The organism is Novosphingobium sp. Gsoil 351, from assembly GCF_009707465.1.
GTDB lineage: Bacteria > Pseudomonadota > Alphaproteobacteria > Sphingomonadales > Sphingomonadaceae > Novosphingobium.
Map to the genome: position 1 here is coordinate 1 of NZ_CP046120.1, position 225,198 is coordinate 225,198.

At 66.4% G+C, this 225,198-nt stretch carries 210 protein-coding genes, 4 tRNA genes and 18 pseudogenes; 119 read left to right on the forward strand and 113 right to left on the reverse strand.

The genetic code is table 11. The annotated features are described in order from the left end of the window. Positions 1–212: 212 nt before the first annotated feature. From GKE62_RS00005 to GKE62_RS00015, 4 genes and pseudogenes are all read right to left on the reverse strand, one after another. Positions 213–581, reverse strand: a complete 369-nt coding sequence (locus GKE62_RS00005; protein WP_154690468.1) for a hypothetical protein — start codon at positions 579–581, stop codon at positions 213–215. 1,458 nt (positions 582–2,039) lie between these two features. Continuing rightward, positions 2,040–2,309, reverse strand: coding sequence for a hypothetical protein (locus GKE62_RS00010; RefSeq protein WP_370516118.1), 270 nt, complete (start codon positions 2,307–2,309; stop codon positions 2,040–2,042). Next, positions 2,293–2,466, reverse strand: a pseudogene (locus tag GKE62_RS19530) (hypothetical protein); the annotation flags it as partial. The gene GKE62_RS00010 and the pseudogene GKE62_RS19530, both read right to left, overlap by 17 nt. Then, positions 2,463–2,630 (reverse strand): hypothetical protein, encoded by a 168-nt coding sequence (locus tag GKE62_RS00015; protein ID WP_154690470.1) that lies wholly within the window; start codon positions 2,628–2,630, stop codon positions 2,463–2,465. The gene GKE62_RS00015 and the pseudogene GKE62_RS19530, both read right to left, overlap by 4 nt. 211 nt (positions 2,631–2,841) lie before the next feature. Here GKE62_RS00015 and GKE62_RS19535 point away from each other — a divergent pair, with 211 nt between their 5' ends. The 6 genes and pseudogenes from GKE62_RS19535 to GKE62_RS00030 all read left to right on the forward strand — a co-directional run bounded on the left by GKE62_RS19535 (position 2,842) and on the right by GKE62_RS00030 (position 6,324). Next, positions 2,842–2,985, forward strand: a complete 144-nt coding sequence (locus GKE62_RS19535) for a hypothetical protein (protein WP_370516031.1) — start codon at positions 2,842–2,844, stop codon at positions 2,983–2,985. Between the two features lie 66 nt (positions 2,986–3,051). Continuing rightward, a pseudogene (locus GKE62_RS19540) lies at positions 3,052–3,641 on the forward strand (tRNA (adenosine(37)-N6)-threonylcarbamoyltransferase complex transferase subunit TsaD); the annotation flags it as partial. A gap of 8 nt (positions 3,642–3,649) precedes the next feature. Next, positions 3,650–3,823 (forward strand): hypothetical protein, encoded by a 174-nt coding sequence (locus GKE62_RS19545; protein ID WP_370516121.1) that lies wholly within the window; start codon positions 3,650–3,652, stop codon positions 3,821–3,823. Positions 3,824–4,167: 344 nt separating this feature from the next. Continuing rightward, positions 4,168–4,356: a hypothetical protein gene (locus GKE62_RS19550; protein ID WP_370516032.1), complete on the forward strand. Its 189-nt coding sequence runs from the start codon at positions 4,168–4,170 to the stop codon at positions 4,354–4,356. 176 nt (positions 4,357–4,532) lie between these two features. Continuing rightward, positions 4,533–4,625: pseudogene (locus GKE62_RS19555) on the forward strand (hypothetical protein); the annotation flags it as partial. A 251-nt stretch (positions 4,626–4,876) separates the two neighbouring features. After that, a pseudogene (locus GKE62_RS00030) lies at positions 4,877–6,324 on the forward strand (lipopolysaccharide biosynthesis protein). Between the two features lie 33 nt (positions 6,325–6,357). Here GKE62_RS00030 and GKE62_RS00035 read toward each other — a convergent pair. Beyond that, the gene (locus GKE62_RS00035; protein ID WP_154690471.1) at positions 6,358–6,498 is read right to left on the reverse strand and encodes a hypothetical protein; all 141 of its coding nucleotides are present in this window, start codon (positions 6,496–6,498) and stop codon (positions 6,358–6,360) included. A gap of 126 nt (positions 6,499–6,624) precedes the next feature. Between GKE62_RS00035 and GKE62_RS00040 the strand changes: the two are divergent. The 3 genes and pseudogenes from GKE62_RS00040 to GKE62_RS00045 all read left to right on the forward strand — a co-directional run. Further along, positions 6,625–7,680 (forward strand): annotated as a pseudogene (locus tag GKE62_RS00040) (von Willebrand factor type A domain-containing protein); the annotation flags it as partial. Positions 7,681–7,684: 4 nt separating this feature from the next. Next, the gene (locus tag GKE62_RS19345; RefSeq protein WP_255453619.1) at positions 7,685–8,203 is read left to right on the forward strand and encodes a YfbK domain-containing protein; all 519 of its coding nucleotides are present in this window, start codon (positions 7,685–7,687) and stop codon (positions 8,201–8,203) included. A 298-nt stretch (positions 8,204–8,501) separates the two neighbouring features. After that, positions 8,502–8,849 carry a hypothetical protein gene (locus tag GKE62_RS00045; RefSeq protein ID WP_230206824.1) on the forward strand — a complete coding sequence of 116 codons (348 nt, stop codon included), beginning with the start codon at positions 8,502–8,504 and terminating at the stop codon, positions 8,847–8,849. 527 nt (positions 8,850–9,376) lie between these two features. Here GKE62_RS00045 and uvrB read toward each other — a convergent pair. Then, a complete protein-coding gene (uvrB, locus tag GKE62_RS00050) occupies positions 9,377–11,572 on the reverse strand; it encodes an excinuclease ABC subunit UvrB (protein WP_154690472.1) in 2,196 nt (731 codons plus the stop codon). 308 nt (positions 11,573–11,880) lie between these two features. Then, positions 11,881–13,410 (reverse strand): sorbosone dehydrogenase family protein, encoded by a 1,530-nt coding sequence (locus GKE62_RS00055; RefSeq protein ID WP_195908531.1) that lies wholly within the window; start codon positions 13,408–13,410, stop codon positions 11,881–11,883. Positions 13,411–13,528: 118 nt separating this feature from the next. Between GKE62_RS00055 and GKE62_RS00060 the strand changes: the two genes are divergently transcribed. The 11 genes and pseudogenes from GKE62_RS00060 (at position 13,529) to GKE62_RS00110 (ending at position 24,687) form a co-directional block, all read left to right on the forward strand. After that, positions 13,529–14,083, forward strand: coding sequence for a DUF3617 domain-containing protein (locus GKE62_RS00060; RefSeq protein ID WP_195908525.1), 555 nt, complete (start codon positions 13,529–13,531; stop codon positions 14,081–14,083). A 288-nt stretch (positions 14,084–14,371) separates the two neighbouring features. Continuing rightward, complete coding sequence (locus GKE62_RS00065; RefSeq protein ID WP_370516033.1) at positions 14,372–15,028, forward strand: esterase/lipase family protein; 657 nt, start codon at positions 14,372–14,374, stop codon at positions 15,026–15,028. A gap of 72 nt (positions 15,029–15,100) precedes the next feature. Beyond that, positions 15,101–16,502: pseudogene (locus GKE62_RS00070) on the forward strand (circularly permuted type 2 ATP-grasp protein). 46 nt (positions 16,503–16,548) lie between these two features. After that, positions 16,549–17,493 (forward strand): alpha-E domain-containing protein, encoded by a 945-nt coding sequence (locus tag GKE62_RS00075; RefSeq protein ID WP_154690475.1) that lies wholly within the window; start codon positions 16,549–16,551, stop codon positions 17,491–17,493. A 17-nt stretch (positions 17,494–17,510) separates the two neighbouring features. Further along, positions 17,511–18,323, forward strand: a complete 813-nt coding sequence (locus tag GKE62_RS00080) for a transglutaminase family protein (RefSeq protein ID WP_154690476.1) — start codon at positions 17,511–17,513, stop codon at positions 18,321–18,323. 34 nt (positions 18,324–18,357) lie between these two features. Continuing rightward, positions 18,358–19,122 (forward strand): proteasome-type protease, encoded by a 765-nt coding sequence (locus GKE62_RS00085; RefSeq protein WP_154690477.1) that lies wholly within the window; start codon positions 18,358–18,360, stop codon positions 19,120–19,122. A gap of 351 nt (positions 19,123–19,473) precedes the next feature. Next, the gene (locus tag GKE62_RS00090) at positions 19,474–19,932 is read left to right on the forward strand and encodes a response regulator transcription factor (protein WP_230206825.1); all 459 of its coding nucleotides are present in this window, start codon (positions 19,474–19,476) and stop codon (positions 19,930–19,932) included. Between the two features lie 117 nt (positions 19,933–20,049). Beyond that, on the forward strand, positions 20,050–20,592 hold the full coding sequence (locus tag GKE62_RS00095; protein WP_195908527.1) for a winged helix DNA-binding protein: 543 nt from the start codon (positions 20,050–20,052) through the stop codon (positions 20,590–20,592). Positions 20,593–20,698: 106 nt separating this feature from the next. Next, positions 20,699–21,826, forward strand: a complete 1,128-nt coding sequence (locus tag GKE62_RS00100) for a phosphoserine transaminase (RefSeq protein WP_154690479.1) — start codon at positions 20,699–20,701, stop codon at positions 21,824–21,826. A gap of 126 nt (positions 21,827–21,952) precedes the next feature. Next, positions 21,953–23,542: a phosphoglycerate dehydrogenase gene (gene serA, locus GKE62_RS00105; RefSeq protein WP_154690480.1), complete on the forward strand. Its 1,590-nt coding sequence runs from the start codon at positions 21,953–21,955 to the stop codon at positions 23,540–23,542. Positions 23,543–23,568: 26 nt separating this feature from the next. Next, complete coding sequence (locus GKE62_RS00110) at positions 23,569–24,687, forward strand: ATP phosphoribosyltransferase regulatory subunit (RefSeq protein ID WP_154690481.1); 1,119 nt, start codon at positions 23,569–23,571, stop codon at positions 24,685–24,687. On the opposite strand, the gene GKE62_RS00115 is transcribed toward GKE62_RS00110, so the two are convergent. Beyond that, complete coding sequence (locus tag GKE62_RS00115) at positions 24,684–25,607, reverse strand: alpha/beta hydrolase (RefSeq protein ID WP_370516034.1); 924 nt, start codon at positions 25,605–25,607, stop codon at positions 24,684–24,686. The genes GKE62_RS00110 and GKE62_RS00115 overlap by 4 nt on opposite strands. 836 nt (positions 25,608–26,443) lie before the next feature. Further along, positions 26,444–27,658 (reverse strand): argininosuccinate synthase, encoded by a 1,215-nt coding sequence (locus GKE62_RS00120; RefSeq protein ID WP_154690482.1) that lies wholly within the window; start codon positions 27,656–27,658, stop codon positions 26,444–26,446. 139 nt (positions 27,659–27,797) lie between these two features. On the opposite strand from GKE62_RS00120, the gene GKE62_RS00125 reads away from it, so the two are divergent. Next, positions 27,798–28,652 (forward strand): alpha/beta fold hydrolase, encoded by an 855-nt coding sequence (locus GKE62_RS00125; protein WP_154690483.1) that lies wholly within the window; start codon positions 27,798–27,800, stop codon positions 28,650–28,652. Here GKE62_RS00125 and GKE62_RS00130 read toward each other — a convergent pair. Next, positions 28,649–29,602 (reverse strand): alpha/beta hydrolase, encoded by a 954-nt coding sequence (locus GKE62_RS00130; protein ID WP_154690484.1) that lies wholly within the window; start codon positions 29,600–29,602, stop codon positions 28,649–28,651. The two genes, GKE62_RS00125 and GKE62_RS00130, sit on opposite strands and share 4 nt — an antisense overlap. 83 nt (positions 29,603–29,685) lie before the next feature. On the opposite strand from GKE62_RS00130, the gene GKE62_RS00135 reads away from it, so the two are divergent. Together GKE62_RS00135 and trxB are read left to right on the forward strand one after the other, a co-directional pair. Beyond that, the gene (locus tag GKE62_RS00135; protein ID WP_154690485.1) at positions 29,686–30,474 is read left to right on the forward strand and encodes a tyrosine-protein phosphatase; all 789 of its coding nucleotides are present in this window, start codon (positions 29,686–29,688) and stop codon (positions 30,472–30,474) included. 94 nt (positions 30,475–30,568) lie between these two features. Then, complete coding sequence (gene trxB / locus GKE62_RS00140) at positions 30,569–31,543, forward strand: thioredoxin-disulfide reductase (protein ID WP_154690486.1); 975 nt, start codon at positions 30,569–30,571, stop codon at positions 31,541–31,543. A gap of 4 nt (positions 31,544–31,547) precedes the next feature. On the opposite strand, the gene GKE62_RS00145 is transcribed toward trxB, so the two are convergent. From GKE62_RS00145 to GKE62_RS00160, 4 genes are read right to left on the reverse strand one after another with little or no spacing between them, the layout of a single operon-like run. Next, on the reverse strand, positions 31,548–32,315 hold the full coding sequence (locus tag GKE62_RS00145) for a hydrolase 1, exosortase A system-associated (RefSeq protein WP_154690487.1): 768 nt from the start codon (positions 32,313–32,315) through the stop codon (positions 31,548–31,550). Next, on the reverse strand, positions 32,312–32,992 hold the full coding sequence (locus GKE62_RS00150; protein WP_195908532.1) for a hypothetical protein: 681 nt from the start codon (positions 32,990–32,992) through the stop codon (positions 32,312–32,314). Before GKE62_RS00150 ends, GKE62_RS00145 begins: the two co-directional genes overlap by 4 nt. A 10-nt stretch (positions 32,993–33,002) precedes the next feature. Beyond that, entirely contained in the window at positions 33,003–33,287 is a 285-nt protein-coding gene (locus GKE62_RS00155) for a phosphopantetheine-binding protein (protein ID WP_154693472.1), read from the reverse strand. A gap of 31 nt (positions 33,288–33,318) precedes the next feature. Beyond that, complete coding sequence (locus GKE62_RS00160) at positions 33,319–34,344, reverse strand: GNAT family N-acetyltransferase (RefSeq protein ID WP_154690488.1); 1,026 nt, start codon at positions 34,342–34,344, stop codon at positions 33,319–33,321. Between the two features lie 38 nt (positions 34,345–34,382). Here GKE62_RS00160 and GKE62_RS00165 point away from each other — a divergent pair, with 38 nt between their 5' ends. From GKE62_RS00165 to GKE62_RS00245, 17 genes are all read left to right on the forward strand, one after another. Next, the gene (locus tag GKE62_RS00165) at positions 34,383–35,909 is read left to right on the forward strand and encodes an acyl-CoA ligase (AMP-forming), exosortase A system-associated (protein WP_195908688.1); all 1,527 of its coding nucleotides are present in this window, start codon (positions 34,383–34,385) and stop codon (positions 35,907–35,909) included. Further along, positions 35,906–37,132, forward strand: coding sequence for a pyridoxal-dependent decarboxylase, exosortase A system-associated (locus GKE62_RS00170; RefSeq protein ID WP_154690489.1), 1,227 nt, complete (start codon positions 35,906–35,908; stop codon positions 37,130–37,132). Before GKE62_RS00165 ends, GKE62_RS00170 begins: the two co-directional genes overlap by 4 nt. Before the next feature lie 157 nt (positions 37,133–37,289). Beyond that, positions 37,290–37,925: an XrtA/PEP-CTERM system exopolysaccharide export protein gene (locus tag GKE62_RS00175; protein ID WP_154690490.1), complete on the forward strand. Its 636-nt coding sequence runs from the start codon at positions 37,290–37,292 to the stop codon at positions 37,923–37,925. Between the two features lie 15 nt (positions 37,926–37,940). Further along, positions 37,941–39,455: an XrtA system polysaccharide chain length determinant gene (locus GKE62_RS00180; protein WP_154690491.1), complete on the forward strand. Its 1,515-nt coding sequence runs from the start codon at positions 37,941–37,943 to the stop codon at positions 39,453–39,455. Then, the gene (locus GKE62_RS00185; protein ID WP_154690492.1) at positions 39,455–40,357 is read left to right on the forward strand and encodes an AAA family ATPase; all 903 of its coding nucleotides are present in this window, start codon (positions 39,455–39,457) and stop codon (positions 40,355–40,357) included. The genes GKE62_RS00180 and GKE62_RS00185 overlap by 1 nt, the downstream gene beginning before the upstream one ends. Continuing rightward, complete coding sequence (locus tag GKE62_RS00190) at positions 40,354–42,039, forward strand: preprotein translocase subunit YajC (protein WP_230206826.1); 1,686 nt, start codon at positions 40,354–40,356, stop codon at positions 42,037–42,039. Before GKE62_RS00185 ends, GKE62_RS00190 begins: the two co-directional genes overlap by 4 nt. Before the next feature lie 15 nt (positions 42,040–42,054). Continuing rightward, positions 42,055–43,275, forward strand: coding sequence for an AAA family ATPase (locus GKE62_RS00195; RefSeq protein ID WP_154690493.1), 1,221 nt, complete (start codon positions 42,055–42,057; stop codon positions 43,273–43,275). Positions 43,276–43,403: 128 nt separating this feature from the next. Beyond that, a complete protein-coding gene (locus tag GKE62_RS00200) occupies positions 43,404–44,288 on the forward strand; it encodes an XrtA system polysaccharide deacetylase (protein WP_195908533.1) in 885 nt (294 codons plus the stop codon). Continuing rightward, complete coding sequence (locus tag GKE62_RS00205; protein ID WP_154690494.1) at positions 44,285–45,358, forward strand: FemAB family XrtA/PEP-CTERM system-associated protein; 1,074 nt, start codon at positions 44,285–44,287, stop codon at positions 45,356–45,358. The genes GKE62_RS00200 and GKE62_RS00205 overlap by 4 nt, the downstream gene beginning before the upstream one ends. Continuing rightward, positions 45,355–46,593 carry a TIGR03087 family PEP-CTERM/XrtA system glycosyltransferase gene (locus GKE62_RS00210; protein WP_230206827.1) on the forward strand — a complete coding sequence of 413 codons (1,239 nt, stop codon included), beginning with the start codon at positions 45,355–45,357 and terminating at the stop codon, positions 46,591–46,593. The genes GKE62_RS00205 and GKE62_RS00210 overlap by 4 nt, the downstream gene beginning before the upstream one ends. After that, on the forward strand, positions 46,583–48,139 hold the full coding sequence (xrtA, locus tag GKE62_RS00215; RefSeq protein ID WP_154690496.1) for an exosortase A: 1,557 nt from the start codon (positions 46,583–46,585) through the stop codon (positions 48,137–48,139). Before GKE62_RS00210 ends, xrtA begins: the two co-directional genes overlap by 11 nt. 27 nt (positions 48,140–48,166) lie before the next feature. Continuing rightward, entirely contained in the window at positions 48,167–50,062 is a 1,896-nt protein-coding gene (locus GKE62_RS00220) for an XrtA/PEP-CTERM system amidotransferase (protein WP_154690497.1), read from the forward strand. 111 nt (positions 50,063–50,173) lie between these two features. Then, positions 50,174–51,175 carry an HlyD family efflux transporter periplasmic adaptor subunit gene (locus GKE62_RS00225; RefSeq protein ID WP_154690498.1) on the forward strand — a complete coding sequence of 334 codons (1,002 nt, stop codon included), beginning with the start codon at positions 50,174–50,176 and terminating at the stop codon, positions 51,173–51,175. Between the two features lie 19 nt (positions 51,176–51,194). Further along, the gene (locus GKE62_RS00230; protein WP_154690499.1) at positions 51,195–52,946 is read left to right on the forward strand and encodes an ATP-binding cassette domain-containing protein; all 1,752 of its coding nucleotides are present in this window, start codon (positions 51,195–51,197) and stop codon (positions 52,944–52,946) included. Then, the gene (locus GKE62_RS00235) at positions 52,943–54,061 is read left to right on the forward strand and encodes an ABC transporter permease (RefSeq protein WP_154690500.1); all 1,119 of its coding nucleotides are present in this window, start codon (positions 52,943–52,945) and stop codon (positions 54,059–54,061) included. The genes GKE62_RS00230 and GKE62_RS00235 overlap by 4 nt, the downstream gene beginning before the upstream one ends. Next, positions 54,058–55,173 carry an ABC transporter permease gene (locus GKE62_RS00240; RefSeq protein ID WP_154690501.1) on the forward strand — a complete coding sequence of 372 codons (1,116 nt, stop codon included), beginning with the start codon at positions 54,058–54,060 and terminating at the stop codon, positions 55,171–55,173. The genes GKE62_RS00235 and GKE62_RS00240 overlap by 4 nt, the downstream gene beginning before the upstream one ends. A gap of 130 nt (positions 55,174–55,303) precedes the next feature. After that, a complete protein-coding gene (locus GKE62_RS00245; RefSeq protein ID WP_154690502.1) occupies positions 55,304–56,266 on the forward strand; it encodes a crotonase/enoyl-CoA hydratase family protein in 963 nt (320 codons plus the stop codon). Between the two features lie 41 nt (positions 56,267–56,307). Here the strand turns inward: GKE62_RS00245 and GKE62_RS00250 are convergent, their stop codons facing one another. From GKE62_RS00250 to GKE62_RS00310, 13 genes and pseudogenes are all read right to left on the reverse strand, one after another. Continuing rightward, complete coding sequence (locus GKE62_RS00250; RefSeq protein WP_154690503.1) at positions 56,308–57,024, reverse strand: pirin family protein; 717 nt, start codon at positions 57,022–57,024, stop codon at positions 56,308–56,310. 43 nt (positions 57,025–57,067) lie between these two features. Next, the gene (locus tag GKE62_RS00255) at positions 57,068–57,889 is read right to left on the reverse strand and encodes a hypothetical protein (RefSeq protein ID WP_154690504.1); all 822 of its coding nucleotides are present in this window, start codon (positions 57,887–57,889) and stop codon (positions 57,068–57,070) included. A gap of 55 nt (positions 57,890–57,944) precedes the next feature. After that, positions 57,945–60,101 (reverse strand): TonB-dependent receptor, encoded by a 2,157-nt coding sequence (locus tag GKE62_RS00260; RefSeq protein WP_195908534.1) that lies wholly within the window; start codon positions 60,099–60,101, stop codon positions 57,945–57,947. A gap of 119 nt (positions 60,102–60,220) precedes the next feature. Further along, positions 60,221–61,342 carry a cell division protein ZapE gene (gene zapE / locus GKE62_RS00265; RefSeq protein WP_154690506.1) on the reverse strand — a complete coding sequence of 374 codons (1,122 nt, stop codon included), beginning with the start codon at positions 61,340–61,342 and terminating at the stop codon, positions 60,221–60,223. Between the two features lie 65 nt (positions 61,343–61,407). Then, positions 61,408–61,866 (reverse strand): PaaI family thioesterase, encoded by a 459-nt coding sequence (locus GKE62_RS00270; protein WP_230206828.1) that lies wholly within the window; start codon positions 61,864–61,866, stop codon positions 61,408–61,410. A gap of 1 nt (position 61,867) precedes the next feature. After that, the gene (locus GKE62_RS00275; RefSeq protein ID WP_154690507.1) at positions 61,868–62,653 is read right to left on the reverse strand and encodes a succinate dehydrogenase iron-sulfur subunit; all 786 of its coding nucleotides are present in this window, start codon (positions 62,651–62,653) and stop codon (positions 61,868–61,870) included. A gap of 65 nt (positions 62,654–62,718) precedes the next feature. Then, a pseudogene (locus GKE62_RS00280) lies at positions 62,719–63,718 on the reverse strand (DUF2891 domain-containing protein). Beyond that, positions 63,715–64,671 (reverse strand): DUF979 domain-containing protein, encoded by a 957-nt coding sequence (locus GKE62_RS00285; protein ID WP_154690508.1) that lies wholly within the window; start codon positions 64,669–64,671, stop codon positions 63,715–63,717. Before GKE62_RS00285 ends, GKE62_RS00280 begins: the two are co-directional and overlap by 4 nt. Next, positions 64,668–65,321, reverse strand: coding sequence for a DUF969 domain-containing protein (locus GKE62_RS00290; RefSeq protein ID WP_154690509.1), 654 nt, complete (start codon positions 65,319–65,321; stop codon positions 64,668–64,670). Before GKE62_RS00290 ends, GKE62_RS00285 begins: the two co-directional genes overlap by 4 nt. Then, positions 65,318–68,860, reverse strand: a complete 3,543-nt coding sequence (locus tag GKE62_RS00295; protein ID WP_154690510.1) for a hydantoinase B/oxoprolinase family protein — start codon at positions 68,858–68,860, stop codon at positions 65,318–65,320. Before GKE62_RS00295 ends, GKE62_RS00290 begins: the two co-directional genes overlap by 4 nt. Positions 68,861–68,864: 4 nt before the next feature. After that, on the reverse strand, positions 68,865–69,422 hold the full coding sequence (locus GKE62_RS00300; RefSeq protein WP_154690511.1) for a histidine phosphatase family protein: 558 nt from the start codon (positions 69,420–69,422) through the stop codon (positions 68,865–68,867). Continuing rightward, positions 69,419–72,129: pseudogene (locus GKE62_RS00305) on the reverse strand (ATP-dependent DNA helicase). The gene GKE62_RS00300 and the pseudogene GKE62_RS00305 overlap by 4 nt, the downstream one beginning before the upstream one ends. A gap of 84 nt (positions 72,130–72,213) precedes the next feature. Then, positions 72,214–72,669, reverse strand: coding sequence for a hypothetical protein (locus tag GKE62_RS00310; RefSeq protein WP_154690512.1), 456 nt, complete (start codon positions 72,667–72,669; stop codon positions 72,214–72,216). A 370-nt stretch (positions 72,670–73,039) separates the two neighbouring features. Here GKE62_RS00310 and GKE62_RS00315 point away from each other — a divergent pair, with 370 nt between their 5' ends. From GKE62_RS00315 to GKE62_RS00325, 3 genes are all read left to right on the forward strand, one after another. Further along, entirely contained in the window at positions 73,040–73,345 is a 306-nt protein-coding gene (locus GKE62_RS00315) for a hypothetical protein (protein WP_230206829.1), read from the forward strand. Positions 73,346–73,609: 264 nt separating this feature from the next. Next, entirely contained in the window at positions 73,610–75,202 is a 1,593-nt protein-coding gene (locus GKE62_RS00320; protein WP_154690514.1) for a lysine--tRNA ligase, read from the forward strand. 7 nt (positions 75,203–75,209) lie between these two features. After that, a complete protein-coding gene (locus GKE62_RS00325) occupies positions 75,210–75,782 on the forward strand; it encodes a DUF1003 domain-containing protein (protein WP_154690515.1) in 573 nt (190 codons plus the stop codon). A 13-nt stretch (positions 75,783–75,795) separates the two neighbouring features. Here GKE62_RS00325 and GKE62_RS00330 read toward each other — a convergent pair whose 3' ends face one another. The 8 genes from GKE62_RS00330 to GKE62_RS00365 form a co-directional block, all read right to left on the reverse strand. Further along, entirely contained in the window at positions 75,796–77,637 is a 1,842-nt protein-coding gene (locus tag GKE62_RS00330) for a DUF885 family protein (RefSeq protein ID WP_154690516.1), read from the reverse strand. After that, a complete protein-coding gene (locus tag GKE62_RS00335; protein WP_154690517.1) occupies positions 77,628–78,305 on the reverse strand; it encodes a 2OG-Fe(II) oxygenase in 678 nt (225 codons plus the stop codon). The genes GKE62_RS00330 and GKE62_RS00335 overlap by 10 nt, the downstream gene beginning before the upstream one ends. A 215-nt stretch (positions 78,306–78,520) precedes the next feature. Continuing rightward, on the reverse strand, positions 78,521–79,519 hold the full coding sequence (locus tag GKE62_RS00340) for an RcnB family protein (protein ID WP_230207105.1): 999 nt from the start codon (positions 79,517–79,519) through the stop codon (positions 78,521–78,523). Positions 79,520–79,716: 197 nt separating this feature from the next. Then, positions 79,717–81,390, reverse strand: a complete 1,674-nt coding sequence (gene ettA / locus GKE62_RS00345) for an energy-dependent translational throttle protein EttA (protein ID WP_154690518.1) — start codon at positions 81,388–81,390, stop codon at positions 79,717–79,719. 101 nt (positions 81,391–81,491) lie between these two features. Continuing rightward, positions 81,492–81,568: transfer RNA gene (locus GKE62_RS00350), tRNA-Pro, on the reverse strand. A 25-nt stretch (positions 81,569–81,593) separates the two neighbouring features. Next, positions 81,594–81,670, reverse strand: a tRNA-Ile gene (locus GKE62_RS00355). 45 nt (positions 81,671–81,715) lie between these two features. After that, entirely contained in the window at positions 81,716–82,717 is a 1,002-nt protein-coding gene (locus GKE62_RS00360) for a polysaccharide deacetylase family protein (RefSeq protein WP_154690519.1), read from the reverse strand. Positions 82,718–82,778: 61 nt separating this feature from the next. Then, positions 82,779–84,515, reverse strand: coding sequence for a HAMP domain-containing sensor histidine kinase (locus GKE62_RS00365; RefSeq protein ID WP_154690520.1), 1,737 nt, complete (start codon positions 84,513–84,515; stop codon positions 82,779–82,781). Positions 84,516–84,755: 240 nt separating this feature from the next. On the opposite strand from GKE62_RS00365, the gene GKE62_RS00370 reads away from it, so the two are divergent. Then, positions 84,756–85,223: an Lrp/AsnC family transcriptional regulator gene (locus tag GKE62_RS00370; RefSeq protein WP_154690521.1), complete on the forward strand. Its 468-nt coding sequence runs from the start codon at positions 84,756–84,758 to the stop codon at positions 85,221–85,223. Positions 85,224–85,510: 287 nt separating this feature from the next. Continuing rightward, the gene (locus GKE62_RS00375; RefSeq protein ID WP_154690522.1) at positions 85,511–88,474 is read left to right on the forward strand and encodes a TonB-dependent receptor; all 2,964 of its coding nucleotides are present in this window, start codon (positions 85,511–85,513) and stop codon (positions 88,472–88,474) included. A 63-nt stretch (positions 88,475–88,537) separates the two neighbouring features. Here GKE62_RS00375 and GKE62_RS00380 read toward each other — a convergent pair whose 3' ends face one another. Further along, complete coding sequence (locus tag GKE62_RS00380) at positions 88,538–89,443, reverse strand: dienelactone hydrolase family protein (protein WP_154690523.1); 906 nt, start codon at positions 89,441–89,443, stop codon at positions 88,538–88,540. Between the two features lie 148 nt (positions 89,444–89,591). Here GKE62_RS00380 and GKE62_RS00385 point away from each other — a divergent pair, with 148 nt between their 5' ends. Both GKE62_RS00385 and GKE62_RS00390 read left to right on the forward strand, forming a co-directional pair. Beyond that, positions 89,592–90,704: an S-(hydroxymethyl)glutathione dehydrogenase/class III alcohol dehydrogenase gene (locus GKE62_RS00385; RefSeq protein ID WP_154690524.1), complete on the forward strand. Its 1,113-nt coding sequence runs from the start codon at positions 89,592–89,594 to the stop codon at positions 90,702–90,704. Positions 90,705–90,756: 52 nt separating this feature from the next. Then, positions 90,757–91,134 carry a VOC family protein gene (locus tag GKE62_RS00390; protein ID WP_154690525.1) on the forward strand — a complete coding sequence of 126 codons (378 nt, stop codon included), beginning with the start codon at positions 90,757–90,759 and terminating at the stop codon, positions 91,132–91,134. On the opposite strand, the gene fdhD is transcribed toward GKE62_RS00390, so the two are convergent. Then, complete coding sequence (fdhD, locus tag GKE62_RS00395) at positions 91,121–91,942, reverse strand: formate dehydrogenase accessory sulfurtransferase FdhD (protein ID WP_230206830.1); 822 nt, start codon at positions 91,940–91,942, stop codon at positions 91,121–91,123. The two genes, GKE62_RS00390 and fdhD, sit on opposite strands and share 14 nt — an antisense overlap. Before the next feature lie 112 nt (positions 91,943–92,054). Here fdhD and zwf point away from each other — a divergent pair, with 112 nt between their 5' ends. From zwf to GKE62_RS00420, 5 genes are all read left to right on the forward strand, one after another. Continuing rightward, positions 92,055–93,503: a glucose-6-phosphate dehydrogenase gene (gene zwf / locus GKE62_RS00400; RefSeq protein ID WP_154690526.1), complete on the forward strand. Its 1,449-nt coding sequence runs from the start codon at positions 92,055–92,057 to the stop codon at positions 93,501–93,503. Positions 93,504–93,519: 16 nt separating this feature from the next. Further along, a complete protein-coding gene (eda, locus tag GKE62_RS00405) occupies positions 93,520–94,137 on the forward strand; it encodes a bifunctional 4-hydroxy-2-oxoglutarate aldolase/2-dehydro-3-deoxy-phosphogluconate aldolase (protein ID WP_154690527.1) in 618 nt (205 codons plus the stop codon). Positions 94,138–94,286: 149 nt separating this feature from the next. Further along, positions 94,287–97,049 carry a phosphoenolpyruvate carboxylase gene (locus GKE62_RS00410; protein WP_154690528.1) on the forward strand — a complete coding sequence of 921 codons (2,763 nt, stop codon included), beginning with the start codon at positions 94,287–94,289 and terminating at the stop codon, positions 97,047–97,049. A gap of 58 nt (positions 97,050–97,107) precedes the next feature. Next, the gene (gene hppD, locus GKE62_RS00415) at positions 97,108–98,208 is read left to right on the forward strand and encodes a 4-hydroxyphenylpyruvate dioxygenase (RefSeq protein ID WP_154690529.1); all 1,101 of its coding nucleotides are present in this window, start codon (positions 97,108–97,110) and stop codon (positions 98,206–98,208) included. Continuing rightward, positions 98,205–98,753, forward strand: a complete 549-nt coding sequence (locus GKE62_RS00420) for a VOC family protein (protein WP_154690530.1) — start codon at positions 98,205–98,207, stop codon at positions 98,751–98,753. The genes hppD and GKE62_RS00420 overlap by 4 nt, the downstream gene beginning before the upstream one ends. Before the next feature lie 83 nt (positions 98,754–98,836). On the opposite strand, the gene GKE62_RS00425 is transcribed toward GKE62_RS00420, so the two are convergent. The 5 genes from GKE62_RS00425 to infA all read right to left on the reverse strand — a co-directional run bounded on the left by GKE62_RS00425 (position 98,837) and on the right by infA (position 100,957). Next, positions 98,837–98,912, reverse strand: a tRNA-Phe gene (locus GKE62_RS00425). 83 nt (positions 98,913–98,995) lie between these two features. Beyond that, complete coding sequence (gene yacG / locus GKE62_RS00430) at positions 98,996–99,178, reverse strand: DNA gyrase inhibitor YacG (RefSeq protein WP_154690531.1); 183 nt, start codon at positions 99,176–99,178, stop codon at positions 98,996–98,998. Beyond that, positions 99,175–100,128 (reverse strand): ribonuclease E/G, encoded by a 954-nt coding sequence (locus GKE62_RS00435; protein ID WP_154690532.1) that lies wholly within the window; start codon positions 100,126–100,128, stop codon positions 99,175–99,177. The genes yacG and GKE62_RS00435 overlap by 4 nt, the downstream gene beginning before the upstream one ends. Further along, on the reverse strand, positions 100,121–100,702 hold the full coding sequence (locus GKE62_RS00440; RefSeq protein WP_154690533.1) for a nucleoside triphosphate pyrophosphatase: 582 nt from the start codon (positions 100,700–100,702) through the stop codon (positions 100,121–100,123). Before GKE62_RS00440 ends, GKE62_RS00435 begins: the two co-directional genes overlap by 8 nt. 9 nt (positions 100,703–100,711) lie before the next feature. Further along, the gene (infA, locus tag GKE62_RS00445; protein WP_154690534.1) at positions 100,712–100,957 is read right to left on the reverse strand and encodes a translation initiation factor IF-1; all 246 of its coding nucleotides are present in this window, start codon (positions 100,955–100,957) and stop codon (positions 100,712–100,714) included. 208 nt (positions 100,958–101,165) lie between these two features. Between infA and GKE62_RS00450 the strand changes: the two genes are divergently transcribed. Together GKE62_RS00450 and GKE62_RS00455 are read left to right on the forward strand one after the other, a co-directional pair. Beyond that, positions 101,166–101,630 (forward strand): hypothetical protein, encoded by a 465-nt coding sequence (locus tag GKE62_RS00450; protein WP_154690535.1) that lies wholly within the window; start codon positions 101,166–101,168, stop codon positions 101,628–101,630. After that, positions 101,567–103,696: a TonB-dependent receptor domain-containing protein gene (locus GKE62_RS00455; protein ID WP_154690536.1), complete on the forward strand. Its 2,130-nt coding sequence runs from the start codon at positions 101,567–101,569 to the stop codon at positions 103,694–103,696. The genes GKE62_RS00450 and GKE62_RS00455 overlap by 64 nt, the downstream gene beginning before the upstream one ends. Before the next feature lie 3 nt (positions 103,697–103,699). Here GKE62_RS00455 and GKE62_RS00460 read toward each other — a convergent pair whose 3' ends face one another. The 3 genes from GKE62_RS00460 to GKE62_RS00470 are packed head-to-tail and all read right to left on the reverse strand — an operon-like array spanning position 103,700 to position 106,376. Next, positions 103,700–104,074: a DUF1801 domain-containing protein gene (locus GKE62_RS00460; RefSeq protein ID WP_195908535.1), complete on the reverse strand. Its 375-nt coding sequence runs from the start codon at positions 104,072–104,074 to the stop codon at positions 103,700–103,702. Further along, a complete protein-coding gene (locus tag GKE62_RS00465; protein ID WP_154690538.1) occupies positions 104,059–104,838 on the reverse strand; it encodes a triacylglycerol lipase in 780 nt (259 codons plus the stop codon). The genes GKE62_RS00460 and GKE62_RS00465 overlap by 16 nt, the downstream gene beginning before the upstream one ends. Next, on the reverse strand, positions 104,835–106,376 hold the full coding sequence (locus tag GKE62_RS00470; RefSeq protein ID WP_154693479.1) for a wax ester/triacylglycerol synthase family O-acyltransferase: 1,542 nt from the start codon (positions 106,374–106,376) through the stop codon (positions 104,835–104,837). Before GKE62_RS00470 ends, GKE62_RS00465 begins: the two co-directional genes overlap by 4 nt. A gap of 334 nt (positions 106,377–106,710) precedes the next feature. Here GKE62_RS00470 and uvrC point away from each other — a divergent pair, with 334 nt between their 5' ends. Further along, positions 106,711–108,648, forward strand: a complete 1,938-nt coding sequence (gene uvrC, locus GKE62_RS00475) for an excinuclease ABC subunit UvrC (protein ID WP_154690539.1) — start codon at positions 106,711–106,713, stop codon at positions 108,646–108,648. A 38-nt stretch (positions 108,649–108,686) separates the two neighbouring features. After that, positions 108,687–109,073 (forward strand): hypothetical protein, encoded by a 387-nt coding sequence (locus tag GKE62_RS00480; RefSeq protein ID WP_154690540.1) that lies wholly within the window; start codon positions 108,687–108,689, stop codon positions 109,071–109,073. Positions 109,074–109,102: 29 nt separating this feature from the next. Here the strand turns inward: GKE62_RS00480 and GKE62_RS00485 are convergent, their stop codons facing one another. Next, complete coding sequence (locus GKE62_RS00485; RefSeq protein ID WP_154690541.1) at positions 109,103–110,212, reverse strand: DUF2332 domain-containing protein; 1,110 nt, start codon at positions 110,210–110,212, stop codon at positions 109,103–109,105. A gap of 66 nt (positions 110,213–110,278) precedes the next feature. On the opposite strand from GKE62_RS00485, the gene hisG reads away from it, so the two are divergent. From hisG to GKE62_RS00510, 5 genes are all read left to right on the forward strand, one after another. After that, positions 110,279–110,944 carry an ATP phosphoribosyltransferase gene (hisG, locus tag GKE62_RS00490; protein WP_154690542.1) on the forward strand — a complete coding sequence of 222 codons (666 nt, stop codon included), beginning with the start codon at positions 110,279–110,281 and terminating at the stop codon, positions 110,942–110,944. Continuing rightward, positions 110,944–112,230, forward strand: a complete 1,287-nt coding sequence (gene hisD, locus GKE62_RS00495; RefSeq protein WP_154690543.1) for a histidinol dehydrogenase — start codon at positions 110,944–110,946, stop codon at positions 112,228–112,230. Before hisG ends, hisD begins: the two co-directional genes overlap by 1 nt. Next, positions 112,227–112,673, forward strand: a complete 447-nt coding sequence (gene nusB / locus GKE62_RS00500; protein WP_154690544.1) for a transcription antitermination factor NusB — start codon at positions 112,227–112,229, stop codon at positions 112,671–112,673. Before hisD ends, nusB begins: the two co-directional genes overlap by 4 nt. 1 nt (position 112,674) lies before the next feature. Beyond that, positions 112,675–113,574, forward strand: a complete 900-nt coding sequence (gene thiL / locus GKE62_RS00505; protein ID WP_154690545.1) for a thiamine-phosphate kinase — start codon at positions 112,675–112,677, stop codon at positions 113,572–113,574. Positions 113,575–113,688: 114 nt separating this feature from the next. Continuing rightward, positions 113,689–115,809 (forward strand): sodium-translocating pyrophosphatase, encoded by a 2,121-nt coding sequence (locus GKE62_RS00510; protein WP_154690546.1) that lies wholly within the window; start codon positions 113,689–113,691, stop codon positions 115,807–115,809. Between the two features lie 322 nt (positions 115,810–116,131). Here GKE62_RS00510 and GKE62_RS18360 read toward each other — a convergent pair whose 3' ends face one another. After that, positions 116,132–116,467 carry a hypothetical protein gene (locus GKE62_RS18360; protein WP_195908536.1) on the reverse strand — a complete coding sequence of 112 codons (336 nt, stop codon included), beginning with the start codon at positions 116,465–116,467 and terminating at the stop codon, positions 116,132–116,134. Positions 116,468–116,526: 59 nt separating this feature from the next. On the opposite strand from GKE62_RS18360, the gene GKE62_RS00515 reads away from it, so the two are divergent. Further along, on the forward strand, positions 116,527–117,108 hold the full coding sequence (locus tag GKE62_RS00515; RefSeq protein WP_195908537.1) for a GNAT family N-acetyltransferase: 582 nt from the start codon (positions 116,527–116,529) through the stop codon (positions 117,106–117,108). Between the two features lie 101 nt (positions 117,109–117,209). Further along, the gene (locus GKE62_RS00520) at positions 117,210–118,109 is read left to right on the forward strand and encodes an acyl-CoA thioesterase II (protein ID WP_154690548.1); all 900 of its coding nucleotides are present in this window, start codon (positions 117,210–117,212) and stop codon (positions 118,107–118,109) included. Here GKE62_RS00520 and GKE62_RS00525 read toward each other — a convergent pair. The 6 genes from GKE62_RS00525 to GKE62_RS00550 form a co-directional block, all read right to left on the reverse strand. Continuing rightward, positions 118,106–119,434 carry a low temperature requirement protein A gene (locus GKE62_RS00525; protein ID WP_154693480.1) on the reverse strand — a complete coding sequence of 443 codons (1,329 nt, stop codon included), beginning with the start codon at positions 119,432–119,434 and terminating at the stop codon, positions 118,106–118,108. The two genes, GKE62_RS00520 and GKE62_RS00525, sit on opposite strands and share 4 nt — an antisense overlap. Next, on the reverse strand, positions 119,427–120,362 hold the full coding sequence (locus GKE62_RS00530; RefSeq protein WP_154690549.1) for an alpha/beta fold hydrolase: 936 nt from the start codon (positions 120,360–120,362) through the stop codon (positions 119,427–119,429). Before GKE62_RS00530 ends, GKE62_RS00525 begins: the two co-directional genes overlap by 8 nt. Continuing rightward, on the reverse strand, positions 120,359–121,165 hold the full coding sequence (locus tag GKE62_RS00535; protein ID WP_154690550.1) for an SDR family NAD(P)-dependent oxidoreductase: 807 nt from the start codon (positions 121,163–121,165) through the stop codon (positions 120,359–120,361). Before GKE62_RS00535 ends, GKE62_RS00530 begins: the two co-directional genes overlap by 4 nt. 223 nt (positions 121,166–121,388) lie before the next feature. Continuing rightward, the gene (locus tag GKE62_RS00540) at positions 121,389–122,270 is read right to left on the reverse strand and encodes a pirin family protein (protein ID WP_154690551.1); all 882 of its coding nucleotides are present in this window, start codon (positions 122,268–122,270) and stop codon (positions 121,389–121,391) included. An 8-nt stretch (positions 122,271–122,278) separates the two neighbouring features. After that, a complete protein-coding gene (locus tag GKE62_RS00545; RefSeq protein WP_154690552.1) occupies positions 122,279–122,713 on the reverse strand; it encodes an NUDIX hydrolase in 435 nt (144 codons plus the stop codon). Next, on the reverse strand, positions 122,710–122,982 hold the full coding sequence (locus tag GKE62_RS00550) for a BolA family transcriptional regulator (RefSeq protein ID WP_154690553.1): 273 nt from the start codon (positions 122,980–122,982) through the stop codon (positions 122,710–122,712). Before GKE62_RS00550 ends, GKE62_RS00545 begins: the two co-directional genes overlap by 4 nt. Before the next feature lie 38 nt (positions 122,983–123,020). Here GKE62_RS00550 and GKE62_RS00555 point away from each other — a divergent pair, with 38 nt between their 5' ends. Then, complete coding sequence (locus GKE62_RS00555) at positions 123,021–123,590, forward strand: J domain-containing protein (RefSeq protein WP_154690554.1); 570 nt, start codon at positions 123,021–123,023, stop codon at positions 123,588–123,590. Here GKE62_RS00555 and GKE62_RS00560 read toward each other — a convergent pair. The 10 genes and pseudogenes from GKE62_RS00560 to GKE62_RS00600 form a co-directional block, all read right to left on the reverse strand. After that, positions 123,574–124,023, reverse strand: a complete 450-nt coding sequence (locus GKE62_RS00560; protein ID WP_154690555.1) for a hypothetical protein — start codon at positions 124,021–124,023, stop codon at positions 123,574–123,576. The genes GKE62_RS00555 and GKE62_RS00560 overlap by 17 nt on opposite strands. A 5-nt stretch (positions 124,024–124,028) precedes the next feature. Beyond that, the gene (locus GKE62_RS00565; RefSeq protein ID WP_154690556.1) at positions 124,029–124,478 is read right to left on the reverse strand and encodes an SRPBCC family protein; all 450 of its coding nucleotides are present in this window, start codon (positions 124,476–124,478) and stop codon (positions 124,029–124,031) included. Between the two features lie 10 nt (positions 124,479–124,488). After that, on the reverse strand, positions 124,489–125,142 hold the full coding sequence (locus GKE62_RS00570) for a glutathione S-transferase family protein (protein WP_154690557.1): 654 nt from the start codon (positions 125,140–125,142) through the stop codon (positions 124,489–124,491). A gap of 102 nt (positions 125,143–125,244) precedes the next feature. Next, positions 125,245–125,730, reverse strand: a complete 486-nt coding sequence (locus GKE62_RS00575) for a VOC family protein (RefSeq protein ID WP_154690558.1) — start codon at positions 125,728–125,730, stop codon at positions 125,245–125,247. After that, positions 125,727–126,353 (reverse strand): glutathione S-transferase family protein, encoded by a 627-nt coding sequence (locus tag GKE62_RS00580; protein ID WP_154690559.1) that lies wholly within the window; start codon positions 126,351–126,353, stop codon positions 125,727–125,729. Before GKE62_RS00580 ends, GKE62_RS00575 begins: the two co-directional genes overlap by 4 nt. A 5-nt stretch (positions 126,354–126,358) precedes the next feature. Continuing rightward, complete coding sequence (locus GKE62_RS00585) at positions 126,359–127,153, reverse strand: VOC family protein (protein ID WP_154690560.1); 795 nt, start codon at positions 127,151–127,153, stop codon at positions 126,359–126,361. Then, on the reverse strand, positions 127,153–127,539 hold the full coding sequence (locus GKE62_RS18655; protein ID WP_255453620.1) for a DUF1428 domain-containing protein: 387 nt from the start codon (positions 127,537–127,539) through the stop codon (positions 127,153–127,155). Before GKE62_RS18655 ends, GKE62_RS00585 begins: the two co-directional genes overlap by 1 nt. Beyond that, positions 127,531–127,872, reverse strand: a pseudogene (locus GKE62_RS18660) (DUF1428 domain-containing protein); the annotation flags it as partial. The pseudogene GKE62_RS18660 and the gene GKE62_RS18655, both read right to left, overlap by 9 nt. Continuing rightward, the gene (locus GKE62_RS00595) at positions 127,869–128,315 is read right to left on the reverse strand and encodes a VOC family protein (RefSeq protein ID WP_154690562.1); all 447 of its coding nucleotides are present in this window, start codon (positions 128,313–128,315) and stop codon (positions 127,869–127,871) included. The pseudogene GKE62_RS18660 and the gene GKE62_RS00595, both read right to left, overlap by 4 nt. Beyond that, positions 128,312–128,944: a TetR/AcrR family transcriptional regulator gene (locus tag GKE62_RS00600; RefSeq protein WP_154690563.1), complete on the reverse strand. Its 633-nt coding sequence runs from the start codon at positions 128,942–128,944 to the stop codon at positions 128,312–128,314. The genes GKE62_RS00595 and GKE62_RS00600 overlap by 4 nt, the downstream gene beginning before the upstream one ends. Before the next feature lie 191 nt (positions 128,945–129,135). Between GKE62_RS00600 and GKE62_RS00605 the strand changes: the two genes are divergently transcribed. Beyond that, positions 129,136–129,663, forward strand: a complete 528-nt coding sequence (locus GKE62_RS00605) for a group 1 truncated hemoglobin (RefSeq protein WP_154690564.1) — start codon at positions 129,136–129,138, stop codon at positions 129,661–129,663. Between the two features lie 41 nt (positions 129,664–129,704). Here GKE62_RS00605 and GKE62_RS00610 read toward each other — a convergent pair whose 3' ends face one another. Both GKE62_RS00610 and GKE62_RS19560 read right to left on the reverse strand, forming a co-directional pair. Continuing rightward, the gene (locus GKE62_RS00610; protein WP_154690565.1) at positions 129,705–130,196 is read right to left on the reverse strand and encodes a glutathione S-transferase family protein; all 492 of its coding nucleotides are present in this window, start codon (positions 130,194–130,196) and stop codon (positions 129,705–129,707) included. 37 nt (positions 130,197–130,233) lie between these two features. Next, positions 130,234–130,569, reverse strand: a pseudogene (locus tag GKE62_RS19560) (glutathione S-transferase N-terminal domain-containing protein); the annotation flags it as partial. On the opposite strand from GKE62_RS19560, the gene cobS reads away from it, so the two are divergent. Next, on the forward strand, positions 130,463–131,455 hold the full coding sequence (gene cobS / locus GKE62_RS00620) for a cobaltochelatase subunit CobS (protein ID WP_154690567.1): 993 nt from the start codon (positions 130,463–130,465) through the stop codon (positions 131,453–131,455). The pseudogene GKE62_RS19560 and the gene cobS overlap by 107 nt on opposite strands. Before the next feature lie 193 nt (positions 131,456–131,648). Here cobS and GKE62_RS00625 read toward each other — a convergent pair whose 3' ends face one another. Genes GKE62_RS00625 through fmt form a run of 3 tightly spaced genes read right to left on the reverse strand, consistent with a single transcriptional unit; the run spans position 131,649 to position 134,458 of the window. Next, on the reverse strand, positions 131,649–132,758 hold the full coding sequence (locus GKE62_RS00625; RefSeq protein ID WP_154690568.1) for a zinc-binding dehydrogenase: 1,110 nt from the start codon (positions 132,756–132,758) through the stop codon (positions 131,649–131,651). Then, positions 132,755–133,507, reverse strand: coding sequence for a tRNA pseudouridine(38-40) synthase TruA (truA, locus tag GKE62_RS00630; protein ID WP_154690569.1), 753 nt, complete (start codon positions 133,505–133,507; stop codon positions 132,755–132,757). Before truA ends, GKE62_RS00625 begins: the two co-directional genes overlap by 4 nt. 45 nt (positions 133,508–133,552) lie before the next feature. Beyond that, positions 133,553–134,458: a methionyl-tRNA formyltransferase gene (fmt, locus tag GKE62_RS00635; protein WP_154690570.1), complete on the reverse strand. Its 906-nt coding sequence runs from the start codon at positions 134,456–134,458 to the stop codon at positions 133,553–133,555. A gap of 108 nt (positions 134,459–134,566) precedes the next feature. On the opposite strand from fmt, the pseudogene recR reads away from it, so the two are divergent. Then, positions 134,567–135,161 (forward strand): annotated as a pseudogene (gene recR, locus GKE62_RS00640) (recombination mediator RecR). On the opposite strand, the gene GKE62_RS00645 reads toward recR, so the two are convergent. Further along, a complete protein-coding gene (locus GKE62_RS00645; protein ID WP_154690571.1) occupies positions 135,158–135,544 on the reverse strand; it encodes a nuclear transport factor 2 family protein in 387 nt (128 codons plus the stop codon). The pseudogene recR and the gene GKE62_RS00645 sit on opposite strands and share 4 nt — an antisense overlap. 110 nt (positions 135,545–135,654) lie before the next feature. Between GKE62_RS00645 and def the strand changes: the two genes are divergently transcribed. The 3 genes from def (at position 135,655) to GKE62_RS00660 (ending at position 138,568) form a co-directional block, all read left to right on the forward strand. Further along, positions 135,655–136,224 carry a peptide deformylase gene (gene def, locus GKE62_RS00650; RefSeq protein WP_154690572.1) on the forward strand — a complete coding sequence of 190 codons (570 nt, stop codon included), beginning with the start codon at positions 135,655–135,657 and terminating at the stop codon, positions 136,222–136,224. Positions 136,225–136,328: 104 nt separating this feature from the next. Further along, the gene (gene rmuC, locus GKE62_RS00655; RefSeq protein ID WP_154690573.1) at positions 136,329–137,780 is read left to right on the forward strand and encodes a DNA recombination protein RmuC; all 1,452 of its coding nucleotides are present in this window, start codon (positions 136,329–136,331) and stop codon (positions 137,778–137,780) included. After that, the gene (locus tag GKE62_RS00660; RefSeq protein ID WP_154690574.1) at positions 137,780–138,568 is read left to right on the forward strand and encodes a hypothetical protein; all 789 of its coding nucleotides are present in this window, start codon (positions 137,780–137,782) and stop codon (positions 138,566–138,568) included. Before rmuC ends, GKE62_RS00660 begins: the two co-directional genes overlap by 1 nt. A gap of 67 nt (positions 138,569–138,635) precedes the next feature. On the opposite strand, the gene GKE62_RS00665 is transcribed toward GKE62_RS00660, so the two are convergent. The 7 genes from GKE62_RS00665 to GKE62_RS00695 all read right to left on the reverse strand — a co-directional run bounded on the left by GKE62_RS00665 (position 138,636) and on the right by GKE62_RS00695 (position 144,095). Next, a complete protein-coding gene (locus GKE62_RS00665) occupies positions 138,636–139,433 on the reverse strand; it encodes an RNA methyltransferase (protein WP_154693481.1) in 798 nt (265 codons plus the stop codon). Positions 139,434–139,455: 22 nt separating this feature from the next. Next, entirely contained in the window at positions 139,456–139,734 is a 279-nt protein-coding gene (locus tag GKE62_RS00670; protein WP_154690575.1) for an HPr family phosphocarrier protein, read from the reverse strand. A gap of 19 nt (positions 139,735–139,753) precedes the next feature. Continuing rightward, positions 139,754–140,158 (reverse strand): PTS sugar transporter subunit IIA, encoded by a 405-nt coding sequence (locus tag GKE62_RS00675; RefSeq protein ID WP_154690576.1) that lies wholly within the window; start codon positions 140,156–140,158, stop codon positions 139,754–139,756. A gap of 120 nt (positions 140,159–140,278) precedes the next feature. Beyond that, positions 140,279–141,220: an RNase adapter RapZ gene (gene rapZ / locus GKE62_RS00680; protein WP_230206831.1), complete on the reverse strand. Its 942-nt coding sequence runs from the start codon at positions 141,218–141,220 to the stop codon at positions 140,279–140,281. Between the two features lie 51 nt (positions 141,221–141,271). After that, entirely contained in the window at positions 141,272–141,694 is a 423-nt protein-coding gene (locus GKE62_RS00685) for an HPr kinase/phosphorylase (RefSeq protein ID WP_154690577.1), read from the reverse strand. A gap of 60 nt (positions 141,695–141,754) precedes the next feature. Then, a complete protein-coding gene (locus GKE62_RS00690; RefSeq protein ID WP_230206832.1) occupies positions 141,755–143,230 on the reverse strand; it encodes a stimulus-sensing domain-containing protein in 1,476 nt (491 codons plus the stop codon). 130 nt (positions 143,231–143,360) lie between these two features. Continuing rightward, a complete protein-coding gene (locus GKE62_RS00695; protein WP_154690578.1) occupies positions 143,361–144,095 on the reverse strand; it encodes a response regulator transcription factor in 735 nt (244 codons plus the stop codon). 201 nt (positions 144,096–144,296) lie between these two features. Between GKE62_RS00695 and GKE62_RS00700 the strand changes: the two are divergent. The 5 genes and pseudogenes from GKE62_RS00700 (at position 144,297) to GKE62_RS00720 (ending at position 148,755) form a co-directional block, all read left to right on the forward strand. After that, positions 144,297–145,902: pseudogene (locus GKE62_RS00700) on the forward strand (phosphoenolpyruvate carboxykinase). A 45-nt stretch (positions 145,903–145,947) separates the two neighbouring features. Next, the gene (locus tag GKE62_RS18665; protein ID WP_230206833.1) at positions 145,948–146,127 is read left to right on the forward strand and encodes a hypothetical protein; all 180 of its coding nucleotides are present in this window, start codon (positions 145,948–145,950) and stop codon (positions 146,125–146,127) included. 29 nt (positions 146,128–146,156) lie between these two features. Further along, positions 146,157–146,834 (forward strand): hypothetical protein, encoded by a 678-nt coding sequence (locus tag GKE62_RS19565; RefSeq protein ID WP_370516035.1) that lies wholly within the window; start codon positions 146,157–146,159, stop codon positions 146,832–146,834. 32 nt (positions 146,835–146,866) lie between these two features. After that, positions 146,867–147,841 carry a cyclic nucleotide-binding domain-containing protein gene (locus GKE62_RS00715; protein ID WP_154690579.1) on the forward strand — a complete coding sequence of 325 codons (975 nt, stop codon included), beginning with the start codon at positions 146,867–146,869 and terminating at the stop codon, positions 147,839–147,841. After that, positions 147,841–148,755 carry a class II glutamine amidotransferase gene (locus tag GKE62_RS00720; protein WP_195908541.1) on the forward strand — a complete coding sequence of 305 codons (915 nt, stop codon included), beginning with the start codon at positions 147,841–147,843 and terminating at the stop codon, positions 148,753–148,755. Before GKE62_RS00715 ends, GKE62_RS00720 begins: the two co-directional genes overlap by 1 nt. A gap of 114 nt (positions 148,756–148,869) precedes the next feature. Here the strand turns inward: GKE62_RS00720 and GKE62_RS00725 are convergent, their stop codons facing one another. Continuing rightward, entirely contained in the window at positions 148,870–149,262 is a 393-nt protein-coding gene (locus tag GKE62_RS00725) for a DUF3597 domain-containing protein (RefSeq protein ID WP_154690581.1), read from the reverse strand. A gap of 125 nt (positions 149,263–149,387) precedes the next feature. Here GKE62_RS00725 and GKE62_RS00730 point away from each other — a divergent pair, with 125 nt between their 5' ends. Together GKE62_RS00730 and GKE62_RS18370 are read left to right on the forward strand one after the other, a co-directional pair. Further along, entirely contained in the window at positions 149,388–149,813 is a 426-nt protein-coding gene (locus GKE62_RS00730; RefSeq protein ID WP_230206834.1) for a DUF937 domain-containing protein, read from the forward strand. A 140-nt stretch (positions 149,814–149,953) separates the two neighbouring features. Continuing rightward, entirely contained in the window at positions 149,954–150,124 is a 171-nt protein-coding gene (locus GKE62_RS18370; protein WP_230206835.1) for a hypothetical protein, read from the forward strand. Between the two features lie 3 nt (positions 150,125–150,127). Here the strand turns inward: GKE62_RS18370 and GKE62_RS00735 are convergent, their stop codons facing one another. Next, complete coding sequence (locus GKE62_RS00735; RefSeq protein ID WP_154690582.1) at positions 150,128–150,784, reverse strand: alpha/beta hydrolase; 657 nt, start codon at positions 150,782–150,784, stop codon at positions 150,128–150,130. 126 nt (positions 150,785–150,910) lie between these two features. Between GKE62_RS00735 and GKE62_RS00740 the strand changes: the two genes are divergently transcribed. The 4 genes and pseudogenes from GKE62_RS00740 to parC all read left to right on the forward strand — a co-directional run bounded on the left by GKE62_RS00740 (position 150,911) and on the right by parC (position 155,718). Further along, a complete protein-coding gene (locus tag GKE62_RS00740; RefSeq protein ID WP_154690583.1) occupies positions 150,911–151,981 on the forward strand; it encodes a cysteine desulfurase family protein in 1,071 nt (356 codons plus the stop codon). Next, positions 151,978–153,054, forward strand: a pseudogene (locus GKE62_RS00745) (cysteine desulfurase family protein); the annotation flags it as partial. The gene GKE62_RS00740 and the pseudogene GKE62_RS00745, both read left to right, overlap by 4 nt. Further along, positions 153,055–153,390, forward strand: coding sequence for a 2Fe-2S iron-sulfur cluster-binding protein (locus GKE62_RS18670; RefSeq protein ID WP_255453621.1), 336 nt, complete (start codon positions 153,055–153,057; stop codon positions 153,388–153,390). It abuts the pseudogene before it with no gap. Between the two features lie 42 nt (positions 153,391–153,432). Then, a complete protein-coding gene (parC, locus tag GKE62_RS00750; protein WP_154690584.1) occupies positions 153,433–155,718 on the forward strand; it encodes a DNA topoisomerase IV subunit A in 2,286 nt (761 codons plus the stop codon). Between the two features lie 4 nt (positions 155,719–155,722). On the opposite strand, the gene GKE62_RS00755 is transcribed toward parC, so the two are convergent. The 8 genes from GKE62_RS00755 to GKE62_RS00790 form a co-directional block, all read right to left on the reverse strand. Further along, complete coding sequence (locus GKE62_RS00755; RefSeq protein ID WP_154690585.1) at positions 155,723–156,085, reverse strand: hypothetical protein; 363 nt, start codon at positions 156,083–156,085, stop codon at positions 155,723–155,725. Beyond that, positions 156,045–156,998, reverse strand: coding sequence for an MFS transporter (locus tag GKE62_RS00760; RefSeq protein ID WP_195908543.1), 954 nt, complete (start codon positions 156,996–156,998; stop codon positions 156,045–156,047). Before GKE62_RS00760 ends, GKE62_RS00755 begins: the two co-directional genes overlap by 41 nt. Positions 156,999–157,110: 112 nt before the next feature. Then, the gene (ygiD, locus tag GKE62_RS00765; protein WP_154690587.1) at positions 157,111–157,914 is read right to left on the reverse strand and encodes a 4,5-DOPA dioxygenase extradiol; all 804 of its coding nucleotides are present in this window, start codon (positions 157,912–157,914) and stop codon (positions 157,111–157,113) included. A 264-nt stretch (positions 157,915–158,178) separates the two neighbouring features. Then, positions 158,179–159,360: a VWA domain-containing protein gene (locus tag GKE62_RS00770; protein ID WP_154690588.1), complete on the reverse strand. Its 1,182-nt coding sequence runs from the start codon at positions 159,358–159,360 to the stop codon at positions 158,179–158,181. A 4-nt stretch (positions 159,361–159,364) separates the two neighbouring features. Beyond that, entirely contained in the window at positions 159,365–159,784 is a 420-nt protein-coding gene (locus GKE62_RS00775; protein WP_230206836.1) for a GFA family protein, read from the reverse strand. 4 nt (positions 159,785–159,788) lie between these two features. After that, positions 159,789–160,652 (reverse strand): MoxR family ATPase, encoded by an 864-nt coding sequence (locus GKE62_RS00780; RefSeq protein WP_154690589.1) that lies wholly within the window; start codon positions 160,650–160,652, stop codon positions 159,789–159,791. A gap of 75 nt (positions 160,653–160,727) precedes the next feature. Beyond that, a complete protein-coding gene (gene parE / locus GKE62_RS00785; RefSeq protein ID WP_154690590.1) occupies positions 160,728–162,713 on the reverse strand; it encodes a DNA topoisomerase IV subunit B in 1,986 nt (661 codons plus the stop codon). A 74-nt stretch (positions 162,714–162,787) separates the two neighbouring features. After that, positions 162,788–163,939 carry a penicillin-binding protein activator gene (locus GKE62_RS00790; protein ID WP_154690591.1) on the reverse strand — a complete coding sequence of 384 codons (1,152 nt, stop codon included), beginning with the start codon at positions 163,937–163,939 and terminating at the stop codon, positions 162,788–162,790. Between the two features lie 42 nt (positions 163,940–163,981). Between GKE62_RS00790 and rsmI the strand changes: the two are divergent. The 4 genes and pseudogenes from rsmI (at position 163,982) to GKE62_RS00810 (ending at position 166,898) form a co-directional block, all read left to right on the forward strand. Next, positions 163,982–164,834 (forward strand): annotated as a pseudogene (gene rsmI / locus GKE62_RS00795) (16S rRNA (cytidine(1402)-2'-O)-methyltransferase). Next, positions 164,831–165,187, forward strand: a complete 357-nt coding sequence (locus tag GKE62_RS00800) for a YraN family protein (RefSeq protein WP_154690592.1) — start codon at positions 164,831–164,833, stop codon at positions 165,185–165,187. Before rsmI ends, GKE62_RS00800 begins: the two are co-directional and overlap by 4 nt. A 106-nt stretch (positions 165,188–165,293) precedes the next feature. Next, on the forward strand, positions 165,294–166,256 hold the full coding sequence (gene gshB, locus GKE62_RS00805) for a glutathione synthase (protein WP_154690593.1): 963 nt from the start codon (positions 165,294–165,296) through the stop codon (positions 166,254–166,256). 42 nt (positions 166,257–166,298) lie between these two features. After that, on the forward strand, positions 166,299–166,898 hold the full coding sequence (locus tag GKE62_RS00810; RefSeq protein ID WP_154690594.1) for a DedA family protein: 600 nt from the start codon (positions 166,299–166,301) through the stop codon (positions 166,896–166,898). Here GKE62_RS00810 and GKE62_RS00815 read toward each other — a convergent pair. After that, on the reverse strand, positions 166,895–167,785 hold the full coding sequence (locus GKE62_RS00815) for a tyrosine recombinase XerC (protein ID WP_154690595.1): 891 nt from the start codon (positions 167,783–167,785) through the stop codon (positions 166,895–166,897). The genes GKE62_RS00810 and GKE62_RS00815 overlap by 4 nt on opposite strands. Further along, the gene (gene hemW / locus GKE62_RS00820) at positions 167,782–168,933 is read right to left on the reverse strand and encodes a radical SAM family heme chaperone HemW (RefSeq protein ID WP_154690596.1); all 1,152 of its coding nucleotides are present in this window, start codon (positions 168,931–168,933) and stop codon (positions 167,782–167,784) included. The genes GKE62_RS00815 and hemW overlap by 4 nt, the downstream gene beginning before the upstream one ends. A gap of 87 nt (positions 168,934–169,020) precedes the next feature. On the opposite strand from hemW, the gene GKE62_RS00825 reads away from it, so the two are divergent. Next, entirely contained in the window at positions 169,021–169,545 is a 525-nt protein-coding gene (locus GKE62_RS00825; RefSeq protein ID WP_195908544.1) for a CAP family protein, read from the forward strand. On the opposite strand, the gene rdgB is transcribed toward GKE62_RS00825, so the two are convergent. Together rdgB and rph are read right to left on the reverse strand one after the other, a co-directional pair. Then, complete coding sequence (gene rdgB, locus GKE62_RS00830; protein WP_370516036.1) at positions 169,542–170,165, reverse strand: RdgB/HAM1 family non-canonical purine NTP pyrophosphatase; 624 nt, start codon at positions 170,163–170,165, stop codon at positions 169,542–169,544. The two genes, GKE62_RS00825 and rdgB, sit on opposite strands and share 4 nt — an antisense overlap. Beyond that, a complete protein-coding gene (gene rph, locus GKE62_RS00835; protein WP_154690599.1) occupies positions 170,165–170,893 on the reverse strand; it encodes a ribonuclease PH in 729 nt (242 codons plus the stop codon). The genes rdgB and rph overlap by 1 nt, the downstream gene beginning before the upstream one ends. Positions 170,894–171,045: 152 nt before the next feature. On the opposite strand from rph, the gene hrcA reads away from it, so the two are divergent. After that, positions 171,046–172,110 carry a heat-inducible transcriptional repressor HrcA gene (gene hrcA / locus GKE62_RS00840; protein WP_154693484.1) on the forward strand — a complete coding sequence of 355 codons (1,065 nt, stop codon included), beginning with the start codon at positions 171,046–171,048 and terminating at the stop codon, positions 172,108–172,110. Continuing rightward, on the forward strand, positions 172,107–172,679 hold the full coding sequence (gene grpE / locus GKE62_RS00845) for a nucleotide exchange factor GrpE (RefSeq protein ID WP_154690600.1): 573 nt from the start codon (positions 172,107–172,109) through the stop codon (positions 172,677–172,679). Before hrcA ends, grpE begins: the two co-directional genes overlap by 4 nt. A 16-nt stretch (positions 172,680–172,695) precedes the next feature. Here the strand turns inward: grpE and GKE62_RS00850 are convergent. Then, positions 172,696–173,855 (reverse strand): annotated as a pseudogene (locus tag GKE62_RS00850) (indoleamine 2,3-dioxygenase). Between the two features lie 158 nt (positions 173,856–174,013). Between GKE62_RS00850 and GKE62_RS00855 the strand changes: the two are divergent. Beyond that, entirely contained in the window at positions 174,014–174,490 is a 477-nt protein-coding gene (locus GKE62_RS00855) for a PilZ domain-containing protein (RefSeq protein WP_154690601.1), read from the forward strand. On the opposite strand, the gene GKE62_RS00860 is transcribed toward GKE62_RS00855, so the two are convergent. Together GKE62_RS00860 and GKE62_RS00865 are read right to left on the reverse strand one after the other, a co-directional pair. Continuing rightward, complete coding sequence (locus tag GKE62_RS00860; RefSeq protein ID WP_370516037.1) at positions 174,471–174,818, reverse strand: hypothetical protein; 348 nt, start codon at positions 174,816–174,818, stop codon at positions 174,471–174,473. The two genes, GKE62_RS00855 and GKE62_RS00860, sit on opposite strands and share 20 nt — an antisense overlap. 170 nt (positions 174,819–174,988) lie before the next feature. After that, the gene (locus GKE62_RS00865) at positions 174,989–175,483 is read right to left on the reverse strand and encodes a copper chaperone PCu(A)C (RefSeq protein WP_154690602.1); all 495 of its coding nucleotides are present in this window, start codon (positions 175,481–175,483) and stop codon (positions 174,989–174,991) included. Between the two features lie 166 nt (positions 175,484–175,649). Between GKE62_RS00865 and dnaK the strand changes: the two genes are divergently transcribed. The 4 genes from dnaK to GKE62_RS18685 all read left to right on the forward strand — a co-directional run bounded on the left by dnaK (position 175,650) and on the right by GKE62_RS18685 (position 179,901). Next, positions 175,650–177,572 (forward strand): molecular chaperone DnaK, encoded by a 1,923-nt coding sequence (gene dnaK, locus GKE62_RS00870; protein ID WP_154690603.1) that lies wholly within the window; start codon positions 175,650–175,652, stop codon positions 177,570–177,572. A 71-nt stretch (positions 177,573–177,643) separates the two neighbouring features. After that, positions 177,644–178,765 (forward strand): molecular chaperone DnaJ, encoded by a 1,122-nt coding sequence (dnaJ, locus tag GKE62_RS00875; protein ID WP_154690604.1) that lies wholly within the window; start codon positions 177,644–177,646, stop codon positions 178,763–178,765. A gap of 75 nt (positions 178,766–178,840) precedes the next feature. Then, on the forward strand, positions 178,841–179,302 hold the full coding sequence (locus GKE62_RS18680) for a hypothetical protein (protein WP_230206838.1): 462 nt from the start codon (positions 178,841–178,843) through the stop codon (positions 179,300–179,302). Continuing rightward, entirely contained in the window at positions 179,299–179,901 is a 603-nt protein-coding gene (locus GKE62_RS18685) for a class I SAM-dependent methyltransferase (protein WP_230206839.1), read from the forward strand. The genes GKE62_RS18680 and GKE62_RS18685 overlap by 4 nt, the downstream gene beginning before the upstream one ends. Here the strand turns inward: GKE62_RS18685 and GKE62_RS00885 are convergent. Then, positions 179,876–182,203, reverse strand: a pseudogene (locus GKE62_RS00885) (patatin-like protein). The gene GKE62_RS18685 and the pseudogene GKE62_RS00885 sit on opposite strands and share 26 nt — an antisense overlap. A gap of 108 nt (positions 182,204–182,311) precedes the next feature. Here GKE62_RS00885 and radA point away from each other — a divergent pair. From radA to GKE62_RS00925, 8 genes are all read left to right on the forward strand, one after another. Next, positions 182,312–183,682: a DNA repair protein RadA gene (radA, locus tag GKE62_RS00890; RefSeq protein WP_154690605.1), complete on the forward strand. Its 1,371-nt coding sequence runs from the start codon at positions 182,312–182,314 to the stop codon at positions 183,680–183,682. A gap of 12 nt (positions 183,683–183,694) precedes the next feature. Beyond that, positions 183,695–184,231: a CvpA family protein gene (locus tag GKE62_RS00895; RefSeq protein ID WP_154690606.1), complete on the forward strand. Its 537-nt coding sequence runs from the start codon at positions 183,695–183,697 to the stop codon at positions 184,229–184,231. Further along, the gene (locus GKE62_RS00900) at positions 184,212–184,679 is read left to right on the forward strand and encodes an iron-sulfur cluster assembly scaffold protein (RefSeq protein WP_195908545.1); all 468 of its coding nucleotides are present in this window, start codon (positions 184,212–184,214) and stop codon (positions 184,677–184,679) included. The genes GKE62_RS00895 and GKE62_RS00900 overlap by 20 nt, the downstream gene beginning before the upstream one ends. A 33-nt stretch (positions 184,680–184,712) precedes the next feature. Next, entirely contained in the window at positions 184,713–186,323 is a 1,611-nt protein-coding gene (locus GKE62_RS00905) for an MFS transporter (RefSeq protein ID WP_154690607.1), read from the forward strand. Then, positions 186,310–187,356: an alanine racemase gene (locus GKE62_RS00910; protein WP_154690608.1), complete on the forward strand. Its 1,047-nt coding sequence runs from the start codon at positions 186,310–186,312 to the stop codon at positions 187,354–187,356. The genes GKE62_RS00905 and GKE62_RS00910 overlap by 14 nt, the downstream gene beginning before the upstream one ends. Positions 187,357–187,425: 69 nt before the next feature. Beyond that, the gene (gene phaR / locus GKE62_RS00915; protein WP_154690609.1) at positions 187,426–187,977 is read left to right on the forward strand and encodes a polyhydroxyalkanoate synthesis repressor PhaR; all 552 of its coding nucleotides are present in this window, start codon (positions 187,426–187,428) and stop codon (positions 187,975–187,977) included. Between the two features lie 155 nt (positions 187,978–188,132). Then, positions 188,133–189,683 carry an aminoacyl--tRNA ligase-related protein gene (locus tag GKE62_RS00920; protein ID WP_154690610.1) on the forward strand — a complete coding sequence of 517 codons (1,551 nt, stop codon included), beginning with the start codon at positions 188,133–188,135 and terminating at the stop codon, positions 189,681–189,683. 160 nt (positions 189,684–189,843) lie between these two features. Then, a complete protein-coding gene (locus tag GKE62_RS00925) occupies positions 189,844–191,151 on the forward strand; it encodes a M20/M25/M40 family metallo-hydrolase (RefSeq protein ID WP_154693487.1) in 1,308 nt (435 codons plus the stop codon). Between the two features lie 36 nt (positions 191,152–191,187). Here GKE62_RS00925 and GKE62_RS00930 read toward each other — a convergent pair whose 3' ends face one another. Then, a complete protein-coding gene (locus GKE62_RS00930) occupies positions 191,188–193,203 on the reverse strand; it encodes a M3 family metallopeptidase (protein ID WP_154690611.1) in 2,016 nt (671 codons plus the stop codon). 113 nt (positions 193,204–193,316) lie between these two features. Between GKE62_RS00930 and GKE62_RS00935 the strand changes: the two genes are divergently transcribed. Beyond that, positions 193,317–195,572 (forward strand): ribonuclease R family protein, encoded by a 2,256-nt coding sequence (locus GKE62_RS00935; RefSeq protein WP_154690612.1) that lies wholly within the window; start codon positions 193,317–193,319, stop codon positions 195,570–195,572. Between the two features lie 135 nt (positions 195,573–195,707). On the opposite strand, the gene GKE62_RS00940 is transcribed toward GKE62_RS00935, so the two are convergent. Beyond that, positions 195,708–196,169 (reverse strand): universal stress protein, encoded by a 462-nt coding sequence (locus tag GKE62_RS00940; RefSeq protein ID WP_154690613.1) that lies wholly within the window; start codon positions 196,167–196,169, stop codon positions 195,708–195,710. A gap of 161 nt (positions 196,170–196,330) precedes the next feature. Between GKE62_RS00940 and GKE62_RS00945 the strand changes: the two genes are divergently transcribed. The 4 genes from GKE62_RS00945 to lpdA all read left to right on the forward strand — a co-directional run bounded on the left by GKE62_RS00945 (position 196,331) and on the right by lpdA (position 200,275). Further along, positions 196,331–197,635, forward strand: a complete 1,305-nt coding sequence (locus tag GKE62_RS00945; RefSeq protein ID WP_154690614.1) for a pyruvate dehydrogenase complex dihydrolipoamide acetyltransferase — start codon at positions 196,331–196,333, stop codon at positions 197,633–197,635. Positions 197,636–197,729: 94 nt separating this feature from the next. Next, on the forward strand, positions 197,730–198,218 hold the full coding sequence (locus GKE62_RS00950; RefSeq protein WP_230206840.1) for an endonuclease domain-containing protein: 489 nt from the start codon (positions 197,730–197,732) through the stop codon (positions 198,216–198,218). After that, a complete protein-coding gene (locus GKE62_RS00955; protein ID WP_154690615.1) occupies positions 198,205–198,618 on the forward strand; it encodes an acyl-CoA thioesterase in 414 nt (137 codons plus the stop codon). The genes GKE62_RS00950 and GKE62_RS00955 overlap by 14 nt, the downstream gene beginning before the upstream one ends. 244 nt (positions 198,619–198,862) lie before the next feature. Beyond that, entirely contained in the window at positions 198,863–200,275 is a 1,413-nt protein-coding gene (gene lpdA / locus GKE62_RS00960; protein WP_154690616.1) for a dihydrolipoyl dehydrogenase, read from the forward strand. Positions 200,276–200,293: 18 nt separating this feature from the next. Here lpdA and GKE62_RS00965 read toward each other — a convergent pair whose 3' ends face one another. Beyond that, positions 200,294–200,611 carry a PilZ domain-containing protein gene (locus tag GKE62_RS00965; protein ID WP_154690617.1) on the reverse strand — a complete coding sequence of 106 codons (318 nt, stop codon included), beginning with the start codon at positions 200,609–200,611 and terminating at the stop codon, positions 200,294–200,296. A gap of 128 nt (positions 200,612–200,739) precedes the next feature. On the opposite strand from GKE62_RS00965, the gene GKE62_RS00970 reads away from it, so the two are divergent. Beyond that, positions 200,740–200,919 (forward strand): hypothetical protein, encoded by a 180-nt coding sequence (locus GKE62_RS00970; protein WP_154690618.1) that lies wholly within the window; start codon positions 200,740–200,742, stop codon positions 200,917–200,919. A 188-nt stretch (positions 200,920–201,107) separates the two neighbouring features. Here the strand turns inward: GKE62_RS00970 and GKE62_RS00975 are convergent, their stop codons facing one another. Beyond that, positions 201,108–201,347 (reverse strand): hypothetical protein, encoded by a 240-nt coding sequence (locus tag GKE62_RS00975; RefSeq protein WP_154690619.1) that lies wholly within the window; start codon positions 201,345–201,347, stop codon positions 201,108–201,110. Positions 201,348–201,483: 136 nt separating this feature from the next. On the opposite strand from GKE62_RS00975, the gene GKE62_RS00980 reads away from it, so the two are divergent. Together GKE62_RS00980 and GKE62_RS00985 are read left to right on the forward strand one after the other, a co-directional pair. Next, a complete protein-coding gene (locus GKE62_RS00980; RefSeq protein ID WP_154690620.1) occupies positions 201,484–202,698 on the forward strand; it encodes a hypothetical protein in 1,215 nt (404 codons plus the stop codon). A gap of 179 nt (positions 202,699–202,877) precedes the next feature. Further along, a complete protein-coding gene (locus GKE62_RS00985; protein WP_154690621.1) occupies positions 202,878–203,420 on the forward strand; it encodes a hypothetical protein in 543 nt (180 codons plus the stop codon). Positions 203,421–203,462: 42 nt separating this feature from the next. On the opposite strand, the gene GKE62_RS19570 is transcribed toward GKE62_RS00985, so the two are convergent. The 8 genes from GKE62_RS19570 to GKE62_RS01020 all read right to left on the reverse strand — a co-directional run bounded on the left by GKE62_RS19570 (position 203,463) and on the right by GKE62_RS01020 (position 207,607). Continuing rightward, positions 203,463–203,729, reverse strand: coding sequence for an HGGxSTG domain-containing protein (locus GKE62_RS19570; RefSeq protein ID WP_370516038.1), 267 nt, complete (start codon positions 203,727–203,729; stop codon positions 203,463–203,465). Next, positions 203,614–204,249: a hypothetical protein gene (locus GKE62_RS00990; RefSeq protein ID WP_230206841.1), complete on the reverse strand. Its 636-nt coding sequence runs from the start codon at positions 204,247–204,249 to the stop codon at positions 203,614–203,616. Before GKE62_RS00990 ends, GKE62_RS19570 begins: the two co-directional genes overlap by 116 nt. A 2-nt stretch (positions 204,250–204,251) precedes the next feature. Continuing rightward, positions 204,252–204,782, reverse strand: coding sequence for a hypothetical protein (locus GKE62_RS00995; protein ID WP_154690622.1), 531 nt, complete (start codon positions 204,780–204,782; stop codon positions 204,252–204,254). Positions 204,783–205,069: 287 nt separating this feature from the next. Beyond that, positions 205,070–205,306 carry a transcriptional coactivator p15/PC4 family protein gene (locus GKE62_RS01000; protein ID WP_154690623.1) on the reverse strand — a complete coding sequence of 79 codons (237 nt, stop codon included), beginning with the start codon at positions 205,304–205,306 and terminating at the stop codon, positions 205,070–205,072. Beyond that, positions 205,303–205,497 carry a hypothetical protein gene (locus GKE62_RS01005; RefSeq protein WP_154690624.1) on the reverse strand — a complete coding sequence of 65 codons (195 nt, stop codon included), beginning with the start codon at positions 205,495–205,497 and terminating at the stop codon, positions 205,303–205,305. Before GKE62_RS01005 ends, GKE62_RS01000 begins: the two co-directional genes overlap by 4 nt. Before the next feature lie 219 nt (positions 205,498–205,716). Next, complete coding sequence (locus tag GKE62_RS01010) at positions 205,717–205,908, reverse strand: DNA-binding protein (protein ID WP_154690625.1); 192 nt, start codon at positions 205,906–205,908, stop codon at positions 205,717–205,719. A 291-nt stretch (positions 205,909–206,199) separates the two neighbouring features. Beyond that, positions 206,200–207,375 (reverse strand): integrase arm-type DNA-binding domain-containing protein, encoded by a 1,176-nt coding sequence (locus GKE62_RS01015; RefSeq protein ID WP_154690626.1) that lies wholly within the window; start codon positions 207,373–207,375, stop codon positions 206,200–206,202. A gap of 142 nt (positions 207,376–207,517) precedes the next feature. Continuing rightward, positions 207,518–207,607, reverse strand: a tRNA-Ser gene (locus GKE62_RS01020). Between the two features lie 114 nt (positions 207,608–207,721). Here GKE62_RS01020 and GKE62_RS01025 point away from each other — a divergent pair. The 10 genes and pseudogenes from GKE62_RS01025 (at position 207,722) to mazG (ending at position 215,802) form a co-directional block, all read left to right on the forward strand. Then, entirely contained in the window at positions 207,722–208,780 is a 1,059-nt protein-coding gene (locus tag GKE62_RS01025; RefSeq protein WP_154690627.1) for a lytic transglycosylase domain-containing protein, read from the forward strand. 72 nt (positions 208,781–208,852) lie between these two features. Beyond that, on the forward strand, positions 208,853–210,052 hold the full coding sequence (locus GKE62_RS01030; protein ID WP_154690628.1) for a D-alanyl-D-alanine carboxypeptidase family protein: 1,200 nt from the start codon (positions 208,853–208,855) through the stop codon (positions 210,050–210,052). Further along, entirely contained in the window at positions 210,049–210,681 is a 633-nt protein-coding gene (gene tmk, locus GKE62_RS01035; RefSeq protein WP_154690629.1) for a dTMP kinase, read from the forward strand. The genes GKE62_RS01030 and tmk overlap by 4 nt, the downstream gene beginning before the upstream one ends. Beyond that, a complete protein-coding gene (locus GKE62_RS19575) occupies positions 210,678–211,238 on the forward strand; it encodes a hypothetical protein (protein ID WP_370516039.1) in 561 nt (186 codons plus the stop codon). The genes tmk and GKE62_RS19575 overlap by 4 nt, the downstream gene beginning before the upstream one ends. Then, positions 211,235–211,636, forward strand: coding sequence for a hypothetical protein (locus tag GKE62_RS19580; protein WP_370516040.1), 402 nt, complete (start codon positions 211,235–211,237; stop codon positions 211,634–211,636). Before GKE62_RS19575 ends, GKE62_RS19580 begins: the two co-directional genes overlap by 4 nt. A 3-nt stretch (positions 211,637–211,639) precedes the next feature. Next, complete coding sequence (gene metG / locus GKE62_RS01045; RefSeq protein WP_154690630.1) at positions 211,640–213,199, forward strand: methionine--tRNA ligase; 1,560 nt, start codon at positions 211,640–211,642, stop codon at positions 213,197–213,199. Then, positions 213,199–213,975 (forward strand): TatD family hydrolase, encoded by a 777-nt coding sequence (locus tag GKE62_RS01050; protein WP_154690631.1) that lies wholly within the window; start codon positions 213,199–213,201, stop codon positions 213,973–213,975. Before metG ends, GKE62_RS01050 begins: the two co-directional genes overlap by 1 nt. After that, complete coding sequence (locus GKE62_RS01055; RefSeq protein ID WP_154690632.1) at positions 213,972–214,739, forward strand: MBL fold metallo-hydrolase; 768 nt, start codon at positions 213,972–213,974, stop codon at positions 214,737–214,739. The genes GKE62_RS01050 and GKE62_RS01055 overlap by 4 nt, the downstream gene beginning before the upstream one ends. Beyond that, entirely contained in the window at positions 214,736–214,906 is a 171-nt protein-coding gene (locus GKE62_RS01060; RefSeq protein WP_154690633.1) for a hypothetical protein, read from the forward strand. Before GKE62_RS01055 ends, GKE62_RS01060 begins: the two co-directional genes overlap by 4 nt. Positions 214,907–215,027: 121 nt before the next feature. Further along, positions 215,028–215,802, forward strand: a pseudogene (gene mazG, locus GKE62_RS01065) (nucleoside triphosphate pyrophosphohydrolase). Here mazG and hflX read toward each other — a convergent pair. The 7 genes and pseudogenes from hflX to dusB all read right to left on the reverse strand — a co-directional run bounded on the left by hflX (position 215,788) and on the right by dusB (position 225,175). Beyond that, a pseudogene (gene hflX, locus GKE62_RS01070) lies at positions 215,788–217,067 on the reverse strand (GTPase HflX). The pseudogenes mazG and hflX overlap by 15 nt on opposite strands. A 56-nt stretch (positions 217,068–217,123) precedes the next feature. Continuing rightward, on the reverse strand, positions 217,124–217,705 hold the full coding sequence (hfq, locus tag GKE62_RS01075) for an RNA chaperone Hfq (protein ID WP_154690634.1): 582 nt from the start codon (positions 217,703–217,705) through the stop codon (positions 217,124–217,126). A gap of 174 nt (positions 217,706–217,879) precedes the next feature. Continuing rightward, entirely contained in the window at positions 217,880–219,259 is a 1,380-nt protein-coding gene (locus GKE62_RS01080) for a sigma-54 dependent transcriptional regulator (protein ID WP_154690635.1), read from the reverse strand. A 43-nt stretch (positions 219,260–219,302) separates the two neighbouring features. Further along, positions 219,303–221,531 carry an ATP-binding protein gene (locus GKE62_RS01085; RefSeq protein ID WP_154690636.1) on the reverse strand — a complete coding sequence of 743 codons (2,229 nt, stop codon included), beginning with the start codon at positions 221,529–221,531 and terminating at the stop codon, positions 219,303–219,305. Between the two features lie 70 nt (positions 221,532–221,601). Continuing rightward, positions 221,602–223,023: a sigma-54 dependent transcriptional regulator gene (locus GKE62_RS01090; RefSeq protein WP_154690637.1), complete on the reverse strand. Its 1,422-nt coding sequence runs from the start codon at positions 223,021–223,023 to the stop codon at positions 221,602–221,604. Then, complete coding sequence (locus GKE62_RS01095; RefSeq protein WP_230206842.1) at positions 223,020–224,141, reverse strand: nitrogen regulation protein NR(II); 1,122 nt, start codon at positions 224,139–224,141, stop codon at positions 223,020–223,022. The genes GKE62_RS01090 and GKE62_RS01095 overlap by 4 nt, the downstream gene beginning before the upstream one ends. Then, positions 224,138–225,175: a tRNA dihydrouridine synthase DusB gene (gene dusB / locus GKE62_RS01100; RefSeq protein ID WP_154690638.1), complete on the reverse strand. Its 1,038-nt coding sequence runs from the start codon at positions 225,173–225,175 to the stop codon at positions 224,138–224,140. The genes GKE62_RS01095 and dusB overlap by 4 nt, the downstream gene beginning before the upstream one ends. Positions 225,176–225,198: the final 23 nt, after the last annotated feature.

Consider the following 225,198-nt stretch of genomic DNA (forward strand, 5'->3'; position numbering starts at 1 on the left):
GGCGGCTTTACTGGTCCGCTTCCGCGCCACGCCGCTGCCTCGCCGTATCTTTCGTCGCGGCTCGTCAGCTTCTGCCTGGCAATATTCTGCGGACTGGTGGCTAGTCCGATCCGATGGTGATCCTGGCCGCGGTGGCGTTTTTCTGCGGTACGCCGGCAAGATGCGCACCGATGGCGTTGATTTTAATCTAAGCGTTGGCGCGGTCAGCCAGGTCACCGCCGCTGCCGTCGTTGAGGTCGCGCGGTCGCTGAGATCGCGGCGGTTTCGATCAGGATCCAGCGCGCGCTGGGCGCGGACGCGCTCGGCAAGCGCCAGCCAGGGTTGCCCGCGGCGTCGCGCGGCCCGGCATCCGCCGGACTTCGCTCGATCGCGGCTTCGGCGCGCCCGGTTTGCAGGGTCCGGCGCGCGCCCATAGGCGCCGCTCGGGCGCGGGCGGGGGAGGGCACGCTGGCGCGGCGGATCACGAACAGGCTCGCCAGTCCTCGTCCGGGACCCGCAAAAACCACGTTGATCGTCGCGTGGCGGCGCGACCAGCGTGGCTCCAACGCCGCCAGTCCCCGCCTGGCAAGTACCGCCGTCACCGCGCCAGCGCGCGATACCTCGGACCAGGGTGGTGACCGCGTTAATAAGTGCTGCCGAAGCGCAATTTGAGCTGGTCTGGAGAACGTCCCAACGGTGCTCGCTCGGACTGCGTCTGCTGGCTGCGGCGGCAATCAGGGAGTCTTTCGGCACGCGCGGCATTGCCCGGGATGCAGCTTCGGCTCGAGGTTGAGCGGTCATGCGCTGGGCCCGAGCTCGGCCATCCGCACGCCCAGCGCAGTTTGCGCGGGATTCAAGATCCGCCGCGCTCGGCGGGGGGGGCGTTGGGAGGCGAACGGCGCGTAACCGTCGCGCCGGTAGCCGGTTTGCGGAGGTTGAATCTGATCCAGCCCAGGCGGCTCGCCGCCCAAAGGCCGCCCGCTGCACCGCCCAGCGCGACCGCGCAAATCAGCGCTAGCATGAGCAATCCGCTCGTCCGGCCTGGGCGCCGCAGCGCGCGACGGCTGGTTCAGATAATCATCCAGCATTCCGTTTTTTGCGTCCGTTTCCCCCGAAGCGCGCAGTCTGGACACATCCGTGCGGCCAAGGCCAGGCAGTGCCGTCGTCCGGCCGTGCCGCGCCTGCGACGGACGCCCACCTGAACCTGCCGTCTAAGGGATCTGTGGGCCGAGGCAGGCGAGATCGATGTTGTCGCACGCGATCCGCAAACGCCTGCACTCGGAAGCGAAATGGCGGGCTGCGGCAGCGGAGTGGAGCAGAACCACAGCGCCTCGCCCAGCAACCTGGCGCCAGCCCCGCTCAGCGCAAGCGGCTCGGCTTGGTACACGACCACTGTCTCGAATGACCGTGCCTGGCTCTGGAAGATAGGGGGATATGCTCGCCCGGCGAGGCGGAGAACGCGGCGGCGTCCATCGCGTGCGAGCTGGGCGGTCAGATCTCAACCCGCCGCTGCCGATTGCCTTGACCTGAAACCGCCATGGCGTGGCATCGGCAGTCGCTTCGCCCACGACGTAGGCCGGCAGGCATATGCGCCAAGTTTACCCGCCGTAAGCCAAACATTGGCTGTTGATCAACAGCGCATCGAAGCTGGTTGCCGCCGGACCTTCCCATGCCCTGGGAACGATCCGGTGGTTCGCCATAAGCGGAAGCGCCAAGGCCTTGCCGCGGCCAACGTTGCGGCGTTGCCAGGCTCCGGGCGAAAGACCAGCAGAACAGCTTCACCCTCCCGGTCCCGCGAACAGGCGCGTTGATCCCAACCGGAAGCGCGGACAGCATCTGCGGGCTAGCCGCGCCGGACCGTCCGCATCCGCCATAAACCGGTACCGGATCGTCGCGATCCGCGCCAGCTGTCTCGTTGAACAGCGCGGCGCGCATGTCGATCCTGTCGTCGCCGGCGGCACAGCACCGCCACCGGCTGTGGCAATTGCCGCCCAAAGCGGCGAGCAGCGCGCGCTTCCGGCTACGCCACTTCGGCGCGGCTCGGGGATGATCGATCGCGTTCAGCGCCAAGCGTACCTGTAACCGTAAATCCCGGTCATCCTGTGCTTTTCCAAGGATGGCGCGGCATTCAATCTAAATCGCGCGCCGCGCGGGGCGGCATCCAGTCGTCGCACTGCCGTGCCGACCTCGCCTCTCGCCCGAAGCCGCGCCAGCCCCGCGGCGGCGAGCAGGGTGACGTCGGCCTCGCCCGCGGGCCAGCTTGGCGATCCGCGTGGCGAGACGTTGCCGCGGAAGGTCAGGACCGTCACGTCGGGCCGGGCATGGAGCATCTGAGGCGGCGCGGCGCGGGGCGCTGGTGCCGACCCGCGCACCGGCCGGGACCGCGGCGATCGAGGCAGCCGACCGAGCACGTCGCACGTCCTCGCGCGGCAGGATCGCGGCGATCGTAAGCGAAAGCGGGGACGCACGGTCTCGACGTCCTTTCATCGAATGCACGGGGCATCGATCCGGCGCTCGTCGGCTGCGCGCGCGTCGAGTTCCTTGGTCCACAGCGCCGCCGCCGATCTCCGACGAGGGCGATCCTGCACCCGGTCGCCGCTGGCGATCACCGTTACCAGCTCGTACTGCTCCCTGGGCCAGAGGGGCGGCACACCCTGTGCCGCCCGGGGTTTCCTCCGCCTGAGCGAGGGAGGCGAGCGAGGCGGGTGCCGAGGCGGAGCGGGCGGTCGGACGAAGATGGCATGCGCGGGTTGTGCTAATGGCCATTTCCGTTCTGAGGGCGCGCGCAACGGCGCTGATCCTGGGATAAGTCGAGCTGCGACGAGACTGCGGCGGCGATCGTCGTTACGTCCGCGCCGACGCTTGAACACCGCAATCCTTGCCCAGCACATTGCCTCGCAGGACGAGGGCACCGCTCTGGCGGGGTGGTTCCCGAAGTCGCAGCGCGGGGCGCATGTCGAGAAGCTCGCTCCGTTGATCGCGGCGACGCTGGCCGAGTGGGGCTGACCTGTCCGACATGGACGCCACGCCATCGCCGCGGCGACCGCAGGGCCGGGGCTGATCGGCGGGGTGATGGTCGGCTACGGTGCGGCCAAGGCGCTGGCAATGGCTGGACAAAAGCCGCTGCTCCTGGTCAACCATCTCGGGACACACGCCCTGTCGCCGCGGCTGGCCGATCCCGGCGCTCGCCCATCCCTATTGTCTGCTGTTGGCGGCGGCATTGCCAGGGTGCTCGAGGTCCGTGGGTGGGAGACTAATCGCAGGTTGGCGACCACGATCGACGATGCCCTGGGAGAAGCGTTCGACAAGACCGCCAAGCTGCTGGGCCTTGGCATCCCGGCGGGCCGCCGAGCGGTGGAGAAGCTGGCGAGGCAAGGGAACCTCGCGCGATCAGATTTCCCCCGGCCACCGTGGGGCTCGGGCGACGGCAACTTCTCGTTCGCCGGGCTCAAGAGCGCTGTGGCGCGGATCGTGCAGGGCGGTGGAGGGACCCCGCCGACGTCGCCGCCTCGTTCCAGCAGGCCGCAATCGATTGCGTGGTGGATCGCACGCGCATCGCGCTGGGCGGCCTTTCCGGGATGAGCGCGCTGGTCGTCGCCGGCGGGGTCGCCGCCAATGCTGCCATCGCGCCGCGTCGGCGCTCGCGGCGGAATGCACGGCCTGCGATTCGATGCACCGCCGCACCGCCTTGTGCACCGCACAACGCGGCGATGATCGCCTGGGGCTGGGGGGCGGCGGCGCGGTGGCAGCGGGATACGCCGATCCGCTCGACGCCATGGCTCGCCCGCGCTGGCCGCTCGACCCGACCGCCGAGGCGGTGCGCGGCGCAGGGGTCAAGGCATGAGTGCGGCCCTGGGGGTCGTCGGAGGGGGAGCGGGGGGCACGGCGCTGGCCAGGCTCCGCGCACAAGACATAGGCACCGATGCTGCTCTGGGAGCCTGGAGGGGTGGTCGCGCGGCTGAAGGGCCGAGCAATGGCAATCCCCGTGTTCCTGCCAAGCGCGAGCCTGTCGCGAAGCATCGGGCGTCGCGACGGGCAATCTGGGCGACCTCGCCGATACGACCCGACCGTTCTGTTGGTGACCCCCGCGCAACATCTCGGCCGCATCCTCCGCCCGAGCTGCCGCGCACGGGGGAGAATGCGACCTGGTGCTGTGCTCGAGGATCGGAAGCGGGCAGCGGACGCCTGATGGCCCGGGTTGCGCACGACGCCGCGCCCGATTGCCGCCTGGCAGTGCTCTCCGGCCCGACTTTCGCGCACGAAGTCGCCGCCGGGCTACCGACTGCGGTGACGCTGGCCTGTGCGGGAGGCGAGGAGCAGTGGGGGGGCGGCTGTCGGTCGCCATGGCCCGGCCCTCGTTCGCTCCTATTCCGATGACGTCACGCGGCGCGGAGATCGGCGGCGCGGTCAAGAACGTGCTGGCGATCGCCTGCGGGGTGGGACGGGCTCCAGCTCGGCCAGAACGCGCGCGCGGCGCCTGATCAGCCGCGGCTTTGCCGAAATGCTGCGTTTCGGGCTGGTTTTGGGGGCGCGGGCGGAGACGCCTTTCGGGGTTGAGCGGGCTGGGCGATCTGGTTCTGACCTGCTCGTCGACCGCGAGCCGCTATAACTTTCGCTGGGCAAGGCGCTGGGCGAGGGGCGCGGCGACGGCCGACGTCCTGGCCAACCGCAGCACGGTGGCCGAGGGCGCGCACCGCGCCGGTGCTCGCCGGAATCCCGCCGATCGATCGGGGGATCGACATGCCGATCGTCCGGGGTCTGCGCGCTCGCTGGGTGAAGCACCCGCGCGCGCGAGGTCGTGGCCCGCCTGCTCGCCCGTCCGTTGCGCGCCGAACGGGGCGATTGAGCTGGTCGAGACGCCTCAGCTTCCGGTCCGCCTGTCCCCGGTTCCACCGACATCGCCGCGCTGGCCAAGGGTGGGCGCACACGAACTTCCCTCGGCTTCCTGTTGCGCCTGGCGGCGCGCCCTGCCGTTCCTGTTCATCGCCGGGCGGCTCTACGGCAAGGAAAACCTCGGCCGTTTTGCATCAGCGGTCGTCGCAGTGGAAATCGCCGCGCAGATCGCCACCCTTGGCCGAAACGTGGGTTGGCCCAGCTGCTTCAGAAGGACGATCGCGCGGCCGCCTGCATCGTCGCTGACGGACTGTTCGTGAGCCTGGGCGTCTCACTTGCACTGGCCGCGCTGCTTTACGCCTTTCCGGTGGTGCTGTTTCCCAGCGGTACGGTCGATCCGATCGAGCGGCTGCTGCCGCTGGTGATCTTCCCGATCGCGGCCGGCGACATTGCGCTGGCCGCGCTGGCGTTCCGCTATGACATCGCCACTACCGTCCGCGCGCGCGTTCGTTGGTCGAGCCGTGGGTGCTGTCGATCGCGGCGGGGACCTTGTGGTTTGTGATCCCGCAAACCGGGATGGTCGCGGCCTATTTCCTGTCGATCACCGCGGCGATGCTGGTGGCGATGGTCGCGCTGGTCAAAAGCTATGGCATGCCCCGCGACTGGCAGCCGCATCCGCTTATCCTCGGCCGCCAGGCGCTGCTCAACTTGCCGATCGCCGGGGCCGATCTGGTCGAATCCGGAACCCGCAAGATCGACATCCTGTTGCTCGGCATGCTGACCAACCCGTCGATCGTCGGGGTCTATTGGGCCGCGCAGCAGGTCGCCAGCCTGCCGCAGAAGCTCAAGACGAGTTTCGAGCCGATCCTGGGGCCGGTGATCACCAGCAGCCTGAAGACCAAGGATTACGGGGCCATCGCAAAGCAGGTTTGCCAGGTAGGTTTCTGGATCACCGCCGCGCAGGCGGGAATCGCCCTGGCCTTGGGAATCCCCGGCGTGGGCGTGATGGGCCTCGTCGGTCGGGATTTCGTCGGCGGGACCGGCGCGCTCAACCTGCTCGCTCGCGAAGTGGCCGCAGCCACCGCGGTGGTTGCCGAAGCCGCGCTGATCTATGTCGCGCCCGTCCGCAATCTGGCAATCTCGATCATAGCCATCGTGATCCAGGCGGGCCTGACCGTGCTGCTGATCGACGCCGCCGAACTTTGGTCGCTGCCCCCGTTGTACAAGGCCGCCGCGGCCGCAGGTGCGTTGTTCGTCGCGCTGGCGTTCTCGTCGGTCGCCAAGGCCTTGTTGTTGCGCGGCATTCTCCAACACTCGATCACCAACTGGCGCTGGGCGCTGATCTGGGCGACGGTCCCGGCGGTGCTGGTCGGTTGGGTCGTTACGCGCCTGCCCGAGTGGGCCGAGCTCATTTTCGGCATCCCCGCGATCCTGTTGGCCTATGGCGTGGTGATCTGGCGGCGCGGCTTCGGTCCCGAGGACCGGGTGCTGTTCAAGCGCGCTAAGGGCTGAACCGCGCAACGGTTCGTCGCGGCTGAGCACCATTCAGTCGGCATTCACGGGCAAAACCGTGTCTTCCCGTTCGTCACGTTCGGGAAGGGACAGACCGATGCGAATCGCGCCAATCGTATCCACCACCCTGCTTGCCGTTATCCTGGCGAGCTGCGCCACGCGATCGTCGAACAACGACAGGGATCGTCATGACCGGAGACAAGGCGGGCGAGGGCGAGGTGGCCGGCAACGAGCCACTGCCGCCGCTCCCATCGCCGGCACCTCCCTCCGCCAGTCTACGCCGCCGATGCGAGTGCGAACATGGTCGTCTCCGGGCAGGCGCAGGTCCAGCCGAACCTGCAATCCGCCCCGGTTACAGTCACCGCGCAGAAAGTCGCGCGCGATTTCCGCGCCGAGCGCGGCAGCAAGCTGGCCCTGCCCACTCCCGCCTATGTTCCCTCGGTCGTCGTTCCGGCCAACCCTGGCCGAGAGCGCTATGACGGCAGGACGGTGTCGCCGGTCCATCTCGCCGCTTCCGATCCGGTTTCGACTTTCTCCGTCGATGTCGATACCGGCGCCTACGCCAACAGCCGCCGCTTCCTCAGCCAGGGTCAGCTGCCCCCGGCGGACGCGGTGCGCACTGAGGAACTGGTCAACTACTTCCGCTACGATTATCCGCTGCCCGCCACGCGCGAGACGCCGTTCAGCGTGACCACCGATGTCGCTGCAACGCCGTGGAACCCGGCCACCCGGCTGCTGCGCATCGGCCTTCGCGGGTATGACCTGCCGCGCAGTGCGCGTCCGCCCGCCAACCTCGTGTTCCTGGTCGATGTCTCGGGATCGATGGGCGAGCCCGAGAAGTTGCCGCTGGTCAAGACCGCGCTGGCTGGGCTTGCCGACCAGATCGGTCCGCAAGACAAGGTCTCGATCGTCGTTTACGCGGGGGCGGCCGGACTGGTGCTCCCGGCGACCGGTGACAAGCGCGAGATCGTTTCCGCGCTCGACCGGCTCTCGGCGGGCGGATCGACCGCTGGCGGGGCCGGGCTTCAGCTCGCCTACCAGGTGGCGCGCGACAACTTCATCAAAGGCGGAGTCAACCGCATCCTCCTTGCCACTGACGGCGACTTCAACGTCGGGGTCAGCGACAGCAAGGCGCTGATCGCGATGGTGGAGAAGGAGCGCGATGCGGGCGTCACCCTGACCACGCTCGGCTTCGGGCAGGGCAACTACAACGAGGCGATGATGGAGCAGGTCGCCGACCACGGCAACGGCAACTACGCCTATATCGATAGTGCGCTCGAGGCGCGCAAAGTGCTGGCCGAGCAGATGAGCTCGACGTTGTTCACGATCGCCAAGGACGTGAAAATCCAGGTCGAGTTCAATCCGGCCGCCGTCGCGCAATACCGCCTGCTCGGGTACGAAAAACCGCGAGCTCCGCGAGGAGGATTTCAACAACGACAAGGTCGATGCGGGCGACATTGGTGCCGGGCACCAGGTGACCGCGATCTACGAGATCGTGCCACGCGGCGCCCAAGGCTGGCTCGACCCGCATCGCTATTCTGATCCGGGAAATAGATTTGAAGCGAAACCGCGCGAACTGGCCTTCGTCAAGCTGCGCTACAAGTTGCCTGACGACACCACCTCGAAGCTGATCGAACGCGCGGTTCCGGCGGCTCTGTTGGCCAGCGCCGGAGCTCCGCGGGGCGACATGGCCTTCGCCACCGCAGTCGCCGCGTTCGGGCAGAAGCTGCGCGGCGATCCGCTGCTGGGCAACCTGACCTATGCCGGAATCGCCGCGCTCGCCGATGGTCAGCGCGACTATTACCGGCAGGAGTTCGCCAAGCTGGTCGGCATCGCCGGATCGCTGGATACCCGCGGCAACGATGTCGCGGTGCGCTGACCGGCGAACGGCGTTTTGAACCAGAACCCGCTCGTGTCGAGCGAAGTCGATCCATGGCGCGCAGACGTCTCGACTTCGCTCGACATGAGCGGAGGTTGTTGCTTGAAGGCCGGTGACAATTACAGGTGGCGGACAGAACGATGCCTCAGTTGAGTTCGAGCGAAGCGTTGATCCTCGGCGCGATACTCGCGTTGGTGCTGCTGGTCGCGTGGCGGCTGCTGCGGCGCAAGCCAGAGCGGGTGCGCGCCGATACGGCCGACGTTCTCACCCCGGATCCGCCCCCGCCGCGCGCAACACGTTGCTGGTCGATGCGCCGCCCGTGGTCGTATCGCCACCTGCAGCCGAGCTCTTGGGCGGGGTGGCCGAAGTGGTCGCCGCGGCGGTGACTTCCGCTGAAGCGGCCGGCGATGGCGACGACCTGACCCGGATCAAGGGACTCGGACCCAAGATCGCCACGCTGCTGCGCAGCCTGGGCGTCACCCGGTTCGACCAGATCGCGGCATGGGGCGAGGCGGACATCGCCCGGATCGATCCCCAATTGGGCGCCTTCCAGGGCCGCATCGCGCGCGACAACTGGGTCGAGCAGGCGGGCTATCTGGCCGCGGGCGATGTGGCGGGGTTCGAAGCACGGTTCGGCAAGGTCTGAGCCGCGGCGGAAACGCATTCGCTCACCACCGCCCCCGCCACGCCCATCGGCGGGAGAATCAGTTCGCCGCCCCCCGGCACGGTGGCCTTGAGCCCTGCGCCGAGCAGCACCTCGGCCCGCGGATCGGCGGCGTCGAGAATGCCGCGCCAGACATACCCCCTGCTTGCCGATCTTCACCGCGCTCACCGGTAAGCGCAAAATGCCTTTCGATCCCTGGATCGCGAACAGCGCCTGTGCTCCCTTGTCGGCGGCCGCGAACCGCACGATCAACAGCCGGGCGGCGTGCTTCTCCCACCCCTCGCACGAGATCGCGAGCAGGGCCGGGGCGTCGGCCGGACCGAACCACGCCGCCCTGGCCGACTGCGCATGGGTCCAGCCGGCAGGACCCGTCGCCACTGGCGCTTTGGCGGCAGCCGACACCGTCGCCAACGGAACGCGGATCGGCTCATCCTTGCCCGCATTGCCCTTGCCGCAGTCGGCAAGAGCGAGCGACGTCAGAACGGCGGCACAGGCCAACGCTCGCGCGATCACCTCCCCCATTTCATCTTGCTCGCCTTCCCGAACCGCCCCTTTCGCGTCCCCGGCTTGCCTTCGTTGCTTCGCCCCACCTTGGGCGCTTTCGCTTGCTCGTGCGCCTTCGGCAAACCGAGTTCGTCCGCTTCCAGGCGCCGGATTTCATCCCTCAATCGCCCTGCCTCCTCGAACTCCAGGTCGGCGGCCGCCGCGCGCATTCGCTTTTCCAGATCCTCGATGTATCCGCGCAGGTTGTGGCCGACGAGGTTGTTGCGTTCGGGGTCGTCGATTTCGACCAGCACCCCGTCGCGGCTCGCGGTATGCGCGACGATGTCCTGGATACCGCGCTTGATCGTCGCCGGGGTGATGCCATTGGCGAGGTTGAACTCGTGCTGCTTCTGGCGGCGGCGATCTGTCTCCGCGATGGCGCGTTCCATGCTGCCGGTCATCCGGTCGGCGTAGAGGATCACGCGGCCCTCGACATTGCGCGCGGCGCGGCCGATCGTCTGGATCAGGCTGGTTTCGCTGCGCAGGAACCCTTCCTTGTCGGCGTCGAGGATGCAGACCAGCCCGCATTCGGGGATGTCGAGCCCTTCGCGCAGCAGGTTGATGCCGACCAGCACATCATAGACCCCCAGCCGCAGATCGCGGATCAGCTCGATGCGTTCCAGCGTTTCGACGTCCGAGTGCATGTAGCGCACCCGCAGCCCGGCCTCGTGCATGAACTCGGTAAGATCTTCGGCCATCCGCTTGGTCAGCGTGGTGACGAGCGTGCGAAAGCCCATCGCGGCGGTCTTGCGGCATTCCTCGATGCAGTCCTGGACCTGGTCCTCGACCGGCTTGATCTCCACCGGCGGGTCGATCAGCCCGGTCGGGCGGATAACCTGCTCGGCGAAGATACCGCCCGATTGCTCCATCTCCCAACCGCCCGGCGTGGCCGAGACCGCGACGGTCTGCGGTCGCATCGCGTCCCATTCGTTGAAGCGCAGCGGACGGTTGTCGATGCAGCTGGGCAGGCGAAAGCCGTATTCGGCCAGGGTGATCTTGCGGCGGTGGTCACCCTTGGCCATCGCCCCGATCTGCGGCACCGTCTGGTGGCTTTCGTCGACGAACAGCAGCGCGTTTTCCGGGAGGTATTCGAACAGCGTCGGCGGTGGTTCGCCGGGCAGGCGGCCGGTGAGGAACCGGCTGTAGTTCTCGATCCCCGCGCAGCTTCCGGTGGCAGCGATCATCTCGAGGTCGAAGTTGGTGCGCTGCTCGAGCCGCTGGTGCTCGAGCAATTTGCCCTCGGCCTCCAGTTCCTTGAGCCGCTCGGTCAACTCGAAGCGGATCGCCTGCGCCGCCTGCTGGAGCGTTGGGCCGGGGGTTACGTAGTGCGAGTTGGCGTAGACCCGAACCGAATTGAGGCTGGCGCCCTTCTTGCCGGTCAGCGGGTCGAACTCGGCGATGTCCTCGATCTCGTCGCCAAAGAAGCTGATCCGCCAGGCCATGTCCTCATAATGCGAGGGGAAAATCTCCAGGCTGTCGCCGCGCACACGGAAATTGCCGCGCTGGAACGCGGCGTCGTTGCGTTTGTATTGCAGCGCGACGAGCTTCCTCACGATCTCGCGCTGATCGACCGTCGCGCCTTTCTTCAGGTCGAAGATCATCGCGGAATAGGTCTCGACCGAGCCGATGCCATAGAGGCACGAGACCGAAGCGACGATGATGACGTCGTCGCGTTCGAGCAGCGCGCGAGTGGCCGAATGGCGCATCCGATCGATCGCCTCGTTCACCGAGCTTTCCTTCTCGATGTAAGTGTCGCTGCGGGGCACGTAGGCTTCGGGCTGGTAATAGTCGTAGTAGCTGACGAAATACTCGACCGCGTTGTCGGGAAAGAAGCTCTTGAACTCGCCATAGAGCTGCGCGGCGAGAATCTTGTTGGGCGCTAGGATCAGCGCCGGGCGCTGGGTCGCCTCGATCACCTGGGCCATGGTGAAAGTCTTGCCGCTGCCGGTCACGCCGAGCAGCACCTGGGTCTGATCGTCAGCCTTGATCCCTTCGATCAGGTCCGCGATCGCGGTCGGCTGGTCGCCCGCGGGCTGGTATTCGGAGACGATCTTGAACCGCTTCCCTCCGTCGGCCTTGTCCGGCCGGGCGGGCTTGTGCGGAACGAAAGCGGCGCTGGTGTCGGGCTCTTCCAGCCCGCGACGAATGACGAGTTCGGCCATGCCGGCGATATGGGCGTTCCGCGTTGGTTCCGCAATCTTCCACGGCGCTGGACGCCAAACGGCGTGCGAAACTCTGTGACCTTTGCAGGATTTGTTCCGCAATAAACCCCTGTTTCAGAGGCTTTTTTGCCGGGAACCGCGTTGTCCGGCGAGACCGGAGTTGTGACCATTCGCGGTGCGCTGGCTGGAGAGGCGGCGCGCTCGTCCGGCCAGCCCAAGCGGGCCTCGATGCACCAATGCCGACGATGGGAAAGAGCGGCGGCGACCCTGCGCGCAATCGGCGGCCGTAGGAAAGTAGAATCCTTGCGCTAGGCCCCCTCGATCACGAAAATCTCGCCGTCGTAATCGACGATGTAGAGGTTTCGCCGTTGGTCCTGGCCAAAGCTCGCGATGTTGCCGATTGCCCCGGCGTCGGGGGTGAAATCGGCGTTGCGCAGGGTGAAGCTGGAGGCCGCGAACGTCTGCCCGAACACCAGGCTGGTCGCGGGGATGCTCCACAAACGGCCGCGGACGAAGTCGCCGAAAATGTATTGGCCCTGCAAGCTCTCGACCGGGCCGCGATAGACATACCCCCCGGTGACCGAATCGCCCTGCACGGGCCCCGTGCCATGGGCGTATTCGGCGACCGGAGGAACGGCATTTGGCGGCGGCGTGCCGTTGAACGTGCGCGTGCCCTCGAGCCGCGCCCAGCCGAAGTCGAGGCCCGGGCGGTTGGGCGGAATCAGGTCGATCTCCTCGATCGCGGCCTGGCCGACATCGCCGAGATAGAGGTTGCCGGTGGCGGGATCGAAGCTGTTGCGGAACGGATTGCGCAAGCCAAACGCGTAGACCTCGGGCGCGCCGCCGCTGGTGGCGAATGGGTTGCTAGCGGGGATGGCATAGTCGCGCGCCGGATCGGCCGGGAAAGCGTCCGAAGCGACGTCGATCCTCAGCATCTTGCCGAGCAGCGAGGCGGTGTTCTGCGCGTTGTTTTGCGGATCGCCGCCGCTGCCGCCGTCTCCGCTGGCGATGTAGAGGAAACCGTCGGGGCCGAACTCGATCCATCCGCCATTGTGGTTGGCGAAGGGCTGGGCGAAGGTCAGGATCAAATCTGCGGTCGCCGGGTCGGCCTGATCGCGGTTGGCGGCAAACGTACGGTAGCGGCGGACCTCGGTGTCGCCCGCCAGGTTGGTCAGATAGACGAAGAATGTCCCGCTGCTCGCGAAGTCTGGCGCGAGTGCCAGCCCGATCAGACCGCGCTCGCCGTCGCTGCTGATCGTCCCGCGGATATCGAGGAACGGGGTTGCCGCGATCGCACCGGTTGCGGGATCGAGGATGCGGATGCGACCGGCCTGCTCCACCACCAGCACTCGTCCCGAATTGTCGGGAATGCCGGCCAGATAGAGCGGCTGGACGAAGCCCGTTCCCGCACGCCGCACCCGGAAGGTGCCGCCCCCGGCGTCGGTCACGGTCACCGCGACGTCGAGCGTCGTCTGGGCGCGGCCATCCGAGACGCTGAGCTGGAGGCGGTAGACGTTGTCGCGGTCGGAATCCGCCGGCGCCTCGAAATCGGGCGGGGTACGGAACGCGAGTTGTCCGCCCGACGACAGGGTGAACTGGGCGGCGTCGGCCCCGCCGGCGATGGCGAACGTCAGGGGACCGTTTTGCGCATCGCTGGCGGCGGCGGTGTAGACCGCGCCGGCGGTATTTTCGAGCACGGTGACGCTCGCCGCCGAGGTAAAGGTGGGCGCGGTGTTGGCGGGCAGCGCAGGTGGCGCGCTTCCGCCTCCGCCGCATCCGGCCAGGGCGGTCGTCGCGATCAGGGCTACGTGGCGGACGAGAGTGGTGGCGGTCGTCATCGTGCGCTCCATCGCCCCGCTCGGACGTCAGCGTAGCCGCTTCCAACCGAACCGAAAAGACTCTAGCCTGCTTCGCGACGGACGCTGCGCGCTATGCCCGGCGAAGGGAGAAATGTTGATGATACGTTCGTTCACGCTGCCCAGCCTGGCGCTTGCCGTTCTTGCGCTCGGCGCCTGCGACAAGGCCGACAAGGGCCCCAAGTCGATGGAGCAGGCCAAGGCCGAGGCGGCGCAACTCGAGCGGCCCGATCCGGGCCAGTACAAGCAGACCACCAAGATCACCAAGTTCGAGGTGCCCGGCGCGCCGCCCGAAATGGTCGCGCAGATCCGCAAGATGATGCAGGGCCAAGGCGCCAACCTCGAATACTGCCTGAGCAAGGCTGACACCGAGAAGGGCTTTGCCGAGATGTTCAAGAAGGGCGCGCAGGGCGATTGCAAGTACGATCGCTTCGACGCCTCGGCCAACACCATCGACGCGATCATGACTTGCAAGGCGGGCGAGGGTGGATCGGCTAAGATGACGATGAACGGCACGGTCAGCCGCACCGGCAGCAAGGTCAACGTGAACGTCGAGCAGAGGAACGACAAGTCGCCAATGGGCAACGCAAACATCGCGATGGAGCTGGAAACGACCCGGATCGGCGATTGTCCGGCGGGTCCGGCGAAGAAATGACCGGCCGAAAAATGACGGTTATGTGAAAGCGAGACAGATTTGTGAAACTTTAGGCGGAGTTGTGCTTATTGGTCGGTGATGGCCACTTTCGCACTTCCCCGTCGGCGCTCGTTCTCGCTATCGGCATGGCCGGCATTGGCCGCCTTTCGCGCCGAGGTGGTTCGCCGTTCGGCGCTCGCACGGCGTCCGCAGCCGGCCGGTGTCGTGCCGCCGCCGCGACGCCTGATGTTCGGAGAGCTGCGTTCCGGGTTGGAATCGTGGTTGGCGTGGCGTCGCTCGCCGGTGCCGATGACACCGGCCTCCGCCGCCGGGCTCCCGGTCATGCTGTTGCCCGGGTTCGCCACCCACCCGGCGCGGATGTATCGGATGCGCCGGGGTTTGCGCGCGGCGGGCCACTGGGTCGAGGACTGGGGTCTGGGCTGGAACCTGGGCGGCACTCCCGAACAGCTCGATCGCCTTTGCGCGCGGATCGAGGAGGCGGCGGCGCGGCAAGGTCGGCCGGTCGCGCTCGTCGGGTGGAGCCTGGGCGGGCTCTATGCGCGCGAAGCGGCCAAGCGGGTGCCGCACGCGGTCGCCATGGTGGTGACCATGGGTACCCCGTTCTCGGGCGATCTTCACGCAAACAACGCCTGGCGTGCCTATCACTGGATCACCGGGCACGACGTGGCCGAACCTCCGGTCCCGGGCGACTACGCGGTCAAGCCGCCCGTCCCGACGATCGCCCTGTGGAGCGCGCGCGACGGGATCGTGGCGCCGCGCGGCGCGCGGGCGGGCAGGCGAACGCGATGCCGCGGTCGCGGTGCGCTGCACCCACCTCGGGTTCGCCAGCCACCCCCGTGCGGTGGAGACGGTCGCCGATCAGCTAAGCCGCTTCGCCGGCGGCTGAGCTGGAGCCCGCGACAGGGAAGGCCGCTGTTTTCGCATTTGCAGCACGCAATGACTTGACAGGCGGCTGTCGCTTGGCCGTGATGGCGCGATGGGGCTCAGCCATTGACCAGACCGTCGGTTTACGACGAGATGCACGATGCCGATGGCGGCATCCACCCCGCCTATGCCGAATACTGCAACTGGTTCGAACAGCAGGATCGCGCGGTCCTGCGGCGCAAGGCGGGTGAGGCCGAACGGACCTTTCGCCGTACCGGCATCACCTTCAACGTCTATGGCGAGGACGACGCCGAGGAGCGGCTGATCCCGTTCGACATGATCCCGAGGATCATTTCGGCGCGCCAGTGGCGCAAGCTGGAACGCGGGATCGAGCAGCGGGTGCGCGCGCTCAACGCGTTCCTCCACGACCTGTACCACCGCCAGGAGATCGTCCGCGCCGGGCGCCTGCCCGAGCCGCTGCTGCGCGGGAACGAGGCGTTCCTGCCGCAGATGGTGGGGTTCACCCCGCCGGGCGGGGTCTATACCCACATCGTCGGGATCGACCTGGTGCGCACCGGCGAAGACGATTTCATGGTGCTCGAGGACAACGCCCGCACTCCCAGCGGGGTGTCGTACATGCTCGAGAACCGCGAGACGATGATGGCGATGTTCCCCGAACTCTTCACCCACGTGCGGGTGCGCGACGTTTCGGACTACCCGCGCCGCCTTGCCCGCAGCCTGGCCGCCTGCGCGCCCGCGGCCGCCGCGGGGCACAACCCGGTGGTCGCGGTCCTGACCCCCGGCATCTACAATTCGGCCTACTTCGAGCACGCCTTCCTCGCCGATCAGATGGGCGCCGAACTGGTCGAGGGCAGCGATCTGCGGGTCGAGGGCGGACGCATCGCGATGCGCACCACGCAAGGCTACCAGCCGGTCGACGTGCTCTATCGCCGGGTCGATGACGAGTGGCTCGATCCGCTGACCTTCAACCACAGGTCGGTGCTCGGCCCGTCGGGGATCATGGACATCTACCGCGCCGGGGGAATCACCCTGGCCAACGCGCCGGGGACGGGCATCGCCGACGACAAGGCGATCTACAGTTTCATGCCCGAGATCGTCGAGTTCTACACCGGCGAGAAGCCGATCCTTCACAACGTTCAGACCTGGCGCTGCGCAGAGAAGGATCTGCTCGCCTACGTGCTCGATCACCTGGCCGAACTGGTGGTCAAGGAAGTCCACGGTTCGGGTGGCTACGGGATGCTGATCGGGCCGACGTCGTCGGCCAAGGAGATCGAGGCGTTCCGCGCCAAGCTCAAGGCCAAGCCCGACAACTACATCGCCCAGCCGACGCTGGCGCTATCGACGGTGCCGACCTTCGCCCGCTCAGGCCTCGCTCCGCGCCACGTCGATCTGCGCCCGTTCGTGCTGGTCTCGCCGCGGGGGATCGAGATCACCCCGGGCGGGCTGACCCGGGTGGCGCTGAAGAAGGGCAGCCTTGTGGTCAATTCGTCGCAAGGCGGGGGGCACCAAGGACAGCTGGGTGCTGGAAGACTGATGTTTCTTGCTCGCCATCGGAAGTCGGGGCGCCGGGAGATGCCTCGATGCTAGGTCGCACGGCCAACGGCATCTTCTGGCTGTTCCGCTATCTCGAGCGGGCTGAGAACACCGTGCGGCTGCTCGATGCGGGGTTCCGCATGGCGCTGACCCGCAATGTCGCCACCAGCGAGGAAGAATGGCGCTCGGTCATCGTCACGATCGGCCAGCGAGCGGCTTACGAGGCGAGGAATGGCACTTACGCCGGGGTCCAGGTGTTCAACTGGATCCTGCGCGACAAGAACAATTCCGAAAGCGTGCTGCGAATGATCGAGGCCGCGCGGACCAATGCCCGGATGGTCCGCGCCGGTCTCACCCGCGAGGTGTGGGAGGCGATCAACGAGACCTGGATGCGCTTGTCCGACGCGCTCACCCGCCCAGTCCGCGAGAACAGCCTGGGCGGTGTGCTCGACCTCGTCCGCCGCCAGTCGACCCAGGTGCGCGGGGCCATGGACGGTACCATGCTGCGCAACGAGATCTACAACTTCGCCCGGCTCGGCAAGTTCATCGAGCGTGCCGACAACACCGCGCGGATCCTGGACGTGAAGTACTACGTGCTGCTGCCCGCGGTCTCGTACGTCGGATCGAGCCTCGACAATGTTCAGTGGGACAACGTCCTGCGCTCGGTTTCGGCCGAGCGCGCGTATCGCTGGCTTAATGCCGGGCGGATGGACCCGCGCTCGATCGCCGAGTTCCTGATCCTCGATGGCCGGTTTCCGCGCAGTTTGGCGTTCTGCTACTCGAAGATAAGCTCGAACCTCGCCAGCCTCGAACGCGATTACGGCAATGCGATGCCGTGCCACGCAATGCTGGCCGAATCCGCCGGGTTGGTCGGCCAGGGGCGGATCGAGGAAATCTTCGAGACCGGCCTCCACGAATTCATCGGCGGGTTCATCGCCCGCAACCAGGCGCTGGCCGCGCAAGTCCAGCGCGATTACCGTTTCACCGAATAAAGACAAAAGGCCGCACCTTGCTTCTCACGATCGATCACCAGACCAGGTACCGTTTCGACGAACCTGTTGCGCACGGGCTTCAGCGGTTGAGGTTGACCCCGAAGGCGACCTCTGGCCAGTCGATCCTCGATTGGGAGATGACGCTGCAAGGCGCCACGGTGGAGGCCGAGTACGAGGATCAGAACCACAACCGGACGACGCTGATCGCGCTCGACCAGGGAACGCGAGAGTTGACCGTCACCTGCCGCGGCGCAGTGCGGACGGCAGACCAGGCCGGGGTCATTGGCCGCCATGCCGGGCACCTGCCGCTGTGGCACTTCCTCGACAACACCGCCGCGACGCGGCCCGGCCCGCGGATGCGCGCGCTGGTTTCCTCGCTGCCGGTCGAGGACGACCACGTCACCACTCTGCACAGGATGTCGGCTGCGGTGATTGCTACGGTGGAATATGCGGCAGGCCACACCGACGCCGAGACGTCCGCAGAGGAGGCCTTGGTCGGGGGGCGGGGAGTCTGCCAGGACCACGCCCAGATCTTCGTCGGCTGCGCACGGATGCTGGGGATTCCGGCGCGTTACGTCTCAGGGTACCTGATGATGGACGACCGGATCGAACAGGAAGCGAGTCACGCCTGGGCGGAAGCGCACATCGACGGGCTCGGCTGGGTCGGATTCGACGTTTCGAACGGGATCAGTCCCGATCCGCGCTATGTCCGCGTCGCCACCGGTCGCGACTACCGCGAGGCGGCGCCTGTCACCGGAATCAGCTATGGCGGGGGCGATGCGTCGATGCACGTTCGGCTTGCAGTCGAACGGCAGCACGTGGAACAGTAGCCGCCGAGGGCATTCGGACGGGTGGAGAGTTGCGATGACCTATTGCGTGGGGATGACGCTCGACAAGGGCCTGGTGATGATGAGCGACACCCGCACCAACTCGGGCGTCGACAATATCTCCGTGTTTCGCAAGATGTTCCACTGGTGCGTGCCGGGCGAGCGGATCGTGGCGATCATGACCGCGGGCAACCTCGCGACCACTCAGGCGGTGATCAGCCAACTCGAGGAGCGGACCAAGGCCCCCAACGAACGCCGCCCTTCGGTGCTCGAAGCGGCGACGATGTTCCAGGTTGCGACCCAGGTCGGCAACCTCCTCAACGAGACGATCCGCTCGCGCCAGATGTCCGACGGACAGGGCGGGGGGCCGCGCTTCACCGCCTCGATCATCGTCGCCGGGCAGATCAAGGGCATGGAGCCGCGGCTTTTCATGATCTATCCCGAAGGCAACTTCATCGAGGCCAGCTTCGACACCCCGTTCTTCCAGATCGGCGAGACCAAGTATGGCCGTCCGATCATTCTGCGCGGCTACGACCGGGCAATGAGCTTCGAGGATGCGGTCAAGCTGATGATGGTCAGCTTCGATTCCACGCTGGCCGCAAACCTGTCCGTCGGCCTGCCGCTAGACCTGCTGGTGATCGAGCGCGATCGTTTCGAACCGCTCCAACAGCGCCGCATCTTGGCGAACGATCCCTATTTCAAGTCGATTTCATCCAGCTGGGGCAAGGCGTTGCGCGACGCATTTCATTCGCTGCCAGACTATAGTTTCGAGGACACGAAGGACGTGGTCGCCGTGGAATAGGGGGAAATCGTCTAGGGGATCGCTCCGTAATGGAGGTAATATGATCCCGCTGGTTCCGTTCGTTGGTGCCCGATGATACGTATAATTACCTAGTTTATGTGTCCATTTTCACGCTGATCGCGCTGGCACGACCCCACGATCTGGGGTCGAATCCGCTCATGACCACGCGACTACCCATCCATGTGCTGGACAGCGACCATGGCCGCCGGGCCCAGATAGCGCGTTGCGCTTACGCGCTGGGACATCACGCCGAGGTCTATTCCGACCCCGCCGAACTCGCGTCCTTCGCTCCTGAAGGCGGGGTGGTGGTGGCGCTGGAAGAGGCCATGCGCGGAGGGAGTGTCGGGCCTGATGGGCCTGCTGAACCGCGAAGGCCGCTGGCTTGCGGTCATCGCGACCAGTTCCAATCCGACGATCGCCAAGGCGGTCGACGCGATCAAGCAGGGCGCCATGGACTATCTACCCCTGCCGCTCGACGAAGGCGACTTGTCGCTGGCGATTGAAAAGGTTGCCGCCGAAGCGGAGCTTCGTCGTTCGCGGCACTTGCGTCAGACCGCGGCGCGATCGCGCCTCGCCAGGCTTTCGGGCCGCGAGCGCGAGGTCGTGGAGCGCATGACGCTCGGTTTGACCAACAAGGAAATCGGGCGGGAGCTGGATATCAGCCCACGAACTGTTGAAATCCACCGCACCAATGCCCTGACGAAGCTCAACGCAAGGCACAGCGCCGAGGCGATAAGGCTCTGCTTTGAGGGCAGCGACGATTCCCCCCAGATATCAGTCAGCCCTGTCCGCGTAATACGATATTCATGAGTTGTGCCGAGATGAGGACAAAAGTCCTCGCCTCGGGAACGCTTGGAGCCTGCGCGACTTTAACGGGGAGGGATGCTGTCGGGGGGCAAGAAGTCGGCTCATGGTTTCACCATCGCCATGACCCGTTTCGGTGGCGAAAAGCCGGTGAACGACCGGTCGCGGGTGCGGGCCGACGATCCGCCTGGAATGCTGCTCAGTCTGCGGACCTTGGCGAGGGCCATGCTCGCGCTAACCGACCCGGCCGCCGCTCGAGCCGATGCTCCCCAGCTTACCTCGGAGCGCCGCCAGTGGGGTGCTTTGGCGCGCAGCCTGCATCATGAACGGGCCCGGCGGGCAAACTTCCTCCCGCCGGAGCTGTTCGGGGAACCCGGTTGGGACATACTCCTCGACCTCGCTTTCGCGGCCCAGGCTAATGAGCCGCGCTCGATCAAATCGGCCTGCCTCTCCTCGCACGTGCCAGAGGCGACCGCGTTGCGTTATATCGATTTGCTCATACGTCTTGGGCTCGTCGAGCGCACCGCCGACAAGATAGACCGGCGCCGAAAGTTCGTTCGGCTGACCGAGCTGGGTGAACGCAATATGCGCGACTACCTCGCTTCGATGCCCCCGATCGGAGATCAAGGAGAAGACTTGATCCGCTACCTCGCCCAACTCGGCTGACGCACCTTCCGATCGATCCTGCTTGACTTGGTGCGGCGCAGCACTAGGGCCGCCGACGGGCCACGCGGTCCCAACGCCGCGCGTGCTCTCTGCAAGGAGAGACTACATGACTGCACCTAAACCGGCGCGCCTTCCGGCGCGTCCGTTCTTCTCTTCGGGTCCCTGCGCTAAGCCGCCCACGTGGTCCCCCGAGAAACTTGCGACCCAATCGCTCGGTCGCTCGCACCGCGCCAAAATCGGCAAGACGCGCCTGCAATATTGCATCGACCTGATGCGCGAGGTGTTACGATTGCCCGACACCCATCGGATCGGCATAGTCCCGGGTTCCGATACCGGTGCGTTCGAGATGGCGATGTGGACGATGCTGGGCGCGCGCCCGGTCACCACGCTCGCCTGGGAAAGTTTCGGCGAGGGCTGGGTGACCGACGCCGCCAAGCAGCTCAAAATCGACCCCACGGTGATCCGCGCCGACTATGGCCAGTTGCCCGATCTGGCGCAGGTCGACTGGTCGAACGACGTGTTGTTCACCTGGAACGGCACCACTAGCGGCGTACGCGTTCCGAACGCCGACTGGATTCCTGCGGACCGTGAGGGGTTGAGCTTCGCCGACGCGACCAGCGCGGTGTTCGCCTATGACATCGATTGGGCAAAGATCGATGTCGCGACCTTTTCGTGGCAGAAGGTACTGGGCGGCGAGGGCGCGCATGGGGTGCTGATCCTCGGCCGGCGCGCGGTCGATCGGCTGGAAACTTATATTCCGGCTTGGCCGTTGCCTAAGGTCTTCCGGCTCGTCTCGAAGGGCAAGCTCACCGAGGGCGTGTTCAAGGGCGAAACCATCAACACCCCGTCGATGTTGGCGGTCGAGGACGCGATTTTCGCGCTTGAGTGGGCCAAGGGCCTGGGCGGGTTGCAGGGCCTCAAGGCGCGCTCGGATGCGAATGCAGCTGCGCTCGACGCGATCGTGGCCGGGTGCGATTGGCTCGGCCATCTCGCCGCGGATCCAGCGAGCCGATCGAAGACTTCGGTGTGTTTGACCGTCGCGGGCGCGGACGAAGACTTCATCAAGAAGTTCGCCGCGCTGCTCGAAGGCGAGGGCGCCGCCTTCGACATCGCCGGCTACCGCGACGCCCCTCCGGGCCTGCGCATCTGGTGCGGCGCGACCGTCGATACCGCCGACCTCGAGGCGCTCGGGCCATGGCTCGACTGGGCTTATGCTTCGCTGAAATCGGACTGACCCGAACCCCGTCACCCTGAACTTGCTTCAGGGTCCAGCTCTCCCAACCGACCATCGCTCGCGATCTCGCGAAGAATGCTGAAACAAGTTCGGCATGACGGTTGGTTTTGTCGATTGGACAACATCATGACCACCACCAAACCCCGCGTACTCATTTCCGACCAGATGGACCCCAAGGCCGAGCAGATCTTCCGCGAGCGCGGCTGCGACGTCGATGTGATCACTGGACAGACCCCCGAACAACTCGGGGAAATCATCGGCCAGTACGATGGCCTGGCGATCCGTTCGACCACCAAGCTGACCAAGGAGCTGATCGCCAAGGCGACCAACCTGAAGGTTGTCGGTCGAGCGGGAATCGGAGTCGACAACATCGATATCCCCGCCGCCTCGGTGAAGGGGATCGTGGTGATGAACACCCCGTTCGGCAATTCGATCACCACCGCAGAGCACGCCATCGCGCTGATGTTCGCGCTCGCTCGCCAGCTGCCTGAAGCTGACGCGAGCACGCAGGCGGGCAAGTGGGAGAAGAACCGCTTCATGGGCGTCGAGGTCACCGGCAAGACGCTGGGCCTGATCGGCGCGGGCAACATCGGCAGCATCGTCGCCAGCCGGGCGCTCGGCCTCAAGATGAAGGTCGTGGCGTTCGATCCCTTCCTCACGCCTGAGCGCGCGGTGGAGATGGGCGTCGAAAAGGCCGATCTCGATACGCTGCTGGCCAAGGCGGACTTCATCACGCTGCACACCCCGCTGACCGACCAGACCCGCAACATCCTCAGCCGCGAGAACCTCGCCAAAACCCGGAAGGGTGTGCGGATCATCAACTGTGCGCGCGGCGGCCTGATCGATGAGGAAGCGCTCAAGGACGCGCTCGATTCGGGCCATGTCGCGGGCGCGGCGCTCGACGTGTTCGCCAAGGAACCGGCCAAGGACTCGCCGCTGTTTGGCACGCCGAACTTCATCTCGACCCCGCACCTCGGCGCCTCGACCGACGAGGCGCAGGTCAACGTCGCGATCCAGGTGGCCGAGCAGTTGTCCGATTACCTCGTCCATGGCGGGGTCACCAACGCGCTCAACATGCCAAGCCTGAGCGCGGAGGAAGCGCCCAAGCTGCGCCCTTACATGGCGCTGGCCGAGAACCTGGGCAGCCTGGTCGGCCAGCTCGCCCACGGCAACCTCGACAAGATCTCGATCGAGGTCGAGGGCGCCGCCGCGCAGCTCAATCCCAAGCCGATCACCGGAGCCGTCCTGGCCGGCCTGATGCGGCGCTATTCGGACACGGTGAACATGGTCAACGCGCCGTATCTCGCCAAGGAGCGCGGACTCGACGTTCGCGAGGTGCGCCACGACCGCGAGGGGGTGTACCACACGCTGGTCCGGGTCTCGGTGGAGACGAGCCAAGGCACGCGTTCGGTCGCTGGCACGCTGTTCGGCAACACTCAGCCTCGTCTGGTGGAGATTTTCGGAATCGGGATCGAAGCCGAACTCGAGGGGCACATGCTGTACATCGTCAATGAGGACGCTCCGGGCTTCATCGGCCGGATCGGAACGCTGCTCGGCGAAAGCGGCATCAATATCGGCACCTTCAACCTCGGCCGCCGCGAGGCTGGGGGCGAGGCGATCCTGCTGCTTTCGGTCGATCAGGCGATCCCCGAGACCGTGCTCGACGCGGCGTGCAAGTTGCCAGGGGTGAAGACGGTCAAGGCTCTGGCGTTCTAGGGCGCGTTGCGGCAGGGGCGGCGGCCATGGACGAGAGCGATCCCGATCTGCTGCCCGAGGGGCTCGAAGACCGGTTGCCCGGCGAGGCCGCGACCGGGCAGCAAGTCATGCGGGCGATGCTGGCGGCGATGGATGGCCATGGCTACGACCGGGTCAGCCCGCCGCTGATCGAGTTCGAGCGGAGCCTGGCCGGGCGCATGAGCGGGATCAGCACGCGGCGGATGTTCCGCTTCGTCGATCCCGCTAGCCTGCGCACGCTGGCGCTGCGCAGCGACATCACCCCGCAGGTCGGACGGATCGCCGAGACCCGGCTGGCGAATGCGCCGCGGCCGCTGCGGCTGTGCTACGCTGGTCCCGTGGTGACGATCCGCGGTGATGGGCTGGATCCCGCGCGTGAACGGCTCCAGGTCGGGGCGGAGCTGATCGGTCGCGATACCGTTGCAGCCGCCGCCGAAGTGGCCGGACTGGCGATTGAGGCGCTGGCCGCGGCGGGCGCAACCGGCATCTCGATCGATTTCACGCTTCCCGATCTGGTCGATACGCTGGCCGTTGAAGCGATGCGGCTGGCGCCAAGCAGCGTCGCAGCCGTACGCCGCCAGCTCGACGCCAAGGACGCCGGAGCGCTCGTCGCGGCCGGCGGCGAGGCCTATCTTCCGTTGCTCTATGCGGCGGGGCCGTTCGCTTCCGCCATCGACAAGCTCGCCGCGATCGACGCCGGCGGCGCGCTGGCCAGCCGCATCGCGGGCCTGCGCGAGATTGCCGCAAGGCTGGACGGCGCGGCGCGGGTCACGCTCGATCCGACCGAACGCCACGGCTTCGAATACCAGAGCTGGGTCGGCTTTACGCTGTTCGCCGAGGGCGTGCGCGGCTCGCTCGGGCGCGGCGGCACCTATCGCATCGGCCGCGAGGATGGCGAGGGTGAGGTCGCGACTGGGTTCTCGCTCTATCCAGACGGTCTCGTCGGGGTTGTTGCAGGAGAAGCAGCACGCAACGCGCTGTTCCTCCCGCTGGACCACGATCGCGAGGCTGCGGCGCGACTCCGGGCAATCGGCTGGCGGACGGTTGCCGCGCTCGACGCGAAGGATGACGGGGCAACGCTCGGCTGCAGCCATCGGCTGGAGAACGGTGAACCCAAAGCGCTTTAGCGCGCGAATGCCGTGCGCAAGAACCCGTCGAGCGCGACCGTCGGCGCATATCCGGGATCGCCGAGGCGACGGTTGATCTCCATGTGCCCGGCCAAGCCCGTACCGGCAAACCCCTCGCGCGCGACGTTCGTCCCGCCCGCCCGCAGCGCCTTCTCCAAAGCTTCTCCCTGTCGCGCGCCATCCGGGCGCATCACGTGGAGCAGCAGGAACCGAGGCGCATTGGGGGCCGCCGCCTGAAGCGTGGGCGATAGCGCCCGCTGGCGGGCGGGATCGGTGCCGAACGCCTGGCGATAGGTCTGCTGCATGATCCGCGGCCCGTCGCTCATTTGAGCGGGGACGTCGTAGGCGGCGCCGTCGATCGGAACGATCCCGGCAAGGTCCCGCGGTGATAGGCCCGCTCCCTTGAGGTAGGAGGCATCGGTGCCGACCAGCGCGACCAGGTGCGCTCCGGCGCTGTGACCCATCAGGACAATGCGCTTCGGATCGATCCCCAGCGCGGCGGCACGGTCAATCAGGACGCGCAGCGCTGTGGCGATGTCGGCGGCCTGATCCTCGACCCGCGCGGCCGGGACCAGACGGTAGTCCAGCGAGGCGAAGGCATAGCCTTGCGCGGTCAGGTGGCGCTGCTTCAACGAGCCGCGGTCCATCGTCCGGCTGCCGCGCTTCCAGCCCCCGCCGTGGACGAACACCACCAGCGGGGCGCGGCTGGCTTTGGGGTCCTGGGGCGGATAGAAATCGAGCTGCTGAAGCGGATCGGGCCCATAGGCGAGGGTGCGCATCGCCGGGTTCGGCGCAAGGGCCTCGGCACGCGCGGGCGCTGGGGTACCGGGAATGCCCAAGATCGATCCGGCGAGGAGGGCTGCGGCGGTCACGCCGAGCAGCGTCAGCCGGTGTCGCATCGCGATGCTCCCGTCGTTCATGACCGGCAGACTAGGGTGCTCTCGGCGCGGGACGAGTCGCAAGATGTCGTTTTTTGTATCGGAGTGTGAGGGCGCCTAGCTGCCGTGCAGCGTCGCTCCGGATATCGTACGCGCAAATGAGGCCCGGAATCGCTCCCGAGCCCCACTCTCGCTCACACGGCGCACATCCGATTTGGCGACTGCCGTTCCCGGGTGGGAGGTGACGGATCGCTTTCGATGTTCTCCGGCGATCGCTCGCCGCGCCACCTAGGCCGCCCCCGGTCCGCTGGCGCGTTCCGGCGACTATCCGTCGCAACCTTTCCGGCGGTCCAGAAGGACCGGCAATCATCGTTCGTAGCGCCATCGCGGGCGTAGGATCATTTCCCCCGGGGCGCGATGCCGAAGCATCGCGCGGTTCCCGGAGGAAAGATCCGGACAGTCGCACAGGCATTGCCTGCTTTCGCCGCGGTCCGGGATCAAGCCGAAGCCCTTTCCCGTCGTCTGCGTCTGCCGACACTGTTGGCGCTCGCTTTCGCCGCGGTCCGAAGTCGAGCCGAAGCCGTTCTTCGTCGTCTGCGTCCACCAGCACCGGCGACTACCCTGCCGACTTTTCGCTCCCGCGCGTTACTCCGTTTCCATTCGGTCCGAGGACCTTCCGGCGCGGTGTCGCAGCGTTCGCTAAAGTCGCACCGGTTGCAAAAATCCTGTCTGCTTTTCAAGAGCTTGCGCCCCGATCCGCAGTGGTTTTCTTGCTTCCGACCCATGAATGCTGCGCCTCGAATCCGAGTCGCGCAAGCACTATTTATCCCTGTTATCCACAGGCCCAACCGGAGCGGTGGATAAGTGTGACGGATCGATTACCGATCTCTCTGGGCCAAGAGGCGCAAGCGGAGCGCGTTCAGGCGGATGAACCCGGCCGCATCCTTCTGGTCGTAGGTCCCGGCATCATCCTCGAAGGTGACGTGGCGCTCCGAATAGAGGCTGTCGGGGCTGTTGCGCCCGACCACCTGCGCCAGCCCCTTGTAGAGCTTGAGCCGCACCGTGCCGGTGACCTTGGCCTGGCTGTGGTCGATCGCCGCCTGCAGCATCTCGCGCTCGGGCGCGAACCAGAAGCCGTTGTAGATGAGCTCAGCGTACTTCGGCATCAGCTCGTCCTTAAGATGCGCTGCGCCACGATCGAGCGTGATCTGCTCTATGCCGCGGTGGGCGCGCGCATAAATCTCTCCGCCGGGCGTCTCGTACATTCCGCGCGATTTCATGCCCACGAAGCGGTTCTCGACCAGATCGAGCCGCCCGATTCCGTGCTTGCGGCCCAGGTCATTTAGTGCGCTGAGCAACGCAGCGGGCGACAATGTCGCGCCATTGAGAGCTACCCCATCGCCGCGCGCGAAATCGATCGTGATGTATTCGGGCGTATCCGGCGCGTCCTCGGGGTTGACCGTGCGCGAATAGACGTAGTCGGGCACCTCGTCCCACGGGTCCTCGAGCACTTTGCCCTCGGACGAGGTGTGAAGCAGGTTGGCGTCGGTCGAGAACGGCGATTCGCCGCGCTTGTCCTTGGGCACCGGGATCTGGTGCGCCTCTGCCCAGGCGATCAAGGCGGTGCGACTGGTCAGGTCCCATTCGCGCCACGGCGCGATCACCTTGATGTCGGGGGCAAGCGCGGCGACGCCCAGCTCGAACCGGACCTGATCGTTGCCCTTTCCGGTGGCGCCGTGGGCGACCGCGTCGGCTCCGGTTTCGCGTGCGATCTCGACCAGCCGCTTGGCGATCAGCGGCCGCGCGATGCTGGTGCCGAGCAGATAGTCGCCTTCGTAACGCGCGTTGGCCCGCATCATCGGGAATACGAAATCACGGACGAATTCTTCGCGCAAGTCATTGATATAGATATGTTCGGGCTTGACCCCCATCAGCACCGCCTTGGCCCGGGCCGGTTCAAGCTCGCCTTCCTGGCCGAGATCGGCGGTAAAGGTCACCACCTCGCAGCCGTAGGTGACCTGCAGCCACTTGAGGATGACGCTGGTGTCGAGGCCGCCGGAATAGGCGAGGACGACCTTCTTGATTTCGGACATGGGCGAAATTCCGCAGTTTCGTTCGCGGCGCCCCCTATGGCATGGTGGCGCACGCGGCAAGGGAAGCGGCGATGGCCGCATTTTCCGCGGATTTAATCGCGCGATTGAATTGCCCGGTGGCTTCCGCCAATACCGGGCGATGAGCACCGGCCGACGGCAGACCATCCGCATTCCCATCGCCGACGGGCTGACCCTCGCGGCCGACGTCGCCGGTCCGCCTGGCGCTCCCACCGTCATCCTCGGCCATGGCGGCGGTCAGACCCGCCATTCGTGGGACAAATGCGAGCTCCAACTTGCCGAGGCGGGCTATTTCGCGATCAACTACGATCTGCGCGGCCACGGCGACAGCGACTGGTCGCGCGACGGCGAATACACGATGGAGGCGCGCGCCGACGACCTCGCTCATGTCGCCGCCCTCGGATCGCGGCCGTTTGCGTTGGTCGGGGCCTCGATGGGTGGGGTCACGGCGCTGGTCGCCGCGACGCTGGGGCTCCAGGCCTCGGCGATCGTGCTGGTCGACATCGTGCCCAAGATGAATCTCGCGGGGGCGGACAAGGTGCGCGGCTTCATGGCCGCCAGCCCGAACGGATTCGCCACGCTCGAAGAAGCGGCCGACGCCATCAGCGCCTATTATCCCGAGCGCCCGCGGCCCAAAGACCTCTCGGGTCTGCACAAGAACCTGCGTTTGGGGGATGACGGGCGCTATCGCTGGCATTGGGACCCGTGGATGATGAACGATATGCGCGGCGATCCGCGCCGCCTGCTGGGCATCATGGACGCCGCCGACTGGACCGACCGCATTCCCACGCTGCTGGTGCGTGGAATGAAGAGCGACATTGTCGACGAAGATGGCGTGGCCGACCTGCGCCGCCGCATCCCCGCGCTCGAAGTCGCAGACATCCGCGGCGCCGGGCACATGGTGGCGGGTGATCGCAACGACGAGTTCAACGCCGCAGTGATCGAATTCCTGCGCCGGGCGATGCCCGCGAGCTAGCCTTCCAGCTTCAGCAGACGCGCGATTCCGCTCACCAGATCGCGATTGAAGGCCTGGCTGATCGCAGCCTCGGCCACCATGTTGAAAGCGTGGATTGCGCCGGGGTAGCTGTGCAATTCCACCGGCACCCCCGCATCGACCAGCCGCCGCGCGTAATCGAGGTCCTCGTCGAAGAATAGATCGAGGCTCCCCGTCAGCAACAGCGTGGGCGGCAACCCGGCCAAGTTGTCGGCAAGCGCGGGCGAGAACCAGCCTTTGCGCGCGTCTTCGGCGGCATAATCGCCACGCAGCGCCTCCCAGCCGAACCGGTTGGAATGCCGGGTCCAGACCCATTCGCCGGTCGAACGGTTGTTCCAGCGGCACGCAGCGCCACCAGTCCGGTGATCGAGCATCGGGTAAACCAGCACTTGCGCCGCGAGTTTGGGCCCGTCTGTGTCGCGGGCCATCAGCGCGGTCGCGGCGGCCAGCCCGCCGCCTGCGCTCTCGCCGATGATCGCAATCCGCGCGGGATCGATGCCCAGCCCCTCCGCCGCTGAGGCCATCCACGCTAGTCCGTCGAGGCAATCCTGCTGCGGGCCGGGAAACGGCGTTTCGGGCGCGAGCCGATATTCGACCGAGACCACCGGAATTTGCAGGGCGGCCGCCATCGCCGAGGGGCCGAACTGCATATCCTTGGCGGTGCCCAGGACCATGCCCCCACCGTGGATGTGAAAGAGCGCCGCGCGTTTCTGCGTGCCGGGGTTCGGATCGAAGCAGTAGAGCTCGATCTCGCTGCCATCGGCGCGACGCGCCCCGCGAATCGTCGCCGCGAGCGGCGGCGCGCCGAGATCGACGAACCTTCCCGCCGACTCCGCGCGTGCCTGATCGAGCGTCGCGCGGTCGAATTCGCGGAACGGCAGGGCCTCGACGATGGGCCAGACTTCGGGATCGACCAGGTGGCGGGTATCCATCGAATTTTCTCTCCCGGTTGCTCATTTACTGCTGCTCCAGCGGGCCATTGTCCAGCCGCCGGGGTGCGACTACGGCGCAGACGATGGATCAGGACCGCATTCTACCGCTCGAAGGCATCCGCAACTTCCGCGACTATGGCGGTTACGCCGCCGCCGACGGCGCAAGCGTCAGTCGAGGGGTGCTGTGGCGCTCGGGACACCACCATCAGGCAACGCCCGCCGACCTGGCGAAGGTCGCCGCACTCGGCCTCGACGCGGTGATCGATTTGCGCGGCGACAGCGAGCGCAGCGCCTTCCCGTGTTTGCGCCACCCCGAATTCACCACCGAGGTGCTGTTCGCGCCGGGCGAGACCGCCGGGCTGGCGGGCGCGGCGGCGCACGAGGCGGCGGGAGAGGGCGTCCGCACGGGCGGCGAATCGCGCGCGGCGATGGTCAACCTCAACCGGGGGATGCCGTGGCGACCGGTACTGGTCGCCTCGATGAGGCTCTATTTCGCCGCGTTGGCCGAGGGACGGAAGCCGATCCTGCTCCACTGCGTCGCGGGCAAGGACCGCACCGGCCTTGCCGCATGGCTCACCCATCACGCGCTGGGCGTGCATCCCGACGACGCGATGGCCGACTACCTGCTGACCAACGTCGCCACCAATCTGAGCGAGCGGATGGCGCTGGGGGCGGAGACGGTGCGCGCGCGCTATGGCCCGCGGATGGACGACGAAGCGGTCCTGGCGCTGATGTCGGTCGCGCCCGAATACATCTCCGCCGGGCTCGATGCGATCCGCGAGCGGCACGGTACATATGACGGCTACCTCGAGGAAGTGCTCGGCGTGGGTCCGGCGCAGGTCGCGGCGATCCAGGCGAATCTGTTGGTTTAGCCGACCCCGTCTGGGGAAAATGCGCGGTCGCGATTCGCAATTCCGCCATGGCGCGCTTATCTCGCCCCCTGCCTCAAGAACTTGGCGGGGAACCATGACCACTCATACCACGCGCATGCTGATCGTCGGATCGGGACCGGCGGGGCTTTCCGCCGCGATCTATGGCGCGCGCGCTGGGTTTCAGCCGATTGTCGTCCAGGGCCTCCAGCCTGGCGGGCAGCTCACGATCACTACCGACGTCGAGAATTATCCCGGCTTCAAGGACGTGATCCAGGGCCCGTGGCTGATGGAACAGATGCAGGCGCAGGCCGAGCATGTCGGCACGCGGATGCTTTGGGACACGATCGTCTCGATCGACCTCAACGGCCCTCCGTTCCGCGCGATCGGCGACAGCGGCGACGTCTACGAGAGCGAGACCCTGGTCATCGCCACGGGCGCGCAGGCCAAATGGCTGGGCGTGCCGGGCGAGGTCGAGCTGGCGGGCAAGGGCGTTTCGGCTTGCGCGACCTGCGACGGGTTCTTCTATCGCGGCAAAAAGGTCGCGGTGATCGGCGGCGGCAACACCGCTGTCGAGGAAGCGCTGTACCTGACCAACCATTCGCCCGAGGTCACCCTGATCCACCGCCGCGACAGTTTGCGCGCCGAACGCATCCTTCAGGACAGGCTGTTCGCGCACCCCAACGTCCGCGTGCTGTGGAACCAGAAAGTCGATCGCTTCCTCGGCGATCCCTTGGCGGGTGGGCTGACCGGGCTGGCCTTGACCGACACCGTCACCGGCGCGGCGAGCACTTTCGCCGCCGACGGCGCGTTCGTCGCGATCGGTCATGCTCCCGCGACCGAGTTGTTCAACGGCAAGCTCGCGATGGACGCCTCGGGCTATCTGCTGGTCGAGCCGGGCACGCCCAAGACCGCGATCCCCGGCGTGTTCGCCTGTGGCGACGTGATGGACCCGGTCTACCGCCAGGCGGTGACCGCGGCGGGCACCGGCTGCATGGCCGCGCTCGACGCCGAACGCTTCGTTGCCGAGCGCGAGTTCGCGGCCCAGCGAATGGTGCAGGCGGCGGAGTAGTCGTTCAGCCGAGTGCGTCGAGCACGCGCTTCAGCAACCATGCGCGCGCGGCCTGATCCGCGAAGCTGTGCGAGGCGCTGGCGAGGCGGGCAATGCGTCCGTCGTCCCCCCACGCCGCCGTGAACAGTTGCGCGGTGCGGTCGCGCTCGGCGAGGAGAATGTCCACCGGGCCGCCGAACTGCGCCAGCCCCTCGCGCATCTGTTCGGCCAGCGCCGATTTGGGCGCGGTGGCGGCGGCTTGGCGCAGGCCGGTGGCCAGCTTGCGCAGATCGATCGCACCGCCCAGAAGCCGTTTCCACGCCGCCGGATCGGCGAACTTGGCGGCGTAGCGGCGGCGCAGTGCGGCAGGAGCCTGAGCCGCGCGATCCTCGCCTTCGACCGTCCACGGATTGGCAAGGACCAGCGCGTCGATTTGCAGGCTGGCGGCGAACAGCATCAGCGCGCCGGCCGCGTCGCAATTGCCGAAACCGGCGATCTTGCGCAGCCCCGGCGCGGCCGTGCGGAACGCGGCGATGGCCGCGGCGATATCGTCGCGGGTTTCGCGGAAGTCCCGATTCACTCCCGCACTGTCGCCGACGCCGCGGCGGTCGTAGCGAAACACCGGGTGGCCCGCCGCGGCGACTTGCGCGGCAAGCTGGGCTTGACCCGCCCAGGACCCGGCGCGGATCTCGTTGCCGCCGCTGACGATCAGCAGCCCGAACGGACCGGGCGCGGCATCGAGCGTGCCGAACAGCACGTCATCGCCGCAGGCGAATTCCACAATCCGCCTCATCGCGCGAGGTCCGCGACGATCCGCGCGGCGAGCGCAGCCGACAAGTCCGCATCCTCGCCCGGTTCGCTGCGCAGCCACAACGCGCTGCCGCCCAGGTCGTCCAGCGTGAGGATGACGTGGGGCCAACTCGGGGAAAGCAAGGCGATTTCGAGATCGCCGATCATCGCCGCGCCCAGCCGGTATCCGGCGAGCTCGATCCCGGCTTCGCGCCCGCCTTCGAGCAGCCCCTCCATGGTCTCCGCCAGCCCTTCCTCGCGCGCGCTCACGGTTCGTGCGCGCAACATCGGGCGCAGAACCTGGGGGCCGTCGATCGGTTCGAAGCGCCAGCCGGGCAGCGTGCCGGGGGCGACCAACGCACCTCCGCGCAGGCTCAGCGCATGGGTCGCGCCAAAGTGCGCGGCGGCGGCTGCGGTGGCATCGCGCCAGGTGCCGATGTTCTGGGCGTCCAGCGCGGCAAGGCTCTCATTGCACCCTGGCAGATCGAGCAGCACGCTGGCGATCCTCGCGCCTGCCAGCGTGCGCATCGTCTCGACCAGCATCCGCCTGGTGCGATTGAATTCCTCGAACAAAGCCGGGACGATCAGGATCCGCGCCGCGGCATCCGTCGGACCCGTGACAAGCGCGAACTCCTCGCCGCTCCCGCCCGGCGCCGCGCAGGGCCAGGCGACGATCCTCACGCGGCTTTCGTCATTTGGCCCGCTTGGCTTTCGCGAAGGCCAGGAGATTGCCGAAAGTCTCGAGCAGTTCGCCATCGACTTCATCATCGTCGATGACGATGTCGAGGCGATCTTCCATTTCGGTCAGAAGGCCGGCCACTGCCATGGAGTCGAGTTCGGGCAGGGCGCCGAACAGTCCGGTATCCGCAGCGAACGCCGCGACCTGGGCCGCCTGCAAGCCGAGCACGTCGCGCAGGATCGAGCGGAGCACGGCGTCGGTATCGCCGTGGGTCCGATGAGCGGTATTTTGGCGCAAGGGGTTCTCCCGTCCCTGTTCGCGGCGCGCTCTAAACGCCGTGCCGCAGAGCGGCAAGGGGGAAGCCCGGGCCGCGCAGGCGGTCGCGGAGCAGGTATGGCCAGCTTCGCGGGTCCAGCGGGCGATGCATGTCGAGGCGGAGCATCGCGCGCGCGCGCTCCATCCAGTCGCGCTTGTAGCCATCGTCGCCGCTGCCGAAGTCGATCGTACGGACCCCGTCGCGGTCGATGACGTGGGCGAACAGTGCGTGGCTGAGCAGGGTGCCGGGGGAGTGGGCCTTGGCGTCTTCGACGTGGGCGAGCTTGTGTATGTAGGCGGTGCCGTTATCGACGGTCCACAGTTGAGCGGCGACGGGGCGGCCGTCGATCCGCGCCACCCCCAACCGCAACGTGCCTGCCGCGCCTTCTTCCTCGGCAAAGCGGCGGAGAAACGCGGGGCTACCCTCCTCGGGCTTCCAGCTTTGCGCGTAAACCGCCTCGTAATCGGCCCACTCGGCTTGATCGAAGCGGTCGACGATGTGCAATTCGGCCAGGCCTTTGGCGCCCTTGCGGCGAACGGTTTCGCGCAGACGCCCGGGGCGAGCGGCCCAGTATTCGGCGAAACTGCGCCCGGCGAGTTCGACCCGGTGGTTGACGTCGGCCTGCTCGGCGCGGACGTTCCAGCCCGCGGCGGCGAAGGCGGCGGCGGTGGGCTCGGCGTCCGCCTGGGCGAGCGGTTGAAGGGTGATCCGCCGGGCCTTGCGCGCCAGATCGCGGGTGAGGGCAGGGAGCAAGGCTTCGCCACCAGCGGCGAACACCGGGCGCGCCCAGAAGCTGTACCAGTTGCCGAGGCTGCGCAGATGCCCGCTGCCGGGCCGGTGCATCAGCGCCAGCGCACAACGCGCCTCGCCGTCGCTCGCCAGCGCCAGCAGCGGCTTCTCGTCCGGCAGGCACAGGTCGTTCAACGCGCTCCACCACGCCAGCCGATCGAACGGCGCGTGCTGGTTCTCGCGGCCGAGCGCCTTGGTCCACGCCGCTTGCGCCCCGGCGGGATTAGCTAGATATTGGACGCTTGCCATTAGCCGCGCCTCGTCATCGTCCTTCCTTACCGGGCAGCCTGATCATCGAAGCCGTTCCGCCCGCGCTGCCACTCGATCGTCTGGTGCTTCGCGGAGCGGCCGATGCGCCCGCGCTGCTGCTGCGTTCGGGGCCTTTAAGCTATGAGGCCTTAAGAGCGGGTGTCGCGAAGCTAGCGGGCTGGTTAGGCACGGTCGTCCGTGAACCCGGCGCGCGTGTGGCCTGCTGGCTGCCGAAGACCGAGCTGGCCTGCCTGATGCCGCTTGCCGCGGCGCGGGCCGGACTGGTCTATGTGCCGATAAACCCGCTGCTCAAGCGCGCGCAAGTGGCGCATATCCTTGCGGACAGCGGGGCGATGTTGCTGATCGCCAATGCCGCGCGGCTGGCGACGCTCGAGCCGGGCGATCGCGCCGGAGCCGAGATGATCGACGAACGCGACGCCTGGGCGGGGGTGGAGGACGCGTCGCCGCTGGGCGATCCATCGCGCCACGATCCGGCGCAGCTAGCGCAGATTCTCTATACCAGCGGATCAACCGGCAAACCCAAGGGGGTGATGTTGAACCACGCCAACTTGTGGTTCGGCGCGGTCAGCGTGGCCACTTATCTCAAGCTGGCGCCGCACGATCGGCTTCTCGGAGTCATGCCGCTGAGTTTCGATTACGGCCAAAATCAGCTACTTGGAGGGTGGTATGCAGGTGCTTCGATAGCACCGCTCGATTACCTGACCCCGCGCGACGTGGTGAAGACGGTCGCCCGCGAGGCGCTGACGACGCTGGCCGCGATCCCGCCGTTGTGGGTCCAGCTGCTCGAGCAGGATTGGGGCGATGCAGGAGCGACGCTGCGGCGGCTGACCAACACCGGCGGCGCGCTGACCGTCGATCTCGTCCGCAAGCTGCGCGCGCGCTTTCCCCAAGCCGATCTCTACGCGATGTATGGGCTGACCGAGGCATTCCGCTCGACTTACCTCGATCCGGCGCTGATCGACGCGCACCCGACTTCGATCGGCACCGCGATCCCTTTGGCGGAAGTGATGGTGGTGGCCGACGACGGAAGCGAAACCATCGCCGGCGAGGAAGGCGAACTGGTTCACGCCGGGCCGCTGGTCGCGCAAGGGTATTGGCAAGACACCGAACGCACCGCCGAACGCTTCCGCCCCGCACCGGCGTGGTCGCGCCATGGGGGGATCGCGGTGTGGTCGGGCGATCGGGTGCTGCGCGATGGCGACGGATTACTCCATTTCGCGGGGCGGCGCGATGCGATGATCAAGACTTCGGGCAACCGGGTCAGCCCGCAGGAAGTCGAGGACGCGGCGCTGGCCACCGGGCTGGTCGTAGAGGCGGTGGCGCTGGGTTTGCCCGATGCCCGGCTGGGTCAGGCGATCCACCTCGTCGCGCGCGCCGCGCCGGGCGCGGACCGGGAAAGCTTGCCCCGGGCGCTCACCGCTGCCTTGCCCAATTTCATGGTTCCCCAGGCGATCCACTGGCGCGAGGCGATGCCGCTGAATCCCAACGGCAAGGTCGATCGCGCGGCGCTTTCGCAGGAACTGTCGCGGGACCGGGCGGCATGAGGCCGCTTGGCCCGATTCCCGACGGCTTCGCGGCGATCGACGGCGAGCTGGCGATCGACGGACGCACCGCCGGATCGTTGGTCGCCGAGGCCGGCGACACCCCGCTGTTCGTCTATTCGCGTACGTTGGTGGGGGAGCGGGTGGCCCGGTTGCGACGCGCGATGCCCGGACGGTTGGCGATCCATTATGCGGTCAAAGCAAATCCCTACGGCTCACTTCTCGAATTCATGTCAGGTCAAGTCGATGGCTTCGACATCGCCTCGGCGGGCGAGTTGGCGATCGTCGCGGCGGCCGGGATCGACCCGGCGAGAGTCAGTTTCGCGGGGCCGGGCAAACGCGACGCGGAGCTCGCGGCGGCGATCACGGCCGGGATCACCATCAACCTCGAATCGCTCGCCGAGACGCATCGCGCGCTGGCGATCGGCGAGCGCCTCGGCGAGCCGCCGCGGCTGGCGGCGCGGGTCAACCCGGACTTCGACCTGAAAGGGTCGGGCATGAAGATGGGCGGCGGCGCCAAACCGTTCGGGGTTGACGCGGAGAAAGTGCCGGAAGTGATCCGGACCGTGCTTGCTTCAGGCGCGGAGTGGCGGGGCTTGCACATCTTTGCGGGCAGTCAGGCGCTCGACGCCGCCGCGATCATCGAGACCCAGGCGCAGGCCCTGGCCTTGGCTGCGCGGTTGGCTGAGCAAGTGGGCGCCCCGCTGCCAGCCTGCAATCTGGGCGGGGGGTTCGGCATTCCCTACTTCCCGGGCGATACCGATCTCGATGTCGAGAGCATCGGGGCGGCGCTGGAGGATGAATTTTCGTCGCTGCCGCAAGTCCTCGTGGACACTGATTTCTGCATCGAACTGGGTCGCTGGCTGGTCGGGCCGGCCGGGGTCTATCTGACCCGGATCGTCGACCGCAAGCAAAGCCACGGCGAGGTGTTTCTCGTCACCGACGGCGGGCTGCACCACCAGCTCGCCGCCAGCGGGAACTTCGGCACGGTGGTCCGCCGCAACTATCCCGTCGCCATCGCCAGCCGGTTCGGCGCGCCGGTCGAAGAAGAGGCCAGCGTCGTCGGATGCCTGTGCACCCCACTCGACCGTCTGGCCGACAAGGCCGGCTTCCCGCGCGCCGAAGTCGGCGATCTGGTCGCGGTGTTCTGTGCTGGGGCCTACGGCGCGACGGCCAGCCCGGCGCAGTTCCTGGGACAGGGGCCGGCACGAGAAATGCTGATCTGACGGGGGAATAACCTCTCGCCGTCGCCGATCCAGACAGCCAACAAGGCTAACGGTATCTTCACCACTTCTGGGCATATCAAGAGGTTGAAACGGTGGCTGGCGGACCCCGCAAGGGGTTCGCGGGGGCGCCGGCGTGCGCCTGACGAGGACCTTGTCGATGAATCTGCCTCAGTTCGCTGCCGCGGTTGCGCTGGCCAGTCTGGCGCTGGGCGGGTGCGCGGGCGCGTCCGCCGGACCCCAGCTTCCCCCCGCCGCATTCGTCGCGACGCAGGAAGGCCCGGGCGAGGAATATGTGATCGGCCCGCTCGACGAATTGACCGTGTTCGTCTGGCGCAACCCCGAGCTGGGCGCCAACGTCCAGGTCCGCCCCGACGGGCGCATCACCACGCCGCTGATCACCGACATGCCCGCGGTGGGCAAGACTCCGTCGATGCTGGCCGAGGACGTCAAGCTCAAGCTTTCGCAGTACATCCAGGATCCGATCGTCTCGATCATCGTCAACAAGTTCGCGGGGACGTTCAGCCAGCAGGTCCGCGTCGTCGGCGCCACCGAAAAGCCCGCCTCGCTCCCGTTCCGCGCCAACATGACGCTGCTCGACGCGATGATCGCGGTCGGCGGGCTCAGCGAATACGCTGCGGGCAACCGCGCCCGCCTGATCCGCTTCGACCGTGATACCGGCAAGCAGACGGAATACGCGCTGCGCATCGCCGACCTGCTCAAGAAGGGTACCAGCAAGGCCAATGTCGGGCTGATGCCGGGCGATGTGATCATCATCCCCGAGAGCACCTTTTGAGCGCTGGGCCGGACGATGAATCCGATCCTGACCGAACTAAGGGTCGCGGCCTACGGCGCGTGGCAACGCCGCTGGCTGGCGCTGGGCATCGCCTGGGGGGTGGCAATGCTCGGCTGGCTGGCGGTGGCGTTCTTCCCCAACAGTTATGAATCGAAGGCGCGAATCTTCGTCCAGCTCGACGATGTGCTCGCCGAGCAGATCGGGATCGGACCCAACGATGCCCGCCGCGAACTTCAGCGCGTGCGCCAGACGCTGACCAGCGCGGTCAATCTCGAGAAGGTCGTGCGCGCCACGCGGATCGGCGAGACCGTGGCCGACCGTCGCCAGATGGAGGCTGCGGTCGCCTTGCTGAGCAAGGAAGTGACCGTCGTCTCGGATCAGGACAACCTGTTCGAGATCACGGCCGTTTCCGGCGACAGCAATCTGTCCGACCTCCAGAACTCGCGGCTGGCGCAGGATATCGTCCAGAAGATGATCGACATCTTCCGCGAGGAAAACCTCTCGGGCGGTCGCGGCGAGATGAAGGGCACGCTGGCCTTCATGGATCAGCAGCTCGAAAATCGTAAGCGCGAGCTCGAAGCAGCCGAGCAGAAGCGCATGACGTTCGAGGCGCAGAACGCCGAATCGATTCCCGGATCCGGCGCGCTGGCCCAGCGGCAGGAAGCCGCGCGGTCCGAGATGCGCGGCATCGACGCCGACATCGCCGCCGGTCAGAGCGCGCTCGCCGCGATCGAGGGACAGCTCAACGGCACCCCGGCGACGATCCAGGTGCCGGGTGGCGGCGGGATCCGCGAGGCGCTGGGCCAGGCCCAGGCTCAACTCGCCGGGCTGCGTTCGCGCGGCCTGACCGACAGCCATCCAGACGTGATCGCGGCGAGGAACCAGATCGCCCTGCTAGCTCGCCAGGCGGCGGGCGATCGCAGCGGCGGCGCACCAAACCCCGCCTATTCCTCGCTCCAATCGATCAAGGCCGAGCGCCAGGCCAACCTTCAGGCACTGCTCTCGCGCCGGGCTTCGCTCCAGGGCGAGATGGGCTTGCTTGCGGGCCGCGCCGCGGGCGAGCCGATGGTTGCCGCGGAAAGCGCGCGGATCAATCGCGACTACGACGTGCTCAAGGCGCAATACGACAAGCTGCTGCAAGATCGCGAGGAATTGCGCCTGCGCGGGCAGGTCGAAAGCGAGACCAGCGCGGTCAAGTTCCAGGTCATCGATCCGCCGACGACCCCGCGCAAGCCGGTCGCGCCCAACCGTCCGCTGCTGCTGTTCGCGGTGCTGGTCATCGCGATCGGCGCGGGAATCGGCACCTCGGTTGCCGCCAGCCAGGTGCAGTCGAGCTTCGCGACCGCGGCCAAGCTGGAAGCCGCCACGGGCTTGCCGGTGCTCGGCTCGATCTCGCAGACGATCACCGATGCCGCGCGCGAGATCAACCGGCGGCGGATGAAGTGGTTCGCGGGCGGTAGCGCGGCGCTGGGCGGGGTGTTCGTGCTCCTGCTGGCGGTCGAGCTGGTTCAGCGCAGCATGGTGGCCTGATGCCGGAGCATGCCCGCTTCCCGGCGCTCGAAGAGCGCTCGCTGCTCGAACGCGTCGCGCCGGGCCTTGCCTTCGCCGCGCCACCGGTCCCGAAGCTGCCCGCGACGCCGCAGCCGGACCTGGCGGTTCCTGCGCTTGCGCGGGGGTGCGCGCCATCGTCCTTTACCGGTGCTCGTCACCCGATTGACCGTGAGGGCCTGCGCGCCCGTGGATTCATCGTCCCCGGCGATCTGGTGACCGCGCTGCTCGAGGAGTTCCGTCTGGTGAAGCGCCAGATCATGCTCGCCGCGGCGGAATCGCGCGCGGGGATCGGCGCGCCGCACGGCGAACGGATATTGATCGCGTCGTCCCACACCGGCGAGGGCAAAACCTGGTGCGCTGTCAACCTGGCGCTGGCGATCGCCGCCGAAAAGGACAACGAGGTCCTGCTGGTCGACGCCGATTTCGCCAAGCCAAGCGTGCTTTCGACGCTGGGCCTGCCCAGCGGGCCAGGTCTGATGGACGTGCTGGCCGATCCCGCGCGGGCGGTCGAGGATTGCGTGCTAGGAACCGATGTGGCCGGGCTCTATGTCCTGCCAGCCGGCCGGACGACCCATTCGGACACCGAATTCCTAGCGGCGTCGCGGGCCGCCCAGGTTTTCGAGCGTCTTTCCGCGCAGGCGCCCAATCGCGTGATTATCTTCGATTCCCCACCGGTGCTAGCCGCTTCGCCGGCCGCGGAGCTGGCCTCGATCGTCGGTCAAGCGCTGGTCGTGGTGCGCGCGGAGCGCACCGGGGAAGCGGCGCTCAAAGACACGATTTCGCTGCTTTCGGGCTGCGAGGACATCAAGTTACTGCTCAACGGGGTCCAGTTTTCGCCGACCGGGCGGCGCTTCGGTTCGTACTACGGATACGGCGGATGACGACGATCCCGCGCATGGTCGCGCGGGCCATGCTGCTCAGCGGATTGCTCGCCGCCCTGCCAGCGCCCGCGCAGGCGCGCCAGGCCAGGGACGTTGCGGCCAAGGAGCAGACCGCGCGCGCGAAAAGCCGCACTTCAGGCGGTGCGCGAACCTCAGTCATACCGTATCTGGAGGTGTCGCAGGCCGTCTTCGCCGAGCTTTCGCCGGGCAGCGACGTGCTCACCTACACCAACCTCGCCGCGGGCGTGGATGCACAGATCGCCGGGCGCAACAACCAGGGCGCCGTCTCGCTGCGCTATGAGCGGCGCATCGGCTGGGGCAAGGGCGATCCCGACGGCGACGTGGTCAGCGGACTCGCTCGCGTCGCCAGCCAGATCGTGCCGGGTAGGTTGCGGATCGATGCGGGCGCGCTGGCGGCGCGCACCCGGATCGATGGCAGCGGCGGTGCCAGCCTCAATCCCCTGGTCTCGGCAGGTGACAGTTCGAGCCAGATCTATTCGTTCTACGCCGGGCCGACGCTGACGACCCACGCCGGCGACGTGGCGCTCGCCGCGTCCTATCGCGCGGGTTACACGCGGGTCGAGGACCCCAAGGGCTTTCGCCCGGCTCCGGGCATCCCGGCGGTCGACATCGTCGATGACACGCTCAGCCAGATTGCCACGGTCTCCGCCGGGTTTCATCCGGGCGACATCCTGCCGCTGGGGGTCACCGCCTCGTCCGGCTGGGCGCGCGAAGACATCTCGAACCTCGATCAGCGGATCGACCAAAAATATGGGCGGTTGGACTTCGTCCTTCCGATCTCGCTCGACGTCGCGTTGGTCGCGGGCGTCGGCTACGAGGACGTCGAGATTTCCAGCCGCGACGTGCTGCGCGATGTCAACGGCTTGCCGGTCGTCGGCCGCAATGGTCGCCTGCGCCCCGACAAGTCGGCCCCGCGCCAGCTCGCCTACGACGTCGATGGGCTGATCTACGATGCGGGGGTGATGTGGCGTCCGTCGCGGCGCACCGCGCTCGAGGCGCACGTCGGCAAGCGTTATGGCAGCACGAGCGTGTACGGCTCGTTCGCCTATGCGCCCGACGCGCGCAGTTCACTCAACGTCTCGGTCTACGACAACGTCTTCGGGTTCGGCGGTACCGTAAGACGCGCGCTGGAGGATTTGAGCACCGACTTCGAGACCTCGCGCAATCCGCTGACCGGCGATCTCAACGGATGCGTGATCACCCGGGCTAACGGCACCTGCCTCAATTCCGCCCTGAGTTCGGTCGCGGCAGCCACGTTCCGCGCGCGCGGGGTGACCGTGAGCTACAACCTCACGCTCGGCCGGATCAGCGCCGGGATCGGCGTGGGCTACGACCGGCGCAAGTTCATCGCCGCGCCGGGCACCGTGCTGGCGGTTGCCAACGGGGTGATCGACGAGAACGCGTTCTTCGCGGGCTATCTCGGCGCCCGGCTCGATCAGCGGTCCTCGCTCAGCGCCAATGTCTACGCCAACTGGTTCCAGAGCGGGCTGTCCGCCGCCGGGGACGCAACTGCGCTCGGCGCCAATGCCGCGTATTTCCGCAATCTAACCGACCGTCTGGGCGCCACCGCCGCAGTGGGGATCGACGGCATCGAGCGCGAGGAACCGTTCATCGACCAGTGGGGCGCGTCCGCGCTCGTCGGCCTGCGCTACACCCTGTGACTCCGGAGACTTGAGATGCACGAGGAATTCTACGAGTTTTCCGGGCGGCCGTTCCAGCTCACCCCCGATCCCGAATTCTATTTCGAGAGCGCGACGCATCGCAAGGCGCTGTCGTACCTGGGCTATGGCCTGGCCCAGGGCGAGGGCTTCGTCGTCGTCACCGGCGAGGTCGGCGCGGGCAAGTCGACGCTGGTCGCGCACCTGATGGCGACGATCGACCGCGCACGGCAAACCGCGGGGCAGATCGTCACTTCGGCGCTCGATGGATCGGAGATGATCCACGTCGCGGCACAGTGCTTCGGGCTCGACGTGGCGGGCAGGGACAAGGCCTCGGCACTCAAAGCGATCGAGCTGTTCCTGCACGGCGAGGCGCGCGCCGGACGGCGCTGCCTGCTGGTGGTGGACGAAGCGCAGAACCTGAGCATTGAGGCGCTCGAAGAGCTGCGGATGCTGTCGAACTTCCAGCTCGGAAGCCACCCGCTGCTCCAAACTCTGCTGCTCGGTCAACCCGAGTTTCGCAGCGTTTTGGCGCACAGCGACGCGCTGGAGCAACTGCGCCAGCGAGTGATCGCCAGCCACCATCTCGAGGCAATGGAACCCAGTGAAGTCGGCGCCTATGTAGAACATCGTCTTGCCCGCGTCGGTTGGCGGGGCAATCCGGAGATCGACCCCGGGCTTTATCCGGAACTTGCCCGCGCGACCGACGGCGTGCCGCGCCGCGTCAACCAGATCATGGCGCGGCTTCTGCTGCTGGGCAGCGTCGAGCAGCGCCAACGGATCGATCCGGCGATGCTCGACGCCGTCCTGGCCGACCTCGCGCGGGACAGCACGAATCCGGCTGCGGTCGCGGTCGCTGCACCGGTGCCCGCCGCCGAGGCCCCCGTGCTCGTCGCGTTCCCGCCCAAACACGATCGCCATCTCGCGACGGAACTGTCGCCGGCGACGCAGTCTGCGGGGCCGGCGATGGCCGAATTCGAAGCGGCGCTTGCCACCCGCGACGCGCTGATCGCGGAACTCCAAGACGCCGTGATCGAGCTGTCCGATGCGGGGAAGGCCGCGGCCCCCGCCGCGGCCGGACACGAGCCGGGACGGTTCCTCGACCTCCTCGCGGGGCTGGAGGCGCGGATCAATGCGATCGAAAGCCGCCTGTCCGAACAGGAGCAGACGCTGCGCCACGCCCTGACGATGATGATCGAAATGGTCGAGGACGACGAACAGCGTCGCCGAGCGGCCTGAGGCTTGGTGAACCGCGCCCCACTGCCTTCGCCGCTCGTGTTGAGCGAGGTCGAGACACGCCGCGCAACGGTGCGCAACGGCGTGCGATCCCTCGACTTCGCTGGGGATGAGCGGGGCGGGAGTAGGTCATGAACGCAATAGCGAACTTCTCCACCGAACACCGGCCCCGCATCGTCAATGGGCTCTCCGTCGATGTCGAGGACTGGTTCCAGGTCGGCGCGTTCGAAAAGGCGTTCGCCCGAGACGCCTGGGATTCGCTCGAGTCCCGCGTCGAGGCCAACTGCGACCGGGTGCTGGCGCTGTTTGATGCCGCCGGGCTCAAGGCCACGTTCTTCACGCTAGGCTGGGTGGCCCAACGGCGTCCGGCGATCATCCGCCGGATCGTCGCGCGGGGCCATGAACTGGCGAGCCACGGTTGGGACCACAAGCGGGTCTTTACGCTCAACCGATCGAGCTTCGTCGAAGACTTGCGACGGTCGCGCGGGACGCTCGAGGACATCGCCGGACAGGCAGTGACCGGCTATCGCGCGCCCAGCTTCTCGATCGATGCGCGCAACCCGTGGGCGCACGACGTGCTGGCGGGTGAGGGTTACGCCTACAGCTCGTCGGTCGCGCCGATCGTCCACGACCACTATGGCTGGCGCGAGGCTCCGCGCTTCGCCTTCCGTCCGGTGGCGGGATCGCCGCTCGTCGAAATTCCGGTGACCACCGCGCAGTTCGCCGGACGCCGGATCGCGGCGGGGGGAGGGGGCTTTTTCCGCGTGCTGCCCTATGCGCTGACCCGCTGGGCCATCCGCCAGGTCAATGCCGCGGGTCATCCGGCGGCGTTCTATTTCCACCCCTGGGAGATCGATCCCGCGCAACCACGCGTCTCCACCGCACCACTACGCTCGCGACTGCGCCACTACACCAACCTGTCCGCGATGGAAGCCAAGCTGCACCGCCTGGCGGACGAGTTCGCCTGGGGCCGGATGGACGCGATAGCCGCGCGCGCGGCCGTGCTGACGCCATGACCTCGGCCGCGCGCGAGCCCGCGCCGGCGGTGCGTCTCGCCGTGTTGCGCGATCCGATGGAGCGCGACCGGATCGACGACTTCCTCGATTCGCGGCCCGAAGCGACGCCGTTCCATTCGCGCGTTTGGCTCGAGGCGATCGAGGCCGCGACCGGGCATCCGGCGCACGTCCTGCTGGGCGAGGAGCGCGGGCGGATCGTCGGCCTGCTGCCGCTTCACCGCGCCACCTCGCTGTTCGGCGCGGCGCTGGTTTCGACCGGGTTCGCGGTGGGGGGAGGCATTCTCGCCGAGACCCCGCGCGCCGCAGCGCTGCTGGCGCGCTCCGCCGAAGAGCTCGCGGCACGGCTCGCTTGTCCTGCGATCGAGCTGCGCGGCGGCGTCGTGCCCGTCGCCCGCGACGGCTGGCGGGCGCGACGCGATACGCACGCCGGGTTCGTCGCTCCGCTGGCGGCGGACGACGCAGCGCAGCTTGTGGCGATCCCGCGCAAACAACGCGCCGAGGTTCGCAAGGGGCTCGCCAATGCGCTGGAGGTGCGCATCGGAAACGGCAGCGCCGAACGGGCGATGCACTATGCGGTCTATGCCGAAAGCGTCCGCAATCTCGGCACGCCGGTGTTCCCGAAAGCCCTGTTCTCCGCGGTGCTCGATGGGTTCGGCACGGATGCCGACATTCTCACCGTGCTCGACCGCGGGCGGCCCGTGGCGAGCGTGCTGAGCCTTTACCATCGCGGCGCGGTCATGCCGTACTGGGGCGGAGGGGCCGCCGCCGCGCGCCACTTGCGCGCCAATGACGCGATGTACTTCGCCCTGATGCGCCACGCCCGCGAACGCGGCTGCGACAGCTTCGATTTCGGCCGTTCCAAGATCGGCTCGGGCGCGTACCAGTACAAGCGCAACTGGGGATTCGAGCCGCAACCGCTGGCCTATGCGGCGTGGACCGCCGACGGTGCCGCGCCGCGCGATGCCGATCCGACCAGCCCGCGCTATGAGGCCGCGATTGCGGCATGGAAGCGGCTGCCCTTGCCGCTCGCCAATCGTCTCGGCCTGCTGATTTCGCGGGGGCTGGTGTGACCGGAGAAGTCCTCTTTCTCGCGCACCGCATCCCGTTTCCGCCCGACCGCGGTGACAAAATCCGCTCGCACCACATCCTCAAGGCGCTCGCCCGGCTGGCTCCGGTCCATGTCGGCACGTTCGCCGACGACGATCAGGATCGCGATGCCGAAGCCGAACTCGCGCTCACCGCGGCGAGCTATCACGTCGCGCGCCGGACCAAGCCGCTGGCTATCGCCGGGCTCCAGGCCCTGGCGACGCGGCGTCCGGTAAGTCTGCCGGCATTCGCCGACAGCGCGCTCCGCGCGTTCGTCCGGCGAACCGTGGCGGCGCGCCCGATCGTCACGATCTACGCGTTCTCGTCGCAAATGGCGCAATACATCCCCGCCGGCTTTCGTGGCCGCGTGGTGATCGATTTCGTCGATGTCGATTCGGCGAAGTTCGAGGCCTACGCGGCGCAGGCGGATCGACCGCTCAAGACCATCTACGCGCGCGAAGCCCGCCTGCTGAGAACCTACGAGGCCGAAGCGGCCAAGCGCGCGGACCTGAGCCTGCTCGTGACCGACGAAGAAGCGGCGCTGTTCCGTTCGCGGCTCGATCCCGCGACCCGCGGCGCCTGCGATGTCCGGTCGCTCGGCAACGGAATCGACTGCAGTGCGTTTTCGGCAACGTTCGTCGATCGCGCACCCGAGCTGGCGCAGCCGGGCGGCCCGCATCTTCTGTTCACCGGGCAGATGGACTATCCGCCAAACGTCGCTGCGGTTGTCCGCTTTGCCTCGCGGATCATGCCGGCGATCCGTGAACGCAGGCCCGAGGCGCGGTTTCACATCGTCGGGCGCGAGCCTGCCGCCGCCGTGATTGCGCTCGATGGCCGCACCGGGACCAGCGTATGGGGTAGGGTCGAGGACACGCGCCCGTGGCTGGCGGGAGCTGACCTGGTCGTTGCGCCGCTCGAGATCGCGCGCGGAGTCCAGAACAAAGTGCTCGAGGCGATGGCGATGGGCCGGCCGGTGCTGGTCTCGCCGGGGGCAGCGACCGGAATCGCGGCGCGTGAAGGCGTCCATCTCGCCATCGCCGATAGCGACGCGGCCTTCATCGCAAGCGCGCTGGCCTTACTTGCCGCGCCCCAGGCATGCGCGGCGATGGGGTTCGCCGCGCGGCAGTTCGTCTCCGATCACCAGAGTTGGCCGGCCATGCTGGCGGACTTGCCCGAGATCGCCGGCGTTCGCCCTGCGGGTATCCGCGATGCCGCCTGAGGCGCTCGCCTCGGCGCCACCGGGCCGGTTTGCGCTGCCGCTCCCGGTCGCCTGGCGCCGCCCGCTGCTGTTGCTGGCCGCGGCGTGGGCCGTCTCGATCTGCCTGTTTCGCGCCGATTGGCGGGATATGGCCGGGCAGTGGTGGAAGATCTCGACCTACAACCACGTGCTGCTGATGCCTCCGATCGTAGGCTGGCTCATCGCATTGCGTCGTCGGGACTTGGCAGGATTGACGCCGGAAGCGTGGTGGCCGGGGCTGCTCGCGGTCGGTGCCGCAGCTTTGATGTGGGTGCTGGGTAGCTTTGCCGGGTTGTCGCTGGCCCGCCAGCTGGGCGCAGTTGGTATGCTCCAGGGCACGGTGCTGGCCGTGCTGGGCCCACGGGTGTCTGTTGGGCTGGCCTTCCCACTCGCCTATATGCTGTTCCTCGTCCCGTTTGGGGACGAGCTGATCCCGGTGCTGCAGTTGATTACCGCGCGGATCGCGACGGGGTTGCTGGGGCTGAGCCGCATTCCGGCGTCGCTCGAGGGGGTGTTCATCGCCACTCCGGTGGCGCTGTTCAAGGTCGCCGAGGCCTGTTCGGGGCTCAAGTTCCTGATCGCGATGGCGGCCTTCGCGGTGCTCGCGGCGAACTTGTGCTTTCGCACGTGGCCGCGCCGGATCGGGTTCGTCGGCGGGGCGCTGGTACTGGCGGTCGTGGCCAACGGCGTGCGCGCGTGGGGGACGATCGTCCTCGCCCACTCCCGCGGGGTCGCTTTCGCCAGCGGGTTCGATCACCTTTTCTACGGCTGGATCTTCTTCGCGCTCGTCATCGCGCTGACGCTAGCGCTCGGCTGGCGATGGTTCGACCGCGCGCCCGACGATCCCCAGATCGATGCGGACCGGCTGCTCGCGTCGCCCCTGCTGACGCGGCTGGCGCGACGGCGGATCGGCGACGGGGCGGCGCTGGGCATAGCGATCGCGCTGGCCCTGGGCGCGACCGCCTGGGCCCAAGCCGCCGATCGCCTGGCCGCCCCGCTTCCGGTGCAAGTGGGCTTGCCGCAGGTGCAGGGCTGGCAGCGGATCGACTACGCGCCGCGGGTGTGGTGGCAACCCCGTCACGCCGGAGCTGCGCACCGCCTGCTCGGGCGCTTTGCCGATGCCGATGGCGACACGGTCGATGTCGCATATGCGCTCTACGCCAGCCAGGGCGAGGGCCAAGAGGCGGGGGGCTTCGGGGAGGGCGCGCTGACGCCCGGCGGCGCCTGGGCCTGGGTCGAGCCGGGTCCGGCGCTGTCCGGCACCAGGACCGAGCGCATCGTGGCCGGATCGGTCGAGCGCGCTTGCGCGACATGGTACAGGACGGGCGATACCGTGACCGGCAGCAACTCGCGGCTGAAGCTGGCCAACATCGCCGATCGCCTGCTTCTGCGCCGCCGCGCCACCGCGGTGCTGATCCTGTCCGCCGAGGAGCGCCCAGGCCATCCCGCGACGCGCGCGCTGAGCCGGTTCGTGGCCGCGACCGGAGGGCCGGCAGCGTGGATGGACCGCGTCGCCACGACCCGCTAACCGCACCGCCGAAGGAATTGACGGGGCATGTGCGGGATCGCGGGTATCTTCCATTGGGCGACGCCCAAGCCGGTCGATCCCCTGCGGGTCGAACGGATGTGCGACGCGCTGGCGCACCGCGGTCCCGATGGTTCGGGGGTTTGGACCGCGCCTGGAATCGCGCTCGGCCACCGTCGCCTGGCGATCATCGACCTGGCCGGATCGCCCCAGCCGATGGCCTCCGCCGATGGCCGGGCGATGCTAATCTTCAACGGCGAGATCTACAATTATCGTGAGCTGCGCCGCGAACTGGCGGCGCTGGGGACGAAATTCGCCACCGGGGGTGACAGCGAGACGATCCTGGCGGCGTGGCAGCAGTGGGGGCTAGACTGCCTGCCGCGCCTGCACGGCATGTTCGCCTTCGCGCTCTACGATCTGCCCAGCCGCCGGCTGTTGCTCGCGCGCGATCGGTTGGGCGTGAAGCCCTTGTTCACCGCGCGATTGAGCGACGGCAGCCTGGCCTTCGCCTCCGAGCTCAAGGGCCTTCTCGCCCACCCGCTGCTGCGCCGCGAGATCGATCCGCTGGCGGTCGAGGACTACTTGACGTGGGGCTACGTTCCCGACCACCGTGCGATCCTGGCGGGGGTTGAGAAGCTGCCCGCGGGGCACTATCGCATGCTTGAAGCCGGGCGCGACCCCGCACCGCCGCTGTCATGGTGGGACGTGAGCTTCGCCGGACGGACCACGGGCTCGACCGCCGATCTGAGTGCGCGGCTGCTCCACCACTTGCGCGACGCGGTGACCTCGCGGATGACCGCGGACGTGCCGCTGGGCGCGTTTCTATCAGGCGGGGTGGACAGCTCGAGCGTGGTCGCGCTGATGGCGGAAAGCTCGCCCGATCCGGTGACGACGTGCAGTATCGGCTTCGACGTCTCGGGTTACGACGAGAGCGCCTATGCGCGGATGGTCGCGGAAAAGTTCGCTACCCGGCATCACGAACGTCTCGTTTCACCCGACGATTTCGCGGCGATCGACCGGCTTGCCGGGATTTTCGACGAGCCGTTCGCCGATGCCTCGGCGCTGCCGACCTTGCGGGTCTGCGCTCTGGCCCGCGAGCACGTGACCGTGGCGCTTTCGGGCGACGGCGCGGACGAGGCGCTCGCCGGATACCGTCGGCAGGCGTTTCAGCTTCGCGAGGATCGGGTGCGCGCACTGCTCCCCGCGGGGCTGCGGGCGCCGCTCTTCGGCACCGCCAGTCGGCTCTATCCCAAAGCCGACTGGGCGCCGCGACCGCTACGCGCCAGGGCCACCCTGCAATCGCTCGGCAGCACGAGCGAGGCGGGGTACGCCCGCGCGCTGGCGATCTGCGGCCCGGAGTTGCGCGACGGCCTCTATTCCGACGCTTTCCGCAAGCTGCGCGGCGGGTACCGCGCCGAGCAGCCGTTCGAAGCGCTGATGCGCGGCGCGCCGGCCCGCACCGGGCTCGACCGCGCGCAATACGCCGATCTCAAGTTCTGGCTGCCCGGCGACATTCTGACCAAAGTCGACCGCACCAGCATGGCGGTCAGCCTTGAGGCGCGCGAGCCGCTGCTCGACCACCGCCTGGTCGAGTTCGCCGCGACCCTGCCCGAGGCGATGCGGATTCGGGGCGGCCAGGGCAAATGGCTGATGAAGCAGACCATGCGCCGCCATCTGCCCGACGCGGTGCTGTTCCGCCCGAAGATGGGCTTCGTCACCCCGATCGCAGCGTGGCTGCGCGGGCCGCTGGCTGGCGAGGCGCGGGGGGTGGCGAGCAGTGGCGCCTTGGCCCGGACCGGGTGGTTCGATGCGGATCGCCTGAAATCGCTCGCCGAAGCGCATATCGCCGGTCGCAGCGATCACAGCCGCTTGATCTGGCAACTGCTGATGCTCGAACGCGCGCTCGCGCGGCTTGGAACCGCTTGATCCGATTGCGCACGATTGCGGATTCCCTTCGCCATCGCCTTGGGTTAGCCTAGGCCCCGGGGGCGGTGCGACGATACCGCGAGGGGAAGGTTTGGTTGATGAGGGTTCGGGATGGCCACGCCTAAAGCGCGGCTGGCGATCGTGCTGGCGGTCCTGGCGGTGCTGGTATTCTTCGGTGGCCGTGCCGCCGGGTGGTGGGGCGGCTCCGGCGAAACCGCCACCAAGATATACGGCAATGTCGAGGTGCGCGAAGTCGAGCTTGGCTTTCGGGTGGGCGGACGCATCGCCGAGGTGATGGTCGACGAGGGTGACAAGGTCGTCCCCGGCCAGACACTCGCGCGGCTCGACACCCAGCCAATCCTCGATCGCCTGGCCGGAGCCGACGCCAAGGTCGCCGCCGCCTCGGCGATGGTCAGCAAGGATGCCGCGGGCAACCGGCCGCAGGAAGTCCGCCAGGCGCAATCTGCGGTGGTCGATGCCGAAGCGCGGCTGAGCGAAGCCCGCCGCCTCAACCAGCGCCGCCGGGCGCTGAGCGAGCGCGGGTTCATCGCCAAGGCCGAACTGCAGGACAGCCAGTCCGCGGTCGCCGCAGCATCGGCGCGCGTCGAGGCCGCGCGCGCCGCGCTGTCCCTGGCGCAAGAAGGCACCCGCTCCGAAGACCGTATCGCGACCCGCGCCGATGCCGCGCAGATGGCCGCCGAGCGCCGCTCGATCCAGACCGACCTGTCCGATGCGGTGCTCAAGGCGCCAAGCGCCGGGCAGGTGCTGACGCGGGTGCGCGAGGCGGGAGCGATCGTCCAGCCGGGCGAGATCGTCTACACCGTCGCGCTGACCCAGCCGGTGCGAGTCCGCGCCTATGTCGCCGAACCCATCTTGCCCCAGGTCCGGCCCGGGATGCGGGTCACGGTGCACGTCGATGGCCGCGCCAAGGGGTGGCCGGCGACGATCGGCTATATCTCGCCGGTCGCCGAGTTCACCCCGCGCACCGTCCAGACCGAGGATCAGCGCGCCGATCTCGTCTATCGCCTGCGCCTGATCGTGGACGATCCGAAGAACGAACTTCGCCAGGGCCAGCCGGTGACGGTGACGCTGCCTTCCGCGACGGGCGGCTGACCCCGGGGACGGGGCCAGGATGGCCGACGCTGCCCTCCTCCAGCTCGACGGCGTGGCCAAGCGCTTCGCCTCGCCCGGCCGCGGCGCGCCCGCGATCGACGCCCTGCGGGGCGTCAGCCTGACGCTCCAGCCGGGGCGGATCATGGGGCTGATCGGACCCGATGCGGCGGGCAAGACGACCTTGCTGCGGATCTGTGCCGGGCTGATCGTGCCTGACGCGGGCGAGGTGTTCGTGTTCGGCGACCCGGTGGCGCGACTGGATCGCGCGCGGATAGGCTACATGCCGCAGTCGGGCGCGCTTTATGGCGAGCTGTCGGTCATGCAGAACCTGACACTCTACGCCAAGCTGCGCGGCCTTTCGCACGAGTTGTGGGACGAGCGGATCGCGCATCTGCTGGACGTGACGGGGCTGGCCCCGTTCACCCGCCGCGCCGCCGGGCGCCTTTCGGGCGGGATGCGCCAGAAGCTGGCGATGGCCTGTGCGGTCGCGGCCGCGCCGCCGCTGATCCTCCTCGATGAGCCGTCGGTCGGGGTCGATCCGCTCTCTCGCCGCGAAATCTGGCAACTGGCGCGCGATTTGGCGGGTCCGCAAACCGGGATCGTCTGGGCGACCAGCGTCCTCGACGATGCCGACCAGTGTGACGAAGTTCTGGTGCTCCACGAAGGCCGCCGCCTGTTCTTCGGGCCGCCCGGCGGGCTCGCCGAGTTCGCCGCGGGTCGTGTCTGGAGCACGCCGGTGCCCCCGATGGTGCGACGCCAGGTGTTGCGCGCCGCGCTCGAGCAGCCCACCACCATCGCCGGGCGGATCGATGGGGGCGAAGTCAGGCTGACCCTGCGTTCGGCCGCGGACCAGCCGCCCGCGCCGGGCTCCGGGGCGGGCAGCGCCTGGCGTGAGCGCCGCCCGCGGGTCGACGACGGGTTCGCCTGGCTGCTCGACGATGCCAGCGTTCTGAAGCCCAGCGCGGTTGCGGCGGCGTTTGCGCAGATCGAACCCGATCCTGCCGCGCCGCCGGCGATCGAGGCGGTCGGGCTGGGCAAGCGCTTTGGCGATTTCGTCGCGGTCCACAACGTGAGTTTTGCGGTCGCGCCGGGCGAGGTATTCGGGCTGCTCGGACCCAACGGCGCGGGCAAATCGACCACCTTCCGGATGTTGTGCGGGCTGGCCAAACCAAGCGCCGGGCATGGCCGGGTCGCGGGTCACGACCTGACCGGCGCCTCCGCCGAGGTCCGCCAGGCGCTCGGTTACATGCCGCAGAGGTTCTCGCTCTATGGCGACTTGTCGGTTGCGGCCAATCTGCGCTTCGTCGCCGGAGCCTATGGGCTGGCGGGGGCCGCGGCGCGCGAGGCTATCGACGGCGCGGTGGACAACCTCGCGCTCGGAGCGTTCTGGAAGCTTGCCGCCGGAAACTTGCCGCTGGGGGTCAAGCAGCGCCTCGCGCTCGCCGCCGCGGTGATGCACGGACCGCGGGTGCTGTTTCTCGACGAGCCGACTTCGGGTGTCGATCCACTCGTCCGCCGCGAGTTCTGGCATCACATCACCGCCATCGCCGATCGCGGGGTGGCGGTGCTGGTGACGACCCACTTCATGGACGAGGCCGAGTTGTGCGACCGGCTGCTGCTGATCAGCCAGGCCGAAGCGATCGCCCAGGGCACGCCCGAGGAGCTCAAGCAGCAGGCGCTAGCGGTCCGCACCGCCGGGGCGACGCTGGAGGACGCGTTCATCGCGTTGATCGCCGCGCAGCGCGAGCGCGGCGGGGCGGTGGCGGCATGAGCCCGCGCGGCGCCACCGCGGCGGTCATGGCCAAGGAATGGGCGCAGATCTGGCGCGATCCCTCGACCATCGGCCTGGTCCTGGTGTTGCCCCTGCTGCTGATGTTCCTGTTCGGCAGCGCGGTCAGCCTCGATACCCATGCCACCCGCACCGGGCTGGTCGATCGCGACCGGTCCGCGGCCTCGCGCGATCTGGTCGCGGCGTTTTCGCGCAATCCCTATTTCGCCGTTCGGGAAGCCCCCGAGGTGGAGCCGCTGGCGCGCGCGATGCTCGCCGACGAAGTGCGCGGGATCGTGGTCATCCCCGAGGGTTTCGGCAAGGGGCTGGCCGATGGCCACCCGCGCGACGTGCAGGTGCTGACCGACGGCGCCCAGCCCAATACCGCGGCGTTTCTCGCCGGTCATGCCCAGGGCCTGCTCGCCACCTGGAGCGCGGCGCGCATGGGCGAGCGCGGGGGTGCGGCGAAACAGGTGATCCAGATCAACCCGCGCTATCGCTACAACCCGGGGCTGCGCAGCCGCTACACGTTGGTGCCCGGCGCGATCGCGATCGTCATGGCGATGATCGGAACGACGCTGACCGCGCTGATCGTCGCGCGCGAGTATGAGCGCGGGACGATGGAGGGGCTGCTCGCCAGCCCGATGCCGGTGCCGCTGCTGGTCGCGGCAAAACTCTTTCCGTATTTCGTGCTCGGCCTCACCGCCACCGCGGTGTGCGTCGGGGTCGCCATCGTCACCTACGACCTGCCGTTCATGGGCACGTTCCCCGCGCTGTTCCTCATTTCCAGCGCGTTCCTGTCGGCGGTGCTGGGGCAGGGGCTGCTGATCTCGGCGGGAACGCGCAACCAGTTCGTTTCGGCCCAGTTCGCGCTGCTCTCGGGCTTCCTGCCCTCGTTGCTGCTTTCGGGGTTCCTGTTCGAGATCGATTCGATGCCGCAGCCGATCCAGTACCTGACCCTGATCGTACCCGCGCGCTACCTGATCCCCAGCCTGCAGAGCGTGTTCCTGACGGGCGACATATGGGCGCTGTTCCTGCCGAACGCGGCGATCATGTTCGGGTTCGGGGCGTTTTTCTTCTGGCGGGTGACCAAGGCGATCGGGCGGACGATCGCATGAACCGGCGCTTCACCCGGCTCGCCGCGCTGGCGCTCAAGGAACTCAAGGTCGTGCTCCTCGACCGGCGCGCGCGGACCACGCTGGTGATCTCGCCGATAATCCAGCTCGTGCTGTTCGGGTTTGCGACCACGCTCGAGGTCAAGGCGATCGACATCGGCATCGTCGACCGCGATGGCGGGCGAGCCGCGCAGGCAATGGTCGCGGCGCTTGACGGCAGTCCCAACGTGCGCCGGTTGCGCAACTATCCCAGCGAGGCGGCGCTCGACGAGGGCATTGCCCGGCGCCAGGTCATCGCCGGGCTGATCCTGCCGCAACGCCTTTCGGCCGACATCGCCGCGGGGCGCGGCGGCGAGGTGCTGGCGCTGCTCGACGGGCGGAGGACCAATGCCGCGCAGATCGTCGGCGGCTATCTCGGCCACATCGCCCAGCGCGCCGGCTCGGACCTCCGCCCCGTGGTGCGCGGCCCCCCGCAACCGCAAACGGTCACCCGCCATTTCTTCAACCCGAACCTCGACTACCTGTGGTTCACCATGCCCGCGATGATCGCGGTGATCACCGCGGTGCTGGTGCTGTCGGTATCGGGCCAGTCGGTCGCGCGCGAACGCGAGTTCGGCACGTTCGACGAGCTGATGATCCTGCCGCTACGGCCCTACCAGATCCTGCTCGGCAAGATCGCCCCGGCGCTGCTCGTCGGCGTGGTCAACTGCCTGATCTACGCCGCGGCCATTCCGCTGCTTTATGGCGTCCCGCTCACCGGATCGGTGGGGCTGCTGCTGCTGGGCGTCCTCGTCTACACGATGGCGCTGGTCGGGCTGGGGCTGATGATCTCCACCCTGGCGAGCAACCAGCAGCAGGGATTTCTGGGCATGTTCTTCGTCACCGTGCCGATGATCCTGCTGTCGGGCTATGCCAGCCCCGTGGACAACATGCCTGCCTGGCTCCAGCCCCTGGTCGCGGTCAATCCGACCCGGCACATGATCGTGATCAGCGAAGGCGTGTTCCTCAAGGACCTTCCCGCCGATCTCGTTTTGAAACACCTGTTGCCGATGCTCGCCGCCGCCGCGGTGACGTTTACCACGGCATCGACGCTGTTCCGGGCACGTCGCGAATAACGGGTCCGTTTTGGAGCCAATGGGTTTAATCATTGCCAACGACGTCCGATGTGACATACTTTCCATAACGTTAACGCCAACTTGCGGGATCAAGTTGGCGAAATGGACGGTCGCAGCAGGGGGCATGGCAATGGATCGTTTGGTTGCCGATCTGGACAACGAGCGAAGGTTCGCGACCAGCGAAGACACCCAGTCGTTATTCTTCGAGCATGCCGATGCGGATTTCGCGCACGTTTCGCGTCAACGTCTTGCGCTGCCGGAAAAACTGTTCCGTTTGAACGAGCTGGAGGTTCTTTACGAGCCTGCGGACGAGATCCTGTGGACGTTCATGCAGCCAGCAGGACGCCCTAGCTTCACCCCGCCGATGCTCGAGGATTTCGAGGATTGGCAGCGCCTGATCCTTTCGGGTTTCGGCGAGGGGCGCACCCCGCTCAAGTATCTCGTGCTGGGCAGCCGGGCGCCTGGCGTGTTCTGCTTCGGCGGCGACCTCGACTTGTTCAACCGCCTGATCCGCAGTGGCGATCGCGCCGGATTGGTCCGTTATGGATACCGTTGCGTCGAAATCCTCCACCGCAACATCAACGCGCTCGACCTGCCGATCCTGACCATCGGACTGGTCCAGGGCGCCGCACTGGGCGGCGGTTTCGAGGCGCTGCTGTCGTTCGACCATGTCATCGCCGAACGCAGCGCGACGTTCGGCCTGCCCGAAACGATGTTCGGGCTGTTCCCAGGGATGGGCGCGCACGCGATGCTCTACCGCAAACTCGGCTCGGCGGTGGCGGACCGGATAATCCTGTCGAACAAGACCTATTCGGCGCAGGAAATGTACGATCTGGGGATCGTTCACGAAGTGGTCGAGGACGGGGCCGGGATCGCGGCGACGCGGGCGTTCTTCGCCAAGAACGCGCGCCGCCACGCCGGGCTCGTCGGAGCCAAGCGGGCGATGCGTGAAAGCTGCCACGTCTCGCTCGCCGAACTGAAGCGCATCGTCGACCACTGGGCCGAGTCCGCGCTCCAACTCCGCGAGCAGGATCTCAAGCTGATGCAGCGCCTGGCCAGCGCGCAGAGCAGGCTGGTTGCGCGAACAGGTTAAGGCGGCTCCGTCACGGCAGCTCAACTACACCGCATGCCGCTTTAGCGCGCGTCGACCAGCACGATTTCGGCATCCTCCTCGGCGCGAATTTCGAGCCGCTCTTCGCCGGTCACAGCAACCCCGTCGCGCGGCTGAGCGGTCCGGCCGTTGACCGTGATCCTTCCGGTCGGCGCGACCAGATAGAGATGCCGCGCGGGATCGGCGGCGTAATTCAGCGTCTCACCCGCGCTCAGGCGCGCCGCCATCACCCTGGCATCCGCCCGGATCGGCAGCACCTCGCCGGATTCGGAGTCGGGATCGGAGGCTGCATCGCCAGCGGCCAGCGTCACCCACTTGCCCGAACGATCGGCCTGAGGAAACGCACGTTGACCCCAAGACGGCTGTTCGCCGCCCCGGTCGGGCAATATCCAGATCTGAAACAGCGTCGTCTTCTCGCCTTCCAGGTTGTATTCGGCGTGGGTGATTCCGGTCCCGGCGCTCATCACCTGGACGTCGCCCGCGCCGGTGCGACCGGTATTGCCCAAGCTGTCCTGATGGGTGATCGCGCCGGCGCGGACAAAGGTGACGATCTCCATGTCGGCATGGCTGTGGGGCGGAAAGCCGGATTGCGCGGCGATGGTATCGTCGTTCCACACCCGGATCGCGCCCCATCCCATCCGGGACGGATCGTGATAGCCGGAAAAGCTGAAGTGATGGCGCGCGTCGAGCCAGCCGTGGTCGGCGTGGCCGAGACCGGCAAACGGTCGGATGTCGATCATGGGGGAAATCCACCTCGGCGGGGTGTTGCCGCCGGAATAGCGCTTAGATGGGGTCGGGCTCGGATGCTGCAAGGGCCTCGCCAGGGTGCGAGCCAGCGCGTTGGGGCAGCAGCAGGATCAGGAGGATGATCGCCCCCGCCAACGCCGCGGTTGCGACCGGCCGGCTTAGACCGAGTCCGCCCTTGGCCAGCGGCTTGTCGAGAAAGTCGCCGACCGTGGCGCCGAGCGGGCGAGTGAGGATGAAGGCCGCCCAGAACAGGAACACACGCGAGACACCGGTCCAGAAATACAGGCCGGCGAGCACGGCCAGCGCGGCGCCAAAGACGAGCGCGCCGCCAGAGTAGCCTGCCCCGGCATCTGCCACCCAGTCACCCAGGGCGGTGCCCAACGTCTGCGAGAAGGTGATAGTGACCCAGTAGAAGGTCTCGGCCCTGGGCGAGGCAACGCGCTCGACCGCGATCGTACCCAGTGAGCGGTGCCACGAGAACAGCGAAACCAACACCATTGTGAACAGCAGCAGCGAACCGCCTGGATATCCGATGCCCAACGACCGCGTGCAGAAATCAGCCAGCGTGGTGCCCGCGGTGGTCGAGGCGATGATCGTCGCCCAGTAGAGCCACGGAATGAAGCGCCGCGCGCGGACCTGCAGCCATACCAACGCGACCAGCAGCACGCCGAAGATCGCCGTGCCGACAAGATAGCCATTGAGCCCGAACGCTCCCGCGTCGGGCGTTGTCTCGCCCAGCCACGACATCGAAACGCTATCGCCCCCTGTCTCACCCAAAGTCGTCGCGAGAATCTTGATGATCCAGAATCCCAGCGTGACCGCGGGGAGTTTGGATAGTGTCTCGGCCGTTCGATTCATCGCCTGCTCCCGGCCTGTTCCGGACAACGACTCCAACACCTTGGAAACTCCCCAGTTAGAATGACTTGCGCACGCCTGCGAACACCGCGCGTCGGGGACCGTATTCGGGCTGGCCCGCGCCCACGCCCGATCCGTCATGGATCAGATAATGCTTGTCGAACAGGTTGGTGACGTCGAGCCGGACGGACCAGTTCTTGTCCTCCCCCCCGCCGCCGATCACCTGCATGATCCCTGCGTTGACCTGGACGTAGCCCTTCTGGGTTCCGCCGTTGGGCACGATTCCCGCCGGGTCCGCGGCGCGAAGCCCGCTACCGTAAATGAAATCGATGCTTGGTTGGAGCTTGCCCAAACCGTCATGGAGCGTCAGCGCGCCGCCACCCGAGGCGGTCCATTTTTGCGAATGGTCGGTGAATATGTAATGCCGGTCGATGTAGGCCAATTCGTCGGGCTCGAAGAAGAACTGGTTCGAGACCACACGCCGCGCCTTCTGCTGGCCTCGCGCGACGTTCACATAGGCTTCGACCGGACCGTGCTCGTAATTAGCGCTGAATTCGACTCCCCAGCCTTTCGCCTTGTCGTAATTGAACGGAGACTGGATCAGCGTGGACCCGAAGTGCTCCTCGTCGAGGAGGTTGCGCGCCAACTTGTAATAGGCATCCAACCCCAAAGTCAGGCGTCCCCCGATGACCTGCTGGACGCCGATGTCGAAGCTGTGCTGGCGCTCGGCCCGGACCGGATCGGCGGTCAGCGTCGGGGCCGCGCCGGTGGTTCCGGCAAACGCGGCGAGCGTGCCGCCGGTAATCAGTTCCTGCGGGGGCGGGGTGAAGTTACGCGCATATCCCGCGTGAAGCGTGAACCCGTCAACGGGATGGAACACGATGCTGGCGCGCGGGCTCCACTGGTGCTCGCGGACGATACCGTCGAACAGATCGTAGCGCAGGCCGTAGTTGATCGTCAGCGCGTCGGACAGCTTCCACTCGTCCTGCAAATAGGCGCTGTACGTGTTCCCCAGCGCGCGCTGGAGGACGGGAATCGTGATCGGCACGTCGCTCGCCTGGCTGCCTGAAGGGTCAAGCGCGAACACGCGATTGAGGCTGTCGGTGCGGGTCTTGTCGTGCTGCCAGAACCCGCCGAAGCGGACAGTGTGGCCGTCCCATCCTTTCCAGGCGGAATCGGCCTGGACACCGTAGGCGGTGCTTGCCTGGGTCAGTTCGGTATCGACCCCGTTGAACAGCAACTGGCCGTCATCCGGATCGGGCGTGTAGTGGGCACGGGCGTAGCGCACGAACGGCGCCACCTGGAAATCGATCGTCTCGCCCGAGAACTGGTAGGCAAGCACGCCGAAGTGGGTCTGCTGTTTTTGGTTCTGGTCGAGTTCGGCCGAATCGAAGGTCGTGCGGCCATTGAAGGCGAAGGTGGGTGTGAGGCCCGGTGTGTTCGGGATCTGGAAGTCGCCGACCGAAGTACCCCCGAACGCGCTTATCCGGCTGTGATCGTCGAGAACGTCCGAAAGGTAGGCGAAGCCGCGATATTGTTTGGTGCGATCATGGATCGCCTTGCGCGAAGCTGTCGGGTTGCTGATCCCCTGATCGTTGGTCAAGTAGCTTCCAGAGACGAAGTAATTGAACCTTCCAACCCCGTCGCGCAGCGTGAAGCTGGGCTGAAGGGTGTTGTTGCCCCCACCGTAAAGCCCCAAGTCGCCGTCGAAATCGAACCCTTGGGCGCGAGTCTTGAGGCTGACGATGCCCGCTGTGCGAAGTCCGTATTGCGCGGGCAGAGCGCCGGTGATGACCTCGATCGATTCAGCGACCCGCGGATCGACCGGCGCGCCGAACCCGGCGAAACTGTTGGGGACGGTAATCCCGTCTAGCCGATACTGGACGTTGCCGTGCTCGTTGCGGATGTGGATATCGCCGTCACCGTCGGAATCCTGGGCGATTCCGGGCGTCTGGAGCAGCACGCCCTTCATCGCTCGGTCCGCCCCACCGGGCTGGATGTCGAGCGCTTCGCGGTCGAGCGCAGTAACATTGGCGCCCAGCGACGGATCGATCGCATCGCGCGCCAGATCGAGCCGCCTGGCGGTGACCACGATGGCGTTCCCGCGGGCATCCTCGCCAGCGTCGGGAGCGCCAGCTGGCGGCGCTTCCTGGGCCGCGGCGAGAGAGGGCAGGGCGAGCGAAATCGCCGAGGAGGCGAGAAGGAGAAAGCGCAAAATGAGTTCACCTGTCGGGAGATGAGGCGACTCGCTAGTCGTAATGATACAACATATCAAGAGTGCAGCGGCGAGATGACCGAAGCGTAATGTTGGCGGTTACCGACGAGAGGCGAAACTCATGCTTCGCCATGCCCCAGCGCGAGATATTCGGCGCTCTGCATCTCCATCAGGCGGCTGATCGTGCGGTCGAATTCGAAGCGGCCATCACCCTTGGCATAGAGTTCGCCCGGCTCGGCATCGGCGCTGGCGATCAACTTGACCTTGTGCTCGTAGAGCGCGTCGATCAGCGTCACGAAGCGCGCCGCCTCGTTGCGCTGGTCGGCGCCGAGCCGCGGAATGCCGACTAGGATCACGGTGTGATAGTGGCGGGCTATGGCGAGGTAGTCCGCTGCACCACGCGCCTCGCCGCACAGCCGCCTGAAGCTGAAAACCGCCACGCCCTTCAGGCTCTTGGGCACATGCAGCAACCGGCCCCCAGAACCGTTCGCGCCCAAATCGAGATCGGCGGTGGGGACGTGTTTGGAATCCTCGAGCGGATAGTCGGTCAGGCGGAAGAAGATGTCGCGCGTCGCCGCGGTCGCTTCGGGCCCGTTGGGCACGTACCAGGTGTCCGCCCCGCCGAGCCGTTCGAGCCGGTAGTCGACCGGGCCGTTCAACGGCAGCACGTCGAGCTTGCGCTCGATCAGCGCGATGAACGGCAGGAAGTGCTCGCGGTTGAGGCCGTCCTTGTAGAGGTCCGCCGGGGCTCGATTGCTCGTGGTCACGATCGTCACGCCATGGGTTTCGATCAGCGCGGTGAACAGGCGGCTCATGATCATCGCGTCGGCGGAATTGTTGACCACCATCTCGTCGAAGCACAGGCAGCGCACGCCTTGCGCGATCGCCGCGGCGACGGGCGGAATGGGATCTCCGGTCTCGGTCTTGCGTGCGTCGCGGAGCCGGGCGTGGACCTCGATCATGAATTCATGGAAGTGAACCCGGCGCTTTTCGGCAATGGCCAGGCGATCGTGGAACAAGTCCATCAGCATCGATTTGCCGCGGCCGACCCCGCCCCACAGGTAGATGCCGCGTGGCGAAGGCGGCGCTTTTCCCAGCAGGCGGGTCAACAGGCCGGGCTTGGCCTGCGCGACCAGTTGCGCGCGCAAGGCGGCGAAACGGCGTGCGGCGGCGGCTTGCTCTGGATCGGGCTTCAACTCGCCTGCGGCGACCAGCGCATCGTAGGCGGACAGGACGCTCATGGCGCTGGGTCTCCACTATCCCTCGACTTCGCTCGGGATGAGTGGGGCAGAGAGAGGATGCACACCTACCGCGCCGTCGGCTTGCGGATCGTGCCCGAGAACGCCGCGATCAGCGCGCCCTGCTGCTCGACGATCCCGCGCAGGAACACAAGACGCCGGGTTTCCTTCAGCACTTCGGTCACCGCGTCGCACGGCCAGTCCGCCTTGCCGCCAGCGATGAACTGCGTGTTGAGATCGAGCGTCACCGCGGTCCCCGCCTCGACGATCCCCAGCATCCGTGAACACGCGAACAGCCCGACGTCGATCAGCGAGAGCACTGTGCCGCCGTGAAGCACGTTTTGCAGGTTGGTGTGGTGGTGCTCGGGAAACATCCGCAGCCGCGCCTTGCCGTCCGCGTCGCGCCTGACCAACAGCTTGCGGAACATCCAGGTGTTGAAGCGGGTCTCGTCGATCAGTTGCCAGGTGAACCAGCCGGGATTGTCCGGATCTGGGTAGCTTTCGAACCCTGCCGCCTTGTCGCTCACCTCAGGCCAGCCGCTCCGCGGTCAGCTTCTTGATCTCGGCGATGGCCTTGGCCGGGCTCAAGCCCTTGGGGCAGACGTTGGCGCAGTTCATGATCGTGTGGCAGCGATAGAGCCGGAACGGGTCTTCCAGCTCGTCGAGCCGCTCGCCGGTCATCTCGTCGCGGCTGTCGGCGAGCCAGCGGTAGGCCTGGAGCAGGATCGCAGGGCCCAGGAACTTGTCGCTGTTCCACCAGTAGCTGGGGCAAGACGTGCTGCAGCAGGCGCACAGGATGCACTCGTACAACCCGTCGAGTTTCTCGCGCTGCGCCGGGGTTTGCAGCCGCTCCTTGCCCGAAGGCGTGGTGCTGACCGTTTGCAGCCACGGACGGATCGAGGCATACTGGGCGTAGAAGTGGGTGAAATCGGGGACCAGGTCCTTGATGACGTCCATGTGCGGCAGCGGGGTGATCCGGATGTCGCCCTTCAAGTCCTCGATCGCGGTGGTGCAGGCGAGGCCGTTACGGCCGTTCATGTTCATCGAGCACGATCCGCAAATCCCCTCGCGACACGAGCGGCGGAAGGTCAGCGTCGGGTCCTGTTCGGACTTCATCTTGATCAGCGCGTCGAGCACCATCGGCCCGCAGGTGCCCAGATCGACCTCGAACGTATCATAACGCGGGTTCTCGCCGCTGTCGGGATCGTAGCGATAGACGGTGAACTTCTTCACCTTGCCGACGGCGCCATCCGCCTTGAACTGCCGGGCCTTGCCGGTGATCCGGCTGTTCTTGGGAAGAACGAATTGCGCCATGCCGAAAGCCCCCGCGTCGCGTGTCGAATTTCGACCTTAGCGAATGTGCGTGCCGGGGCAAGCGCCTAGGACGCCAGCAGAGCGAGCAGCGCGAAGCTCGCCAGCCAGTGCTCGCCGGCATAGTCGGCGGCGAGGTGCGGCAGGGCGGATTCGAGGTGGCGTGTGGCCGCGTTCTCGGCGTTCGCACGGGCTTTCCCGTCGAGATGCGGAGACAGTTCGCGCCAGCACCAGGCACGTGAAAGGTTGAGACCGTCGAGGTGGGCGATCTTGCCGTCGCTACGGTCGCTGACCGTGGCGGGGGCGAACAGCGTGGCGGGTTCAGCGCGGTCGATCCGGGGGAGGAAAGCGGCGAGCCAGGAGGCTACCGCCCGCGGGGGGCAGACAGCGGGCCATGCACAGCGCCTCGGCCAGCGCGGAGGACAGGAACTCGTCGCCGCCAGGCTCCCATGCCTGGCAATCGTGGTCGGCGGCGTACCAGTGCGCGGCGCGTTCGCGCAGCGCCGCCGCGAGCGGCTTGTCGTATGTCTCGGCCCACGGGAGCGCCAAAGCGACGGCGAAGCTGGTGTTGGCGTGCGTGCCGGTGCGAATCGGATAGGTCAGGACGTCCAGATAGCGCCGAAACCGCGCGGCGATGGCGCGGGCGAGAGGTTCGAGCCGCTCTCCCCACGGCTCGCAATGCCGGGTCGCTTCGAGATGAAGCTGGAGCAGCCAGGCCCAACCATAGGGCCGCTCGAACCCGCCCGCGGACGAGCGATCGAGGTAGGCCAGCTCGCCTGCGAGCTTTTCCGTCGTAAACGTTGTCGCGGCGAGCGCGGCGATCTCCGCCGCCTCGGGTAGGTCCGGAAACAGCCGCCGCAGCGTCAGCAGCGTCCACCAGCCGTGGACGCAACTGTGCCAGTCGAAGCTGCCGAAGAACACCGGATGCTGCTGGCGCGGGAAGGTCGCATCGGCATCGCTCTCCCACACGTGGTCTAGCTTGTGCGGATACGCACGGGTCACGTGACCTAGCGGAATCCGCGCGAGGCGGGCGGCGAGACTAGCGTCCAGGGTTGGGTGTGGCGTCATCCCAAGCCCGCGAACGCATAGAGAATCGTGATGTTGGCTGCCAGCAACGCCAGCGCGGTGGGGATTTGCGCGCGGATCACTGCATAAGGGTCCTTGAGCTCGAGCAGCGCGGCCGGGACCAGATTGAAGTTCGCGGCCATCGGGGTCATCAGCGTCCCGCAGAACCCGGCCAGCATTCCTACCGCGCCGATCGCGGCAGGATTGCCGCCATGATTCACGATCAGCAGCGGCACCCCGATCGCCGTCGCCATCACCGGAAACGCGGCAAAGGCGTTGCCCATGATCATCGTGAACCCGGCCATGCCCAGTGCGAACACGCCCACGGTCAGCAACACGCTGCCCTCGGGGATGACGCTGCGCACGCCGGCGCCGACGATCTCGCCCACCCCGGCGACGGCGAAGACCGCGCCCAGCGCGGCGAGCAGTTGTGGCAGCACCGCCGCCCACCCGATAGCATCGAGCAGGCGGCGGCCCTCCTCGACGGGAGCGAGCGCGGGTGGACGCAGCCAGGCGACGACGACCGCGAGCGCGAGGATCACGCCCAGGATCAGGAACACGTAAGTCTCGCGCTTGGGCTCGATCCACCCCGACGCCCCGAGCGGTGTGTAAGTCCAGGCGAGGGTTCCGGCGAGCGCGGTGAGCGGGATGACCAGCGCGGGCAGGAACAGCCGGTTGCCGAGGCGCGCTGCCGATGCCTCGCGCGCGGGTTCGCTGGACGTTACGGGTGCGCCCTTGCCGACCAGCCCGAACCCCGCCAGCGCGGCGAGACCCAGCACCACCAGCCCGTTGCCGAGATCGCCGATCCGGTCGCCGCCCAGCAGGCTCAGCGCCATCAGCCCCCAGAACGCGGCGGTGCCGAAGCGCTTGGGGTTGGCGCGGTCGGTGGCAGAGCGCAGCGCGACCGCGGCGAACAGCAGGCCGACGGGGACATAGAGCCAGGCGAGGGTGATCATCGCGGCACGCGCTTCGGGTCGAACCACACCAGCCTTGCGCCGTGGACGAGGAAGGCGGCGAGCGCGCTTGGGATAGCCCACAGCGCGAGTTCGAGCGGAGCAAGCTGATATCCATCGGCGGCCAGCACCTGCTGGATCAGCACGATCGAGCCGATCGCGAAGAAGATGTCCTCACCGAAGAACAGCCCGACGTTGTCGGTCGCCGCGGCCATCGCCTTGATCCTCTCGGCCTGCGCGGGCGCCGGATCGCCTGCCGCGGCGAGCGCCATCGGCGCAACGAGCGGGCGCACGGTTTGCGCGTGGCCCGCGGTCGAATGCAGGCCGACCGCCGCGGTGAGCTGACGATAGGCCAGGTAGAGCAACAGCAGCCGTCCGGTGGTCGCGCTCCTGAACCCGCGGATCAGGTCGGCCGCGCGCTGCTGCAGGCCAAAGCGTTCGAGTAGCCCGATCACCGGCAGCACCACCCAGACAATGGCGATGATCCGGTTGTCGTTGAACGCCTTGCCGAACGCGGCAACGACGTCGACCGGGGTCATCCCGGCGAGCAGCCCGGTGGCAAGGCCTGAGGCGACCACCACCAGCATCGGGTTGAGCCGCAGCGCAAAGCCGAGGACGACGATCGGAATGCCGAGCAGGGGCAGCCAGCTCATCCCGCCACGCCCCACCCGCCGCCACCTGGGGTCTCGATTACGAACACGTCGCCGGCTTTCATGTTGGTCGAGGCGGTCGCGGGCAATCTCTCGCTCGACCCATCGACTCGCTCGACCCAATTCCGGCCCGGCGCGGCGTCGCCTCCGCCACATAGGCCGCGCGGCGGCACCTTCCGGCGATTGGCCAGGATTTGTGCCTGCATCGGCTCGAGAAAGCGCACCCGCCGCACCACCCCGTCGCCGCCCCGGTGCAGCCCGGCGCCGCCCGATCCGCACCTAATGGCGAATTCCTCGATGCGCACGGGCAGCCGGGTCTCGAGCACTTCGGGGTCAGTTAGGCGGCTGTTGGTCATGTGGGTCTGCACCGCGTCGGTCCCGTCATGGTCCGGCCCCGCGCCCGAACCGCCGCAGACCGTCTCGTAATATTGATGCTCGGCGTTGCCGAAGGTGAAATTGTTCATCGTCCCCTGGCTTGGCGCGAGCCGGCCTGTCGCGGCGAACAGCGCGTCGGTGACCACCTGGCTGGTCTCGACATTGCCCGCGACGACCGCGGCAGGCCATGCGGGAGACAGCATCAGGCCATCCCGAAGCACGATTTCGATTGGGCGCAGGCAGCCATCGTTCAGTGGAATCGTGTCGTCGATCAGCGTCCGGACGACATAGAGCGCGGCGGCGCGAACGATCGCACGCGGGGCATTGAAGTTGTCGGTGAGCTGGGCGGAGGTGCCGGTGAAGTCGAATGTGGCGGCGCGCGCCTGCTTGTCGATCCGAATAGAAACAGAGACTTGTGCGCCATTATCCATCGCATAGGTGAACTTGCCATCGTCGAGCCGCCCAAGCAGCCGCCGCACCGACTCGTCGGCGTTGGCGAGGACATGGCGCATATACGCCGCGACCACCTCCCCGCCGTAGTCGCGCGCCACCGAAGTCAACGCCTCGACCCCCCTGGTGCACGCGGCGAGTTGGGCGCGCAGATCGGAAAGGTTGCGGTCAGGACTGCGCGCCGGGTGCGGGCCAGAGGCCAGCAAAGCGCGGATTTCAGCCTCTCGGAAACGGCCTTCATCGACCAGCAGGACATTGTCGATGAGCACGCCCTCGTCATGGATGGAGCGGCTGGCGGGCGGCATCGAGCCAGGGGCGATTCCGCCGATGTCGGCGTGATGCCCACGCGCGGCGACGAAGGCGTCCGGCGTAGCGGATTCATCGTAGAACACCGGGACGATCACCGTGATGTCGGGCAGGTGGGTACCCCCCGCGTAAGGATCGTTGAGGACATAGGCATCGCCGCGCCGGATACCGCGACCGTCGGCATCATTTCCACGAGTTCTAAGAATCGTGCGAATGCTTTCTCCCATCGAGCCGAGGTGTACAGGGATGTGTGGCGCGTTGGCGATCAGCGCGCCTTCGCCGTCGAACAGTGCGCAGGAGAAATCGAGCCGTTCCTTGATGTTGACCGAGGTCGCGGTCGCCCGAAGCGCCTCGCCCATGTCTTCCGCGATCGCCATGAACAGGTTGTTGAAGATCTCCAATTGGACCGGATCGGCGGCGGTGCCGATGGCGTGGGTCCGCTCGAGCGGCGCGGTGCGGGTGAGGACCAGCGTTCCGTCGCCGGCGCGCCGCGCCTGCCAGCCGGGATCGACGACGATGGTCGAGGTGGGCTCGAAAATCAGTGCTGGGCCTGCCAATACCTCCCCGGCATGAGGAAGGGGACCGCCCGAAGCGTGGTGGTGGGGTTCAACAGTGGCGCATGACCCCTCGACCGCTCGCTGCGCAGGCGGTTCCCCTTCCCGTGCCGGGGAGGTACTCGCGGCCTCGACGATAAGCGTATCGACGATAGGTTCCTCCGCCGCCGCATAGCCAAAGCGGCGGCGGTGGAGATCGGTGAAGCGTTCGCTCAGCGTCCCGCTCGGTTCGATCGCCAGCTCGAGCGTGCTGTCGCTGCCTGTCAGCCGCAGCCTGGCGCGGCGATCGATGATGATCTTGGACAGGCCCTGCTCGCGCAAAGCCACGGCCGCAGCCTCTTCGAGCGTTGCCAGCGCCTCGCGGAAATCGTCGCTCAAAGGCCGCAACCAACTACGCTCGCGGATCGCCTTGACCGGCGCCAGGCCGATCCCGTGCGCCGACAGGACGCCCGCCAGCGGATGGATCAGGATTCGCTCGATCCCCAGCGCATCGGCCACCGCGCATGCGTGCTGGCCGCCGGCACCGCCGAAGCAGGCAAGGGTGTAGCGGGTGACGTCATGGCCTCGCGCGATCGAGATCTTTCGGATCGCGTTGGCCATGTTGTCGACCGCGATCCGCAGAAATCCGCGGGCGACGGCTTTGGCGTCCATTCCGCAGGCCGCGGCGATCGCGTCCAGCCGGGCACGCGCGGCGTCCGGGTCGAGCGCGGCGTTGCCGTCCGAGCCGAACACCTGGGGGAAGCGCGCAGGCTCGATCCGCCCCAGGACGACGTTGCAATCGGTCACCGTCAGTGGCCCGCCGCGCCCGTAGCAGGCGGGGCCGGGATCGGCGCCCGCGCTCTCGGGGCCGACCCGAAAGCGCATGCCGTCGAAGCGACAGACCGAACCACCTCCTGCCGCCACGGTGTGGATCTGCATCATCGGGGCGCGCAGGCGGACCCCGGCGACGGTGCTTTCGTCGGCCCGTTCGATCGCGCCGGCATAGTGCGAAACGTCGGTCGAGGTGCCGCCCATGTCGAACCCGATCAGGCGGACGGCCTCGCGCGGAGCGAAGTGCGGCGAGGACGCCGTGATCATCCCGACCACGCCACCCGCCGGTCCCGACAGGACCGCATCTTTTCCTCGAAAAGCAGTGGCTTCGGCGAGGCCGCCGTTGGATTGCATGAAGTGGAGCGAGGTCTCCGGCGCCAGTCCGCCACGGACCCGCTCGACATAGCGCCGCAGCACCGGCGAGAGGTAGGCGTCGACCACGGTGGTGTCGCCGCGCGGGATCAGCTTGATCAGCGGCGCGACCTCGTGGCTGACCGATATTTGCGCGAAGCCGATTTCGCGGGCGATGGCCGCCACCTGCTCTTCATGGTGCGGATAGCGCCAGCCGTGCACCAGAACGACGGCCAGCGCGTCGTAGCCGAAGTTTCGCAGGCGTGTCAGCCGCTCGCGGGTAGACGTCAGGTCGAGAGGTCGGACGAGTGCGCCGTCGGCACCGCGCCGCTCATCGATTTCGACCACCGTTTCATAGAGTTGTTCGGGCAATACGATGTGCCGGGCGAAGATGTCGGGCCGCGCCTGGGTACCGATCCGTAGGGCATCGCCGAAGCCCTGGGTGATCGCCAGCGCGCACTGCTCGCCCTTGCGTTCGAGCAGCGCGTTAGTGGCGACGGTGGTCCCCATCCACACCGCACCGAGCGTGCCGCCGTGCGTGGCGAGGACCCGGGCGATGCCTTCGAGCGCGGCGTCGGCGTATTGGCCCGGCGCTTCGGACAGCAGCTTGAGCACCTGTTCGCCGCCGTCCACGGTACGTGCGACGATATCGGTGAAGGTCCCGCCGCGGTCTATCGCGAAATTCCAGATGGTCAGGGTTTCAGTCCACCAGCTCCGGCCCGAGGCTGGGATCGAGATCGCGCGGACGGGTCATGTGGGTGAAGCGCGCGCCGCCTTCGGCAAGATCGCTCCAGCTCGCGATGTCCATCTCCAACACCGCGAACGTCGCGGTGGGGAACTTGATCTCGACCTCATCGCGCAGCGGGCTGGAGCCGTCGTCGGGGACGAGGTCGAAGATCAGGTCCTCGAGCCCCGGGTTGTGCCCGACCATCAGCACCGCGGCGGGATCGTCCTCGACCCCCTGGAGCAGTTCGAGCAGCGTCGCGGAGCTGGCAAGGTAGATGCGGCGGTCCCATTCTACCGGAAAGCTGCGTCCGAACGCCTTGCTCGCCAGCTCGATAGTTTCGGCCACGCGCACCGCGGGCGAGGCCAGAACGCGATCGAACCGCATGCCCGTTTCCTGGCCGAAATCGCGGATATGCTGACCCATCAGCGTCGCGCCGCGCTCTCCGCGCTCGCTCAGCGGGCGGTCGAAATCGCGCGCCCGCGGGTCGGCCCAGCCGGACTTGGCGTGACGGAAAAGGCCCAAGGTCTTCACGTGGCGCCCTCCGGCTGCGGCGAGACCCGTGAAACACCGGCAGCGACGCTTTGTAAAGCCTCGTCCAGCGTCACCCGGCGGATCGGGGTCGCGGGCGGGAACGCCGCCAGCAAGCGGCTGGGAAACGCCGCGGACAGCACCACGAAATGGCCGCGATCGTCGGCGCGGCGGATCAGGCGGCCAAAGGCCTGGGCGAGCCGGGCGCGGATGATCGCGTCGTCGTAGGCCGAACCGCCGCCAGCCGCGCGGCGGGCGCGGTGGAGGATCGAGGGCTTGGGCCACGGCACCTGCTCCATGATCACCAGCCGTAGCGAGTGGCCTGCAACGTCCACCCCGTCGCGCAAGGCATCGGTGCCAAGCAGGCTCGCCCGCGGATCGTCGCGGAAGATGTCGACGAGCGTGCCGGTGTCGATCGGATCGACGTGCTGGGCGTAGAGCGGCAGGCCGGTGCGGGCGAGGCGGTCCGCGATCCGGCCATAGACCGCGCGCAGCCTGCGGATCGCCGTAAACAACCCGAGAACGCCCCCTCCGGCAGCCTCGATCAGCCGGCCGTAAGCGGCGGCGAGCTGGGGAATGTCGCCCTTGGGCACGTCGGTGACGATCAGCACTTCGGCCTGGGTGGCATAGTCGAACGGGCTTTCGGCCTCGATCCGCCGCGGGTCGACCCCGACGTGCGCCGCGCCGCTGCGCGCGATCGCGGTTTCCCACCCGCCGCCGCCGGTCAGCGTCGCCGAGGTCAGCATCACCCCGTGGGCGGGTTCGAGCACGACCCTGGCGAACGGCTTGCTCGGATCGAGCCAGCGGCGGTGGAGCGCGACGTCGAATTCGCGCCCGTCGCTGCGCTCAACCGCCAGCCAATCGACGAATTCGGGGTCGCCCGGCCCTCCAAGGCGGGCGAGCAACGCGACCCACGCCGCGATCAGGTCGCAGCGCCACGCCAGGCTGCCGCGCGCGCCTTCGATCCGCGCCCGGCCGCTCGCGTCGAGCCAGTCGGGCGGTTCGGCCAGCAGCGCCTCGAGCCGCAGTCCGAGCCGGATCAGCGGGCCGCGCAAGGCCTCCAGCGCGGACTGCGCCTGCCCGGCCAGTTCGACGAACCCGCCCTCGAGCTGCGCGGCTTCGGTCTCCAGCCCATAGCCCGCCTCGTTGCCGCCGCTCTCGTCGCGGGCATAGACCGTCGCCCGCACCGCGCCGAGCAGCGCCTCGATCGGGCCATCGGCGGCGCCCTCGTTGATCCGCGCCAGCCAACCTTCGGACGGCAACGCTTCAGCCGCCTCCTTCGCCTGCTCGATCGCCCGCGCGCCATCGTCGTCATAGCTGGCGAGATCCGCGAGCCGCGCGGCCAGCCCCCGGCGGCGGCCTTTGGAGCGCCCGCCCTCGGGTCCGATCACCCATCGCCGGAGCTCCATCGCTTCGGCCCCGCTGAGCGTGGCGGCGAAGGTGGAGTCCGCGGCGTCGAACACGTGGTGGCCCTCGTCGAACACTACCCGGGTCGGCTTGCTCCCTCCGTCCCGGCCGCGCGCGGCGTTGACCATCACCAGCGCGTGGTTGGCGATCACCAGGTCGGCCTCGGCGCTGGCGCGAACGCTGCGCTCGATGAAGCATTTGCGGTAGTGCGGGCACCCGGCATAGACGCATTCGCCGCGCTGGTCGGTCAGCGCGCGGATGCCGCGCTGGCGAAACAGCGTGCCGAGCCAGCCGGGCAGGTCGCCGCCGATCATGTCGCCGTCGCGGCTGTAGGCGGCCCACCGCGCGACGAGCTGCGCGAGTACCGCCGGGCGCCCGCCGAACCCGCCCTGGAGCGCGTCTTCCAGGTTGAGCAGGCACAAGTAGTTCTCGCGCCCCTTGCGCACCACCACCCGAGGCTTGGCGGTTTCGCCCTGGGGGAAGGCCAGCGCGCTTTCGCGCCGGAGCTGGCGTTGCAGCGCCTTGGTGAAGGTGCTGACCCACACCCCCCTTGCGCCTTTTCGCTCCAAAGCGAGGCGGGGGCGAGGTAGCCGAGCGTCTTGCCGACCCCGGTCCCGGCTTGCGCGAGCAGCACGTTGGGCACCCGGTCGCGACCTCGCGGGGCGAACACGCTCGCGGCGGCGCGGGCGTAGTCGCGCTGACCGGGGCGCTCTTCGGCATCTCGGCCCAGCAGCCGCACGAGCCGCGCCTCGATCTCCTCGCTGCCCAATGTGATCTGCGCGGGTTGAGGGCGCTCGGGGGCTTCCTCCCATTCTGGCAGCCGCGCGAACAGCCAGCGTTCCGCGCGTTCGGGCTTGGCGACGGCTTGGGCGAGCGGACCCGCCCAGGTCCAGCGGAGCCGCGCCAGGGATTGAAGTCCGCTCCAGGCCCCCTCGCGCTCGTCCCAGGCGGGATCGCGGCACACCGCCAGCAGCGCCCCGGCAGCGCGCTGGAGGAAGGCCGGGACCGCGCTGTCGCCGTCGGGCTCGTCCAGACCCAGCGCATGGGCCAGGCCCTTGGCGGTGGGCACCACGAACCGCGCCGGATGGACGAAAGCGAACAGTTCGAGCAGGTCGAGCCCCGAGAGGTCGGGATACCCGAGCCGCGATGCCACCAGCGGCGCGTTGAGCAGCAGCAGCGGAGTATCCGCCGCCGCCATGATCGCCTCGCCCTTAGCCAGCCCGCGCGTGCCCCCGCCTGCGTCGCACAGCCAGGTGCCGCCGTGGCTGGCGTGGAGCGCGGGGAGGGCGAGGGGGTCGCTCACCACCGCTCACTGCCGCTGGGGGAACGAAAAGTAAACATCGCCAGGTCGCCGGGCAGCGGTTTCATCCGCCACCCGGCACCCGGTTCACTTCGTCATCGTCACTTCGGTCCACTGGCCATTGTCGATGAAGGTGCGGTATTTCTCGTACCCCGCCACCGCGGCCTCGCCCTGCTCCTTGGAGAAGCCGGCGCGAACTTCTTTCTCGATCGCCTGGTCGCGCGCCTTGTCGGGCGCAAGCGCGGCCATGCTGGTGTAGTGGACCATGATCAGCACGCTCGGGCTGTTCTTGGCATAGCCGTTGCGGACGACGAACTTGTACGCATCGATCATCCCGCGCTTCTTGAGGATCTCGAAGAACGGAACCTGGCTCTTCTTCAATCCGACGAGGTAGTCGTCGATATGGTTGGGATCGACGTCGATTGCGTTGATGTCCCACACGCCCGACTCAGGGGTGTAATCGACATATTGCTCGGCGCTGGCGGTGGTGGCGACACAAAGCGCGAGCGCGCCCAGCACGCCCGGAACGAGGTTACGGATCATAAGATTTTCCTCCTGTCGCGCCCCTCGCGGAATGAGCGCCTTTCGGCACAAGATGGCAAGGCATTCGTGGTGCTGGTCAGCAGCCGGAGTCGTTCCGCGTCCTTGACTTGCCGGTCATCCCGAGGCCGGGGGCGGCATGACCTTCACCCCGCCGTGATGGCCGCCGCCAACGTCGCCAAGGCCTGGCCGTTCGGCGAGGCGCGCAAGCTGCACAAGCGATTCCACTGGGAAGGCGCTGAGGCTGATGTCCGTTTACGACCCCAAACGCGACATTTCCCAGTTCGTCGACCTTAGGGTATGAGCAATGAGGCTTAGTGTCGCGAGGGGTGCGATGACCAGGTTTCGAGTGGTCCTTACTGTTCTATGGTTGGTGCTGGCGATCTACACTGGTGTGGTGGTGTCCGAGCACGGCCTAAATCTGCTACCGGTCTTCTTCGGGAACATTTCGCAAGCCGCCTGGCCGGGCCAATTCAACCTCGACTTCTTCTGCTTTCTGATCCTGTCGGCGCTCTGGACGGCTTGGCGCAACAGTTACTCGGCAATGGGCCTGCTGCTCGCTCTGCTCGCGTTCTTCGGCGGCGCGGGGTTCTTGCTGCCCTATCTTCTGTATCTCAGCTTACAGACCAAGGGAAACATGCACGCTGCGCTCGTAGGACCACGTCAAGCGCAGCCTTGAACACACGGCTGCTTCCCACCCGGTTGCGGCCCTCAGCGCTCGGATGCGTCGGCGCGAAAGCTTGACTTGTCGGATTTGGTTTGGTCGGGCGTTGGCGATGACACGCCCGACCTTCCGCCGCCTTGCCAGCACCCGTGCAACACCCCTCCCGAGCTCTGGCGAAAGGTCACATCGCGTTTTCCGATTCGGCCGGCAAGCTGCTGAAAGTGAAAGTAAAACTTTCGAAAGTCACATGTTTTCGCCGCCTTTCCAGCGGTCCGCGCGATGATCCTCGCCGTGTTCGACGCATCCCTCATCGCCGCCGCCAACGTCTCCAAGGCCTGGCCGTTCGAGGAGGCGCGCAAGCTGCTCAAGCGGTTTCCGCAGGGGAAGGGCGCTCCGGTGGTGTTCGAGACCGGCTATGGCCCCAGCGGGCTGCCGCATATCGGCACTTTCCAAGAGGTGCTGCGGACCACGCTGGTGCGCCGCGCGTACGAGGTGGTGTCTGGTGGCGCGGCGACGCGGCTGATCGCGTTCAGCGACGACATGGACGGGCTGCGCAAGGTGCCCGACAACATTCCCGGCGCACAGATGCTGGGCGAACACCTCGGCCGGCCGCTCAGCCGCATTCCCGATCCGTTCGGCAGGTTCGAAAGTTTCGCGCACCACAACAACGCGATGCTGCGCGAATTCCTCGACCGGTTCGGCTTCGACTACGAGTTCGTCGCGTCGAGCGACCGCTACAATTCGGGCGCCTTCGACGAGGCCCTGCGCAATGTGCTGCGGCACTTCGACGCGATCATGGCGGTGATGCTCCCCACGCTGCGGGCCAAGCGGGCGGCGACCTATTCGCCGGTGCTGCCGGTCTCGCCGACCAGCGGCGCGGTGCTGCAGGTGCCGGTGACGGTGGTCGATGCCGAGGCCGGTGTGGTTCGCTTCGAGGATGCCGGAAAAACGGTCGAGCAGTCGATCCTCGGGGGCGCCGCGAAGCTGCAGTGGAAGGTCGACTGGGCGATGCGCTGGCTGGCGCTGGGCGTGGACTACGAGATGTACGGCAAGGACCTGACCGACAGCGGGGTTCAGTCGGGACGGATTGCGGCCGTGCTCGGCGGGCGCAAGCCCGAAGGCCTCATCTACGAGCTGTTCCTCGACGAGAACGGCGAGAAGATATCCAAGTCGAAGGGCAACGGCCTGACCATCGAACAATGGCTGACCTACGGCAGCGAGGACAGCCTGGGGCTGTACCTTTATCGCGAGCCCAAGAGCGCCAAGAGCCTGCATCCCGGCGTGATTCCGCGCGCGGTCGACGATTACTGGCAGTTTGCGGAAAAGCTGGCGACGCAGCCGATCGAGCAGCAGCTCGGCAACCCGGTGTGGCACCTGACGCACGGCCGCGGCGAGGCGGACGCGCTGCCGGTAACCTACGGCTTGCTGCTCAATCTGGTCGGCGTGCTGGGCGCCGCCGCGACGCGCGAGCAGGTGTGGTCCTATCTCGCCAACTATGTGCCCGATGCCGCGCCCGAGGCGCACCCCGCGCTCGACGCGCTGGTCGGGCGGGCGCTGGCCTACAACCGGGATTTCGTCGCGCCGGGGCTGGTCCGGCGGGCGCCCACGGCCAACGAGGCCGCGGCGCTGCGCGCGCTCGATGCCGCGCTGTTGGGGCAGGGCGAAGGCGCATCGGCCGAGGAGCTTCAGACTCTCATATACGAGATCGGCAAGAATCCGGCGTTCGGGATCGAAAACCTGCGCGACTGGTTCAAGGCGCTGTATGAAACCCTGCTCGGCTCCAGCCAAGGGCCGCGCATGGGCAGCTTCATCGCGCTCTACGGCGTGGCCAACACCCGCCGCCTGATCGGCGAGGCGCTGGCCCGGGAGTAAGCCGGCGATGAAAAACAAGGTCGATACCAGCCCCGAGGCGTTGGCCGAGGAGCTTCTCGGGCGCCCTTACGATGAGCTCGACGAGGACGAGCAGCGCGCGCTATGTCGTGTTGCCTCAACCGAGATCGAGCTCGATCCCGACGAACTCGACGTAGTCAACGTCTCGTTCGGCGACCGCATGGCCGATCGCGTCGCCGCGGTCGGAGGCAGCTGGTGCTTCATCGTCGTCTTCCTGGTGCTGATGGCGGCATGGATGACTCTCAATGCAGTCCATTGGCGGGGTATCGCGCTGGACCCGTTCCCGTTCATCCTGCTCAACCTGTCGCTCTCCGCGCTCGCGACGCTCCAGGCTCCCATCATTCTGATGAGCCAGAACCGCCAGGCCAAGAAGGACCGTATCTCGAACCGCCACGACTATGAGGTCAATCTGCGGACGACGGTCGAATTGCTCAGGCTGCACCGCAAGGTCGACAAGATCTTCAACAAGATGGGCAAGTTCGAACAGGAAGTGTCGCATGTGGCGACCACTGCCGAGGCGGCTGTGGAAAAGGCCATCGAAATAGCGCCCCCGGGCCAATAGCCCGGCGCGGCGCCTAGTGAGACTTTTGTCCCGCGATCCAGCGTTGGATCTTGGCCTCGAGCACCGCCATCGGCAGCGCGCCGGAACCCAGGACCTGCTCGTGGAACGCGCGCACGTCGAATTTCGCGCCCAGTTCCTTCTCGGCTTGCTGGCGCAACCGCTGGATGGTCAGCGAGCCGATCTTGTAGGCCAACGCCTGGCCGGGGATGGCGATATAGCGTTCGACCTCGGCGGTCGCATCGGTCCGGCCCATGCCAGAGTTGCTCAGCATGTATTCGATCGCCTGCTCGCGGCTCCAGCCCTTGGTGTGGAGCCCGGTATCGACAACCAGCCGCATCGCCCGCAGCATCTCGTCGTCGAGCGTGCCCCAGTGCTGCAGCGGGTCCTTGTAGAACCCCATCTCGTAGCCAAGCGTCTCGGCGTAGAGCGCCCAGCCTTCGACAAACGCGGTATTGCCGCCGAACCGCTGGAAATCGGGCAGGTTCGGGTTCTCCTGCGCCAGGCTGATCTGGAAGTGATGCCCCGGCGCGCCCTCGTGGAGATAGAGCGTGGTGATCCCGGTGAGGAATCTGCTGGGGAGGTCGTAGGCGTTGAAATAGAACACCCCGGGCCGGCTGCCGTCTGGCGCGCCGCTCTCATAGCTTCCACCGGCCTCGTACTTCTCGGAATAGGCGGGATAGGGCCGGATCTGGAGCTTGGCCTTGGGCACGGTGGAGAAGAACCGCGGGATTTGGGCGTCGACCTTGCGCCCGACTTCGGCGAACCCTTCGCTGAGTTGGGCGCGGGTGGTCGGGTGGTATTTGGGATTGGTGCGGATTTCGTTGAAGAAATCCTTGAGCGGGCCGGCGTAGCCGAGCTCGACCTTGACCTTCGCCATCTCGCCCTGGATCCTCGCCACCTCGGACAAGCCGAGATTGTGGATCGCCGCGGGATCAAGATCGGTGCCGGTCGAGCTGGCGACGTCGAAACGATAGAGCGCGTCGCCGCCCTTCATCGCCGACAAGCCAACCTGCGCGCGCGCAGCAGGCAGGTACTCGTCGGCGAGGAACGCGCGCAGCGAGCGATAGGCGGGTAATACCTCACCCGAGATCGCGCCGAGATAGGCTGCAGTCAGGCGGCGGCGGGTGGCGGCATCAAAGGTCTTGGGGAACGCGCGCGTCGGCCCGGCGAACGGCGTCTCGGCGGCCTTTTGCGCCAGCAGCGCATCGATCTGCGCGATCATGTTGCGGGTGGTCAGCTGCGAGGCGACCACACCGGTCGCCATGCCCTGACGAAAGCGCGCCGTTGCGGCTGCGAAGATCCTGGGCAGCAGACGGGTCCGCGCCAGATTCTCATCGTACTGCGCGACCGTGGTGAACGGCGCGCCGCCCTGGCCCGAGACGAAATCGGGATAGTCCTTGTGCAGCCCATAGAAGTGATTGATCGGCAGGACCTGCTCGATCGGCGCCAGTTCCGGCGACAGCTCCCGCGCCTCGAGCCGCTTTTCGAAGGCGAACACATCGTAGGAAATGGCTTCGTCGGGGGTCAGGCGCGCGCGGTCGATCGCCGCAAGCCGCCGCTGGGCGTCCGCCAGCGCCGCGTGGCGGCGTTGCAGCAGTTCGTCGGTGAAGGTCAGCGCGAAATCGGTGGGCGGCGAGGATTCTCCCCGAGCCACCGCGTTGAGCGGCGAGAGCCGCTTTTCCGCCGCGGCATCGGCCGCGAACAGGTCGGCCAACATCCGCGCGTCCGCGCCCGCCACCGCGCTGGCCGGAGCGATCGGGGGCCGGGTGGCGGTTGCACAGCCCGTTGCGCCCAGCGCGAGGATCACGCTGGCCAGGGCCGGTAACAGGGGCCGAGCCCCGACAACTAAGCCCATTTGCGCGCCCGATACCATTTGGTGATGATGTACTTGGTTCCCTTGATCACCGGCCGGCCCGCGTGGATCGTATCGGGGTTGGGCGAGCCATCGGGATTCATGTTGTTCCAGAACAGCAGCGCGCCCGGTTGCGGGGGGATGCTCAGCTCCAGTCGGGGGAACTCGGTAGCGCCGCCCTCTTCGACCCGGTTGAGGAAGGCCATCGCAGTCCAACTGCGCTGCCCACCACGCTTGCGCACGTCCTGCCAATAGGGCTGGCTGGTGTGGAAATAATCCTGATGCGGCTTGAATTCCTGGCCCGGCATGTAGCGCTGGCCCTGAACGGTCTCGGCGTTCTCCGAAGGGATGCCGAGCAAGTCGTCGATGCGCCGCTCGATCATCCGGATGAACGGGTCCGACCGGCTGAGGTTGCCGGAATAGGATGTGCGGAAGCCGCTTTCGTACGGGTTGTCGAACAGCTTGGAAGGTTCGGCGGTCGCGTCTACCAAGATACGCAAGCGACTGCATTCGGAAGCCGTGAAGAAGTTGGCCACCGCATAGATTTCAGCAAGTTCGGTCGGAAAGCGAAAGATCGCTTCATCGGCTTCCAGCCGCGCCCGAACCTTCGCCCCGATGCGGGCGAGAGTGTCCATATCGGGGTGTTCGACCTTGGCGGCAGTCTTGCTCATGAAGCTGCGCTATTGCCGAGTTTTCGTTTGTTCGACAAGGCCATCCGGCCGCACTGGGCAGGCCGGTGCCGCCGGCTTTCGACCCAAGTCGACGGTGTGCGCATGACAATGGGTGGAACCCCCGCCCGTTGCGGGGCGAGGGTTCCGGCCGATCCACGCCGGCATGGGCATTCGGGCGGACGGCCTGAGGGAGCCCCAATCAGGCTTGAAGCGTCCTACCAGAAGAAGTCGTGGATCACGTCGACCACTTCGCCGCTGTAGATGTCCACCAGCAGCGCATCGTCGTAATAGCGCACCCAGCGATACGGACCATAAGCTTCGGGCAGACGATACTGGTACGGATCGTCGATCCAGTAGTTCTGGCTATAGAACAGCGGCTGCAAGAAGAACCCGATGTTCAGGCGGCTGTAGCGATAGCTGTTGTACGGCGAGTAATAGCGACCCACGCGATAGATATCGCGGTGCTGGTTGCGATAGCTCGACCAGTTGTAGCGATTGTCGCGGCGCCAGTCGTTGCGGTCCCACCGGCGATGATCGCGGCTGCTGCTAGTGTAACCGCCCCGATAGCCGCCGTCGTAACCTTGACGATAGGCCTGGCTCTGGTCGCGCCGGTCACGGTAGTTGTCCGCGGTCCGTCCGTCGCGATAGCCGTTGCGATACGTTGACGCGCGATCACCTTGCCAGGCACCATAGGACCGGGTCCGGTTGGGATCGCTGTAGGTGCGGTTGCGTTGCCCGTTCCACTGACCGTCGCCATAGCGGCGTGTGCGTTCGGTGGCCTGGGGAGCTTGAGGAACCTGCGGGACCGCCTCGCGCCCGATCGCGGCGTCGTTGCTCCAGTTGCGGCCATAACGCTGGCCTTCGCTGCGTTGCGAACGCCAGCCACCGTCAGTGGTTGCGCGCTGCTGCTGTTGCTGGGCAGCGACCGCGCGCTCCTGCTGGCGGGCCGCGGCTCGAGCCTGCCATTCTCCTGCATCCTGCGGTGCGGCCTGCTGCTGGCGAGCCTGCCAACGGCCGCCCTGCGGCGCTTCCGCACGCGCCGCGCGCTGTTCCTGGCGCTGCTGGCGCATTTCGGCGCGCTCCACTTGGCCCCCGCCACGCCAGCGCCGTTCGCCGCCGTCGACATCTTGCGCGTGCGCTGGCAAGGCAACGAACACGCTTGCCAACCCCAGCGCGACCGTCGCGGCCGAATTCCTAAAAGACTTGCGGACCATACCGGTCACCTTTCCGTACCAGATAGCGCCGCGACGGGGCGGCGACCCGAATCGCCTGCTACGCCCAGGTCGCTGTCGCCGTGGTGAACCGTGCGTTAGGGTTTCCGTTCAGGTTTGTCGCAGAAAGCATGAACCATTTTGCGTCTCGCGAGCGTCCACGGAATTTGGGAGAAGCCCGTCTTTATCGATTGGATTATTTACCGCGTGAGCTTCTTGTACGAAAGCCTGGTCGGCCGATCAGCGGCATCGCCCCAGCGCCTCCGCTTGTCTTCTTCATAGGCTTCGAAATTGCCCTCGAACCACTCGACGTGGCTGTCGCCCTCGAACGCCAGGATGTGCGTGGCAAGCCGGTCGAGAAAGAAGCGGTCGTGGCTGATCACGACAGCGCAACCGGCGAAGTTCTCGATCGCGTCTTCCAGCGCGCGCAGGGTTTCGACGTCGAGGTCGTTGGTCGGCTCGTCGAGCAGCAGCACGTTGCCGCCGTTCTTGAGCATCTTGGCGATGTGGACGCGGTTACGTTCACCGCCCGATAGCTGGCCGACTTTCTTCTGCTGGTCTTGGCCTTTGAAGTTGAACGCCCCGACGTAGGCCCGGGTGCTCATTTCCTGCTTGTTGACAGTCATGTAGTCGTGACCGCCCGAAACCTCCTCCCACACGTTGTTCGCGGGGTTCAGCGCGTCGCGGCTCTGATCGACGTAGCCCAGGCGCACGGTCTCGCCGATCGCAATCTCGCCGGTGTCTGGCTGTTCCTGGCCGGTGAGCAGCTTGAACAGCGTCGACTTGCCCGCGCCGTTGGGGCCGATGATCCCGACGATCCCGCCCGGCGGGAGCAGGAACGAAAGGTCTTCGAACAGCAGCTTGTCGCCATAGGCCTTGGAAAGGTTCTTGGCCTCGATCACCTTGCCGCCCAGCCGCTCGGGCACCTGGATAACGATCTGGGCCTTGTTGACGATCCGCTTCTCGCTGTTCTCGACCAACTGGTCGAAGGCTTTGATTCGCGCCTTGCTCTTGGTCTGGCGGCCCTTGGTCCCGGCGCGGATCCACTCCAGCTCGTCCTTGATGGCCTTCTGGCGCCCCTCGTCTTCGCGGCTCTCCTGTTCAAGCCGTTTGGCTTTTTTCTCTAGATAGGTCGAATAGTTGCCTTCGTAGGGGAAGTATTTCCCGCGGTCGAGCTCGAGGATCCAGCCGACCACGTTGTCGAGGAAATAGCGGTCGTGGGTGATCATCAGCACCGCGCCGGCGTAGTCCTTGAGGTGGTTTTCGAGCCATTCGACACTTTCGGCGTCGAGGTGATTGGTCGGCTCGTCCAGGAGCAGGATGCCGGGCTTCTGGATCAGCAGGCGGGTGAGGGCGATACGGCGTTTTTCGCCGCCGGAAAGGTTGGTGACCGGCCAGTCGCCCGGTGGGCAGCGCAGTGCTTCCATCGCGATTTCGAGCTGGTTGTCGAGCGTCCATCCGTCGACTGCGTCGATCTTTTCCTGGAGCTCGCCCATCTCGGCGCCGAGCGCGTCGAAGTCCGCGCCGTCCTCGCCCATCTCGATACCGATCTGATTGAACCGGTCGACCATGTCGGCGATTTCTCGCGCGCCGTCCTTGACATTCTCGAGTACGGTCTTGCTCTCGTCGAGCTGGGGTTCCTGCTCGAGATAGCCGACGGTGATGTATTCGCCCGGCCACGCCTCGCCGGTAAAGTCGGTGTCGATCCCAGCCATGATCTTGATCAGCGTCGACTTGCCCGCGCCGTTGGGGCCGACGATCCCGATCTTGGCGCCCTGATAAAACTGAAGCGAAATATCCTTGAGCACCGGCTTGGGCGCGCCGGGAAAGGTCTTGGTCATGTTCTTCATGACGTAGGCGTACTGGGCGGCCATGGGGCGTGCGTCCTGTCAGGGTATGGCTGAAGTGCGGGATTTGGCGCGCCATGTAGGGCGAGGGGCACGGTGGGGCAAGCGCGAGGCGCGCTTTGCCGAAATGGTCGGGGAGAGAGGATTCGAACCTCCGACCCTCTGCTCCCAAAGCAGATGCGCTACCAGGCTGCGCTACTCCCCGACGATTTCCGCGCGCGCTGCGGCGGTGGTGGGCCCGGCAGGACTCGAACCCGCGACCTAGCCGTTATGAGCGGCCAGCTCTAACCAACTGAGCTACAGGCCCGCCGCGCGGCGCGTTAGCGGCAAGCGGGGCGGTTTGGCAAGAAATCTACATTTCCGCCGCGGCGATAATCTCGCGTACGCAGGTCGGGCGCACCTTGCGGCTGGCGAGGTAGTCGAAACTGCTGCGCCACCACGCATAGAACCGGTCGAGATCGTACTCGTCGCGCACGTACGGGGTGTGGCCGGGGCGTAGCGAAGGGCTGTGGAAGCTGAACACCAGCAGCGGCAGCCCATCGTCGAGCGCAATATCGATCGCCTTGAGCGCCTCGTCGGCGGCGACGCCTTCGGGGGTCAGCGGGATCCGCTCGAGCATGCCCAGCCGCGCCAGCAGCCCGCGCAGTCGCGGCACTCGCCACAAAGCGGGGTGGAGCGTGCGGCCTTGCTGGCGCAGCAGGCCCCAGAACACGGTGGTCAGCGGCAGTTCCAGCAAGCCATTGCGGCGGCCGATCCACCACGGGACCAGCGGGTGGTGGCGGAAGTTGGGACCCCCCTGGCTCGAGTAGTCGAACAACGCGCGCACCGAGGTGTCGATTGCGATCCCCGCCTGGGCGAGAATCTGCGCGGTCTCCGCGCCGACCCCATAGCGTCCGGCGCGATAGATCAGCGGCGCTGCGCCGAAGTTGCGCTCGATCGCATCGCGCAAGGCGCCGAACTTGGCGCGCTCCAGTTCGGCGGGGAGGTTGCCGGCGAAACTGTTGTGGACGGTGATCTCTTCATGGTGGGGCGGATTGACCCACGGATGGAGCTGGACTCCGATCTCGGCGCGGCCCTGCGCCACCGCCTCGCCCAGGACTTCGGCTGTGCGCGGATCGTTGACCACCGGATAGTCGACCAGATAGACCGGGACCACCCCATGGCCCTCGCAGAACTGTTGGAACTTTGCGAGGCGCGGGATGGAGTCGAGGCTGTGATCCGAGCGCGCGAACGGGCTCGACCAGTCGAACTCCTCCTCGGTATCGACGGTTACCAGAAAGCGCTGGCCGAAATCGGGCTTGAATCGAACCAGGTCGCCGGGGCCGGGCAGGTCGGTGATCTGTGCCTGGCGCACTGCGTCCCCTGCCGAGTTCTAGGAACCCCCGCTCGACACGGAAGGCACTGCTTCCGCGGGACTATTGGTATCGGCCGATGCGGTCAAGGCCGGCAGGCGCAGGATCAGGCGGCCGGCTTCGCGATCGAGGGACCCGCCGCAGGCGGCGGCCTCGGCACGGGCCAGGCGCAGCGCGAAGCCTCCGCCCAGAAATCCCAGCGATCCGCTGCCGCTGGCCGGGTGAACCGAGAACAACTCTGCGTCGGTTTGCCCGGCTAGCGCCGCGGGGGAGCTCTACGCCGAGGGCGAATCCGCCGTCGAACGTGGCGAGGTTGAGCGACAGCGCTTCGCCCGGGACCGCGGCTGAGGCGAGCAGCGCGAGCAACCTCCACAGCGTCCGCTCGGCCTCTCCCGCGGCCATGCGGACCGGGGCCGGGCCAGTTTCATTGCCCGTTCCAGTGACGATGAAGCGCACGCCGCGCGCCGCTAACGCTGGGCCGAGCTGACCCAGCAGGCGATCCACCACCGCACGCAGATCGCATTGACCCGAGAGGTCGTCGCCGCGCCCGGTCTCGAATTTGACCAGGCGATCGATCTCCTCGAACCCAGCCAGCACTGCCGCGCTGTCGGCGGCGATCGAGGCGGCTAAACTGCGATATTGATGCGGGGTCGGGCCGAAGAGCTGCTGCTGGATGAGTTCGGCGAAACCCTGGATTGCGTTGACCGGGGTGCGCAGCTCGTGAAGCAATTGGCGCAGCCGGTCGGCGGCGCTTTCGGGAGCGTCTGCGGATTCCGGCCCGGGGCGGCGCAGCAGACCCCGATAGCCGAGGAACCGACCGCCATCGGCGGCAAAGCGTGGCGCGGCGTCGATCTGCCAGGCACCCGCGATCGCTGCCGCACCGGTCAGTTCTAGCCTACCGCCGTGGACGGGGCGGCGCTGGCGCAGGGCGCGGGTCGTCGCCGCGTCGGACCTGGCCGGTGAGAGCGCGGCATTGTGGCTCAGGACGAAGCCCGCGAGCATCGCCCCGAACGGGGCGTCGGCACCGACCAGAATGCCGCTGGCGTCGCTGGCGAAGCGGATCGCAGTGACCGCGGGCGGCGCCGGCTCCGGCCCTTCGCTCAGCGGCAAACGCAAATCGCCCTGGTCTGTGCCCGCGCTTCCCGCACCGGGTTGCGCGGTCTCGCCGAACTGGAGCGTGCCCGCCTTACGACTGCGCCGGAAGGCCTCGATCCGGCGGACGATTGCGCCGATGCCATCGGTCGCCGCCGGGGCGGGCTCGGCGAGGGCGAGAATAGATGGGTCGAGCGAAGCGAACTCCGCCGTCTCGTCCGCCGGCGCGGGCAGTCCGATCTCAATGATTCCCAGTCGGGCGAGCACCGCGCGAAGCCGTGGCCCCAAATCATCGCGATGGCGCAAATGCCCGCGCGCCGCCAGTGGCAGTTCGATCGCCAGCGCGGTCCACTGCCAGTCGTCGAGCCGCGCAGCCCCGATCGCCGCCGCCGCGACCGCAGGCGCTTGCGAGGCGAGCCGGAGGACGAGCCCGGGGTGACGCAGCGCGGCGGGGCTGGCGCGGACCAGCGCGGCGCGCTCGTCGGCCGACAGCACCGTCTCGAGCGCGGACAGCCGCTCGAGCGCGGCCTCGGACAGTTCGAACCCAGGCGGCGTGCGCCCGAGCAGATCGAGCAACTGGCGATATTGAGTGCGTGCCCCGGCTACGCTATCGGAGGCGGTGGCGAGCACGGTCGCGAGCCGATCGTCGACGATCACCTCGCCTGATCCGGCGCCGGGCACTTCGGGATCTGAAGCGGGCGTCGGCAAGCGAGTCGATCCTGTTTCCTGGGGCCAGCGAACGCGGTCTGCCAGCCACCCGTTAGCAATTGGTCACAATCTTAACAGTTCACGGGGCCACGCGCAGGGCGGCGGCGGGGGCGTTGCAATGTGGGACGATTGCGGTATGAAACAATAAAATTAGCGTCGCCTCGCTATAAAGGTGTGGAAAATTGCCCAATTCTGTTCGGGATGCCGCCCTTTCGAGGATAATGAGGACCTCGCACGCCGATGGCCAATCTAGACCGTATCGATCGCCGACTCCTGTGCGAGCTTCAGGATGAAGGACGTATTACCAACGTCGAGCTCGCCCAGCGCGTCGGCCTCACCGCGCCGCCCTGCCTGCGGCGGGTGCGTGCGCTGGAGGATGAAGGGGTCATCCGGGGCTACCACGCCGATCTAGACGCCTCCAAACTCGGCTACGCGATCACCGTCTTCGCGCTGGTCAGTTTGCGCAGCCAGGCGGAGGACGCCCTGCGCCAGTTCGAGGAACACATGCGCGGTCTTCCCGAAGTGCGCGAGTGCCACATGCTCAACGGCGAGATCGACTTCATCCTCAAGATCGTCAGCCGCGATCTCCAGAGCTTTCAGGAGTTCCTGACCTCTAAGCTCACCCCGGCGCCGAATGTCGCCAGCGTCAAGACCTCGCTGACCATCCGCACTGCCAAGCAGTTGCCTGGCGTGCCGCTCGAGGATTGAGCGTGCCGACAAGTGCCGAATCGCCGTCGTATCGGCAGGGCGGCGAACTTTTCCCTTTACTGGTAATAACCTGCACCTGAAGACCGCCTGTAGCGTGGCTTTCACACTACAGATGTAGATAACCTGATGCGGATCGCACAATCCCGCTTGCGCTCGCTCTTTTGTCAGTTAGTCTCCGATTCAATCGATCGATTAAACGATCACAACATGGGAGAAGGGCAGTGAGGCTTCAGGCAATTCAACGTCTTGTGCGCCTTGGCGCAACCACGTCGGCTTTGGCTATATCGATGACTGGCGTGGCCTTCGCGCAGGATGCCGCCCCTCAGGCAGACACCGCCGATGCGCCGGGCGATGTGATCATCGTTACCGCTCAGCGCCAGTCGCAGAGCCTGCAGGAAGTGCCGATCGCGGTTTCGGCTTTCAGTGGCGAGGCGCTTGAGAAGCAGCAGATCAAGAACGCCAGCGATCTACAGCTGACCCTGCCCAACGTCACTTTCACCAAGGGCAACTTCACCGGATCCAGCTTCACCATCCGCGGCATCGGCGACTTGTGCGTCGGCGTCTCGTGCGACAGCGCGACCGCAATCCACCTCGACGGCACCCCGCTGCTCGGCACCCGCCTGTTCGAAACGGAGTATTTCGATCTCCAGCGGATCGAGGTGCTGCGCGGGCCGCAGGGTACTCTGTTCGGCCGCAACGCGACTTCGGGCGTGGTCAACTTCCTGCCCAACCGGCCCGACCTCAGCGGATTCCACGCCTCTGCCGAGGGCGAGTACGGCAACTACAACTCGATCAAGGGCAAGGGGATGGTCAACGTCGCCCTGGGCGACACCATCGGCGTCCGCGTTGCGGGCTTCTACCTGAACCGCGACGGCTATACGAAGAACGTCTTTGACGGGAAGAAATTCGACGGCCGCGATATGTATTCGGTGCGGGGTTCGCTGCGCTTCGAGCCCACCGAAAATACCACGATCGATCTGCTGGCATCGTACTTCCACGAGAAGGACAACCGTCTGCGCATCCAGAAGCAGGTCTGCCAGCGCGATCCGACGGGCATCCTCGGCTGCCTTGCCAATCGTCGCGATTTCGGCACGACCAACGCCAACTCGACCTTCGTCGGGGTGCTGACTTCCCGAGAATTCCTTGCAACGCAGGGCATTCCGGCCAATTTCGCGCTGGGCAGCCTCTACGGTCCCGACGCCTATGCCAATTCGGTCAATCCGCGCAACGTGCGTCAGGTAAACACCGACTATGCTCCGACCTATGAGACCAATGAAGAAATGTACCAGGCGCGGATCGAGCAGCAGCTAGGCGACAAATTCAAGCTTCAGTTGACCGGATTCTATCACAAGGCCGATGTCGACTCGAGCCAGGACTACAACCTTTCCGTCCAGAGCCGTGCCGGCTATGTCACCGCTCTCACCTCGCTCGCCGCGGTCGCACAAACCGGCATCGGATTGCCGGGATCAGCTGCTTATTTCGCTCCGCTGGCGGCGGCGATCATCCCGAACGGTCCTGCGGGCAACTTGTGCACCTCGCTTCCCGAATTCAGCGGCACCGGAGCCTTCGGCGGCAACAAGCTATGCTCCGCGACACCTCAGGACTTCGACCGATCCAACCAGAAGTCACGGGATTGGTCGGGTGAGGCAATCTTCACGAGCGATCTTGACGGGCCGTTCAATTTCCTCCTCGGCGGGATATATCTGGACGCCAAGCTCACCGAGAACAGTTATTTCGTGAACTCGTTCGGGATCGACTACCTGACCGGGCTTCTTGGCTCGTTCACCGGAGTGGGATCGTTCAATCCGGCGACGGGCGCCTATGCACTTCCGCCGGCTTACCTAGGCACCCCGTTTTTCCGCAACAACACCGATGTGCTGCGGGTCAAGTCCTACGGCTTGTTTGGTGAAGCCTATTATGACGTCAACGATCGCGTCAAACTAACCCTCGGTCTGCGGTACAACAACGATAAGAAGTTCGTCCGCGCCCGCTCGACCCTCGCAAGCTTCCTGGTGCCCTATAGCTCCACGGATGCCTTCTCATCGCCCTTCGTCGCCGCTTTCGATGCCGACCCAGGAATCGCTGGAAACCAGCTTTTTCAAGAACGGAACGCGAGGTTCAGCGAGTTCACCGGGCGAGCCGTGCTTGACTTCAAGATCACCGACGACAGCCTGCTCTACGCATCGTATTCGCGAGGCTACAAATCGGGCGGGATCAACCCTCCTCTCCAGCCGATCTTCGCGGTCGACGAGTCGTTCAAACCGGAATTCGTTAACGCCTTCGAAATTGGGTCGAAGAACGCTTTCGCGAACGGCAAGTTCATCTTCAACCTTACCGCTTTCTATTACCAGTACAAGCAGCTCCAGCTCAGCCGGATCGTCGCGCGTACTTCGGTAAACGACAATGTGGACGCCAACATCTACGGACTCGAGGCCGAGGCGATCATTCGTCCGACGCGCGAGTTCACCGTGAACATCGGCGCCAGCTATCTCCACACCAAGGTCTCGCAGGACAAGTTGTTGTCGAACCCGCGGGATCCGGGTGGCGGGCGGGCCGATGCTGTGATCGTCAAGGACATCACGAACGGCTCAAACTGCGCGGTGGCATCTAACACCGGAAACGCCGCCGGCGTAAACACCCTGGTCAACAAGACCAACGCCCTGATCAACGCAGGGATCGTTCCCGGTCTGAAGGCGGGTGCAGGCCTGCAGAACACGACTGCATTTCCGGCGGACTCGGGTCTTGCCTCTACCGGTGCCTTCAGCGTTTGCGGAGCGCTTAGCGCCGCGGCAGCTGGGTCGTTCAACATCGCAGCATTGGGGCCTTTGGGTATCGATCCAGCCGCACTTGGCGGCGCGACAGTCCTGACGGCCGGTGTCCCGGTCAACATCAAAGGCAACAAGTTGCCGCAGGCGCCGAACTACAAGTGGTCGGTGGGGGCCCAGTACCGGATCGAAATGTCGAACGACTGGTCGCTCACCCCGCGCGCCGACTTGACCTACACTGGCGACAGCTTCGGCAATATCTTCAACGGTCGGATCAATAAGATCCAAGGCTTCGCGCAGGCGAACGCCCAGATCCAGCTGGACGGGCCGCAGGATCGCTGGTTCGTGCGCGGATACATTCAGAACATCTTCGACAGCAACTCGACTACGGGCTTGTATGTGACCGACCAGTCGTCGGGCCTGTTCACCAACATCTTCACGCTGGAACCGCGCCGCTACGGTATCGCGGCGGGGGTGAAGTTCTGACGGCCTAGGGTTCTCGATATTGAAAGGCCCCGGTGGAAACGCCGGGGCCTTTTTCTCGTCGGCTCAAAGCTTGGCGTAATGCGCCAGCTGGCGCTGAAATGCGCGGTCGGCCTGGGCGGCGTCGTATGAGGGCGAGTCCGCCACGGTCCAGCCGTGGTTGGCCGGGTAGACCTCGATCTCGCAGCTCCGCCCGGCCGCGTCGCACGCCTCGCGCAGCGTGGTCTTGGCGCCGGGTTCGCGTGCGTCGTCGTTCTGGGCGATCGCGATCAGCAGCGCGGCGCGGGTCGCGGCGATCAGCCGGTGCGGGCTGTCGGGCGCGTCGGTGACCAGACCGCCGCCGTGCATCGAGGCGGCGACACCGATCCGATCGGGCGCAGCCGCCGCGGTGCGGATCGTTGCGCCGCCGGTCATGCAATGGCCTACGGTGCCGATCTTGCGCCTGCTGTCCACTTGCGGCTGCCTATCGAGCCAGGCGACGAACGCCTTGCCGTCGCTGGCGTAGGTCGCGGGGCTGAGCGCCTTGCCCATCGGCGCGACCGCGGCGCGGACCGCGGGGTCGGTGAAGCTCGCGCCGGTGGGCAGCACCGGGGCCTTCGCGCTGCGGTAATAGTGGTTGACGACCAGAGCGGCGTAACCCGCGCGAGCGAGGTCGCGCGCCTTGTCCTTGAAGCTGTCTCGCAAACCGAGGATATCCGGCCAGACCAGCACCGCCGCATGGCCGCCCTTGGCGGGATAGGCGAAGAAGGCGTCGGCGGCGCCATCGGGGGTGGGAATTGTGACCGCCCGCTCGGCGATCGCCAGGCCGGACGGCGTTGGCGTGGGTGCCGCGTTCGGATCGTTGGACGCCATGCATCCCGCAAGCGCGCCGCCCGCCGCCAGTCCTGCCGCGCCCAGCCCGAAACCGCGCCGCGATACGCGCCGCATCGCCTGCCATTCGGCATCGTCGGCCAGGGTGAAATCATCGCACATAACGGCGCGTCTCCTGTCGGTTACGCCCCTCCCGCGGCGGGTTGTAACGGACCCCATGGAAGGCGCAAGCAGCGCGCTTGACGCACGGCCCCAGGCTGGGCCAAGCGATCTGCCTTTCCTTGGGAACAACCAGCAGGGAGACCCCCCGATGAAGACCCGCGCCGCCGTCGCATTCGCCGCCAAGCAGCCGCTGGAGATCGTCGAACTAGACCTCGACGGCCCGAAGGCGGGCGAAGTGCTGGTCGAGATCATGGCGACGGGGATTTGCCACACCGACGCCTACACCTTGGATGGGCTGGACAGTGAAGGCCTGTTCCCCAGCGTGCTCGGCCACGAGGGGGCGGGGATCGTCCGCGAGGTCGGGGCAGGGGTGACCAGCGTCAAGCCGGGCGACCACGTGATCCCGCTTTACACCCCCGAATGCCGCCAGTGTAAGTCGTGCCTTTCGGGCAAGACCAACCTGTGCACCGCGATCCGCGCGACCCAGGGCAAGGGGCTGATGCCCGACGGAACCAGCCGCTTCAGCTACAAGGGCGAGACGATCTTCCACTACATGGGCTGTTCGACCTTCAGCAATTTCACCGTGCTGCCCGAGATCGCGGTCGCGAAGATCCGCCAGGACGCCCCGTTCAAGACCAGCTGCTACATCGGCTGCGGGGTGACCACCGGGGTCGGCGCGGTGGTCAACACCGCCAAGGTCCAGGTCGGCGACAATGTCGTGGTGTTCGGGCTCGGCGGGATCGGGCTCAACGTGATCCAGGGTGCGCGGCTCGCGGGGGCGGGGCGCATCGTCGGGGTCGACATCAATCCCGAGCGCGAGGCTTGGGGCCGCCAGTTCGGGATGACCGACTTCCTCAACAGCAAGGGCATGAGCCGCGACGAGACGGTGGCGGCGATCGTCGCGCTGACCGATGGCGGGGCCGACTACACCTTCGACGCCACCGGCAACACCGAGGTCATGCGCACCGCGCTCGAGGCGTGCCACCGCGGCTGGGGCACGAGCATCATTATCGGCGTGGCCGAAGCGGGCAAGGAGATCGCCACCCGGCCGTTCCAGCTCGTCACCGGGCGCAACTGGCGCGGGACCGCGTTCGGCGGCGCGAAAGGCCGCACCGACGTGCCGAAGATCGTCGACTGGTACATGGAGGGCAAGATCGCGATCGACCCGATGATTACCCACGTGCTCACCCTCGAGGAAATCAACAAAGGCTTCGATCTGATGCACTCGGGCGAGAGCATCCGCAGCGTGGTGGTCTATTGACCCGGTTGCGCGAGGCGATAAGTATCGATCAGAAACTTAAGGGAGAGCGCTGATGTATAGCCACAACATGGTCGGATCGAACGACATCGATCGCTCGAAGAAGTTCTATGACGCGGTGTTCACCGCGATGGGCGGCCGCGCCGGGATGAAGGACGACAAGGGCCGCCTGATCTATATGAACAACGACGGATTGTTCATGGTCACTCCCCCGATCGACGGCAAGCCCGCGACCCCGGGTAACGGCTGCACCATCGGCTTTGCGATGGACACGCCCGAGCAGGCCGAGGCCTGGCACGCCGCGGGCGTCGCCAATGGCGGCACCTCGATCGAGGATCCGCCGGGCATCCGCCAGGGCAGCTTCGGCGACCTTTATCTCGCCTATCTGCGCGACCCCGACGGCAACAAGCTCTGCGCGCTCAAGCGGATGTAAACACGGTGTGCGGGTCCGCGGCGACGAGCATTTCGTCGGCGCGGGCCAGCGCGATCAGGGTCAGGCCGCAGGCGTTGGCGCGTTCGATCGCCAGCGCGGTCGGCGCGGAGATCGTCACCAGCAGGCGCACGCCGACCAGCGCCGCCTTTTCGACGAGTTCGAACGAGCAGCGCGAGGTCAGCAGGGCGAAGCCCGCGCCCGGCGCAAGACCCGTCCGCAGCGCGTGGCCGATCAGCTTGTCGAAGGCGTTGTGCCTGCCGACATCCTCGCGCGCGGCCAGAATGGTGCCTTCGGCGTCGGCGAACGCGGCTGCGTGAACCGCGCCGGTCAGCGCGTTTAGCGGCTGATGGTCGCGCAGCGAGGCGAGTGCCGCGAACACCGCCCGCGGCCCGATGTCCGCTGGCGCCGCAAGGGCAGGCAGTGGGCGCAGCGCCTGGTCCAGATTCTCGATCCCGCACAAGCCGCAGCTGCTCTCGCCCACGCGATGCCGCACCCGGTCGATAACCCGCTCGCGGCAATCGTCGGTAAGCCACAGGTCGAGCAGGATACCGCGAGCTTCGGGGCGCACCTCGACCCGCTCGATCTGGTCGGCGCGGTCGATCAGCCGTTCGGACAGCGCGAAACCCCAGGCGAAATCCTCGAGATCGGCGGGAGAGGCCATCATCACCGCATAACCGAACCCGCAGACGCTTATCGCGACCGGCACTTCGCTGGCGATGTCCCGCGTGTGCAAGCCGGCCCCCGCCGGCGACAGGCCGGTGAACCGATGGGTTTGGGAGGCATCGATAAGGCGAGGCGGGTCGTCCACGGCATATCCGTTGGTCGCCAAGCGCAATCTTCGCAAGCTCGCGCTTGCTTTTGTGCGCTTGCGAAGGATAGGTGCCCGCCAGCGCCAGGCGCACCGGTTCATCGGAGATAGCATGATCGCCTCGCGCTCTTCCGCCCTGCTGCTGTTTGGCGCGACCGGCGATCTGGCGCGGCGGATGCTGCTGCCCTCGCTGTTCGGGTTGCACGAGGACGGCTTGCTCAATCCCGGGCTGCGCATCGTGGGAACCGCGCGTTCGACCCTTGACGATGCCGGCTTTCGCGAGATGGCGCGCGCCGCGCTCAGCGAATTCCTGCCCGCCGAGCGCCGCGACGACAGCAAGCTCGAAGGGTTTCTCGAGCGGCTGTCGTATCAGCCGCTGGATGCCTCGTCGCTTGATGGCTTTCCGGCGCTCGCGGACAAGGTCGGCGATACCTCGGGCGGACTGGCGATCTTCCTGTCGACCGCGCCGTTTCTGTTCGAACCAACGATCAAGGGACTGGCGGCTTCGGGCCTCGCCCATGAAGGTGTTCGGATCGGGCTGGAAAAGCCGCTCGGCAACGATCTGGCCAGTTCGCGCCTGATCAACGACGCGGTTGCCGCCGCCTTTCCCGAGGAGCGAATCTTCCGGATCGATCACTACCTGGGCAAGGAGACCGTCCAGAACCTGCTCGCGCTGCGCTTTGCCAACGCGATGTTCGAACCGCTGTGGAATTCGGCCGGGATCGATCATTTCCAGATCACGGTGAGCGAAACTGTCGGGCTGGAGGGGCGCAAGGGCTTCTACGAGGACACCGGCGCGCTGCGAGACATGGTCCAGAACCACATGCTGCAGTTGCTCGCGCTGACCGCGATGGAGCCGCCCGCCGATTACGACGCGACCTCGATCCGCGACGAGAAGGTCAAGGTGCTGCGTGCGCTGCGTGCGGTGAAGCCGGGCGAGATGGTGCGCGGCCAGTACGCCGCGGGCGCGGTCGGCGGCAAGACCGTCGGCGGGTTCGCGGAGGATCTGGGCGAGGCGAGCGACGCCGAGACGTTCGTGGCGCTCAAGGCCCATGTCGAGAACTGGCGCTGGCAGGGCGTCCCGTTCTACTTGCGCACCGGCAAGCGCCTGGCCGAGCGGCGCAGCGAGATCGTCGTCCAGTTCAAGTGCGTGCCCCACAACATCTTCGCCGAGCGGGGCGGCAAGCTCATCGCCAACCGCCTGGTGATCCGGCTCCAGCCAGAGGAATACGTTCGGCTCCAGCTCATGGCCAAGGAGCCGGGGCTCGATCGCAACGGCATCGTCCTGCGCGAGGTTCCGCTCGATCTGTCGCTGACCGCCGCCTTTGCCAAGGCGCGGCGGCGGATCGCCTACGAGCGGTTGTTGCTCGATCTGATCGAGGGCGAGCAGACGCTGTTCGTTCGTCGCGACGAGGTCGAGGCGCAATGGCGCTGGGTGGATGCCATTCGCGAGGCCTGGGCCGAGGCGGCGGGCGAAGTGAAGGCCTATGCCGCGGGAACATGGGGGCCGAACGCGGCGATCGCGCTGACCGAGCGCGACGGGCGCAGTTGGAACGATTGAGGGGCGGGGCCGAGCGATGAGCAGCGACATCGAAACCGTGATGCGCACCGCGCCGGTGATCCCGGTGCTGGTGATCGACGATCTCGCCCATGCCGAACCGGTCGCGCGGGCGCTGGTCGCGGGCGGATTGCGCGTGCTCGAGGTGACCTTGCGCACGCCCTGCGCGCTCGACGCGATCCGCGCGATGCGCAGCGTCGAGGGCGCGATCGTCGGGGCGGGGACGGTGACCAACCCCGACGAGCTCGCCGCCTCGCTCGATGCGGGAGCGGAATTCATCGTTTCGCCGGGGCTGACCGAGCGGCTGGGCGAGGCGGCGGTCAACGCCGGCGTCCCCTACCTTCCGGGCATCGCCAACGCGGGCGACATCATGCTTGGGCTCGACCTGGGCCTTACCCACTTCAAGTTCTTCCCGGCGATGGCGAGCGGCGGCTTGCCCGCCTTGAAGGCGCTCGCCGCGCCCTTCTACCAGTGCCGGTTCTGCCCGACCGGCGGAATTTCCGAAGCCACCGCGCCCGAATGGCTGGCGTTCGAGCCGGTGCTGTGCGTCGGAGGGAGCTGGGTGGTGCCCAAGGGCCCGCCCGATCCCGCGGCGATCGAGGCGGCGGCGCGGGCGGCGAGCGCGTTCGGGCGGTGATCGGCCAGCACTTCATTCAAACCCGTCGCCCCTGTGAAGACCGGGGCCCAACCAGGTTCTCCATCTGCGACGACGGTGCCGGAATGAGAGTCCGGTTGGGTCGCGGCCTTCGCCGGGGCGACGGGTGAATTGAAGGGCAACCGTAGGTAATGAAAACTGCCGCCGATCTCCTCGAACGTCTCCAGAGCCTCCACGCGCGCACCGCGGAAACCCCGCTGTTCAACCCGGTGTTCCAACTCAGCCTCGACCTCTCGCGCGAGCTCGAGGGCGGGGCGCTTGACCTGTCAGGGGTCGAGGCGATGGTCGCCGAGTTGGAGTGCGGGGCGCTCAAGGCGCGCGCGGCCAGGCTGCGCGAACTGATCCAGCCGGTCGATCCGGGCGAGAACCTGGCGCGGTTCGGCGTGCTGGCGAGCGACACCGATCTTGCCTCGTTCCGCGTCCGCTGGGAGCGCCCGTTGCTCCATGCGGTGTTCACCGCCCACCCGACGTTCCTGCTCGCCCCGGTCCAGGCCGATGCGGTCGCGCATGGCGCCTCCGGAGATGGCGAGATCGACGATGCAGTGTGCGTGCTGCCCGGCGATGAACCGGCGATCACGCTCGAGTTCGAACATGCCGAAGCCAGCGCCGCGATCGCCCGAGCGGGCGCGGCGCGCGACCGGCTCAACGCCGCGCTGTTCGAAACGGCGCGTGAGCGCTGGCCAGAGGCGTGGCACGATTTCACGCCGCTGCCGTTCCGCTTTGCGACCTGGGTTGGCTACGACATGGACGGGCGCACCGACATCGCCTGGTCGACCAGCGTCGGCTTCCGCCTCGGCGAAAAGGCCGACCGGCTGGCGCGTTACGCCGAATCGTTGGCGGCGATCGACCCGGCACATCCCGACCTGGACCTGCTCCGCCGCGCCGCCGCGCATGCCGCACACCACTCCGCCGCCTTCCTCGGCGACCTGTCCGACCCGGCGCGCCTCAGCGACGTCGCCAACGCGCTGACCGCGCCCGACCCCGACAAGCTGCTGTCCCTCACCCCCCTGATCGCGAGGCTGGAGGCCGAAGCGCGCACCGCTCCCGCCGCTCGCGCGATCGCGCTCAAGGTGCTGTCCGCGGCGATGCGCGCCGACGGGCTGGGGATCGGCTGGATCCATTTCCGGGTCAACGCCGCACAGCTCCACAACGCCATCCGCCGCCGGATAGACCCCGAAGGCGTGCTCGATCTGGGCAGCAAGGGCGCGCTGGCGCGGTTGCGCGACCTGCTGGGCAAGGTCCGCCCGGTCGATTCCAACTTCGCCGCCTTGGCGATCGAGAATGCCACCGCGCTGCGCCAGTTTCTAGCGATGGCGCAGATCCTGCGCCACATCGACGCCGATGCCCCGATCCGGATGCTGATCGCCGAATGCGAGCAGCCGACCACGGTGCTCGCCGCGCTCTATTTCGCGCGGCTGTTCGGGATCGAGGACAAGGTCGATGTCTCGCCGCTGTTCGAAACCGAAAGCGCGCTCGAGCACGGGGGGCGGTTCCTCGATTCGCTGCTGTGCGAGCCCGCTTACCAGGCCTACGCCCGCCAGCGCGGCCGGGTGGCGATCCAGACCGGGTTTTCGGACGCCGGGCGCTTCGTCGGACAGATCCCCGCGGCGCTGGCGATCGAGCGCCTGCAAGGGCGCCTGGCGCAGGCGATGGACGCCAACGGCCTAACCGATGTCGCCGCGCTGATCTTCGATACCCATGGCGAGAGCATGGGCCGCGGCGCGCATCCCGCCAGTTTCGCCGATCGCCTGTCGTGGCCGCTGGGCGAATGGGCGCGGCGCAAGTTCGAGCGCGCCGGGGTGACGCTCGAGCCCGAGGTCAGCTTCCAGGGCGGCGACGGCTATCTGTTCTTCCGCTCGCCGGAACTGGCGTTGGCCACGCTGGTGCGCATCGCCGAAGTCGAGTGCACACCGCTGCCGATGGAGCGCGACCCGTTCTACATCCGCACCGACCTCAGCCTCGATTTCTATCGCAACATCCGCGGTTTCCAGCGCGAGCAGCTCGAATCGCAGACGTATGTCCGTGCGGTGACCGCATTCGGGCTGGGCTTGCTCAAGACCACCGGCAGCCGTGTCTCGCGCCGGGCGGGGGCGCAGGGGCCGGGGAGTCTGCGCCAGATCCGCGCGATCCCGCACAACGCCATCCTCCAGCAGCTCGGCTACCCGGTCAACGTGATCGGCGGGGCCGGGACCGCCGCGGGCGAGGAGGCCGAGGCGCTGGCCGATCTGCTCGCCAGCAGCCCGCGCGGGAGGCAACTGGTCCGGCTGCTGCGCGCCGCCAACGGCCTCGCCAGCATCAAGACCGTCGCCGCGTTCGGGGAACTGTTCAACTCGGCCTATTGGGCGAGCCGCCCCTATCGCGGAACCGAGACCGGGCTCGAAAAGGGCTGTCTGGCGCTCGCCGAGTACCTGATCAAGGACGACCGTCCCGGGGTGTTTCGTCGCTTCGCTTCGCGGCTGCGAGTGGACTGGATGAAGCTGCATCGCCTGCTCTCACTGCTGCCACGGGAGAGCGACTGGGAGGGTCTCGAAGCGACGCGGCGCTCGATCGGGCTGCTCCAGGCGCTGCGCCTGGCTCTGCTCCAGCACATGTTCCTGCGCGTGGTCCAGGTGCCCGCGTTCGCCCGCTCGAACGACGTAAGTCGCGATGATGTCTTGGAAATGGTGCTTTCGCTGCGCATCGACGAGGCGCTGGGGCAGCTGCGCCGCGCCTATCCGGTCGCCGAACCGCGCCTCGACGATTTCGCGGTGGACGAACCGACCGGCTATCCCGATGTTCCTGGCGAAGGCTACGCCGGCGTCCGCGCCCGTTTCATCGATCCGATCGAGCGCGCCCACGCGCTGAACCTGCGGATCGCGACCGCCATCGCCAACCACTTCGGAGCACACGGTTGAATTGAGGGGCGAAGTCGGCTAAACCCGTTTCATCTGAAACCATATTGATGAGACCGCCATGGCCGACCTGTTCGAAAATCCGCTGGGCCTCGATGGTTTCGAATTCGTCGAATTCTGTGCTCCGGAGAAGGGCCTGCTCGAACCGGTGTTCGAACGGATGGGGTTCACCCAGATCGCGCGTCATCGCTCGAAGGACGTCCAGTTGTGGCGCCAGGGCGGGATCAACCTGATCGCCAACTACGAGCCGCGCAGCCCCGCGGCCTATTTCGCCGCCGAGCATGGACCTTCGGCCTGCGGCATGGCGTGGCGGGTGCGCGATGCGGCCCGCGCCTACGAGGTGGCGATCGAGCGCGGGGCGGAACCGGTCGAGGTTCGGACCGGTCCGATGGAACTGCGCCTGCCTGCGATCCGCGGGATCGGCGGGTCGATCATCTACCTGATCGACCGGTACGATAGCGGCAGGGACGGGGACCTCAGCATCTACGATATCGATTTCGTCTATCTGCCTGGCGTCGATCGCCACCCGGTCGGCACTGGGATGAAGGTGATCGATCACCTCACCCACAACGTCTATGGGGGGCGCATGGCCCACTGGGCGTCGTTCTACGAGCGCATCGCCGGGTTCCGGGAAATCCGCTATTTCGATATCAAGGGCGAGTATACCGGCCTCACCAGCAAGGCGATGACCGCGCCCGACGGCAAGATCCGCATTCCGCTCAACGAAGAAGGCGCGGGCGGGGGCGGTCAGATCGAGGAATACCTGCGCGCCTACAACGGCGAGGGCATCCAGCACATCGCCTTTTCGTGCGAGGATCTGCCGGTCGCGTGGGACAAGCTCGCCGCGCTCGGCACCCCGTTCGCCCCAGCGCCACCCGATACCTATTACGAGATGCTCGACGAACGCCTGCCCGGTCACGGAGAGCCTGTGGGTGAGTTGAAGCGTCGCGGCATCCTGCTCGACGGATCGACCGAAAACGACGATCCGCGGCTCTTGTTGCAGATTTTCTCGCAGACCCAGATCGGTCCGGTGTTCTTCGAATTCATCGAGCGCAAGAAGGACGAGGGCTTCGGCGAGGGCAATTTCACCGCGCTGTTCAAGTCGATCGAAGCGGATCAGGTGCGCCGGGGTGCGCTTAAGGTCGGGGAGACGGCGGTATGACCGCACATCCCGTGAAACTTGGTGGAATCCACCATGCCGCTTATCGCTGCAAGGACGCGGGCGAGACCGTCGAATGGTATCGCCGCGTCCTAGGAATGGACTACACGACCGCCTTTGCCGAGGATCACGTCCCCTCGACCGGCGAATACGATCCTTACATGCACGTCTTTCTCGAAGCCGGGAACGGCAACGTGATCGCGTTCTTCGAGTTGCCCAACCAGCCCGCAATGGGCCGCGACGAGGCTACACCGGCGTGGGTCCAGCACCTAGCGTTCCGGGTGCCGAGCGTCGACGCGCTGTTGGCGGCCAAGGCGCATATCGAGGGCGAGGGGGTCGAGGTGCTGGGCCCCACCCACCACGGCATCTTCAAGTCGATCTACTTCTTCGATCCCAACGGCCACAGGATCGAACTCGCCGCCGACATCGGCACGCCCGAGCAGTACGCCGAGCTCAAGCGGGTCGCGCAGCCGATGTTGGACGAATGGAGCCAGACCAAGAAGGCCCCGCGGCACGCCGACTGGCTGCACGAGGCGGCGAACGAGTAGGAAGCAAAAGCCATTCCTGCTCGTGTCGAGCGATTCGGGGTATGTCTAGGCTGGAGCGTAGTAGCCAGCCGCTTCGGCGGCAGTGGTGCCCGGGGACGGAGTCGAACCGCCGACACCGTGATTTTCAGTCACGTGCTCTACCAACTGAGCTACCCGGGCGTCGCTGCGGCGGCGGCCAAAAAGGACCGGCGAGCGGTTGGAGCGACGCCTATGACGATGCCGCGCTGGGCTGTCCAGCCCCTTTAGAAGCCTTCTTCGCCATCGAGCTGGCCATTGTCGGGATCGATCGCGGGACCGGGCAGCACATACCCATCGTCGAGCCAGCGCACCAGATCGCGGTCGCGGCAGCGGGTCGAGCAAAACGGACTGTGCTCCTCGGAACGCGGCTTGCCGCAGACTGGGCATTTGCGGACGGGACGGTTCATGACGGCACCGCCTGGGCGAATGCGGCGTAGGGCGCAAGCGTGTCGTCCGTCCGCCAGACGACGGAACGACCGGTTCGCCGGACGAGTTCGGCTTCCCACTCGGGATGGAACGCCGCCCGCACGCGCGACGGCCCGATGAGCATAAGTTTGCCGGGCTCGCTCACACGTTCGGCCCGGCGCAGCAGCAAGCGAGCAGTCGCGTCGGGCCAACGCCGCATGATCCGGTCGATCAGCGATGGACCCTCGAGCCTGGCGACCAGATGGACTAGCCCGAACCCGTTCATCGCCGTGCGCTCGTGCGGCCAATCGCCCAGCGCATCGTCGAGCGCGGCGTCGATCGCCTTGCGTTCGTGGCGCGCGGCGAGCGTCGGGAAATCGATGGCGATCGAGCCGGACAGATCGAAGCGCCGGATCGCCCGGGCGACCGCCGGAACCGCAGCAAGGGCGAGCGCGAAAGGCTGAAGGTCTCCATCTATGTCGATGACGGTCATCGCCGCGGTCGGTTCCACGGTCAGGCGTCCTCCGGCGAATTCGATAGTGCCGCTGGTGGCCTCCGACCAAACTTCGTCCCAGCCATCGAAATGACGCACAATGCGCGCGCCCAGCCTCTGGGCAAGCGATGGCGCCGGGCATGGCGGTCGTTCGGTCGGGCGTGCCAGCGCGAACTTGCTCCGGCTCCGCTCGGCATTGGCAGCCCGCCTGACCTCAAGGCGCAGCGCCGCGCCTTCGCTGGCCTCGCGCGGAAGCCCGTCGACCAGCGCCAACTCTCCGTTGGCGAAACGCGCCGATCCGCGATTGGCCCCGGCGGTTCGCGCGATCAGCACCGCATCCTCGACCTGTCCGGCAACCAGCCCGCCCGGCCAATCGATCCGTGCCGCGACGATCTCGCCTGCCTCGAATAGCGCGGCGCGGTGCTCGCCGATGCCTTCCTCGACCAGCCATTCAGCCATGGAGCAGCCCGGCGGCCAGCAGCAGCTTGCGGGTCTCGTAAAGGGGCAGGCCCATCACCCCCGAATGACTGCCCTGAAGCCACAGGCAGAAGCTTTCGGCCATGCCCTGGATCGCATAGCCACCAGCCTTGCCCCGCCATTCGCCACCCGCAATGTAGGCGTCGATTTCGCCATCCGAGAGCCGTTTGAAGCGCAGCGCGGTTTCATTCAGCGCTTCGCGAACGGTCCCGTCAGGCGAGGCCAGGGCGACCGCCGAGAAGACCCGGTGGCGGCGTCCCGAAATACGCTTCAGACACGCGCGCGCGGTCGCTTCGTCCTCGGCCTTCGGCAGGATTCGGCGACCGACGCCGACGACAGTGTCACCGGCGATGACGAACGCACCGTGAGCGATGACGGCGACGGCGCGAGCCTTTTCGCCCGCGACGCGGATCGCGTGGGCACGCGGCAATTCGCCCGGGCGCGGCGTTTCGTCGATGTCGGCGGCCAGGACGCGCGAGGGCACGATCCCCAGCCGGGCGATCAGTTCGATCCGCCGGGGACTGGCCGAAGCTAAAACGAGTTCAGGTGCGCTCACGCGCGCACCTCAGTTCATCCCGGGGCCGCCGCGGCCGGGCATGAAGCGATAGGTGATCCGGCCCTTGGTCAGATCGTAGGGGGTCAGCTCGACCAGCACCTCGTCGCCGACCAGCACGCGGATGCGGTTCTTGCGCATCTTGCCTGCGGTGTGACCGAGGATCTCGTGATCGTTCTCGAGGCGGACGCGAAACATGGCATTCGGCAGCAGCTCGACGACCGTGCCCCGCATCTCGAGAAGTTCTTCTTTCGCCATAGGCGGTTAAATCGATCCCTGGTGGGCCCGGAAGTGGGCCGGGCGCGCCTTAGCCGCAAGCGCCGGAAAAGGGAAGCCTGCGAGCTTCCGCGACAAATTGTTACGGATTGCGGCTTGTTCCGGGGGAACGCGGCAGCCAGCTAAGCGCTTGGCGGGGAATGCTGATTGGCTCCGACTTGGGCCAAAGACGAACGAAAGGGCCGCATCGATGAACCCCGCACCGGCGGCCTCGCTCGCCTCCATGGCTTTCGCCATGCTATCGACAGCCGCCAGCGCTCAGGACGCCGCGCCGGTCGCGCAGGCACCCGCCGCGCCCGTCGGCGACGCGGTGCCGGACGATAGCGCCACCGATCCAGGCAACGAGATCGTGGTGATCGGCAGCCGCGTCGCGGGGCAGGTCGAAACCGCCAAGCCGCCGATCAAGGAACTCGATGAGGAAGACGTAGCCTCTTACGGCGCTGGCAGCCTCGACGAGCTGCTGACGTTTCTGGCGCCCGAAACCGGATCGGGCCGCGGGCGCGGCGCGGGACGGCCGGTGATCCTGCTCAACGGCCAGCGTATCGCCGGCTTCCGCGAACTGCGCGATTTTCCCCCGAAGCGATCAAGCGGGTGCAGATCCTGCCCGAGGAAGTCGCACTGCAATACGGCTATCCGCCAAACCAGCGGGTGGTGAACTTCATCCTCAAGGAAAACTACGCGGCCACGACGATCCAGGTCGAAGCCGGGCTGCCGGGCAGCGGCGGCTATTCGACCAACGAGCAGAGCGCCTCGCTCCTCAAGCTTGCGGGCAAGTCGCGGCTCAACGCCACGGTGCGCTTCAAGGACGCCAGTCCGCTGAGCGAGGCCGAGCGCGGGATCATCCAGCCCTCGCTGACGGGCGCGAAGCTTGTGGGCGATCCCGATCCCGCGGCATTCCGCACGCTGTTGCCCGATACCAAGTCGGTCGAGTTCAACGGCACTTGGGCCCGGCCGCTTGCTGGGGGATCGCTTAGCATCAACGCCAACCTGGAAAAGGACTATACCCGCTCTCGGTTCGGCCTCAACTCAGTGACGCTGAACGATGCCAGCGGTCCGACCGTGCGCAACTTCCTGTTCCCCGATGCGCTGACGCGGCGCGGCGAAACCGCCACCGCCTCGCTCGGCGCGGGCTACAACCGCCAATTGGGGTCATGGCGGCTGACCGCCACTGCCGACTACAGCCACGTCGACAGCACCAGCCGCACCGACAACCGTGCCGATGCGCGTTCGCTCCAGGCGCTGGTCGATGCGGGGCAGTTGAGCGTTGCCGGCGCGCTGCCGACCGGGGCGATCCTGCTCAGCCCCGATACCGTCGCCAGCAGCCGGACCGATACCGCGACCAGCCTGCTCACGCTGGTCGGGCGGCCGTTTCACTTGCCCGCGGGCGATGCCTCGCTGACGGTCAAGACCGGGTTCGACTACACCGCGCTGGAAAGCACCAGCACGCGCACCGTCGGCCAGACCAACCTCGATCGCAGCAATCTGTCGGCGGGCGTGAACCTCGACCTGCCCCTGACGAGCCGCCGCAACGAGGTGCTCAGCGCGATCGGCGACCTTTCGCTCAATCTCAACGCGGGGGTGGATCGCCTCTCCGACTTCGGCACGCTGACAGATTATGGTGCGGGGCTGACCTGGTCGCCCACCGAAAAGCTTTCGCTCCAGGCGACCTACATCGCCAAGAACGCCGCGCCGGGGCTGGCCGATCTCGGCGGTCCGGTGATCGTCACCCCCAACGTGCCGGTCTACGATTTTACCCGCGGCGAGACCGTCTTGGCGACGGTCACCAGCGGCGGTAATCCCGACCTGGTCAAGGAACGCCAGCGCGACTGGAAATTCGGGGTGACCTGGCAGTTGCCGTTTCTCGAGCGCTCGAACTTCGTCGCCGAGTATTTTCGCAACAATTCGCGCAACACCACCAACGGATTCCCCCTGCTGACCCCCGCAATCGAGACCGCGTTCCCGGGCCGGGTGGTTCGCGACGCGAGCGGGCGGCTCGTCTCGATCGACCGGCGTCCAGTGACTTTCGCCGAGGAGACCGGCGAGCGGTTGCGCTATGGCTTCAACCTGTCCGGCAGCTTCGGTAAGGCCGATCCCAACGCCGGCAGCGACAGTCCATTCGCGGCGCTGCGCGGAGCGGGCGGGGGTGGCGGGCGGCCCGACGGCGCCGGCGCTCAGCGAGCCCGACGCGGTGGTGGTGGCAGTGGCGGCCGGTTCGGCGGGCCGGGCGGGGGCGATGGCAAGGGCCGCTGGAACCTGTCGATCTACCACACGATCCGCTTCGACCAGAGCGTCCGGATCGGCGCGGCAGGACCGACGCTCGATCTGCTCGGCGGCGACGCCACGGGCAGCAGCCCGGTCGCGCGCCACGGAGTCGAACTGGAAGGCGGAGGCTTCTATCGCGGATTCGGCTTGCGCGCTTCGGCCAGTTATACCGGGGGTGCGAACATCGCCGGCAACTCGCTGACCGGTGCTAGCCAGCTCTCCTTCGCCCCGATCGCGACATTCGACTTGCGCCTGTTCGCGGATCTCGGGCGGATGCCCAAAGTGGTCGAGGCCGTGCCCTTCTTCGCCCACAGCCGCCTGTCGTTGCGGGTCGACAATCTGTTCGATGCACAGCAGCGTGTGACCGACGGTAACGGCTTGGTCCCGCTAAGCTATCAGCCGGGGTTCCTCGATCCCAAGGGTCGCTTCTTCGAAGTCAGCTTCAGAAAGCAGTTCTAGCGGTCACTTCGCCCGGTTGAACGCCACCGCCGCTTTGATCAGCGCCTTGAACGCGGCGCCATCGGGCTCGTCGTCCGGTCCGAAATCGATCGCGCGGCGGGTGCCGCCATCGAGGCTGGCGTTGAACAGGCTTGCCGGATCCTCAAGCTTCGCGCCGTGGGCGAAGGTCAGCTTGACCTTGTCCTTATAGGTTTCGCCGGTGCAGACGATGCCGTCCGCTTCCCACACGGGCACACCCGCCGGGTTGGACGGTTTGCGCCATTTGACGGATTCGACGATGGCCGAATCGGCCTGCAGGATCAGGCGGCGGAGGCGGTCGAGCTTTTCGACCCGCCAATCGCGCGCCGAGGCAACGGGCCCGCTCAGTGCAACGCCCATTTGTCCGGGAACGCCCAGGCGGCGAAGCCCTTGGCCTCGAACGGGGCCCATTCCCCTTCGTTCTGCGCGAGCCGATCGGCGATGACCCACATCACGGTGGGATTGACCCCAAGGCCGATGTGACTGGCCAGGACTTCGACGTTCTCGCGTCCCGCACCCTCGGGCTGGATCGACCCGCGCCATTGGACCACGCCGTCGCTCTTGGTGAAGATCGAGGTCGATGGCATCGGCGGCGGGGTATCCAGATCGGTGAACCGGCCGTTACGCTGGACTTCCGGGACCGGCCCATTGAGCGCTTCGAAAATCCGTCCGACCTTTGAGATGCCGCGGTCGCCGGTCAGCGGGCTGCCGAGCGAAATCACCTGGCGGACCGCATCGGGGTGCAGCTTGGCGAGTTCGCGCGCGAGCAGGCCGCCCAGGCTCCAGCCGACGATCGAAACCTTGCGCCCGGTGCGCTTGTGCAGCGCGTTGAGGCAGGCCCCCATCGCCTTGACCCGCGTCTCGGTGATCTGGACGTTGCGCCCCAGATCCCAGCCCACCGCGTCGTAGCCAAGCCCGATCAGCAGGTTGCGCAGCGGGAAGGTCGAGGTGTCTGAAGCGAGAAAGCCCGGCAGGACCAGCACTGGATGCCCATCACCATGTGGGAGAAACGAGAGCATCGGACGCAGCGCAAGGAAGCTGGCGAATTCGAACACGGCACGCGGCGCTTCGGTAAAAGCAAGCCAATCGGACGGCGGACGGTGGGCGGTTGCGGCAGTGCTCATGCGGTTTTCTTGCTTCCGGGCTTTGTGGTTTTCGCGGGCTTGGTAGTCGGCGAACGTCTGCCCGCCGATTTGGTGCCACGTTTGGCCGCCGTTGCCGACGGCTTGGGTTTGGGCGCTGGCTTCTCGACCGGCGGAGGCAGGGCTTTGGCAGCTGCCAGCAGCTCCTCGAAGCTCTCGACCAGGCAGCCGATGTAAAACTGCGGATCAGGGAGAAGATCGCGGTCGGCGGTGAAGCTGATCGTCGCTTCGTCGACATAGCTCTGCACCACGTGGGCCAGGCCAAGCCCGTCGTTGAGGCAGATCAGGCCCATCATGCTTTCCAGCCGCGCGCCCGCCGAATACAACGGGACGGGCGGGCCGGGGACGTTGGTGACGACGGTGTTGAACGGCGGGGTCATCCGGTTGGCGAGGCCCAGGCGGGTGTAAAGCTGAGCCCCCAGCGCCATGAACAACGCCGGGCTGGCCTTGCTCATCTCGGTCATGTTGCGCGCGCCGATCGCCTCGGTCATCGCCTTGGAGTTGCGGGTCTTGTCGTGGACGTAGGCGAGCCGTTCTGCCGGGTCTTCGATCTGCGTTCCCAGTTGCACGATCATGGCGGCAACCTGGTTGCCCATGTCGCCCTTTTCCTCCCCCGAACGGACGGAGATCGGGGCCATCGCAGTCATCGACTTTTCGGGCAGGTCGTCCTTGCTCAGCAGATAGCGGCGCAGCCCCCCGCCGATGATCGCCAGAAACACGTCGTTGAGCTTGCACCCCGGCGCCAGCGCGCGGATCGCCTTGATGTCGTTGAGCGGAAAGCTGTGGCCCTCGACCACCCGGTGCGCGCTGATCGTGGTGTTGAACCGCGATTTGGGTGCGATCATTTCGCCGCCCATCTCGAAATTCTTGCCCATTACACCTTGGAGGAGCCGATAAAGCCCCGGCGTGCTGCGCGCGGCGACATTGAGCTGCTGGAACGGATTCTTGATCGCGTTGAGCCAGGCGCGGGCGAGCAGTTCGCCCGTGCCGGGGATTTTTTCGGGCTTCCACTCGTCGGGCCGGTTGGGCGGGGCGGTATGGGGTTCCAGGGTGTGGAGCGCCTCCATCAGGTCGATCCCCGACATCCCGTCGATCGCCGCGTGATGAACCTTGGTGACCATCGCGAAGCTGCCCGGCGCAATGCCCAGGATGTTGCCCAGCCCCTCGATCACCGTGAATTCCCACGGCGGGCGGGTGAGATCGAGCGGTCGCGAGAAGATCCGCGCGGCCTGGATGCACAACTGGCGCCAGTCGCCCGGCTGGGGCAGCGCGACGTGGCGGACATGGAATTCGAGGTCGAAATCCTCGTCCTCGATCCAATAGGGATAGTCGAGGTCGAACGGCACCCGAACCATTCGCTGGCGTACCGTCTTGGACAGTTGCAGCCGCGTTTCGTAGAACGCCAAGATGTCCTTGAAGCGAACAAACCCGCCGGGCGCGGTCGCGGGGTTATAGATCAGCAACGAGCCGATATGCATCGGCGACGTGCGCGTCTCGAGCGCGACGAACGAATGGTCCATCCCCTGGAGCTGGCGCAAAGGCAATCTCTCCCGCACGAGGCCCGCTCGTGCGGGTCTGCCGGAACAGGCTAGCAGATGCGGAGTCGCGGTCAATCGGGTTGGTCATGTGGCGCGCCAGTGTCCACCGGCAAGGCTTTCGGGCTGGGGCGGCGGCTGCGAAATCGCTTTCCCACACGGGGTCGTTTTTGCCAAAGCGGGCTCATGCACGGCCGTCGCCATTGTCTCTTCCACCCCGCTTTCTGTCGCGATCGGGGAGCCGAGAGATTTTCGCTTGGACAGTGGTCCAAGTGGTCCACGACAGGCCCGGTTGATTGCGGCGCGGTGGCTGCCGCCCATGGCTAAAGCCGATCGTCCGGATCTTCCCACCTCGTCCGCGCGCTTCAACGAGGAGCGCGCGACCTATGCAGTGCAAGGCGAAGGGACGCCCGATCTCGACGCCGGGATCGCCGCGATCCGCGAGGTGGTGCGCACCCTGCGGCCCAAGCCCGGGGTCTATCGCATGCACGATGCGCGCGGCGACGTGCTTTACGTCGGCAAGGCGCGGGTGCTCAAGAACCGGGTCGCGAACTATACCCAGGTCGACCGGCTCTCGACCCGGTTGCGGCGGATGGTCAGCCAGACCCGCAGCCTCACGATCGTCACCACCAATTCTGAGGCCGAGGCGCTGCTGCTCGAGGCGCAGCTGATCAAGCGCTACCGTCCCCCGTACAACGTGCTGTTACGCGACGACAAAAGCTTCCCGTTCATCCTTCTGCGCACCGACCACGCATTTCCGCGGATTTCGAAACACCGCGGCGCGCGGCGGGCGAAGGGCAACTACTATGGCCCGTTCGCCAGCGCGGGCAGCGTCAACACCACGATCAACGCGCTGCAGAAGCTGTTCCTGTTGCGATCGTGCACCGACGGCTTCTTCAGCCGCCGCGACCGGCCCTGCCTGCTCTATCAGATCAAGCGCTGTTCGGCGCCGTGCGTCGGGCGGATCGACGAGGCGGGCTATGCCGAACTGGTCGCCGAGGCGCGGGACTTCCTCGGCGGCAAATCCGGCGCGGTGCAGAAGAAGATGGAAGGCCAGATGGCCGAGGCGGCCGCCGCACTCGACTATGAGCGTGCGGCGATGCTGCGCGACCGGCTGCGTGCGGCGACCTTCATCCAGGGCAGCCAGGCGATCAACGCCGAGGGCCTGGGAAACGCCGACATCTTTGCGCTGGCGGGGAGTGGCGGGCACATCGGAATCCAGGCGTTCTTCATCCGCGGCGGCCAAAACTGGGGCCATCGTGCGTTCTTCCCCGCGCACACCGAAGGGCTGAGCGAGGAGGACGTGCTGACCAGCTTCCTCGCCCAGTTCTATGAAGAGGTCCCGCCGCCCCGTTGCATTCTGGTCGATCGGGTCTTGCCCGAGGCGGAACTGCTGGGCGAAGCACTGGCGTCGAGCGCGGGCGGGAAAGTCGAAATCTCGATGCCCCAACGCGGCGACCGCAAGCGGATGATTGAGCAGGCCCGGCGCAACGCGGTCGAGGCGCTGGAACGCCGCCAGGCCGAAAGCGGAACCAAAGCGAAGCTTAACCGCGAGCTGGCCGAATTCCTCGAACTCGCCGAACCGCCTCGTCGGATCGAGGTCTACGACAACAGCCACATTCAGGGCAGCCAGGCGCTGGGCGCGATGATCGTCGCGGGGCCGGAAGGGTTTCTCAAGGGCCAGTACCGCAAATGGAACATCAAGACCGCCCAGACCGACGACGACGTGGGCATGATGCGCGAGGTTCTTGGGCGGCGCTTCGCCCGGGCCCAGTTCGAGGATTCAGATCGCGAAGGCGGGATGTGGCCGGACCTGGTGCTGCTCGACGGCGGCAAGGGCCAAATGTCCGCGGCCAAGGAGATCCTCGAGGAAATGGGCGTCGAGGATGTGCCCTTAATCGCCATCGCCAAGGGGCCGCACCACGGGCGCGAGGGGCGCGAGGTGTTTCATTTTCCCGATGGGCGCGAGAAGCTGCTGCCGGTCAATTCGCCGCTGCTGTTCCATCTCCAGCGGCTGCGCGATGAAGTCCATCGCTTCGCTATCGGTGCGCATCGTGAAAAGCGCAGCAGGGCGATCACGGCGTCGCCACTCGACGAGATTCCGGGGATCGGGCCGGCAAGGAAGCGCGCGCTGCTGCTTCATTTCGGCACCGCGGGCAAGGTGCGCGCGGCTGCCCTGGGCGATCTCCAGCGTGCGCCGGGTGTCAGCGCCACGGTTGCGCAGGCGGTTTACGACTTTTACCATCCTTCGGGGTAGCATTTGGCCTTCGGGATGGGTTCACGCCGGGGGAAGCGATGATCGGCAGAATGTTCATTGCGCTGATGCTGGCCGCGACGCCGCTTCCCGCCGCTGCGCAGCCGGTCGCGGTGCGGCTGATCTGGGACGGCAACGATTCGATCGGCGGGGTGCTGGTCAACCGCGTTCGCGGCCTGATTGCGGCATCGGGCGACAAGCGCGAGGTGGTCCAGTCCGCGGCGGGATTGGCGGTCATCGTCCAGACGATCGACCCGGCCGCGGAGTTCGCGCGAGGTTCGGGGGAAGTCCGAATTCACGGTCTATTCGTTGGTGATCAACGTGCGCAAGGACGGCGTGCCGGACGCCTTCGGCAGCGCCTCGCTCGGCTACTGCGCGCTCACCGACGTCGCGAGCTGCTCGCGCGAAATCGTCGATGCAATCGATGAGGAAATCGCCAAGCGGGGGCTGCGGTAAGTCAGTTCGGCCATTGGCTCGGCAGCGGCTCGGCGAAATGTTCGAGCCAGGCGCCGTGGGCGTGCGCCACACCCAGTTGGACGCGCTGCTCGCCGCCCGGCCAGTACCGCACCGTCAGTTCGTGATGGTGGACGGTGCGGTTTGCTTCGAGCGCGATCCACGCCAGCGGTCGTTCCGCGGTCGCCCTTGCGCCCGCCGCCGCCATCGCCGCCGAGACTCGCGCCTGTTGGTCGGCCGGGACGTATTGCCACACGATCGAGTGCATCAGGACCCGGGTGGTGCCGGCCGCCTGGGGCACCGCCAGCGCCTGTTCGACGAATTCGGCGGCGTTCTGCCGGACTATATCCGGCTTTCGCTGCGTCGCGGCGGAGATTGCCGCGTCCATCCTGGCAAAGCGGACGCGATGTTCGGGCCAGATATACGCCTTGAGCCGGAGCGCCTGCGCAGGATCGGTGAGGTCGACCGGCGCGACATCGCAGCCCCTGAGCGATTCGAAGGCGATCGGGCGATCGGGTGGCGGCGGACCGCGCCATTCGGGCTCGAACGCCAGGACGCCCGCATCGGGTCCGATTGCCACTCCACCCAGATCGTAGCGATAGCGGTCGATCATCAGGTTGATTCCCGCGCTCGATCCGATCTCGAGGCACTCGAACCGGGGCGGCAGGCCCCGCTCCGCGAGCCACAGCAGCGCGATGATGAAGTTGGACGAGCGCCCGGCCTCGTTGGTCTGCGGCGGGCCGTCGAGCCACGGGAGCAGATCGGCCTCGCGCCGGGCCAGTACTTCCCCGATCACCGCGAGGTCGTCCGCATCCTCGCCGCGATAGATCGCGCTCAGCGCCGGTTCCTCGCCCCGCAGGTGCAGCGCATGGAGCCCCCCGGCAACGCGCAACGGCAGGGCATCGGCCAGCGGGGCGCCGGTCCAGGCGCGAACCCGGTTCAGCAGTTCGCCCGGGGCATCGCCCGCGAGCAGTTCGTCCACCGCCTCGACGATCCGCGCGGTGATCGGTGCGTCGTTGGCGCGGCAATAGAGCGCCTGGTTGTGGAATGCATCGGCGACGGTGCTGCCCCCGGCTGCGTACAGCGTCTGTGGGCGATAGCGGTGTTCGGTCATGCTCGGGTCCTCCCGGTCGTCCCAGTGGTTGCTCTGCGCCGCACCGCGACGTAAGGGCCGCGGGCCATGCCGACCCCGCTCACTTTCGCCGTTCCTAAGGGCCGCATCCTCGACGAGGCGCTGCCCGTGATGGCGCGTGCCGGGGTCGTGCCCGAAGCCGCTTTCCACGACAAGAAGAACCGCGCGCTGTCGTTCGCCTGCGCCGGGAACGAATGGTGCGAGGACATGCGGATCATTCGCGTCCGCGCCTTCGATGTCGCGACGTTCGTGGCCCACGGCGCGGCGCAGGCTGGGATAGTCGGGTCCGACGTGATCGACGAGTTCGCCTATGCCGATCTTTACGCTCCGGTCGATCTCGACATCGGCCACTGCCGCCTGTCGGTCGCCGAACCGCGCGATGCGGAGGGCCTGGCGAGCGCCAGTCACGCCCGCGTCGCGACCAAATATCCCAATCTCACAAGGCGGTACTTCGAAAGCCAAGGCATTCAGGCCGAGTGCGTGAAGCTCAACGGGGCGATGGAACTCGCGCCATCGCTGGGGCTGGCGGGGCGGATCGTCGATCTGGTCTCGACCGGCAAGACGCTGGCGGAAAACGGCCTCGTCGAAACCCGCGTGATCACGCCGGTCTCGGCGCGGTTGATCGTCAACCGCGCTGCGCTCAAGACGGACCCCCGGCTCGGCGCGCTGATCGATGCGTTCCGCGCGCTGGCCTCGGTTCGGCAAGCGGCCTGATGCGCCGTCTGGACACGCGCGATCCGGGGTTCGCCGCGGCGTTCGACCGCTTGGTTCGCGACCGCCGCGAGAGCGACCGCGAGGTTGCGGGCGACGTTGCGAACATCCTCAACGACGTTCGGCTGCGGGGCGACGAAGCCGTTGCCGATTACACAGAGCGGTTCGACCGGCAGGTGCTGGGCGAAGACTGGCGCATCTCCGCCGGCGTTTGCCGTGAGGCTTTCGAGGGGCTCGATCCGGCATTGCGCGCCGCGCTCGAACTCGCGGCGGCGCGTATTCGCAGTTACCATCGTGAACAGTTGCCAGTGGACCGCGACAGCATCGACGCCGAGGGCGTCCGCCTCGGCGCTCGCTGGAATGCGGTCGATGCGGCGGGTCTCTACGTTCCCGGCGGGCGCGCCGCGTACCCGTCGTCGCTGCTGATGAACGCGATCCCGGCAAAGGTCGCGGGAGTCGAGCGGCTGGCTGTCGTCACCCCGACGCCGCGCGGCGTGGTCAACCCGCTGGTGCTGGCGGCCGCCTATCTTGCCGGGGTCGACGAAGTGTGGCGGATCGGCGGCGCGCAGGCGATCGCGGCGCTGGCCTATGGCACCGCGCGGATTGCGCCGGTGGACGTCATCACCGGACCCGGCAACGCCTGGGTCGCCGAAGCCAAGCGCCAGTTGTTCGGGGTCGTGGGGATCGACATGGTCGCCGGACCCTCCGAGATCCTAGTAATCGCCGATGGCCTCAACGATCCTGAATGGATCGCCGCCGACCTGCTCAGCCAGGCCGAGCACGATCCTGCCGCGCAATCGATCCTGATCACCGACGACATGGGGTTCGCGGACCAGGTGGCGGATGTGGTCGGCGTAGAACTGGCGCTGCTGCCGACTGCGCGGGTAGCGAAGGAAAGCTGGGAGACGCATGGCACCATCATCGTCGTCGCCAGCCTCGATGAAGCCCCCGCGCTCGCCAATCGCCTCGCCGCCGAACATATCGAGCTGGCGGTGGCCGATCCGGAACCGCTGTTCGCGAAAATCCGCCACGCCGGCAGCGTGTTCCTGGGGCGCAACACGCCCGAGGCGATCGGCGATTACGTCGCCGGGCCGAACCACGTTCTGCCCACCGGGCGCCGCGCGCGCTTCTCGTCGGGGCTGTCGGTGCTCGATTTCATGAAGCGCACCAGTTTCATCGCGATGGGAGACGGAGCGCTCGAGAAGATCGGTCCCGCCGCCATCGCTCTGGCCGAAGCCGAGGGCCTCTCCGCGCACGCGCGCTCGATCGAAGTGAGGCTGGGCATATGAAAGCGACATCCAAGGCGCGCTCGGCGGCGCGGCTGGCGGCGGTCCAGGCGCTTTACCAGCTCGAGATGGAGCAAACCGCGCTCGCGCGGCTGCTCGACGAGTTCCACCAGCACCGTCTCGGTGCGGAAATCGAGGATGAACAGTATCTCGACGCCGACACCGCGTTCTTCGACGATGTCGTACGCGGCACCCATGCCCGGCGCGAGGAGATCGACGGGTTGATAACGGCGCGCCTCGCCTCGGGCTGGACACTCGCGCGGATCGACAAGACGATGCTGCAGATCTTGCGTGCCGGAACCTACGAACTGCTGTCGCGCGGCGATGTGCCGACCGCCGCTGTTATCAGCGAATACCTCGACGTCGCCCACGCGTTCTTCGATGCGCGCGAGGCCAAGTTTGTCAACGGGGTGCTGGATGCCGTGGCCAAGGGTGTCCGCAAGTGAAATGAGCGGCGAGGCGGCCTTCATCGCCGCCCTGCGAGCTTTTGCCACGCATCCCGCGGCGCGCGGCCTAGCCGACGATTGCGCGGTCCTCGAGGTGGGCGGCGAGACGCTGGTCCTGACACACGATATGATGGTGGAAGGCGTGCACTGGCTTCCCGGCCAGGATCCCGCGAATGTCGCGTGGAAACTGGTCGCCACCAACTTATCCGATCTGGCGGCCAAAGGTGCAGAACCGATCGGGGTGCTGCTCGGTTACAGCCTGGGAGCCGACGATCTGCGCTTCATCGACGGGCTGCGCGAGGTGCTGGAGGCTTTTTCCGTCCCCCTGCTGGGCGGCGACTCCGTTGGCGGCGGGGCGGTGCAGGCGCATGGGCTCACGGCGATCGGGCGCGCCACCCACCGCCCGGTTCCGTCGCGCAGCGGGGCCCGGGCGGGGGACGGACTGTGGCTTACCGGCGAGATCGGTGCGGCGATGCTCGGCTTCGATGCGGTGCGCGGGGGACTCGATGAACATGTTGGCGCACGCGCCTTTGCCCGGCCCGTCCCATTGCTGGCGGAAGGCAGGGCGCTTGCCCCCCTGGTAACCGCGATGATGGATGTGTCCGACGGGTTGCTGCTTGATGCCTCGCGGATCGCCGCGGCCTCGAAGGTAACACTCGCCGTCAAGACAGCGGCGGTCCCACTTGCGCAGGGTGTCGAGGCCACGGGGCGAGCTGACGAAGCGCTCCGCTGGGGTGACGATTATGAGCTGCTGTTTACGCTACCCGCCGGGACCGAGCCACCCGTACCGGCGCATCGTATCGGCGATGTGGTGCACGCAGGGCAGTTCCCGGTTCTGCTCGATGGTGCACCGCCCGATCCGTCGCAACCGCTCGGCTATCTCCACGGTTCATCCCGGTAAGGGCTTGCGCCCTCTCGAATCCTTCGTATAGCGACGCCGTCCACGGCCCTGCGCAAGCGGGGCCGCGTGTTATGCGCATACCGAGATTTGGGTCGAAATAGGGGGAGCAGCGCCGTGAACATCGTCACGATCGCCATTATTCTGGGACTTCTGTCCATCGTCTACGGGTTCGTCACTAGCCGACAGGTGCTGGGATCGAGCGCGGGCAACGACAAGATGCAGGAGATCGCCGCGGCGATCCAGGAAGGCGCGCAAGCTTATCTCCGCCGTCAGTACACCACCATTGCCGTGGTCGGGGTTATCGTAGCGATCATCGTCACCGTGTTCCTCGGTCCGATTTCGGCAACCGGGTTCGTGATCGGCGCAGTGCTTTCGGGCGTCGCCGGGTTCATCGGGATGAACATCTCGGTCCGTTCCAACGTGCGCACCGCTGCGGCGGCCCAAGTCGGCCTGCAACAAGGTCTGACCCTGGCGTTCCGCGCCGGGGCGATCACCGGAATGCTTGTGGCCGGCCTCGCGCTCCTCGCTATCGCGGTGTTCTTCTACTATCTGACCTCTGTCGCCGGTTACACTGTCGGCGGCGACGATCGCACCGTGGTCGATGCTTTGGTCGCGCTGGCCTTCGGCGCTTCGCTGATCTCGATCTTCGCGCGCCTGGGCGGCGGTATCTTCACCAAGGCGGCTGACGTCGGCGCCGATCTCGTCGGCAAGGTCGAAGCCGGAATCCCCGAGGACGATCCCCGCAACCCGGCGGTGATCGCGGACAACGTCGGCGACAACGTCGGCGATTGCGCGGGCATGGCCGCGGACTTGTTCGAGACTTATGTCGTCACCGTCGGCGCGACGATGGTGCTGACCGCGCTGCTGCTCAAGGGTGCGGATAACCTGCTTACGTTGATGAGCCTGCCGCTACTGATCGGCGGCGTCTGCATCGTGACCTCGATCATCGGAACCTACTTCGTCCGACTCGGCGGCGGCACGAACATCATGGGCGCGATGTACAAGGGCTTCCTGGTCACCGCGGTGCTCTCGGTCCCGGCGATCTGGTGGGCGATCTCGTATGCGCTGGGCGGCATGGAGAATCCGCTATCCTACACGCTGGCGGGGGCCGACGTGAATTTCAGCGGACGCATCCTGTTCTACTGCTCGCTGCTCGGTCTGGTCATCACCGGGCTGATCATCTGGATCACCGAGTACTACACCGGGACCAACTACCGCCCGGTCCGGTCGATCGCTAAGGCGTCGGAAACCGGCCACGGCACCAATGTCATCCAGGGTCTGGCCATTTCGCTTGAATCGACCGCGCTGCCGACGCTGGTGATCTGCGCGGGCATCATCATCGCCTACCAGCTCGCCGGGCTCATGGGCATCGCCTATGCAGCCACCGCAATGCTCGCGCTGGCCGGAATGGTCGTCGCGCTCGACGCCTACGGTCCGGTCACCGACAACGCCGGCGGTATCGCCGAAATGGCTGCGATGGACGACAGCGTGCGCGAGAAGACGGACGCGCTCGACGCGGTTGGCAATACCACCAAGGCGGTCACCAAGGGCTATGCGATCGGATCGGCGGGCCTGGCCGCGCTCGTTCTGTTCGCAGCCTACACCGCCGACTTGCGCGAATACTTCCCTGACTTGCAGGTCAGCTTCAGCCTCGAGAACCCATACGTGATCGTGGGCCTGCTCCTCGGCGCGCTGCTGCCCTACTTGTTCGGAGCGATGGGAATGACCGCCGTCGGCCGCGCCGCGGGCGAGGTGGTCAAGGACGTTCGCGACCAGTTCAAGAACAACCCCGGCATCATGACCTACGAGACCAAGCCGGACTATGCCCGCACGGTCGATCTGGTGACCAAGGCGGCGATCAAGGAAATGATCGTCCCGTCGCTGCTGCCGGTGGCCGCGCCGATCGTGGTCTACTTCGTGATCGCCGCGGTCGCGGGGCCCGCCAACGGCTTCGCCGCGCTCGGCGCGCTGCTGCTGGGCGTGATCGTCGGTGGCCTGTTCGTCGCGATCTCGATGACCTCGGGCGGCGGTGCTTGGGACAACGCCAAGAAGTACATCGAGGACGGCAACCACGGCGGCAAGGGCAGCGAGGCCCACAAGGCCGCGGTGACCGGAGATACTGTTGGCGATCCCTACAAGGACACCGCCGGACCCGCAGTGAACCCGATGATCAAGATCACCAATATTGTCGCGTTGCTTCTGCTCGCTGCGCTGGCGGCGAACGGGATCGGCTGAACCTTCGGAGCAGCTGAATACCTTCAAGAACCCCGTCCGGCTTAGACCGGGCGGGGTTTTTCACGGCTGACCGCCGTTAACCGAACTTTCGCCCAGCAGCGCTAGACCCGGCCCCATGGGCGTCGAACTTTTCCTCGAGCGCCGCGAGTTGTCGCGGCATTCGCCAGCTCCCGCGCGCGCCGTCGCCGCGGGAGACAGCGTGTTCGTGTCCGCCAGCTGGAAGAGTTGGGCCGACGCGGCGGCCATCGAACGCTGGGATGCACTGGCGCTCAGCGCCGCTGAGCCCAATCCGTTTTTCGAAAGCTGGTACTTGCTCCCCGCGCTACGCCGGTTCGACAAGGCAGGCAAAGTCGAGATCCTGCGTTTCGAGCGCGCCGGGCAACTGGTCGGACTCATGCCGATCGAGCGCAGTTGGCGTTATCAGCGTTGGCCGCTGCCACATTTGAGGACATGGCTCCACCCCAACTGCTTCGCCGCCGCACCGCTGGTAGCCAAAGGCAGCGAGCGTTCGTTCTGGGCGGCGTTTCTTGTCTGGGCCGACGCCAATGGTGGACCCGCTCTGTTTGCGCATCTGCCCGAATTGCCGATCGACGGCCATCTTGCCGCCGCCTTGCGCGTCGAAGCCGCCGGGCAGGGCCGCCGGATCGAGCTGGTCCATCATGCAGAGCGCGCGCTGCTCGATTCCGATCTTGGCCCCCCGACTATCTCGAACAAGCGGTGCGGGGCAAGAGACGCAAGGAACTGCGGCGCCAGCACGCCCGGCTGTCGGAGCAGGGCAAGCTCAAGCTTGATCGCCATGATGACGACCGTTGCCTGGCGACGTGGATTGACCATTTTCTGGCACTCGAAGCGTCGGGCTGGAAAGGCGCGGCAGGCTCGGCATTGGCCGTGCACGACGCTACCGCGGGACTGTTTCGCGATGCCTTGCGCGGCGCGGCGGAACGCGGCCGCCTCCAACGCTTGAGCCTGACGCTGGACGCCCGTCCGATCGCGATGCTCGCAAACTTCATCACCCCGCCAGGCGCGTTTTCGTACAAGACCGCGTTCGACGAACGTTTTGGGCGCTTCTCCCCGGGTGTGCTGCTCCAGCTGGAAAACCTCGCGCTGCTCGAGAACGAGGCGATCGCCTGGTGCGACAGTTGCGCCGCTGCCGAGCATCCGATGATCGACGGGTTGTGGACCGAACGTCGCGCGATTGGCCGCTATAGCGTGGCGATCGGGGGCGCGGCGAAGCGCTCGGCTTTCGATCGCCTGGTTGGTGCGGAACTGTCACGCTCACCGCGCGGGATCGCCGCCTGATCCTTCCCACCGAGCGCTGATGTCGAGCGAAATCGAGACACCTGCGCAGCACGCCTCGACTTCGCTCGACATCAGCGGATGTGGTTTCTAATTGCCTGGGCATGAGCGAAGCCGACGCACCCGCCCCCGAACATCTGGTCCGCTGGCTGGTCAAGCTGCTCGACGTCAAGCCGGGCGTGGCCCCCGATAGCTATGTCGGGCGACGCAAGCGCGGCGGCGTGGGCCGTGTGTTCGGCGGCCAGGTGATCGCCCAGGCGCTCGCCGCGGCGGAGCGGACGGTGCTTCAGGATCGCGAGGCGCATTCGCTCCACGCCTACTTCCTGCGCGGCGGCAGCGAAGATCACGAGATCGAATTTGCGGTCGCGCGCGATCTCGACGGGGGCAGCTTCTCAAACCGCCGGGTGGTCGCCAGCCAGCAGGGGCGCCCGATCCTCAACCTCACGGCGTCGTTCCATCGGCGTGAGGAGGGGGTCAGCCATCAGGACGAGATGCCCGATGTCCATCCGCCCGAGGACTTGCCGAGCGAGCGCGAACTGCGGCTCAAATATGCCTCCGAATTCGCCAAGGATCGGCAGGCCGCGATGCTCGCGCCGCGTCCGATCGAACTGCGCCCCGCGGAAAAGCGCCATTGGATGGGCGGAGAGCCGGGGCTGCCACTTGCGAATACGTGGTTCCGCGCGGTAGCGCCGCTGCCTAACGATCCGCGCATCCACCGCGCGGTGCTCGCCTACGCCAGCGACATGACCTTGCTCGGCACGTGCACGATGCCGCATGGGCTGTCGTGGGCGCGGGGCAACGTGATGGGGGTCAGCCTCGATCACGCGGTGTGGTTTCATGACGACGTCCGCGCCGACCAGTGGCTGCTCTACGCCACCGACAGCACCTGGGCGGGCCGAGGCCGGGGGATGAACCGTGGCCGAATCTTCACGCGCGACGGGCGGCTCGTCGCCAGCACCGCGCAGGAAGGTCTGATCCGGGTGCTCGACAAGCCCCGAAGCTAGGCCTTCGCTGCCGCCTTGGCCTCCCGCCGCGCCCGGCCGCGATCCATGCGGCGGCGCAGTACACGGCCAAGCCACCAGCCGCGCGCCTCCATCCGCTCGATCCATCCGCCGTGGAAGCTGCCCCACTCCCACAGGGCGATCGTCGCCAGGGCGATCGTGCTGGCCGCGGCCAGCGCCAGGCGCGGCGGGGAGGTGGCGAGACCCCATACCGCGATGGCCAGCGTCAATCCCAGCCCGATGCCATGCGACAGCGGATACCACGGGCTGCCGCTCGAGATCCGCTTGAACGCCATGTTGCCCCCAACGAACAGCGCCATTCCACCCGCGACGAGCGCGACGAAATCGGGGTGAACGGGGTCGAATGGGTGGGCGAGGGTCAATTCATCGACCACCGCGAGGAGGACGATGCCCGCGACGATCGGTAAATGCCAATAGGTGAACGCCTGCCGCGCGATCAGGCCGGGCACTTCGTGATGCTCGATATGCCAGGCCCCGCGCCGCGCGCCGATGTCGAAGTATATCCACCACATTGCGAACGAACCGAGGAAGGCGTTGACGAAGGCGGCATCGATACCGCGCATCGGCTCCGCCCCCGCGTAGGTCGCGCCGGTGATGATCAGCCCTTCGCCCAGCGCCACGATGATGAACAGGCCGCAGCGTTCGGCCATGTGACTGCCGGAAATCTCCCAGTCCTGAGGGCGCGAACGGCCAAGCCAGGGAAACCAGAAGAGCGCCAGCGGCCCGGCATATTCGATCGCCAGCGCGGCGGTCCACCAGGCCATGCGGAGTAGCGACTGATCGGTCAGCAATCCGCCTATCCACGGGATCGCGGATACGCCGAACCACAGCGATGCACGCAGCATGTTGAAGCCGCTGCCGCGCTTCCATTCGCCCAGGGCGTACGAAGTGTAGGCGGTACGGCCGATCTGTACGGTCAAATAGGCCGACACGAACTGCCACGCATAGGCGCCGAACGCTCCCGGCAGCGCGCAGGCCATGACCAGGCTGGCGAGCATCACCGCGCCGATCAGAAACCGGTTGGCGGGGCGATCGGGATCGATCCAGTTGGTCGCCCAGGTGGTGTACATCCATGCCCACCACACCGCGAAAAACAGGATGATGGTCTGTGCCGCCCCCAGCCAGTCCAGATGCTGGAGCAGGAAGTGCGATAGCTGGGTGATCGCGAACACGAACACGAGGTCGAAGAACAGCTCGAGATTGCTGACCGAGGCATGGCCGCCGCCATGGTTGCGCAGTAGCGAGCGCCGCGACTGTTCGCGCGCACCGGCGAGTGCCGCGCCGATGCCCGACGGCGCCTCAGCCATCTGCCGCGGTGCGGGAAAGGAACGCATCCATCGCCGCGTTGACCGCGGCGGGCGCCTCCCACGGCACGAAGTGTCCGCAATCGGGGACCTTCACGACGGTCAGGTCGGTGACCAATTCTTCCATGCCCGCAAGGTTTTCAGGCGGCAGCGCCAAGTCGTCCATCGCCCAGACGACAAGTGTCGGAATAGTGAGCGGAGGCATCGGCCTCTCGGCGTACCCAGCCGGCAGCGCGAAGGGCGCATCCATGGGCGGCACCTCCATCGGGGAGGCGCGATACCAATTGAGCATGCCGATGGCAGCCTCGCGGTCCTGCCAGTCGGACAAGAGCGCCGCGCGCTCGTCGGGTTCCATCGGATCGTCGCCGCCGACCATCCGATCGCCGAAGGCCTTGAGCAGCATCGCGCCGAGCCCGCCCGCGTGAACCAGCGCATCGTTTGCGGGATCGCGAAAGGCCCGGAAATACTGGCTCGATTCGCGCTGACGCGGGTTGAGCCATAGTAGCTTGGAAAAGATTGTGGGATGCGGCGCGTTGGCGATAACCGCACGATTGACCCGCCCGCTCGCCTGCCCGGTGAGCGCCACCCCCCAGGCGATCGCCCCGCCCCAGTCGTGACCGACGATGGTGAAGCTGCCCACACCGAGCGCGTCGGCGAGTTGGAAAACGTCGCCGATCAGCTTGTCGGGGGTGTAGGCGGAGACCTCTTGCGGCTTCGATGAGCCGCGATAGCCGCGCTGGTCGGGCGCGATGCAGCGGAACCTGTCGGAAAAATGCGCGATCTGGTGGCGCCAGGTGCGGTGCGATTCGGGGAACCCGTGGAGGAAGATCAGGACCGGCGCATCGCGCCCGCCCACAGACTTTGGCCCCACATCGACGACATCAAGTTCGATCCCGCCGGCGAGGGCGACGCGGGTCTGCTCCACGATCAATGCTCAGCCTTGAGCTGCTGCGCATAGCCGCGTGCCATCAACGCGGCGACCTGGTCGAACAGCGCATCGGGGGTCCGAGTGAGCTCGCCCATCTGCTTTTCGGCGCCGTGCGCGACGACGATCTCGCGCTGTCCGGCGGCGATCGCATCGAGCATTTCCACAGCGGCTGCCGTAGGATCGATGCCCTTTTCGATCGCAGGGTCGCTGAACCCACGCTCCGACCCGTCGGAGGTCAGCGCGTTGCGCGAAACGTTGGTGCGGATCGATCCCGGAGCGATTCCGTGGACCTGAATTCCGTGAACCGAAAGCTCGGCCCGAAGCGCATCGGCATAGCCGAGCAGCCCGAACTTGGCCGCGCTGTAGGCGCTGCGCATGGGCACCCCAACTTTGCCCGCGATGCTGGAGATGAACGCCAGCCGACCCGACTTGCGATCCACCATCCGTGGCAGCAGTGCCTGGGTCAGAGCGATCGGGGCGAGCAGATCGACCGCGACGATCCGCTCGTACACCGCGAACTCGGTTTCCTCGGCGAGCGAACGTTGCGAGATTCCGGCATTGTTGATCAACAGGTCGATCCCGGCAGCCCAATCCCAAGCCCTCGCGACAAGCCCGGGGAGCGCGTCGTAGTCGGTTGTCTCGAACGGCAGGACCAACGTCTCGCCACACTCCGAGGCGACCCGATCGAGCTCGGCGATATTGCGGCCGGACAGAATGACTCTCGCACCGCGCTTGCTGGATTCCTTGGCCAACGCTTCGCCGATTCCGCTCGAAGCGCCGGTGATCCACACGGTTTGTTCGTTCATGGGGGATTGCCGCCTGCGTTTCGTGGACCACTTGGACCACTGTTCAAGGGAAAAAGTTTTTGGGATATTATGCGCCCGTCCAAGCGGGGGGTAGCCGTTGTGGTCGTGACGTTGGTGAGGCTGGGGTTGGCGCGCATGCCACTTCGTATTGCCAAGCCGGCACCCTGTAGGACAGGCCAAATTTCAATTCGATCGTTGGCCGACCTGGCGGGCGGACCGGTGGTCATGGGTAGCTCACCGTGCTGGGGACCTGGGGCAGGGGGATGAACTCTTCGCTGTCACCGGGAACGACGCCCAAGCGACCCTCGCGCCAGTCGTCCTTGGCCTGGTTGATCCGCTCGCGCGAGGACGAGACGAAGTTCCACCAGACATGGCGCGGGGTCGTGAAGGCTTCGCCGCCGAGCAGCATGAGGCGGGCTCCGGTGGCCGATGCAAGCGTCAGTGCCGCACCGGGGGCAAGGACGGCGAGTTCGTACAGCACCAGGTCGGTCCCGCCGATGCTCGCTTCGCCGCCCACCAGCATGACCGCGCGCTCGTCGGCCTCCGCATCGATGGGGATCGATCCGCTCGGTCCCAGCACGATTTCGGCATATATGGTTTCCGCGTGGCAGGTGGTCGGCGCGCGCTGGCCCCACAGTTCGCCCATGATCACCCGCGCGCTGGCCCCGCCCGCCTCGATCAGCGGCAGATCGGTCTGCGCTTCGAACGCCGGGTCTATTTCCTCGCGCCCGTCGGGCAACGCCAGCCAAGTCTGCATGCCGTACATCGTCGGGCCAATCGCGCGCTCCGCTTGCGGGCTACGCTCGGAATGGACGATGCCCCGTCCCGCGGTCATCAGGTTGACCTGGCCCGGCCGAATCGTGGCGTAAGTGCCCAGGCTGTCGCGATGGTCGATTGCGCCCTCGAACAGCCAGGTTACGGTGGCGAGATTGATGTGCGGGTGCGGACGCACATCCATCGCCTGGCCGATCTCCAGCTTCGCCGGGCCGAATTCATCGACGAAGATGAACGGCCCGACCATCGTCCGCGCCTTGCCCGGAAGCACCCGGCGGACCTTGAATCCACCCAGATCGTGGGTGACGGGTGTGATGGACTGGACGATCATGCCATCGCCTAGCGATTGAGCAGATTGAGGATTTCGGGAGGGAAGATCGGCTCGTCCCAGTCGCGCAATTCGGCGCGGGTGAACCAGCGATGCTGCTGCATGATCTGGCGCTCCAGTTCGGTGTGGCCATCCGTGGCGATCTCGCCTGCGGGGACGCGAATGCGGAAATAGCGTTCGTCGGCCGTGACGGGCTCGCCAGTTGCGGTGATGAAATGATTCCTTCGCGCAGCGATAACCGGACCGAGGTCCGCGACCAGCCCGGTTTCCTCTGCCAGTTCGCGCCGGGCGGCGTCCTCGAAGCTTTCGCCCGGATCGCACTCGCCCCCCGCCGTCGCCCAGAACGCGCGGCGTCCGGCAAAGGTGAAGCGGAACAGCAGCAGCCGCTCATACTCGTCAATCACCAGCAGCCGCGCGGCGCGGCGGATGCGGCGCGGGGCGGTCATTCGCCGGGCGCTCGGGCCCTGATCGCCAGCGCATGGACCCGTTGGCCGGGAAGGTCGCCGAGGGCGCGGTTGATCATGCGCTGGCGTTCGAGCCGCGAGACGCCGACAAACGCGGCGCTCTCGATCTCGACGGTGAAATGCGATTCGCCGCTGCCGTCGTCGCCGGCATGGCCGTGGTGGCGGGCGCTGTCGTTGGTTACCACCAGCGCCGTCGGCGCGAAGGCGGTTTGGAGCAGGCGTCCCATTTCGTGCGCGATCGGGGTTTTCATATCTTCCCTTCTAGCGCCTTGATGCCCATGTGGAAGCGGTGAGGCTCAACAAGTTCCACGGCCGTGTCGATGGCAGCAACCGCCCCTGCGCCGCGCCAGGCTGCGACGAGGCAGGCGAGTTCCGCGCTCCCGGGGAACGCCGGCCAGGCTTCGACGGGCCGGGCGATTATCGCTGGTTCTGCCTCGGCCACGTGCGCGCGTTCAATTCGAGCTACGACTGGTTCGAGGGGATGAGCGCCGAGGAAATCCTTATGGCCCAGCATCCCGTGGCGGGGTGGGAGCGCGAGACTCGCGCGTTCAGCGCCGCAGCCGGAATCGACCAGGCCCCGCGCTGGGCGGATTTCACCGACCCGCTCGAAGCGATCTCGGGGCGGGCCCGGGCAAGGCGGCCGGTGGCGCGCGCCGATGGACGGGTGCTGACTGCGGAGCAGCGCCGCGCACTGGAGTTGCTGGCGCTCAGCCACGACGCCGACCGCACCGCCCTGCGCCGCCGCTACACCGAACTGGTCCGCAAGTATCATCCCGACCGCAACGGTGGCGACCGCAGCTTCGAGGCGCGCCTGCAGCAGGTGGTCGAGGCGTATCAGGCGCTCAGGAAGATTCTTTAGGCCGGCCGAGAAGCAGCGCCATCGGAATGCCGACGAATGCAACGTGCGGAAACAGACCGAGGGCGAGTTTGATCCTGTCGGGATTGGGGAAGGGCGCACCGAACCGCGCGGGCAAGACGATGCCGTACATCACGCCATAAAGCGCCAGCCCGTAAAGCGTCCCCGCCAGCCACGGGTTGGCGTCGCCCAGCGGCGACCGCCTGAAAAGCACAGCTGCAACAGCAGTCATCGCCGCCATGATTGCGAAATGCACAGCAACTCCGGCAAACACGCCAGCGATACTCCAGCTTTGCGCCGCTGCGCCGAACGGCCCCGAGGCGACTCCGCGCCAGACGTCGCCGACGCCTCCACCGCGGGCGAGCGAAAGGATGCTTGCATAGAGCGCGTCGAGCGTTCCGCACAAAAGCCATGCCTTCAGGAACGGCTGGTGCATCGGCTTTATCGGTTCTCGCACAGGGCCACGAGCTGATCGGCGCATGCGCCCCAGCCGTGCTCAAAGCCCATCTCGGCGTGACGCTGCATCGAATCTTCAGTCCAGTGGCGGGCGACCGCGGTATAGCGGGTGCCCTCCCCCTCGGGCTCGATGGTCCAGATGCCGATCATGAAGGGCCCCGCGGGCTCGAGATCGCCGACAATCGCATCGGTGAAGGCGAAGCGGCGTCCTTCGTCCCAGGCGAGAACGGTGCCGGGATGAGGATGGACCTCGCCATCGGGTCCGTACATCGTGCAGGTCGAAACGCCCCCGGGCCTGCGTTCGAGCGTGGCGAATTCCGCGCGCCACGGCTTGGGGCACCACCACTCCTCTATGCGGTTGGTCATGATGTCCCAGACTTGCGCGGGTGGGGCGGCTATCGTGCGGGTGATGGTAAGTTCGTGGTGGTCGCTCACGGCAGTCTCCTCAATCGCGATCGGGTGCGCCGAGCGGGAAGTAGGCTCGGTAGGGGCGGGCCTCGTCGACGCAGCGCTTGACCGGGGGCAGGGCGAGCAGGTGCGCGCGCCAGGCGCGCAGGCGATCCAGCTCTGGCGGAATCCGATGGACCCAATCGGCATAGAATAGCGAAGGCGCTGCCGCGCACTCGACGAGTGTGATCGTGTCGCCCGGTGGGTTGTCGCCCAGCCAGCGGTCGATCCAGCGATAGGACCGATCCAGCCGGTCGTGAACGCGCGAGGCCACCGCGGGATCGGGATCCTCCGGTGATCGGAGGTGTTCGGCAACGATTTCCTGCATCACATCCATCACCGACAGGTCGAAGACCCGGTCGATCATCCGCATCTCCACCGCAGCCTCGGGATCGGCCGGAAGCAACTGGGCGGGGCCGGCATGGCGCAGGTGAAGATAATCGATGATCGCGGTGGCCTCGAACACCGTCCGCGAGCCATCGACCAGAACCGGAAAGCGCCCCAGCGGACTGGCCTGGGCGACGAACGCGGAGTTATCCGGATGATCGGGATCGACCATCCGAAACTCGAACGGCGTGGCGTTGGCGTAAAGCGCGATCAGCGCCTTCCAGGTGTAGGACGAGAACGGATGACCATAGAGCGCCAGCATCACCAGGTCCCCTCTCGCATACGCCGCTGCCGATCGGCTTCGCGCGCGCTCGTGCCCGCCCGCTGGACGGCTCCGTCAAGCGAAAGGAAGACCGAACCGCGGACCTTACGCATCGGCATTCACCGCGGCCTCGATCGCCGCGACATCGATCTTCTTCATCGGCATCATCGCTTCGAACGCGCGTTTGGCCACGTCGCCGCCCTGGGCCATCGCCCGGGTCAGCACCCGCGGCGTGATTTGCCAGTTGAGCCCCCACTTGTCTTTGCACCAGCCGCACTGACTTTCGGCGCCGCCGTTGCCGACGATGGCGTTCCAGTAGCGGTCGGTCTCGGCCTGATCGTCGGTCGCAATCTGGAACGAAAACGCTTCGGTCTGGGGAAACATCGGGCCGCCGTTGAGACCGATGCAGGGAATGCCGAGAACGCTGAACTCGACGGTCAGGACATCGCCCTTGTGGCCGTCGGGATAGTCGCCCGGCGCGCGGTGGACCGCGGTGACATGTGTATCGGGAAAGGTCGCGGCATAGAAGTTGGCGGCTTCCTCGGCGGTGCCGTCGTACCACAAACAGACGAGATTCTTGGGCGTGGTCATTTCTGGGATTCCTCGATCAGTTTATTGTCGATGGCCTTGGCCGCTTTGTAGCCATCGCGCTCACGGAGCCGCTCGGCGTAGGCTTCGAATGCCGGTAGCGATGGCATCGTGCCGAACGCGAGGCCCCAGTCGACCTGGCTGCCGACATAGACGTCGGCCATCGTAAAGCGCTCACCGCAGACCCAGTCGCCGGCGCCGAGATGCTCCTCGAGGGTGGCCAGAACCCGGTCGAAGCTGCCGAACCCGACCATCATCTCGCGCTCCTTGGGGGTTTCCCAGCCCATCGACTTGGCGACGATCGCCTGCTCCACCGGCCCGGCAGCGAAAAACATCCAACGGTAGTAGTCGGCCCGCTCGGTCTCGCGCGGGGCGAGTTCAGCGCCGGGGTGGGCGTCGGCGAGATAGGCGCAGATCGCTGCCGCTTCGCTGATCGTGCGGTCCCCGCTGACCGCATGGTGAACCAGCGTCGGAACCTTACCCATCGGGTTGGCGGCGAGCAGTTCGGCGGGCTTGTCCGCCCAGGGAACCAGGACCTGATCATAGTCGGCGCCCGCCTCGTGCAGTGCCCAACGCGCGATCTGACCGCGGCTCATCGGGTTCGTGAAGAAGGTGTATTCGGCCATCTGGATTATCCCTTCCGAGGGCCGACAAGGCCGAACGCGGCGCCTTGCGGGTCCGAACAGTGAACAGAGAATTCGCCGCCGGGAATTTCCATCACCGCACCGTCCAGCGTCCCCCCGCCAGCGGTCACCGCGGCTACGGCCCGATCGATGTCGCCCACGCCGATGTAAAACGACCAGACGCTATGCGGCACCGCCTCCATCTTGGGCATGACCGCACCGATGCCGACCCCGTCGTGCTGGACGAACCGGTATTTGCCCATCGGCCCCATGTCCATCTCGCCTTCCTGGGTCCAGCCGAAGTGGCTCTTATAAAATGCCACCGAAGCTTCGGCGTCACTCGACTGTAGCTCGTTCCAGCGCACGCGTTGGGGCTGGTCGACCGAGAAGACGTCACTCTCCGCGTCGGGCTGGTCGGCAGGTGGGATCGGCTTCATGAGGTAGATCGGAGCGCCCTGCGGATCGGCGATCATCGCGATGCGGCCTTGGGGAATGTCCATGGCCGCCATCTGCACCTTGCCGCCGTCGGCCTCGATCGCGGCAACCGCGGCATCGACATCCGCGACATGCAGGTAGCCGAGCCAAACCGGTCTGGCGCCGTGATCGATCATATCTTTGCTGAGCTTTAGTACGCCTCCGGCCGCGCCGCCGTCGCTGCGCCCGATCATGCGATAGTCCTGACCTTCGGAGGCGGACGTCGCGGAAATGTTCCACCCGATTACAGCGCCATAAAACCTTGCAGCTGCATCGAGATCGGTGGTCATCAGTTCGTACCAGATGAATCCGCCTGTGGGCTTGGCCATTACCTTTCTCCCATGACGACGACGGGTTCGAACCCACCGTAAACCATGCGGTTGCCGTCGAACGGCATGTCGTCGGGCATCTTCATCTCGGGATCGGACTGCATCTTCTCGGCCGCCGCGTCGCAGACCTCGCGCGAGGGCCACGTCATCCACGAGAACACGATCTTCTCGCCCGGTTGAGCCTTGACCGCCCGGTAGAAGTCGGTCTGCTTGCCTTCCGGCACGTCGACACCCCAGGCCTCCAGCACGCTGGTGGCGCCATAGCCCTCGAACATCGGCCACGCTTCGGCCGCCATCTTGCGATAATCCTCGCGTCGACCCTCGGGCACCGGAAGGATGAAGCCCTGGACGTAGTCGCCGGGGGAGGGAGCGCCTTCCTCGACGATCGGTTCGAACCCGCCGAAGATCATCCGGCTGCCATCGAACGGCATCGGTTCGGCCAACATCGCCGAGTCTTGTTCCGAGGCCTTCATCGCCGCGTTGCGGGTGACCTTGTCGGGCCACTCGATCCACGCGAATGCGACGGTTTCGCCTTCCTTGGCGTGAACGGCACCCTGGAAGTCGGTCGTCTTGCCCGGCTTCAGGTCGGCACCCCAGCATTCGACCACCTTGCAGGCGCCATGATCGATGAAGAACTGGTCCATTTTCGTGGCGTGAGCGACGAAGGGTTCCTTGCTTTCGCGGCTGACCGGGATCACGAATCCGTCGATATAGCTCACGACACTTTCTCCTGCGTTGCCGCTTCGGAAATGTGCGCGTCGGAGTTTGCCACTGCCGGATCCATCCACATCGGCTCCCAGATGTGCCCGTCGGGATCGAGGATCGTGCGCTGGTACATGAAGCCGTGGTCCTCGGGCGGATTGACGTCGATGGTTCCCCCCGCGTCCTTCGCGGCGGCGAGGACCCGATCCACCTCGTCACGGCTGTCGAGCGAAATCGCCAGCGATACCTCGCTCGATCCGCTGTCGGGGATCGGCCGAGTGGTGAAGCCCTTCCACTTGGCGTGGGTCAGCAGCATCACGAAGATCGCCTCCGACCAGCGCATCGCCGCGGCGGTGTCGTCAGTGAAGCGGGGCTCGTTGACGAAGCCGATTGCCTCGTAGAACGTCCTGGCGCGCGGCAGGTCGGCCACCGGCAGGTTGATGAAAATCGACTTGGTCATGGATGCGACTCCTTTCCGAACAGTAGGCTGATGTAACGCTTCAGGTGAATGACGCTGTCCCGGGCATAAGCCGGATCGCCCTTGGCTTTCGCCAGGACGAAGGCGCCCTGGAGCACCGCCTGGACATGGTAGGCCAGGCCTAGCGCGGTGATGCCCGGTGGCGCCCCACGGTCATCGATGGCCTGTTGGATGTCTTGCGCCAGGCGCTCGCCATAGGCGCTGATGCTGGCATCGCTGGCAGCGCGTAGGGCAGGGCTGGTGACAAAGGTTTCCGAGACCATCGTGCCGACGAAGCACGAATAGTCTTCCGCCGGCCCGGAGATCATTGCGAGGCGAAAATCGATGTGACCGAGCACGCGTTCGAGCGGGTCCTCTATCGTCAGATAGCTGGGCAGCTCGAAGATCAGATGCTGCGCGCGGGCGGTCCATTGCTCGGCCGCGGCGGTGCCAAGGGCTTCCTTCGAGGGGAAGTGGTGAAAGAACGCGCCCTTGGTCACTCCCGCTGCGGTGCAGAGTTCATCGACGCTCGTCGCCGACCACCCCTTGCGGCGCACAAGGGCGTGAGCGGCATCGAGCAGCGCAACGCGGGCGTCGCCGCGACGGGGTTTGGAGGGTGAGATATCCATCATCGAATTGCCGGATACCAACTGGTTGGTATGTAGTCAATCCGCGAGCGATTTTTGTTCGGCGGCGCGCTGTCTCCCCATTGTAGGTGTCACAAAACAATGCTCAAAGGCGGCCACCAAAACCAAGAACGTCGCGGGTCGCTGGGTCGAATCGTGGAGGACGCTGGTGTCCTCCTGCATTCTTGGAGAACGACATGCGCAGACTATTTGCCGTATCCGCCGTTGCTTTTCTGCTGAGCACGGCACCGGCTTTGGCCGATCATCACATGGCCGAAAAACCCTTGTTCGACCGTCTCGGCGGTCAGCCCGCGGTGAACGCGGTGGTCGACGACTTCGCCGGGCGCGTGCTCGCCGACACCCGCATCAATGCAAAATTCGCCAAGTCCGACGCGGCGCGCCTCGTTGCCAACCTCAAGTCATTCATTTGCTCCGCCACGGGTGGCCCGTGCAAGTACACCGGGCTAAGCATGAAGGCGTCGCACCACAACATGGGCGTGACCCAGGGCGAGTTCGGCGCGCTGGTCGAAGACCTCGTCGCCACGCTCGACAAGTTCAAGGTCCCCGAAAAAGAGAAGGGCGAACTGCTCGGCGCGCTCGGGCCGCTTGGGCCTGACATCGTCGAATCGCCGAGCACCGCGACGGGGACCGCCTTGCCGGCCAATTTCAAGCCGGCTCCGCCCTTGCACACTGCTCACAAGCCGATGAAGAAGAAGAAGAGGTAGCTTCGCTGCGCCCGTCCGGTCTTGCCGGGCGGGCGTCGCATTCAGGCGCTTGCCCGTCCTGCCTCGAACACCCCGCGCTCGCGATCGCTGACTGCGATCCAGGACTGTCGCGACGTGACACGCGCATACCACGCGGCGGTGGCAGGGTGCCGGTCCGCATCGGGGCCGTTTCCGACATAGCTCATGGTTTTTAGCACCGACGCGACCGCGATGTCGCCGATGCTGAATTCGGGCCCGGTAAGCCAGCCCGCGGCGGGCACCGCGCCCTCCAGATATGCGACGATCGGCGCGAACTCCTTTTCGCCCAGCTCAGCCGCCGCCTCATCGCCCGGGATACCCAGCAGTTTCGGTCCGACAAAGCGATTGAACACGATCTTGCCTCCGGCGGGGGCGAGGATGGTGTCGGCGAATTCCTCCCACCAGATCGCCTTGCCGCGCGCCTTGGCGTCGGCGGGAAGCAGCGGCGGGTTGCCGTTCAGCGCATCGAGATAGGTCACGATCGCGGTCGAGATCGGCGAGCATGTAGTCGCCATCCTTGAGCGCCGGGATCTTGCGGAATGGGCTGGCTGCAAGGAAATCAGGATCGGGCTTGCGCGGGTCGACTACCACCATCTCGACCTCGATGCCTTTTTCGGCGGCTACCAGGTGCACCTTGCGGACGAACGGCGACAACGGAAAGCCGAAGACCTGCATGAACCTCTTCCCGTGACTTCCCGGCGGTGCGCTTCGCGACGAGTCGCATTTTGCAACCCATTGGTTATTGCAGCCGCCAATCGCCCCGTATAGGCCGCACCTGACCATGAGCGACATTCCCAACATCCAGCCCGACAGCCGCAACCAGACGGTGCTCGGCGCCCCCGACAAGACCGTCAGCGTGCGCGAGGTGTTCGGCCTCGACATCGACATGATGGTTCCCGCGTTCAGCGAGGCGGACGAGCGCGTGCCCGATCACGACGCGGCCTACGTGTTCGATCCGGACACCACCCTGGCGATCCTGGCGGGTTTCGCGCACAACCGCCGGGTGATGGTCCAGGGCTATCACGGCACCGGCAAATCGACTCATATCGAGCAGGTCGCCGCCCGGCTCAACTGGCCGTGCATACGCATCAACCTCGACGCGCACATCAGCCGGATCGACCTGATCGGGCGCGACGCGATCGTGCTGCGCGACGGGTTGCAGGTTACCGAATTCCGCGAAGGCCTGCTCCCCTGGGCGCTCCAGACGCCGACCGCGCTGGTTTTCGACGAATACGACGCGGGCCGCCCCGACGTGATGTTCGTGATCCAGCGCGTGCTCGAGACCGAGGGCAAGCTTACATTGCTTGATCAGAACCGGGTGATCCGTCCGAACCCGTGGTTCCGCCTGTTTGCCACCGCCAATACAGTCGGCCTCGGCGACACCAGCGGGCTGTATCACGGCACCCAGGCGATCAACCAGGGCCAGATGGACCGCTGGAACATCGTCGTCGGATTGAATTACCTGCCCGCGCAGGTCGAGGCTGAGATCGTCCTCGCCAAGTCAGAGGGCGTCGATGCGAAAGTCGTCGCCGACATGGTCAAGGTCGCCGACCTCACCCGCCAGGGATTCGTCAACGGCGACATTTCGACGGTGATGAGCCCGCGCACCGTGATCACCTGGGCGCAGAACGCCGCGATATTCAAGGACGTCGGCTTCGCCTTCCGTCTCAGCTTCCTCAACAAGTGCGACGAGGCAGAACGGATGCTGGTCGCCGAATACTACCAGCGCGTGTTCGGGACGGATTTGCCCGAAAGCGTGGTGGGGAAGGGCTGATCTCAAAGCCCTCTCCCCTTCAGGGGAGAGGGTTGGGAGAAGGGGATGTCCGCAAGACATACCTCTCTCAACTCCGGCTAGCTCGCTGCGCTTGCAAGCCTTCGTGTTTCTCCCCTTACGGCGCGCGCGAGAGAGAGAGAGAGAGAGAGAGAGAGAGAGAGAGAGAGAGAGAGAGAGAGAGAGAGAGAGATTCCTACTTCGGCACCACCAGGTATTTCTCCCCAGTCCGCCGCGCGTTGTAGTCGCTGACCGCTTCCTTGGTCAGCATCTCCTCCAACCCGACTTTCGCCTTGTAATGGCTGGCAAACGTCGTCGTCAGGTCCTTCATCACGCGCGCGCGCATCCGGCCGACGATCTCCATCCCAGCCTTGACCATGAACGGGGTCAGCAGCCAGCCCGACAGGTCCCAGGTCAGCCCGAACGCGCGGTTTAGGATCGTTGGCCCCAAGTCCAACGCGCCGTAGATGTACACCTTCTTGGCCTCGCTCGAACCATAGCGGCTGAACGCTGCGCCGCGGCTGGCGGCGGCTTCCATCGCAGTCAGGATCTGCCCCGCCAGCGTCCCTCCGCCGATCGGATCGAACCCGATCATCGCCTTGGTCTCGGCGATCGCGTCGATCAGCCTGGGCATGAAATCGGCGTCGGTCATGTCGAGCACATGCGTCGCGCCGAGATCGGTAAGAATCTTGGCCTGCTCGGCGCTGCGGACGATGTTGACCAGCGGAATGCCATCTTCCCGGCAGATCTTGACGAGCATTTGGCCAAGGTTGGAGGCGGCCGCGGCGTGGACGATCCCGGTGTAGCCTTCCAGCTTCATCGTCTCGACGAAACCCAGCGCGGTCATCGGATTGACGAAACTCGACGCGCCCTGCTCGGCGGTGACGCCATCGGCCAGCGGCATCGCCATCCGAGCATCGGCGATCGCGTGCGTGGCGTAGGCGGTGCCGGGCACGCAGGCGATCCGCTTGCCGATCAGCGCCTGAGCCTGCGGATCGTCGCCCGCCGCGATCACGGTCCCGGCGCACTCGTTACCCGCGGGCATTGCGAGGCCGTGCCGCGCCTTCATCGCGCGGGTGGCGTTGTCGGGCATTTTCGCGACGACCTTGCCTGGTGAATATGTCGCGTTGGCGGTATCGGCGCTGGCGAACAGCAGGCCAAGGTCGGATGGATTGATCGGCGCCGCCTCGACCTCGATCAGCACCTGGCTGCCGGTCGGATCGTCGAAGGTCTTGGGTGCGATTTCGACCGTCAGCGTGCCGTCGGCGGCGAGGGTGGTGAGCAGTTGTTTGCCCTGGACGGTCATTGGTTCTCTCCCGGATAGATTGCAGCCACGAAGTAGAGCCCATCGGGTGGCGCATTGAAACCCAAATGTGCGCGGTCACGCGCTTCCAGCGCCACGGCGAGATCGGCGCGGGTCCATTTCCCTTGACCGACCAGCGCGAGGCAACCCACCATCGAACGGACCTGGTGATGGAGGAAACTGCGCGCTGCCGCCTCGATCAGGACCTCTTCGCCTTCGCGCCGGACAGCCAGAGCATCGAGCGTCTTCAGCGGGCTGAGCGCTTGGCAATGCGCCGAGCGGAACGTGGTGAAATCGTGATGTCCGACCAACACTTGTGCGGCATCGTTCATAGCGTTTGCGGCGAGAGGCCGGGCGATCGGCCAAGCTCGTCCGGTGGCGAGCGCAAGCGGCGCGCGGCGGTTGACGATGCGATAGCGATATCGCCGCCCGATGCACGAGAACCGCGCATGCCAATCGTCGGGCACGGTCTCGCACGCCAGCACCGCGATGGGGTTAGGCCGCAGTCGCGCGTTGAGCGCTTCCATAAGCCGGAACGGCGTGATGGCCTTGGCGACATCGATATGCGCGCGCATCGCCAGGGCGTGGACCCCGGTATCGGTGCGCCCCGCGGCGTGGAGCGTCGCCTGTTCGCCCAGCACCGCAAACGCCGCCTCCTCGACCGCCTGCTGCACACTGGCCCCGTGCGGCTGGCGCTGAAGTCCCATGAACGGGCCGCCGTCGTATTCGAGGGTTAGGGCGAAGCGGGTCACCGGAAGCTTAGCTCCATGACTTCGCTCGGGATGGCCGGGTTTGGGTCATACGATCAAGGTGCCCTGAGCGATGGACTTGCCGCGCAGCAGGTCCGCGGTTGCCATCGCGGAACGTCCCGCCCGCTGGATCGAGGTCGGGCGGATCGCGCCATCGCCGCAGGCGATGGTCAGCCGATCGTCGAGCGCCGTCCCCGGTAGACCGGTACCTTCAACGACTTCCGCCGCAAGTACGCGAAACCGTTCGCCCCCCAATTCGAACCACGCGCTTGGCGCGGGCGCGAAGGCGCGGACTTGGCGGCCGACTTGTTCGGCGGTTTGATGGAAATCGATCCGGCTCTCGGCCTTGTCGATCTTTTTTGCGTACGTTACGCCGTCTTCGGGCTGTGCAACTGGAGGATGCGAGGGCAGATCGCTCAGCACCTCCACGAGCAGGCTTGCGCCGACTTTACCCAACTCTTCAATGAGTTCACCCGCGGTCTTCCGGTCGATCGCAACTTCGGCGGTCGCCAACACCGGCCCGGTATCCAGCCCAGCCTCCATTCGCATGATGCACACGCCGGTCAGCGTGTCCCCAGCCAGAATCGCGCGCTGAATCGGCGCAGCGCCGCGCCATCTCGGCAGTAGCGAGGCGTGGACGTTGAGGCAGCCAAGGCGCGGTGCGTCGAGTACCGCCTGCGGCAGGATCAAGCCGTAGGCTGCGACCACTGCGATATGGGCGCCGAGCGCGGCGAACTCAGCTTGCTCCGCCGCACCTTTGAGCGATCCTGGGTGCCGCACCGCGATGCCGAGCTGTTCGGCGGTGAGCTGCACCGGCGACTTGCGGTACTGCTTGCCCCGCCCGGCGGGGCGTGGCGGCTGGGTATAAGTGGCGACGACCTCGTGGCCCGCCTCGACCAGCGCGCGCAGCGTCGGCACCGCGAACTCCGGCGTGCCCATGAAGACGACCTTCAACCCCAATTCCGTTCTTCCTGAGCTTGTCGAAGGACCGTCCTTACTTTTGCACCGTCGAAAGGGAAGAGCGGGGCTTCGACAACCTCAGCCTGAACGGTAAAGGGAGATATGGCTTCCTCGGAAATCGAAAACCTCAGCGCCGCCCTGGCCAAGCTTCCCGGCCTCGGCCCGCGCTCGGCGCGACGTGCGGTGCTGTGGCTGATCAAACGGCGCGAAACCGCGTTGGTCCAGCTCGTTTCGGCGCTGAACTCGGTGCAGGGTGCGCTCGTCGAGTGCGGCATCTGCGGCAATGTCGATACCCGCGATCCCTGCGCGATCTGCGCCGATCGCCGCCGCGACCAGCGCCAGCTCTGCGTGGTCGAGGAAGTCGCCGACTTGTGGGCGCTCGATCGCGCCAAGCTGTTCCAGGGACGCTATCACGTGCTCGGCGGGCGGCTCTCGGCGCTCGATGGCGTGCGGCCAGAAGATATCGCGATCGCCCGCCTGATCGCGCGGGTGGCGGAGGGTGGGATCGACGAAGTGGTGCTTGCAACCAACGCCACACTCGAAGGCCAGACGACCGCGCACTATATCGCCGAGCGGCTTGAGAGTTATCCGATCCGCCTGACCCAGCTCGCCCACGGGCTGCCGGTAGGGGGAGATCGACTACCTCGACGAGGGAACGCTCGCCCAAGCGTTGCGCGCAAGGCGGCCGGTGGGCTAGCCGCCGGGCTTGCCGAGGATCGTCTCGGTGTGGAGCGCGCACTTCCAGTTGCCACCTTCGCGCACCCAGGTGCTGCTGTCTGCGCAGTGCAGGTCCATCGCCTCTCCCCGCATCTCGCCGGTCTGGTGGACTTTGTAGGCGATCACCGCGACGTCGTCGGCGGGAAAGATCACGTCCATTTCGCTGAAAGCGAACTTTTCGAGTGTCCACTGGCCTTCTTCGGTCATTTTCTCGTACGTGGCGGGGTCGATCCGCATTGATCCCATGGGGCCGGTGATCAGGCATTCCTCGGCGATCATCGTCGCCGCGGTCTTGGCGTCCTTGTCGACCATGGACTGCCAAAAGCGGATTTCGAGTTTTTCGATTTCGGCGGATTGGGTCATCGCTCGGCTTCTTTCGCTCGTGCGGTTCGAACCGCCGGACGCGCTCCGGGTTCCGCATTGATCGAACGCGCTTCCTTGCCGAATCCCCCGCGCGAGATTATCTGGCGGGCATGGCTATCCGCGAAATCCTCGAAATCCCCGATCCACGGCTCAAGCTGGTCTCCAAGCGTGTCGAGACGTTCGACGACGACCTACGCACACTTGCCGCCGACATGCTCGAAACGATGTACGACGCCCCCGGGATCGGTCTCGCCGCGATCCAGGTCGGCGTTCCGCTGCGCCTCCTGGTCATAGACTTGCAGGAACCCGACGAGGACGCTGAGCCCGAGGTATGCCACGCCCACGGCGGCGAGAGCCACACGCATCGGCCAGTGAAGCGCGCGCCCCGCATATTTGTGAATCCGGAGATTCTCGATCCCTCGCAAGAGCTTAATGTCTATAGCGAAGGTTGTCTCTCGGTTCCTGAAATCTACGCCGACGTCGAACGCCCGGCCGCGATCCGCGCCCGCTGGCAGGATCTCGACGGCAAGGTCCACGAGGAGCAGATGGACGGCTTGTGGGCGACCTGCCTCCAGCACGAGATGGACCATCTCGAAGGCATCCTGTTCATCGATCACCTCAGCCGCCTGAAACGGCAGATGGCGCTGAAGAAACTGCAAAAGCTGCGCCAGGCGGCGTGAGCGCCACCATGTTCCCTGTTGCATTCGGCGTGAGCGCTGCTGCGCTTGCAATGTAGGGTTTCGCCGCGTAGGTTCGCGTTCCGTTCTCTTTTCCGGACGCCTTGGTGAACCCGACTGTTATCGCCCTCATCGCACTGTGCGTTGGCCTTCTTGCCGGGACGGCGCTGGGCTGGTTCGCCGGTTCGCGACCCGCAGCCGTTTGGCGCGCGCGCCATGCAGAGCGTGACGCCGAGGCGCGCGAGGTCGGAGAGCGGTTGGCGCGAATGGTGCCGGAATTGGCGACGATGAGCGAACGCGCTGCGCGCGCCGACTCGATGGCGAACGATCTTGATCGAGCGCGGGAGGATCGCGAAGGTTTGCGCGCCGAAATCGCGCGGCTGCGAGCCGACGCGGCGAACTTCGCCGATCGCGAACGGCTGCTGATCGAGGCTCGCGAATTGTTACTCAAAGAGTTTCAGAATGCCGGGGCCAAAGTGCTTGAAGGCGCGCAGAAATCCTTTCTCGATCGAGCGGGCGAGCGGTTCGCCCAATCGGAAGACAAGAACGAGGCGCGGATCAAGGCGCTGCTCGAGCCCGTCGGGGCGAAGTTGACGCTCTACGAAGAGCAGGTTCGCAAGCTCGAGCGTGAGCGGGTCGATGCTTTCGGCAATCTTTCGGGTCTGATCGAAGGCATGCGCGCCGGGCAGGAGGCGATCCGGGCCGAGGCGCAGCGGCTCGGCAATTCGCTGACCAACGCCCCCAAGGCGCGCGGGCGCTGGGGCGAGCGGGCGCTCCAGAACGTGCTCGAACAATGCGGGCTGACCGAGCACACCGACTTCGATCTCGAGCATTCGATCGATACCGAAGACGGCCGCCTCCGGCCCGATGCGATCGTGCACGTGCCCGGCCAGAAGAAGCTGGTGATCGACGCCAAAGTCTCACTCAACGCCTACCAGGCCGCGTTCGAATCGAACGACGATGCAGAGCGCAAGCGGCACTTCGATCTGCACGCGCGGTCGATGCGCAACCATGTCCAGACGCTGGGGGCCAAGGGCTATCAGAGTCAGTTCGCCGAAGCGCCCGACTATGTCGTGATGTTCGTGCCCGGCGAGCATTTCGTCTCGGCGGCGCTGGAGCACGACCCCGAGCTGTGGGATTTCGCGTTCCGCAACAAGGTTCTGCTCGCCACGCCGACCAATCTGGTGGCGATTGCGCGAACCGTGGCGATGGTGTGGAAGCAAGACACGATCGCACGCGAGGCGGTCGAGATCGGCAGGGCCGGAGGCGAGCTCTACGATCGCCTCGCCACCGCCGCCGAACACCTCAAGGGCATGGGAGGAGGGCTCGATCGCGCGGTGCGCAAATACAACGATTTCGTCGGCAGTTTCGAACGCAACGTCCTCACCTCGGGTCGCCGCCTGCGCGACAAAGGGATCGAGATCGGCAAGCGGGAGATCGAAGACGTCCCGCTGGTGGATGCGTTGCCGCGTCATGGCGATGTCATGAACGCTTCGGAACCGGGCGAGGCGCTGCTCATTGAGGAAGCGGCGAGCGAGGCAGCGCGGGACACCGGGTAATGCGAGGCAGGGGGCTGACGACGTTGGCGGCCGCGCTGGCTCTGCTGGCAGCCTGTGATCGGGCTGCAGTTCCACCCGAAACCGCGCGGAGCGCAATTCCCGAGGCGTTGGCGCCGCCGGTCGCTCCACCCGCGACCCCATCCGCCGCGCCGGTTCCACCCCCCACCGCCAGCGAGTCGCCTGCCGTCGAGGCCCGCGATTGGGCCAAGCCGCTCGTGGCGTTTGTCCCGCGGGACGAATGCGTGCGGTTGCCAGGATACCCTGCGTTCCGCGAGGCGCTGTTCGCCGCGACGGCCAAGCGCGATGCCGATGCGCTCGTTGCGCTGGCCGATCCCGCCATCCACCTCGACTTCGGGGGAGGTGCCGGACTCGACGAATTACGCAAGCGGCTCATCGATCCGAAGGGTGCGTTATGGGGCGAAATTGCCGCGCTCGCCCGGCTCGGTTGCGCGGCCGACGGCACCGTCGCGACGCTCCCCGCGATCTTCTCACGCGTGCCCGACGACGTCGATCCCGGGCGGACGATGCTGGTCACCGGCAACGAGGTTCCTTTGCGGCGCAAGCCTTCGCCCGCCGCATCCGAAGTGCGCCTGCTCGACTGGGCGCTGGTGACGCTCAAGGACGACGGTTTCGATCCCGCCGCGCGTTATACCCAAGTGACCGCCGGAGACGGATCGAGCGGGTTCGTGGCCACCGCCAAACTTCGCAGCCTGCTCGACTATCGCCTGATCGCCGACAAAGGCGAGGGTGGGTCCTACCGGATTACTGCGCTGATCGCCGGCGATTAGGCGCCCTGCGTGAAATGCAGCATCCAATCCGCTCGTGTCGAGCGGATCATACAGCCCGCCGATCGCTCTACGGGCGCAGCGCCGCATCGACCTCGTAAGCGAGCACCGCCGCGGCAACCGCGGCGTTTAGGCTGTCGGCGCGACCGCGCATCGGCATCGTCACGCGCAGATCGCAGGCCGCCTCGTAGTCTTCGGGTAACCCGCGCGATTCGTTGCCGACCAGGATAAAACAGGGTGCCTGGTAGGCCGCACGGCGGAATGGGACGGCCTTTCGCAGCGACGCTCCCACCAATTGGCTGGGACCGGCGCGCAGCCATGGCAGGAACTCGTCCCACCGCGCCTTGGCGATCGGCACCGTGAAGATCGCACCCATGCTCGCGCGAACCGCTTCGACCGAGAACGGATCGGCGCAGTCGTCGAGCAGAATCAGTCCGCCCGCGCCGACCGCGTCGGCGGTGCGCAGCATCGTCCCGAGGTTGCCCGGATCGCGCAGCGCCTGGGCGACCAGCATCAGCGGCGCGGTGCGATCGATCGCGTCGAGCGCGGTTGGCCATTCGGCGAAAACCCCCGCTACCGCCTGCGGGTTTTCCTTCCCGGTGACTTTGGCGAGCAGTTCGGGCGTCAGTTCCAGGACCTCGCCACCGGCATCGTCGACCGCACGTTCGAGCGCGTCGAGCAGGGGATGCGGCTCGCGACCCTCGGCCATCAGCAAAATCTCGGGAATACGCCCCCATTCGCGCGCATCGGTCAGCAGGCGCAGGCCTTCCGCCAGAAACCGTCGCTCCTCGCGGCGATGCTTCTTGTCCCGCAGCGCGCGGATCGCCTTGACGGTGGGATTGGAAAATCCGCTGATCTGGCGGCGCATGGTGCGCACGAGGGCCGCGCCCTCAATCCTCGCCAAAGCCGTCGACGACCAGTCCGACCAGCTTGGCCAGCGCGGTCTCGGCCCCTTCGCCACCGACGACGATCTCGATCGCATCGCCCTTGGCCGCGCCTAGCATCATCAGTCCAAGGATGCTGCCGCCGGCGGCCTCCGCGCCGTCCCTGTATACGCTGACGGTGAGTGAGTCGGGTAGCTTCGCGACCGCGTTGACGAACTTTGCGCTGGCGCGGGCGTGGAGCCCACGCTGATTGGTGATGACCACCGTCTCGCGCGCTTCGCTCAAGCCCCGGCCCCCACGATGCTCAGGCGTCTTGCCCGAGGAATTCGGAGGCGACGGTGATGTAGTTGCGCCCGGCATCGCGCGCGGCACGGGCGGCCGCCTCGACGCTCATGCACTTGCGCGCGCCCGCCAGGCGAATCAGCATCGGCAGGTTGATTCCGGCGATTACCTCGACCCGGCCTGCCTGCATCAGCGAGATCGCCAGGTTGGAGGGGGTGCCGCCGAACAGATCGGTAAGGACGATCGCGCCGCCGCCCGAATCGACCCGTCGGATGGCGTCGGCGATCTCCTTGCGGCGTTTCTCCATGTCGTCATGCGGGCCGATGCACACCGCGGCGATGTCGCCCTGCGCACCGACGACGTGCTCCATCGCATTGATGAATTCCTCGGCCAGGCGGCCGTGGGTAACCAGAATGAGGCCGATCATGGAATCAGCAGTGCTCCATTGCGGGAAACTCACAGCCATCAGCGCGCGCGCTTGAACCCGCGCTTGACGGTGCTGCCTGGATCGACAGGAAGAAAAGACGAATGATGCGGGCCCCGGGAATCATCGTGCCGCCGCGTCCTCGATCTGATCGATCGACCGCGCGGCCAGGTTGCGATGCAGCAATGTGGGCGCAAATCCGGCGGCGCGCAAGGCCTTCGCGATCTCTTCGGCGGTGAACACCGAACGATGGCGACCGCCGGTGCAGCCGACCGCGATGTTGAGGTAGGCCTTGCCGTGCGCAATGTAGCGCGGCAGCACCAACAGCAGCAGGTCGCGGATATGCGCGAACGCGGCCGGCCAAGCGGGGTCGGCGCGGATGTGCGCGGCGACCGCCTCGTCCTGACCGGTCAGCGGACGGAGCGCGTCGATCCAGTGGGGATTGTCGAGAAAGCGCACGTCGAACACGAAATCGGCGAGTGGCGGTGTGCCGCGGGCGAATCCGAAGCTGCTAATCGTGATCGTGGTTCCGTGATCCGCGATCGGCGAGAAACGATCGCGGATCGCTTGCTGAAGCTGGTTGGCGGAAAAGTCGGTAGTGGAGATGACCACGTCGGCCCAGCCGCGCAATGGCTCGAGCAGTTCGCGCTCGGCGGCGACGCCCTGGATCACTGGGCGATCCTGGGCCATCGGGTGGCGACGGCGTGTTTCGTTGTAGCGCCGCTCCAGTTCGGTACCCGCGCAGTCGAGGAACAAGGTAGTGACGTCGATCTCACCGCGTCGCGCGAGGCGTTTCACCTGGTCGATGATGGCGAGGGGATCGAACCCGCGGGTCCGGCTGTCGAAGCCGATCACCAGTGGCGCGGCATTGTCATCGCCGCTCGGGCGCGTCGCTAGGAGGCGGCCCAGCAGGCGGACCGGAAAGTTGTCGATCGTCTCCCAACCGAGGTCCTCGAGCACCTTTAGCGCAGTGGTCTTCCCCGCGCCGAGCAGGCCGGTGACCAGCAGAATGCGTTGCGGGGCGCTAGATGACTCGCTCGGCATGATTGCGGGCCTTTGCGCCATCGCCTTGCCCAAGGGAAGAGCGGGTGCGGAAGGTGTCCCGGTTTGCTTCGATCAGGGCAACCCGTAGGTGCGCAGCGCCAGTTCGGCGCGTAGTGCGAGGATAGGGGAATCGGGCCACAGCGAGATCGCCGGGATGCGACAGCCCAACCGTTCCTGCCAGGCCGGGGCGTCGCGAAAGCGCGGGGCGGCTGGATCGAGCCCGATGACGAGCGCGACGGGGACGCGGGCCACCGTAGGAAACGAAAGCAGACCGACGTTGCGGACTTCAAGCTTTCCGGCAATGGCTGGCGCGGGCGAGGCGATCAAGACGTCACCCTCGCGCGCAATCATCACGCCGTCGTCGCCGACAAGGACCGCGCCGCGATCGATAAGCGCCAGCGCTAGGCTCGACTTGCCCGAACCCGGGCGTCCTTCGATCAACACCCCGCGCCCTCGGATCGCGACGCAAGTCGCCTGATGCAACTGGCCGGTCAATTGCCTGCTCCCAGCGCAGGAAACTCGGCCACGAAGAGCGCGCCCTCCGGGCCGTCGGGGTCATCGACGATTCGCAGCGTCCCCCTCGTGCGCCTCGACGATGGTCCGGGCGATTGCCAGGCCCAGCCCGCTGTGCCCGCCGAACGCCTCGCTGGGCGGGCGCACCGAGTGGAACCGCTCGAACACTGCCTCGCGCTCGCCGGGAGGCACTCCGGGGCCGTCGTCGGCGACCGTTAGGATCACTTTGCCGCCTAGGCGGGCAATGCCGACCTGGACCACGCCGTCCGGGGGCGAGAACGACAGAGCGTTGTCGATCAGATTGTCTATCACCCGCTCGAGCCGGGCAGAGTCGCCACGAATCGAGGCGGGCGCCGCGGCGCCGGACATCGTCACCCGAGTTCCGCCGCTCGCCAGGCGGCCGTCGCGCTCGGCGACTAGCCTCTGCGCAAGCGCAGGGAGATCGACCGGTTCGAACCGCGCGCGGCTCAGTTCGGCGTCGATCCGGCTGGCGTCGGCGATTTCGCTGATCAGGCGGTCGATCCGCTGGACATCGTGCGCGGCAATCGCATGGAGCTTCTCACGCAAGTCCGGATCGTCGACCTTGGCCAGCGACTCCAGCGCGCTGCGCAGCGACGCGAGTGGGTTCTTGAGTTCGTGGCTGACATCTGCAGCGAAGCTCTCGCCTGCATCTATCCGCTGGCGCAGGGCGCTTACGGTGTCGGAGAAGGCCCGCGCCAGCAGACCGATCTCGTCACCGCGCTCGGGAAGGCGCGGCACCACCACCTCACGGTCGCGACCCAGCCGCGCGCGCACCGCAGCGCGGACCAGCGCGCGCAGAGGCTTGACGATGGTGCGGGCGAGGAACAGCGATAGTTGGACCGAAAGCAGCAGTGCTACCGCAACCACTATCGCCAGGGTCTGGCGCGCGTCGCGGATCGCTTGGGTGACATCGCGGGCGTTGCGGGTCGATAGCAGCGTCTCACCGCGAATGCCGACGGGGGCGGCGGCGTTGATGACCGGGGTTCGGTCCGGGGCATAGCGCAGACGCACCACGCTGGCTGCCGCCATCCTCGCTGCGGCGATTTCGGGCCAGTGAGTGGCATCGTCGCGGGCCGGCTCGCGATAGTCTTCGATGCGGGGCGCGGTGACCAGCCAATCAACAGTCCGATCGAGCCCGCGCGCCGCGTGCTGATACCACGGCTCGCGCGCCGGATCGACGAACGCGAAGGCGGGCTCGGAAATCGCGAAGCTGTCGGCGACTAGCCGCCCGTGCGCGTCGTAGAGCCGCAGTCGCAGCTTCTGTTCGCGCGCGATTCTGGCCAGCAGAGGACGACGCTGCGCCTCGCGCGCTTCGGAAAGCGCATCGCTCATGATTTCGACCTCGCTGCGGGCAAGCTTGAAACGCTCGGCGATAAGCTGCTTGCGAAGCGAATCGAGGTAAAAGAGGCTTCCGGCCATCAATGCGAGCGCGATGATGTTTAGCGCCAGGATTCGCGTGGTGAGCGAGAACCGGCGGCTCCAATAGAGTCTGTCCACCGAGGTTTCGTGGGCACCACCCTCACTCATTGCCCAGAAACACCGATCGCCCCGAGCTGGTCGAAGCGCCGTCCTTCACTTCGGCCCTTCGACCAGCTCGGGGCAAGGGGACAGGGGAACTCGGCCGATGTTAGTCATCGGCAAAGCTGTATCCCGCGCCATAGAGCGTATCGATCGCGGCGAAGCCAGGATCGGCCAGGCGGAACTTGCGGCGCAAGCGCTTGATATGGCTGTCGACCGTGCGATCGTCGACGAAAACGTCCTCGTGATAGGCCGCGTCCATTAGCTGGTTGCGGCTCCTGACCACGCCGGGGCGCTGGGCGAGCGCTTCGAGGATGAGGAACTCCGTGACGGTCAGCGACACTGGCCGTCCTGCCCAGGTCACCTCGTGCCTCGCCGGGTCCATCGTGAGCCGTCCGCGCTCCAACTTGTCCGGCAGGGCCTCGCCCCCGGGACCATTGCCATCCTCGCCCGCCGCGATGCGCCGGGTCAGGTCGGCTCGACGCAGGATCGCGGCGATCCGTGCGATCAACAGGCGCTGGCTGAAGGGCTTCGCGATATAGTCGTCGGCGCCGCTGGCCAGGCCCAGCGCTTCGTCCGCCTCGTCGTCCTTACTGGTCAGGAAGATCACCGGCAGCGTGGCCCCGGCGGGGCTTTCGCGCAGACGGCGGAGCAGTTCGAGACCGTCCATCCGGGGCATCTTGATGTCGCAGACCGCCAAGTCGGGCGGATTTTCACTCAGCGCCTTCAACGCGCTTTCCCCATCGCTGTAGATCCGCGTAGCGTAGCCTTCGGCCTGGAGCGCGATCGACACCGACGTTAGGATATTGCGGTCGTCGTCGACGAGGGCGATCGTGTGGCGCATCGAGGTGCCTCATAGCTCCGCTAGCCGCCGCTGAACACCTGCCGGTCGAATGCCGCGATGCAGCAACTTTTTCGCGCGATTGCCTCATTTGACGGAGACCCGCGAGGCGATTATGCGCCAGCGGGTATCACTCAGATCGTATGATCCAACCAGGCGACGCCTTCGCGGCGGCCGCCCGTTTCGCCCAAGGAGACCCCCACCTTGTCAGGTTCCGAACTGCACGTCCCGCTGTCCGCCCAGAGTATCGCCACCGGCGCCACCGTCCACGCCAACCTCGGCACCTCGGCGCTGGTCGAGGCGGCGGTCCGCAACGGCGAGGGTTTGCTGGCCAAGGACGGCCCGTTGGTGGTCGAGACCGGCCAACACACCGGCCGTTCGGCAAAGGACAAGTTCTTCGTCCGCGACGGCGAGACCGAGAACAGCATCTGGTGGGGCAAGACCAACGCCAGCATGACGCCCGAGCAGTTCGCTTGCGCTCAAGGCCGATTTCCTCGCCGCGCTGGGCGAGAAGGACACGCTTTACGTCGCCGACTTGTTCGGCGGATCGCAGCCCGAATATCGGGTCAACGTGCGCGTGATCAATGAGCTCGCCTGGCACAACTTGTTCATCCGCACGCTGCTGGTCCGCCCGACGAAAGACGAACTGGCCGGTTTCGTGCCCGAATACACGATCATCGACCTGCCCAGCTTCCGCGCCGACCCCGCGCGCCACGGCTGCCGCACCGAGACAGTAATCGCGGTGAACTTTTCCGAAAAGCTGATCCTGATCGGCGGCACGAAGTATGCGGGCGAGATGAAGAAGAGCGTTTTCGGCATCCTCAACTACCTGCTCCCTACACAGGGCGTGATGCCGATGCACTGCTCGGCCAACATCGGCGCCGACGGCAAGACCGCGGTATTCTTCGGGCTTTCGGGCACGGGCAAGACCACGCTCTCCGCCGACGCCAGCCGCACCCTGATTGGCGACGACGAGCACGGCTGGTCGGATACCGCGGTGTTCAACTTTGAGGGCGGTTGCTACGCCAAGATGATCCGGCTTTCGCCCGAGGCCGAGCCCGAGATTTTCGCCACCACCAAGCGATTTGGCACTGTGCTTGAGAATGTCGTGATGGACCCGGAGAGCCGCGAGCTCGATTTCGACGACGCCAGCCTCGCTGAAAACAGCCGCGGTTCGTATCCGCTCGAGTTCATCCCCAACACCTCGGCCGAGAACCTCGGCCCGGTACCAGCCAACATCATCATGCTTACAGCCGACGCCTATGGCGTGCTGCCTCCGATCGCGCGGCTGACCCCGGACCAGGCGATGTACCATTTCCTGTCGGGCTATACCGCGCGGGTCGCGGGGACCGAGATCGGGGTGACCGAGCCCGAGGCGACGTTCAGCACCTGCTTCGGTGCGCCGTTCATGCCGCGTCACCCGTCGGTCTACGGCAACCTGCTCAAAGAGCGGATAGCCAAGGGCAACGTCACCTGCTGGCTGGTCAACACCGGCTGGTCAGGCGGCAAGGCCACGATGCCGGGGATCAAGCGGATGCCGATCCAGGCGACGCGCGCGCTGCTCAACGCCGCGCTCGACGGCAGCCTCAACACCGCCGAGTTCCGCAAGGACCCCAACTTTGGATTCGAGGTTCCGGTTAGCGTCCCGGGAGTGGACAGCAAGCTGCTCGATCCGCGCGGAGCTTGGGCCGATCCAGCCCAATACGATCAGACGGCGCAAACGCTGGTCGGCCAATTCATCGACAACTTCGCGCAATTTGCCGAGCACGTCGATGAAGGCGTCCGCCAGGCGGCCCCCGTCGCAGCCTGATCCGGTCCGGAAATTCCCGGTCCACAAAAAGCCCGCGATTTTCCGATGATCGACCATCCGATCCGTTATTTTGCCGACGACGATGCGGTGCGCCGCGTCGGTGAAGGTTTTTTCACTCGGTCGCTACCGCGGGCTGAGTGGACCCACGAGGCGCACCTAGCCACTAGCCTATGGCTGATCCTCGAAAGCCTGAACGCGACCCTGAACGCGATTTACCCGCGCTGATCCGACGCTACAACGAAAGCGTCGGCGGAATGAACGACGACACCCAAGGTTATCACGAGACGATCACCCAGGTTTCGATAGTGGCCGTGCGCGATCATCTTGCCGCGTGCCGCTGTGAAACGTTGGTCGACAAGGTCAATGTCCTGCTCGCCAGTGATCGCGGCCGCCGCGACTGGCCGCTGCGGTTCTACTCGCGCAAGCGACTGTTTTCGGTTGAGGCGCGACGCACTTGGGTCGAACCGGAGCTTCGGCCCATTGCTGCTTGGAATCGTCACAATGAGGGCGCACGATGCGCGACGGGCCACTCACAGAGGCGGAACCGTATCATGGGCATTTTCGACAGCAATCTCGGCCAGGTTAGCGAACACGTCGACATCGCCAACATGGCAAGCAAGTTGGGGATCGATCCGGCGATGGCCGAAAAGGCGATCGCCGCGCTCGGCCAAGCGCATACGGAGCCGGGCGACACGGTCGAAGCCGCGGCGGCCAAGACTGGATTGGACACCGGCACGCTGAGCAGCATCGTCGCGCAGATCGGCGGCGAGGGCTCTCTCGGGCAGTTCGCACAAATGCTCAAGGATAACCCGCAAGCCTCGAATATCCTTGGGATTCTTGACAAAGATGGTGACGGCAACCCCTCAACGACCTGGCCGGAATGGCCAAGGGACTGTTCGGGAAGGGCTAGCCCGCCGCTGCGAACGCGCTAAGCTCGCGACTCGCACGCGCTGGGGGTGAGCCGTTGGGGGATGCGCTGGACCGGGCTGTCCTGTTCGCGGGGCTGAGCGCCGAAGCACTGGACGAACTGCGGCAGATGGCCACGCCCTTCGCGATCCGCGCGGGCGAAGTGCTGTTTCGCCAGGGCGATCCACCCCGTGGGCTGTTCGTGGTTGCAACCGGCCTGCTTGAAATCGCCGCGCGGATGCCCGGCGACGAGGAGGCGCAAGTCAGCCGGATCGCGCCTGGCGAGGTCGTCGGCGAATTCGCGCTGCTCGATCCTGGTCCGCGCTCGGCGCGGGTGTCGGCGGTGGAAGACAGCGCGGGACTGTTCGTGCCCGCGCGCAGCTTTATCGCGATGCTCGACGAGGGCCGTGCGGGTTCGGTCGAAGCGGTAGACCGGCTCCGCACGCTGGTTGCCGCGCGGACTCGGGCCACGATCGAGCGGCTCGCTGCTGAGGCGGTCACAGAATCCAGCGAACTGCGCGCCGCGCCGCTGCCCGGCGACATGGCGCCGATCGCGCTCGATATCGAAATGCTCCGCGTGCTCGGCAGGTTCGCGGCATTCGACGACGTCGCCGGCGCGGCATTCCTGGCGCAGGGCGTGGGCCTGGCGGTTTCGCGGGGAACCCCGCTGCCCCCCGATGAGGGCGCGTGGCTGGTTGTCCGCGGCGCAGTGCGTGCAGCATTCGACCGTGGAGAGCGGCAGGAACAGGTGACGATCCACGGTCCCGGCGAGTGGGCCGGGCTGGTAGCGGTAATCGATGGTGGGGCGCAGCGGCTGGTGTTGTCGGTGGCCGAGGACGCGCTTCTCCTGCGCGTGTCCGCCGAACGCTTCGCAGCATGGCGTACCGCGCCCGGGCCAGTCGAACTGGCGGTATTGGCGGGGGTGGATCGCCAGTTGGTCCGCGACCAGCGGCGCGCCACCCGCCACCTCGGCCGCGCGCTCGCGTTAGCTGCCTTCAACGCGGTCGGCCGGCAAGCGGGGAGCGCCGCCTGATGTGCCGCATCGTCAGCTACCTTGGCACCCCAGTGCTGCTCGAGGACTTGCTCTATTCGCCCGATTCGGCGCTGCTCAACCAGATCATCCACGCGCAAATGCTCGACATGCTCAACCTGGCCGGGTTCGGGATGGCGGCGTGGGACCCGGCGAGCCATGGGCCGGACAGCCCGTTCGTCTATCGCACTACCCAGGTCGGGGTGTTCGACCGCAATCTCAAGCTGCTCGCTAGCAAAGTCGCTCCGCATGCCTTGCTCGCGCATATCCGGGGGGTGCCATACAACTCGAGCGTGCAAATCAACGAACAGAACGTCCATCCGTTCAAGTTCGACCGAGTGCCGCTGGCGATGGCCCACAACGGCGATCTTGCGGGGTTCCGGACGATGCGCTTCGATCTGGTCGAGCACGTTCGTCCCGAGCTGGCCCAGCATATCCAGGGCTCAACCGACAGCGAGTGGCTCTATGCGCTGACCGTATCCGGGTTGGCAGACCCGTACCGGATCAACGAGCCCGACGCGATCCTGGCCGCGATCGGGCAGGCGCTTGCCATCGTGCGCGACGTCCGCGCAAGGCACGGGATCACCCGGTCATCGTCATGCAACCTGATTTTTTGCGACGGTGTCAACCTGATCGCGGTACGCTATACCTTCGACTTCGGCCGGTTCGAACAGGCGCGGCTGCAGGGTACGATGCAGTTTCTGTCGATGTGGTACACCTTCGGGCGCGACTATGGCCTGCATGGCGACGAGTGGAAACTGGTCGGAGGCGCGGCCAGCGCGGACAGTATCATTGTGGCCTCCGAACCGCTCACCCGCGACATCGCCACCTGGATCGAAGTGCCCGAGTATTCCGCGCTTGTGGTCCGGCGCGACGGCGATCGGCGCCGCGCCGAGATCCACGCGCTGGAGGTTTAGCGATCTGGCACTTCCCATATTCCGCTCATGTCGAGCACGACCGAGGCATCTTGCGCTAGGCCAGTCTGTCTCGACTTCGCTCGACACGAGCGGGGTTGGAGGATGGGACGGTTTTCAGTCCGTCAATTCCGCCGGAACCTTGCCACCATTCTTGGCCAGCTCCTTCATCGTCGCCTTATGCAACCAGATGTTCATCTCAGCGCTGCCGTCAAGATCGCCCGTGTAGCCGAGCTCGCGGGCGAGTTCCTTGCGGTTGTCCAGGCTCGAATCGATGCCAAGCAGCTTCATCAGATCGACGATCGAAGTCCGCCAGTTGAGGTTCTTGCCCTGACCCATCTGCTCCAGATTCTGTTGGACATCCACCTCGGAAACCGCGGCGGGAGTGGCCGGCTGGGGCTGCGGAGCAATGGTTCCGCCTTCGGTTGACGCTGCGCTTGCCGGCGGCGGTGTCTGGGCCTGCGCCTTGTGGCCGAAGATCGCATCCTTGATCTTGCCGAAAATGCTCATCGCCAGTGCTCCTCATCCCAAACGGGTGCGCCCACTCCCAAGCGTTCGGCGGCGACAAAGGTTCCGCATTGCCTAGCCTTGGCAAGCGGGTACAGCCTGCGGGGACGGGATGAGAGGACGAATCCATGGATCTGACTCAAATCCTCCGCTCGCAGGGCGGAATAGGCGCGATCGCCAGCCAGCTCGGCATTTCGGAGGCCCAAGCGGAGCAAGGCGCGAGTGCATTGCTGCCCTCCATCCTGCGCGGCTTTGGAAACAGCTCGGTGCAAGAAAGCGAGAGCGGTACTGGAGGGATTGGCGCAATCCTCGAATCCTTGGGTGGTGGCGCCTTGGCCAGCAACGTCACCGGCCCAGAACCGACGGAGATCGACAAGGGCAACACGATCCTCGGCCAGATCTTCGGATCGAAAGAAGTCAGCCGTGATGTCGCCGGCCACGCCGCCCAGCACAGCGGCCTAGATCCGGCTCTGCTCAAAAAGATGCTGCCCATCCTCGCGATGCTAGTCGCGGGTTACCTGTCCTCACAATCGCGCAAGCAGGGGGCGGGCTAGGTTCAGTGCTTGGGCCGATCCTTGGAGGATTGGCCGGTGGACAAGGCGGCGGCCTGGGCGGGAGCATTCTGGGCAGCGTGCTCGGCTCAGTGCTCGGCGGTAGGCGTTAGCCCCTGCTGTCGGCAGCGCTCTCGCTGGCGATGCTTGCTGCGATAGCCCTGACGGGCGGCGCCATCGCACTTTGGCGGCGCGGCGAGCGGAGGCGTCCTGCGCTGATGGCGCTGCTCGTCGCGGTCCTACTGGTCAACGTGGGCATCTGGACGCTACCCGACGCCTCGGGAGACGCGCCGGTGCAGAAATCTTTCGGGTAACGCCTACTTGATCGGGGAATCCGGCGAGAGGCGCATGTCGAGATAGTTGTCGACCGAGTGCATCATGTCGTCGATCTCGTTCTCGAAGAAGTGGTTGGCGCGCGGGATCTCGTCGTGATGGATCGTGATGTGCTTCTGGGTGCGCAGCTTGTCGACCAGCTTCTGCACCGCGTTGGGGGTGACGACGGTATCCTGCGCCGCCTGGACGATGATTCCGGATGCGGGGCAGGGGGCAAGGAAGCTGAAATCATACATGTTGGCGGGCGGGTTGACTGAGATGAACCCGCGGATTTCGGGCCGCCGCATCAGCAACTGCATCCCGATCAGCGCGCCGAAGCTGAACCCGGCGATCCACGTAGTCTGTGCCTCGGGGTGGATGGACTGCACCCAATCGAGCGCGGCTGCGGCGTCGGAAAGCTCGCCGATACCGTTGTCGAAGCTGCCCTGGCTGCGGCCCACCCCGCGAAAATTGAAGCGCAGCGTGGCAAACCCGCGCGCCACGAAGGTCTTGTAGAGCGCCTGAACAATCCGGTCGTTCATCGTGCCTCCGCCGTGGGGATGCGGATGAAGGATCATCGCAACCGGCGCACGCGGGCGCGGGGACGGCTGAAAACGGCCTTCGAGACGGCCTTCGGGACCGGGAAAGATAACTGAGGGCATGACGTTCCTGGTGTGCGACCGGTGCGAAGCGCGCGACGGGGCTGGATTAGAACCGCGCGCTATATAGAAACGACGCTCGTGAAAGCAACTTGAAGGACTCGCCGTCCCGCGCCGGGGCGATTTGGCATGACCGACAGGATCTATCTCGACCATGCCGCAACCACCCCGCTGCGCCCCGCGGCGGCCGAGGCGATGCGCGAGGGGTTCGCGATGTGGGCCAACCCGTCAAGCCCGCACCAGGCCGGGCGGGCGGCGCGGGCGGCGCTGGAAGATGCCCGTGAGCGGATCGCCGAAGCGTTCAAGTGGGACGGCGAGGTGATCTTCACCAGCGGCGCAAGCGAAGCGGCGGCGATCGCGATGAGCCGGGCCAATGCCAGCGAGCGTTTCGTCAGCGGGGTCGAACACGATGCCGTGCTCGCGGCCGCGCCCGGCGCGCCGCGACTGGCGATCCTGCCCGATGGCGCTGTCGATCAGGAGCGGATGGAAGCGGTGCTGGCCAAGGCGAGCAATCCGGTGGTCGCGATCCAGCGGATCAATTCGGAGACCGGCAATTCGCAGAACTTGGGCGATCTGGTCGAGAGTGTCCACGATGCCGGGGGCCTGATCGTCTGCGACGTTGCGCAGAACGCGGGCAAGTATCGGATGCCGCACGACATCGACATGGCGATCGTTGCCGCGCACAAGTTCGGCGGGCCGATCGGGGCCGGCGCGCTGCTGGTCCGCGAGTTCGAGATGCTGGCACCCGATGGCGGCCACGAACGCGGCTACCGCCGGGGGACCGAGAACCTGCCGGGCATTCTCGGCATGGCGGCCGCGCTGGAGGACTGCGACTATCCCTATCTGGGGCATGGACCCTGCGAGGCGATGATGCGCTTCGCCGACGATGTCCGCGCTGCGGGCGGAACCTGGCTTGGCGATCTGCTCGATGATCCGACCGCCTATATTCACGCCATCGCGATGCCGCGGCTGGCGGGCAGCGCGCAGCTAATGCGCTTCGACATGGCGGGAATCGCGATCAGCCAGGGCAGTGCATGCTCGTCAGGCAGCCTGCGCCGCAGTCATGTGTTGCAGGCGATGGGGCTCAGCGCCGATCTGGCCGACCGGACAATTCGGGTGAGTCTGGGGTGGACCACCACGAACGCCGATATCGAACGGTTCCGCGAGGTGTGGCTGGCGATGGCCGGGGATACGCGATGATCTACCTCGACTACCAGGCCACCACGCCGCTCGCGCCCGAGGCGCGCGAAACGATGCTGCCGTGGCTGAGCGGGCCGGAAGCGATGGGGTTCGCAAACCCGCATTCGCCGCACCGGCCCGGGCGCGCGGCGGCGGCTGCGGTCGAGGTGGCGCGCGAGCAGGTGGCGGGGCTGTTTCCGCCGGGCGGGCGCGTGATCTTCACCTCGGGCGCGACAGAGGCGCTCAATCTGGCGATCTTCGGCAGCGATACCAAGATCATGACGGTTTCTGCGGTCGAGCACGCGGCCGTGCTCGACACGGCGGAGGAATGGGATCCGTGCGCGGTCGTCCTGCCTGTCGATGGTGAAGGTATGGTCGATCCAGACGTACCGCTACGCGACGACCTCGGATTGATCGCGGTGATGCAGGTCAACAACGAAATCGGCACGATCCAGCCGATAGCCGCGCTCGCTCGCCGGGCCCGGGCGATGGGCGCGCTGTTCGTCTGTGACGCGGTGCAGGGTGCCGGCAAACTCGCGCCGCCCGCCGACACCGATTTGATCGCGGTTTCTGCGCACAAGATATACGGCCCAAAGGGCATCGGCGCGCTGTGGGTACGCGACGGGATCGAGCTGAGGCCGGCGACACGCGGCGGCGGACAGGAGCAAGGCTTGCGTTCGGGCACGCTCAGCCCGGCGCTGTGCGCAGGGTTCGGGGCCGCCGCGGCGCTTGCGCTAAAGCTGCGGACAAGCGAGGCACAGCATGTGGAAAACCTGTGGGAAACCTTGCGCGCGGCGCTCCCCGGATGGACGCTCAACGGCAGCGCCATCGCGCGCTGGAAGGGCAACCTCAACTTGCGCCGAGATGGCCTCGATGTCGCCCGCCTCATGTCGGACTGCCGCGAGCTTGCGTTCAGCGCGGGATCGGCCTGCGCCAGCGGATCGGGCCGTCCCAGCCACGTCCTGCGCGCGATCGGACTGAGCGATGCTCAGGCCAAGTCGTCGATCCGGCTCGGCTTCGGCCGCTACACCACGCTGGCCGAAGTGCAGGACGCCGCTGCGATGATCCGCGATGCCGCCGCGAGCCAGGGGCTTGTGAGCGTCACCGTCACGTTCGTCACCGAGAAGGGCGAGCGCGTGTCCGCCAGCGCCAAAGCGGGCGACCGCCTGCTCGAAGTAGGACAGGCGGCGGGAATGCCGCTCGAAGGCACCTGCGAGGGGCAGATGGCCTGCTCGACCTGTCACGTCATCGTCGCGCCCGAATGGTTCGATCGGCTGCCGCCCGCGGTCGACGACGAGGAAGACATGCTCGACCTCGCCGCTCAGGTCACCCGGACCAGCCGCCTGTCGTGCCAGATCGTCCTGAACCCCGCCCTTGATGGCCTGGAGGTGCGGATACCGGGCGAAGCTGTGGACATGCAGCGGCGCTGAGCCTTGGCGGGCCGAGTCCGCGCCTGCTAGGGCGGCGGCGCAATGCCCACCGACACCACCAGCCCCGATCCCTTCGACGCGATCGTCGATGCCCCGTTCGACAGCGCGCTGTCCGAGCGGTACCTCGTCTATGCGCTCTCGACGATCACCGCGCGTTCGCTGCCTGATCTGCGCGACGGGCTGAAGCCGGTGCACCGCCGCCTGCTCTGGGCGATGCGCCAGCTCAGGCTCGATCCCGGACAGGCCTACAAGAAATCGGCGCGCGTGGTCGGCGACGTCATCGGCAAGTACCATCCGCACGGCGATCAGTCGGTCTACGACGCGATGGTCCGGCTCGCGCAGGATTTTTCGCTACGCTATCCGCTGGTCGAGGGGCAGGGCAACTTCGGCAACATCGACGGCGATAACCCTGCCGCCTATCGCTACACCGAAGCGCGCCTGACGAGGACCGCGATCCAGTTGATGGCCGGTCTCGAAGACGGCACGGTCGACTACCACCCGACCTACAACGGCGAGGACGAAGAGCCCGAGATATTTCCCGGGCTGTTTCCCAACCTGATCGCTAACGGGTCGAGCGGGATCGCGGTCGGCATGGCCACCAACATTCCGAGCCACAACGTAGCCGAGATCGTCGACGCCACGCTGCTGCTGATCGACAACCCCCACGCCGAGCATGCCGAGCTGATGCAGGTGTTCCACGGTCCCGACTTCGCCACCGGCGGAGTGGTGGTCGACAGCCCCGCGGCGATCTCAGCTGCCTATGAGACCGGCAAGGGCGCGATCCGGCTGCGCGGCCGGTTCTCGATCGGGCGCGGCAAGGACGGCGTGTGGGAGGACAGCGGCGTCGAGAAGCTGGCGGGCGGCCAGTGGCAGCTGGTGATCAGCGAAATCCCGTACCAGGTGCAGAAGGGCAAGCTGATCGAGCAGATCGCCCAACTGATCGCCGATCGCAAACTGCCGATCCTCGAGGATATCCGCGACGAGAGCGACGAGGCGATCCGGCTCGTGTTCGTGCCGAAAAGCCGCAACGTCGATCCCGAACTGCTCAAGGAATCGCTCTACAAGCTGACCGATCTGGAATCCCGCTTCGGGCTCAACCTCAACGTTCTCGACGCCGGACGCACGCCCGGCGTGCTCAGCCTCAAGCTGGTGCTCCAGGAATGGATCAAGAGCCAGATCGAGATTCTGATCCGCCGCTCGCAACACCGCCTGGAAAAGATCGCGGCGCGGCTCGAGCTGGTCGAAGGCTTCATCGTCGCCTTTCTGAACCTTGACCGGATCATCGCGATCATCCGCACCGAGGACGAGCCCAAGCCGGTGATAATGGCCGAGTTTGAATTGACCGACCGCCAGGCCGAAGCGATCCTCAATATGCGGCTGCGGAGCTTGCGCAAACTAGAGGAAATGGAGCTGCGCAAGGAGCACTCCGACCTGTTGGCCGAGCGCGACGAGCTTCAGAAGCTGCTCGAAAGCCCGGCGCGCCAGCGCACCCGGCTCAAGCGCGATCTGGCCGCGTTGCGCAAGGACTACGCCGAAGACACCTTGCTCGGCCGCCGCCGCACCACCATCGCCGAGGCCGCGCCGACGCGCGAGTTCAGCATGGACGCGATGATCGAGAAGGAGCCGGTGACGGTTATCCTCTCGGCCCGTGGGTGGATTAGGGCGGCCAAGGGCCACGAACCGCTCGATCGCGAGTTCAAGTTCAAGGAAGGCGACGGCCCCGCCTTCGCGCTCCACGCCCAGACCACCGACAAACTGCTGATCGCGGCGGACAACGGGCGGTTTTATACCTTGGGCGCCGACAAACTCCCCGGCGCGCGCGGCTTCGGCGAACCGCTACGGACGATGCTCGACATAGATCCGGAAGCCCAGGTGGTGGCGCTTCTGGTTCACAAGCCTAAGGCACAGTTGCTGCTGGCCTCGAATGTTGGGCGCGGGTTCGCCGCCGAAAGCGACGAACTTCTGGCCGAGACCCGCAAGGGCAGGGGCGTGGTCACCACCAAGCCCGGGGTCAAGCTGGCGGTTGTCCGCGAAATACCTCCCGAACACGACCACGTCGCCGTGGTCGGCGAAAATCGAAAGCTTGTGCTGTTCAATCTGGAGGAGCTGCCCGTAATGGCGCGCGGGCAGGGCGTGACGCTGCAACGCTACAAGGACGGTGGCCTGGCCGACGCGACCACGCTGAGGCTGGAGGACGGGCTGAGCTGGAAGATGGGCGGCGAGACGGGGCGGACGCGGACCGAGAGCGATATGCGCTTGTGGAAGGTGGCGCGGGGGGCTGCCGGGAGATTGCCTCCGGGCGGGTTTCCCCGGGACAACAAGTTCTAACGCGTCAGGCCAGCGCCAGTTCGGGAGCCGCGTTTCGCCGTACCGGCGCGCTTTCGGGCAGGAACATACCGGCAATCGCTGCGATGAGGGCGACCGCAGTCAGGTACCAGCAGATCGACAGGGGATCGCCGGTGACGTGGATCAGCCATTCCAGCACGAGCTGCGTGGTGCCGCCGACCAAGGTGACCGGCAGGGTGTAGATCAGCGCGAGTGACGTCGCGCGGGTTTGCTGCGGCAGCATCTCCGCGATAGCCGCGTAGATCGCTCCTGCGCCAATCGCCACGGGCATGACCAACAGCGCGGCAGCGGCGATGGTCACCGCAGGCTCAGGAGAGGCCAGTTGCCAGCTCAGTATTGGCGTGATCATCGCAGCGTAGAGCAATCGGCTTGCCCACGATGAACGGTTTGCGTCCGAAGCGATCGCTCAGCGCGCCGCCGCCCAGCGAAAATATCAAGCCGATCACGTATCCGGAAACCTGCCCCGCGAGCGCGACGCTCGGTGGGAAATTCAGCTTCGACTGCACATAGCTGGCCTGATAATTGAATGCGTAGGTTGAAATCGTCCCCGATGCGATGAGGATGCAGCCGATCACGCAAGTCCGTATGTATGACGCGTCAGCAGGCGGGGACAGCACCGGCCTGGCGGCATCGCCGTGGGTTTCAGGAATGGATTTCCGAATGACCAATGCGAAGGGAACGATCACCAGACCCGCGCCAAGCGCTATTCGCCATCCAAAGGTTTGAAGGTCTTGTGCGGACATCGTCAGGCTGATCATGAGACCTACGGCCGCGCCGCAAGCTCCAGAGATCTGCTGGCTGGCCTGCTGCCAGCTGATCACCCACCCGCGACGATGCTGGGCGGAAGCTTCGATCATGTAGCTGGAGGCAGCGCCCACCTCACCGCCTAGGGCGAATCCCTGAACCAGCCGTGCAACAATCGCGAGCACCGGCGCCGCGATTCCAATCGTCGCGTAGCCCGGGGTGAAAACCAGCATGCTCGTGCCCAAGCCCATCAACACCATGCTGAGCATCAGGACGGGCTTTCGACCGGTGCGATCTGACAGGCGGCCGAGATACCAGGCCCCGACCGGGCGAGCCAGGAAGCCGGCGCCAAAAGTAGCGAACGAGGCCATCAACGTGGCATAATCGCTGCTCGATGGAAAAAAGGTCCGGCCGATCTGGATCGCGAAGAAGGTGAAGGTGACGAAGTCGTAGAACTCGAGCGCGTTGCCGACACCTGCCGCGGCCACGGCGCGCCGTGCTTCGCGCTTGTCGAACATCTCGCTGCCTGAGGCTGCCTGCGAAGCTTCGGACATGGTGCCCCCCCGGTGCCACGCGCATGACCGTCAAGGTCCGCCGCCTCGCGCAGGGGAACACGCAACCACGCGCGCGTCAATGCGAGGGCTGAAGCGCCAAAACGTCTCCGACAGCGACAGACGTCATCGAGAGCGCCCCATCCAGCGTATCGTTGAAGATCGCCACCTCATCCCCCGGCAGCCTTGCGCCCGCGGCGTAGAGCAGCGGCAGGAAATGCTCGCCGCTGTTTACCGCGAATGTGGCGGGTTCATCGCTCAGCGCTGCGGCGGAAAGAAGTGGGGCTTCGTCACCGACCGCCAGCGCGGCGTTGATCTCCTCGCGGAACGCCAGCGCCCACTCGGGCTGCGTCCCCGCCACCTGTCGCCACAGCGCCAGGTTGTGGACCACATTGCCGCTGGCGACGATCAGCACACCCTCGTCGCGCAACGGCGCGAGCTTGCCGCCCAGCGCAAGATGTTCGGCCGGTGTCAGCGAGCGGTCGAGGCTCATTGCCACCAGCGGAATGTCGGCCTCCGGGTACATCGGCTGGAGCACGCCCCACACGCCGTGATCGAAACCCCAGGTATCGTCCCGGACGATGCGATCCTCGCCGAGCAATTCCCCGACGCGATCCGCCAGCCATGCCGAACCCGGCGCGGGGTAGCGGATGTCAAAGAGTTCCTGCGGGAAACCGCGAAAGTCGTGGATCGTACGAGGGTTTTCGCCGGCCGTCAGGTGCGTCCGGCCGTGCGTTTCCCAGTGCGCGGTGATCGCCAGGATTGCGCGAGGGCGGGGCAACGTGCGGCCCAGTTCCTGCCACGCGCGGCGTTCGGGGCCATCGGTGATCGTGGTCATCGGCGAGCCGTGGCCGAGAAACAGGGCGGGGAGGCGTTGGGTCATGAGAGGCTAGGTGGCCAGCGCCTGGAACGGTTCAAGGCACACCGGTGATACCGCCGAATTCATTTTCCTACAGGGGCGCCAGCAGCGTACGCGAGATTCATGGTTTGTTCGCAAGACCAGTCGATGAGGAGCCGTCTCGGGTGGCGGCGCCGACGCTCCACGCCCCTCGTTCCCGAAGGCCACAGCGCCTTTAGAAAAAGTGCAATCCGCGCAGAGGTTTACCGGCGAAAGTCACAGGTTTTAAAACGCCGTATCGCGGTCCACTCAATGCTTCTTGCGCGTGAGTTCCCGCATCGCATCGTCGAGCCCGGCCAGGGTCAGCGGGAACATGCTGCCGCCGACCATGTCCTTGATCATCTTGGTGGATTGCGAATAGCCCCACTGCTTTTCGGGCACCGGATTGAGCCAGACCGTCGCCGGATAGATGTGAGCGACGCGATCGACCCACACCGCGCCCGATTCTTCGTTGAAGTGCTCGACCGAGCCGCCGGGGTGGCTGATCTCGTAGGGACTCATCGCGGCGTCGCCGATGAAGATGACTTTGTAGTCGTGGCCGAACTTATGGAGGATGTCCCAGGTCGGGGTTCGTTCAGACCAGCGGCGGCGGTTGTCCTTCCACACGCTCTCATAGAGGCAGTTGTGGAAGTAGAAGAACTCGAGGTTCTTGAACTCGGAGCTTGCTGCGGAAAACAGCTCTTCGCACAGCTTGATCCACGGATCCATCGAGCCGCCGACGTCGAGGAACAGCAGCACCTTGACCGCATTGTGCCTTTCGGGCCGCATGTGGATGTCGAGCCAGCCCTGGCGCGCGGTGCCGTCGATCGTCGCGTCGAGATCGAGCTCCTCGGCGTTGCCTTCGCGGGCGAAGCGGCGCAGGCGGCGCAGCGCGATCTTGATGTTGCGGGTGCCGAGTTCGCGGGTGTTGTCGAGGTTGGCGAACTCGCGCTTTTCCCAGACTTTAAGCGCGCGCTTGTGTTTGCTTTCGCCGCCGATGCGGACGCCTTCGGGATTGTAGCCCGAATTGCCGTAGGGCGAGGTACCGCCGGTACCGACCCACTTGTTGCCGCCCTGATGCCGTTTCTGCTGTTCTTCCAAACGCTTCTTGAGCGTCTCCATGATCTCTTCCCAGGAACCAAGCGCCTTAATAGCCTCCATCTCCTCGGGGCTGAGGAACTTCTCGGCGACGGCCTTCAGCCAGTCCTCGGGGACATCGACCGGCTTCTGGCCATAGTCTGTGAGCAGGCCCTTGAAGACCTTGTTGAACACCTGGTCGAAGCGGTCGAGCAGGCCCTCGTCCTTCACGAAGGTCGCGCGGCTGAGATAGTAGAACGCCTCGGGCGTCTGGTCGATCACGTCCTTGTCGAGCGCCTCGAGCAGCGTCAGGTGCTCCTTGAACGAAGCCTTTATCCCCGCCTCGCGCAACTCGTCGATGAAGTTGAAGAACATCGCGTCAGTCCTTGGCCGGCGGAGGTGGCGGGGCCTTGGGAAAGTTCGGCAGGCGTGCATCGGGCGCTGCCCAGCGCGGAGCGCTGCTGGTCCAGATCACAGCTTGCGGCGCGAACAGATCGCTGTCGTCGAGAATGCTCACCCGCACTCCGCTCAAGTGCGGCGCGCCCGAGCCTTTGGTGAAGACGTGCGAACCGCATTTCGGACAGAACGCGCGGTGCGTGGTGTTGCCGCTGTCGGCGATGCTTTCGTACCAGTTCAGGGCACCCGTATGGGCGATGTCATCGACGCGGAAGAAGGCGTTGGTTGTACCGTTGCCGCCGCCGAACTTCTGGCAATCACGGCACCAGCAAGTCCGCGCGCCGATCGCGTCGCCCGCGATCGAGAGCGTCACCGCGCCGCATAGGCACCGCCCGGTGTGCACTTGCCTACCCCTGCCGCCGCGCCATGAATGCGAGCTTCTCGAAAAGCATCACATCCTGCTCGTTCTTGAGCAGCGCGCCGTGCAAGGGCGGAATGGCCTTGGCCGGATCGCGGTTCTGGAGGACGTCGAGCGGCATGTCTTCGTTCAGCAGCAGCTTGAGCCAGTCGAGCAGTTCGCTGGTGCTCGGCTTCTTCTTGAGCCCCGGTACCTCACGGACCTCGTAGAAGATGTCCATCGCCTTGCTGACGAGAATCTTCTGAATGTTTGGGAAGTGGACGTCGATGATCGCCTGCATCGTGTCGCGGTCGGGAAATTTGATGTAGTGGAAGAAGCAGCGGCGCAGGAACGCGTCGGGCAGCTCCTTCTCGTTGTTGCTGGTGATGACCACGATCGGACGTTCGCGCGCCTCGATACGTTCGTGGGTCTCGTAGACGTCGAAGCTCATCCGATCGAGTTCCTGGAGCAGGTCGTTGGGGAACTCGATGTCGGCCTTGTCGATCTCGTCGATCAGCAGCACGGGCAGCTTGGGTGCGGTGAATGCTTCCCACAGCTTGCCGCGGCGGATGTAGTTGGAGATGTCGTGGACCCGCTCGTCGCCGAGCTGGCCGTCGCGAAGGCGGGCGACCGCGTCGTACTCATACAGGCCCTGCTGCGCCTTGGTGGTCGACTTGACGTTCCACTCGATCAGCGGCGCGCCGACCGCCTTGGCGATCTCGTGCGCCAGAACCGTCTTTCCGGTGCCCGGCTCGCCCTTGACCAGCAGGGGCCGGCGCAGAAGGACCGCGGCGTTGACCGCGACCTTGAGATCGTCGGTCGCGACGTAATCCTTGGTGCCTTCGAAGCGCTGGGTTTGCGTAAGGGTGGTCATCTTCGCCCGAGTCCTGTTCGTTTAACCGTTCGGTTAAGCGGATAGGTTGCGGGCTGCTACCTTGCAAGCCGAGAATCAAGCGTCGATCAGCTCCGGGTCGAGTTCCCCGGCGCGGTTCTGGATGAAGTGAAAGCGTTGCGCGGGATCGCGGCCCATCAGGCGATCGACCAGGTCCTTGACCGCCGCGCGGCCCTCGGCCTCGGGGGGCAGGGTGACCTTGAGCAAGCCGCGCGTCGCCGGGGCCATCGTGGTTTCGCGCAGCTGCGAGGGGTTCATCTCGCCCAGCCCCTTGAACCGGGCGACATCGACCTTCTTGCCCTTGAACGTCGTGCGTTCGAGTTCGGCGCGGTGGGCGTCGTCGCGGGCGTAGGCGGAGGTCGCCCCGGACGTCAGCCGATAGAGCGGGGGCTGCGCCAGATACAGGTGCCCGCGGCGGACGATGTCGGGCATCTCCTGGAAGAAGAAGGTCATCAGCAGCGTGGCGATGTGGGCGCCGTCGACATCGGCGTCGGTCATGATGATCACCCGGTCGTAGCGCAAGTTGTCGGCGTTGCAGTCCTTGCGGGTGCCGCAGCCGAGCGCGAGGCCGAGGTCGGCGATCTCGCTGTTGGCGCGGATCTTGTCGGCGGTGGCGCTGGCGACGTTGAGGATCTTGCCGCGGATCGGCAGGATCGCCTGGGTCTTGCGGTCGCGCGCCTGCTTGGCGCTGCCGCCCGCGCTGTCGCCCTCGACGATGAACAGCTCGGTCTCGCCGCTGCCTTCGCCGCTGCAATCGGTAAGCTTGCCGGGCAGCCGCAGCTTGCGCGCGTTGGTCGCGGTCTTGCGCTTGATCTCGCGCTCCGCCTTGCGCGCGAGGCGCTCGTCCATCCGCTCCATCACGTGGGCGAGCAGCGCCTTACCGCGGTCCATGTTGTCGGCGAGGAAATGGTCGAAGTGGTCGCGCACCGCGTTCTCGACCAGCCGCGCGGCCTCGGGGCTGGTCAGGCGGTCCTTGGTCTGGCTCTGGAACTGCGGCTCGCGGATGAACAGCGAGAGCATGATCTCGCTGCCGGTGACGATGTCCTCGGGCGCGATGTCCTTGGCCTTCTTCGCCCCGACGAGATCGGCGAAGGCGCGGATGCCCTTGACCAGCGCGGCGCGCAGCCCCTGTTCGTGGGTGCCGCCGTCGGGGGTCGGGATGGTGTTGCAATACCAACTGTAGGCGCCGTCGGACCACAACGGCCAGGCGATCGCCCATTCGACTCGCCCCGCCGCGTCGCCCGGAAACTCATGGCTGCCGCTGAAGGCCTTGGTGGTCACGCACTCGCGCGTGCCGATCTGTTCGGCAAGGTGATCGGCGAGCCCGCCGGGAAACTGGAACACCGCCTCGGTCGGGGTATCGTCGGCTATCAACGCGGGCGCGCACTTCCAGCGGATTTCGACCCCGGCGAACAGGTAGGCCTTCGAGCGGGCGAGGCGGAACAGCCGCTGCGGCTTGAACTTCGCATCCTCGCCGAAGATTTCGATGTCGGGGACGAAGGTGACGGTGGTGCCGCGACGATTGGGGGTGGCGCCGATCGTCTTGAGCGGACCCAAAGGCAAGCCGCGCGAAAATTCCTGCGCGTAGAGTTCCTTGTTGCGCGCGACCTCGACGCGGGTGTGGCTCGACAGCGCATTGACCACGCTGACCCCCACGCCGTGCAGGCCCCCGCTGGTGGCATATGCTTTCCCCGAGAACTTGCCGCCCGAATGGAGCGTAGTCAGGATCACCTCGAGGGCCGACTTGCCGGGGAACTTGGCGTGCTCGTCGACCGGCATGCCACGGCCGTTGTCGCTGATCGTCAGCCTGTTGCCCGGCTCGAGCGTAACCTCGATGCGGTTGGCGTGCCCCGCCACCGCCTCGTCCATCGCGTTGTCGAGGACCTCTGCGGCAAGATGGTGGAGCGCGCGCTCGTCGATCCCGCCGACGTACATCCCCGGGCGGCGGCGCACCGGCTCGAGCCCTTCGAGAACCTCGATCGCGCCGCTATCGTAATCGCTGCCGGTGCCGGCGGGGAGTTTGTCGAACAGGTCCTTGGCCATGCCTGGCGGCTAACCGCGCGCGGGCGCTTCGACAAGCATCCGGCGCGCGGTAGTTTGGGACAACCTGCGCGGGATCAGTTGCCGAAGCGGGTGGGAGCAGGGGCGACGATCCCGCCGCCGACCTCGCGGACCTCCCACGCGCGCTCGGCGACATTGTCGTCGGCGAAGCGGAACGCCCCGTCGAGGCCGAGAAAACCGCCGCGATCGCCCAGCTTGCGCGTGGGGAACAGGCTGCCCGGCTTCCAATCGCGCGCGACGTTGAGCGTCAGCAGCACCCCGTCATAGCCCAAGGTGGCGATGCGATAGGGCGACGCGCCGAAGCGCGCCTTGTAGCTGGAGACGAACTTGGCGTAGCGCGCGTCGGATACGGCGGCGAACCAGGCTCCGCGCAGCGCGGGCGTGGCGAGCACGGTGCTTTCCCCGGCCCACAGCTCGGTGCCCAGGATGCGCGGGGCGACCGCCCCGACCGCCTTGAGCATCGGCGCGGCGCGCACCGCCATCCGCGCGCCATCGGCGATCAGCACCGCCTCGTAGCCGCCCTTGGCCTTGAGCCTTCCCGCCGCGCTGGTGATCGAGGTGTTGCCGCGATCGTAGGGTTCGCTGGCGACGATGCTACCGCCCGCGGCGCGCACCGCGGCGGTGTAGGCGCCAGCGGCGCGCTGGCCGTATTCGCCGCCCGGCGCCAGCATGGCGAAGCGGCTCATGCCCTTGGCCCGGGCGAACGAGACCACGCGCGCCACCGCTTGCGCGGGAACGTGGCCGAGCACGAACACGTCCTCGGCGGCCACGCTGCTGTCGTTGGAGAACGTGATCATCGGCACGTGCGCGGGGCGGGCCATCGCGGCGACGGTGCGCACGTCCTCGTTGAGCAACGGCCCCAGGATCAGCTTGTTGCCGTCGGCCAGCGCCCGCGACGCGGCGCTCTGCGCACCGGTGGCGGTATCGTAGGTGGTGATCCGCAGGTTCTGGGCATTGGTATCGAGCAGCGCCATCGTCGTCGCGTTGGCCAGGCTCTGGCCCACCCCGGCGTTGGTGCCCGACAGGGGAACCAGCAAGGCGATGCGGTGGCGTTCGCGGTCGGTCGGCAGGGTGCTGCCCGGTGCTTCGGTCGCGACCGGCCCCGGTCCGCTGACCGGCGGGCCCTTGGGGATGACCTTGCACCCGGCGACCAGCACGATCGCGCTCGCCAGCGCCAGGTTGCGCAACAGCGCCCTCTTCTCGATCATTGCTTGCCGCTCCCCGCGTGACTGGTCCATGGACGGGCGCGCATGAGCCAAACGCCTGAACCTTCGCTGAAAGCTGGCCTCTACATCGTCGCCACGCCGATTGGCAATCTCGGCGACATCACCCACCGCGCAGCGGAGACGTTGCGAGGCGTGGCTGCGGTGGCCTGCGAGGATACCCGGGTGACGGGCAAGCTGCTCCACCATCTCGGCGCGAAGACGCGGATGATCCGCTATGACGATCACGCCGACGAGCGGGCGCGCGAGGGCATTCTCGGGCTGGCGACGGACGCCGCGGTCGCCCTCGTCAGCGACGCCGGAACGCCGTTGATCTCCGATCCCGGGTTTCGCCTGGTCCGCGAGGCGCGCGAGCGGGGGAATCGCGGTGACCAGCCTGCCCGGGCCGAGCGCGGGAATCGTCGCGCTGACGCTTGCCGGCCTGCCGACCGACCGGTTTCTGTTCGCGGGGTTTCTGCCACCCAAAGCCAAGGCGCGGGGCGAGGCGCTTGAGGAATTGGCGACTGTTCGCGCGACTTTGGTCTTTTACGAATCCGGGCCGCGCCTCGTCGCCTCGCTCGATGCGATCGGCGCCGCCTTGCCCGGACGCGCCGTCGCGGTCGCGCGCGAATTGACCAAGCTGTTCGAGGATTGCCGCACCGGCAGTGCGACCGAACTCGCCGATCATTATCGCGAGCACCCGGCGAAGGGCGAAATCGTGCTGCTGGTCGGACCGCCGCTGGCCGGTGAGGGCGCGCCCGACGAGGGCGAGATCGACAAACTTCTCGTCGCGGCCCTGGCGAACGCCAAGCCTTCGCACGCCGCGGGCGAAGTCGCGCGCATGCATGGGCTGGACCGCAAGGCGCTGTATGCCCGCGCGCTGGAGTTGCAGGGCCGATGACCGCGCGGCGCATTCAGGCCGAACGACGCGGCCACCGCGGCGAGCGCCTCGCCGCATGGTGGCTGCGGCTGCACGGCTGGCGGATCGTGGGCGAACGGCTGCGCGTTTCGGTCGGGGAGGTCGATCTGGTCGCCAGGCGCGGGCGGACCGTGGCGTTCGTCGAGGTCAAGTGGCGCGCAACCGCCGCCGAGCGCGATTTGGCGATCGATGCGCGGCGGCTGAAGCGCGTCGCCCGCGCGGCCGAAGCGCTGGCCCCGCGGTTCGCCCGCGACGGCGAAGACATCCGCATCGATGTGCTGCTGCTTGCGCCCCGCCACTGGCCACGCCACATCGCCAACGCCTGGCAGCCTTAGCGTTGCGCGCGATCGCTCGACTTCGCTCGGGATGAGCGGATAGGGGGTCTTATACCAAGCCCGCTCATGTCGAGCGAAGTCGAGACATCACACACAAGGCCCGCCCATGACAATCCGTGTCGCCGTCCAGATGGACCCGCTGCCCTCGATCCAGATCGGGGGGGATTCGAGCTTCGCGCTGATGCTCTCGGCGCAGGAGCGGGGGCATGAGCTGTACTACTACGACGTCCGCGACCTGTCGTGGAAGGATGGCCGGGTGCTCGCGTGGGCAGCGCCCGCGACGGTCCAGCACGTGCCGGGCGATCACTACAAGCTGGGCGAATTCCGCTCGCTCGATCTCGGGCGCGACGCCGATGTCGTGCTGATGCGGCAGGATCCGCCGTTCGACATCGGCTATCTCACCGGCACCTGGCTGCTCGAACGGATAGCCGGCGAGACGCTGGTGGTCAACGACCCGCGAAGCGTGCGCGATGCGCCGGAGAAGGTCTTCGTGCTCGACTACGCGCGGTTCATGCCGCCGACGCTGGTCACCCGGCGGCTCGAGGACGTCCGCGCGTTTCATGCAGAGCACGGCGAGATCGTGGTCAAGCCGCTCCACGGCAACGCCGGCAAGGCGGTGTTCCGGATCGGCCGCGACGGCGCCAACATGGCTGCGCTGGTCGAGCTGTTCGGGCAGGTCTGGCCCGAACCGTTCATGGTCCAGCAGTTCCTTCCCGACGTCACCGCGGGCGACAAGCGGATCGTGCTGGTCGACGGCGAGGTCGCGGGCGCGATCAACCGCAAGCCGGGGGAGGGCGAGTTCCGTTCCAACCTGGCCGCAGGCGGCTATGCCGAGGCGACCGTGCTGACGGTCGAGGAGCGGGAAATCTGCGCCGCGCTCGGGCCGGAACTCAAGCGCCTGGGGTTGGTGTTCGTGGGGATCGACGTGATCGGCGGGCGGTGGCTGACCGAGATCAACGTCACCTCGCCGACCGGGATCGTCGCGATCGACAAGTTCAACGGCACCGACACGCCGGGTCTGATCTGGGACGCGATCGAGCGGCGGCTGGCGGAGCGGGCGGGCGCCTGATCGCGTCGCACCCGATTTTCTCTCCCGCGCGTTGAGCGCGCCATGGGCCAATGGATCATCGAGCTGATCGGGCGTGGCGGCTATTGGGGCATCGCGTTCCTCATGGCGTTGGAGAACGTCTTCCCGCCGATCCCGTCCGAGCTGATCATGGGCGTCGGCGGGCTCAACGTGGCGCGCGGGACGATGGCGTTTTGGCCGCTGCTGGCCGCCGGGACGATCGGCTCGACGCTGGGCAACTACGTGTGGTTCCTGGCCGGAGACCGCTTGGGCTATGCCCGGCTCCAGCCGTTCGTGCGCCGCTGGGGGAGGTGGCTGACGCTGGAATGGCGCGACGTGGAGCGCGCCGCCGCGTTCTTCCGCCGCCACGGCGAGTGGATCGTGTTCGGCTTGCGCTTCTCGCCGCTGCTGCGGACGATGGTCTCGCTGCCCGCGGGCCTCGCCCACATGAAGCACTGGAAGTTCCTGGTCTTCACCTTCGCCGGCGCGGCGGTGTGGAACGCGCTGCTGATCAAGGGCGGGCATCTGCTGGCGAACTACGGCGAGGCGGTGAACCGCTGGGCGGGGCCGGTCGTGCTGGGGTTCTTGACGCTCGCGGTGGGCGGTTACGTCTTGCGTGTGCTGACCTGGAAGCCCGAGGGCTAGGCCCGCGGGTGGGCGTTGCGGTAGGTGTCGAGCAGCGTCGCCGCATCGACCTGCGTGTAGATCTGGGTCGATCCGAGGCTGGCGTGGCCGAGCAGTTCCTGCAGGCTGCGCAAGTCCGCGCCTGCGCCGAGCAAGTGCGTCGCGAAGCTGTGGCGCAGCGCGTGCGGCGTGGCGGTGGCGGGCAAGCCCATCGCGACCCGCGCCCGCGCCATCGCCTTCTGGATCATCCCCGGCGCGAGCGGCCCGCCCTTCTCGCCGCGGAACAGCGCCGTGCCGGGCAGCAACGCAAAAGGTTGCGCCTGAGCGTAGGCATCCACCGCCTCGCGCACCGCCGGCAGGACGGGCACGACGCGCTGCTTGGCGCCTTTGCCGGTCACCCGCAGCGTCTCGCCGAGCGGGAGCGCATCGGCGGTCAGCGACAGCGCTTCGGCGATCCGCAGCCCCGCGCCGTAGAGCAGCAGCAACACCGCCCGGTCGCGCGCCCCGACCCATGCCGCGCTTGCGGCTTCAGCGACGGTATCGGCGATTCCCGAGGCGTCGTCGGGCGTGACGGGGCGGGGGATCCCCTTCTTGACGCGCGGACCGCGGATTCGCGGCGTGCCGTCTTCCCCCACGCCAGCGCGTTCGCGGGCGAAGGTCAGGAAGGCCTTGAGCGCCGAGAGTTCGCGCGCGGCGGAGGTGTTGACCAGCCCGTCGGCGCGCCGTGCGGCAAGGTGCCGGCGCAGCGCCGCGGTATCGATCCGGGCGAGAGCTTGCCAGTCGTCGGCGTCCACCGCCGCCACCAGTCGCGCCGCCGCTGCGCCGTAAGCCCGCACCGTGTGCGGCGAGCGGCGGCGGGCGTGGACGAGATGGCCGTTCCACTCGGCCAAGAGGTCATGCCTGCTCATGCCGATACCAGCGCGGCCGCGACGAGTTCGGCGAGCAGCGCGTCGAGCAGCGGCATGCCCGCGGGGGTCACGGTCAGGCGGCGGCCTGCCCGCTCGATCAGCCCTAGGCGTGCATACAGCCCCACCTTTTCCGGCACCACCAGCGTATCCGCGGTAAAGCCGAAGCGGTCGGCGATCGCGCCAAGGTCGATGCCTTCGCCCAACCGCAGTCCCATCAGCAGCGCCTCGGCGGCCTGTTCGGCGGCGCTCAGCGAAGTCTCGCCGTTCAGCCCATGGCCTTGCCGCGCCACCGCCTCCAGCCAGTTCTCCGGCTTCTTGTGGCGCAACGTGGCCATCCCGCCACGCCGCCCGTGCGCGCCCGGACCGACCCCGGCGTAGTCCGAATAGCGCCAGTAGGCGAGGTTGTGGCGGCTTTGCTCGCCGGGGCGGGCGTGGTTGCTGATTTCGTAGGCGGGGATGCCCGCGGCATCGGTCATCGCGCGGGTCAACGCGAACAGCTCGGCGGCCGGATCGTCGGCCAGCGGATCGAGCGAACCGTCGCGGACCAGCGTGGCGAAGCGCGTGCCCGGCTCGATGGTCAACTGGTAGAGCGAGAGGTGGCTGGTGCCGAAGCCGAGCGCGCGCGCCAGCTCGGCCTCCCACGCCGCGGGCGACTGGCCGGGCAGTGCATAGATCAGATCGAAGCTCACCCGCGCGAAGTGGCGCTGCGCAGTGGCCAGCGCGGCCAGGCCTTCGTCCACGTCGTGCAGCCGCCCGAGGAATTTCAGCGCGCGGTCATCGAGCGACTGCAAACCCAGCGACACCCGGTTGACCCCCGCGGCGGCGAGCGCGGCGAAGTTGGCCGCCTCGACCGAAGAGGGATTGGCCTCGAGCGTGATCTCAATGTCGTTTGCGACCTGCCAATGGCGAGCCGCGGCGTCGATCAGCGCCGCGACAGTTTCCGGCAGCATCAGCGAAGGCGTGCCGCCACCGAAAAAGATCGAACCCAGTTTCTGCCCGCCGGTCAGCGAAGCCTCGTGCGCCAGATCGGCGAGCAACGCATCGCGCCACGCTTTCTGATCGACGTCGGCCCGGACATGGCTGTTGAAATCGCAGTACGGGCATTTGCGCGCGCAAAATGGCCAGTGGATGTAGAGTGCGAGCGCCATAACGTTCTGTTTACACGACACCTTCGGTTTTTGTTAACCGCAATGGGTGTTATCTGGAGCGACGAGGGACGGGCGAGGGGTTCGCACATGAAATGGTTCGGGGTGGCGCTGGGCGCCAGCTTCGTCGCGGCGGTTATCGCCGCGCTGTTCGCCACGCAAGTGGCGCACGCGGCGGAAGGCCCGAGCTTTGCAGAACGCCTGCTGATCGCCCACAACCTTGAACGCGACCGCGTCGGCGTGCCGCGCCTGTCATGGAGCGCGAAACTGGCCTCGCAGGCGCAGGACTGGGCCGACACGCTCGCCCGCAGCAATCGGTTCGAACATGCGCAGGATCGCAGCGGCGCGGGCGAGAACCTGTGGATGGGACCCGCCCGGCGGTACTCGGCCGAACAGATGATCGGCGGGTTCGTCGAGGAAGTGCGCTATTTCCGCACCGGCCAATTTCCCAACGTCTCCTCGACCGGAAGCTGGCACGATGTCGGTCACTACACCCAACTGATCTGGCGGGGCACGCAGCAGGTCGGATGTGCGGTGGGGCAGGGCAGGACGAACGACATCCTGGTCTGCCGCTATTGGCCCGCGGGCAACGTGATCGGCCAGGCGGTCGACTAGCCGAACTGCTCCGCCACCAGCTTGGCAAACGCATCGGCGCGGTGGCTGATGCGATGCTTCTCTTCCGGATCGAGTTCGGCAAAGGTTGCCGAGCCGCCGGCCGGCACAAACACCGGGTCGTAGCCGAACCCCAAAGTCCCGCGCGGCGGCCAGGTCAGGGCTCCGTCGACCCGGCCTTCGTAGACCACCTGCTCGCCATCGGGCCAGGCCAGCGCGAGCACACAGGCGAACCACGCGTCGCGTGGGGTACCGGGGCCGAGCTCGCACAGCATCCCCTCGACTTTGCCCATCGCCATGTACCAGTCGCGGCCGGGTGAGCCTTCGAACGGCTGCCGCTCGGCCCAGTCGGCGGTGTAGACTCCCGGACGCCCGCCCAGCGCCGTCACGCACAATCCCGAATCGTCGGCCAGCGCGGGCAATTGCGCCGCCTCCGCCGCCGCCCGCGCCTTGAGCAGCGCGTTGGCGACGAAGGTGGTTCCGGTCTCCACCGGCTCGGGCAAGCCCAGCGATCCGGCCGAGATGCACTTCACCGCGTAAGGATCGAGCAGCGCCTGGATCTCGCGCAGCTTGCCCGCGTTTTGCGTGGCGATCACGAGCGGTTCGGCGCCGATCCTGCGCATCACGCCACCGCGGCTGTCGCCACCGCCACTGCTTGCGCCGCGAAGATGCGATCGGTGCCGAGCCGGGCGAGGCGGAGGAGACGCAGCAGCCCTTCCTCGTCGTAGGTTGCGCCCTCGGCGGTGGCCTGGACTTCGGCGATCTGGCCGCCCTCGATCAGGACGAAGTTGGCGTCGGCGTCGGCGGAAGAATCCTCGATATAGTCGAGGTCGAGCACCGGGTTGCCGCCGCGGATGCCGCAGCTCACCGCGGCGACCTTGCGCGTCAACGGATCGTCCTTGATCTCGCCCGTGGCCATCAGGCCTTGCACCGCCAGCCGCAGCGCGACCCACGCACCGCTGATCGCCGCGGTGCGGGTGCCGCCATCGGCCTGGATGACATCGCAATCGAGGGTGATCTGGCGCTCGCCGAGCTTCTTCAGATCGGTCACCGCGCGCAAGCTGCGCCCGATCAGCCGCTGGATTTCCTGCGTCCGCCCGCTCTGCTTGCCCTTCGCCGCCTCACGATTGCCGCGGGTGTGGGTGGCGCGCGGAAGCATCGAGTATTCGGCGGTGACCCAGCCTTCGCCCTTGCCCCGCAACCATGGCGGCAGCCGCTCCTCCACGCTTGCGGTGACCAGCACCTTGGTATCACCGAACCCGATCAGGCACGAGCCTTCGGCATGTTTGGTGAAGTTCGTCTCGATCGAAATCGCACGCATCTCGTCGGAGGCGCGGCCGGAAGGGCGCATTCTGGGTACTCCATTCGATCCCAGAACCGTTCGCCCTGAGCTTGTCGAAGGGCCGTCCTTACTTCGGGCGGTGGAGAAGGGAAGAGTGCTGCATCGACAAGCTCAGCACGAGCGGGTTTTTATTATGATCCGCGATGACTAGAACGCTGAGCATGGCGACCCCCCCGATCTCCGAACTCAATGCCCGCGCTCGCGACATCTTCCGTCTGGTGGTCGAAGGCTATCTGGCGAGCGGGCAGCCGGTCGGCTCGAAGACGCTGGCGGGGACGGGCGGGGTGAGCCTCTCGCCAGCCTCGATCCGCTCGGTGCTCCAGGACCTCCAGGACGCCGGGCTGCTGGCCGCGCCGCATACCAGCGCCGGACGGCGGCCGACCGATCAGGGGCTGCGCCTGTTCGTCGACGGGATCATGCAGGTGGCCGAGCCGACCGCCGCCGAGCGCGCCCAGATCGAGCGCGGGCTGGCGGCGGGCGGGACGATCGAAACCGCCCTGGCTGGGGCGAGCGCCGTGCTTTCGGCGCTTTCGGCGGGGGCAGGGGTGGTGATGGTCCCGCGCGCCGAACCGCGGCTGACCCAGGTCAGCTTCGTGCCGCTGTCGCCGGGCCGGGCCCTGGCGGTGCTGGTTTCCGAGGATGGCGGAATCGAGAACCGCGTGGTCGAGCTTTCCGCCGCCGTGCCGCATTCCGCCCTGGAGGCCGCGGGCAATTACCTGACCCGCCGCCTTGCCGGGCGGACCCTCACCGAGACCGCGCAAGCGATCCGCGACGAGATCGCCTCCGGGCGTTCCGCGCTCGACGCCGCGAGCCGCGACCTGATCGAGCGCGGGCTGGCGATGTGGAGCGAGGATGCCGCTCGTCGCCCGGTGCTGATCGTGCGGGGCCAGGCCAACCTGCTCGACGAGGTTGCGCTGGGCGACATCGAGCGGGTCCGCCAACTGCTGGACGAGCTCGAGGGCGCCGAAGCCATCGCCGGGGTGCTGGATGCCGCGCGCGAGGCGCAGGCGACGCGGATATTCATCGGCAGCGAGAACCGGCTGTTCTCGCTCTCGGGCTCGTCGGTGATCGCCTCGCCGTGGCGCGACGGCGAGGGCCGGGTGGTCGGCGTGGTCGGCGTGATCGGCCCCACCCGGTTGAATTATGCGCGGGTTGTCCCCATGGTTGATTTCACCGCCCAGTCGCTGGGCAAACTCATCGGAACAGACGGATTTTCGCGGAAATGAACGATACCGACTCGCGCCCCAAAGACGAAGCCGCCCAGGCCGAACTGGCCGGAGTGCCTGAAGACCTGATCGACCGCGAAGAGGCACCCGCGGCGAACGATGACCCGATCGCGTTGCTCCGCGGCGATCTGGAGGCTGCGAAGCAAGAAGTGCTCTACGCCAAGGCCGAGACCCAGAATGTCCGTCGCCGCCTGGAAAAGGACATCGCCGACGCGCGGACTTATGCCGCCACCGGCTTTGCCCGCGATATGCTCTCGGTGTCTGACAATCTCAGCCGCGCGCTCGAAGCGATCCCCGCCGAACTGCACGACGACGAGCGGCTGAAGTCGCTGGTCACCGGGATCGAGGCGACCCGCCGCGAGCTCGACAAGGTGTTCGGCCTCCACGGCATTGTCCGCATCGCCGCGGTCGGCCTACCCCTCGATCCGCACCAGCACCAGGCGATGCTGGAGATTCCCAGCGCCGACAAGGAGCCGGGAACGATCCTGCAGGAACTTCAGGCGGGCTACACGATCAAGGATCGCCTGCTCCGCCCGGCGATGGTCGCTGTGGCGAAGAAGGGCGATTGATCGGGTTGCTTGATCCTCACACCACCTGCGCGCGGTTCTCGTCGCGGTGCTTCTTCAAGTATTTCATGAACGGCGTTCCGCCCGTCCCGACATCGGGATCGTTGCCCGCGATCGAACCGGCCTGCTTGTTGATGTAGCTCGCCGCGTATTCGAGGTGGCGGGTGCGGAAGCGGGCGACTTGTTCGAGGTTGGCGTTGAACGCCTCGCGCAGGCTCGACGATCCCGTCTGCGCCACGAACGCGCGCAGGGTCGATCGTGCGCCCAGGTCTTCGATGAAGCGGCGGTGCTGCACCGGGCGGTATTGGTGCAGTTCGTCGAGGAAATGCTTGAGCGGATCGTCCGAGTGGCGGACTCCGAACAAGGCGTCCATTGACGGCACGATGCTCGATTGCGACCCCGTCTGTCCGCGCAGCGCCTGAGGCTTGCCGCCGAATTTCTCGACGCCCTCGTAGATCAGCCCACCGTCGAGCGCCGGGTTGTTGGCCCAGCCGTGGATGTAGGGGCGCACCCGGTTGAAATACATGTAGGGATCGCACCGTTCGGTCATCCGCTTGAACGCGGCGTAGATGCATTCCCAGGCGAGGTCGGTTTCGTGGAGCAGGCTCTCGCACTGCGCGGCGTCGCCCGCGGCGGCCGCCTTCACCAGTTCGACCGCGCAGTCGAGGATGACCCCGGCCTCGGCCTCGATCGCGACGTGGACCATGACGAACCAGTTCTCGTCCATCCCGCCCAGGAAGTTCTGGTGCATCCGGATGTTGTCGAGCGCGATCGGCCCCGATTTGTCGATCCGGCTCCAGTTGTCGAGGACATAGGCGGAGTAGGGCAGCAGCGGCGCCTGGCCGAGGCGGTCGGCCAATGCGACGATCGGTCGCGCGAGATTGGCGGGCAGGTGGCGGGGGCTTCGGGCTCGCCCCAGACGTAGGCCTGGACGAGGAAGCCGTAGCGCACCATCGCGGTGCGGACCTGGTCTTCGGGCGCGGTGGCGGCCCAATCCTCGATCATCGGATCGGACAGACGCTCCAGCCAATGGCGGACGCGGCCGCTGGTCAGAAGCGCCGAAAGGTCGGTGGCGGCGGCGACGATGGGATCGAACGGCGCGGGCAGGGCGATCTCGTCGATCTCGTAGGGCGAAAGGAAGCCGCGGGTGCGCGACAGGCCGTAATCGGAAAGCTCCATGGGGGTCCAGGTGCCGGGCGCGGGTTCGGCCGCCCGGAATGGTTGCAGGTGATACTGCTTTGGAGGGCGCCACTCAAGCACCTGACGAAAGTCCTGCCGGATTTCCTAAACGGCTTTTTAACGAGTCGGATGCTTGATGGCGGCGAAGGAGGCCGGTCATGAGCATGCTCGCGCGCATCATTGTCGATCCGCAGGACGTCGAACAGCGCCGCACGCCGCGGCGGACGCTGCGGCTGGACATCGACGGCGCCACCGCCACTGTCCGCAACTTATCCGAAACCGGGCTGCTGATCGAATCGCCCAACGGTCTCGAGGTCGGCGACCGGGTCTCGATCGATCTGCCGATGGCGGATCTTTCCGAGGCGCGTGTGATCTGGGCCCGGGCGCCGTTCTACGGCTGCGAGTTCGTCTCGCCGATTTCGCGCGCGGCGGTCAGCGCCGCGCTGCTGCGCGCGCCGATCGATGAGCCGCCGGTGACCTTGCTGGGCCCGTCGGTCACCGGGTGGCAGATCCCAGAAGAAGTTCCGCCTCTCCGCTCGCCACGCTCGACCGGCGGGGCGCTCGCCTTGTTGGCCGCGCTGGGCGCGGCGATCGCGTGCCTGATTCTCGCGCTGGCTAGCCTGCCGACGGTCTGAACGGTAGGATGCTCTCGTAGACCTCGCGGGCAAACGCCCCGCGCACCCGCGCGCCCCGGCGCAACTGGAAAGCGTGGCGGACGATTTCGGCCTGCTGTTCGATCCCGTACCGTTCCAGCGCCCAGCCCGGGCGAATGGTATAGTCGTAGCGGCAGAACGGGTGGCGCATGAGCACTAGATACCACCCGCCCATCCGCTGGGTCTGCCACACGTGGGTCATCTCGTGAATGAACAGCCCCTGCGCATTGAGGTCGGCACTCGCGAAATCGTCGCAATAGGCGTCGGCGGCGGGGTGGAAGTGGATATGCCCGCGCGGGGTCATCGCCACGCGGCGGGGCTGGAACGGAAACCACTTTCGCCGCCGGATCGATACGTCGCCAAGATCGATCGCGCCGCCGAAGACCGAGCGGGTCAGCTCGATTTCGCCCGAAGTCAGTGGCCGCGAGCCCCCGGCGGCGCAGGGGGGCGCGGCGACGATGTCGGCGGAGTGAGCGTCGCTCAGTGGCTCATTTCCATCGTTTCCTGCATCGTCGTGACCGGAGCGCGCGTGCTCGCCTTGTCGCCGCCGTCGAAAGTCACGGTCAGTTCGACGTCCTTGGTGAAGCGAAGCTTTGGGTCGAGATCGAACAGCATCACGTGATAGCCGCCGGGCGCGAACTTGACGGTCTTGCCGGGGCCGATCGGCACTTCGGAAACTGGGGCCATGCTCCCGCCCTTGGTCTCGTGCATTTCGGCTCGCGCCGCCATCTCGACCGCGACGCCGACCACCTTGCGCGGGGCGCCATTGGCTTGGCTGACGCTGAAGTAGGCTGCCCCCGGACGGCCCGAGACGAGGGGCAGTTGAACCCTGGCATCGCTCAGCGTGATCCCCGGCGGCGCTTCTGGCTCGGATACCGCGGTTTCGCTCGCGTCGGGCTGCGGTTGCGATCCGCAGGACGCCAGGGCAAGCGCCAATGCCGCCATCGCGCCAGCCGCAAATGCCTTGATCGCCATAACCTTGTTCCCCTCCGCAATTGCGCCTCCGCCTAGTCGGGCGCGGGCCTTGTGCCAAGCCAAACCCGCCCTATATCGCGCCGGTCGGAGCCGGGGAACCTTGCCTGCCCAGCATGGGGGGCGAGCACCTCCGGCGTCTCAATTCTAAAGGAAGCAGGCAGAAAACATGGCAAAAGTGATCGGTATCGACCTCGGCACCACCAACAGCTGCGTCTCGGTCATGGACGGTGGCAAGCCCAAGGTCATCGAGAATTCGGAAGGTGCGCGCACCACGCCGTCGATCGTCGCGTTCACCAAGGACGGCGAGCGGTTGATCGGCCAGCCCGCCAAGCGCCAGGCGGTGACCAACGGTGACAACACCATTTTCGCGGTCAAGCGCCTGATCGGCCGCCGCTTCGACGACCCGGTGACCAAGAAGGACACCGAGCTTGTCCCCTATCCGATCGTCAAGGGCAAGAACGGCGACGCCTGGGTCAAGGCCGGCGGCGAGGACTATTCGCCCAGCCAGATCAGCGCGTTCATCCTTCAGAAGATGAAGGAAACCGCCGAATCGTATCTTGGCGAAACCGTCACCCAGGCGGTGATCACCGTGCCCGCCTACTTCAACGACGCGCAGCGCCAGGCGACCAAGGACGCCGGCGCGATCGCGGGTCTCGAGGTGCTGCGGATCATCAACGAGCCCACCGCGGCGGCGCTGGCCTATGGCCTTGAGAAGAACGACGGCAAGACGATCGCGGTCTATGACCTCGGCGGCGGCACCTTCGACGTTTCGATCCTCGAGATCGGCGACGGGGTGTTCGAGGTCAAGTCGACCAACGGCGACACCTTCCTGGGCGGCGAGGACTTCGACACCGCGCTGGTCGAGTGGCTGGCGGCCAAATTCAAGTCCAAGGAGAACATGGACCTGAAGACCGACAAGCTTGCGCTGCAGCGGCTCAAGGAAGCCGCGGAGAAGGCCAAGATCGAGCTGTCGAGCACCGCCAGCACCGAAATCAACCTGCCGTTCATCACCGCGCGCATGGAAGGCGGCAGCACCACCCCGCTGCACCTCGTGGAAACGATCACCCGCGCCGATCTGGAAAAGATGGTCGCCGGGCTGATCGAGCGCACCAAGGAGCCAATGAAGAAGGCGCTCGCCGACGCCGGGATCAAGGCCTCGGACATCGACGACGTCGTGCTGGTCGGCGGAATGACCCGGATGCCGCGCGTTCGCGAAGTGGTGAAGGAGTTTTTCGGCAAGGAGCCGCACGTCGGCGTCAACCCCGACGAAGTCGTCGCGATGGGCGCGGCGATCCAGGCTGGCGTGCTTCAGGGCGACGTCAAGGATGTGCTCCTGCTCGACGTCACCCCGCTGAGCTTGGGCATCGAGACGCTGGGCGGCGTGTTCACTCGGATGATCGACCGCAACACCACGATCCCGACCAAGAAGAGCCAGGTCTATTCGACCGCCGAGGACAACCAACAGGCGGTGACGATCCGCGTGTTCCAGGGCGAGCGCGAGATGGCCGCGGACAACAAGCTGCTTGGCCAGTTCGATCTGGTGGGCATCCCCTCGGCGCGCCGCGGAGTTCCGCAGATCGAGGTGACCTTCGACATCGACGCCAACGGCATCGTCAACGTCAGCGCCAAGGATAAGGGCACCGGCAAGGAGCAGCAGATTCGGATCCAGGCGTCGGGCGGGCTCAGCGATGCCGACATCGAGCAGATGGTGCGCGATGCCGAGCAGTTCGCCGAGGAAGACAAGAAGCGCCGCGAGGGCGCCGAAGCGAAGAACAACGCCGACAGCCTCGTCCACGCCACCGAGCGGCAGCTCGAGGAGAATGGCGACAAGATCGACGCCGATCTCAAGAGCCAGATCGAGGCGGCGATTGCCGAGGCCAAGACCGCGATCGAAAGCGGCGATGCCGAGGCGATGACCGCCAAGACCCAGACGCTGACCGACCTCGCCATGAAGATGGGCCAGGCGATCTACGAAAAGGAGCAGGCCGCGGGCGCCTCGCCGGGCGCCGACGGAGGCGCTTCGGAGAAGTCGGCAGACGACGATGTGGTCGATGCCGAATTCTCGGAAGTCGACGACAGCAAGAACTGATGCTGCGATGAAACCGAACCCGCCGCTCGCGCAAATCGTGCGGGCGGCGGGCGACGTTTGAGGGACGGGCAATGTCAGTCACCACCGATTTCTACGAACTGCTCGAGGTCGACCGCACCGCGGACGAAAAGACGATCAAGTCGTCGTACCGCCGCATCGCGATGCAGTGTCATCCGGACAAGAATCCCGGCTGCGCCGAGAGCGAAGCGAAGTTCAAGGCGGTAAGCGCCGCTTATTCGTGCCTGTCAGACCCCCAGAAGCGCGCGGCCTATGACCGTTATGGCCACGCCGCGTTTGAGAATGGCGGCGTCGGGGGCGGGCAGGGCGCCGACTTCGGCGATTTGGGCGACATCTTCGAGACGATTTTCGGGGGCGCGTTCGGCGGCGGCCGTCAGCAGGGTCCGCGCCGCGGAGCGGACTTGCGCTACGACATGGAAATCGCGCTCGAAGAGGCGTTCCACGGCAAGGCTACCGAGATCGAGGTCGAAACCGCCCAGACTTGCGAGCCGTGCCATGGCTCGGGCGCGGAACCGGGCACTTCGGCGCGGCGCTGCAATCTGTGTGCCGGGCGCGGCAAGGTGCGGGCGCAGCAAGGCTTCTTCATGGTCGAGCGGACGTGCCCCAACTGTCACGGCCGTGGCGAAATTATCGAGAAGGCCTGCAAGGCTTGCCGCGGCGAAGGCCGGGTCGACATCGCGCGCAAGCTGGCGATCGAGATCCCTCCCGGCGTCGACAACGGCACTCGCATTCGCCTGTCGGGCAAGGGCGAGGCTGGGCCGGGCGGCGCGCCGCCGGGCGACCTCTACATTTTCCTCCACATCAAGCGCCACCCGGTGTTCGAGCGTGAGGGAACGACGCTGATCACCCGCTGCCCGGTCAGCTTCACCACCGCCGCGCTGGGCGGCCAGATTGAAATCCCCGGCCTCGACGGCGTGCGCCACACGATCGATCTGTCCGCGGGCATCCAGTCGGGCAAGCAGTTGCGCAAGCGCGGCGCGGGGATGCCAGTGCTCCAGGGACGTGGCCACGGCGACATGGTGGTCGAGATTTCGGTCGAGACCCCGACAAAGCTATCGGCGCGGCAGAAGGAAATCCTGCGCGAATTCCAGGCGACCGAGACCGGCGATGAAACCCCACAATCCAAAGGCTTTTTCGATCGACTGAAGACTGTCTGGAGCGGCGCGGCCGAGTAGCCGCCTTCTCTATGCTTGAGTGCGCCCGGTGGGGTGCTAGGCTGCCCGCCTGGTCGGTCCGGACGGAGAGGCATCATGGTTCAAGCGCTCGACGAGGCAAAGCTTCACGAGTTTGTCGGCAAGATGCTCGGCGACATCGGCGGGGCGTTCAGTGTGCCGACGACGCGGATCGGATTTCGGCTGGGACTGTTCGACGAGCTCGCCAAAGCACCCGCCACCGCCGCCGAGCTTGCGCAACGGGCGGGAGGGCTACACGAGCGCTACGTACGCGAATGGTGCCTTGCGCAGTCGGCCAACGGCTATGTGACCTATGACGCGGCCAGCGACCGCTTCGGCATCTCGCCCGAGCAGGCGATGGTCTTCACTGTGGCCGACAGCCCGGTCTACCTGCGCGGCGCATTCGAGCTGGCGGCGGCGATGATCGAGGCCGAGGACAAGGTAGAGCATTGCTTCCGCCACGGCACCGGGGTGCGCTGGGGGATTCGGCCGGGTGCCTGTTCTGCGCGACGGGGATGTTTTTTCGGCCGGGTTACGTGAATAACATCGTGCAGAGCTGGATTCCCGCGCTCGACGGGGTCAAGGCCAAGCTCCAGGCGGGGGCGAAGGTCGCGGATGTCGGCTGCGGGGTGGGCTTTTCCACGCTGCTGATGGCCGAGGCCTATCCGCAGAGCACGTTCGTAGGGTTCGATTTCCACGAACCCTCGATCCTCGACGCCCGCCGCCACGCCGCCGATCACGGGCTGGGCGAGCGCGTGCGGTTCGAGGTCGCCTCGGCCAAGGACATCGCCGAGACCGGGTTCGACCTCGTCACGATGTACGATTGCCTGCACGACATGGGCGACCCGCAGGGCTGCGCGACGCATATGCGCCGGATTCTTTCGCCCGGCGGCGCTTGGATGATCGTCGAGCCGATCGCCGGCAACAATCCAGCGGAGAACATGAACCCCGTCGGCCGCCTCTACTACAACGCCTCGACGATGATTTGCGTGCCCACCTCGCTCGACCAGGAGGTCGGCGCGGGACTGGGTGCGCAGGCGGGCGAGGAGAGGTTGAGCGAAGTGATCCGCGGCGGCGGGTTCGCTTCGGTGCGGCGCGCGACCGAAGGTCCGTTCAATATGGTGCTCGAGGCCCGCTGAGCACTTCGGCGCGGATCCCCGTAACGAGGTGCGGATCCGAACGCAGGCGCGGCTCCTCCTCGTCGAGGATCGCCAGGAAGGCTTCGCGCTTGAACCCCGCGAGGTCGTCCGCTGCGAGGCTTTCACCCTCGGGCAGGGTCGAGGCGATGAGGTCGATCATCCGCTCGGCGCCGTGGAGGCGGCCCCACAGATAGTCGTTCTCGCGATAGACGCGGCTGAAGAACGCGCCGAAACTGAAGAACTCGCGCCCGCGCAAGGTCGCCTCCGCCCCGCCGGTGCGGATCGCATTGCAGTCCTCGGGAGAGATACGGTCGACCTTGACCGGGTCGAACTCGTTGTAGCCCTCGCTGTCGTGGAGCGGCAGCGTGGCGGCGTCGTAGAACGGGAAGCCGAGGTAGGCGAGCAGCACCCGGCGGCGCAGCGGCTTGGGCATTTCGGCCATGGCCTCGGCCAGCATCGCGTCTATCCGCAAATCGAGTCCGGGCAAGTCACGCTGCGCCGCGATCGCCTCAAGCGCCGGTCCAGGATCGGCGAGCGCCTGTTCCGCGAGGCCGGAAAATCCGGGTACGGGGACCGTGGTCGATCTCGAGCGCGAGGTAGGGCGCCAGGGCCTTGAACACTGCCTCTCGCGCCTGCTCGCGCGCGGCGGTCTCGACCCGCTCCTCGAGGTCGGCCCAATCTCGTGCCAGACGCCGGCTGAGCAGGCGCAGACGGCGGATGCGAAAGCCGATGTCATGTGCGCGAAAGAACGCGATCGCCTGCGGTGTCGCGCCGCCTCGCAAGCTCGACAGCCGGTCGAGCCCCTGGCCGCGCAGATGCTCCCACAATCGCGCCACCAGGCGGTCTCGCAGCACGCCGGCAGCTTCGGGATGCGCATTGAGGATGATCTCCGCGAGCATCTCGACAATTCCCGCCGCCTTGACCTGGGCGTAGGAGTGGAACGCGAACCCTGCCTTTTCCGCGGCGGCCTGCTGCGCTTTCGCGCGCCAGCCGGTCAGCCGCTTGGCCGTCGGGCGGTCGAGAAATAACGTGTAGCCGAACAGTTGCTCGACCGTCTCCTCGACCTCGGGACGCAGCGCGGTGACGATCCCGCGCAGCTTGGCCCGCTCGCGCGATTGACCGGCGAGCTGCTCGAGGTTGTCGCGGATTGGCTGTTCGCGCGGGATCGACGAGAGCGATCCCGCGATGGCCTTGAAAAACCCCACGGACTTGCCCTGTCGTTCATCGATCCGTGAGCGGTCGGGCTTGGGATCGATGTAGACGATCCGCCGATCGACCTCGCGCTGGGCAGGGCGGTCGCGGAGCACCGCGATCGCCTGGGCGAAGGGCGCGTTGACCAGTACCGAGCCATCGACCAGCGCGATCCCCCCAAGCTCGCCACGCGCGGCATGGCCAGGCATGATCCGGGCCAGAAACGCGTCACGGCTGGGCCAGGCCATGTCCCGCTCTTCGGTCAAGCGGTCGATCTCGGGCAGCGTCAGAGGCGGAAAGGCTCCGGGAAAGCTGGCGGTCGCGCGCGCGGCGAAAACCAGCTCGGCCGGATCGGCCATGTCCTGGCCCGCGCATGCCAGCGTGCGGAACCCGATCGACAGGCGATGCTCCGCCTCTTGCACCAGCGCCGGGCTGTTGAGCCGCAGCGTCTCGGCGTGGCCGTTGAAGTCGGTCGCGGTGACGAACAGGTCGAGCGGATGGCCGCCGGGCAGCAGCGGCGCGGCCTCTCCGGTCTCCTCGGCCATCGCCGCCAGCGCCTCGGCAATCAGGCGCGAAAACCCGATCCCGCTGAACGGAGGCGCGAACCACCGCGCGCGGATCAGGCGGCTGAGCTTGGTGCGCACTTCATTGCGGGTGCCCGGCGCGACGGTGCTCGACACCACGTTGCCCGGCCGCTTGAGCGCCAGCCACACCAGCGGCTGCGCCCAGAACTTGCTGAACCGCGACCACGGCCGCGCATCGGGGTCGAGCAGAACATCGACGTCGGCCTTTTCCAGCCACAGCCGGGTCAACGGCTCGAGGCTTTGCCCGCTGGCGATGGCCTGGGCGAGGAAAACGCCGTTGATCCCGCCCGCGCTCGCCCCGGCGACGATGTCGGTAAGCACGCGCAGCCTCAGCTTGCGTTCGCCCTCGATGGTTTGCAGCAGGCGGCGATAGACCGTCTCCACACCTTCGGCCGGAGGATCGCCGTTGAGAAAGCCGCGGCTCGCCCGTGCCGCCCGCCAGACCTCCTTGGTCACGCCGTGCATGTACACGGCGAGGCTGATCCCCCATAGCAGATCAGCGCAATGCGCAGTTCCTTCTGCCTCATGGCGAGAGGATGGCACGGGGGTTGGAAGTGGGGAAGTGCCTTTACCCCTCTCCCGCAAGGGGAGCGGGGGGCTTGTGTTCTACTTACGTTCTTCCTAAGCTGTCGCAGATGTCGAAGCTCAAACGCCGCTATGTCTGCCAAGCCTGCGGCGGGGTGTCGTCGCGGTGGCAGGGGCAATGCGCCGATTGCGCCGAGTGGAACACCTTGAGCGAGGAAGCGCCGGCGACGGTGTTCTCCGAAAAGCACCACCTCTCTACCGGCGGGCGGGCGTTTCCGTTCGTGGCGATGGACGAGCCGCTGGCGCTGCCGTCGCGCCGTCCCACAGGGCTGGCCGAGTTCGACCGCGCGCTGGGGGGAGGGTTGGTGCCCGGGTCCGCCATCCTGATGGGCGGCGATCCTGGCGTCGGCAAATCCACGCTGCTGCTCCAGGCCGCGGCCAAGGTGGCGCTGGCGGGAGGCGACGCGGTCTACATCAGTGGTGAGGAAGCCGCCGACCAGGTACGCCTTCGCGCGCAGCGCCTCGGTCTCGGCAACGCGCCGATCCGGCTCGCCACGGCCAGTTCGGTGCGCGACATCTTGACCACGCTGGGTGGTATCCGTCCGCCCGCGCTGCTGGTGATCGATTCGATCCAGACAATGCATTCCGACCAGATCGAGGGCGCGCCAGGCACCGTGAGCCAGGTTCGCGGCTGCGCGTTCGAACTGATCCGCTATGCCAAGGCCAGCGGCACGGTGGTGGTGCTGGTCGGCCATGTGACCAAGGACGGCAGCATCGCCGGGCCGCGCGTGCTCGAGCATATGGTCGACGTGGTGATGAGCTTCGAGGGCGAGCGCAGCCACCAGTTCCGGATCCTGCGCGCGCTCAAAAACCGTTACGGCGCGGTCGACGAGATCGGCGTGTTCGCGATGGCCGGGGCAGGGCTGGAGGAAGTCGCCAACCCGTCGAGCCTGTTCCTTTCGGGCCGCGACGCCGAAGTGCCGGGCAGCGCGGTGTTCCCCGCGCTGGAAGGGACCCGTCCGGTGCTGGTCGAGATTCAGGCGCTGACGGTGCGTCTGGCCAGCGGGGCCACCCCGCGGCGCGCGGTGGTCGGCTGGGATTCGGGGCGGCTGGCGATGATCCTGGCGGTGCTGGAGGCGCGCTGCGGGCTGAATTTCTCCTCGGCCGAAGTCTATCTCAACGTGGCCGGCGGCTATCGCCTGACCGATCCCGCGGCCGACATCGCCGTCGCCGCCGCGCTGGTCTCGGCGTTGGCCGAACGGCCGTGCCCGGCGGAATCGATCTGGTTCGGCGAAATCTCGTTGGCCGGAGAGGTCCGCCCGGTGGCCCATCCCGGCCTGCGCCTGAAGGAAGCGGCGAAACTCGGCTTCACCCGATCGTTCGGCCCCGACGCCGGCAACGGGGACATCCCGCCCGCCTTGCGCCATGAGCCGCTGCGGCTTTTGCCGAACGTTGTTGACCGGATCGTCGCGAGCCCATAATTTCGGGATCGGATGCAAGCCTTCGACATCATTGTCCTGCTGATCGTGGGGATCACCGCGATCGCCGGCTTCATGCGCGGGTTCGCGCAAGAGGTGCTGGCGCTGGTGGCGTGGATCCTGGCGCTGCTGGCGATCTATTACTTCCACAGCACGCTGACCCTGGGGCTTTCGCGCTACGTCGCCTCCGAAACCGGCGCGGCGGTGCTTGCCTTTTCGCTGCTGCTGCTGGTGCCCTACGCGACCGTCAAGTTCGCTTCCAAGTGGGTCGGCCAGGCTTCGCGCACCTCGGTGCTCGGGCCGATCGACCGTCTGCTCGGGTTCGGGTTCGGCGCGATCAAGGGCACGATCATCGTCGTGCTGGCGTTCTCGATCCTGGTGCTGGGCTATGACACGGTTTGGGGCCCCACGGGCCGGCCCGACTGGATCTCGTTGTCGCGCAGCTATCCATTCGTGAACGCGGCGAGCGACGAATTGGTCGATCTGATCGGCGAGCGCCACCGCGCGGCCAGCCAGGCGGACAGGGCCAAGAATGCCAAACCCGCTGGCTGAGGCGGTGCGGCCCAACCGGTCGGGCAAGGTTCTCTACTCGCCGGAAATCCTCGCCGCCACGGTGGGGTTGGCCGAATTCCCGTTCGATCCCGACCTGCCGCTCGTCGGCGAAGCGCGCTCGCGCAGCTGCGGCAGCAGTTTGCGGATCGCGCTGTCGTGCGATGACGCGGGACGGATCGAACGGATCGGATGCCGGGCGCAAGCCTGCGCGGTCGGCCAGGCGGCGGCCCACGTCTTTCTTGCCGGCTCGCCCGGACGGTCCCGGGCCGAGGTCGCCGAGACGCGCGACGCGCTCGCGCTGTGGCTTGGCGGAGAGGGCCCCGCACCCGACTGGCGGGGAATCGGCCTGCTCGATGCTGCGCGCGACTATCCCGCGCGCCATGGCGCGATCCTGCTGGCCTGGGACGCTGCACTGGCCGCGCTGGCTTCGCCTTCGCAGCTTCGCTAAGGCGCGCGGCGGGAAAAGCGCGAGGGAGCAAGAATGGCCGCCACCGAACATGAGCCAAGCGCGTCAGACATGCGGCTGATCATCGCCGCGTCGTCGGCGGGGACGATCTTCGAGTGGTACGATTTCTTCATTTACGGAACGCTCGGCGCGATCCTGTCGAAGACCTTTTTCCCCACCGGCAACGCCGCGCTGGAGATGCTGCTGTTCTGGCTGGTGTTTGCGGTGGGCTTTGGCTTTCGCCCGCTGGGCGCGGTGCTGTTCGGCTATCTCGGCGACAAGCTGGGGCGCAAATACACGTTCCTGGTGACCGTTACCCTGATGGGCATCGCCACTGCCGGGGTCGGCATGGTCCCGTCGGCGGCGAGCATCGGGCTGTGGGCGCCGGCGATCATCATCGGGCTGCGGATCATGCAGGGGCTGGCGCTGGGCGGCGAATACGGCGGCGCCGCGATCTACGTCGCCGAACACGCTCCGATGGAAAAGCGCGGCTATTTCACCAGCTTCATTCAATCCTCGGTGGTCGGCGGGTTCGTGCTGAGCCTGCTGGTGGTGCTGGGGTGCAAGGCCGTGATGCCCGAGGCGACCTGGAACGCGTGGGGCTGGCGAGTGCCGTTCGTGCTCAGCCTGGTGCTGCTGGCGGTGTCGCTGTGGATGCGGCTCAAGCTGTCGGAGAGCCCGGTGTTCCAGGCGATGAAGGCCGAGGGCGAACTGGCCGGCAATCCCTTTGTCGAAAGTTTCACTTATCCCGGCAACAAGAAGCGGATCTTCGTCGCGCTGTTCGGCGTCGCGGCGGGGCTGACGGTGATCTGGTACACCGCGATGTTCTCGGGGCTGACGTTCCTGAAGACCGCGATGCACATCGAGGACACCCCCGCCGAACTGATCGTGGGCCTCGCCGCGCTGATCGGGATGAGCTTCTTCGTCTATTTCGGCCGCCTGTCCGACCGGGTGGGGCGCAAGCGCCCGATCGTGATCGGCTATGCCCTGACCCTGCTGCTGCTGTTTCCGACATTCTGGGCGATCGGCGCTTCGGCCTCGCCCGACGGGCGCGGCGGCGGGCAGGAATGGACGATCCGCGGCTCCGATTGCGAATACAGCCCGTTCCTGAAGGACCAGGCCACGAAATGCGGAAAGCTGATGAGCGATTTCGCGGGCGCGGGGATCGCCTACGACCTGCAAAACGGGCCGGGGCTCGCGCTCGAGCGCGGCGGAGTGGCGATCCCGACCGCCACGCTCGACTGGACCGATGCCAAGGCGCGCAAGGCGCAGATCGAGGCGGCCGCCGGGGCGACGGTGTTCAACGTGGCCAAGACCCGGCCCAGCCTGGGTCAGGCGGCGGTGATTTTCGCCGCGTTGCTGGTGCTGATGGCCCTTTCGGCAGCGACCTACGGCTCGGTCGCGGCTCTGCTGGCCGAGATGTTCCCGCCGCGCGTACGCTACAGTTCGATGTCGATTCCCTATCACATCGGCGCCGGCTATTTCGGCGGCTTCCTGCCGTTCATCGCCGCCTACATCGTCGCCAAGACCGGCAATCCCTATTCGGGCCTGTGGTACACTTGGGCGATCGTGCTGATCGCGCTGATCGTGGCGCTGTGGGGCCTGCCCAACGGACCGCCACGCGATTTCGCCGATGATCCCGCCTGAACCGCCGCCCGCGGCTCTCCGGCTGCGGGTCGACGAGATGGCACTGGCGGCGAACTGGCGGGCGCTCGATCGCCTGTCGGGCCGGGCCAGCGCGGGCGCCGCGGTTAAGGCCGACGCCTATGGGGTGGGGGCGCGCCGCGCGGTGCCGGTGCTCGCCGCCGCAGGATGCCGCGATTTCTTCGTCGCGCACTGGAGCGAGGTCGCTGCGCTGCTCGACTTGGTTCCGCCCGGTTCGATCTCGGTGCTCCACGGTCCCCTGAGCGCCGCCGACGTGGCCTATTGCCGCGCCACCGGGGTCAAGCCGGTGCTCAACAGCCTGGCCCAGATCGCGCGGTGGCAGGCGGGCGGCGGCGGACTGTGCGATCTGATGATCGACAGCGGGATCGACCGCCTGGGGCTGGCGATCAGCGAGCTGGCCGACGTCGCTGCGGCGGGACTCGCCATCGACATCTGCATGAGCCACCTCGCCAGCGCCGACGAGGATGTCGCCCAGAACGGCCGGCAACTCGTCTGCTTCCAGGCCATCCGCGACGCGATCCCGGCGCGGCGCTACAGCCTCGCCAACAGCGCGGGGATCGCGCTGGGCGCGGACTATCACTTCGATCTCACCCGCCCGGGCCTGGCGCTCTATGGCGGCGTTCCGCGCAGCGAGCTCGCGGGCGTCATCGCGCAGGTCGCGTTTCCGCAGGCCGCGGTGCTGCAGGTCCGCCTGCTCCAGCCCGGCGACGCGGTCGGCTACAACGCCACGTTCGTCGCCGAGCGCGCGATGCGCGTTGGGGTGATCGCGCTGGGCTATGCCGACGGATATCTGCGCTGCTGGTCGGGCAAGGGCCGGTTCCGCTGGGGCGACGCCGAACTCGCCGTGCTGGGCCGGGTATCGATGGACATGACCGTGATCGATCTGAGCGACGCCCCCGATTGCGGAGAAGGCGACTGGATCGAGGCGCTGTACGATCTGCCCGCCGCTTCGGCCACCAGCGGCCTCTCGCAATACGAACTGCTCACTTTGCTGGGGATGCGTTTCGCGCGCTGACGGGACTCATGTTGCGCCGCACATGCTGCATGCGCTAAGCACTACGCAAGTGCAGCAGAGGAACGGGCGATGGCGGACAGCAAGCATGCGAACGGCGAGCCGATCGTCATCAAGAAGTACGCCAACCGGCGGCTCTACAACACCCGCTCGTCGAGCTACATCACGCTCGACCACCTGGCGAAGATGACCCGCGAGGACATCGAGTTCAAGGTCGTCGACGCCAAGACCGGGGTCGACATCACCCATTCGATCCTGACCCAGATCATCATGGACGAGGAAGCGGGGGGCGAGCAGATGCTGCCCACCAGTTTCCTGCGCCAGTTGATCGCGATGTATGGCAATTCGATGCAGTCGCTGCTTCCGGGCTATCTCGAAGCCTCGATGGATCACTTCCGCGAGAACCAGTCGAAGCTGCGCAAGGCGATCGAGGAATCGATCGGCGCCAACCCGCTCGCCCAGCTCGCCCAGCGCAACATGGAAATGTTCAAGGCCGCCGCGACCGCGTTCGTCCCGGGCGTGAAGCCGGGCGGCAAGGCGGTCGCCACCGATGGCGAAGAGATCGCCGCGCTCAAGGCCCAGATGGCGGAGATGCAAAAGAAGCTCGACGCGCTGGGGAAATAGGCGCCAACTCCTTTTCCTAGTCGACGTTGGTGAGGGGCGCGGCGGAACGCCCGGCCTGGCCCCCTCGCCAAGCTTCGCTAGCCAAGCTGCGCCATCCTGTCGCCAGAGGAGAGGAGCAATTGCGCCACCCTTCCACGGAAGCTAACAGCCCCCGCATGACCTACCCCGCCAACATTCGCCATGCCTTGAGCGTCAAGCGCGCCGACGATTTCGCCCAGTGGTATCAGGAGGTCATCGCCGAGGCCGACATGGCCGAGGAATCCGGCGTGCGCGGGTGCATGGTGATCAAGCCGTGGGGCTATGGCATCTGGGAACGGATGCAGAAGCTGCTCGACGAGCGGATCAAGGCGACCGGCGCCGACAACTGCTATTTCCCGCTGTTCATCCCGCTGTCGTTCTTTGAAAGGGAAGCCGCGCATGTCGACGGCTTCGCCAAGGAAATGGCGGTCGTCACCCACCACCGCCTGATCGCGGACGGGAAGGGGGGGCTGATTCCCGACCCCGCGGCAAAGCTGGAAGAGCCGCTCGTCGTCCGCCCGACCTCGGAGACGGTGATCGGCGCGGCTATGGCGCGCTGGGTGCAATCGTGGCGCGACCTGCCGCTGCTGACCAACCAGTGGGCCAACGTGGTGCGCTGGGAAATGCGCACCCGGATGTTCCTGCGGACCACCGAATTTCTCTGGCAGGAAGGCCACACCGCGCACGCCGACAAGGCCGACGCGATGGCGGAGACGCTGGCGATCCTCGAGCTCTACCGCGAATTTGCCGAAGGACCGCTGGCGATGCCGGTGATCGCGGGCGAGAAGCCCGCCAATGAACGCTTTCCCGGCGCCGACGCGACCTACAGCATCGAGGCGATGATGCAGGACGGCAAGGCGCTGCAGGCCGGCACCTCGCACTATCTCGGCACCACGTTCGCAGAGGCAGCGGGCATCCGCTATCAGGATCGCGAGGGCGGGCAGCAACTGTGCCACACCACCAGTTGGGGGGTTTCGACCCGCATGATCGGCGGCGTGATCATGACCCACGGCGACGACGACGGCCTGCGCGTGCCACCGCAGATCGCGCCGTGGCAGATCGTGATTCTGCCGATGCTGCGCGAAAACGAAGGCGATGGCGCGCTGCTCGAGTACTGCGAGGGGCTGCGCAAGGCGCTGGCCGCGCAGTCGGCATTGGGCGAGCCGGTGCGCGTGCTGCTCGACAAGAAGCCGGGCAAGGCCACGGGCAAGCGCTGGGCCTGGGTGAAGAAAGGCGTGCCGCTGATCCTGGAGATCGGCGGGCGCGATGCCGAAGCAGGCCAGATCAGCGTGCTGCGCCGCCACCGGCTGTGGAACACCGCCGGCAAGCCGGACTTCCACGCGATGCCTCACGACGAGTTCGTCACCGCCGCGGCGACCGAACTCGAGTGCATCCAGCGCGAACTGCACGAGGAAGCCAAGGCGCGCCGCGACGCCAACATCCGGCGCGACCTGACCACGCTCGACGATCTCGCGGCGTTCTACACCGACGACGCGCAGTTTCCCGGCTGGGTCGAAATGACCTGGTCGCGGCCCGAAGGCGCGGAACTCGAAGCGGTCGATGCCAAGCTCAAGGCGCTCAAGCTGACCATCCGCAACACGCCGATGGACGCCGCGCCGGTTTCGGGCATCTGCCCGTTCACCGGCAAGCCCGCGGTCGAGCGGATCTACGTGGCGCGCAGTTACTAAGGCCAACCCCGTCGCCCCGGCGCAGGCCGGGGCCCAACCGGTCTCTCGAGTAGGAAAGCTCGTGCGATGATGCACCGTTAGCTAGGCCCCGGCCTACGCCGGGGCGACGAGGAATCCGATGGCGGTTGATTTGTCGCGCCGTCCCTCCGACACTCCCGTGATGCGCAACCTCCTGATCCCGCTCGCCCTTATCGCCAGCCCGGCGTTCGCTCAGACCGCCCCGGAAGTCTCCGAGGCCCGCCTGCGCGAGGACGTCGATAAACTGGTCTCGTTCGGCACACGCCACACGCTGTCGTCGCAAACCGACAAGAAGCGCGGGATCGGCGCCGCGCGGCGGTGGGCCGAGGCGGAGATGCGCAAAACCTCGAAGGCATGCGGCAACTGCCTGACGATCGCGCTGCCAGAATATATGGCCACCGGGGATCGTATCCCCCAACCGGTGCGGATCGTGAACGTCGTCGCGATCCAACGCGGGAGCGAACGGCCGGACGAGGTGGTGATCGTCCAGGGCCATATCGACAGCCGGGTGTCCGACGTGATGGATGCCGTGAAGGACGCTCCCGGCGCCAACGACGACGGCAGCGGGGTCGCGCTGGTGCTCGAAGCGGCGCGCGTCCTCTCGCACCGCAAGTTCCCCGCCACGATCGTCTTTGCCGTCCTTTCGGGGGAGGAGCAGGGCCTGTTCGGCGGCAAGCTGCTCGCCGACTATGCCAAGAAGCAGGGCTGGACTGTGAAGGCGGTGCTGAACAACGACATCGTCGGCAATTCGCGCGGTTCGGACGGGCTGGTCGACGACACTCACGTCCGGGTGTTCTCCGAAGGCCCGCGCGCCGATGCCGACGACAAGCTGCGCGCTGCCGCGCGGAGGTTTGGCGGCGAGAACGACAGCCCCAGCCGCAACCTGTCGCGCTACATCGCCGCGCTCGAGAGCCCCGCTCTCGAGGTCCGCCAGGTGTGGCGCGCCGACCGCATGGGCCGCGGCGGGGATCACCTTCCGTTTCAGGAACTCGGCTATCCCGCGATCCGCTTTTCGGTGGGGGTCGAGAACTACGATCACCAGCACCAGGATCTGCGCACCGAAAACGGCACCGTCTATGGCGACACGATCGCGTTCATGGACTTTCCCTATCTCGCCAAGGTCACCCGGCTGAACATCGCCGGGCTGGCGGCGCTGGCCGCCGCGCCGATGCCCCCGGTCGCCACCGCCGAGGCCGCGGTCCAGACGTTCACCGACGTCAAGTGGAGCGCGGTGCCTGGGGCGGCGACGTACTCGGTGTGGCGCCGCCGAACCGACGCGCCCGCGTGGGAAGACAAGCCGGTAATCGCAGATGTTGCTGCCACAAGTGCGCGACTGGGAGGCGTGCGCGGCGACGACTGGATCTTCGGCGTCAGCGCCCGCGCGGCGGGCGGAGCGGAAAGTCCGATCTCGGCGGCGCTGCCGGGCGGCGGGTTTGGGCCTTTGAATTGATTTGCCCTCTCCCCTGAAGGGGCGGGGTGAATCCGCCTACTTATCCTTCGCCATCTCCGCCTTGTAGGCATCCAGGCTGATTGGCCGCCCGAGGAACGCCTGGACCAATTCCGCCGCCGGTTTGCTGCCGCCCGGTGTGAGCACCAGCTTGCGATAGGCGGCCGCGGTCGTCTTGTTGCGCAGGCCTTCGCGCGCGAAGCGGGTGAACATGTCGTCGGCGATCACCTTGGACCAGCGATAGGTGTAGTAGATCGCCGAATAGCCGTTCAGGTGGCCGAAACTGTCCTGCATCTGGACGAAATCGGGATATCCGATCGGGTCGTAGACGTTGAACAGCTCGCGGGTTCGCGCGCCAATCTGCGCGGGCGCGCCCGAGCGATGCAGGCCCAGCGAGATATTCGACAGCCCGATCTGGCGCATGTCCTGGATGCCGATGTCGAAGTAGCGCGCCTTGTTGAGCGTCGCGACGAGATCCTTCGCGATCGGGGTGCCCGCCGCGTCACGTCCGAAGGTCCGCAGCGTATCGTAATCGTAGACCCATTCTTCGAGCATCTGCGACGGCGCCTCGACGAAGTCCCATTCGGTCGTGACCCCGCTCTGTGCGGCCCAGACCGCCGACTGGCCGCCGAAGATGCCGTGGAGCATATGGCCGTATTCGTGGAGGAACGTGACCACGTCGCCGTGCTCCATCAGCCCGGTGGCATGATCGCCCGCGGGCAGGTTCATCACCAGCGCCGCGACCGGAATGGTTCGCCCTTTCACCCCGCTGCGCAGCGGAACCATGTTGGCGTGCTGGTACTTGCCTGGTCGCGGGTGCGAATCGAGGTACATCCGGCCGATGACCCTGCCCTTCTCGAGAACCTCGTAGGTCTCGACCGAGGGATCCCACTTGGTCGTGTTCCACGGCCGGATCTTCACGCCGAAAAGATCCTGGGTAAGCTTGAGGATGCCGTCGCGAACGTCGTCATAGGCGAAGTACTTGCGCAGTTCCTGACGATCGAGCGCGTAGTCCTGCTTCTGGATCAGGTTGCCCAGGAAACCGTTGTTCCAGGGGTCGATCCTCGTCGCGCCAGGCTTCATTTTTTTCCAGAGCGCCAGTTTCTTGGCGTAGTCGCGCTCCGCCGCGGGTTTGGCGGCCGCGCTCATCTCGGCGAGCAGGTCCTCGACCTTGGCGGGACGGTCGAGCATCTTGTCTTCGAGCACCAGCGTGGCGAAGTCGGGGCGCCCGAGCATCGTCGCCAGCTCCTGGCGCTTGTCCAGCATCTCGCGCAGGACCTGGTCGTTCGCCGGGTAGGCGCGCGTCTGATAGGCTTCGAACAGCCGCCGCCGCAGCGGCTCGCTCTGTGCGTAGGTCATCACCGGCACGTAATCGGGGGTGTCGGTTGCTATCGTCACCCTGCCGTCGGCGCCGGGCCTGTGGGCGGCGATGAAATCAGCGGGCAGCCCGGCGAGCTCGGCGGGATCGGCCTTTATCGTCTTGCGCCCATCGGCAATGTTTTTCTCGAACTGGGTGCCGAGCTCCGAAATCCGGTCCTGCAGCGCCTGCACGCGCTTGCGCTCGGCTTCGGGCTTGGCGATCCCGGCGCGCTCGTAGGCGGCGAGGGTGCGAGCCAGGTAGAGCCTGGTGCCAGCATCGGCCTTGGTGGGGTCAATCGCCTTGAGCCGGTCGTAGATCGGGCGCGAAAGGCCCAGCTTCGATGCAGCCGCAGCGGCACGAACCTCGCAATCGGCCCCTGCCGAACGCCGTGCGTCATCGCCCATCGCCTCGCGATAGAGCGTCGCCTCGCCGGCGAATGCGCCGATCATGTTGGACAGGTCGTCGAAGCCCTGCAGCGTGGTCTTGAGGCTTGCCTTGCCGCCTTCGCGCTCGAGCGCAGCCTGGCGGCGATCGATCTCGCCGACGAACTGGTCGCAGCGCGCCTTGATCGTGCCGGCGTCCTGGACGTCGGTCAGGATGTTGCCGATGAAGGTGTCGGCGGCGTTCGGCTTGGCCGCGGCCGGGCTGGCGAGAAGGGTGGTCGCGAGCAGCGCGCCGGTGAGGATGTTTCGCATGGAAGCGTGAACTTTCGTTGCAGGATTGCGCAAGGAACGATGGCTAGCGCCTGTCTTTCGCTCGTGCAATCGCCGCGGTTGCCTTCGCTTCGCCGCTGGCCCAAGGCCGCGCCATGCCCAAAACCAACCCGCGCCAATTCCCCGCCGGTTTCCCCACCCGCCAGCAGATTCTCGATTTCATCGCCCAGTCGAAAGACCCCGCGGGCAAGCGCGAAATCGGCAAGGCGTTCGGGCTCAAGGGGCAGGAGCGGGTCAAGCTCAAGGCTCTGCTGCGCGACATGGCCGACGAGGGGCTGATCGACGGCGAGCGGCGGGCGTTCCATCGCATGGGTGGGGTGCCCAAGGTGACCGTGCTGCGGGTTGTCGCGATCGAGGACGGCCAGCCCTACGCGATCCCCGACAACTGGAGCCCCGACGACGCGACTCCGCCGCCCAGGCTGCGGATCCTCGACCGCAAGGGGCATACCGCGCTGCGCAAAGGCGACCGCATCCTTGCGCGGACCGAGGAAGCGGGCGCGGGTCTGATCGCGCATCCGATGAAGAAGCTGCCCGCGCTGGAAGGCGCGATGTTCGGCGTGGTCGAGATCGACGCGAGCGGGAAGGGGTGGCTCGCCCCGATCGACAAGCGCGTGCGCAACGCCTCGCCGATCGCCGACCTGGGCGGGGCTGCCGCGGGTCAACTCGTGATGGCCGAGCCGGGCGGGAAGAGCCCGCGCGCCGGGGTCAACGTGGTCGAAGTGCTCGGCGATCCGCTCGCCCCGCGCGCGTTCAGCCTGATCGCGATTTCCAAGCACGGCATCCCCAACGTGTTCGGCGGGGAGACGCTGGCAGAGGCGCAGACCGCGGCGAAGCTGCCGCTCTCGCCCGACCACCGCGAGGACTTGCGCCACTTGCCGATCGTCGCGATCGACCCCGCCGACGCGCGCGATCACGACGATGCGATCTGGGCCGAACCCGACGGGCAGAGCGGCTTCCGCGCGCTGATCGCGATCGCCGACGTCAGTTTCTACGTCCGCCCGGGCGGCGCGCTCGACCGCGAAGCGCGCAAGCGCGGCAACTCGGTCTATTTCCCCGATCGCGTCGTGCCCATGCTCCCCGAAGTGCTCAGCGCCGATGTGTGCAGCCTGCGCGCGGGCGAGGACCGCGCGGCGATGGCCTGCCATATCGCGGTCGACGCCCACGGGCGCGTCACCGAATGGCGCTTCACCCGCGCGCTGGTGCGGATCGCCGAAGTCATCGCTTACGAGGATGCGCAGGCCCGCGCCGACGGGACCGGCGAGGAACCGCAGCTGCGCAACCTCTGGGCCTGCTGGAAGGCGCTCGCCGCTGCCCGCCACGCCCGCGATCCGCTCGAACTCGAGCTTCCCGAACGCCGCGTGATCCTGAATGCCGAGGGCAAGATCGAGACCATCGCCCTGCGCGAGCGGCTCGACGCGCACCGGGTGGTCGAGGACTTCATGATCGCCGCCAACGTCGCCGCGGCCAAGGCGCTGGAAAGCAAGGTCGCGCCGATCGTCTACCGCATCCACGAGCCGCCCAATCGCGAGAAGCTGGTCGCGCTCAAGGACTATCTCGCCACCTTCGAACGCAAACTGGCGCTGGGCCAGGTGATCACCCCGTCGTTGTTCAACCGCCTGCTCAAGGACATCGCCGACGAGGCCGAGAAGGCGCTGATCATGGAGGCGGTGCTGCGCAGCCAGACCCAGGCCTATTACGGCCCGCGCAACGCCGGGCACTTCGGGCTGGCGCTGGGCAGCTACGCGCACTTCACCTCGCCGATCCGGCGCTATGCCGACCTGCTGGTCCACCGCGCGCTGGTGGACAGCTTCGCGCTTGAACAGCCGCGCCCGGCGGACAAGCGGATTCCCGCCACCAGCGGCCTGTCCGACACCGACCGCGCCGACCTCACCCGCGTGTCCGAAGCGATCAGCGTCACCGAGCGCCGCGCGATGGAGGCCGAGCGCGACACCATCGACCGCTACGTCGCCGCCTGGCTCTCGGGCCGGGTGGGCGAAGTGTTCCCCACCCGGGTCAGTGGGGTGCAGAGTTTCGGGATGTTCGTGACCATCGTCGGGCTGGGCGGCGACGGGCTGGTCCCGGTCTCGACGCTGGGCGCCGAGCGGTTCCGCTACGACGAGAAGGCCCAAGCGCTGATCGGCGAACAGACCGGCGATACGTATACGATGGGCCGGCTGCTCGACATGCGTCTGGCCGAAGCCAACCCGCTGACCGGCGCGCTGAAGTTCGAACCGGTGGACGGCGCCGGCGGCCGCGTCGAGCCGCGCGGACGGCGCGGGCCGCAGGGCAAGCCGATCCAGGGCAAGCGCGGGCGGCCGTCGAATATCCGGCATCAGGGCAAGCGGCGCTAGCGAATCCCTAACCCCGTCGCCCCGGCGTAGGCCGGGGCCCAGCTAACCGCGCGACACTGCACGCCCATCGCGTGTGGATAGCCCGGTTGGACCCCGGCCTTCACCGGGGCGACAGCTGGTTTGAAGTGGTGGAACTCAACTCAACCGATCGACATCCTCGTCGTGCATCGAACCCGGTACGATCATTAGCGGGCAGGGCAACTGCCCCGGATGCGCGACCGCGAAGTGGCTGACCAACGGTCCCGGATTGCCCTCCGACGCCGCGCCGAGCACCAGCGCCGAGACCTCGGGATGCTCGGTCAGGTAGTCGCGCACGACCTTTACGTGTTCGCCCTCGCGGACCGAGACCACCGGCATCGGTCCGCCCTCGCTGACCAGGTTGCCGGCGGCGGCGGTGACCAGCACTTCCGCCCGGCTGCGCGCCTCGTCCTCGATCGTCGCCTGGACCGCGGCGAACGCGCTGAAGGTCTGCTGCGGGACGATGGCGACGATGTGGACCACCCCGCCGGTGCGCACCGCGCGGCGCGAGGCGAAACGCAGCGCAAGCCGCGATTCCTCGGTCTCGTCCATGATTACCAGATAGACGCGCTGCGACATGGCCGGTCCCTTCCGGTTCGATTATGCGTCAATCCTCAAAACGCGCAAGGCAAGAGCCTGTGCGTCGGGGCTTTTGGCCTTGACCCTGTCGGCGCGGACGGCGAAATGAAACCGCCGCTGCGACGTTGCGACGAGCGCGGCATACCGGGGGGACCCGCCGCATGCCCATCTCGATCAAGATGCCCGCGCTTTCGCCGACGATGGAGGAGGGCACGCTGGCCAAGTGGCTGGTCAAGGTGGGCGACAAGGTTTCCTCGGGCGACATCATGGCCGAGATCGAGACCGACAAGGCGACGATGGAGTTCGAGGCGGTGGACGAGGGCACCGTCACCGCGATTTCGGTCGCCGAAGGCACCGAAGGGGTCAAAGTCGGCACGGTGATCGCCACGCTGGCGGAAGAGGGCGAGGATGCGAGCGCGGCGCCCGCTGCCAAGCCCGCACCTGCTCCCGCTGCGAAGGCCGAACCGGCCCCCGCAGTCGCCGCCGCGCCTGCGCCCGCACCTGCGCCATCTGCAGCACCGGCCCCGGCCGCCGTTCCCGCTTCGGGCGACCGCGTGATCGCCTCCCCTCTGGCCAAGCGGATCGCCGCCGAGAAGGGCATCGATCTGTCGACCATCAAGGGCACCGGCCCCGGCGGACGGATCGTCAAGGCCGATGTCGAGGGCGCGACGCCGGGGGCCGCCGCGGCCCAGACCGCCGCCGCACCGTCCGCGGCTGCGCCAGCCGCCGCCCCTGCAGCGGTGCCCGTGCAGGCCGGACCGATCCCCGACTTCGGCATCCCGTTCGAAGACCAGAAGCTGTCGTCGATGCGCAAGACCATCGCGCGGCGCTTGACCGAATCCAAGCAGACCGTGCCGCACATCTACCTGACGGTGGACGTCCGCCTCGACGCCCTGCTCAAGCTGCGCGGCGAAATGAATGCCGCGCTCAGCCCCCGCGGGATCAAGCTTTCGGTCAACGATCTGCTGATCAAGGCGCTGGGCGCTGCGCTGATGCAGGTCCCCAAGTGCAACGTCGCCTTCGCCGGCGACACCATGCGCCAATACCATCGCGCCGACATCTCGGTGGCGGTGAGCATTCCCAGCGGGCTGATCACGCCGATCATCACCGACGCCGGAAGCAAATCGGCCAGCGCGATCTCGACCGAGATGGCCGCACTCGCCGCCAAGGCCAAGGACGGCAAGCTCCAGCCGCACGAGTTCCAGGGCGGCACCGCCAGCCTCTCGAACATGGGGATGATGGGGATCAAGCAGTTCGAAGCGGTGATCAACCCGCCCCAGGGCATGATCATGGCGATCGGCGCGGGCGAGCAGCGACCCTACGTGGTCGACGGCGCACTGGCGATCGCCACGGTGATGAGCGCGACGGGGAGCTTCGACCATCGCGCCATCGATGGTGCCGACGGCGCGCAACTGATGCAGGCCTTCAAGAACCTGGTGGAGAGCCCGCTGGGGCTGGTCGCTTAGGTTGCGAGCGGACCCGCCCCCCTCACCAACTTCGCCTAGCGAGCAAGCTCGCAAGTCTGCGTATCCTCTCCCGCAAGGGGAGAGGAAAGCTGCCGTGCTCCTCGGCCACGCAAAGCGGATGCGGCGCGAGCCGACGGATACCGAGCGCGCGTTGTGGCGAATGCTGCGCGGCAGGCGCTTGTGTGAATGGAAGTTCCGGCGGCAGGTTCGGATCGAGCCGTATACCGTGGATTTCGTGTGCTTTTCCGCGCGGCTGATGGTGGAGGCCGAAGGCTCTCAGCACGTCGAAAATCTTGCGGATCGGAGGCGGGATGCTTTCCTGCGAGCACAGGGTTTTCGCGTGCTTCGGTTGTGGAACAACGATGTGCTGTCGAATCGAGAAGGTGTGCTGACCGCAATTCTCTCTGCGCTCGAAACCCCTCACCCCAACCCCTCTCCCGCAACGGGAGAAGGGCTTGGTGACGCACCGCTTCAACACTCCTCTCCCCTCGCGGGAGAGGATAGCGCAGCTTGCTCGCGAAACGGGCTAGCGAAGCTTGGTGAGGGGGCGTGGCCATATAACTCGCTCGATGCCCACCCCTGATGCAAGCACCCGCGACCCCGTCATCCGCGTCACCGCGATGCCCGCCGATGCCAACGCCTATGGCGACATCTTCGGCGGATGGCTGATGAGCCTGATGGACATGGGCGCGGGGCTGATTGCGGCGCGGCGCAGTCACGGCCGCGCGGTGACGGTGGCGATGGACGGGATGCAGTTCCATTCCCCGGTCAAAGTCGGCGACGAGGTTTCGGTCTATGGCGAGCTGACCAAAGTCGGGCGGACATCGATGACGATCGTGCTCGAGGCGTGGCGGCGGCACCGGCACGAGGACGAGCACATCCTGGTGACCGAGGCGACCTTCACGTTCGTTGCGGTCGATGATGCGGGAAAGCCGCGAACGGTTCTTTCAGACCAACTCCATGGCTCGTCGCCCCGTGCCTGACGCGGGGCCGAGCTACCTTCGCGCCAATCGAAATAAACCAGCCCCGCGTTGCGTGCACGGCGATGGAGTTGAGGGACGCAGGCGCTTTCCTATGCTGGCCAACTTGTGCCATGACCGTGACGTGCCAACCCATATTTCCCTCGCGCGGCCCACGTTTCGACCGGGTTCGCCGAGCCAGTTTTTTCTTCTCTTGGACAGTGGTCCAAGTGGTCCAAGCTCTCACTCTGCGAATCGGGGATAACGCATGGCTGACCAATACGATGTGATCGTCCTGGGCTCCGGCCCCGGCGGATACGTCGCGGCGATCCGCGCGGCGCAATTGGGGCTCAAGACCGCGATCGTCGAGCGCGAGCTGCTCGGAGGGATTTGCCTCAACTGGGGGTGCATCCCGACCAAGGCGCTGCTGCGTTCGGCGGAGATCTTCCACTACATGCAGCACGCCAAGGACTATGGCCTGGCGGCGGACAATATTCGCGCCGATCTCGAGGCGGTGGTCAAGCGCAGCCGGGGGGTGGCCAAGCAGCTCAACCAGGGCATCGGCCACCTGATGAAGAAGCACAGGATCGCGGTCCACATGGGCACCGGGGTGTTGAAGGGCGCCGGCAAGCTGGAGGTGACGGGCGAGAAGGGGAGCGAGACCCTCTCGGCCAAGCATATAGTCGTCGCCACCGGGGCGCGGGCCCGCGACCTGCCGTTCGCCAAGACCGACGGCAAGCGCATCTGGACCTATCGCCACGCGATGGTCCCGCCCGAGATGCCGGGCAAGCTGCTGGTCATCGGCAGCGGCGCCATCGGGATCGAATTCGCCAGCTTCTACAACGATATGGGCGCCGAAGTTACGGTCGTCGAGATGCTCGATCGAGTGGTGCCGGTGGAGGATGCGGACGTCTCGGCGTTCCTCGAAAAGGCGCTCAAGAAGCAGGGCATGACGATAATGACCGGCGCGGGTGTCGAAAGCATCGATGTCGGGGCCTCTGGCGTAAAGGCGAAGATCAAGGGCAAGGACGGCAAGGTTGTCGAGAGCGATTTCAGCCATGTGATCGTAGCGGTGGGCATTGCTCCAAATACCGAGAACATCGGACTCGAAGCGCTTGGAATCAAAGCCGAACGTGGGATAATCGTGATCGACGACTATGGCCGGACCAGCGTGAAGGGCGTGTGGGCGATCGGCGATTGCACCCCCGGCCCATGGCTCGCCCACAAGGCCAGCCACGAAGGCGTCACCGCCGCCGAGGCGATCGCCCAGGAGCTGGGCAATGCCGAAGTCCATCCCCACGGCATGAATCGCAAGAACATCCCCGGCTGCACTTATTGCCACCCGCAGATCGCCAGCGTCGGGATGACTGAGGCCAAGGCCAAGGAGGCGGGCTATTCGGTCAAGGCGGGCACCTTCCCGTTCATCGGCAACGGCAAGGCGATCGCGCTGGGCGAGGCCGAGGGCTTCATCAAGACCGTGTTCGACGCCAAAACCGGCGAGCTGCTCGGCGCGCACATGATCGGCGCCGAAGTTACCGAGTTGATTCAAGGTTATGTCGTGGGCAAGACGCTCGAGACCACCGAGGCCGAACTGATGAGCACGGTGTTCCCGCACCCCACGCTCAGCGAAATGATGCACGAGAGCGTGCTCGCCGCATACGGGCGCGCGCTGCACATCTGACGGGATCCAGGAGGTCGCTTACCCGGCGAGGCGGACGATGTGGTCGAACACCGCGACGTGCAGCGGGGTGGCGAAGGCGCATCCGAGCTGCTTGCCTTCGTGCCAGCATATCCGGGCGCTGAGCATCTCGATTCCCGAGATGCGGATGCGCAGGGGCTTGGAAATATCGTAGTCGGGCATCCAGGCGAGCTTGAAGCCGCGCTCCGACAAGTCGCTAAGCCGCGCCAATCGCCACGGCCGGCTGCCCTGGCGAACATCGCACAACACGCTCAACGGCGCGCGCCGGGCCGCGCCGCGCAAGGGGCGGGAATCGCTGGTGAATGTCTCGTGGCGCATGCTGACCCTCGCTTGTTCGTCTCTCAATAAGCCTTTGCCCTTGCGAATTGGTTAGGAACGGGAACCGCCTTTGGAGTATAACGGTTTCCTTGCCGACAGGGGGTGCGTACTTGGGAGAGGAACGCGCCATGGAATACGAGATCGAAGACGTTCAGGAAGCGCTCTGGCTCGTCGAGAATGGGCACGAGCTTGGTCCCAACCACATGCCCGGCTGGTTCCGCGACAGCGCCGGGGCCGCGCAGACTGGCGAATGGATCCCCGAAGAGGCTACCCCGCCGCTCGCGCGCGCGCTCGAACCGGCGAGCTAGGCCACCGTCTGGCTGGCGGACAGGGTGTCCGTCTAACTAAAGTCACTAAGCATGTGATTTTTAATCGATCTTTTAAAGCGTATCGTGCGCGCTCCCACTTTCGCTCCCACGTGCCGGAGCTGTGACCGTGTAATCGGCCTCCTCGGGAGCATCCGCCTCGCCATCGCTCCAGGCATTGCTGTAGCGCGTCAGATACCAAAAAAGACGACTACCGCGCCGGGCAGATAGTTCAGTCCGGCTGACCACACGTATGGTCCCCCGTCTGCCATGCCGAAGCCAGCAATTGCGCTCGCAATGAGCAATGCCGTTGCGACAGTGAACATCGCTCGTTGGAACGGTGGCTGTCTCTTGAACCCTATACGCTCAACAATCGCAGCGAGAATGGCCATTGCGACGAACCCGCCGATTGCTTGACCGATGTAGAACATCACAGCCCCCCTTCGCGCGCCCGCCCACTGTATCGGGCGCGTTGCGACAGCGAGTCAAGGATGGTGCCGAAGGCAGGGAGTTCTGACTTGCTGCCTTTAAGCTATTGCGTCAGCTTCGGCGACGGGGGGAACGAATATGGCTTACATCCAACCGACCGAACGGACCGGCAATTATATCTTCGATCACTGGAATGGCGCTCAGCCGCTAGCCCAATCATATTGGATAAATGGGAGCCTCATCGGGGTTTTGGCGACCATCGGCACAACGTTGGCGGTTGCATGGTTAAGCGAGAGCGGCGCTTCGATTCAATCCGCGTCGGCTGCGGTTCTAGCGGCAACTGGCATACTGCTAACCGTGACACTTTGGGGCGCAGTGGGAATATGGCGCTCATCAAACCGACATGTCGGCTTGGGAGGAAGTCTGGGCTGGGCAAATGCTGCCAAAGCCATGGTAGTACTAAGCGGATTGAGTGTTCTTGGCCAAGCCTCCAACCTTGCTCAAAGCACGACCGAACTTGCGGGACTTGCGACAAACAATGATTCGATGGGCCCCCCCGCCAGCGTAAGGGTCGCAAATGGGCTGCTCCGCATCGACGGCCCACTTTCCCTAGGGACTGCCGACGCCGTCGCCCGCGCGATGGCCGATCAGCCGAACGTTCAAACGGTTGAAATTAACTCGCCGGGCGGCCGTATCGGGGAAGCGCGCGAAATTGCACGGATGGTTCGCGAACGCGAAGCCGATACTGTGGCCGGACGGCAGTGTATGTCAGCTTGCACCGTAGTTCTGTTGGCGGGCCTTCATCGTTCAAGTGTTGGTGGTGGAGTCGGCTTTCATCAGGCAAGCTTTCCGGGGCTGAGCGTGGCCGAACTGCACGAAATGAATGCGGAAATGCGCCAGAGCTACGTAAATGCTGGGCTGCCAGGAAGGTTCATCGACCAAGCCTTAGCGCGTGGCCCTGACGACATGTGGTTTCCCGACGAGCCGGAGCTTTTTGCGGCTGGAGTGTTGAACAGCATGACGCGCGAGCGGATAATCGATGACAACCTCACATCTGCACAAGCTATCAGAGCAAAGGCCCCCACTAAGGTTGATAACCTTATCATTTTGACGTCGGCAAAAGCTTCGGGGATGAAGCTCACATTCACCTATCAAGCGAGAGTCGATCGCTCTCTTTTGGACCTGAGAGAGGTCGGCAACAAATTAAAGAGCGGTGCGCAACATGATATATGTCAGCGACCGATGGCTCCTATGTTGCTCCGGTCCGGCGCGATTTACGAGCACGAGTATCTTGACCAGAATGGTGCCCTTATAACCCGCTATCAGATTACCGCGTGTGACACCCCTCGCTAGTTGTAGATTCTCGAAGGAAAAAACGGGGTTAGCGATTTAGTGAGCCTGTGGATTGGTTTCCCGACCCGCCAGCCTTGAGATCGACCTAGCCCCCCTCGCGCTCGCGCGGAATGCGCAGCCCGAAGGGTTGAACTTCGCAGCCCAACCGAGGATACCCTGCGCCACATGGGGGGAATCTCATGACACTGGGTGAATTGAACCAAAGGCTTTTTTGGCCAATAATGATCCGCAGTTTTCTATTCGGTGTAGTGGCGGACTTGGCCATTGCTGCGGCGCTCTTGCTGACATTCGGCGGCGACGACATCGGATTGTTGAACGTCTTGCTTCTCACCCTAGGCATAATGGTCCTTGAGGCCATACTCTCGGTAAAGGGATGGGTAGTAAAAACGCTTTGGCTCCATTGGTTTGGGAAGCACTACACTGAAACCTATGTCCTTGCGGGGCTTCGAGAAGCGAAGCTCCCGCCGCCCACCGAGTTTGACCAGCGCAATTTTGAATATCTGTGCCAAGTGGCTGAGGACCCTCAGGCCTTGCCCCAAGATCGGGTCAACGCGGCAGGGTTCTATGCCGGGCTCAAAGCGCAGTGGAACTGCCAAGGAATCGTGCGGTCGTTGATATTGAGCAATGTCGCCGACAAAGCTTTTGCGACATGGGCAAGTGAAGCGCCGCGTCGCCGGACCGACCCAACCGTCCAACCATCACCGATTGAAACGACGGGTTAGTCGGCCGCCCCCGCGAGGACCGCGTCCTACCCTTCCGCGCACTCAGGCTTCCTCCCCGTCAACCAACCGCGCCATCGCCTTGATCCACGCCGCCGCCCCCATCGTGCTCGCGGACCTCGCCCCATGCTTCCAAGCGTTCCGGTTGCCCTTGGGAGCGCCGGGTGACGGCCCGCCGTGCATCCGGCAGCGCCCGTTAGGCATCGCTGGCGACTGGCACGGCCTCCCGCTCCGCGTTCGCGCTCCGCAACGGCTGGCCTGAAGCATCGCCCATGCTTTCGAGTGCATGGGGTTGTCCGTTTGATTTTGCATTTTCCCGACCCCCGGTGTGCTGGTGGATATGATCGGCGACCACCGCCTGTCCGCCTTCGTTCACATGCACGTGTTTGACCGTTTGCTCGCGCGGCTGGTGCAGCTTGGCCAGTGACTCAAGCGTAGCGCGGCAGTTGCCTTGAGCCTTCAGCGCCAGCCGCCCGTAGCGTTCAGCAGCGTTGATATACTCGCCCATGTTGTTGGCCGTTCGCCGGGCGAGTTCAGCAAACATGCTGTCTAGCGCGATGGCCTGAGCCGCGAGCATCCGACTAGCCATCGCCAACTCGCCGTCCGCCGCCTTGCGGGCTTCCGATTGCACGAAATCGGCATAATCGCCGATGCCGGGCAGCTCCAACTCATTGCCCATCATTTTGGCGGTGAAGGCCGATGCGGCCGCCGCGTTCTTCAAGGTCGGTTGGAGTAACTTGCGCGCCAATGCCTGAGCGCCGGTTTCGTTTGAGGTTTGCGCAACCTCAATTGCGCCATTCGGCTCCATTTTCGCACGCGGTTTCTTCGCCATAGTTAGTCCCTCTTGCCGCGCGCTGTCGCACCGATGTTTTGCGTCCAGCCAGCCCGCTTCCCCATGATCGGCCCGCCTTCACCATGGCGGGGCAGGGAGAGCTCCATACCGGTTTCGGTGCTCGCCGCTTTGACCAGATAGGCCAGCACCGCATCGGCATTGGTCCGGTATCGAGCGCCGCCAACGTCAACATTTGTCAGCATCCCGCCGATGCTGCGAACCTTGCTCACACGCCGCACAGGGTCGCCGCCAGCTGCCTTGATCCAGCGCCGTGTCAGGTTTTGTAAGGTCATGCCGCTGGGCAGGTGCAGCAGGATATGGACATGCCCGCCTTTGCCGTCGCCGTTCTCGCGGGCCCATAGCGCCGCAAGTTTTCCGCCAGAGCGGGCAACATGCTTGCGGACCAGCGCCAGCAGCCGCCCGACGAATGCAGCCCCATCATGTTCGGCGATTCCGGCCATTTGGTAATGGACAGTCCAGTGCCGGTTGAAGGCCAGGCCGATGCGTTCGGCGAAGTTTGCCGCTTCGATCATGCCGCTGACACTCGCCGCCGATAGGTGATAGCTAGATCGATCGGCACGGTTGCGAGCGCCGCCCCGCTTGAAGGGACGCCGGGCAATTGCGGGGACAAGCGTGCAACTAGGAATAGAAGCTTTAAGAGCATGGACCGTGCCAATCTTGCTGGAGTGGCAGGATTGCGCCGGTTCCGCGTTGATGGGGCGGGCGCATCGGGCGCGGTTTCTGGCCATCGCGGTCAAGTTTCAAACGAACGGCAGGGAACACGCCGCCAGCTTCCGATGAAAGCGTGCTCCCCATGCTGTTACGCGGCCCGTTTAGCGATGCTGGGCGGATTAAGGCCGTGGTGGGCCATCAGGTTGGCCATAAGTTCCCAGAGGCCGTCTAGGGGGAACGTGCAGCCGATCTTAGTCGGCTTCCATTCCCCCTCCTTTGGATACCACTTCCGCCAGTTGGCGAACGTCCGACCCTGAAAAGTTGATATCTCCAGCCGCCAGCGGTCCCCCTTATAGGGCGCTTCGAACAAGAACGGGCCGCTCATGCCTCGTCCCCTTCCAGCTCGCCGGGCGTGCGCAGCCAATAGCGGGCATGGCGATACTCGCCCTCGCGCACTGTCTCGATGGACAGCCCATCCTCGCGCAGCGCGTGGATCGTGCCGCCGAGCCGGGTATGCCACGGCAGGGTATCCCACTGGGTTACGCCGGTGGGAATTGTCGCGAGCATGGCAAGCACGCGCGCCCGCTTGCCTCTATAGCGCCACACAGCGCCCGCCAGCGAGCGAAACGCTTGTTCGGCTGGACGATGCTCGCGAGATGGCTTCTCGCTGGCCTACAACGCCATTGCCAGTGACACCGCCGCTACGGTATGCAGCTCCAGCACTTGCTCCCAAAGCGATGCTATGTCCCTCGACCGCTCCAACGGTCGGGGGACAGTCGTATGTGGGGCGGGCGTTCATGCCGCTTCCCCTTGGCGCACTGGCAAGTTGCTTGCCCACGCCTCGGCATCGGATCGGGCGATGCGAGTGGCAGTGCCCAGCTTGCGAAGTTTCAGCCGACTTGCCGCAACCTCTCGGTAAAATGTGGTGCGTCCGATGCTGTAGCGGGCGAGGAAGTCGCCGACTGTCATTAATTCCGGGTTGTCCATGTCTGTCGTCCTGTGAGTTCGCCTAGGCGACCGCCCGAATTCCGGGGTGGCCTCATGACGATAGGGGCCACCGGACTAGTGGGAAGGGCGATGCGACGAACGGCTGGGGACGGACCTGTCTATAACTTCTAGTTCCGGAGAAGTTTAGACTTAAATATCAATATCTTATTGCAATTTGCCGGAAATGCTTTCTGTTGAGAAGTGATGGATATCCCTGTGGAAAAGTCCATGTTCTCTCATAGAGAGCTTCATAGATCGCGACCCGCTGTTGATAAGGCTGGGGATAATCTCTCAACCGGCCATCCGCACGACGTTTCCGCCGCATGCTCCCTCGCAATAGTCCGCCCATGCCGCCATCATCACAGCGCGCTTTTCGAGCATCGGCCCGCGCTGATAAGCGGCGACCGTCTTGTCCGCGACAACGTGCGCCAGCGCCGCCTCTGCAAGCTCGGCTGGCCAGTTGGTCTGCTCCGCTACCCAATCGCGGAACGTGCTGCGAAAGCCATGCGCGGTCACCGCAAGACCCATGTCGCGGAGCGCCTTAGTCAATGTCATGTCGGAGAGTGGCTTACCCTTGGCAGTGCCGGGAAACACAAGGTCGCTGCTCAGCCGCCGGTAGTGCTTCATCCGCTCGAATAGCCGAACGGTAGCGCCGGAGAGCGGAACAACGTGCTCGCGTTTGGCCTTCATCCGTTCCGCCGGGATGGTCCAGGTCGCCGCTGCAAGGTCCAGTTCGCTCCAAGTCGCCATGCGAATCTCGCCCGACCGCGCGGCTGTCAGGATTACGGCTTCAAGCGCCAGCCGCCCCATGGTTTCCTTTGAGCGCAGATCGGCCATGAACGCGGGCAGATCGGCATAGGGCAGGGCGGCATGATGCTTCACCCGTTCGCGCTGGCGAGGCAGCGCCTTATCGATCACCGCCATCGCCAGCGGGGCATCGCGGTATCCTTTGGCAAGTGACCAGTCGATCACGGTGCGGATGCGTTGGCGAAGGCGGCGCGCGGTTTCCGGCTTTTGCAGCCATATCGCCGCGAGCGCGTCGCGCACGGCTGGCGCGTCAATGTTGGCGACCGATACGTCACCGAACGCAGGAAACGCATAGGCCTCCAGCGTGGACAGCCATTGCGCCTGATGCTTGCCGTTCGCCCAGCTTCCCTTGTGCTCGGCATGGACCAGCGCCGCCGCTTGCCGGAATGTGGGAATGCCAGCCGCCTTGCGTCGTTCGGCCACCGGATCGATTCCCGCTTCAACCTGCGAGCGGACCAGCACGGCGCGTTCCCGCGCCAGCTTCAACGGAACCTTGGACGCGCTACCCAGCCCAAAGTCGCGGCGCTTGCCATCTTTCTGCACCCGAACGGCCCAGCTTTTGCCACCACCGCGCCCGACCAAAAGGAAAAGCCCGTCTCCGTCGCCATAGCGTCCCGGCGCGCTGGCCGCCTTCACACCCGTTGCCGTAAGCTTCGCCATCGCCCCTGCTCCCACATTCTCTCCCACACCTTAGCGCGGCTGGTGAGGGACGGCAAGGGATACGCAGGAACGGCAAAACCACGGAAATGCTCGGCTTTGATAAGGCTTCGTGGCTGGTGAGGAATGGTGGAAAACAAAGGCTTGGCGGACAGGGTGGGATTCGAACCCACGGTGGGCTTGCACCCACGGCGGTTTTCAAGACCGCTGCCTTAAACCACTCGGCCACCTGTCCAGCGCGAAGGCCCGTTGCGGCTAACGCCATGGCGCGGATTTGTCACCCGATCTTGCAGGCGGTCCATCGCATCGGGGGATTCCCTTTCGCGACCGGCTATGCGACAGTCCGGCCATGATCTTTTCGAATGCCTTGCGACGCTGGCGCGTGGTCGCCTGTGCCACGATCCTCGCGCTCGGTCCTGCGGGGCCGGCGGTGGAAGCGCAGGATTATCGGGAGGACGGCTTTCCCGGCTATCTCCAGCTGCTTTCCGCCCGCGCTCGCGGCGAAGGCGTCAGCGAAGCGACCGTCACGGCAATGACCGCGGGCCTCAGCTTCAACCCGCGCGTCATCGATCTCGACCGCTCGCAACCCGGCAACACCAGCTCCACACCCTCGACGTTCACCGCCTTCGAGCCGTATCGGAGAATGCATGTCGATGCCGCGCGGATCGCCGGCGGGCAGCGTCAGTATGCGGCGCTCGCGGGGCAGGGAGCGGTGTTCGAGCGGCGCTTCGGCGTGCCGCTGCCGGTGATTCTGGCGATCTGGGGTCATGAGACCAACTACGGCAGCTACACGGGCGATTTCGACCTCGCGCGCAGCCTGGCGACCCTGGCCTACGAAGGCCGCCGCCGCGATCTTTTCGCGGAAGAGTTCATCGCGTTGCTCAAAATGGTCGATCGCGGGGTGCCGCGCGCCAAGCTCAAGGGCAGCTGGGCCGGGGCTTTCGGCAATCCGCAGTTCCTGCCCAGCGCCTATCTGCGGGTGGCGACCGACGGCGACGGCGACGGGTTCGCGGATATCTGGTCGAGCCGGGCCGACACGGTCGCGTCGATCGCCAGCTATCTGCGCGACGCCGGATGGCGCGCCGGCGAGCCGTGGGGGGTGGCGGTCGACGTTCCCGCAGGCCTCGATCGCGGCACTCTGGTCACCCGGATGGCCTCGCCTCGCTGCGCGGCGGTGCATGGCCGTCACAGCGTCTGGAAGACGATGCGCGAATGGCGGGCGCTGGGCATCACTCCGCAGGCGGGATACTGGCCTAGCGACACAGTCCTTGCCACCTTGCTAGAGCCCGATGGGCCGGGGCGCACCGCCTATCTGCTCACCGGCAACTACCGCGTGATCCTCGACTACAACTGCTCGAACTACTACGCGCTTTCGGTGGGGCTGCTGGCCGATGCGATCGGGTCGTAACCTCGCGCTGGCGGCAGTGACGCGTGCAATGACGGCCGGGTTCGGCGACGCGCAAATCGTTTCCGCGGGCCGGTGAGCCTGCGCGCGGCGCTGGCCGCACCACTGCTGCTCGCTGCCTTCGTCGCGCAGGCGCAAGTCCCGGCGGGGCGTCAGGGCGCAGCGCCCGCCTATCGCGAAGGCGATCCGTTCGATCCGGCGATAAGCCTCGCCGCGCCGCTGGCTTACATGGTCGACCTGGGTTCGGGCCGGGTCCTGTTCGAGCGCGAGGCCCGGCGTCGGTTCATTCCCGCCTCTCTGACCAAGATCATGACCGCCTACGTGGCGTTCGAGCTGATGCAGGCCGGACGTGTCCAGCCCAATCAGCGCTTTGCGATGAGCGATGCTGCCTTCCGACAGTGGCACCAGGTCGGCTCGACGATGTTCCTCGGCCGCGGCCAGGTGGTCAGCGTCGACGAGCTGCTTCAGGCAATCATGACCGTATCCGCCAACGACGGATGCATAGTCTTGGCCGAAGGGGCGAGCGGCAGCGTCGCCGGGTTCGTGGCGCTGATGAACGCCGAAGCCCGCAAGCTGGGAATGACCGACAGCCATTTCGGAAGTCCCAACGGTTGGCCCGATCAAGGCGCCACCTATACAACGGCGCGCGATCTCGCGATTTTGACCCAGGCGATGCTTACCCGCCATCCCGGCTATTACAGCCGCTATGTCGGGCATCCCGAAATGACCTTCAACGGCATCCGCCAGGACAACCATGTGCCCTTGTTCGGTCGCGTGCCGGGGGCCGACGGAGTTAAGACCGGCTTCACCAATGAAGCCGGCTATGGCTTGGTCGGGTCGGCGGTACGCGATGGGCGTCGACTTGTAATGGTGGTTGGCGGCTACGACCGCGCCTGGCAGCGCGCGCGCGAATCGCGGGCCATGCTCGAATGGGGCTTTTCTGCGTGGAAGATACGAAGGTTGTTCGCCGCGGGTGCCACGGTAGGCGAAGCGCAAGTGCAGGGCGGTGCCGCCCGACATGTGGCGCTCACCGCGCCCATGCCGTATTACTTGACCTATCCGGCGGGAGCCGCACCGCCCGCTGTCAAACTTACCTTGCGTTATGACGGTCCGCTGCGCGCGCCGATTCGCAAAGGCGCGCAGGTGGCGATGTTGCGGGTCGGCACGCCCGGCGAAGCCCCGCGTGATCTCCCGCTGATGGCGGGTGCCTCGACCGGTGTTGCCGGACCCATGGCCCGCCTGCGGAATGGTCTGCTCGGGCTGGCGGGCCTGTGAGCGGTCGCGGCCGCTTCATCGCTTTCGAAGGCGGCGAGGGGACCGGTAAATCGACCCAAGCGCGTTTGCTGGCGGCTGCGCTGGCGGCCAAGGGAATCGCGTGCCTGACGACCCGCGAGCCGGGCGGCACGCCAGGGGCCGAGGCGATCCGCGCGCTGCTACTCGACCCTGCTCTGCCGCAATGGGACGCTCCGGCAGAGGCCCTGCTGTTCGCGGCGGCGCGATCGGACCACGTCGCGCGATTGATCGAACCCGCCCTGGCAGCCGGACGCTGGGTGATTTGCGACCGGTTCGTCGATTCGAGCCTTGCATACCAGGGTGGGGCGGGAGGGCTCGGCGAGACCGCGATCCGCACGCTCCACCAGATCGGCAGCGGCGGGCTGCTTCCCGACGTTACCCTGTTGCTGGATGCCGATCCCCGGACGACATCGGCGCGCATCCTGGCGCGCGACGGCAGTGCCGCCGACAAGATCGGCGGGCGCGGCATGGTGTTTCACCGCGATGTCGCCGCGGCCTTCGACCGGCTGACGGAGGCGGAGCCAGCACGATTTCGCCGGATCGACGCATCGGGCGGTCCAGGCGCGGTTCACGCGTTGGTCCTCGACGCGCTGAGCGATCTCCTCCAATGACCCTGCTTGGCCACGATGCTGCGTGGCGCGAATGGCGCGCGGCGATCGGCCAGGGGCGAATGCACCACGGCTGGATCCTGGCCGGGCGCAAGGGCATGGGCAAGGCCGCCTTCGCCGCGGCGGCCGCGCGCGAACTGCTCGAGGCTGGGGGCAGCACTTGGTCCGATCCGCGCAACCATCCCGACATCCTCGAACTCCAGCCCTTGCCCGATGGCGACGAAGAGGAGCGCAAGCGTAGCGAAGGCAAACCGTTCAAGGTCAAACGCAACATCGCCGTCGATCAGGTACGCGCGTTGCAGCGCCGCCTGAACGCCCGCCCGACCCTGGGCGAGCGGCGGGTGGTGGTCGTCGATGCCGCCGACGATCTCGAAAAGGGGGCGGCCAACGCACTGCTGAAAAGCCTGGAGGAGCCGCCCGCGGGCACGATCTTTTGCTGGTCGCACACCGCATCGGACGCCTCCAGGCCACAATCCGCTCACGCTGTCGGGTGTTGCGCTTTCCCGAGCTTGGCGATGCGGAAGTTGGCAAGGTGCTCGACGCTGCTGGCGGCGGATTGACGGCCGAGGCGCGCGCCGCAGCGCTGGCGGTGGCTTGCGGCTCGCCGGGCAGCGCGCTCGAATTCGCCCGCCGCGACCTCTCCGGCATTTATGGTCTGATGGTCCGGATCATGGAGAACGGCGATGCGGACCTGGCATTGCGCGGCGCCCTCATCGGTGAAATCGGTCCGCGCGCCGACCGCGAACAGCAACTGGCGGTAATCGAGACGGCCAGGATGATCGTGGCCAACGGCGCTCAGAACGCGGATCGTGGGCGCGCCGCGCGGATGGTCGAAGCCCACGCCATGCTCGCCCGGCTCCTCGCACAGGCGCCGATCCACAACTACGACGTGGCCACGCTGACGCTGCAAATTGGCGGGTTGCTGGCCTCGGTCGCCGCCGATAGGGAGGCGGCCTGAACCATGGCCGACCCCTATTACATCACCACAGCGATCGCCTATCCCAACGGCAAGCCGCATATCGGCCACGCCTATGAGGCGATCGCCGCTGACGCGATCGCGCGGTTTCAGCGCATGCGCGGGCGCGATGTGCGATTGGTGACGGGCACCGACGAGCACGGCCTCAAGATGGCCCAGACGGCGCGTGACGCAGGACGCGACACACTCGAGTTCGCAACCGAAATGTCGAACTATTTTCGGGGGATGTGCGATGCTCTGAACATCTCGTACGATGACTTCTGCCGCACCACCGAGCCGCGCCACCATGATGCAAGCGTTGCTATCTGGAAGGCGCTAGAGGCCGCGGGCGACCTGTATCTCGATCGTTACGAGGGCTGGTATTCGGTTCGCGACGAGGCCTTTTACGACGAGAGTGAGCTTATCGACGGGGAAGGGGGCTTGCGTCTCTCGCCGCAAGGCACTCCGGTCGAATGGACGGTGGAGGAAAGCTGGTTCTTCCGCCTCTCCAAGTACCGCGACTACCTGATCGAACTCAACGAATCCGCAGGCTTTCTCGAGCCGGAAAGCCGCCGCAACGAAGTGCTGGCCTTCCTCAAGGGGCAGGACCTGCGCGACCTATCTGTATCGCGGACGAGCTTTGCGTGGGGCGTGCCGGTGCCGGGCAGTGCCGGCCATGTGATGTACGTGTGGGTCGACGCGCTGACGACCTATCTGACCGGAATCGGATTTCCTGGGCGCGAAGGCGATTTCGCGCGGTTCTGGCCGGCTAATGTTCATCTTATCGGCAAGGACATCGTCCGCTTCCATGCGGTCTACTGGCCCGCGATCCTCAAGAGCGCGGGCCTGCCGTCGCCGCGCGCGATCTTCGGCCACGGCTTCCTCCTCCATCGCGGTGAGAAAATGTCGAAGTCGCTGGGCAACGTCGTCGATCCGCTGGAACTGGCGGAGCGGTTCGGGGTCGATCAACTCCGCTATTTCCTGCTTCGCGAAGTGACGTTCGGGCAGGATGGCAGCTATTCGGCCGATGCGATCGTCACCCGCTGCAATGCCGAACTGGCCAACAGCTTCGGCAACTTGGCGCAACGGACGCTTTCGTTGATCTTCAAGAATTGCGACGCGTTCCTGCCTGAAATTTCAGGCCATGCCGGCGAGGATACCGAGCTCCTCGAATTCGTCGGCAGGATCACGTCGCAGGACCTGCCCGATGCGTTCGACAAGCTTGCGCTGAGCCAGGGGATCGAAAGCTGGATGTCGGCGGTGTTCGCCTGCAACGCCTATATCGACGCTCAGGCGCCCTGGTCCCTGCGCAAGACCGATCCGCAGCGGATGCGGACGGTTCTGGCGACTTTGTACATTGCGATTGGGCAGTTGGCGGTCGCGATTACGCCGGTGATCCCGCAAAGTGCCGTGCGCCTGCTCGAAGCGATGGGAATTGCGCCCGAATTGCGAATGTTCGCGGCCATCCGGTCGCACTGGTATTCGCCGCTCGCCGAAAGCGGATTTCGCCTGGAGCAACCCGTGGGTCTGTTCCCACGTCTCGCGTTGCCGGTCGAGGCTGTGTGATGCTGATCGATTCGCATTGTCATCTCAATTACAAGGGCTTGGTGGAGGATCAGCCCGCCGTGCTGGCGCGCGCACGGGCCAGCGGGGTCACCGGGTTCCTCAATATCTCGACCCGGCGCTCGGAATGGGAAGCGGTGGTCGCCACCGCCGCGCGCGAACCCGATGTCTGGGCCAGCGTGGGCATCCATCCGCACGAGGCCGATGGGCACGCCGATCTCGGGGCGCAAGCGCTGCTCGATGCGGCTGCGCACCCCAGGGTGATCGGGATCGGCGAGACGGGACTCGACTATTATTACGATCATTCCGACCGCGAGGCGCAGCGTAAACTGTTTCGGATGCACATCGGCGTGGCGCGCGAGACCGGTCTTCCGCTGATTGTCCACACCCGCGACGCCGAGAACGACACCGCCAGCATCCTTGCCGAGGAAATGGAGCAGGGGGCGTTCCCTGCGTTGATCCACTGCTTCACCGCCTCGCGCGATTTTGCGCGAAGAGTGCTCGATCTGGGCCTGACGATCTCACTGTCAGGCATCGTCACTTTCAAGAACGCGCGCGAATTGCAGGAAATCGCTTCCGAATTGCCCGAAGATCGCGTGCTCGTCGAGACGGACGCGCCGTTCCTGGCGCCGGTTCCTCACCGCGGCCGATCCTGCGAACCCGCATTCGTGGCCGACACGCTGCGTCATATTGCGAGCTTGCGAGGAGTCGAACCCGATACACTTGCGGCAAGGACTTCAGTCAACTTCTTCAAGTTGTTTACCAAGGCCGCACTGTGAAGCTGCGGATGCTCGGTTCGGGCACGTCGACCGGGGTGCCGCGGGTCGGCAACGATTGGGGGCTGTGCGATCCGGCGGAACCCAAGAACCGCCGCAGCCGGGTGTCGGTGGCGATCGAAAGCAGCGCGGGGGCGAGGATCCTGGTCGATACCTCGACCGATTTGCGCAACCAGTTGCTCGCCAACGACATCGACCGGATCGACGCGGTTTTCTGGACCCACGACCATGCCGATCACTGCCACGGCATCGATGACTTGCGTCCGCTTCGCTATGGCCGCGACGGGCCGATCCCGGGCTATGCTGCGGGGCAAACCGTGCTCCGGCTGCGCCAGCGGTTCGGATACGTTTTTGCCGGCCAGTTCGGCTATCATACGTTGGTTTCGCTCGATAATCTCGACCGGCTGCGGATGTGCATCGGTATAGGGATTGCGCACGTCCAGATGCCGCACGGACCTGCGCAAAGTACCGGCTTCCGCTTCGATTGCGACGGCAAGTCAGTGGCATACGCGACGGATTTCAGCGAGATCACCGGCGAAATGGTCGACTGCTTCTCCAATGTCGACTTGCTGGTCGTCGATGCCTTGCGCCGCGAACCTCATCCTACGCATGCGCACCTGGCCATGGCGCTCGACTTGATCGAACGATCGGGCGCGCGGCGGGCTATCCTGACGCATCTCGACAAGTCGATGGACTATGCGACGTTGTGCTCCGAACTTCCAGACAGCGTTCAACCGGGTTACGACGGGTTGGAGATCGAATTGTGACCGGGGGTACGATCGCCACGCTGGCCTTCCTGGCTTTGGCGTTGGTGCTACCGCTTCTCGCGTTGCGAGGCCGTGAGATCGACTTCTCGCGTGGCTGGAAGATGGCGGCGATTTGGCTCGGTTTGTTCATCTTGGCCGCGATGCTGTTCAAGTGGATCGGAATGTGAGGGGGACTGCACCAACCTCGACGCCCTCAATGCATATTTTACATAATACATATTATCAATCTGTCATTGAGGCGGGGCCGGCCAATCCCCCATCCCCCCCTCTTCAGCGCAAAGCGGCAGGATGACTGGTTTCCCGGCAATCGAGCGCCTCGCGGCGATCATGACGCGGTTACGCGATCCGGAAATCGGCTGCGAATGGGATCGCGTCCAGACGTTCGCTACGATAGCGCCCTATACTATCGAGGAAGCCTACGAAGTCGCCGATGCGATCGAACGCAACGATATGGCCGACTTGCGCGACGAGCTTGGCGACTTACTGCTCCAAGTGGTGTTCCACGCTCGGATGGCCGAGGAAGCTGGGCATTTCGCACTGGACGATGTCGCCACGGCGATCGTCTGCAAGCTCGAAGCACGACATCCGCACATCTTTGGCGATACCGCCGCTAAGCGCCAAGCTTGGGAATCGATCAAGGCGCGCGAACGTATCGCCAAGGGGGCAAGCAGCGCTCTGGACGGCGTCGCCGCAGCCCTCCCGGCATTGCTCCGCGCCGAAAAGCTCCAGCGCCGCGCCGCGCGTGACGGCTTCGACTGGCCGGATCACGTCGGTCCCGCAGCCAAACTTGTCGAGGAACTCGAAGAACTTGCGGCCGCAACCTGCGAGATCTGAACGGACCGAGGAAGCCGGCGACCTGCTGTTTGCCGCGGTCAACGTCGTGCGCAGCCACGGCGTCGCGCCCGAAGATGCGCTGCGTGCCGCCAATGCCAAATTCGAGCGGCGCTACCGCGCTATGGAAGCGCTTTCGGCAGAGCGTGGCGAAGCCTTTGCCGACCTGCCGCTTGATACCCAAGAAGAACTGTGGCAGACGGTCAAACGGCGCGAACTAACGGCTCCCTAGCTCGGCATAACGTCCGAGATCGCGCGGCGTAAGCCGCACCGAAAGCCTCCGCACTGGCTCACCGTCTTCGGTGTCCTGATTGTCAGCCAAGACGTCGCCGTTCGCATGAAGCCAGGCCAGCCGCTGGCCGTCGCCGGCAGGTACGACAAAATCGTGGCGCCGCGCCTTCCCGGTCAGCGCGGCGGACACCGCGGCGACGAGCGCCTCGATCCCCTCGCCCGTCACCGCCGAGATCGGCACCGCGGGCCGCGCGCGGGTTGAATCTTCACCAGGTCGAGGCGCATGTCGCGCTCGTCTGGTTCAAGAAGATCCCACTTGTTCCAGGCCTCGATCAGCGGCACGGCGGCTTCCGCCCCTGCCTCGGGAATGACCCCAAGATCGGTGAGGATTTCCTCGACATCGGCCTTCTGCTCGCTCGTCGCCGGTTGGGCGACGTCGCGAACGTGGACGATGCAATCGGCGGCGGTCACCTCCTCAAGTGTTGCTCGGAACGCTGCAACCAGCTGAGTCGGCAGGTCCGAAATGAACCCGACGGTGTCCGACAGGATCGCCTTGTCGAGCCCCGGGAGGCGGATCGCGCGCATCGTCGGGTCGAGTGTGGCGAACAGTAGGTCTTCGGCCATCACGGTCGCCCCGGTCAGCCGGTTGAACAGCGTCGATTTGCCGGCGTTAGTGTACCCAACGAGCGCGATCACCGGCCACGGCGCACGCTGGCGGCGATCGCGATGGAGCCCGCGGGTGCGGCGGACCTGATCGAGTTCACGACGGATCTTCGCCATCCGGTCGCGGATCATCCGGCGGTCTGCCTCGATCTGAGTCTCGCCCGGCCCACCCAGGAAGCCGAAGCCGCCGCGCTGACGCTCGAGGTGGGTCCAACTGCGCACCAGCCGCCCGGCCTGATAATCGAGGTGCGCGAGTTCGACCTGCAGCCGCCCCTCAGCGGTCGCTGCGCGCTCGCCGAAGATTTCGAGGATGAGGCCGGTTCGATCGATAACCTTGCGCTTGAGCTTCTCCTCGAGGTTGCGCTGCTGGACCGCGCTCAGCGCACCATCGACGATGACCAGTTCGGCATCCTCGAGATTGCAGGCATCCGCGATCCGCTGGATCTGGCCTTCGCCGAACAGTGTCCCGGGCCGCGCGGTACGAATTGGGATCGCCATCGCTTCGGCGACGACGATCCCGATGGCGAGGGCCAGCCCGCGCGCTTCCTCGAGTCGCAACTCGGGGTCCGCGGTCTGACGGCCTATCTGCGGATAGACGATAATCGCGCGTGCGCCACGGCTGACTTCGCCGCTGAGATCGTCGGTGCCGAACGAAGTGGTCAGGTGGCTTCGCCCGCATCGTTCCAGTCGCCGGAAAGGTCGACATGCGCCGTCGGCTGGATGGTCGAGATCGCATGCTTGTAGGCCAGTTGCACGTAACCTTCGCGTTCGAGCATCATGCAGAATAGGTCGTATGAGGCCACCCTGCCCTGCAGCATCACCCCATTGACCAGGAACATCGTCACCGGCACCGCTGCATCGCGCACACTGGAAAGAAAAATATCCTGTAAAAGCCGTGGTTTGCGGCCTTTGTCCTCGGCCGCAGCGAAGGGCGCCAGGGGCAGCGGCTGGCCGGGCATGATCGTCGAGATCGCATGCTTGTAAACCAACTGCGATTGCCCGTCGCGGCGCAGCAGGATCGAAAAATTGTCGAACCAGGTGACGATCCCCTGCAACTTGACACCCTTGACCAAGAACATCGTCACCGGCGACTTGGTTTTGCGTAGCTGGTTGAGGAAAAGGTCCTGCAGATTCTGGCCCTTGCCCGAAGGCGGCGGTGAAGGGCCGTCGTCAATCGCGACTTCGGCGGCTTCCTCGGCGGAAGTTTTCGCGCGGGCGGTGAGCGTGCGTGTTCCAGGCATGTTGTGCTCCTAGTTTTTTGGCCCGAATCCTTCTGGAAACGAGCAATCTGGTCACCGCTGCGCGCGAATATTTCCGCTTAGCGACGGCAACCGGGGTCCTGCCATTGAAGATTAGCCCGTCGCCGACATCGCGTAAATGCCGAAGCGCACAAGCGGTTCCGCTATTCTTCTCCGCTATTCTTCGTCGTCGCGGCCGCCAACCATTCCCAGGAGTTTGAGCTTGCGGTGGAGCGCGGACCGCTCCATCCCGATAAAACTGGCTGTTTTCGAGATGTTTCCCGAAAAGCGGCGGATCTGGACCTTTAGGTACTCGCGTTCGAAATTCTCGCGGGCCTCTCGGAGCGGAACCGCCATCAGTGAGGCCGGACCCCCGGTCGCCGCGCCCTCGCCGTTTACGATCTCGCCCGGCAGCATGTCGAGTTCGACCCGAGCCAGGCGCTCGCGCGGGGCCAGAATGACCGTCCGCTCGACGACATTCCGGAACTGACGGACATTACCCGGCCAGTCGTAGGCCTGGAGCGCGGCGATCGCCTCGCTCGAGATCGCGGGCGGCGGCACCCCATGGTCGGCGGCATAACGGGTGAAGAAATGGTCGGCGAGCACCGGAATGTCGTCGCGCCGCTCTGCCAGCGAAGGCACCGCTAGCGGGACTACGTTGAGCCGATAGAACAGGTCTTCGCGGAATCGGCGTTCCGCAATCTCCTTTTCGAGATCGCGCGAGGTGGCCGAAACCACCCGCACATCGACGCGAATCTGACGATGTCCGCCGACGCGAACGAACGCCTGTTCGGTCAGCACGCGCAGAATGCGCGCCTGGCTGGAGGCGGGCATGTCGGCCACTTCGTCGAGAAACAACGTCCCCCCGTCGGCCATTTCGAGCAGACCGGCACGGACCAACTTGCCACCGGATTCTTCGCCGAAAAGTTCCTGCTCGAACCTTTCCGAGGTGATCCGCGCCGAGTTGACGGTAACGAAGGCGTTGTCCGCCCGCCCGCTCCAACTGTGCAGCAGCCGCGCGGCGACTTCCTTGCCTGCTCCCGCTGCCCCGGTGATCAGCAGGCGGCTGCCGGTGTTGGCGACGCGCTTGATCGTGGCGCGGACCGAATTGATCGCGGTGCTGTTGCCGGTGAACTCCTCGGCCATACCGAAGCCTTCGCGTAGTCGCGCGTTTTCGCGGCGCAGGCGCTCGGTCTCGGTCGCGCGCGCGACCAGCAGCAAAAGGCGTTCGCCTTCGAACGGCTTCTCGAGGAAATCCATCGCCCCGCGGCCGATCGCCGAGACCGCGGTGTCGATGTTGCCGTGGCCCGAAAAGATGATCACGGGCAGTTGCGGTTCGCGCGCCTTGATCGCGTCGAGCACTTCGAGCCCGTCCATCGGCGAGCCGTGGAGCCACACATCGAGCAGGACCAGACTGGGGCGGCGCTCGTCAACCGCGGCCAGGGCGGAAGTGCTGTCGGCCGCCGTCCGACAGCTGTAGCCCTCGTCGCTGAGTACGCCGGCGACGAGATCGCGGATGTCGCGCTCGTCGTCGACGATCAGAATGTCGAGCGGCATCGATCGGTCTCCGGGAGTTGGTTGCGGGGTGCGCGGGCGCGGGTCATTCGGCGGCGGCCTGGCCTTGGCTGTCCGCGGCGCGCAGCGGATCGCGGGCGAAGCTCATCGACACCACCGTCCCGCCGCCGGGGGCGTAGGCGAACGTCATCTCGCCGCCGTGCTCCTCGACAATCTTGTTGACGATCGCCAGGCCCAGGCCGGTGCCCTTCTCGCGCGTAGTCATGTACGGCTCGAGGATGCGATCGCGCTCGGTCGGTAGACCGATGCCATTGTCAGTGACCGCGATCGTCAAGCGCCGCTCGTCGCCGCCCAGCGCGACCTCGATTCGCCCGCGATAGTCCGGCTCGGCATTCCGCTTCCGCGCCTCGATGGCTTCGGCGGCGTTCTTGAGCAGGTTGGTCATCGCTTGGCCGAACTGGTGGCGATCACATTCGAGCGGGGCGTTGGCTTCGCCGACAAAGTCGTAGTCGATTTCGGGATGCGCAACTTCCTGCAGGAACAGCGCCTGGCGAGCGAGATCGCCGGCGTCCTCCTCGCGGAACACCGGCTTGGGTAGGCGCGCGAAGCTGGAGAATTCGTCGACCATTTTGCGCAAGTCGCCGACCTGGCGAATGATCGTGCTGGTCAGGTCGTCAAAGAGCTCGGAATCGGTTTCGATCTGGCGGCCGAAGCGGCGGCGCAGGCGTTCGGTGGCGAGCTGGATCGGGGTCAGCGGGTTCTTGATCTCGTGCGCGATCCGCCGGGCGACGTCCGACCAAGCCGCCTGGCGCTGATCGAGCAACTGTCGGGTGATGTCCTCGAAGGTTATCACGAAACCAGAGGCGCCGCCGACCAGCTTGACTGCGAGAGTGAGCAGGTCGCCACCCTTGCCGTACTGAACGATCCCGCTCGATAGTCCGGCCTCGGCCAGCGCCCACAATTGAGGCGCGTCGTCACCCAGCTTCATCCCCAGCGGCCCCGGGGTTGCGCGATCGAGCAGCAGCAACTGCGCTGAGCTGTTCATCAGCCGCACGGTGCCATCGCGATCGGTCGAGACGATGCCGGCTGTGATCGATTCGACGATCGCTTCGATGAACGAACGGCGGTTTTCGAGCTGGGCGTTGGCCCCGACCAGGGCCTGGGTCTGGCGGTCGATCTGCTCCGTCATGCGATTGAACGCGCGGTTCAGCAGGCCGATCTCGTCGGCACCGGTGCGGTGCGGCACGCGCATCGCAAAGTTGCCGGAGGCCACCCGCCGCGCAGCGGAGACCAGTTCAGCCAACGGTTCGACTTGCTGGTCGGCGAAGCGCAGCGCGAACCACACCGACAGCGCTACCAGAGCGAGACTGATCGAGAGCAGCGCGAGGTTGAAGCGTAGCTGGAGATTACTCGCCCGCCGGGTGAGCACGTCATAGGCCTTCACGACGCTCTGCGCGCGCTGCCACTGGCTCAGCGCCAGCGCATCCGAACTGCGCGCGGCATAGAGATAGACCCCCGCGGTTGGATCGAGCACGGTCACCGCCTCTATCCGGTCCGGGCTGGCCGAGACCACCACCTGCTCGCCTTTGTCCAACCGGGCGATCACCGCGGGGGTGACTCGCTCGGCGCGGCGATTCTCGGGATCGACGATCGCCGCGGTGCGTAGACCACCGTCGGGTCCTCGCTGCAAGATCGCGCTTTCGTTGAGGCGGCGGCTGACCACCTGGAAGGAATAGCCCTCTGCGAATTCGGGACTGACGATCTTGGCCTGGTTCAAGTAGTCGCGCAGATCCCCGGCCATCGCGACGGTCTCGTTGCCGACCTCGCGCTGGTTCTGGTCGTAATATCCGGTAGCCAGCTTGTTGGCGTTCTCGAGCAGGCCGCGCGAGCTGTCCGAAAACCAGAACTCGACCCCTGACTGGAACAGCAGCGAGGCGAATAGCACGACCAAAAGCGTCGGCACCGCCGAGATCAGCGAAAACAGCCAGACGAGCCTGACATGCAACCGTCCGCTCGATCCCATCAGGGTCTGCGCGGCCCGGCGCAGCGCGGCGCGCCGTCCCGACAGGACGATCAGCGCCATTGCGGGGAACAGTGTGCCGACCAGCAGCGCCGCGGCCAGCGTCGAGGGCAACAGCGCGCCGCGCTCGATCCGCGGCTCGACCGCCAGCCAGCTGGTAACGAGCATCGCCACCAGCGCCAACGCTGCCGCGATTTCCAGCACCAAATAGACGTTGGCCCGGTGGAGCGCGATCGTCAGGCGCCGCCACCAGCGCGGCAGGCGGCGCGGAATATTGGCGAGCGATGCGGCCATAGTGGCAATACTACAACAGGGCTGTTGCCCAGTTGCAAGGACTATTCGTCGAGGGGTTGCCTGGCGAGGCTCAGCCTTGGCGGGTTTTCACCGTTTCGACCATTTCAAGGTCGCTCAGTCGCTTGCGCAATGTGTTGCGATTGATGCCCAACAGCTTTGCCGCGCGCAACTGATTGCCTCCCGTAGCGGCCAACGCGTGGGCGAACAGTGGGCGTTCAAAAGCGGCGAGCGTCGCATCGTAGAGGTGGCCTTCCCCGGGATTTTCGGTCGCCACGAAACTGGCCACGGCCGCGGCGAAATCCGCCGGTGCCGGCTCCCCGCCCGGATCGCGGGCGTCGCGCTCGAGCAGAGTGGCCAGCGCCTCTTCGTCGATCACGTCCTCGCGCGCCATCAGCGCCAGGCGATAAGCGACGTTGCGCAATTCGCGGACATTGCCGCGCCACGGCTGACGCTCGAGCAACGCCAGCGCCGCAGGCCCAAGGGTGCGTCGCGGCAACCCCTCCCCCGCAGCTTGGGTCAGGAAATGGCGCGCGAGGGCCGCGATATCGTCGCGCCGCTCTCGCAAGGGCGGGAGGGTGATCGGCACCACGTTCAGGCGATAATACAGATCCTCGCGAAATGTCCCCGCGGCGATCATCGGCACCAAATCGCGGTTGGTCGCCGCCACGATACGCGCATCGACCGCGATCTCCTCGCGCCCGCCGACCCGGCGGATCCGGCCCGATTGCAGCGTGCGCAGGAGGCGGGTTTGGGCCTGCATCGGCATGTCGCCGATCTCGTCGAGGAACAGCGTCCCGCCGGCTGCCTGCTCGAACTTGCCGATATGGCGCGCAACCGCTCCGGTGAACGCGCCCTTCTCGTGCCCGAAGAGCTCGCTTTCGATCAGCTCCGACGGAATCGCCGCCGCGTTGACCGCCACCAGCGCCCCGTCGCGGCGGTTGCCCAGGGTGTGGATGGCTTCGGCGACGAGTTCTTTGCCGGTGCCCGATTCGCCGAGAATCAGAACGGTAAGGTCGTTGCGCAGCACGCGGGTGATCATCCGATAGACCGCCTGCATCGGCGCACTGCGCCCGACCAACGGCAGTGCCGCACCCGCCTCGTCCTCTGGGGCGGGAGCGCCCTCCCCCTCGCCCGATCCCACGGCCTGACGCACCGCTCGGACCAGTTCGTCGAGATCGAACGGTTTGGGAAAATACTCGAACGCCCCGGTATCGCTTGCCCTCACCGCGGTATCCAGCGTGTTCTGCGCCGACAGGATGATCACCGGCATCGCCGGATGCGCGGCGCGCGCCGCAGTAAGGGTCGCAATGCCGTCGCCATCGGGCAGGACCACGTCGGTCAGCAGCGCGGCGAAAGCGCCGTCGGCAAGCGCCACGTCGCGTCCGGCCAGGGTATCGCGGCGCTCGACCGCATAGCCTTCGGCTTCCAGTGCGGCGGTGATAACCGTCGCGATCGAGGTGTCGTCCTCGACCAGCAGGATACGGCGGTTCATGCCGCTGCCGCCGGACGATTATCGGAGCGGCGTTCGGCCACGGGCAGGTGAAGCCGAAAATGGGTCAGCCCGGCGGCTTCGTCGCGATCGTAGGTGATCCGCCCGCTCATTTCGCGGACGAGCTTCTGGACCAAGGCCAGGCCAAGGCCCTGACCGTGCGGCTTGCCCGAGACGAAAGGTTCGAAGATCCGATCGCCCAGTTCGGTGTCGACCCCCTGACCATTGTCGCTGACGCGAACCTCTATCGGTAGTGGCAAAGGAGGTTCCCCGGATACCCCGTGCAGGCGGATACCGCTGGCAAAACGGGTCCGGATCGCTATTCGCGGCGAGGCAGCGCCTGCACAGGCTTCCCGCGCATTGCCGATCAGGTTCAGGACCACCTGTACCAGGGCATCCGGACTGCACAGCACGGGCGGCAGCGAGGGATCGAACTCTTCTTCGACCCGCGGCATCGCGGTGCCGCTTGTCGAAAGCACCGCTACCGCGCGACGCAGCGCTTCATGGACGTTGAACGCGGTCTGCGGCGCGGCGCCCCGGCGGCTCAACGTCTGCATCTGATCGATCAGCTTGGTCACCCGGTCGACCTCCGAGGTGATCAGCGTGGTCAGTTCGCGCTGGCGCGGATCGCCCGAGCGCGCGAGGAGCTGGGCGGCGCCGCGAATTCCGGCCAACGGGTTCTTGATCTCGTGTGCCAGCACTTCGGGCGCGCGCAGCGGCGTGCCATCGCCGCCATGGCGTTCACCGCCAAGGGCCTCCACGCCGATGGATTCATGCAGGATCAGCATCTGCCAGCCGGGATGTCCCGCCACGGGCGCCAGCATGACATCCAGCCGCCGCGCCTGACTACCGATCCGGACCGCAGAATCGCGCGCGAACAACTGCGCGTCGCTTTCGCCCAGCCGCGTCGCGACATGACTTTCGGCGAACTCGATCTGGCTAGCAACGGATTTGCCGAGCAGGCGCCGGGTGCTCTGGCCGAGCACCTGTTCTGCGGCAGGGTTTGTGCCCGCGATTGCCAACGCGGGATCGATAAGCAGGACGGCGAAGGGAAAACTGGCGATCAGGCGCAGGGCATCGGGGCGCGACGTTTCGCTGGCAATGACCAAGTCCGGCGTCACGCCGCCTCGCGCCGTTCGGTGGGCGGAAGGGCGCAGACCCCGGCGTAGAACGTTTCGAGCGCGCCGATCACCGCGCGCGGGTCGTCGATGAAGTTCACCCGGTTCCGGAACTCGGCCGATCCAGGTAACCCCTTCGTGTACCAACCGAGGTGCTTGCGCGCGAGCTTGACCCCGGTTTCGCTGCCATAATGATCGAGCATCGCCGCATAGTGCTCCAGGATTAGGGTATACTGTGCTTCGATCGCAGGATCGGGCAGCGCTCCTCCGGTGCGCAACCAGTGCATCACCTGACCCAGCAGCCAGGGCTTGCCGTAAGCGCCGCGCCCGATCATCGCCCCGTCGGCGCCGCTCAGCGCCAACGCCTCGGCGACGTCCTCGATCGTGCAGATGTCGCCGTTGACGATTACCGGGATCGACACCGCGTCCTTGACCCGGCGGACAAAAGCCCAGTCGGCTGAGCCCTTGTACATCTGGTTGCGGGTGCGACCGTGTACGGTGATCATCTGCGCCCCAAGGTCTTGCGCGATCCGCGCCAGTTCGGGCGCGTTGAGGCTGTCGTGACACCACCCCATCCGCATCTTGACGGTGACCGGCACGTCCACCGCGCTCACGGTCGCCGCGATCAGCGACGCGGCCAGCGGCAGGTCGCGCATCAGCGCCGACCCGGCCTCGCCGTTGACCACCTTCTTCACCGGACAGCCCATGTTGATGTCGATGATCGCCGCGCCGCGATCGGCGTTGAGTTTGGCCGCCTCGGCCATCTCCGCGGGCGAACACCCGGCAAGCTGGAGCGAGACCGGTTCTTCGACCGCGTCCCATGCCGCCTTCTGGAGCGACTGGCGCGTCTCGCGGATCATCGCCGGGCTGGCGATCATCTCGGTCACGTTGAGCCCCGAGCCATAGCGCCGGACCAACCGCCGGAACGGCATGTCGGTGACCCCGGTCATCGGTGCGAGCACGATCGGGCATTCGACCGTCAACGGGCCGATGGCAAGCGGGCCAAGCCGCGGGGGTGGAGGGAGCGTGTTGTGCATGTGCCTAAAAAACAGGCAGCGCT

Bases quoted from the DNA above. Each gene is read 5' to 3' on its own strand.
- GKE62_RS00735 (WP_154690582.1), bottom strand. From the start codon at position 150,784: ATGCCCTCAGTTATCTTTCCCGGTCCCGAAGGCCGTCTCGAAGGCCGT.
- GKE62_RS00370 (WP_154690521.1), top strand. From the start codon at position 84,756: ATGGCCAATCTAGACCGTATCGATCGCCGACTCCTGTGCGAGCTTCAG.
- ygiD (WP_154690587.1), bottom strand. From the start codon at position 157,914: ATGACCCAACGCCTCCCCGCCCTGTTTCTCGGCCACGGCTCGCCGATG.
- hemW (WP_154690596.1), bottom strand. From the start codon at position 168,933: ATGGCGCTCGCACTCTACATCCACTGGCCATTTTGCGCGCGCAAATGC.
- GKE62_RS00380 (WP_154690523.1), bottom strand. From the start codon at position 89,443: ATGTGCGATGATTTCACCCTGGCCGACGATGCCGAATGGCAGGCGATG.
- GKE62_RS00385 (WP_154690524.1), top strand. From the start codon at position 89,592: ATGAAGACCCGCGCCGCCGTCGCATTCGCCGCCAAGCAGCCGCTGGAG.
- infA (WP_154690534.1), bottom strand. From the start codon at position 100,957: ATGGCGAAAGAAGAACTTCTCGAGATGCGGGGCACGGTCGTCGAGCTG.
- def (WP_154690572.1), top strand. From the start codon at position 135,655: ATGGCTATCCGCGAAATCCTCGAAATCCCCGATCCACGGCTCAAGCTG.
- GKE62_RS00810 (WP_154690594.1), top strand. From the start codon at position 166,299: ATGGGCCAATGGATCATCGAGCTGATCGGGCGTGGCGGCTATTGGGGC.
- GKE62_RS00120 (WP_154690482.1), bottom strand. From the start codon at position 27,658: ATGTCCGAAATCAAGAAGGTCGTCCTCGCCTATTCCGGCGGCCTCGAC.
- uvrB (WP_154690472.1), bottom strand. From the start codon at position 11,572: ATGGCCGAACTCGTCATTCGTCGCGGGCTGGAAGAGCCCGACACCAGC.
- GKE62_RS00995 (WP_154690622.1), bottom strand. From the start codon at position 204,782: ATGATCGAAGCGGCAAACTTCGCCGAACGCATCGGCCTGGCCTTCAAC.
- GKE62_RS00235 (WP_154690500.1), top strand. From the start codon at position 52,943: ATGAGCCCGCGCGGCGCCACCGCGGCGGTCATGGCCAAGGAATGGGCG.
- GKE62_RS00115 (WP_370516034.1), bottom strand. From the start codon at position 25,607: ATGAACGACGGGAGCATCGCGATGCGACACCGGCTGACGCTGCTCGGC.
- GKE62_RS00535 (WP_154690550.1), bottom strand. From the start codon at position 121,165: ATGAACGAACAAACCGTGTGGATCACCGGCGCTTCGAGCGGAATCGGC.
- GKE62_RS00720 (WP_195908541.1), top strand. From the start codon at position 147,841: ATGTGCCGCATCGTCAGCTACCTTGGCACCCCAGTGCTGCTCGAGGAC.
- GKE62_RS01015 (WP_154690626.1), bottom strand. From the start codon at position 207,375: ATGGCGAAGCTTACGGCAACGGGTGTGAAGGCGGCCAGCGCGCCGGGA.
- GKE62_RS00060 (WP_195908525.1), top strand. From the start codon at position 13,529: ATGATACGTTCGTTCACGCTGCCCAGCCTGGCGCTTGCCGTTCTTGCG.
- GKE62_RS18360 (WP_195908536.1), bottom strand. From the start codon at position 116,467: ATGGACCAGCTCGATCCGGCGGCCCTGCCCGGCGGCTTCGACGCGCAA.
- GKE62_RS00740 (WP_154690583.1), top strand. From the start codon at position 150,911: ATGACCGACAGGATCTATCTCGACCATGCCGCAACCACCCCGCTGCGC.
- GKE62_RS00220 (WP_154690497.1), top strand. From the start codon at position 48,167: ATGTGCGGGATCGCGGGTATCTTCCATTGGGCGACGCCCAAGCCGGTC.
- GKE62_RS00125 (WP_154690483.1), top strand. From the start codon at position 27,798: ATGAGCACCGGCCGACGGCAGACCATCCGCATTCCCATCGCCGACGGG.
- GKE62_RS00055 (WP_195908531.1), bottom strand. From the start codon at position 13,410: ATGACGACCGCCACCACTCTCGTCCGCCACGTAGCCCTGATCGCGACG.
- GKE62_RS00255 (WP_154690504.1), bottom strand. From the start codon at position 57,889: ATGAATCGAACGGCCGAGACACTATCCAAACTCCCCGCGGTCACGCTG.
- ettA (WP_154690518.1), bottom strand. From the start codon at position 81,390: ATGGCCGCCCAGTACGCCTACGTCATGAAGAACATGACCAAGACCTTT.
- hisD (WP_154690543.1), top strand. From the start codon at position 110,944: ATGCGCCGTCTGGACACGCGCGATCCGGGGTTCGCCGCGGCGTTCGAC.
- GKE62_RS00595 (WP_154690562.1), bottom strand. From the start codon at position 128,315: ATGACCAAGTCGATTTTCATCAACCTGCCGGTGGCCGACCTGCCGCGC.
- GKE62_RS00520 (WP_154690548.1), top strand. From the start codon at position 117,210: ATGAGCGAAGCCGACGCACCCGCCCCCGAACATCTGGTCCGCTGGCTG.
- eda (WP_154690527.1), top strand. From the start codon at position 93,520: ATGAGCAGCGACATCGAAACCGTGATGCGCACCGCGCCGGTGATCCCG.
- GKE62_RS00450 (WP_154690535.1), top strand. From the start codon at position 101,166: ATGAACCCCGCACCGGCGGCCTCGCTCGCCTCCATGGCTTTCGCCATG.
- GKE62_RS00285 (WP_154690508.1), bottom strand. From the start codon at position 64,671: ATGATCACCCTCGCCTGGCTCTATGTCCCCGTCGGCCTGCTGTTCGCC.
- grpE (WP_154690600.1), top strand. From the start codon at position 172,107: ATGAACGATACCGACTCGCGCCCCAAAGACGAAGCCGCCCAGGCCGAA.
- GKE62_RS00185 (WP_154690492.1), top strand. From the start codon at position 39,455: ATGCCGGAGCATGCCCGCTTCCCGGCGCTCGAAGAGCGCTCGCTGCTC.
- rdgB (WP_370516036.1), bottom strand. From the start codon at position 170,165: ATGCGCAGGATCGGCGCCGAACCGCTCGTGATCGCCACGCAAAACGCG.
- GKE62_RS00760 (WP_195908543.1), bottom strand. From the start codon at position 156,998: ATGTTCGACAAGCGCGAAGCACGGCGCGCCGTGGCCGCGGCAGGTGTC.
- xrtA (WP_154690496.1), top strand. From the start codon at position 46,583: ATGCCGCCTGAGGCGCTCGCCTCGGCGCCACCGGGCCGGTTTGCGCTG.
- GKE62_RS00975 (WP_154690619.1), bottom strand. From the start codon at position 201,347: ATGTTCTACATCGGTCAAGCAATCGGCGGGTTCGTCGCAATGGCCATT.
- trxB (WP_154690486.1), top strand. From the start codon at position 30,569: ATGACCACTCATACCACGCGCATGCTGATCGTCGGATCGGGACCGGCG.
- GKE62_RS18370 (WP_230206835.1), top strand. From the start codon at position 149,954: ATGCTTGCTGCGATAGCCCTGACGGGCGGCGCCATCGCACTTTGGCGG.
- GKE62_RS00460 (WP_195908535.1), bottom strand. From the start codon at position 104,074: ATGGGCGTTGCACTGAGCGGGCCCGTTGCCTCGGCGCGCGATTGGCGG.
- GKE62_RS00675 (WP_154690576.1), bottom strand. From the start codon at position 140,158: ATGATCGGCCTCATTCTGGTTACCCACGGCCGCCTGGCCGAGGAATTC.
- GKE62_RS00855 (WP_154690601.1), top strand. From the start codon at position 174,014: ATGAGCATGCTCGCGCGCATCATTGTCGATCCGCAGGACGTCGAACAG.
- GKE62_RS00800 (WP_154690592.1), top strand. From the start codon at position 164,831: ATGACCGCGCGGCGCATTCAGGCCGAACGACGCGGCCACCGCGGCGAG.
- GKE62_RS00645 (WP_154690571.1), bottom strand. From the start codon at position 135,544: ATGACCCAATCCGCCGAAATCGAAAAACTCGAAATCCGCTTTTGGCAG.
- dnaK (WP_154690603.1), top strand. From the start codon at position 175,650: ATGGCAAAAGTGATCGGTATCGACCTCGGCACCACCAACAGCTGCGTC.
- GKE62_RS00980 (WP_154690620.1), top strand. From the start codon at position 201,484: ATGGCTTACATCCAACCGACCGAACGGACCGGCAATTATATCTTCGAT.
- lpdA (WP_154690616.1), top strand. From the start codon at position 198,863: ATGGCTGACCAATACGATGTGATCGTCCTGGGCTCCGGCCCCGGCGGA.
- GKE62_RS00095 (WP_195908527.1), top strand. From the start codon at position 20,050: ATGACCCGTTTCGGTGGCGAAAAGCCGGTGAACGACCGGTCGCGGGTG.
- GKE62_RS00200 (WP_195908533.1), top strand. From the start codon at position 43,404: ATGAACGCAATAGCGAACTTCTCCACCGAACACCGGCCCCGCATCGTC.
- GKE62_RS00925 (WP_154693487.1), top strand. From the start codon at position 189,844: ATGCGCAACCTCCTGATCCCGCTCGCCCTTATCGCCAGCCCGGCGTTC.
- GKE62_RS00970 (WP_154690618.1), top strand. From the start codon at position 200,740: ATGGAATACGAGATCGAAGACGTTCAGGAAGCGCTCTGGCTCGTCGAG.
- GKE62_RS00330 (WP_154690516.1), bottom strand. From the start codon at position 77,637: ATGGGCTTAGTTGTCGGGGCTCGGCCCCTGTTACCGGCCCTGGCCAGC.
- GKE62_RS19545 (WP_370516121.1), top strand. From the start codon at position 3,650: ATGCACCGCCGCACCGCCTTGTGCACCGCACAACGCGGCGATGATCGC.
- parC (WP_154690584.1), top strand. From the start codon at position 153,433: ATGCCCACCGACACCACCAGCCCCGATCCCTTCGACGCGATCGTCGAT.
- GKE62_RS00470 (WP_154693479.1), bottom strand. From the start codon at position 106,376: ATGGACCATTCGTTCGTCGCGCTCGAGACGCGCACGTCGCCGATGCAT.
- parE (WP_154690590.1), bottom strand. From the start codon at position 162,713: ATGGCCAAGGACCTGTTCGACAAACTCCCCGCCGGCACCGGCAGCGAT.
- GKE62_RS00790 (WP_154690591.1), bottom strand. From the start codon at position 163,939: ATGATCGAGAAGAGGGCGCTGTTGCGCAACCTGGCGCTGGCGAGCGCG.
- GKE62_RS00335 (WP_154690517.1), bottom strand. From the start codon at position 78,305: ATGAGCAAGACTGCCGCCAAGGTCGAACACCCCGATATGGACACTCTC.
- dnaJ (WP_154690604.1), top strand. From the start codon at position 177,644: ATGTCAGTCACCACCGATTTCTACGAACTGCTCGAGGTCGACCGCACC.
- GKE62_RS00090 (WP_230206825.1), top strand. From the start codon at position 19,474: ATGGGCCTGCTGAACCGCGAAGGCCGCTGGCTTGCGGTCATCGCGACC.
- GKE62_RS00755 (WP_154690585.1), bottom strand. From the start codon at position 156,085: ATGATCACGCCAATACTGAGCTGGCAACTGGCCTCTCCTGAGCCTGCG.
- GKE62_RS19565 (WP_370516035.1), top strand. From the start codon at position 146,157: ATGAACGACGACACCCAAGGTTATCACGAGACGATCACCCAGGTTTCG.
- GKE62_RS00900 (WP_195908545.1), top strand. From the start codon at position 184,212: ATGCCAAACCCGCTGGCTGAGGCGGTGCGGCCCAACCGGTCGGGCAAG.
- GKE62_RS00410 (WP_154690528.1), top strand. From the start codon at position 94,287: ATGAAAACTGCCGCCGATCTCCTCGAACGTCTCCAGAGCCTCCACGCG.
- GKE62_RS01050 (WP_154690631.1), top strand. From the start codon at position 213,199: ATGCTGATCGATTCGCATTGTCATCTCAATTACAAGGGCTTGGTGGAG.
- GKE62_RS18665 (WP_230206833.1), top strand. From the start codon at position 145,948: ATGATCGACCATCCGATCCGTTATTTTGCCGACGACGATGCGGTGCGC.
- thiL (WP_154690545.1), top strand. From the start codon at position 112,675: ATGAGCGGCGAGGCGGCCTTCATCGCCGCCCTGCGAGCTTTTGCCACG.
- GKE62_RS00825 (WP_195908544.1), top strand. From the start codon at position 169,021: ATGAAATGGTTCGGGGTGGCGCTGGGCGCCAGCTTCGTCGCGGCGGTT.
- GKE62_RS00175 (WP_154690490.1), top strand. From the start codon at position 37,290: ATGAATCTGCCTCAGTTCGCTGCCGCGGTTGCGCTGGCCAGTCTGGCG.
- GKE62_RS00580 (WP_154690559.1), bottom strand. From the start codon at position 126,353: ATGGCCGAATACACCTTCTTCACGAACCCGATGAGCCGCGGTCAGATC.
- GKE62_RS00110 (WP_154690481.1), top strand. From the start codon at position 23,569: ATGGACGAGAGCGATCCCGATCTGCTGCCCGAGGGGCTCGAAGACCGG.
- GKE62_RS00965 (WP_154690617.1), bottom strand. From the start codon at position 200,611: ATGCGCCACGAGACATTCACCAGCGATTCCCGCCCCTTGCGCGGCGCG.
- GKE62_RS00390 (WP_154690525.1), top strand. From the start codon at position 90,757: ATGTATAGCCACAACATGGTCGGATCGAACGACATCGATCGCTCGAAG.
- zapE (WP_154690506.1), bottom strand. From the start codon at position 61,342: ATGAGCGTCCTGTCCGCCTACGATGCGCTGGTCGCCGCAGGCGAGTTG.
- GKE62_RS00010 (WP_370516118.1), bottom strand. From the start codon at position 2,309: ATGCTCCATGCCCGGCCCGACGTGACGGTCCTGACCTTCCGCGGCAAC.
- GKE62_RS00225 (WP_154690498.1), top strand. From the start codon at position 50,174: ATGGCCACGCCTAAAGCGCGGCTGGCGATCGTGCTGGCGGTCCTGGCG.
- GKE62_RS01080 (WP_154690635.1), bottom strand. From the start codon at position 219,259: ATGCCGCTCGACATTCTGATCGTCGACGACGAGCGCGACATCCGCGAT.
- GKE62_RS00375 (WP_154690522.1), top strand. From the start codon at position 85,511: ATGACTGGCGTGGCCTTCGCGCAGGATGCCGCCCCTCAGGCAGACACC.
- rph (WP_154690599.1), bottom strand. From the start codon at position 170,893: ATGCGCCCTTCCGGCCGCGCCTCCGACGAGATGCGTGCGATTTCGATC.
- GKE62_RS00985 (WP_154690621.1), top strand. From the start codon at position 202,878: ATGACACTGGGTGAATTGAACCAAAGGCTTTTTTGGCCAATAATGATC.
- GKE62_RS00230 (WP_154690499.1), top strand. From the start codon at position 51,195: ATGGCCGACGCTGCCCTCCTCCAGCTCGACGGCGTGGCCAAGCGCTTC.
- GKE62_RS00945 (WP_154690614.1), top strand. From the start codon at position 196,331: ATGCCCATCTCGATCAAGATGCCCGCGCTTTCGCCGACGATGGAGGAG.
- GKE62_RS00665 (WP_154693481.1), bottom strand. From the start codon at position 139,433: ATGCGCCGCCAGATCAGCGGATTTTCCAATCCCACCGTCAAGGCGATC.
- GKE62_RS00725 (WP_154690581.1), bottom strand. From the start codon at position 149,262: ATGAGCATTTTCGGCAAGATCAAGGATGCGATCTTCGGCCACAAGGCG.
- hisG (WP_154690542.1), top strand. From the start codon at position 110,279: ATGCCGACCCCGCTCACTTTCGCCGTTCCTAAGGGCCGCATCCTCGAC.
- GKE62_RS01090 (WP_154690637.1), bottom strand. From the start codon at position 223,023: ATGAACCGCCGTATCCTGCTGGTCGAGGACGACACCTCGATCGCGACG.
- GKE62_RS00625 (WP_154690568.1), bottom strand. From the start codon at position 132,758: ATGACCGTCCAGGGCAAACAACTGCTCACCACCCTCGCCGCCGACGGC.
- GKE62_RS00480 (WP_154690540.1), top strand. From the start codon at position 108,687: ATGATCGGCAGAATGTTCATTGCGCTGATGCTGGCCGCGACGCCGCTT.
- GKE62_RS00770 (WP_154690588.1), bottom strand. From the start codon at position 159,360: ATGTTCTTCAACTTCATCGACGAGTTGCGCGAGGCGGGGATAAAGGCT.
- GKE62_RS00250 (WP_154690503.1), bottom strand. From the start codon at position 57,024: ATGATCGACATCCGACCGTTTGCCGGTCTCGGCCACGCCGACCACGGC.
- GKE62_RS00275 (WP_154690507.1), bottom strand. From the start codon at position 62,653: ATGGCGCAATTCGTTCTTCCCAAGAACAGCCGGATCACCGGCAAGGCC.
- hfq (WP_154690634.1), bottom strand. From the start codon at position 217,705: ATGCCTGGAACACGCACGCTCACCGCCCGCGCGAAAACTTCCGCCGAG.
- GKE62_RS00955 (WP_154690615.1), top strand. From the start codon at position 198,205: ATGCCCACCCCTGATGCAAGCACCCGCGACCCCGTCATCCGCGTCACC.
- GKE62_RS00910 (WP_154690608.1), top strand. From the start codon at position 186,310: ATGATCCCGCCTGAACCGCCGCCCGCGGCTCTCCGGCTGCGGGTCGAC.
- GKE62_RS00435 (WP_154690532.1), bottom strand. From the start codon at position 100,128: ATGGCTGAATGGCTGGTCGAGGAAGGCATCGGCGAGCACCGCGCCGCG.
- GKE62_RS00075 (WP_154690475.1), top strand. From the start codon at position 16,549: ATGCTAGGTCGCACGGCCAACGGCATCTTCTGGCTGTTCCGCTATCTC.
- hppD (WP_154690529.1), top strand. From the start codon at position 97,108: ATGGCCGACCTGTTCGAAAATCCGCTGGGCCTCGATGGTTTCGAATTC.
- GKE62_RS00420 (WP_154690530.1), top strand. From the start codon at position 98,205: ATGACCGCACATCCCGTGAAACTTGGTGGAATCCACCATGCCGCTTAT.
- GKE62_RS00540 (WP_154690551.1), bottom strand. From the start codon at position 122,270: ATGATCGTCCAGTCCATCACACCCGTCACCCACGATCTGGGTGGATTC.
- gshB (WP_154690593.1), top strand. From the start codon at position 165,294: ATGACAATCCGTGTCGCCGTCCAGATGGACCCGCTGCCCTCGATCCAG.
- GKE62_RS00550 (WP_154690553.1), bottom strand. From the start codon at position 122,982: ATGAAAACCCCGATCGCGCACGAAATGGGACGCCTGCTCCAAACCGCC.
- GKE62_RS00245 (WP_154690502.1), top strand. From the start codon at position 55,304: ATGGATCGTTTGGTTGCCGATCTGGACAACGAGCGAAGGTTCGCGACC.
- GKE62_RS00240 (WP_154690501.1), top strand. From the start codon at position 54,058: ATGAACCGGCGCTTCACCCGGCTCGCCGCGCTGGCGCTCAAGGAACTC.
- GKE62_RS00325 (WP_154690515.1), top strand. From the start codon at position 75,210: ATGAAAAACAAGGTCGATACCAGCCCCGAGGCGTTGGCCGAGGAGCTT.
- GKE62_RS19570 (WP_370516038.1), bottom strand. From the start codon at position 203,729: ATGCAAAATCAAACGGACAACCCCATGCACTCGAAAGCATGGGCGATG.
- GKE62_RS00610 (WP_154690565.1), bottom strand. From the start codon at position 130,196: ATGGCGACTACATGCTCGCCGATCTCGACCGCGATCGTGACCTATCTC.
- GKE62_RS00605 (WP_154690564.1), top strand. From the start codon at position 129,136: ATGCGCAGACTATTTGCCGTATCCGCCGTTGCTTTTCTGCTGAGCACG.
- GKE62_RS00660 (WP_154690574.1), top strand. From the start codon at position 137,780: ATGCGAGGCAGGGGGCTGACGACGTTGGCGGCCGCGCTGGCTCTGCTG.
- GKE62_RS00895 (WP_154690606.1), top strand. From the start codon at position 183,695: ATGCAAGCCTTCGACATCATTGTCCTGCTGATCGTGGGGATCACCGCG.
- GKE62_RS00340 (WP_230207105.1), bottom strand. From the start codon at position 79,519: ATGGTCCGCAAGTCTTTTAGGAATTCGGCCGCGACGGTCGCGCTGGGG.
- GKE62_RS00575 (WP_154690558.1), bottom strand. From the start codon at position 125,730: ATGACCACGCCCAAGAATCTCGTCTGTTTGTGGTACGACGGCACCGCC.
- GKE62_RS00290 (WP_154690509.1), bottom strand. From the start codon at position 65,321: ATGAGCTGGCTGCCCCTGCTCGGCATTCCGATCGTCGTCCTCGGCTTT.
- phaR (WP_154690609.1), top strand. From the start codon at position 187,426: ATGGCGGACAGCAAGCATGCGAACGGCGAGCCGATCGTCATCAAGAAG.
- GKE62_RS00990 (WP_230206841.1), bottom strand. From the start codon at position 204,249: ATGGCGAAGAAACCGCGTGCGAAAATGGAGCCGAATGGCGCAATTGAG.
- GKE62_RS00695 (WP_154690578.1), bottom strand. From the start codon at position 144,095: ATGCGCCACACGATCGCCCTCGTCGACGACGACCGCAATATCCTAACG.
- GKE62_RS00465 (WP_154690538.1), bottom strand. From the start codon at position 104,838: ATGAGCACTGCCGCAACCGCCCACCGTCCGCCGTCCGATTGGCTTGCT.
- GKE62_RS00930 (WP_154690611.1), bottom strand. From the start codon at position 193,203: ATGCGAAACATCCTCACCGGCGCGCTGCTCGCGACCACCCTTCTCGCC.
- zwf (WP_154690526.1), top strand. From the start codon at position 92,055: ATGATCGCCTCGCGCTCTTCCGCCCTGCTGCTGTTTGGCGCGACCGGC.
- GKE62_RS00600 (WP_154690563.1), bottom strand. From the start codon at position 128,944: ATGATGGATATCTCACCCTCCAAACCCCGTCGCGGCGACGCCCGCGTT.
- dusB (WP_154690638.1), bottom strand. From the start codon at position 225,175: ATGCACAACACGCTCCCTCCACCCCCGCGGCTTGGCCCGCTTGCCATC.
- rapZ (WP_230206831.1), bottom strand. From the start codon at position 141,220: ATGGCGCAAAGGCCCGCAATCATGCCGAGCGAGTCATCTAGCGCCCCG.
- GKE62_RS00545 (WP_154690552.1), bottom strand. From the start codon at position 122,713: ATGACCGCCCCGCGCCGCATCCGCCGCGCCGCGCGGCTGCTGGTGATT.
- GKE62_RS00920 (WP_154690610.1), top strand. From the start codon at position 188,133: ATGACCTACCCCGCCAACATTCGCCATGCCTTGAGCGTCAAGCGCGCC.
- GKE62_RS19575 (WP_370516039.1), top strand. From the start codon at position 210,678: ATGACCCTGCTTGGCCACGATGCTGCGTGGCGCGAATGGCGCGCGGCG.
- GKE62_RS00160 (WP_154690488.1), bottom strand. From the start codon at position 34,344: ATGGCAAGCGTCCAATATCTAGCTAATCCCGCCGGGGCGCAAGCGGCG.
- metG (WP_154690630.1), top strand. From the start codon at position 211,640: ATGGCCGACCCCTATTACATCACCACAGCGATCGCCTATCCCAACGGC.
- GKE62_RS00485 (WP_154690541.1), bottom strand. From the start codon at position 110,212: ATGACCGAACACCGCTATCGCCCACAGACGCTGTACGCAGCCGGGGGC.
- GKE62_RS00065 (WP_370516033.1), top strand. From the start codon at position 14,372: ATGACACCGGCCTCCGCCGCCGGGCTCCCGGTCATGCTGTTGCCCGGG.
- GKE62_RS00130 (WP_154690484.1), bottom strand. From the start codon at position 29,602: ATGGATACCCGCCACCTGGTCGATCCCGAAGTCTGGCCCATCGTCGAG.
- nusB (WP_154690544.1), top strand. From the start codon at position 112,227: ATGAAAGCGACATCCAAGGCGCGCTCGGCGGCGCGGCTGGCGGCGGTC.
- uvrC (WP_154690539.1), top strand. From the start codon at position 106,711: ATGGCTAAAGCCGATCGTCCGGATCTTCCCACCTCGTCCGCGCGCTTC.
- GKE62_RS19550 (WP_370516032.1), top strand. From the start codon at position 4,168: ATGGCCCGGGTTGCGCACGACGCCGCGCCCGATTGCCGCCTGGCAGTG.
- GKE62_RS00170 (WP_154690489.1), top strand. From the start codon at position 35,906: ATGAGGCCGCTTGGCCCGATTCCCGACGGCTTCGCGGCGATCGACGGC.
- GKE62_RS01000 (WP_154690623.1), bottom strand. From the start codon at position 205,306: ATGAGCGGCCCGTTCTTGTTCGAAGCGCCCTATAAGGGGGACCGCTGG.
- cobS (WP_154690567.1), top strand. From the start codon at position 130,463: ATGAGCGACATTCCCAACATCCAGCCCGACAGCCGCAACCAGACGGTG.
- hrcA (WP_154693484.1), top strand. From the start codon at position 171,046: ATGGCGACCCCCCCGATCTCCGAACTCAATGCCCGCGCTCGCGACATC.
- yacG (WP_154690531.1), bottom strand. From the start codon at position 99,178: ATGAACCGTCCCGTCCGCAAATGCCCAGTCTGCGGCAAGCCGCGTTCC.
- GKE62_RS01025 (WP_154690627.1), top strand. From the start codon at position 207,722: ATGATCTTTTCGAATGCCTTGCGACGCTGGCGCGTGGTCGCCTGTGCC.
- GKE62_RS00905 (WP_154690607.1), top strand. From the start codon at position 184,713: ATGGCCGCCACCGAACATGAGCCAAGCGCGTCAGACATGCGGCTGATC.
- GKE62_RS00560 (WP_154690555.1), bottom strand. From the start codon at position 124,023: ATGCACCAGCCGTTCCTGAAGGCATGGCTTTTGTGCGGAACGCTCGAC.
- GKE62_RS01010 (WP_154690625.1), bottom strand. From the start codon at position 205,908: ATGGACAACCCGGAATTAATGACAGTCGGCGACTTCCTCGCCCGCTAC.
- GKE62_RS00100 (WP_154690479.1), top strand. From the start codon at position 20,699: ATGACTGCACCTAAACCGGCGCGCCTTCCGGCGCGTCCGTTCTTCTCT.
- GKE62_RS00935 (WP_154690612.1), top strand. From the start codon at position 193,317: ATGCCCAAAACCAACCCGCGCCAATTCCCCGCCGGTTTCCCCACCCGC.
- GKE62_RS00730 (WP_230206834.1), top strand. From the start codon at position 149,388: ATGGATCTGACTCAAATCCTCCGCTCGCAGGGCGGAATAGGCGCGATC.
- GKE62_RS00865 (WP_154690602.1), bottom strand. From the start codon at position 175,483: ATGGCGATCAAGGCATTTGCGGCTGGCGCGATGGCGGCATTGGCGCTT.
- GKE62_RS00205 (WP_154690494.1), top strand. From the start codon at position 44,285: ATGACCTCGGCCGCGCGCGAGCCCGCGCCGGCGGTGCGTCTCGCCGTG.
- GKE62_RS00085 (WP_154690477.1), top strand. From the start codon at position 18,358: ATGACCTATTGCGTGGGGATGACGCTCGACAAGGGCCTGGTGATGATG.
- GKE62_RS00190 (WP_230206826.1), top strand. From the start codon at position 40,354: ATGACGACGATCCCGCGCATGGTCGCGCGGGCCATGCTGCTCAGCGGA.
- GKE62_RS00815 (WP_154690595.1), bottom strand. From the start codon at position 167,785: ATGAGCAGGCATGACCTCTTGGCCGAGTGGAACGGCCATCTCGTCCAC.
- GKE62_RS00195 (WP_154690493.1), top strand. From the start codon at position 42,055: ATGCACGAGGAATTCTACGAGTTTTCCGGGCGGCCGTTCCAGCTCACC.
- GKE62_RS00180 (WP_154690491.1), top strand. From the start codon at position 37,941: ATGAATCCGATCCTGACCGAACTAAGGGTCGCGGCCTACGGCGCGTGG.
- GKE62_RS00525 (WP_154693480.1), bottom strand. From the start codon at position 119,434: ATGGCTGAGGCGCCGTCGGGCATCGGCGCGGCACTCGCCGGTGCGCGC.
- GKE62_RS18680 (WP_230206838.1), top strand. From the start codon at position 178,841: ATGGTTCAAGCGCTCGACGAGGCAAAGCTTCACGAGTTTGTCGGCAAG.
- GKE62_RS01085 (WP_154690636.1), bottom strand. From the start codon at position 221,531: ATGGCCGCATCGCTCGCCAATATTCCGCGCCGCCTGCCGCGCTGGTGG.
- GKE62_RS00310 (WP_154690512.1), bottom strand. From the start codon at position 72,669: ATGATCCGTAACCTCGTTCCGGGCGTGCTGGGCGCGCTCGCGCTTTGT.
- GKE62_RS00585 (WP_154690560.1), bottom strand. From the start codon at position 127,153: ATGGCCAAGCCCACAGGCGGATTCATCTGGTACGAACTGATGACCACC.
- GKE62_RS00940 (WP_154690613.1), bottom strand. From the start codon at position 196,169: ATGTCGCAGCGCGTCTATCTGGTAATCATGGACGAGACCGAGGAATCG.
- radA (WP_154690605.1), top strand. From the start codon at position 182,312: ATGTCGAAGCTCAAACGCCGCTATGTCTGCCAAGCCTGCGGCGGGGTG.
- serA (WP_154690480.1), top strand. From the start codon at position 21,953: ATGACCACCACCAAACCCCGCGTACTCATTTCCGACCAGATGGACCCC.
- GKE62_RS00320 (WP_154690514.1), top strand. From the start codon at position 73,610: ATGATCCTCGCCGTGTTCGACGCATCCCTCATCGCCGCCGCCAACGTC.
- GKE62_RS00780 (WP_154690589.1), bottom strand. From the start codon at position 160,652: ATGACCACCCTTACGCAAACCCAGCGCTTCGAAGGCACCAAGGATTAC.
- GKE62_RS00145 (WP_154690487.1), bottom strand. From the start codon at position 32,315: ATGAGGCGGATTGTGGAATTCGCCTGCGGCGATGACGTGCTGTTCGGC.
- GKE62_RS00135 (WP_154690485.1), top strand. From the start codon at position 29,686: ATGGATCAGGACCGCATTCTACCGCTCGAAGGCATCCGCAACTTCCGC.